General features: G+C 73.4%; 195 protein-coding genes, 7 pseudogenes and 2 riboswitches (2 of these 204 only partly in view). Of the genes and pseudogenes, 106 read left to right on the top strand and 96 right to left on the bottom strand.

What is annotated here, in order from left to right; genetic code table 11:
• Window positions 1-657 carry the 5' portion of a hypothetical protein gene (locus JAO84_RS35045; protein ID WP_370416481.1) on the bottom strand. The gene continues 240 nt to the left of window position 1, outside the view, so the window shows 657 of its 897 coding nt (coding positions 1-657); its start codon is at window positions 655-657; its stop codon lies off the left edge, out of view.
• Between the two features lie 243 nt (window positions 658-900).
• On the opposite strand from JAO84_RS35045, the gene JAO84_RS35040 reads away from it, so the two are divergent.
• A complete protein-coding gene (locus JAO84_RS35040) occupies window positions 901-2,961 on the top strand; it encodes a phosphocholine-specific phospholipase C (RefSeq protein WP_370416480.1) in 2,061 nt (686 codons plus the stop codon).
• A gap of 32 nt (window positions 2,962-2,993) precedes the next feature.
• Here the strand turns inward: JAO84_RS35040 and JAO84_RS35035 are convergent, their stop codons facing one another.
• Window positions 2,994-3,566: an NADPH-dependent FMN reductase gene (locus JAO84_RS35035; RefSeq protein WP_265863337.1), complete on the bottom strand. Its 573-nt coding sequence runs from the start codon at window positions 3,564-3,566 to the stop codon at window positions 2,994-2,996.
• A gap of 202 nt (window positions 3,567-3,768) precedes the next feature.
• On the opposite strand from JAO84_RS35035, the gene JAO84_RS35030 reads away from it, so the two are divergent.
• Window positions 3,769-5,136 (top strand): NAD(P)/FAD-dependent oxidoreductase, encoded by a 1,368-nt coding sequence (locus JAO84_RS35030; protein ID WP_370416479.1) that lies wholly within the window; start codon window positions 3,769-3,771, stop codon window positions 5,134-5,136.
• Between the two features lie 76 nt (window positions 5,137-5,212).
• Here the strand turns inward: JAO84_RS35030 and JAO84_RS35025 are convergent, their stop codons facing one another.
• The 3 genes from JAO84_RS35025 to JAO84_RS35015 all read right to left on the bottom strand — a co-directional run bounded on the left by JAO84_RS35025 (window position 5,213) and on the right by JAO84_RS35015 (window position 7,517).
• A complete protein-coding gene (locus JAO84_RS35025; RefSeq protein WP_370416478.1) occupies window positions 5,213-5,680 on the bottom strand; it encodes a hypothetical protein in 468 nt (155 codons plus the stop codon).
• 146 nt (window positions 5,681-5,826) lie between these two features.
• A complete protein-coding gene (locus JAO84_RS35020) occupies window positions 5,827-6,489 on the bottom strand; it encodes an IclR family transcriptional regulator (protein WP_370416477.1) in 663 nt (220 codons plus the stop codon).
• A gap of 230 nt (window positions 6,490-6,719) precedes the next feature.
• Window positions 6,720-7,517 carry a L,D-transpeptidase family protein gene (locus JAO84_RS35015; RefSeq protein WP_370416476.1) on the bottom strand — a complete coding sequence of 266 codons (798 nt, stop codon included), beginning with the start codon at window positions 7,515-7,517 and terminating at the stop codon, window positions 6,720-6,722.
• Between the two features lie 147 nt (window positions 7,518-7,664).
• Between JAO84_RS35015 and JAO84_RS35010 the strand changes: the two genes are divergently transcribed.
• From JAO84_RS35010 to JAO84_RS34995, 4 genes are all read left to right on the top strand, one after another.
• Window positions 7,665-8,156 (top strand): GNAT family N-acetyltransferase, encoded by a 492-nt coding sequence (locus JAO84_RS35010; RefSeq protein WP_370416475.1) that lies wholly within the window; start codon window positions 7,665-7,667, stop codon window positions 8,154-8,156.
• A gap of 71 nt (window positions 8,157-8,227) precedes the next feature.
• Window positions 8,228-10,219 carry a hypothetical protein gene (locus tag JAO84_RS35005; protein ID WP_370416474.1) on the top strand — a complete coding sequence of 664 codons (1,992 nt, stop codon included), beginning with the start codon at window positions 8,228-8,230 and terminating at the stop codon, window positions 10,217-10,219.
• Window positions 10,220-10,364: 145 nt separating this feature from the next.
• On the top strand, window positions 10,365-11,444 hold the full coding sequence (locus JAO84_RS35000; protein WP_370416473.1) for a dihydrodipicolinate reductase: 1,080 nt from the start codon (window positions 10,365-10,367) through the stop codon (window positions 11,442-11,444).
• Window positions 11,441-11,920 carry a carboxymuconolactone decarboxylase family protein gene (locus JAO84_RS34995; RefSeq protein ID WP_356065846.1) on the top strand — a complete coding sequence of 160 codons (480 nt, stop codon included), beginning with the start codon at window positions 11,441-11,443 and terminating at the stop codon, window positions 11,918-11,920. Before JAO84_RS35000 ends, JAO84_RS34995 begins: the two co-directional genes overlap by 4 nt.
• 58 nt (window positions 11,921-11,978) lie before the next feature.
• Here the strand turns inward: JAO84_RS34995 and JAO84_RS34990 are convergent, their stop codons facing one another.
• On the bottom strand, window positions 11,979-13,634 hold the full coding sequence (locus JAO84_RS34990; protein WP_370416472.1) for a GMC oxidoreductase: 1,656 nt from the start codon (window positions 13,632-13,634) through the stop codon (window positions 11,979-11,981).
• 344 nt (window positions 13,635-13,978) lie between these two features.
• Between JAO84_RS34990 and JAO84_RS34985 the strand changes: the two genes are divergently transcribed.
• Window positions 13,979-17,005 (top strand): protease pro-enzyme activation domain-containing protein, encoded by a 3,027-nt coding sequence (locus JAO84_RS34985; protein WP_370416471.1) that lies wholly within the window; start codon window positions 13,979-13,981, stop codon window positions 17,003-17,005.
• 429 nt (window positions 17,006-17,434) lie between these two features.
• Here JAO84_RS34985 and JAO84_RS34980 read toward each other — a convergent pair whose 3' ends face one another.
• On the bottom strand, window positions 17,435-18,199 hold the full coding sequence (locus JAO84_RS34980) for an alpha/beta fold hydrolase (RefSeq protein WP_265863357.1): 765 nt from the start codon (window positions 18,197-18,199) through the stop codon (window positions 17,435-17,437).
• A gap of 153 nt (window positions 18,200-18,352) precedes the next feature.
• Between JAO84_RS34980 and JAO84_RS34975 the strand changes: the two genes are divergently transcribed.
• From JAO84_RS34975 to JAO84_RS34965, 3 genes are all read left to right on the top strand, one after another.
• Window positions 18,353-20,911, top strand: a complete 2,559-nt coding sequence (locus tag JAO84_RS34975; RefSeq protein ID WP_370416470.1) for a SpoIIE family protein phosphatase — start codon at window positions 18,353-18,355, stop codon at window positions 20,909-20,911.
• Window positions 20,912-21,046: 135 nt separating this feature from the next.
• The gene (locus tag JAO84_RS34970; protein ID WP_265863359.1) at window positions 21,047-21,298 is read left to right on the top strand and encodes a type B 50S ribosomal protein L31; all 252 of its coding nucleotides are present in this window, start codon (window positions 21,047-21,049) and stop codon (window positions 21,296-21,298) included.
• Window positions 21,299-21,408: 110 nt separating this feature from the next.
• Complete coding sequence (locus tag JAO84_RS34965) at window positions 21,409-22,170, top strand: alpha/beta fold hydrolase (RefSeq protein ID WP_370416469.1); 762 nt, start codon at window positions 21,409-21,411, stop codon at window positions 22,168-22,170.
• 136 nt (window positions 22,171-22,306) lie between these two features.
• Here JAO84_RS34965 and JAO84_RS34960 read toward each other — a convergent pair whose 3' ends face one another.
• Both JAO84_RS34960 and JAO84_RS34955 read right to left on the bottom strand, forming a co-directional pair.
• Complete coding sequence (locus tag JAO84_RS34960; RefSeq protein WP_265863363.1) at window positions 22,307-22,804, bottom strand: peptidylprolyl isomerase; 498 nt, start codon at window positions 22,802-22,804, stop codon at window positions 22,307-22,309.
• A 67-nt stretch (window positions 22,805-22,871) separates the two neighbouring features.
• Window positions 22,872-23,111 (bottom strand): hypothetical protein, encoded by a 240-nt coding sequence (locus JAO84_RS34955; RefSeq protein ID WP_265863365.1) that lies wholly within the window; start codon window positions 23,109-23,111, stop codon window positions 22,872-22,874.
• 188 nt (window positions 23,112-23,299) lie between these two features.
• Between JAO84_RS34955 and JAO84_RS34950 the strand changes: the two genes are divergently transcribed.
• Window positions 23,300-23,827 carry a hypothetical protein gene (locus tag JAO84_RS34950; protein WP_265863366.1) on the top strand — a complete coding sequence of 176 codons (528 nt, stop codon included), beginning with the start codon at window positions 23,300-23,302 and terminating at the stop codon, window positions 23,825-23,827.
• A gap of 66 nt (window positions 23,828-23,893) precedes the next feature.
• Here JAO84_RS34950 and JAO84_RS34945 read toward each other — a convergent pair whose 3' ends face one another.
• The gene (locus JAO84_RS34945) at window positions 23,894-24,394 is read right to left on the bottom strand and encodes an NUDIX domain-containing protein (protein WP_265863368.1); all 501 of its coding nucleotides are present in this window, start codon (window positions 24,392-24,394) and stop codon (window positions 23,894-23,896) included.
• Window positions 24,395-24,619: 225 nt separating this feature from the next.
• Here JAO84_RS34945 and JAO84_RS34940 point away from each other — a divergent pair, with 225 nt between their 5' ends.
• Both JAO84_RS34940 and JAO84_RS34935 read left to right on the top strand, forming a co-directional pair.
• The gene (locus JAO84_RS34940) at window positions 24,620-25,531 is read left to right on the top strand and encodes an ABC transporter ATP-binding protein (protein WP_370416468.1); all 912 of its coding nucleotides are present in this window, start codon (window positions 24,620-24,622) and stop codon (window positions 25,529-25,531) included.
• Window positions 25,528-26,358, top strand: a complete 831-nt coding sequence (locus JAO84_RS34935) for an ABC transporter permease (protein WP_370416467.1) — start codon at window positions 25,528-25,530, stop codon at window positions 26,356-26,358. Before JAO84_RS34940 ends, JAO84_RS34935 begins: the two co-directional genes overlap by 4 nt.
• 3 nt (window positions 26,359-26,361) lie before the next feature.
• On the opposite strand, the gene JAO84_RS34930 is transcribed toward JAO84_RS34935, so the two are convergent.
• Both JAO84_RS34930 and JAO84_RS34925 read right to left on the bottom strand, forming a co-directional pair.
• Window positions 26,362-27,240: a YhjD/YihY/BrkB family envelope integrity protein gene (locus tag JAO84_RS34930; protein ID WP_370416466.1), complete on the bottom strand. Its 879-nt coding sequence runs from the start codon at window positions 27,238-27,240 to the stop codon at window positions 26,362-26,364.
• 116 nt (window positions 27,241-27,356) lie between these two features.
• Complete coding sequence (locus tag JAO84_RS34925; RefSeq protein ID WP_370416465.1) at window positions 27,357-27,830, bottom strand: winged helix-turn-helix transcriptional regulator; 474 nt, start codon at window positions 27,828-27,830, stop codon at window positions 27,357-27,359.
• 120 nt (window positions 27,831-27,950) lie between these two features.
• Here JAO84_RS34925 and JAO84_RS34920 point away from each other — a divergent pair, with 120 nt between their 5' ends.
• Entirely contained in the window at window positions 27,951-28,439 is a 489-nt protein-coding gene (locus tag JAO84_RS34920) for a PaaI family thioesterase (protein WP_265863377.1), read from the top strand.
• A 45-nt stretch (window positions 28,440-28,484) separates the two neighbouring features.
• Here the strand turns inward: JAO84_RS34920 and JAO84_RS34915 are convergent, their stop codons facing one another.
• Both JAO84_RS34915 and JAO84_RS34910 read right to left on the bottom strand, forming a co-directional pair.
• Window positions 28,485-28,862 carry a luciferase family protein gene (locus JAO84_RS34915; RefSeq protein WP_265863378.1) on the bottom strand — a complete coding sequence of 126 codons (378 nt, stop codon included), beginning with the start codon at window positions 28,860-28,862 and terminating at the stop codon, window positions 28,485-28,487.
• A gap of 84 nt (window positions 28,863-28,946) precedes the next feature.
• Entirely contained in the window at window positions 28,947-30,143 is a 1,197-nt protein-coding gene (locus JAO84_RS34910; protein WP_370416464.1) for a PP2C family protein-serine/threonine phosphatase, read from the bottom strand.
• Window positions 30,144-30,308: 165 nt separating this feature from the next.
• Here JAO84_RS34910 and JAO84_RS34905 point away from each other — a divergent pair, with 165 nt between their 5' ends.
• From JAO84_RS34905 to JAO84_RS34895, 3 genes are read left to right on the top strand one after another with little or no spacing between them, the layout of a single operon-like run.
• Entirely contained in the window at window positions 30,309-31,178 is an 870-nt protein-coding gene (locus tag JAO84_RS34905) for an AAA family ATPase (RefSeq protein WP_370416463.1), read from the top strand.
• Complete coding sequence (locus JAO84_RS34900) at window positions 31,175-32,593, top strand: VWA domain-containing protein (protein ID WP_370416462.1); 1,419 nt, start codon at window positions 31,175-31,177, stop codon at window positions 32,591-32,593. Before JAO84_RS34905 ends, JAO84_RS34900 begins: the two co-directional genes overlap by 4 nt.
• A gap of 33 nt (window positions 32,594-32,626) precedes the next feature.
• Complete coding sequence (locus JAO84_RS34895; protein WP_370416461.1) at window positions 32,627-33,211, top strand: nucleosidase; 585 nt, start codon at window positions 32,627-32,629, stop codon at window positions 33,209-33,211.
• Window positions 33,212-33,623: 412 nt separating this feature from the next.
• On the opposite strand, the gene JAO84_RS34890 is transcribed toward JAO84_RS34895, so the two are convergent.
• From JAO84_RS34890 to JAO84_RS34875, 4 genes are all read right to left on the bottom strand, one after another.
• Window positions 33,624-35,552, bottom strand: a complete 1,929-nt coding sequence (locus tag JAO84_RS34890; protein WP_370416460.1) for a CocE/NonD family hydrolase — start codon at window positions 35,550-35,552, stop codon at window positions 33,624-33,626.
• 240 nt (window positions 35,553-35,792) lie between these two features.
• Entirely contained in the window at window positions 35,793-36,938 is a 1,146-nt protein-coding gene (locus JAO84_RS34885) for a PP2C family protein-serine/threonine phosphatase (protein WP_370416459.1), read from the bottom strand.
• 1 nt (window position 36,939) lies between these two features.
• The gene (locus JAO84_RS34880; RefSeq protein ID WP_370416458.1) at window positions 36,940-38,484 is read right to left on the bottom strand and encodes an MFS transporter; all 1,545 of its coding nucleotides are present in this window, start codon (window positions 38,482-38,484) and stop codon (window positions 36,940-36,942) included.
• The gene (locus tag JAO84_RS34875) at window positions 38,481-39,146 is read right to left on the bottom strand and encodes a TetR/AcrR family transcriptional regulator (protein WP_370416457.1); all 666 of its coding nucleotides are present in this window, start codon (window positions 39,144-39,146) and stop codon (window positions 38,481-38,483) included. Before JAO84_RS34875 ends, JAO84_RS34880 begins: the two co-directional genes overlap by 4 nt.
• 334 nt (window positions 39,147-39,480) lie before the next feature.
• Between JAO84_RS34875 and JAO84_RS34870 the strand changes: the two genes are divergently transcribed.
• The 7 genes and pseudogenes from JAO84_RS34870 to JAO84_RS34840 all read left to right on the top strand — a co-directional run bounded on the left by JAO84_RS34870 (window position 39,481) and on the right by JAO84_RS34840 (window position 46,573).
• Complete coding sequence (locus tag JAO84_RS34870) at window positions 39,481-40,068, top strand: TMEM165/GDT1 family protein (RefSeq protein WP_370416456.1); 588 nt, start codon at window positions 39,481-39,483, stop codon at window positions 40,066-40,068.
• Window positions 40,069-40,165: 97 nt separating this feature from the next.
• Complete coding sequence (locus JAO84_RS34865; protein ID WP_370416455.1) at window positions 40,166-40,783, top strand: TetR family transcriptional regulator; 618 nt, start codon at window positions 40,166-40,168, stop codon at window positions 40,781-40,783.
• Window positions 40,767-42,449, top strand: a complete 1,683-nt coding sequence (locus tag JAO84_RS34860) for an acyl-CoA dehydrogenase family protein (RefSeq protein ID WP_370416454.1) — start codon at window positions 40,767-40,769, stop codon at window positions 42,447-42,449. The genes JAO84_RS34865 and JAO84_RS34860 overlap by 17 nt, the downstream gene beginning before the upstream one ends.
• Window positions 42,450-42,558: 109 nt before the next feature.
• Window positions 42,559-43,896, top strand: a complete 1,338-nt coding sequence (locus JAO84_RS34855; protein WP_370416453.1) for an amidohydrolase — start codon at window positions 42,559-42,561, stop codon at window positions 43,894-43,896.
• Between the two features lie 95 nt (window positions 43,897-43,991).
• A pseudogene (locus JAO84_RS34850) lies at window positions 43,992-44,249 on the top strand (polyprenyl synthetase); the annotation flags it as partial.
• 67 nt (window positions 44,250-44,316) lie between these two features.
• Complete coding sequence (locus tag JAO84_RS34845; protein WP_370416452.1) at window positions 44,317-45,369, top strand: polyprenyl synthetase family protein; 1,053 nt, start codon at window positions 44,317-44,319, stop codon at window positions 45,367-45,369.
• A gap of 40 nt (window positions 45,370-45,409) precedes the next feature.
• Entirely contained in the window at window positions 45,410-46,573 is a 1,164-nt protein-coding gene (locus tag JAO84_RS34840; RefSeq protein ID WP_370416451.1) for an oxygenase MpaB family protein, read from the top strand.
• Window positions 46,574-46,578: 5 nt separating this feature from the next.
• Here the strand turns inward: JAO84_RS34840 and JAO84_RS34835 are convergent, their stop codons facing one another.
• Window positions 46,579-47,490 (bottom strand): LysR substrate-binding domain-containing protein, encoded by a 912-nt coding sequence (locus tag JAO84_RS34835; protein ID WP_370416450.1) that lies wholly within the window; start codon window positions 47,488-47,490, stop codon window positions 46,579-46,581.
• 85 nt (window positions 47,491-47,575) lie between these two features.
• On the opposite strand from JAO84_RS34835, the gene JAO84_RS34830 reads away from it, so the two are divergent.
• On the top strand, window positions 47,576-48,820 hold the full coding sequence (locus JAO84_RS34830) for an MFS transporter (RefSeq protein WP_370416449.1): 1,245 nt from the start codon (window positions 47,576-47,578) through the stop codon (window positions 48,818-48,820).
• Window positions 48,821-48,876: 56 nt separating this feature from the next.
• Window positions 48,877-49,209: a cupin gene (locus JAO84_RS34825; RefSeq protein ID WP_370416448.1), complete on the top strand. Its 333-nt coding sequence runs from the start codon at window positions 48,877-48,879 to the stop codon at window positions 49,207-49,209.
• On the opposite strand, the gene JAO84_RS34820 is transcribed toward JAO84_RS34825, so the two are convergent.
• Together JAO84_RS34820 and JAO84_RS34815 are read right to left on the bottom strand one after the other, a co-directional pair.
• Complete coding sequence (locus tag JAO84_RS34820) at window positions 49,199-50,104, bottom strand: hypothetical protein (RefSeq protein ID WP_370416447.1); 906 nt, start codon at window positions 50,102-50,104, stop codon at window positions 49,199-49,201. The two genes, JAO84_RS34825 and JAO84_RS34820, sit on opposite strands and share 11 nt — an antisense overlap.
• Entirely contained in the window at window positions 50,058-50,843 is a 786-nt protein-coding gene (locus JAO84_RS34815; RefSeq protein WP_265863405.1) for a FadR/GntR family transcriptional regulator, read from the bottom strand. The genes JAO84_RS34820 and JAO84_RS34815 overlap by 47 nt, the downstream gene beginning before the upstream one ends.
• 222 nt (window positions 50,844-51,065) lie before the next feature.
• Here JAO84_RS34815 and JAO84_RS34810 point away from each other — a divergent pair, with 222 nt between their 5' ends.
• The 4 genes from JAO84_RS34810 to JAO84_RS34795 all read left to right on the top strand — a co-directional run bounded on the left by JAO84_RS34810 (window position 51,066) and on the right by JAO84_RS34795 (window position 55,223).
• Entirely contained in the window at window positions 51,066-52,136 is a 1,071-nt protein-coding gene (locus tag JAO84_RS34810; RefSeq protein ID WP_370416446.1) for an ABC transporter ATP-binding protein, read from the top strand.
• A gap of 88 nt (window positions 52,137-52,224) precedes the next feature.
• Window positions 52,225-53,424 carry an ABC transporter substrate-binding protein gene (locus JAO84_RS34805; protein WP_370416445.1) on the top strand — a complete coding sequence of 400 codons (1,200 nt, stop codon included), beginning with the start codon at window positions 52,225-52,227 and terminating at the stop codon, window positions 53,422-53,424.
• A gap of 9 nt (window positions 53,425-53,433) precedes the next feature.
• Window positions 53,434-54,366 (top strand): ABC transporter permease, encoded by a 933-nt coding sequence (locus JAO84_RS34800; RefSeq protein ID WP_370416444.1) that lies wholly within the window; start codon window positions 53,434-53,436, stop codon window positions 54,364-54,366.
• Window positions 54,367-54,407: 41 nt separating this feature from the next.
• A complete protein-coding gene (locus JAO84_RS34795; RefSeq protein WP_370416442.1) occupies window positions 54,408-55,223 on the top strand; it encodes an ABC transporter permease in 816 nt (271 codons plus the stop codon).
• 45 nt (window positions 55,224-55,268) lie between these two features.
• Here JAO84_RS34795 and JAO84_RS34790 read toward each other — a convergent pair whose 3' ends face one another.
• From JAO84_RS34790 to JAO84_RS34775, 4 genes are all read right to left on the bottom strand, one after another.
• Window positions 55,269-55,670 (bottom strand): CU044_2847 family protein, encoded by a 402-nt coding sequence (locus JAO84_RS34790; protein WP_370416441.1) that lies wholly within the window; start codon window positions 55,668-55,670, stop codon window positions 55,269-55,271.
• Between the two features lie 45 nt (window positions 55,671-55,715).
• Window positions 55,716-57,050 carry an Ig-like domain-containing protein gene (locus tag JAO84_RS34785; protein ID WP_370416440.1) on the bottom strand — a complete coding sequence of 445 codons (1,335 nt, stop codon included), beginning with the start codon at window positions 57,048-57,050 and terminating at the stop codon, window positions 55,716-55,718.
• Between the two features lie 191 nt (window positions 57,051-57,241).
• Window positions 57,242-57,754 (bottom strand): SRPBCC family protein, encoded by a 513-nt coding sequence (locus JAO84_RS34780; RefSeq protein ID WP_265863413.1) that lies wholly within the window; start codon window positions 57,752-57,754, stop codon window positions 57,242-57,244.
• A 69-nt stretch (window positions 57,755-57,823) separates the two neighbouring features.
• Window positions 57,824-58,414, bottom strand: a complete 591-nt coding sequence (locus JAO84_RS34775) for a TetR/AcrR family transcriptional regulator (protein WP_370416949.1) — start codon at window positions 58,412-58,414, stop codon at window positions 57,824-57,826.
• Window positions 58,415-58,535: 121 nt separating this feature from the next.
• Here JAO84_RS34775 and JAO84_RS34770 point away from each other — a divergent pair, with 121 nt between their 5' ends.
• The 8 genes from JAO84_RS34770 to JAO84_RS34735 all read left to right on the top strand — a co-directional run bounded on the left by JAO84_RS34770 (window position 58,536) and on the right by JAO84_RS34735 (window position 65,120).
• Window positions 58,536-59,720: an FAD-dependent monooxygenase gene (locus JAO84_RS34770; protein WP_370416439.1), complete on the top strand. Its 1,185-nt coding sequence runs from the start codon at window positions 58,536-58,538 to the stop codon at window positions 59,718-59,720.
• 40 nt (window positions 59,721-59,760) lie between these two features.
• Entirely contained in the window at window positions 59,761-60,381 is a 621-nt protein-coding gene (locus JAO84_RS34765; RefSeq protein ID WP_370416438.1) for a PadR family transcriptional regulator, read from the top strand.
• Between the two features lie 11 nt (window positions 60,382-60,392).
• Window positions 60,393-60,848: a peroxiredoxin gene (locus JAO84_RS34760; RefSeq protein WP_370416437.1), complete on the top strand. Its 456-nt coding sequence runs from the start codon at window positions 60,393-60,395 to the stop codon at window positions 60,846-60,848.
• A 202-nt stretch (window positions 60,849-61,050) separates the two neighbouring features.
• A complete protein-coding gene (locus JAO84_RS34755; protein ID WP_370416436.1) occupies window positions 61,051-61,455 on the top strand; it encodes an SHOCT domain-containing protein in 405 nt (134 codons plus the stop codon).
• A gap of 65 nt (window positions 61,456-61,520) precedes the next feature.
• Complete coding sequence (locus JAO84_RS34750) at window positions 61,521-62,393, top strand: hypothetical protein (RefSeq protein WP_370416435.1); 873 nt, start codon at window positions 61,521-61,523, stop codon at window positions 62,391-62,393.
• A gap of 78 nt (window positions 62,394-62,471) precedes the next feature.
• Window positions 62,472-62,918 carry an Rrf2 family transcriptional regulator gene (locus JAO84_RS34745; RefSeq protein ID WP_370416434.1) on the top strand — a complete coding sequence of 149 codons (447 nt, stop codon included), beginning with the start codon at window positions 62,472-62,474 and terminating at the stop codon, window positions 62,916-62,918.
• A gap of 106 nt (window positions 62,919-63,024) precedes the next feature.
• Window positions 63,025-64,212: a globin domain-containing protein gene (locus JAO84_RS34740; protein WP_370416433.1), complete on the top strand. Its 1,188-nt coding sequence runs from the start codon at window positions 63,025-63,027 to the stop codon at window positions 64,210-64,212.
• A gap of 146 nt (window positions 64,213-64,358) precedes the next feature.
• Window positions 64,359-65,120, top strand: a complete 762-nt coding sequence (locus JAO84_RS34735; protein WP_370416432.1) for a rod shape-determining protein MreC — start codon at window positions 64,359-64,361, stop codon at window positions 65,118-65,120.
• A gap of 67 nt (window positions 65,121-65,187) precedes the next feature.
• Here JAO84_RS34735 and JAO84_RS34730 read toward each other — a convergent pair whose 3' ends face one another.
• The 4 genes from JAO84_RS34730 to JAO84_RS34715 form a co-directional block, all read right to left on the bottom strand.
• Window positions 65,188-65,559, bottom strand: coding sequence for a peptidase inhibitor family I36 protein (locus tag JAO84_RS34730; RefSeq protein ID WP_370416431.1), 372 nt, complete (start codon window positions 65,557-65,559; stop codon window positions 65,188-65,190).
• Window positions 65,556-66,389, bottom strand: a complete 834-nt coding sequence (locus JAO84_RS34725; protein ID WP_370416430.1) for a hypothetical protein — start codon at window positions 66,387-66,389, stop codon at window positions 65,556-65,558. Before JAO84_RS34725 ends, JAO84_RS34730 begins: the two co-directional genes overlap by 4 nt.
• A gap of 387 nt (window positions 66,390-66,776) precedes the next feature.
• Window positions 66,777-67,589, bottom strand: a complete 813-nt coding sequence (locus tag JAO84_RS34720) for a polysaccharide deacetylase family protein (RefSeq protein ID WP_370416429.1) — start codon at window positions 67,587-67,589, stop codon at window positions 66,777-66,779.
• A 198-nt stretch (window positions 67,590-67,787) separates the two neighbouring features.
• Complete coding sequence (locus JAO84_RS34715; protein ID WP_370416428.1) at window positions 67,788-68,165, bottom strand: hypothetical protein; 378 nt, start codon at window positions 68,163-68,165, stop codon at window positions 67,788-67,790.
• 115 nt (window positions 68,166-68,280) lie between these two features.
• Here JAO84_RS34715 and JAO84_RS34710 point away from each other — a divergent pair, with 115 nt between their 5' ends.
• Window positions 68,281-68,814, top strand: coding sequence for a DUF6328 family protein (locus JAO84_RS34710; RefSeq protein WP_370416427.1), 534 nt, complete (start codon window positions 68,281-68,283; stop codon window positions 68,812-68,814).
• A 14-nt stretch (window positions 68,815-68,828) separates the two neighbouring features.
• On the opposite strand, the gene JAO84_RS34705 is transcribed toward JAO84_RS34710, so the two are convergent.
• The 8 genes from JAO84_RS34705 to JAO84_RS34670 form a co-directional block, all read right to left on the bottom strand.
• Window positions 68,829-70,202 (bottom strand): ATP-dependent DNA ligase, encoded by a 1,374-nt coding sequence (locus JAO84_RS34705; protein ID WP_370416426.1) that lies wholly within the window; start codon window positions 70,200-70,202, stop codon window positions 68,829-68,831.
• Between the two features lie 40 nt (window positions 70,203-70,242).
• On the bottom strand, window positions 70,243-71,748 hold the full coding sequence (locus JAO84_RS34700; protein ID WP_370416425.1) for a DUF6397 family protein: 1,506 nt from the start codon (window positions 71,746-71,748) through the stop codon (window positions 70,243-70,245).
• A gap of 121 nt (window positions 71,749-71,869) precedes the next feature.
• The gene (locus JAO84_RS34695) at window positions 71,870-72,277 is read right to left on the bottom strand and encodes a roadblock/LC7 domain-containing protein (protein WP_370416424.1); all 408 of its coding nucleotides are present in this window, start codon (window positions 72,275-72,277) and stop codon (window positions 71,870-71,872) included.
• Between the two features lie 239 nt (window positions 72,278-72,516).
• On the bottom strand, window positions 72,517-73,179 hold the full coding sequence (locus tag JAO84_RS34690) for an ATP/GTP-binding protein (protein ID WP_370416423.1): 663 nt from the start codon (window positions 73,177-73,179) through the stop codon (window positions 72,517-72,519).
• Complete coding sequence (locus JAO84_RS34685; RefSeq protein ID WP_370416422.1) at window positions 73,160-73,576, bottom strand: DUF742 domain-containing protein; 417 nt, start codon at window positions 73,574-73,576, stop codon at window positions 73,160-73,162. The genes JAO84_RS34690 and JAO84_RS34685 overlap by 20 nt, the downstream gene beginning before the upstream one ends.
• A gap of 87 nt (window positions 73,577-73,663) precedes the next feature.
• Window positions 73,664-74,098, bottom strand: coding sequence for a roadblock/LC7 domain-containing protein (locus JAO84_RS34680; protein ID WP_265863432.1), 435 nt, complete (start codon window positions 74,096-74,098; stop codon window positions 73,664-73,666).
• Entirely contained in the window at window positions 74,095-77,004 is a 2,910-nt protein-coding gene (locus tag JAO84_RS34675) for a nitrate- and nitrite sensing domain-containing protein (protein ID WP_370416421.1), read from the bottom strand. Before JAO84_RS34675 ends, JAO84_RS34680 begins: the two co-directional genes overlap by 4 nt.
• Window positions 77,005-77,172: 168 nt before the next feature.
• Window positions 77,173-78,090 (bottom strand): MHYT domain-containing protein, encoded by a 918-nt coding sequence (locus tag JAO84_RS34670; RefSeq protein WP_370416420.1) that lies wholly within the window; start codon window positions 78,088-78,090, stop codon window positions 77,173-77,175.
• A gap of 205 nt (window positions 78,091-78,295) precedes the next feature.
• Here JAO84_RS34670 and JAO84_RS34665 point away from each other — a divergent pair, with 205 nt between their 5' ends.
• The gene (locus JAO84_RS34665; protein ID WP_370416419.1) at window positions 78,296-78,898 is read left to right on the top strand and encodes a class I SAM-dependent methyltransferase; all 603 of its coding nucleotides are present in this window, start codon (window positions 78,296-78,298) and stop codon (window positions 78,896-78,898) included.
• Window positions 78,899-79,345: 447 nt separating this feature from the next.
• The gene (locus JAO84_RS34660; RefSeq protein ID WP_370416418.1) at window positions 79,346-80,245 is read left to right on the top strand and encodes a hypothetical protein; all 900 of its coding nucleotides are present in this window, start codon (window positions 79,346-79,348) and stop codon (window positions 80,243-80,245) included.
• A gap of 39 nt (window positions 80,246-80,284) precedes the next feature.
• On the opposite strand, the gene JAO84_RS34655 is transcribed toward JAO84_RS34660, so the two are convergent.
• Complete coding sequence (locus JAO84_RS34655; protein ID WP_370416417.1) at window positions 80,285-80,830, bottom strand: MOSC domain-containing protein; 546 nt, start codon at window positions 80,828-80,830, stop codon at window positions 80,285-80,287.
• A 44-nt stretch (window positions 80,831-80,874) separates the two neighbouring features.
• A complete protein-coding gene (locus JAO84_RS34650) occupies window positions 80,875-81,978 on the bottom strand; it encodes an acyl-CoA desaturase (protein ID WP_370416416.1) in 1,104 nt (367 codons plus the stop codon).
• Window positions 81,979-82,242: 264 nt separating this feature from the next.
• Between JAO84_RS34650 and JAO84_RS34645 the strand changes: the two genes are divergently transcribed.
• Window positions 82,243-85,302, top strand: coding sequence for a DEAD/DEAH box helicase (locus JAO84_RS34645; protein WP_370416415.1), 3,060 nt, complete (start codon window positions 82,243-82,245; stop codon window positions 85,300-85,302).
• Window positions 85,299-86,693, top strand: a complete 1,395-nt coding sequence (locus JAO84_RS34640) for an SWF or SNF family helicase (protein ID WP_370416414.1) — start codon at window positions 85,299-85,301, stop codon at window positions 86,691-86,693. Before JAO84_RS34645 ends, JAO84_RS34640 begins: the two co-directional genes overlap by 4 nt.
• 316 nt (window positions 86,694-87,009) lie before the next feature.
• Here JAO84_RS34640 and JAO84_RS34635 read toward each other — a convergent pair whose 3' ends face one another.
• On the bottom strand, window positions 87,010-87,801 hold the full coding sequence (locus JAO84_RS34635; RefSeq protein WP_370416413.1) for a hypothetical protein: 792 nt from the start codon (window positions 87,799-87,801) through the stop codon (window positions 87,010-87,012).
• A gap of 161 nt (window positions 87,802-87,962) precedes the next feature.
• Window positions 87,963-88,826, bottom strand: coding sequence for a bifunctional 5,10-methylenetetrahydrofolate dehydrogenase/5,10-methenyltetrahydrofolate cyclohydrolase (locus tag JAO84_RS34630; RefSeq protein WP_370416412.1), 864 nt, complete (start codon window positions 88,824-88,826; stop codon window positions 87,963-87,965).
• Window positions 88,827-88,854: 28 nt separating this feature from the next.
• Window positions 88,855-88,961, bottom strand: a riboswitch (ZMP/ZTP riboswitch).
• A 144-nt stretch (window positions 88,962-89,105) separates the two neighbouring features.
• On the opposite strand from JAO84_RS34630, the gene JAO84_RS34625 reads away from it, so the two are divergent.
• Together JAO84_RS34625 and JAO84_RS34620 are read left to right on the top strand one after the other, a co-directional pair.
• Window positions 89,106-90,401: a GAF domain-containing protein gene (locus JAO84_RS34625; protein WP_370416411.1), complete on the top strand. Its 1,296-nt coding sequence runs from the start codon at window positions 89,106-89,108 to the stop codon at window positions 90,399-90,401.
• 45 nt (window positions 90,402-90,446) lie between these two features.
• Window positions 90,447-91,970 carry an aldehyde dehydrogenase family protein gene (locus JAO84_RS34620; RefSeq protein ID WP_370416410.1) on the top strand — a complete coding sequence of 508 codons (1,524 nt, stop codon included), beginning with the start codon at window positions 90,447-90,449 and terminating at the stop codon, window positions 91,968-91,970.
• Between the two features lie 533 nt (window positions 91,971-92,503).
• Here JAO84_RS34620 and JAO84_RS34615 read toward each other — a convergent pair.
• Window positions 92,504-92,752: pseudogene (locus tag JAO84_RS34615) on the bottom strand (4-hydroxy-2-oxovalerate aldolase); the annotation flags it as partial.
• A gap of 361 nt (window positions 92,753-93,113) precedes the next feature.
• Here JAO84_RS34615 and JAO84_RS34610 point away from each other — a divergent pair.
• The 3 genes from JAO84_RS34610 to JAO84_RS34600 all read left to right on the top strand — a co-directional run bounded on the left by JAO84_RS34610 (window position 93,114) and on the right by JAO84_RS34600 (window position 96,228).
• Window positions 93,114-93,956: a PP2C family protein-serine/threonine phosphatase gene (locus JAO84_RS34610; RefSeq protein WP_370416409.1), complete on the top strand. Its 843-nt coding sequence runs from the start codon at window positions 93,114-93,116 to the stop codon at window positions 93,954-93,956.
• 164 nt (window positions 93,957-94,120) lie between these two features.
• Complete coding sequence (locus JAO84_RS34605) at window positions 94,121-95,155, top strand: MASE1 domain-containing protein (RefSeq protein WP_370416408.1); 1,035 nt, start codon at window positions 94,121-94,123, stop codon at window positions 95,153-95,155.
• A 485-nt stretch (window positions 95,156-95,640) separates the two neighbouring features.
• The gene (locus tag JAO84_RS34600; RefSeq protein ID WP_370416407.1) at window positions 95,641-96,228 is read left to right on the top strand and encodes a TIGR03086 family metal-binding protein; all 588 of its coding nucleotides are present in this window, start codon (window positions 95,641-95,643) and stop codon (window positions 96,226-96,228) included.
• A 296-nt stretch (window positions 96,229-96,524) separates the two neighbouring features.
• Here the strand turns inward: JAO84_RS34600 and JAO84_RS34595 are convergent, their stop codons facing one another.
• The 4 genes from JAO84_RS34595 to JAO84_RS34580 all read right to left on the bottom strand — a co-directional run bounded on the left by JAO84_RS34595 (window position 96,525) and on the right by JAO84_RS34580 (window position 103,127).
• Window positions 96,525-98,111, bottom strand: coding sequence for a phospholipase D-like domain-containing protein (locus JAO84_RS34595; protein ID WP_370416406.1), 1,587 nt, complete (start codon window positions 98,109-98,111; stop codon window positions 96,525-96,527).
• Between the two features lie 1,352 nt (window positions 98,112-99,463).
• Entirely contained in the window at window positions 99,464-99,682 is a 219-nt protein-coding gene (locus tag JAO84_RS34590; RefSeq protein ID WP_370416405.1) for a hypothetical protein, read from the bottom strand.
• A 33-nt stretch (window positions 99,683-99,715) separates the two neighbouring features.
• Window positions 99,716-101,362, bottom strand: a complete 1,647-nt coding sequence (locus JAO84_RS34585; protein WP_370416404.1) for an RICIN domain-containing protein — start codon at window positions 101,360-101,362, stop codon at window positions 99,716-99,718.
• A gap of 418 nt (window positions 101,363-101,780) precedes the next feature.
• The gene (locus JAO84_RS34580) at window positions 101,781-103,127 is read right to left on the bottom strand and encodes a PHB depolymerase family esterase (RefSeq protein WP_370416403.1); all 1,347 of its coding nucleotides are present in this window, start codon (window positions 103,125-103,127) and stop codon (window positions 101,781-101,783) included.
• Between the two features lie 356 nt (window positions 103,128-103,483).
• Here JAO84_RS34580 and JAO84_RS34575 point away from each other — a divergent pair.
• Window positions 103,484-103,789 (top strand): annotated as a pseudogene (locus JAO84_RS34575) (hypothetical protein); the annotation flags it as partial.
• A 51-nt stretch (window positions 103,790-103,840) separates the two neighbouring features.
• On the opposite strand, the pseudogene JAO84_RS34570 reads toward JAO84_RS34575, so the two are convergent.
• Window positions 103,841-103,972: pseudogene (locus JAO84_RS34570) on the bottom strand (IS5/IS1182 family transposase); the annotation flags it as partial.
• Between the two features lie 990 nt (window positions 103,973-104,962).
• On the opposite strand from JAO84_RS34570, the pseudogene JAO84_RS34565 reads away from it, so the two are divergent.
• The 6 genes and pseudogenes from JAO84_RS34565 to JAO84_RS34540 all read left to right on the top strand — a co-directional run.
• A pseudogene (locus tag JAO84_RS34565) lies at window positions 104,963-105,127 on the top strand (transposase); the annotation flags it as partial.
• Between the two features lie 378 nt (window positions 105,128-105,505).
• On the top strand, window positions 105,506-107,029 hold the full coding sequence (locus JAO84_RS34560; protein WP_370416402.1) for an ABC transporter substrate-binding protein: 1,524 nt from the start codon (window positions 105,506-105,508) through the stop codon (window positions 107,027-107,029).
• Window positions 107,030-107,049: 20 nt separating this feature from the next.
• A complete protein-coding gene (locus tag JAO84_RS34555) occupies window positions 107,050-108,882 on the top strand; it encodes an ABC transporter permease subunit (protein ID WP_370416401.1) in 1,833 nt (610 codons plus the stop codon).
• Window positions 108,863-109,819 (top strand): ABC transporter ATP-binding protein, encoded by a 957-nt coding sequence (locus JAO84_RS34550; protein ID WP_370416400.1) that lies wholly within the window; start codon window positions 108,863-108,865, stop codon window positions 109,817-109,819. The genes JAO84_RS34555 and JAO84_RS34550 overlap by 20 nt, the downstream gene beginning before the upstream one ends.
• On the top strand, window positions 109,816-110,490 hold the full coding sequence (locus JAO84_RS34545) for an ATP-binding cassette domain-containing protein (protein ID WP_370416399.1): 675 nt from the start codon (window positions 109,816-109,818) through the stop codon (window positions 110,488-110,490). Before JAO84_RS34550 ends, JAO84_RS34545 begins: the two co-directional genes overlap by 4 nt.
• Window positions 110,487-110,939: pseudogene (locus tag JAO84_RS34540) on the top strand (MFS transporter); the annotation flags it as partial. The gene JAO84_RS34545 and the pseudogene JAO84_RS34540, both read left to right, overlap by 4 nt.
• A 481-nt stretch (window positions 110,940-111,420) precedes the next feature.
• Here the strand turns inward: JAO84_RS34540 and JAO84_RS34535 are convergent.
• Entirely contained in the window at window positions 111,421-111,972 is a 552-nt protein-coding gene (locus tag JAO84_RS34535) for a hypothetical protein (protein ID WP_370416398.1), read from the bottom strand.
• 77 nt (window positions 111,973-112,049) lie between these two features.
• On the opposite strand from JAO84_RS34535, the gene JAO84_RS34530 reads away from it, so the two are divergent.
• The 3 genes from JAO84_RS34530 (at window position 112,050) to JAO84_RS34520 (ending at window position 113,910) form a co-directional block, all read left to right on the top strand.
• Window positions 112,050-112,676, top strand: coding sequence for a DUF4240 domain-containing protein (locus tag JAO84_RS34530; RefSeq protein WP_370416397.1), 627 nt, complete (start codon window positions 112,050-112,052; stop codon window positions 112,674-112,676).
• Window positions 112,673-113,077: a hypothetical protein gene (locus JAO84_RS34525; protein ID WP_370416396.1), complete on the top strand. Its 405-nt coding sequence runs from the start codon at window positions 112,673-112,675 to the stop codon at window positions 113,075-113,077. Before JAO84_RS34530 ends, JAO84_RS34525 begins: the two co-directional genes overlap by 4 nt.
• Before the next feature lie 71 nt (window positions 113,078-113,148).
• Window positions 113,149-113,910, top strand: a complete 762-nt coding sequence (locus tag JAO84_RS34520) for a DUF4253 domain-containing protein (protein ID WP_370416395.1) — start codon at window positions 113,149-113,151, stop codon at window positions 113,908-113,910.
• A 56-nt stretch (window positions 113,911-113,966) separates the two neighbouring features.
• On the opposite strand, the gene JAO84_RS34515 is transcribed toward JAO84_RS34520, so the two are convergent.
• The 3 genes from JAO84_RS34515 to JAO84_RS34505 are packed head-to-tail and all read right to left on the bottom strand — an operon-like array spanning window position 113,967 to window position 115,686.
• Window positions 113,967-114,365 (bottom strand): DUF5958 family protein, encoded by a 399-nt coding sequence (locus JAO84_RS34515; RefSeq protein WP_370416394.1) that lies wholly within the window; start codon window positions 114,363-114,365, stop codon window positions 113,967-113,969.
• Window positions 114,362-115,018 (bottom strand): Fic family protein, encoded by a 657-nt coding sequence (locus JAO84_RS34510; protein ID WP_370416393.1) that lies wholly within the window; start codon window positions 115,016-115,018, stop codon window positions 114,362-114,364. The genes JAO84_RS34515 and JAO84_RS34510 overlap by 4 nt, the downstream gene beginning before the upstream one ends.
• The gene (locus JAO84_RS34505; RefSeq protein WP_370416392.1) at window positions 115,015-115,686 is read right to left on the bottom strand and encodes a hypothetical protein; all 672 of its coding nucleotides are present in this window, start codon (window positions 115,684-115,686) and stop codon (window positions 115,015-115,017) included. The genes JAO84_RS34510 and JAO84_RS34505 overlap by 4 nt, the downstream gene beginning before the upstream one ends.
• A gap of 148 nt (window positions 115,687-115,834) precedes the next feature.
• On the opposite strand from JAO84_RS34505, the pseudogene JAO84_RS34500 reads away from it, so the two are divergent.
• Window positions 115,835-116,464, top strand: a pseudogene (locus JAO84_RS34500) (restriction endonuclease); the annotation flags it as partial.
• A 69-nt stretch (window positions 116,465-116,533) separates the two neighbouring features.
• On the opposite strand, the gene JAO84_RS34495 reads toward JAO84_RS34500, so the two are convergent.
• Window positions 116,534-118,327, bottom strand: coding sequence for an FAD-dependent oxidoreductase (locus tag JAO84_RS34495; RefSeq protein WP_370416391.1), 1,794 nt, complete (start codon window positions 118,325-118,327; stop codon window positions 116,534-116,536).
• A gap of 221 nt (window positions 118,328-118,548) precedes the next feature.
• Between JAO84_RS34495 and JAO84_RS34490 the strand changes: the two genes are divergently transcribed.
• Together JAO84_RS34490 and JAO84_RS34485 are read left to right on the top strand one after the other, a co-directional pair.
• On the top strand, window positions 118,549-119,880 hold the full coding sequence (locus JAO84_RS34490) for a cytochrome P450 (RefSeq protein ID WP_370416390.1): 1,332 nt from the start codon (window positions 118,549-118,551) through the stop codon (window positions 119,878-119,880).
• A gap of 231 nt (window positions 119,881-120,111) precedes the next feature.
• On the top strand, window positions 120,112-120,726 hold the full coding sequence (locus JAO84_RS34485; protein ID WP_370416389.1) for a hypothetical protein: 615 nt from the start codon (window positions 120,112-120,114) through the stop codon (window positions 120,724-120,726).
• Between the two features lie 35 nt (window positions 120,727-120,761).
• On the opposite strand, the gene JAO84_RS34480 is transcribed toward JAO84_RS34485, so the two are convergent.
• Both JAO84_RS34480 and JAO84_RS34475 read right to left on the bottom strand, forming a co-directional pair.
• On the bottom strand, window positions 120,762-121,760 hold the full coding sequence (locus tag JAO84_RS34480) for a helix-turn-helix domain-containing protein (RefSeq protein ID WP_370416388.1): 999 nt from the start codon (window positions 121,758-121,760) through the stop codon (window positions 120,762-120,764).
• 137 nt (window positions 121,761-121,897) lie between these two features.
• Window positions 121,898-125,632 carry a S8 family serine peptidase gene (locus tag JAO84_RS34475; RefSeq protein ID WP_370416387.1) on the bottom strand — a complete coding sequence of 1,245 codons (3,735 nt, stop codon included), beginning with the start codon at window positions 125,630-125,632 and terminating at the stop codon, window positions 121,898-121,900.
• Between the two features lie 242 nt (window positions 125,633-125,874).
• On the opposite strand from JAO84_RS34475, the gene JAO84_RS34470 reads away from it, so the two are divergent.
• From JAO84_RS34470 to JAO84_RS34435, 8 genes are all read left to right on the top strand, one after another.
• Window positions 125,875-126,288 carry a hypothetical protein gene (locus tag JAO84_RS34470; RefSeq protein WP_370416386.1) on the top strand — a complete coding sequence of 138 codons (414 nt, stop codon included), beginning with the start codon at window positions 125,875-125,877 and terminating at the stop codon, window positions 126,286-126,288.
• Between the two features lie 18 nt (window positions 126,289-126,306).
• Window positions 126,307-127,785 carry a gluconokinase, GntK/IdnK-type gene (locus JAO84_RS34465; protein ID WP_370416385.1) on the top strand — a complete coding sequence of 493 codons (1,479 nt, stop codon included), beginning with the start codon at window positions 126,307-126,309 and terminating at the stop codon, window positions 127,783-127,785.
• A complete protein-coding gene (locus tag JAO84_RS34460; protein WP_370416384.1) occupies window positions 127,782-128,711 on the top strand; it encodes a cyclase family protein in 930 nt (309 codons plus the stop codon). The genes JAO84_RS34465 and JAO84_RS34460 overlap by 4 nt, the downstream gene beginning before the upstream one ends.
• Window positions 128,712-128,863: 152 nt before the next feature.
• On the top strand, window positions 128,864-130,444 hold the full coding sequence (locus tag JAO84_RS34455; protein ID WP_370416383.1) for a GMC oxidoreductase: 1,581 nt from the start codon (window positions 128,864-128,866) through the stop codon (window positions 130,442-130,444).
• Window positions 130,445-130,643: 199 nt separating this feature from the next.
• Window positions 130,644-131,483: an SDR family oxidoreductase gene (locus tag JAO84_RS34450; RefSeq protein WP_370416382.1), complete on the top strand. Its 840-nt coding sequence runs from the start codon at window positions 130,644-130,646 to the stop codon at window positions 131,481-131,483.
• Window positions 131,484-131,525: 42 nt separating this feature from the next.
• Window positions 131,526-133,007 (top strand): cytochrome ubiquinol oxidase subunit I, encoded by a 1,482-nt coding sequence (locus JAO84_RS34445; RefSeq protein WP_370416381.1) that lies wholly within the window; start codon window positions 131,526-131,528, stop codon window positions 133,005-133,007.
• Window positions 133,004-134,029 carry a cytochrome d ubiquinol oxidase subunit II gene (locus JAO84_RS34440; protein ID WP_370416380.1) on the top strand — a complete coding sequence of 342 codons (1,026 nt, stop codon included), beginning with the start codon at window positions 133,004-133,006 and terminating at the stop codon, window positions 134,027-134,029. Before JAO84_RS34445 ends, JAO84_RS34440 begins: the two co-directional genes overlap by 4 nt.
• Window positions 134,026-135,798, top strand: a complete 1,773-nt coding sequence (locus JAO84_RS34435) for a cation:proton antiporter (protein WP_370416379.1) — start codon at window positions 134,026-134,028, stop codon at window positions 135,796-135,798. Before JAO84_RS34440 ends, JAO84_RS34435 begins: the two co-directional genes overlap by 4 nt.
• Here the strand turns inward: JAO84_RS34435 and JAO84_RS34430 are convergent.
• Window positions 135,782-137,620 (bottom strand): glycoside hydrolase family 15 protein, encoded by a 1,839-nt coding sequence (locus JAO84_RS34430; protein WP_370416378.1) that lies wholly within the window; start codon window positions 137,618-137,620, stop codon window positions 135,782-135,784. The genes JAO84_RS34435 and JAO84_RS34430 overlap by 17 nt on opposite strands.
• A 184-nt stretch (window positions 137,621-137,804) precedes the next feature.
• On the opposite strand from JAO84_RS34430, the gene JAO84_RS34425 reads away from it, so the two are divergent.
• Window positions 137,805-139,097, top strand: a complete 1,293-nt coding sequence (locus tag JAO84_RS34425) for a DUF2254 domain-containing protein (RefSeq protein WP_370416377.1) — start codon at window positions 137,805-137,807, stop codon at window positions 139,095-139,097.
• A gap of 75 nt (window positions 139,098-139,172) precedes the next feature.
• Here JAO84_RS34425 and JAO84_RS34420 read toward each other — a convergent pair whose 3' ends face one another.
• From JAO84_RS34420 to JAO84_RS34410, 3 genes are all read right to left on the bottom strand, one after another.
• The gene (locus JAO84_RS34420) at window positions 139,173-139,460 is read right to left on the bottom strand and encodes an SHOCT domain-containing protein (protein WP_370416376.1); all 288 of its coding nucleotides are present in this window, start codon (window positions 139,458-139,460) and stop codon (window positions 139,173-139,175) included.
• A gap of 34 nt (window positions 139,461-139,494) precedes the next feature.
• Window positions 139,495-139,947: a DUF6325 family protein gene (locus tag JAO84_RS34415; RefSeq protein WP_370416375.1), complete on the bottom strand. Its 453-nt coding sequence runs from the start codon at window positions 139,945-139,947 to the stop codon at window positions 139,495-139,497.
• A 163-nt stretch (window positions 139,948-140,110) separates the two neighbouring features.
• Window positions 140,111-140,752 carry a GAP family protein gene (locus tag JAO84_RS34410; protein ID WP_370416374.1) on the bottom strand — a complete coding sequence of 214 codons (642 nt, stop codon included), beginning with the start codon at window positions 140,750-140,752 and terminating at the stop codon, window positions 140,111-140,113.
• Between the two features lie 224 nt (window positions 140,753-140,976).
• On the opposite strand from JAO84_RS34410, the gene JAO84_RS34405 reads away from it, so the two are divergent.
• Complete coding sequence (locus tag JAO84_RS34405) at window positions 140,977-142,308, top strand: DUF1254 domain-containing protein (protein ID WP_370416373.1); 1,332 nt, start codon at window positions 140,977-140,979, stop codon at window positions 142,306-142,308.
• Between the two features lie 18 nt (window positions 142,309-142,326).
• On the opposite strand, the gene JAO84_RS34400 is transcribed toward JAO84_RS34405, so the two are convergent.
• Window positions 142,327-144,144, bottom strand: a complete 1,818-nt coding sequence (locus JAO84_RS34400; RefSeq protein WP_370416372.1) for a SpoIIE family protein phosphatase — start codon at window positions 144,142-144,144, stop codon at window positions 142,327-142,329.
• Between the two features lie 98 nt (window positions 144,145-144,242).
• Here JAO84_RS34400 and JAO84_RS34395 point away from each other — a divergent pair, with 98 nt between their 5' ends.
• Complete coding sequence (locus JAO84_RS34395) at window positions 144,243-144,647, top strand: FKBP-type peptidyl-prolyl cis-trans isomerase (protein WP_370416371.1); 405 nt, start codon at window positions 144,243-144,245, stop codon at window positions 144,645-144,647.
• Here JAO84_RS34395 and JAO84_RS34390 read toward each other — a convergent pair.
• Both JAO84_RS34390 and JAO84_RS34385 read right to left on the bottom strand, forming a co-directional pair.
• A complete protein-coding gene (locus JAO84_RS34390) occupies window positions 144,644-145,540 on the bottom strand; it encodes a diacylglycerol kinase family protein (protein ID WP_370416370.1) in 897 nt (298 codons plus the stop codon). The genes JAO84_RS34395 and JAO84_RS34390 overlap by 4 nt on opposite strands.
• A gap of 76 nt (window positions 145,541-145,616) precedes the next feature.
• On the bottom strand, window positions 145,617-147,212 hold the full coding sequence (locus JAO84_RS34385; protein ID WP_370416369.1) for an FAD-binding oxidoreductase: 1,596 nt from the start codon (window positions 147,210-147,212) through the stop codon (window positions 145,617-145,619).
• A 74-nt stretch (window positions 147,213-147,286) separates the two neighbouring features.
• On the opposite strand from JAO84_RS34385, the gene JAO84_RS34380 reads away from it, so the two are divergent.
• The 3 genes from JAO84_RS34380 to JAO84_RS34370 all read left to right on the top strand — a co-directional run bounded on the left by JAO84_RS34380 (window position 147,287) and on the right by JAO84_RS34370 (window position 151,098).
• Window positions 147,287-147,886, top strand: a complete 600-nt coding sequence (locus tag JAO84_RS34380) for a TetR/AcrR family transcriptional regulator (RefSeq protein WP_370416368.1) — start codon at window positions 147,287-147,289, stop codon at window positions 147,884-147,886.
• Entirely contained in the window at window positions 147,883-149,463 is a 1,581-nt protein-coding gene (locus tag JAO84_RS34375; RefSeq protein ID WP_370416367.1) for a glycerol-3-phosphate dehydrogenase/oxidase, read from the top strand. Before JAO84_RS34380 ends, JAO84_RS34375 begins: the two co-directional genes overlap by 4 nt.
• Window positions 149,464-149,586: 123 nt before the next feature.
• Entirely contained in the window at window positions 149,587-151,098 is a 1,512-nt protein-coding gene (locus JAO84_RS34370; RefSeq protein ID WP_370416366.1) for a DUF4246 domain-containing protein, read from the top strand.
• Window position 151,099: 1 nt separating this feature from the next.
• Here JAO84_RS34370 and JAO84_RS34365 read toward each other — a convergent pair whose 3' ends face one another.
• The 5 genes from JAO84_RS34365 to JAO84_RS34345 all read right to left on the bottom strand — a co-directional run bounded on the left by JAO84_RS34365 (window position 151,100) and on the right by JAO84_RS34345 (window position 156,626).
• The gene (locus tag JAO84_RS34365) at window positions 151,100-152,272 is read right to left on the bottom strand and encodes an esterase-like activity of phytase family protein (protein WP_370416365.1); all 1,173 of its coding nucleotides are present in this window, start codon (window positions 152,270-152,272) and stop codon (window positions 151,100-151,102) included.
• A 117-nt stretch (window positions 152,273-152,389) separates the two neighbouring features.
• Window positions 152,390-153,415, bottom strand: a complete 1,026-nt coding sequence (locus JAO84_RS34360) for a LacI family DNA-binding transcriptional regulator (protein WP_370416364.1) — start codon at window positions 153,413-153,415, stop codon at window positions 152,390-152,392.
• A gap of 30 nt (window positions 153,416-153,445) precedes the next feature.
• Entirely contained in the window at window positions 153,446-154,369 is a 924-nt protein-coding gene (locus JAO84_RS34355) for a carbohydrate ABC transporter permease (protein ID WP_370416363.1), read from the bottom strand.
• Window positions 154,366-155,301 (bottom strand): carbohydrate ABC transporter permease, encoded by a 936-nt coding sequence (locus JAO84_RS34350; protein ID WP_370416362.1) that lies wholly within the window; start codon window positions 155,299-155,301, stop codon window positions 154,366-154,368. The genes JAO84_RS34355 and JAO84_RS34350 overlap by 4 nt, the downstream gene beginning before the upstream one ends.
• A complete protein-coding gene (locus tag JAO84_RS34345) occupies window positions 155,298-156,626 on the bottom strand; it encodes an ABC transporter substrate-binding protein (RefSeq protein WP_370416361.1) in 1,329 nt (442 codons plus the stop codon). The genes JAO84_RS34350 and JAO84_RS34345 overlap by 4 nt, the downstream gene beginning before the upstream one ends.
• A 218-nt stretch (window positions 156,627-156,844) precedes the next feature.
• Between JAO84_RS34345 and JAO84_RS34340 the strand changes: the two genes are divergently transcribed.
• From JAO84_RS34340 to JAO84_RS34325, 4 genes are all read left to right on the top strand, one after another.
• On the top strand, window positions 156,845-158,863 hold the full coding sequence (locus JAO84_RS34340) for a beta-galactosidase (protein WP_370416360.1): 2,019 nt from the start codon (window positions 156,845-156,847) through the stop codon (window positions 158,861-158,863).
• A 144-nt stretch (window positions 158,864-159,007) separates the two neighbouring features.
• Window positions 159,008-160,585, top strand: coding sequence for a glycosyl hydrolase 53 family protein (locus JAO84_RS34335; protein WP_370416359.1), 1,578 nt, complete (start codon window positions 159,008-159,010; stop codon window positions 160,583-160,585).
• A 255-nt stretch (window positions 160,586-160,840) separates the two neighbouring features.
• Window positions 160,841-162,475 (top strand): amidase, encoded by a 1,635-nt coding sequence (locus JAO84_RS34330; RefSeq protein ID WP_370416358.1) that lies wholly within the window; start codon window positions 160,841-160,843, stop codon window positions 162,473-162,475.
• A gap of 113 nt (window positions 162,476-162,588) precedes the next feature.
• Window positions 162,589-163,083 carry an Hsp20/alpha crystallin family protein gene (locus tag JAO84_RS34325; protein ID WP_370416357.1) on the top strand — a complete coding sequence of 165 codons (495 nt, stop codon included), beginning with the start codon at window positions 162,589-162,591 and terminating at the stop codon, window positions 163,081-163,083.
• Window positions 163,084-163,131: 48 nt separating this feature from the next.
• Here JAO84_RS34325 and JAO84_RS34320 read toward each other — a convergent pair whose 3' ends face one another.
• The 4 genes from JAO84_RS34320 to JAO84_RS34305 form a co-directional block, all read right to left on the bottom strand.
• Window positions 163,132-163,398, bottom strand: coding sequence for a DUF6213 family protein (locus JAO84_RS34320; RefSeq protein WP_370416356.1), 267 nt, complete (start codon window positions 163,396-163,398; stop codon window positions 163,132-163,134).
• Window positions 163,399-163,479: 81 nt separating this feature from the next.
• Window positions 163,480-164,682 (bottom strand): Vms1/Ankzf1 family peptidyl-tRNA hydrolase, encoded by a 1,203-nt coding sequence (locus tag JAO84_RS34315; protein ID WP_370416355.1) that lies wholly within the window; start codon window positions 164,680-164,682, stop codon window positions 163,480-163,482.
• An 18-nt stretch (window positions 164,683-164,700) separates the two neighbouring features.
• On the bottom strand, window positions 164,701-165,246 hold the full coding sequence (locus JAO84_RS34310; protein WP_370416354.1) for a DUF5709 domain-containing protein: 546 nt from the start codon (window positions 165,244-165,246) through the stop codon (window positions 164,701-164,703).
• Window positions 165,243-165,425, bottom strand: coding sequence for a hypothetical protein (locus JAO84_RS34305; protein ID WP_370416353.1), 183 nt, complete (start codon window positions 165,423-165,425; stop codon window positions 165,243-165,245). Before JAO84_RS34305 ends, JAO84_RS34310 begins: the two co-directional genes overlap by 4 nt.
• A 274-nt stretch (window positions 165,426-165,699) precedes the next feature.
• On the opposite strand from JAO84_RS34305, the gene JAO84_RS34300 reads away from it, so the two are divergent.
• The 12 genes from JAO84_RS34300 (at window position 165,700) to JAO84_RS34245 (ending at window position 173,571) form a co-directional block, all read left to right on the top strand.
• A complete protein-coding gene (locus JAO84_RS34300) occupies window positions 165,700-166,272 on the top strand; it encodes an SRPBCC family protein (RefSeq protein WP_370416352.1) in 573 nt (190 codons plus the stop codon).
• Window positions 166,273-166,284: 12 nt separating this feature from the next.
• Complete coding sequence (locus JAO84_RS34295) at window positions 166,285-167,367, top strand: SDR family oxidoreductase (RefSeq protein WP_370416351.1); 1,083 nt, start codon at window positions 166,285-166,287, stop codon at window positions 167,365-167,367.
• A complete protein-coding gene (locus JAO84_RS34290; RefSeq protein WP_370416350.1) occupies window positions 167,364-167,846 on the top strand; it encodes a hypothetical protein in 483 nt (160 codons plus the stop codon). Before JAO84_RS34295 ends, JAO84_RS34290 begins: the two co-directional genes overlap by 4 nt.
• Window positions 167,847-168,001: 155 nt before the next feature.
• Window positions 168,002-168,466 carry a hypothetical protein gene (locus JAO84_RS34285; RefSeq protein ID WP_370416349.1) on the top strand — a complete coding sequence of 155 codons (465 nt, stop codon included), beginning with the start codon at window positions 168,002-168,004 and terminating at the stop codon, window positions 168,464-168,466.
• Complete coding sequence (locus JAO84_RS34280; protein ID WP_370416348.1) at window positions 168,463-168,774, top strand: MrpF/PhaF family protein; 312 nt, start codon at window positions 168,463-168,465, stop codon at window positions 168,772-168,774. The genes JAO84_RS34285 and JAO84_RS34280 overlap by 4 nt, the downstream gene beginning before the upstream one ends.
• A gap of 1 nt (window position 168,775) precedes the next feature.
• On the top strand, window positions 168,776-169,084 hold the full coding sequence (locus JAO84_RS34275) for a monovalent cation/H(+) antiporter subunit G (protein WP_370416347.1): 309 nt from the start codon (window positions 168,776-168,778) through the stop codon (window positions 169,082-169,084).
• Window positions 169,081-169,425 (top strand): Na(+)/H(+) antiporter subunit B, encoded by a 345-nt coding sequence (locus JAO84_RS34270; RefSeq protein WP_370416346.1) that lies wholly within the window; start codon window positions 169,081-169,083, stop codon window positions 169,423-169,425. The genes JAO84_RS34275 and JAO84_RS34270 overlap by 4 nt, the downstream gene beginning before the upstream one ends.
• Complete coding sequence (locus tag JAO84_RS34265) at window positions 169,422-170,147, top strand: MnhB domain-containing protein (protein ID WP_370416345.1); 726 nt, start codon at window positions 169,422-169,424, stop codon at window positions 170,145-170,147. The genes JAO84_RS34270 and JAO84_RS34265 overlap by 4 nt, the downstream gene beginning before the upstream one ends.
• Window positions 170,148-170,155: 8 nt before the next feature.
• Complete coding sequence (locus JAO84_RS34260; protein WP_370416948.1) at window positions 170,156-170,500, top strand: sodium:proton antiporter; 345 nt, start codon at window positions 170,156-170,158, stop codon at window positions 170,498-170,500.
• Window positions 170,501-170,516: 16 nt separating this feature from the next.
• Window positions 170,517-172,409 (top strand): complex I subunit 5 family protein, encoded by a 1,893-nt coding sequence (locus tag JAO84_RS34255; protein WP_370416344.1) that lies wholly within the window; start codon window positions 170,517-170,519, stop codon window positions 172,407-172,409.
• 190 nt (window positions 172,410-172,599) lie between these two features.
• Complete coding sequence (locus JAO84_RS34250; protein ID WP_370416947.1) at window positions 172,600-173,019, top strand: CBS domain-containing protein; 420 nt, start codon at window positions 172,600-172,602, stop codon at window positions 173,017-173,019.
• A gap of 75 nt (window positions 173,020-173,094) precedes the next feature.
• Window positions 173,095-173,571, top strand: a complete 477-nt coding sequence (locus JAO84_RS34245; RefSeq protein WP_370416343.1) for a 4-oxalocrotonate tautomerase family protein — start codon at window positions 173,095-173,097, stop codon at window positions 173,569-173,571.
• A 50-nt stretch (window positions 173,572-173,621) separates the two neighbouring features.
• Here the strand turns inward: JAO84_RS34245 and JAO84_RS34240 are convergent, their stop codons facing one another.
• The gene (locus JAO84_RS34240; protein ID WP_370416342.1) at window positions 173,622-174,212 is read right to left on the bottom strand and encodes a TetR/AcrR family transcriptional regulator; all 591 of its coding nucleotides are present in this window, start codon (window positions 174,210-174,212) and stop codon (window positions 173,622-173,624) included.
• An 88-nt stretch (window positions 174,213-174,300) separates the two neighbouring features.
• Between JAO84_RS34240 and JAO84_RS34235 the strand changes: the two genes are divergently transcribed.
• The 6 genes from JAO84_RS34235 (at window position 174,301) to JAO84_RS34210 (ending at window position 180,045) form a co-directional block, all read left to right on the top strand.
• The gene (locus tag JAO84_RS34235; protein WP_370416341.1) at window positions 174,301-174,729 is read left to right on the top strand and encodes a 4-oxalocrotonate tautomerase family protein; all 429 of its coding nucleotides are present in this window, start codon (window positions 174,301-174,303) and stop codon (window positions 174,727-174,729) included.
• Window positions 174,722-175,759 carry a zinc-binding dehydrogenase gene (locus JAO84_RS34230; RefSeq protein WP_370416340.1) on the top strand — a complete coding sequence of 346 codons (1,038 nt, stop codon included), beginning with the start codon at window positions 174,722-174,724 and terminating at the stop codon, window positions 175,757-175,759. The genes JAO84_RS34235 and JAO84_RS34230 overlap by 8 nt, the downstream gene beginning before the upstream one ends.
• 211 nt (window positions 175,760-175,970) lie before the next feature.
• Window positions 175,971-177,332 carry a lamin tail domain-containing protein gene (locus JAO84_RS34225; RefSeq protein WP_370416946.1) on the top strand — a complete coding sequence of 454 codons (1,362 nt, stop codon included), beginning with the start codon at window positions 175,971-175,973 and terminating at the stop codon, window positions 177,330-177,332.
• A 95-nt stretch (window positions 177,333-177,427) separates the two neighbouring features.
• Window positions 177,428-178,165, top strand: a complete 738-nt coding sequence (locus JAO84_RS34220) for a VanZ family protein (protein ID WP_370416339.1) — start codon at window positions 177,428-177,430, stop codon at window positions 178,163-178,165.
• A 73-nt stretch (window positions 178,166-178,238) separates the two neighbouring features.
• Complete coding sequence (locus JAO84_RS34215) at window positions 178,239-178,937, top strand: response regulator transcription factor (protein WP_370416338.1); 699 nt, start codon at window positions 178,239-178,241, stop codon at window positions 178,935-178,937.
• A complete protein-coding gene (locus JAO84_RS34210; RefSeq protein WP_370416337.1) occupies window positions 178,930-180,045 on the top strand; it encodes a sensor histidine kinase in 1,116 nt (371 codons plus the stop codon). The genes JAO84_RS34215 and JAO84_RS34210 overlap by 8 nt, the downstream gene beginning before the upstream one ends.
• Here JAO84_RS34210 and JAO84_RS34205 read toward each other — a convergent pair.
• The 14 genes from JAO84_RS34205 to JAO84_RS34140 all read right to left on the bottom strand — a co-directional run bounded on the left by JAO84_RS34205 (window position 180,035) and on the right by JAO84_RS34140 (window position 203,764).
• Window positions 180,035-181,312 (bottom strand): MFS transporter, encoded by a 1,278-nt coding sequence (locus JAO84_RS34205; RefSeq protein ID WP_370416336.1) that lies wholly within the window; start codon window positions 181,310-181,312, stop codon window positions 180,035-180,037. The genes JAO84_RS34210 and JAO84_RS34205 overlap by 11 nt on opposite strands.
• 42 nt (window positions 181,313-181,354) lie before the next feature.
• On the bottom strand, window positions 181,355-181,561 hold the full coding sequence (locus JAO84_RS34200; RefSeq protein WP_370416335.1) for an MbtH family protein: 207 nt from the start codon (window positions 181,559-181,561) through the stop codon (window positions 181,355-181,357).
• On the bottom strand, window positions 181,561-182,289 hold the full coding sequence (locus tag JAO84_RS34195) for a DUF6875 domain-containing protein (protein WP_370416334.1): 729 nt from the start codon (window positions 182,287-182,289) through the stop codon (window positions 181,561-181,563). The genes JAO84_RS34200 and JAO84_RS34195 overlap by 1 nt, the downstream gene beginning before the upstream one ends.
• On the bottom strand, window positions 182,286-182,564 hold the full coding sequence (locus tag JAO84_RS34190) for an acyl carrier protein (RefSeq protein WP_370416333.1): 279 nt from the start codon (window positions 182,562-182,564) through the stop codon (window positions 182,286-182,288). The genes JAO84_RS34195 and JAO84_RS34190 overlap by 4 nt, the downstream gene beginning before the upstream one ends.
• Window positions 182,561-183,889, bottom strand: a complete 1,329-nt coding sequence (locus tag JAO84_RS34185; protein ID WP_370416332.1) for a cytochrome P450 — start codon at window positions 183,887-183,889, stop codon at window positions 182,561-182,563. Before JAO84_RS34185 ends, JAO84_RS34190 begins: the two co-directional genes overlap by 4 nt.
• Before the next feature lies 1 nt (window position 183,890).
• Complete coding sequence (locus JAO84_RS34180) at window positions 183,891-184,823, bottom strand: phytanoyl-CoA dioxygenase family protein (protein ID WP_370416331.1); 933 nt, start codon at window positions 184,821-184,823, stop codon at window positions 183,891-183,893.
• Window position 184,824: 1 nt separating this feature from the next.
• On the bottom strand, window positions 184,825-189,387 hold the full coding sequence (locus JAO84_RS34175) for an amino acid adenylation domain-containing protein (protein ID WP_370416330.1): 4,563 nt from the start codon (window positions 189,385-189,387) through the stop codon (window positions 184,825-184,827).
• The gene (locus JAO84_RS34170) at window positions 189,384-192,392 is read right to left on the bottom strand and encodes a type I polyketide synthase (protein WP_370416329.1); all 3,009 of its coding nucleotides are present in this window, start codon (window positions 192,390-192,392) and stop codon (window positions 189,384-189,386) included. The genes JAO84_RS34175 and JAO84_RS34170 overlap by 4 nt, the downstream gene beginning before the upstream one ends.
• Entirely contained in the window at window positions 192,389-198,811 is a 6,423-nt protein-coding gene (locus tag JAO84_RS34165; RefSeq protein ID WP_370416328.1) for an amino acid adenylation domain-containing protein, read from the bottom strand. The genes JAO84_RS34170 and JAO84_RS34165 overlap by 4 nt, the downstream gene beginning before the upstream one ends.
• 30 nt (window positions 198,812-198,841) lie before the next feature.
• A complete protein-coding gene (locus JAO84_RS34160; protein ID WP_370416327.1) occupies window positions 198,842-199,636 on the bottom strand; it encodes a thioesterase II family protein in 795 nt (264 codons plus the stop codon).
• 146 nt (window positions 199,637-199,782) lie between these two features.
• Window positions 199,783-201,396 (bottom strand): amino acid adenylation domain-containing protein, encoded by a 1,614-nt coding sequence (locus JAO84_RS34155; protein ID WP_370416326.1) that lies wholly within the window; start codon window positions 201,394-201,396, stop codon window positions 199,783-199,785.
• Window positions 201,393-202,739 (bottom strand): acetyl-CoA carboxylase biotin carboxylase subunit family protein, encoded by a 1,347-nt coding sequence (locus JAO84_RS34150; RefSeq protein ID WP_370416325.1) that lies wholly within the window; start codon window positions 202,737-202,739, stop codon window positions 201,393-201,395. Before JAO84_RS34150 ends, JAO84_RS34155 begins: the two co-directional genes overlap by 4 nt.
• Window positions 202,736-203,017 (bottom strand): acyl carrier protein, encoded by a 282-nt coding sequence (locus tag JAO84_RS34145; RefSeq protein WP_370416324.1) that lies wholly within the window; start codon window positions 203,015-203,017, stop codon window positions 202,736-202,738. The genes JAO84_RS34150 and JAO84_RS34145 overlap by 4 nt, the downstream gene beginning before the upstream one ends.
• Before the next feature lie 9 nt (window positions 203,018-203,026).
• Window positions 203,027-203,764 (bottom strand): thioesterase II family protein, encoded by a 738-nt coding sequence (locus JAO84_RS34140; RefSeq protein WP_370416323.1) that lies wholly within the window; start codon window positions 203,762-203,764, stop codon window positions 203,027-203,029.
• Window positions 203,765-204,169: 405 nt separating this feature from the next.
• On the opposite strand from JAO84_RS34140, the gene JAO84_RS34135 reads away from it, so the two are divergent.
• Entirely contained in the window at window positions 204,170-208,576 is a 4,407-nt protein-coding gene (locus tag JAO84_RS34135) for an amino acid adenylation domain-containing protein (RefSeq protein ID WP_370416322.1), read from the top strand.
• Window positions 208,577-208,633: 57 nt separating this feature from the next.
• Here JAO84_RS34135 and JAO84_RS34130 read toward each other — a convergent pair whose 3' ends face one another.
• Window positions 208,634-209,956, bottom strand: coding sequence for an MFS transporter (locus JAO84_RS34130; protein WP_370416321.1), 1,323 nt, complete (start codon window positions 209,954-209,956; stop codon window positions 208,634-208,636).
• 81 nt (window positions 209,957-210,037) lie between these two features.
• Entirely contained in the window at window positions 210,038-210,418 is a 381-nt protein-coding gene (locus tag JAO84_RS34125; protein ID WP_370416320.1) for a helix-turn-helix domain-containing protein, read from the bottom strand.
• A gap of 197 nt (window positions 210,419-210,615) precedes the next feature.
• Here JAO84_RS34125 and JAO84_RS34120 point away from each other — a divergent pair, with 197 nt between their 5' ends.
• The 8 genes from JAO84_RS34120 to JAO84_RS34085 all read left to right on the top strand — a co-directional run bounded on the left by JAO84_RS34120 (window position 210,616) and on the right by JAO84_RS34085 (window position 217,487).
• A complete protein-coding gene (locus tag JAO84_RS34120; protein WP_370416319.1) occupies window positions 210,616-211,740 on the top strand; it encodes an aryl-sulfate sulfotransferase in 1,125 nt (374 codons plus the stop codon).
• A complete protein-coding gene (locus tag JAO84_RS34115) occupies window positions 211,737-212,030 on the top strand; it encodes a hypothetical protein (RefSeq protein WP_370416318.1) in 294 nt (97 codons plus the stop codon). Before JAO84_RS34120 ends, JAO84_RS34115 begins: the two co-directional genes overlap by 4 nt.
• Window positions 211,981-212,364, top strand: coding sequence for a VOC family protein (locus JAO84_RS34110; RefSeq protein WP_370416317.1), 384 nt, complete (start codon window positions 211,981-211,983; stop codon window positions 212,362-212,364). The genes JAO84_RS34115 and JAO84_RS34110 overlap by 50 nt, the downstream gene beginning before the upstream one ends.
• A gap of 649 nt (window positions 212,365-213,013) precedes the next feature.
• A complete protein-coding gene (locus JAO84_RS34105; protein WP_370416316.1) occupies window positions 213,014-214,669 on the top strand; it encodes a sensor histidine kinase in 1,656 nt (551 codons plus the stop codon).
• A 29-nt stretch (window positions 214,670-214,698) separates the two neighbouring features.
• Window positions 214,699-215,079: a roadblock/LC7 domain-containing protein gene (locus JAO84_RS34100; protein ID WP_265863515.1), complete on the top strand. Its 381-nt coding sequence runs from the start codon at window positions 214,699-214,701 to the stop codon at window positions 215,077-215,079.
• Window positions 215,076-215,432: a DUF742 domain-containing protein gene (locus JAO84_RS34095; protein ID WP_265863516.1), complete on the top strand. Its 357-nt coding sequence runs from the start codon at window positions 215,076-215,078 to the stop codon at window positions 215,430-215,432. Before JAO84_RS34100 ends, JAO84_RS34095 begins: the two co-directional genes overlap by 4 nt.
• On the top strand, window positions 215,413-216,036 hold the full coding sequence (locus tag JAO84_RS34090) for an ATP/GTP-binding protein (RefSeq protein ID WP_370416315.1): 624 nt from the start codon (window positions 215,413-215,415) through the stop codon (window positions 216,034-216,036). The genes JAO84_RS34095 and JAO84_RS34090 overlap by 20 nt, the downstream gene beginning before the upstream one ends.
• Window positions 216,033-217,487 carry a cytochrome P450 gene (locus tag JAO84_RS34085; RefSeq protein WP_370416314.1) on the top strand — a complete coding sequence of 485 codons (1,455 nt, stop codon included), beginning with the start codon at window positions 216,033-216,035 and terminating at the stop codon, window positions 217,485-217,487. Before JAO84_RS34090 ends, JAO84_RS34085 begins: the two co-directional genes overlap by 4 nt.
• Before the next feature lie 112 nt (window positions 217,488-217,599).
• On the opposite strand, the gene JAO84_RS34080 is transcribed toward JAO84_RS34085, so the two are convergent.
• From JAO84_RS34080 to JAO84_RS34040, 9 genes are all read right to left on the bottom strand, one after another.
• A complete protein-coding gene (locus JAO84_RS34080) occupies window positions 217,600-218,667 on the bottom strand; it encodes a hypothetical protein (RefSeq protein ID WP_370416313.1) in 1,068 nt (355 codons plus the stop codon).
• Between the two features lie 566 nt (window positions 218,668-219,233).
• Window positions 219,234-220,502 (bottom strand): MFS transporter, encoded by a 1,269-nt coding sequence (locus tag JAO84_RS34075; protein ID WP_370416312.1) that lies wholly within the window; start codon window positions 220,500-220,502, stop codon window positions 219,234-219,236.
• Between the two features lie 39 nt (window positions 220,503-220,541).
• Entirely contained in the window at window positions 220,542-220,955 is a 414-nt protein-coding gene (locus tag JAO84_RS34070; RefSeq protein ID WP_370416311.1) for a hypothetical protein, read from the bottom strand.
• 145 nt (window positions 220,956-221,100) lie between these two features.
• Window positions 221,101-221,451 carry a metalloregulator ArsR/SmtB family transcription factor gene (locus JAO84_RS34065; RefSeq protein WP_265863522.1) on the bottom strand — a complete coding sequence of 117 codons (351 nt, stop codon included), beginning with the start codon at window positions 221,449-221,451 and terminating at the stop codon, window positions 221,101-221,103.
• 155 nt (window positions 221,452-221,606) lie between these two features.
• Window positions 221,607-221,969 carry a zinc ribbon domain-containing protein YjdM gene (locus tag JAO84_RS34060; protein WP_370416310.1) on the bottom strand — a complete coding sequence of 121 codons (363 nt, stop codon included), beginning with the start codon at window positions 221,967-221,969 and terminating at the stop codon, window positions 221,607-221,609.
• A gap of 94 nt (window positions 221,970-222,063) precedes the next feature.
• On the bottom strand, window positions 222,064-222,876 hold the full coding sequence (locus JAO84_RS34055; RefSeq protein WP_370416309.1) for a polysaccharide deacetylase family protein: 813 nt from the start codon (window positions 222,874-222,876) through the stop codon (window positions 222,064-222,066).
• A 164-nt stretch (window positions 222,877-223,040) separates the two neighbouring features.
• Window positions 223,041-223,907, bottom strand: coding sequence for a transglycosylase SLT domain-containing protein (locus JAO84_RS34050; protein ID WP_370416308.1), 867 nt, complete (start codon window positions 223,905-223,907; stop codon window positions 223,041-223,043).
• A 3-nt stretch (window positions 223,908-223,910) separates the two neighbouring features.
• Window positions 223,911-224,066: riboswitch (cyclic di-AMP (ydaO/yuaA leader) on the bottom strand.
• Window positions 224,067-224,422: 356 nt separating this feature from the next.
• The gene (locus JAO84_RS34045) at window positions 224,423-225,895 is read right to left on the bottom strand and encodes a serine/threonine-protein kinase (protein ID WP_370416307.1); all 1,473 of its coding nucleotides are present in this window, start codon (window positions 225,893-225,895) and stop codon (window positions 224,423-224,425) included.
• Window positions 225,896-225,942: 47 nt separating this feature from the next.
• Window positions 225,943-226,928: the 3' portion of an aldo/keto reductase gene (locus JAO84_RS34040; RefSeq protein ID WP_370416306.1), read on the bottom strand. The gene runs 10 nt beyond the window's last position; the window shows 986 of its 996 coding nt (coding positions 11-996); the start codon falls outside the window, past its right edge; it ends in the stop codon at window positions 225,943-225,945.

The following is a 226,928-nucleotide window of genomic DNA, read 5'->3' as shown; positions in this document are numbered from 1 at the left end:
CTGGGCACGGTGGTAGTCGGTGTGCGGGTCGACGGACCACACGAGGCCCATGCCCCGGTGGTGTTCACGGGTCCAGTCGGCGAGTGCCTCGGCTCTCCGCTCGGCCTCCGCGACGGGCAGGTCCAGCCAGCCGCGCGGGCCGCCCTCGTACCGCTGCCCGACCGGCTCACCGCCGAAGTGCGCCCACGCGGCCTCCGCATGGAGCCCCCAGTAGCCGAGGTCGGCGAGCCCGTTGTCCGACGGCGCCCCGAGACCCGTCCACGCGTCCAGGGCGACCGCGTCCCCCACGACCATGCCGCACCGGTCGACGGGCAGGTCCCCGAGCCGTACGGCCTCCGGGGCGTGGCCCGCCGGCCACGGCACGCCGAGGTCTGTCTCCAGGACGGAGATGACCGGCACCTCGTCGAAGAGGGACCACTCGGTGAGCGCCCGTACGGCCAGCGGCCGGTCGGGGCGCGCCGGGACCGCGACCGCCTCGCAGTCCCCGTCGCGCAGCTGCCCGCCGCCCGCGGCGGCCGCCTCGCGGGCTCGTTCCGAGAGCGGGGGGCCGGTCTCGGACCAGCAGTCGATCCAGCCGCCCATGCCGAGCACGAGCACCCCCGACGGCGCCGTCACCTCGCCGAGCCCGGTCCACGTCCCCGTCATGGTCTCCGTCATGTTCCCCTCCCTGCCGCCCATCATGGACGACCCCACTGACAACCGGACCACCGCACACATTGGTTCGTGGTCGAACCAATTCCCGCCCGGCCTCTTGTCCCTCCCTGTAGCACCACCTCACCGTCCTCGGGAAGTTCACCCATCGATTACTGCACGGCTGTATACCTTTGGGACCGGTTCCCTCATCCTGTCCTCGCGTGCCACCGGGGCACCGCGGGACACGAGAGGTGGGCGAGGCGGGACATGACTCCCATCAGCCGCAGAGGGTTCGTAGGGATCGGGGCGGGGCTCGGGGCCGGGCTGGTCGCCGGGGCGGGGGCGCCGGCCGGCGCGGCACCCGCGGAGGCGGAGGCGGTGTCGGCGGCCGCGCAGGCGGCCTCCGGCGACATCACCGACGTCAAGCACGTGGTGATCCTCATGCAGGAGAACCGGAGCTTCGACCACTACTTCGGCCGGCTGCGCGGTGTGCGGGGCTTCGGCGACCGGGCCGCGGGCAACATCCCGGGCGGCTGGGGCATGTTCAACCAGCCCAACTGGGGCGGGCGGCAGTACCCGTGGAAGCTGAGCGCCACTCCCCCGGCCGGCGGCGTGGACGGCGAGACGCTCGCGCAGTGCAACGGCGACCTGCCGCACAGCTGGACCTCGCAGCACGCCGCGTGGAACAAGGGCCGGCTCGACAACTGGGTCACCGGCGTCGGCAACACCCGCACCCTCGGCTACCTGGACCGCGGCGACATACCCTTCCACTACGCGCTCGCCGACCACTACACCGTCTGCGACGCCTACTTCTGCTCGACGCTCAGCGCGACCGGCCCCAACCGGACCTTCCTGTGGAGCGGCAAGGTCGACGCCGCCAGCAAGGACGGCGGCGAGGAGTCCGGGCTGACCTGGGAGACGTACGCGGAGGCCCTGCAGCGCGCCGGCATGAGCTGGAAGGTCTACCAGAACGCCCAGGACAACTACGGCGACAACGGTCTGGCCTACTTCAAGAAGTTCACCGACGCCAGGCCGGGCGACCCGCTGTACGACCGGGGCATGGGCTCGGTGCCGAAGGTGACCGGCTCGACCCCGGACGACATCGCCGCCGCGATCCGCGCCGACGTGGTCGCCGGCACCCTGCCGCAGGTGTCGTGGGTGGTGGCCAGCGAGGCCTTCTCCGAGCACCCGTACGCCCCGCCGGGCGACGGCGCGCACTTCGTGAACCTGGTGTACCAGGCGCTCGCCGCGAACCCGGAGGTCTTCGACTCCACCGTCCTGTTCCTCAACTACGACGAGAACGACGGCTTCTTCGACCACGTGCCGCCGCCGGTCGCGCCGCCGGGCACGGCGGGCGAGTACATCGACGGGGTGCCGATCGGTCTCGGCTACCGGGTCCCGATGATCGTCATGTCGCCGTGGACCCGGGGCGGCTGGGTGAGCTCCGAGGTCTTCGACCACACCTCGGTGCTGCGCTTCATGGAGGTCTGGACGGCGGCCCTCGGCACCCCGGCGACCTGCCCGAACATCAGCGCCTGGCGCCGCCGGGTGAGCGGCGACCTGACCGGGGTCTTCGACTTCGCGCACCCGGTGTACGGGGTGCCGGCGAACCTGCCGTCGACCGCGAAGGTGATCGGCCAGTCCACCTGCGGCCCGCTGCCCAACCCTGCGCCGCAGGACAACGCCCTGCCGCAGCAGGAGCCGGGCACGCGGCCGGCTCGCTCCGTGCCGTACCAGGTCAACGGCAATCTGGACCGCTTCGAGTTCGGTGCCGCGGGCAAGATCCTCGCCTGGTTCTCGATGACCAACCAGGGCACGGAGGCGCGCCGGTCCGCGCACTTCTCGATCCATCCGCACCAGTACCGGGACACCGCCGCCTGGCAGTACACGGTGGACCCGGGCACGACGGCCAGCGACTACTTCAACATCGGGTTCGGCTCGGGCTCCGGGAAGTACGACATCTCGATGATGGGCCCGAACCGCTTCCTGCGCCGCTTCATCGGCGACGCCTCCAAGGCGGGCAAGGACGTCGAGGTCGCGGCGCGCTACGCGACGGAGCCCGGCACCGGGAAGACCGCGATCTGGTTCAGGATGACCAACAACGCGTCCACCGCGGTCACCTTCACCATCCGCTCCGACGCCTATCGGTCGGACGGCCCCTGGACGTACACCGTGCCGGCGAAGTCGTCCCGCGAGGACTACTTCAACGCCGTCGCCTACACCGACGGCTGGTACGACTTCACGGTCCTCGCCGACATCGACGGCACCTGGTCGCGCCGCTACACCGGCCACATCGAGACGGGCGCGCCGAGCGTCACCGGCAGCTGAGCACGCGCACTCCTGCCGTTCCGGCGCGCCGTTCAGCGCCGGGGCGGCAGGACCGTCAGGACGCGCTCGATGAAGGTCTCGAAGTCGCTCATGAAGTCGGTGAGGAACTGCTGCGTGGTGGGGTCGCTGACCTCGCCGTCCTCGCCGAACAGCCCCGGGGTGAACTGGATGTACGCCTCCGGGGCGTTCATCTGCGGGGAGTTGCAGAAGGAGAGCACCGAGCGCAGGCTCTGCTGGGCGACGGCGGTGCCGATCTTGCCCGGGGATGCGCCGATCACGGCCGAGGGCTTGTGGGTGAAGGAGTTGGTGCCCCAGGGCCGGCTGGCCCAGTCGATGGCGTTCTTCAGCCCGCCGGGGATCGAGCGGTTGTACTCGGGCGTGACGAAGAGGATCGCGTCGGAGGCGGCGATGGCCTCCTTGAGGGCGGTGCCCTCGGGCGGGTAGTCCGCGTCGAAGTCGTGGTTGTAGAGCGGCAGGTCCTTGATGGGGATCTCGCGGAAGTCGAGATTGCGCGGCGCGACGCGGATCAGGGCCTTGGAGAGGATCCGGTTGATGGACTTCGCCGACAGGCTGCCGACGAAGTAGCCGACCTTGTACGTGGTCATGCGGATGCCGTCCTTCGTCTTCGCGGGGAGAGGGGGACGTCCCTGGCGAAGCTAACCCGGTCCGGGGTGGTCGGCGACCCGGGCGGGTGGGGCCGGGTCCCTCGAACAGCGCCACCCTTTTGCCGGATATGCACGCTTTCCGGATGATGGGTGAGGTCAGGACAAGGCGCAGGGCGCAAGGCGTGGAAAGGCGGACTTCACCATGTCTCGACCGAGGATCCTCGTGGTGGGCGCCGGCTTCGCCGGGGTGGGGTGCGTCCGGCGCCTCGAACGGCGGCTGACCCCGCGGGAGGCCGCGATCTCGCTGCTCTCGCCCTTCTCGTACCAGCTCTACCTGCCGCTGCTTCCGCAGGTCGCGTCCGGGGTGCTGACGCCGCAGTCGGTCGCGCTGTCGCTGCGGCGCAGCGAGCGGCACCGCACCCGGATCATCCCCGGCGGCGCGATCGGCATCGACACCGAGGCCAAGGTCGTCGTGGTGCGCACGATCACCGGCGAGACGGAGACGGAGCCGTACGACCACCTGGTCCTGGCCCCCGGCAGCGTCACCCGCACCTTCGACATCCCCGGTCTGGCGGAGCACGCCCGCGGCATGAAGACGCTCGCCGAGGCCGCGTACGTCCGCGACCATGTGATCGCCCAGCTGGATCTGGCGGACGCCAGCCAGGACGAGGCCGAGCGGGCGGCGCGGCTGCAGTTCGTGGTGGTCGGCGGCGGGTACGCGGGCACCGAGACGGCCGCCTGCCTCCAGCTGCTCACCCACAACGCGGTCAAGCGCTATCCGCGGCTCGATCCGAAGCTGATCAGGTGGCATCTGATCGACATCGCGCCCACGTTGATGCCCGAGCTCGGGCCCAAGCTCGGCGGCGCGGCCCTGGAGATCCTGCGCAAGCGCGGGATCGAGGTGTCGCTCGGGGTGTCGGTGGCCTCGGTGGACGACGAGAACGTGACGCTCACCGACGGGCGTGTGCTGCCCAGCCGCACCCTGATCTGGACGGCCGGCGTCGCGGCCAGCCCGCTCATCGGCACCCTCGGCGCCGAGACGATGCGCGGCCGGCTCGTGGTCGGCGCGGACATGGTGGTGCCGGGCCTTCCCGGGGTGTACGCGCTGGGCGACGCGGCGGCCGTGCCGGACCTGGCGAAGGGCGAGGAGAACGCGATCTGCCCGCCGACCGCCCAGCACGCCATGCGCCAGGGCAAGGTGATCGCCGACAACCTGGTCGCGACCCTGCGCGGCGAGCCGACCCGTCCGTACGTGCACAAGGACCTCGGCCTGGTGGTGGACCTCGGCGGCCTCGACGGCGTGTCCAAGCCGCTGGGCATCGAACTGCACGGCATGCCCGCGCAGGCGGTGGCCCGCGGCTACCACTGGGCGGCCCTCCGCACCAACGTCGCCAAGACCCGCGTGATGACCAACTGGCTGCTCAACGCGATCGCCGGCGACGACTACGTCCGCACCGGCTTCCTCGCCTCGAAGGCCGGCACACTCCGCGACTTCGAGTACACCGACGCCTACCTCACCCCCGACCAGGTCCGCGCACACACCGCCTCGCTGCGCGCCGCCACGTCCTGACCGGGGCGCGGGTCAGGCGCGACCGACCGCCGCGCCTCGGGCGGGTGTGCGCGGCGGCCGGGACGGCTGCGGTGGATCAGATGTCGATCACGCGGTAGGCGATCGTGTAGACGCCGCCGGAGCCCTCCAGGGAGCGGTACTGGACCTCGGCGCCGGCCTCGCTGCCGGTGACGAGGGTGGCGCCCAGCTTGTCGGAGCCGAAGGTGTCCTTGTCCCAGAGGGTGAGGGTGCGGGCCTGCTCGCGGCCGAGGATCAGGGCCGAGTTGCCGTTGCCGTCGGTCAGGGAGCGGACGTAGCCGGAGCCCATGGTCTGGTACGAGATGCCGTTGCCGGGCCACACCTTGACCTGGTTGCCGTTGGCGTCGGTGATGTTGAGGTAGGCCTCGTCGTGGTTGCCCTCGCTGTTCTGGTGGCAGGTCAGCTCAAGGAGCTCGATCTTCACGTAGTCGATCGGCTCGGCCTGGGCGGTGCCGGCGAAGACGCCGAGGCTGCCGAGTCCGAGCAGCGCGGCGGCGGCCATCCGGACGGTGCGGCTCTTGTTCATGGTGATTCCCCCAGTGTCGTGACGTCACCTCGGGTGACGTGCGGTGTGTGACGTGCGGTGTGCGTCCCCGCCGTTCCGGCGGGTCCGGTGTCGTGCCGTTTCCCCCCGGCACGTCCCTCACTGTGCCCGGCCCGCGGAGGCCGGTTCTACGCGCGTTCCGCTGGACGGAACAGCCCGGCGGGAGACACCGCGGGCATCCCCCGGGCGAGGCCGCGGGCCAGCGCTCCGGCCGCCTCTGCGACGGCCTCGGCCAGCGGTTCCAGGGCCCGTCCGGCGCGGATCATGCCGGCCACCGCGGCCACCGTCCGGCCGTCCGGCGCCCGTACGGGAAGGGCCGCGCAGCACACCCCGGCCATCACGTCCTCGCGGTCGAGGACGGCGCCCGCGCGGCGGGGCCCGCGCAGGGCGAGGCCCGCCGCCGTGTCGAGGCGGAAGCCGACCCCGTCGCGTACCGGCACCACCGGCTCCAGCTCCCCCGGCACCGAACTCACCGTCAGGGCCTGGTCCTCCCGCTCCACCACGAGCAGCACGCTCGCCCCGGTCGACGCCCGCAGCCGGTGCAGCGGCAGGCGCGCGGCGGCCCGCAGGCCCGGGTGGGGCTCCCAGGCGAGGCCGAGGCGGTAGAGCTGGGGGCCGACCCGGTAACGCCGGTCGCGGCGCTCGACCGCGCCGACGGCCACGAGCTGGTCGAGCAGCCGGTGCGCGGTGCCCTTCGGCACCCCGCAGGCCACCGCGAGTTCGGTGACGCCCGCCGGCTCGTCGCCGTGTCGCCGTAACGCCTCCAGGAGCGCGAACGCCCCTTCCAGCACGCCCCGTCCGCCCCGGTTCGCGGTGTCTCCGCGTCCCGGCGTGGCTCTGTGTCCCGGCGTGTCTCCGTGTCCCGCCGATGCGGCGTGTTCCATGTGTCCCCCCGGACCACTCCCGCCCGGCCGCGACCCCCGACGGCGCGGCTCCGGACGCAGGGGACACCATGCGGCAGAACGGACGTACCGGCCAAGCCTTTTCGCGGCGTGGCGCGTACGCGACGACCAGCCGCCGCTCAGTCGGCGAGCACCGACGCCGGCCCCATGACGACGACCGGTTCGCGGGCCGGGTCGAGGGCGCGCAGCAGCTCCGTCATGTCCTCCCGGGGCAGCGAGACGCAGGCCTGGGTGGGGCCGCCGTGGTCGACGTGGATCCACACCCCGCCGCCGGCCTCCGGGCCGAGCGGGCGCTCCTTGTTGAGCGGGGTGGTGCCGGGGATCCGGTTGTAGTCGATGGCCACGACGTAGTCGAAGGAGCCCTCCAGGGACTCGCCGAGGAATCCGGTGCCCGAGACCGCGAACTCCTCGTCCTGGTCGTACGGGAACCGCGCGCCGGGGTCGGGCAACCGGCCGCCCGCGTCGCCGATCCGGAACACGCCGATCGGCGAGCGCAGGTCGCCCGCCGTGTGCGCTTCGGTCCAGCCGCGCAGCGCGTTGTGTCCGGTCCAGGGTCCCGCGGTGCGGTGCCAGCGGCCCGCCGGGTCCCGCTGGTGAAGCACGGCGGTGGCCACGTTGCCGTCGGGGCCGTCGCCGGTGACCACGAGGGCCTGGGTGGTGCCTTCCGGGATGCGGCCGTGGGTCTGCGGGCCGATGCCGGGGATCCGCGAGGGGGCCCGGTTCGCCGCGTCCGGCCGTTCCGGGGCGGGGGCCTTGGAGGCGGCGGGTGCCGGAGCGGGCGGCGCGGGCCTCGGCTCCCCGGCGGTGCAGCCGGTGAGGGCGCCGGCCAGCACCAGGGCCGGGAACAGGGTGCCGGTCAGAGTGCGGGTCAGGAAGCGGGTCGGGAGGGTGACGGTGGTGCCCTTGCGGACGGGCATGGGGAGGGCTCCTCCGGGGCTCGGGGCAATGCCGGGATCCGTACCCGGTGCGCGGCGGCCCTGTCGCGCGGCCGGTGCCGCCTCACCCGTCCGGGCGAGGCCGGATTGCGGTTGACTCCCTGTACGGCGGCGGGATTTCCTGCCCGCATGAGCGAACCGCACGAGCTGCGCATCGAAACCATCGACCCCGCCGACCCGGCGGCGGCCCCCGCCCTCCTCGCGGACTGGCGGCTCATCCACAACACGATCATCCCGACGGCGCCGCTGTCGGAGGCCGACGTGCGCGAACGCGCGGGCCGCAACCGGCTGGACGTCGCCTATCTGGACGGCGAGGCCGTCGGCTGCTCCACCGTCCGCCCGCCCGACGACGAGACCCCGGCGGCCACGGTCATCTCCCGGATCATGCCCTCCCACCGGCGCCGCGGCTTCGGCACGACGCTGTACGAGCGGGGCCTCGCGCACGCCCGGACGCTGAGCGACGCGGGCGTGGAGACGGTGGTCCTCGCGACCAACGAGGACGGGCTCGCGTTCGCGCTGGCGCGCGGGTTCGTGGAGACCGAGCGCTATCTGCTGCCCGGCGACACCGTGCCGTTCGTGTCGCTGCGGCTCGCCGACGAGGCGCCGGCGGGGAAGGCGTAACCCCTGGACGACGGCCCGCGGATACGGCATCCTCGGGGCATGATCAAGAGAATCGAGCACCCCACCAGCCGGTGAGCGCCCGCGACGAGCGCGCGGCGCTCACCGACCGGCCCTCGCTGTACGCCTACGCCCTGAGCCTGATCGAAGCCGGTCCCCGCGAGGGCCCCGCTTCGGGCGCGGTCACCCGCCGCCAGGGCTTCCCGTTGCCCGCCGAGCCACCGCTGCCGGACGGCCCCCGATTGCGCGGCAAGAAGGGCTCCGCCGCCGTCCGGGCGGCCCTCGGCCCCCTACTCGCCGGACCCGACACCCCCGAGGCGGCCACGGAGGTCCACCGCCGCCTCGCCGAACTCCCCATGCACACCGGCCCGGTGGTCGGCGCGGTCCTGTCCATGCCGCTTGACGATCCGGCGGCGGCCCGGGCGCTGGCCCGCCGTCTGGTGCGCACCGGCACCCTGAGCAAGCCGGTGTGCGTCGGCCTCGCGCTGCTCCGGCGGCTGGGTGAGCCCGAGGACATCCCGGTGCTGCGGGTCCTGACCCATCTCGACGGGCTCCTGGAGCTCGCGCTCACCGCTCTGGAACCACTCGATCCCCGCACCGCGGCGCTGCGCCGGCTGGACCTCCGGACGCGGGAGACCGACTGCCTGCGTCCCTTCGTGGACGCGCTGCTCTCCGACGGGGCGCGCGATGTGCGGGCACTGCTGATCGGGCTGCCGGCCGACCTGCGCACCGTCGGTCCCTCCCCCGCCCGGCGGATCGCCGAGGCGATCGGCCTCGCGGGGCTGCTGCGGCGTGAGCCGGTGGACCCGCGGCTGCTCGCCCGTGCGGCCCGGCTGTTGGTGCGGATGGCGAGCCCGCGCGACTACGCGGCCGAGGTCCGCTCGTACCGCGAGGCGGTCGAGGTCTGCGAGCTCGTGGTCCGGCGTGCCGCCGCGCTCCCGCCGGGCGTCGACCACGCCGCCGTGCTGCTCTCGCTCGCCGTCGACCTGCACAGCGGGGCGACCCGGCTGCTGCCGTGGCGGGACGGGCAGGTCGAGCAGCTGCTGGACGCGCCAGGCCGTGTCTTTCGGATCAGGCCGGATCAGGGAGCGGCGTCTGGTGCGTGCGATCGCAAGGCGGAGGAGGGAGTCCATGCGGAGCATCGGCGACCGACGACAACGCGGCGAGCGTGCGTGCCAGACGCCGCGAGCCCGGCAAGATCCGGAAGACACGGCCTAGGGGCGCTGCTCCACTCCCCTGCCTGGGAGGGCGTGTTCACCGATCCGGGCCCGGAGGCCGAGGCAGAGCTGTCCCCGGCGGTACGGCGCCGGGCGGAGTGGCTGCGGTACACCCGGGACCGGGTATTCCTGGATCCGCCGCCGGACGGCCGGCTGCGGATCGAGGTGCTCTCGCGCGACCCGGACGACGGCGACCCGCTGGAGACCCGCTTCCTGCTCGACGGCGAGCCGCTGGTGCCCGCGGTGTTCGGGCGGGGCGCGGGCAACTCCCCGGAGTACCTCCTGGGCGACGGCCGACTGCGGGCGACGGAGGATCCGCGGGAGGTCCAGCTGGCCGAGGCCTGGTGCACCGAGGGCTGCTGCGGTGCGCTGTGGGTGACGGTCGTGCGCGAGGGCGACGAGGTGGTGTGGCGCGACTGGCGGCTGCCGAGCCTGCTCCCGGGCGGCGCGCCCGAGCCCGTACTCCCGGCGCACCGCTTCGACGCCGTCGCGTACGACGCGGAGGTCGCCCGGGCGAGCGCGGAGACCCGCTGGTCGTGGTCGGCCCGCGTCACCGCGCGGCTGGTCAAGGAGGAGCTGAACGCGCGCCGGGAACTCCTGGGCCGCTGGGACTGCCGCCTCAGCTACGCGATGTCCCCGACCCGCAGGCCGGAGACCACCGAGGTGTGGTTCGTCTACCGGCCCGGCACCTTCGAGGGCACGGCGAGGGAGGACGGGCCATGGATCCAGTTCCGCTGGGAGCTGCCCGACGACGGGACGCCGCCGGCGGAGCGCGCGGCGGCCGCGCTGCGCAGGCTCGCGACGGAGGACCCGCGCGGCTTCGCCCAGTGCGCGGGCGGAATCCGGTGACAGGGCGGGATCCGGTGAACGGGCGGGATCCGGTGTCCGGGTCCACCGGGCCGTACATCGTGACACGCACACCGTACTGACGCTCCGTCAGATCCATCCCGTCGCGGCTCTGGGAACCTCGCGCGCCCGGCGCTACCCTCCGCGCATGATTCCGACCGTGGTATGGGGAACCGGAAATGTCGGGCGCGCGGCCATCCGGGCCGTCGACGCCCATCCGGCGCTCGCGCTCTCGGCCGTCCTCGTCGCGAACCCCGCCAAGGTCGGTCGCGACGCGGGCGAGCTCGCCGGGCTCGGGCGCCTGCTCGGGGTGGCCGCGCGGGACGACGTCGCGGCGGTGCTCGCCGAGGGCCCCGGCGCCGTGGTGTACGCGGCGTCCGGGGACCTGCGCCCGGACGAGGCGCTCGCCGACGTGGTCCGGGCGGTCCGGGCGGGGGCCGTGGTGGTGACGCCGTCGCTCTATCCGCTGTACGACCACCGGGGCGCGCCGCCCGAGTTCCGGGACCCGGTGCTCGCGGCGGTGAAGGAGGGCGGCGGGTCGCTGTTCGCCTCGGGCGTGGACCCGGGCTGGGGCAATGACGTGCTGCCGCTGCTCGTGAGCGGTCTGGGCAGCACGGTGGAGGCGATCCGCTGCCAGGAGATCTTCGACTACTCGACGTACGAGCAGGAGGAGTCGGTGCGCTTCCTGGTCGGCATGGGGCAGCCGATGGAGTACGAGCCGCCGATGCTGCTTCCGTCGGTGCCGACGATGGTGTGGGGCGGGCAGCTGCGGCTGATGGCGCGGGCGCTCGGGGTCGAGCTCGACGAGATCCGGGAGACGCTGGAGCGGCGGCCCCTCGATGCGACGGTGCGGACCCGGACCATGGGCGAGTTCGCGGCCGGCACCCAGGGCGCGGTGCGCTTCGAGGTGCAGGGGATCGTCGGCGGCGAGCCGCGTCTGGTGATCGAGCATGTGACGCGGATCCATCCGGACTGCGCGCCCGACTGGCCGGTGCCGCCGGACGGTTCGGGGGCGCACCGGGTGATCGTGGAGGGGCGGCCGCGGATCGAGGTGACGGTCGAGGCCTCGGACGAGGGCGAGAACCGCTCGGCGGGCGGGAACGCGACCGCGGTGGGACGGCTCGTCGGCTCGATCGACTGGCTGGTGGAGGCGGAGCCGGGGCTCTACGACGCGCTGGACGTGCCGTTGCGCCCGGCGGTGGGCAGGCTGGGAAGGAGCACGCGGTGATCATCGACATTCCCGAGGGGCAGGAGCCGATCGGGTACGTGTGGGGCGACATGGTGCCCGGGATCGGGATGGCGGCGGCGAACTTCTCGCTGTCGGTGTACGCCCACACGACCCTGGGGCTGCGCGAGTTCGAGGCGGCGCGGCTGCGGATCGCGCAGATCAACGGCTGCAGGTTCTGTCTGGACTGGCGGACGGACCGGGACGGGGAGAAGGTCGAGGAGTCCTTCGCGGACGCGGTCGCGCAGTGGCGCACGACGGAGGTCTTCGACGAGCGGACGCGCCTGGCGGCGGAGTACGCGGAGCGGTACGCGCTCGACCACCACGGCCTGGACGAGGAGTTCTGGGCGCGGATGACGGGCGCGTACAGCCAGGTGGAGATCGTGGAGCTGACGATGAGCCTGGGGTCGTGGCTGGCGTTCGGGCGGCTCAACCGGGTGCTCGGGCTCGACACGGTGTGCGTGCTGCCGACCCACTGAGGCCGTACGACAAGGGGCCGGCCGGGTTCTCCTGGCCGGCCCCTCTTCATGCCCGCCCTCACAGGTCGGTCGCGATGATCTTCTCGATGTTGCGTTCGGCGAGCGCCGTGATGGTGACGAACGGGTTGACGCTGGTGCTGCCGGGGATGAGGGCCCCGTCGATGACGTAGAGGCCGTCGTAGCCGTGCAGCCGGCCGTAGTTGTCGGTGGCCTCGCCGAGGACGGCGCCGCCGAGCGGGTGGTACGTGAGATGGTCGCCCCAGATCTTGTAGGCGCCGAAGAGGTCCGTGCGGTAGATCGTCCCCTCCTTGGCGTTGATCTTGTCGAAGATGGTCTTGGCCGCGTCGATGGAGGTCTGCTTCCAGGCCCGGTCCCAGCTGAGGTCGACCCGGCCGGCGGCGGCGTTCCAGCTGAACTCGGCGCGGTGCGGGGTGCGGGTGATGGAGAGGTAGAAGGAGGCGTAGGTCTCGATGCCGGTGGGCAGCGGGGCGACCTCGGCGAAGGCGCCGCCGGCGTCCCAGTTGTCGATGCCGGCGGTGGGCATGGAGGACTGGAGCTTGCCGGTGGGGTCCCACATGTGGTTGGCCCGGCCGCACATGACGTTGCCGTTGTCGCCCCAGTTCTTGCCGACCCGGTCGTTGAGGGCGGGTAGCGCACCGGTGGCCCTGAGCCGGGTGAGCAGCTTGCTGGTGCCGACGCTGCCGGCGGCGAAGAACACCCGGTCGGCGGTGACGGTCTTGGTCTCGACGGTGGTGCCGGTGGTGTCGATGCGTTCGATGGTGACGGTGTAGCCGCCGTCGGACGCCGGGGTGACCGTGGTGACCCGGTGGAGCGGTGAGACGGCGACCCGGCCGGTGGCGGCGGCCCGGGCGAGGTAGGTCTTCTGCAGGCTCTTCTTGCCGTGGTTGTTGCCGTAGATGACCTCGCCCTCGAGGGCGGACTTGGGGACGGCGCCGGCGGCCTCCTGCTTCATGTAGTCCCAGTCGTAGACGTTGGGCACGAAGACGAAGGGGAAGCCGGAGCGCTGGGCGTGCTTGCGGCCGACGCGCGCGTACTGGTAGCAGTCGGCGTTCTCCCACCAGGTCTGGTCGACCTCGGTGACGCCGAGTCCGGCGTTGGCGCGCGGGTAGTAGGTGGCGTACATCTCGGCGGGGTCGACGGTGGGCAGCAGGCTCGGGAACAGCTCGCGGCGCGGGGTGACGGCCATGCCGCCGTTGACGAGGGAGCCGCCACCCAGTCCGCGGCCCTGGTAGACGGTGATCCCGGCGAAGTCCTCGGCGTCGAGGATGCCGGTGTAGCGGGGCACGTCCTTGTCGAGCGGGAAGCCGAGGAACTGGCTCAGCGGCTGCTTGGTGCGGGTGCGCAGCCAGAAGGACCGGTAGTCGGGCTGGGTGGTGTTGGCGAAGATCTTGCCGTCGGACCCGGGGGTGTCCCAGGCCATGCCCATCTCGATCAGGTGGACGTCGACGCCCGCCTGGGCGAGCCGGAGGGCGGCGACGGAGCCGCCGTATCCGGAGCCGATGACGAGGGCGGGGACGCGGGCGCCGGAGGGGATGGGCGCGAGGGCGGCGGTGACCTCGGCGGGGGTGGCGGCGCTCGCCGCGGCGGTGTGCCCGGCGAGCGCCAGGCCACCCAGAATGGAACCGGTTCCACTGACGAACCGACGACGGGTCAGACCCCGGGAACCCGAGGCCGAAAAGGATCTGTCACTCATGTGATGTTCCTCACCCTGGGGGGTAATGGGAACATGTTCTACTGGCGGGTTCTTGGGAAGTCACGAGAAACCGCCCGGTAACTTTCGGCCGAAAACAGCCGTTCGTGATCACGGTCCCGCAACGAACCCCCACCCCGCGTGTCGAACGCGAGTGCGGGCCTGATAAATGTTCACGTCTGGTCGTCGCTCTGCGCCTTCGCGCGCGCGGACGGCACCGGGGGGGTTCACGCAGAACGGGCTTCGGCGCTGCCGCGCCGTGCCCGCATTTCCGCCTTCGCTTCTCCTTCCGGGCTGCCCGCTGCCCCTGGCCGCGTGCGACGCGGAACGTGAGAGGGAGCGTGTGCATGGGCGGAACCGCCCGTAGCAAGGCATTCAGATGGGGTGCGGCCGCCGTCGCCGCCCTGGCCGTCGCCACGGCCGCCGTCCCGGCCTCGGCCGCGACGGCCGCCCCGGCCGGCGACCCGGGCCCGCAGCGGGTCGGCAAGGCCCCGAAGGCGCCCAAGGGCGCCGTCCGCACGGCCGATCCGGCCCCCGGCGCGGCGCTCGACCTGAGCGTCGTCCTGGAGCCCCGTGACCCGGCCGCACTGCAGCGGTTCGTCGCCGAGGTCTCCACCCCCGGTTCGCCGCGCTACCGCCAGTACCTCGGTACGGGCGAGTTCGCGAAGGTCTTCGGCGCCGAGCCGGCCACCGTGCAGCGGGTGCGGGCCGAGCTCGAGGCCAAGGGCCTGACCGTCGGCGCCCTGGGCGCGGACGGCCTCACCCTGCCGGTGAAGACCACCGTCGCCGACGCCGCGAAGGCCTTCGGCACCGAGTTCGACGGCTACCGGATGCCCGACGGCAAGGCCGGTGTGCTCAACACCCGCGCCCCGTCCTTCGGCGGCCGGGTGGCCGACGAGGTCAGCACCGTCGTCGGCCTCAACACCCTGGCCACGTACCAGCCGCGCAACACCGGCCTCAAGGGCAGGGCGCACAAGAAGCAGACGGCCACCGCGCCGCGCGCCCTGCAGCCGCGGCTGACCGGCACCACCCCGGCGCTCTGCACCGAGGTGCAGAACTACCTCGCCGACGCCAGCGACCCGGCCTACCCGCCGCTGTACGACAAGACCGACTACTGGAGCGCCCGCTCCCTGGCCACGGCGTACAACATGGCCAACCAGGTCAACGTGCAGACCGGCACCACCGTCGCGGTCTACTCCCTGGAGAACTACGACCCGAAGGACATCGCGGAGTACCAGCGCTGCCACGGCACCAGGGCGTCCGTGAGCGCGGTCCGCGTCAACGGCGGCCCCACCGAGCCGGTGGACCCGTTCGGCACCGGCGCCGGTATGGAGACCGCGCTGGACGTCGAGACCATCATCGGTCTCGCGCCGCAGGCGAAGATCCTCGTCTACCAGGGCAAGAACACCTGGAACGACTCCACGCTGACGTACCAGCAGATCGTCAACGAGAACCGCGCCAAGGTCATCTCGGTCAGCTGGGGCCTGTGCGAGATCCACACGCCCGACGACGTCCGCACCGCGCAGAACCTGATCTTCCAGCAGGCCGCCGCGCAGGGCCAGAGCGTCGTCGTCGCCTCCGGCGACAGCGGCTCGACCGGCTGCTACGTGCCGATCGACGCCCAGGGCACCCCGGACCCGGAGGTCCCGGACCAGGACCAGCTGGTCGCCGACTTCCCGTCGGTCTCCCCGTACGTGCTCGCCGTCGGCGGCACCACCATGCGGACGGACATCACCCAGCAGACCACCTGGCCGGGCTCGGGCGGCGGCGTCGCCCGCGGCATCTCCGTGCCGGCGGACGGCTTCCAGGCCGGCCGCACCGGCGCCGGCTACTCCGACGCCTGCGCGGCGGCCGCCGGCACCACCTGCCGTCAGGTCCCGGACGTCGCCGGCGTCGGCGACCCGGCCACCGGCTACCCGATCGCCTTCGGCGGCGGCAACTACTGGGGCGTCATCGGCGGCACCAGCGGCGCCGCCCCGGTCTGGGCCGCGCTGCTCGCCCAGGCGAACCAGGACCTCGCGTGCCAGGCCAACGGCGCGGTCGGCGACGTCCACCGCGCGCTGTACCAGCTGCCGGCGACCGCCTTCCGCGACGTCACCAGCGGAAACACCAACCTGACGAAGTCGGGCAACTTCAGCGGTCTGTACGCGGCGGGCGCGGGTTACGACCTGGCCACCGGCCTCGGCGCCCCGAACGGACGCGAGATCGTCGCCGGCCTGTGCAAGGCCGTCGCCCCCTCCGCCGCGAGCTCGTTCAACGCGCTCACCCCGGCCCGCATCCTCGACACCCGGGCCGGCATCGGCCGGGCCGGCACCTCACCGGTGGGCGTCAACGGCACGGTCAAGCTCAAGGTGACCGGCGTGGGCGGCGTCCCGGCCTCCGGCGTCACCGCGGTCGTCATGAACGTCACCGCGACCGCCCCGACCGGCCCGGGCTACCTCATCGCGTACCCGAGCGGCACCACGCGTCCGGCCTCCTCGAACATGAACTGGCTCAAGGGCGAGACCATTCCGAACCTGGTCACCGTCCCGGTCGGCAAGGACGGCTCGGTCGACCTGTTCAACGCGGGCGGCTACACGGCCCACTTCGTCGCCGACATCTCCGGCTACTTCTCCACCGAGGCCGGCGGCTCCACCTACGTGCCGAAGGGCCCGGCCCGGATCCTCGACACCCGCAGCGCCATCGGCCGCGCCGGCACCTCGCCGGTGCCCGGCAAGGGCACCGTGTCGCTGCAGGTCGCGGGCGCCGGCGGCGTCCCGGCCACGGGCGCCACCGCCGTGGTCCTCAACGTCACCGCCACGGCGCCGACGTCGAACGGCTACCTCATCGCGTACCCGAGCGGTGCCACCCGCCCGACCGCCTCGAACATCAACTGGCTCACCGGCCAGACCCGTCCGAACGCGGTCGTGCTGCCGATCGGCCCCGACGGCAAGGTGAACCTGTACAACGCCGGCAGCGGCACCGTGCACTTCATCGCCGACGTCTTCGGCTACTACACCGCGGGCGCCGAGGGCAGCACCTTCCACAGCGCGGGCCCGGCCCGGCTGCTCGACACCCGGTACGCGCTCGGCACCTCCGGCACCACCCCGCTCAAGGGCGGCACCCCGCTGGTGCTGAACCTGAACGACGGTCACACCCTGTCGACGGCCAAGGCGGTGGTCCTCAACGTCACCGTCACCGCGCCCAGCGCCGGCGGCTTCCTGACGGTGTGGCCCGACGGCACGACCCTGCCCACCGCGTCCAACCTCAACTGGACCACCGGGCAGACCACGGCCAACCTGGTCACCGTGCCCGTGGTCAACGGGAAGATCGACTTCCGGGCGAACACCGGAACGGTGCACGTGATCGCCGACCTGTTCGGCTACTACTCCTGATCCCGGGAGCCCTCGGGCCCCGTCCCCGCCGCGCGAGCGCCGGGGGCGGGGCCCTTCCCGTTCCCGGCGGCGGAGGTGAGACCGGCGACCAGCACCCCGGCGAGGGCCGCCCAGGCCAGCGCGCCGGCGCCGGCCGCCCGCCAGGCGGGACCGGCCAGGAGCAGGCTCGCGAGCAGGCCCGCCGCGAGCGCGCGGGGATCGCGGGTGAAGGCGAGGGCGCGGCGGGCGCTGCCGGGGCGCGGCGCGCTCGCGCAGGGCCAGCCGGCCGACGAGCAGGGCGGCGGCGACCGCCGCCCGTGAGGGCCAGGACCATGCCGTGCCCACCGCCTCTCCGTGCCGCGCGCCGGCCGGACCGGCGCGTCCGCGACCAGTCTCCCCGCCGCCCGCCGGGCCCGCCCGTCGACCCGCCCGTCGGACCCGCCCGCCGGGTCAGGCGGCCAGGAAGGCCTCGATGGCGTCGGCGACGGCCTTCGGGGTCTCCTCCGGCGCGTAGTGACCGGCGTCCGGCAGCACGGTGAGCCGGGCGTTCGGGTACCAGCGCAGCCAGGTGGCCTCCATGGCCTCGGCGCCGAGCGCCGGGTCGTGGGCGCCGACGACCAGGAGGACGGGCGCCGGGTTGTCGCGGACCCGCTCGTGGAAGTCGGTGCGCGACCAGGAGTCCAGGTAGGCGCGGAAGGCGGTGGGCGAGGAGCGGGTCAGGGAGCGGTCGACGAGGGCGGAGAGCCAGGCGTCGTCGTAGCGGCCGCCGGTGGTGTTGTCGATGATCGCGCGCCGGTTCCCGGGCTGTTCCGCGGCACCGGCGAAGAGCTCCCAGGTCGCGTCGTCGAGCGGGAAGCCGGCCGCGGAGACCGGGGAGATCCCGACGATCGACCGCACCCGGTCGGGTGCGTCGAGCAGCATCAGCTGGGCGGCCTTGCCGCCCATGGAGTGGCCGACCACCGAGAAGGTGTCCCAGCCCAGGTCGTCGGCGACGGCGAGGGCGTCGGCCGCGACCTCCTCCATCGTGTAGGCGCCGTCGGCGTCGATCGCCTCCCCGTAGCCGCGGCAGTCGAGGAAGGCGTAGGAGCCGGCGGCCCCGTCCAGGTGCTCGCGCAGCGGCGCGAAGCTGCTCCGGTCGCCGAACCAGTTGTGCAGGACCAGGGCCCGGTGCGGCCCGGTGCCCTGGACGTCGTACGGAAGAACCCGGCCGGTCATTCATCCCCCTGGTCACGAGGGGCTGCGCGCCGTCCGCGGCAGCCGACGACGGGAGTCTGACGAGCCGCGGCGGCCCCGGTCAATGCCCCCATGGGGTGGTTCCCGGCGGTACGGGCGGGGGCCGGGGGCCGGACGGGTGCGCCGTTGCTCCGGATGCGTGGCCCTTCCGGCCGGGCGCATCCTTGCTGTGTGACCTCGTACGGCGCGGCAGGCACCGCCCCGTCGGACGGGACCGGGCCGCCGCGCCCGGAGCCACGGGCCGCCGGGTGGGCGGCCGACGCCCTGACGGTGGTGCTCGCGGAGTCGGTGCTGCGGGCCGTGGAGGCGGCCGGGGGCTATGCGGGCGGGGTCTATCTGCGCTCGGGCACGCCGGGACTGCTGCGGCTCGCGGTGCTCGCGGGGCTGCCGGGGCCGCTGTTCCGGCCGTGGTGGCGGATGCACGCCAACCGGCCGTTCCCGGTGGCCGAGGCGCACCGCTCGGGCCAGCCGGTGCATCTCGGGGACGTCGAGGAGGCCATGCGGCAGTTCCCGCAGCTGGTGGCGAGCCTGCCGTTCCCCTTCGCCTCCCTGTACGCGCCGGTGGTCAACGGCCGCGAGCGGTTCGGGGTGCTCGTGGTGCTGCGCACGCCCACGCCGGGGGTGCCGGTGGACGCGCAGGACCGGGGCCGGATGATGCAGGAGGCACGCCGTCTGGGCACGACGCTCGCCGGTCTGGCCGGGCACGGGTCCCGGGTGGCCTGGCCGGGCGAGCCGGTGTCCGTGCAGCTGCCGAGCCGGACCGCGCCGCCGGTGCGGATCGGCTACTTCGACTGGGACCTGGACAGCGGCACGCTCCGGGCCGACGCGGGGCTGCGGGACATCCTGGGCGAGACGGGACCGCTGCCGTGGACGGTGGCCTCGCTGACCTCGCGGCTCGTGCCGGAGGACGCGTACGCGCTGGGGGCGCTGGCGCGCCAGGCCGCCGGCTCGGGCGGCCCGGCGGCGCGCCGGCTACGGCTGAAGGGTCCGGACGGCGGGCTGCACCTCCTGGAGGTGACGGCGCGGCCGCTCACCGACGGGCGGGCGGGGCACGTCCTCACCGGCTCGCTCGTCGACCTGGGCACCGGGCTCCTCGGCTCGGACGCCACCGACCGGCTGCCCCGGGCGATCCTGGCGATCGACCGGCTGGGCCGGATCACGTACGTCAACGAGCGCACCGAGGGGCTGCTCGGTCTGGCGCGCGGCACGCTCGCCGGGCAGCGGCTGTGGGAGGCGGTGCCGTGGTTCGCCCATCCGTACCACGAGGAGCAGTTGCGCGGGGCGCTGCTCTCGGACCGGCCGATCCACTTCCTGGCGCACCCCGGGCAGGGCGAGTGGCTGTCGGTGTCGCTCTATCCGGGCCGGGACGGGGTGACGCTGGTCCTGGTGCCTTCGAGCGATCCGGCCGCGGCCGACCTGCCGCCGCGTACGGCCACGGAGGACGACGACGGGCTCGCCTCGCCGGAGGGGCGGGCTGCGGCCTTGTACCGGCCGGTGGCGCTTGCCATCGCGCTGTCGGAGGCGGTGACGGCGCGCCAGGTGTCGGCGGTGGTCACCGAGGAACTCCTGCCGGCCTTCGGCGGGCGGCAGCTGGCGATCTATCTGCTGAGCGACCGGCATCTGTACCTGGCGTGGGAGACCGGTTTCCCGCCGGGCTTCCTGGAGCCCTTCGACGGGGTGCGGCTCGATGCCCGGGTGCCGGGTGTGGAGACGCTGACGACGGGGCGGCCGCTGTTCTTCGAGTCCATGGACCAGCTGGGCGCGGCCTATCCGGGGCTGCCTCTGGACGCGCACACGGGTGCCCGGGCGTTCCTGCCGCTGATCGCCTCGGGCCGGCCGGTGGGCTCGTGCATCCTCGGCTTCGACAAGCCGCGCGGTTTCACCGCCGAGGAGCGCACGGTGCTCACGGCGCTCGCCGGGCTGATCGCCCAGGCGCTCGAGCGGGCGCAGCGGTACGACTCCGAGTCCGCGCTGGCCCGCGGGCTGCAGGACGCGCTGCTTCCGCACCGGCTTCCGGTGTACGAGGGCGTGGACACGGTGGGCCGCTATCTGCCCGGCACGCAGGGCATGGACGTGGGCGGCGACTGGTACGACGTGATCGAGACGGGGCAGGGGCGGCTCGCCCTGGTGATCGGCGACGTGCAGGGCCATGGCGTGGCCGCGGCGGCCACCATGGGGCAACTGCGCAGCGCGGTACGGGCCTTCGCGCTCGGCGGGCACCGGCCGCAGGACGTGGTGCGGGGCACCAACCGGCTCCTTATCGACCTGGATCCGGGGCAGTTCGCGAGCTGTTGTTACGTGGTGCTCGACCCGGCCACCGGCGAGATGCAGGCGGCCCGGGCGGGGCATCCCCAGCCGCTGCTGCGCCGGGCGGACGGCAGAACGGAGGTGGTCGAGCTGGCCGGCGGGGTGGTGCTCGGGGTGGACGGTGCGGCCGTCTACCCGGTGACCCGGCTCCGCCTCGAACCGGGCGATGTGCTCGCCCTGTTCACGGACGGCCTCGTGGAGCGGCCGGGCTCCGACATCGACGAGGGCGTCGAGCGCCTGCGCCGCACCTTCGCGGCCACCGGCTCCGCCGAACTCGCGGACACCGCCGACCGCCTGATCCGCGAGGCCCGCCAGGCCCCGGATCGCCCGGACGACATCGCCCTGCTCCTCGCGGCGAGGTGGGGCGCGCCGCCGCGCGGTGGGTGAGGTGGGGGCGGCCGGCGGCCGTCGCTCACCCGGTCGGACGTGCGGCGCTGGTCGTGGGGGCGGGGGGGCGGGGAGGCTGGGCGGGACCGGGGGGCGACCGGCTACGGCGGCCCGAGGGCCGTCCGAGGAGGACAAGTGCAGCAGGACAAGCAGCCGGAGTACCGGCCCGTGGTGTTCCGGGACCGCTCGGCCGGGTTCGCGTTTCTGACCCGGTCCACGGCGAGCAGCGAGCAGACCATCGACTGGGACGACGGCAACACGTATCCGGTGGTGGACGTGGAGATCTCGTCGGAGAGCCATCCGTTCTACACGGGCAAGGCGCGGACCGTGGACAGCGAGGGGCGGATCGCCAAGTTCGAGCGCAAGTACGGCGAGGGCGACGGCTGAGGCGTCCCGGCCCCTCGCCCCGGCACGGGGGCGTTGTCAGTGGCCGCCCGTAGGGTGATCGGACCGGTGGGGAGCCGGTCCGACGGGGAGTCATGGGAAGGGCGAGGGCCATGCGGGAGCTGTATCTGGCGGAGGCGCGGGGGCATGTGCGGTGGATCGACCTGCCGGGCGCCGGCGAGGGGCCCGCGCGGGTGTTCCTGCATGGTCTCGGCTGCACCGGCGCCTCGGACTTCGCGCACATCGCCGTGCATCCGGCGCTGGCCGGGCGCCGTTCGCTGCTCGTGGATCTGCTGGGCTTCGGGCTGAGCGACCGGCCGGGTGATTTCGACTACCGGATGGAGTCGCAGGCGGCGGTGGTGGCCCGGATCCTCGACCACGAGGGGCTGACGGGCGTCGAGCTGGTCGGGCACTCGATGGGCGGTGCCGTGGCGGTGCGGCTGGCCGCGTCCCGGCCCGATCTGGTGGACCGGCTGGTGGTGGCGGAGCCCAACCTGTACCCGGGTGGCGGCCTGTTCTCCTCCCCGGTGGCCGCGCAGAGCGAGGAGGCCTTCGTCCGGGAGGGCTTCGCCGCCATGGTGGCCGCGCAGGACCGCGCGGACTACGCGGCGCGGCTGCGGCTCGCCGATCCGCTGGCCGTGTACCGCAGCGCGGTGGCGCTCGTGGAGGGCACGGTGCCGTCGGGTGGCGAGCTGCTCGCCGGGCTGCGGCGGCCGCGGGCGTTCCTGGTGGGCGAGCGGAGTCTGCCGGACGCCGACGCGGAGAAGGTGGCGGCCCTGGGCATACCGGTCCTGGAGGTGCCGGCGGCCGGGCACGACATGATGATCGACAACCCGGACGGCTTCGCCCGGGCGCTGGCCCGCGCCCTCGGCTGACCGCCCGGCGCCGGCCTCCGACCCTGCGCTTCCGGCCTGCGCTTCCGGGCGTGCGACCGCCCCCGGCCGAGGTCGGCGCGGGGGCGGTGGTCGACGCGCGGCGCGAGCCGCACGGTCGGAGCCGGGAGGTCCGGGCTCAGGCCTCGACGACGCCGGACTTGGCGACGCGGATCTCGGCGTCCGTGGCACCGGAACGGGAGCCGTGGGACTCGATCTCCTTGACGAGCTCCTGGCCCTCGACGACCTCGCCGAAGACGACGTGCTTGCCGTCCAGCCAGTCGGTGATGATCGTGGTGATGAAGAACTGGGAGCCGTTGGTGTTGCGGCCCGCGTTCGCCATCGACAGCAGGAACGGGCGGTCGTGCTTCAGCTGGAAGTTCTCGTCCTCGAACTTCTCGCCGTAGATGCTCTTGCCGCCGGTGCCGTTCTCGTTGGTGAAGTCACCGCCCTGCAGCATGAACTGCGGGATGACGCGGTGGAAGGGGGAGCCGGCGTAGCCGAAGCCGTGCTTGCCGGTGGCCAGCTCGCGGAAGTTGCGGGCGGTCTTCGGCACGACGTCGTCGAAGAGCTTGAAGACGATCCGGCCGGCGTCCTTGCCGTTGATGGTGATGTCGAAGTAAACGTTGTTGCTCATAGGGACATCCTGTCATTCCTCGGCCACTGCGCGCGCACGGGCCACCCCCGTCCGGGGATTACGGAGGTCAGAGCAGGCCGCCGGGCAGCGGGGCCTGGGGCGCCTCGGCGGGCGCGAGGCCGTCGCCCGCACCCTCGGCCGCCCCGTCCAGGAGGGCGCCGACGCCCTGGTCCTCCTGGAGGAGGCCGGTGACACCGGCGGTCGCGTCGCCGGGCTCCATGGCGGAGGCGTTCGGCGGCGGGGTGACAAGGGCGGTGACGACGCCCGCGGCAAGGGAGGCGATGGCGAGCATGCTGCGCTTCTTCATGGCCTGGTCAACTGCCGGGGCGCCCCGAGGTTACGGCGGCGGGCCCACCGATTCCCCGAGCGCCCGGCGGCGCGCATACTGCAGAACAGAGGAAATCCACGCAACTCGGGTGGAACCATCCCCATCCGGATGAATGTCCTTCCCAGTGACACCACAGTCCCCACCGCTCGAGAAAACCGGGGGACGTCATGCTTCACCGTCAGAGCCTCGCGGCCGGCGCCGCGGGCATCCTCCTCGCCGCCGGGATCGGTGCCACCACCGTCCCCGCCGGCGCCAGCGCCGCCCCGCCCCGCTCCACGACCCCGCCGGCCACGGCCCAGGTCGTGAACGTGCGCTGGGGCACCCACCCGGCCTTCGACCGGCTCGTCATCGACGTCCGGGGCACACTGCCCCCGGTGAAGGTGACCCCGGTCAAGGTGCTGCGTTACGACGGCTCGGGCCAGCGGGTGCCGCTCCCCGGGAAGTACTTCCTGGAGATCAGACTCTCGCCCGCCGCCGCCCACAACGAGTCCGGACAGTCCGTCTACAAGGGACCCCGGCTCGTGAGACTCTCCCTCCCCGCGCTCAAGGGCGTCGCCCTCACCGGCGACTTCGAGGGCGTGGTCACCGTAGGAGCCGCCTTCTCGGCCAAGCCCTTCTACAAGACCTTCACCCTGCACTCCCCCGAGCGCTTCGTGCTCGACGTCGCCCACCCGGCGCCCGTCTGCGGCCGCTGAAGGGCCACCGGCGGCAGGGCGGCGACCGGTCCGGATCCACGGCCGGCCGCCGCCCCGCCACCCTGTTCAGGACGCGTCCGCGGCCTCCAGATAGATCGTGGTGCCCGCCCGGCGGGCCCGGTCGACGGCGACGAGACGCCGGAACCCGCGGGGGCTCATCTCCCGCTCCCACTCGTCGAGCGAGCGGACCCGGTACGCGCTGTGCTCGGCCGGGTCGAGGACCACCCCGGCGATCTGCTCGTCGGTCAGCTCACCGCCGTCGAAGATGAAGCCGATGTGGTTGGCCGGCCAGTCCTGGCCGCGGTCGGAGGTGAAATGAGCGCCCAGGAGCCGGGGTTCGCCGGAGAACACCATGCCGGTCTCCTCCCGGCACTCCCGCAGCGCCGTCTCCCACGGGGTCTCCCCCGGGTCCATGTTGCCGCCGGGCCACTGCCACAGCTCGGACGCCTGCGTGGCGCGCAGCTGGAACGGACGTCCGCGGGTGTCGGTGAAGTAGAGGCAGGCGTACGCGGTCGCTCTCGGGAGCGTCGCGATGTACTCGGCGGGCGGCAGCCAGGTGTGCGTCATGAGGGCGGCTCTCTCACGTCGAGGGCGAAAGGATCACCACCCATCCAAGCGGCCCGGCGGGCCCCGGCGGGCCCCGCGCGCGCTCGTCACCGGATCGTGTGATCACCCGGCGGCGCTCCCGGTGCCGTCAGCCCTGAGAGGTACCTCCCGGGAGGACAGCGGGCGGGCCGGATTGTCGTCACCGGTCAGATGTGGCGGACGGCGCCGGAACGGCACCGTGGAGCCATGATCGAAGTCAGGGAGCTCACGAAACGCTACGGTGCGACGACCGCCGTCAACGCGCTTGATTTCACCGTCCGTCCGGGCCGGGTGACCGGTTTCCTCGGGCCGAACGGCGCGGGCAAGAGCACGACGCTGCGGATGATCCTGGGGCTGCACGCCCCGTCCGGCGGTTCGGTCACGGTCGGCGGCGTGCCGTTCCGCGACCGTCCGCGCGGTCTGCGGCACGTCGGCGCGCTGCTCGACGCGGGAGACATGCACGGCGGCCGGACCGCCCGGGCGCATCTGCGCGCGCTCGCCCGCGGCAACCGGATTCCGCTCGCGCGGGTCGACGAGCTCCTGGCGGAGGTGGGCCTCGCCGGTGCGGCGCGGCGCCGGATCGGCGGCTATTCGCTGGGCATGCGGCAGCGGCTCGGGATCGCGGCGGCGCTGCTCGGCGATCCGCCGGTGCTGCTCTTCGACGAGCCGCTCAACGGGCTCGACCCGGAGGGCGTGAAGTGGGTGCGGGGGCTGTTCCGCAGGCTGGCGGCGGAGGGCCGCACGGTCTTCGTCTCCAGCCATCTGATGAGCGAGATGGAGCACACGGCGGACGAGCTGGTGGTGGTCGGCCGGGGTGAGCTGATCGCGGCGGAGAGCCTCGCGGAGTTCGCGGCGCGCGGTGCCCGGCCGAGCGTCACGGTCGGCACGCCGGATCCCGGCGGGCTGGCCCCGCTGCTGCTCGCCGCGGGTGCCGAGGTGGCGCGGGAGGACGGCGGGCTGCTCACCGTGACGGGCCTGACGGCCGCGCGGATCGGCGAGCTGGCACTCGTACACCGAGTGGCGCTGCATCAGCTGACCACGCGTACGGCCTCCCTGGAGGAGGCGTTCATGGAACTGACCGCCGACAGCGTCGAATACCTCGCGGGAGATTCCCGATGACCGCTCTCGTCCTGCCCGTGTCCGAGCCCCGGGCCCGCTTCCGTGACCTGGTGGCCGCGGAGTGGTGCAAGCTGTGGTCGCTGCGGTCGACCGGCTGGTCGCTGCTGCTCGCCGGACTGGCGGTGGCGGCGTTCAACGTGGGCCAGGCCTGGGACCACCACCGGTACTGGAACGCGTACGACGAGGAGAGCCGGGTCGCGTTCGTCCGGGACGGGATGGCGCTGTGGGACGCGTTCACGGGGAACGCGGTCATGGTGCTGATGCTCGCGACCGCGGGGATCGGGGCGATGGCGATCGCCGGCGAGTACAGCAGCGGCTCGATCCGTACGACCTTCGCCGCCGTGCCGGCCCGGCGGTCGGTGATGGGCGCGAAGGTGCTCGTGACGGCGCTGGTGCTCACCGGTTTCGGCGCGGTGGTGGCCCTGGGCTCGTTCTGGGCGACGCAGGCGATCCTCTCGGCGCACGGCGCCGGGCTGCCGATCGGCCATCCCGGGGCGTGGCGGGTCGTGGCCGCGTCCGCCCTGCTCGCGCCGGTGAGCGGGCTTGTGGGCATGGCCCTCGGGACGCTGCTGCGCAACGGCGCGGCGGCGATCGTGGCGAGTGTGGTGGTGCTCCTGCTGCTGCCGGCCGTGACGAGCGAGAGGCGGTACTGGTCGGCGGTCCTCGCGCATCTGCAGCCGCGGGTGGCGTGGGAGCGGCTGCTGCAGACCGGGGAGTGGCCGGCGCCGTTCCCGTGGACGGCGGGCGGGGCGTGGCTGGTGTACGGCGCGTGGGCGCTGGGTGCCGCGCTGGTCGCGGTGTGCGCGGTGCACCACCGGGACCAGTGAGGGTCAGCCGGCGGGTGGCGTCGTCGGGGGCCTGCGGCGGAGGCGGCGCAGGACAAGACCCTCGTGGACGAGGCGTCCGACCAGGGCGCCTCCGTAGACGACGAAGCCGACGCCGACGAGCCAGGACTGCAGGACGAGGACGGTGCCGAACTGGCCGTAGGTGACGGCGTTGGAGGCGATGAGGGGCGAGAACACCAGCTGGGAGAAGACGCGCAGGCCGAGCAGGCCGAGGGCGGTGAGGACGGCGCCGGGGACGAGGGCGCGCCAGCGGATCCGGCCGCAGAGCAGGAAGCGCTGCGACCACCAGAAGAAGAGGAAGCTGCCGGCGACGTCGCCGACGGCGACCAGGGCGGTGACGGCGGCCGGGGAGCTCTCGGGAGCGGGGTTGGCGACGAAGAGGAGCAGCGCGGCGACGAGGACGGCGAGCCAGACGACGTGGCGCCACATGGTGTGCCAGCGGGCGGTGGGGAGGTTCCAGATGCGTTCGTAGCCGGTCTGGACGGCGGATCCGAAGGTGACGCCGAAGGCCGCGAGGGCGGCGAGGCCGAAGGCGGTGGTGCGCTGGAGGGCCTGTCCGGGCTGGCCGAAGAGCTGTTCGACCTCCTCCTGGGAGACCTCGGAGACGCCGAGGCCCTGGATGAGCCAGCGGGCGAAGCCCTGGCCGCTGGCGAGGTCGGCGGCGGCCACCACGATGAGCAGGGGGACGAGGGTGAGCAGGCTGAGGGCGGCGAACCCCATGGCGCGGTGCATGAGTTCCACCTCGCGGCCGCGGTACCAGACGAGTCCGGCCGGTGAGGCGAGGACCCGGTCGTGGAGCCGGTGGAACCAGTGGCCGTGCTCGGCGGGCGGACCGTCGTGGGGAGCACCGGAAGTGGGGGGCATGCCTCGTCGAGTACCCCGCCGGCCGGCCGAACCCGTCCGGCATGCGGCCGAACGGGTGCAGCGGGACCGGGAAGGTCACTGTGGGCCCGGCAGGGTTCGCGGTCGGCCGGGGAGGTTCAGTGCGGGAGGGGGCGGGCGGCGGGGCCTGGGCGGACGGTCACGTCGAAGGGGGTGAGCGGGGCGTGCTCCTCGCCGGTGCAGACGACCTCGACGCGGACGGGTGCGCCGCAGTCGGCGTGGCGGATGTCGAGGGGGGTGCCGTCGGGGTCCGCCGCGTGGGTGTCGCCCCACTGCTTGAGGGCGAGCAGCACGGGCCACAGGTCGCGGCCGCGGGCGGTGAGCCGGTACTGGGAGCGGGTCCGGGCGCCGGGTTCGCGGTAGGGCTCGACGCGCAGGATCCCGGCGGCGACGAGTTTGCGGAGCCGGTCGGCGAGGACGGCCTCGGAGAGTCCGAGGTGGCGGCGGAAGTCCTCGTAGCGGCGCACCCCGTTGAAGGCGTCGCGCAGGATGAGCAGGGACCACTTCTCGCCGACCAGGTCGAGCGCGCGGCGGACCGGGCAGTTCTCGGTGTCGATCTCCAGCCACTCCATCGTCACACTCTAGCCAGCTGGCTTCTCCGTTGACAGTCAGCCGCCCCGGCATCTAGCTTCGATCTTCGAAGCCAGTAGTGGGGAACGCGGGCACACGGCCCCGACGGAGGGACATCGGTGATGGAGCGGACACGGACGGTGCGATGGCACGACGCGGCGGCCACCGCCGAGGCCGCCGGCACGATGGCGGGCCTGGACTTCCTGCACGAGATGATCGCCGGACGGCTGCCGGGTCCGCCGATCGGAGCGCTGCTCGGCTTCTCCCTCGAGGAGGTCGAGCACGGCCGGGCGGTGTTCTCGTTCGCGCCCGGCGAGGAGCACTACAACCCGATCGGGAGCGTGCACGGCGGGGTCTGCGCGACCCTGCTCGACTCGGCCGCGGGCTGCGCGGTGCACACCACGCTGCCTCGGGGCACGGCGTACACCTCGCTGGACCTGTCGACGCGATTCCTGCGCCCGATCACCCTGGACACCGGCAAGGTGCGGGCGATCGGCACGGTGATCAGCCAGGGCCGGCGCACGGCGCTCGCCGAGGCGGGTCTGTACGACGACCGGGACCGGCTCCTCGCCCACGCGACCAGCACCTGCATGCTGTTCCCGGTGGGCTGAGCCGGGGAGCCGTTCAGTCGTTGAGCCGCTCGGCCGCTCGGCCGTTCAGGAGCAGACGAACGGGCGGCCGGTACGGGTGCAGTGGTCGGGAGCCGGGTCGCCCGCCGGGTAGGGGGCGCCGGTGGCCTGGAGGGCGGCGCTCACCAGGGTGGCGAGCAGATCGATGTCCGAGCCGGCGTCCAGACGGACCGTCACCCAGCCGGATCCGGCGCGGAGTCGTAGCGCGCTGGAGCCGAGCAGGGCGGGGCGCAGCCGGGCGATCATGGCGCGGGTGAGATGGACGTCGGCCTCGTGCTCTCCGTGGAAGTGCACGATCTCCTGGGTGGCGGTGCGGAGTCCGAGTTCGGCGCCGCAGGGCGCGCGGTCGGCGATCAGCGAGGGCCAGCTCATCAGGCGTTCACTGGCGTGCCTGGCTGTGTTCATACGAGGAGCGTGCCGCGCCGGACGGGACGACACAAGCGTCCGACGGAAACAATTCGGCCAGGGTGTGAAACCCGTCGACTCGCCTCAACTCGTGGGGCGTTCGCGGCAGCGCGCGGCGAGCACGGCGACGTCGTCCTCGGCGGTGTGCGCGTCGAGCCGGCGCAGCACTTCGTCGACCACCTCCTCGGGCCCTGAGCCCGGGGGGAGGCGCAGCGCGGCGAGGCGGGCGAGGGAGACATCGATGTCCTCGCCGCGCCGTTCGACCAGGCCGTCGGTGAACGACAGCAGGGTGTCGGCCGGGGCGAGGGTGCGGACGGCGGGTTCGTAGCCGCCGAATCCGGTGCCGAGCGGCGGGCCGACCGGCAGGTCGACGAGTTCGGCGGAGCCGTCGGCGGCGAAGACGACCGGCGGGAGGTGGCCGGCGCTGGCGAAGGTGGCGGTGGAGCGGGCCGGGTCGACCTGGATCAGCAGACAGGTGGCCGGCCGCCGGCCCGCGTCCTCGGCGACCACGGCGTCCAGCTGGCGCAGCACCCGGTGCGGCGGCAGGTCGGTGGCCGCGACCTCGCGCAGGGCGCTCCGGTAGGCGTTCATGTCCACGGCGGCGTCGAGGCCGTGGCCCATGACGTCGCCGACGACCAGCAGGCTGCGCCCGAAGTGGAGCCGTACGGTCTCGAACCAGTCGCCGCCGACCAGGGTGCGGGCGCCGGCGGGCAGATAGCGGCCGGCGATCTCCAGGTTGGGATGCGGGCGGCCGGGTTCGGCGACCAGGGCGCGCTGCAGGTGCAGCGCGGTGGCCTCGGTGGCGGCGAGCCGGCGCGCGTGCCCGAGGTGGACGGCGGCGAGCCGGGCGGCGTGGGCGGCCACGGCGGTCTCGTGCGCGCCGAACCCGCCGGCCGCCCTGGCCACCCGTACCCGCCCGAGCTCCGTCCCGTCGGGTGCGAGCAGCGGTACGGCGAGCACCGAGGTCCCGTCCGGGTCGGCGCGGTCGAGCAGGGCGGTCTTTCCGGCGGAGGCGGCGGGGCCGGGCGGGGAGACAGGGGTAGGGGTGTCCGGGGCCGCCGGGCGGAGCCCACCCGAGGGGCCCGTGTCCACCGGCCGGAGCTCGACGGCGGCGGCGTCGGCCACCCGGCGTACCAGGAAGTCGGCGAGCTCGGCGCAGACGGTCCGTTCGTCGAGCCGGGTGCCTATCTCGGTGGCGGCGTGCTCCAGGGCGTCGAGACGGGCGAGGACGGCCTCGTACTCCCCCTCCGGCGGGGGCCGCTCCCCAGCTCGTCCGGACACCGCACCTCCACACCCGTTCGCCTTCCCCCATTCCATCAGCGCCCCGCCCGCGCCGCGCGCGGCGCCCCTGGCGGCCCGATCCGGCTGGGGGCGTGACCGGCGGCATACCGGCCGGTAGGCTGGCTCTACTGGTGGGTAACCCAAGGGAACTCCGGGGGAACAGCAATGACGACCGGGTACTTCCGTTCCGTCGACGACGTCGCCGAGCGCCTCGCCGCGACCGGCTATCTGGCCTCGCCGGCCGTCGCGACCACGGTCTTCCTCGCCGACCGGCTCGGCAAGCCGCTGCTCGTCGAGGGCCCGGCCGGCGTCGGCAAGACGGAGCTGGCGAAGGCGGTCGCCGCCGTCGCCGGGGCGTGGCTGGTCCGGCTGCAGTGCTACGAGGGCGTGGACGAGGCCCGCGCGCTGTACGAGTGGAACCACGCAAAGCAGCTGCTGCGGATCACCGCGGGCCGCGACGAGAGCTGGGACGACGCCCGCACGGACATCTTCGGCGAGGAGTTCCTGCTGTCCCGCCCGCTGCTCACCGCCATCCGCTCCGACGAGCCGACCGTGCTGCTCGTCGACGAGACCGACAAGGCCGACGTCGAGATCGAGGGGCTGCTCCTGGAGGTGCTCAGCGACTTCCAGGTGACCGTGCCCGAGCTCGGCACCATCACCGCCACCCGCCGCCCCTTCGTCGTGCTCACCTCCAACGCCAGCCGTGAGCTCTCCGAGGCGCTGCGCCGCCGCTGTCTCTTCCTCCACATCGACTTCCCCGAGGCGGACCTGGAGCGCCGGATCGTCCGCGCCAAGGTGCCGGGTCTCGACGAGGCCCTGGTCGCCTCGGTGGTACGGGTGGTCGGCGCGCTGCGCGCGATGGACCTGCGCAAGGCGCCGTCCGTGGCGGAGACCGTCGACTGGGCCCGCACGCTGCTCGCGCTCGGCGCGGACACCCTCTCGGAGGACGTCGTCCGCGGCAGCCTCGGCGTGATCCTCAAGCACCAGGAGGACGTCCGGAAGGCGGCGGCGAAGCTCGACCTGGACACGCTGTGACCGCCCGCCCCGAGCCCGCCGCCCCGGCCGTCCCCGCCGCCCCCTCCACTCCTGGCGACCGGGTCACCGGCCTCGTACGGGCGCTGCGGGCCCACGGCTTCGGCATCGGTACGGGCGAGACCGTGGACGCAGCCGAGGCGCTCGCCGCGGTCGGCTTCGACGACCGCGAGCGGATGCGGGAGGCGCTGGCCGCGACGCTGCTGCACGGGGCGGGGCAGCGGCGGGTGTTCGACCGGGTCTTCGACCTGTACTTCCCGCTCGTCGAAGGGCGGGAGGAGGACGCCCCGGAGCCGGGCGCGCCTTCCGGTCCCGACGTGGCCGGGCTGCGCGACCGGCTCGCCGCCGCGCTCGCCGCGGGCGACGACGCCGCGCTGAACCTGCTGGCCGGCGAGGCCGTGGGCGCGCTCGGCGGCTTCGGTGCCACACCGGGCTCGGACGGCTGGTCCTCGTACCAGACGCTGTCCCGGCTGCGCCCCGAGACCCTGCTGGCACGGATCCGGGCGACGCTCCGGGGCGGCAGCGACGCCGAGCCGGAGTTCGCCGACCGGCTGACCGACGACGAGATCCGGCGGCGCATCGAGGACTTCCGGGAGCGGGTGCGGACCGAGGCGCGCCGCCGGGTGGCCCTGCGGCAGGGCCGCGACCGGGTGGCCCGGCGGGCGGTCGAGGCCACCCCGGACCGGATCGACTTCCTGCTCGCCGGCCGCGACCAGCTCGACGAGCTCCGGCGTACCGTGCGGCCGCTGGCCCGCAAGCTGGCCACCCGGCTCGCGGCCCGCCGGCGCCGGGCGGCGCGCGGCGAGATCGATCTGCGGCGCACCCTGCGGCGTTCGCTGTCCACCGGCGGTGTGCCGGTGCGGCCCGTGCTGCGCCGGCGGCGCCCGGGACGGCCCGAGCTGGTGCTGCTCTGCGACGTGTCCGGCTCGGTGGCCGGCTTCGCCCACTTCACGATGCTGCTCGTGCAGGCGCTGCACGACCGGTTCAGCCGGGTGCGGGTGTTCGCGTTCGTCAACCGGGTCGACGAGGTCACCGACCTGGTGGCCCGGGGCCGGGCCGACCCGGCCGGGCTCGGCGAGCGGATCCTCGCCGAGGCGACGCTGACCGGCTGGCACGGGCAGAGCGACTACGGGACGGCCCTCGGCGAGTTCGCCGAGCGGTACGTCGACGTGCTCGGCCCCCGGAGCGTGGTGTTCATCCTCGGCGACGCCCGCACCAACCGCAGCGACCCGAACCTCCCGGCCCTGAAGCTCATCGCGGACCGGGCCCGCCGGGTGTACTGGCTCAACCCGGAGCAGCCCGCGCTGTGGTCGACCGGCGACTCCGTGGCGCACGCCTACGCGGAGCTGGTCGAGATGCGTCCCTGCCGCAACGCGGCGCAGCTCGCCGAGCTCGTCGGACGGCTCCTTCCGGTCTGAGCCGATCGGGCGACAGCGGGTAGCGTGACCTGCATGGAACTCTTGGGTGAGATCACCGCCGGCCGTCCCCTGCTCGTCCTCGCGGTCAAGGAGGAGGCGCAGCACCTCGACACCGGCCTGCCGGTGCTCCTCACCGGCATGGGCAAGGTCAACGCGGCCACGGCGCTCGCCTCCGTCCTCGGGCGCGGCACCCGCCCCTCCGAGATCGTCAACCTCGGCACGGCGGGCGCGCTGCGCCCCGGCTGGACCGGCACGCATGTCGTCGGCACGGTCATCCAGCACGACTTCGACGGCGAGCTCCTCGCGACCCTCACCGGCGAGACGTACGGCGCGCCGATCGCCCTGCCCGCGGGCGGCGACGTGGTGCTCGCCACCGGCGACGCCTTCATCGCGGACGAGCCGTCCCGCGAACGCCTCGCCCTGCGCGCCACCCTGGTCGACATGGAGGGCTACGCCCTGGCCTCCGCCGCCGCCCTCGCCGGAGTCCCGCTGCGCATGGTGAAGCACGTCAGCGACGAGGCCGGCGAGGGCGCCGCCCGCAGCTGGCGCGACTCGGTCGCCGAATGCGCCCGCGCCCTCGCCGACTGGGCTGAGTCCAACACCCCGTACCGGAGCTGAGACCGCGCTACGGGTACGGGCAGGGGACCGGCGGCCCCGCGCGCCGGGGCCCCTGGGGCCGGGCCTGCGTCTCGCGCGGCATGGCCGCGAGGACGTCCTGCCGCGCGGCCTGAACGTCTGCCGCCGCGCCTCGACCCTGGCCCGCAGCCTCGCCCCTGCCGCGCAACCCCGGCCCGCCGGGGCCCGCTGCGTCACCGGGACCGCCTCACGCCTCACCTCGCCCCCGGCCCGCTCGCACCCGCCGCTCCTGCCTGCCCCGTCGGCGCCGCGGCGCGCCGACAGCAGCAGCCCGGCGCCCCCGGAGGCGCGCCCCAGCCCGTCGCGTGATCGCGACGGCGGTCGCCGGACCGGGTGACGCCGGAGGGGCCCGGGCGGTCCGCCCGGGTCCCTCCGCGTACACGAACGCGGCCGCTCAGCCCAGCGGCAGCGCCAGCACCGCCGGGGCGTCGTCGGACGCGCCGATGGTGGTCTGGGTCCAGACCGCGGCGACCTCCTCGGACACGTCCGCGTACAGCGGGTCCTTGCTGTCGATCACCAGCATCAGCCGGTGGCCCTCGGGGATGTCGTACGCGGCGGCCTGGAGCCGCCAGGTGACCCGCCGCTCCTGTCCGGGCGTCAGGTCCCGTACGTTCAGCGGCTCATGGGTGACGATCCGGCCGAGGCCTTCCTCGTCGACGTCGAGGAGGTGGGCGACGAGGGTCGCCGCGGGGGCCGTGGAGCGTACGGTCAGGCTCAGCTCCGGGATCCCGCGCACCCGGCGGGCGACCCCGGCCCCGTCCGCGGCCCCGTCCCCGTCCCCGTCCCCGTCCCCGGATGCAGCCGCGGACCCGGTCAGCGGCTCCGTCGTCCAGACCAGCGCGTGGATGCGGTCGATCTTCCGGGTGTCGTAGACCTTGGGGTTGCCGGCCCACTCCGCCTTTCCGGTCTCCATGATCTTGTCCATGGCGGTGGCCTCGGTGTCGACGCCCGCGATGAAGGACCGCTCCCAGGCGGGCGGTTCCGCTCCCTCACCCGGCGCGCCGCCCGGCCCGTCGGCGGGCACGAGACCGCCGTCGGCGCCTCCCGCGCCGCCGGCCGTCAGGGCGAGCAGCTCGGTGCCCGTCGTGACCTCGGACCAGTCGGCCCGGTCCTCGCGCCGCGCCGGTTCCACGATCTCGTTCTCGCCGGTCGGCCGGCCGGTCTCGGGGTCGCGCACCGGGACCGTGCGATAGGTGAACATGACCTGGTTGCTGACGGCGGCCCAGTCCTCCACGCCGTTGCGCTCGCCCCTGAGGTGGTGGTCGAGCCACGCGTACGCCTCGCGCATGGGGATGTTGACGTCACCGGGCTCGGCGGGCGGGGCGATCAGACCGCTGCCCTCGGGCACGGCGTGGTCGCCGATCCACATGTTGAGGCGTTTGGGCACGGTCAGCTCGTTGAAGGTCTCCAGGACCTGGTTGGCCGCGAACAGGCCCTCGTGCCAGGTGTTCGAGAAGAAGGTCGGCGTCCCCTTCTCGTTGGTCTCGGCGAGGTACGACCAGGGCGCGCGCTCCGTGCCCCACGCGACGACCTCCGCCATGTCCACACCCGCGTCGAACTTCGCCAGGATCTCCCGAGTCGGCTCGTCGAACTTCTCCTCGACCTTGCCGCCGGTCAGCCGTAGGAGCGCGGCGACGGCCGCGGTGTGGCGGACCCCGTTGTCGTACAGGCAGGTGGCGAGGTTGCCCCAGGTGCTGAGGGCGACCACGGCCTGGACCCGCTCGTCGTGGGCGGCGACCAGCTGGCTGATGCCGGAGCCGTACGACTCGCCCAGGAATCCGATGGCGCTCGGGCCGAAGTGCTCGACGGCGTGGTCGACGACCGCCGAGCCGTCGGCCCGGTCGTTCGGCCCGGCGACGTCGATGAAGCCCGGCGAGGTGGAGGACAGGCCCTTGAGGCCGAGGCCGCGGGGGGTGTAGGCGACGACGTGGTAGCCCTTGGCGGCCAGGGTGAGGTACGCGTACATGAAGAGCGCCCAGCCGAGCGGCTGCCAGCCGGCGGGCATGACGACCAGCGGGTGCGGGCCGGGGGCGGTCTGCCGGAGGGTGAAGGCGGAGAGCCGGAGGCCGTCGTGGGTCTCGATGCGCGGGAACCCCGGCACGGCCAGGCCGCGCACCCGGGCGACCAGGTCGGCGAGGGCGTCGGGGAGGAGCTCCGCCCGGGTCTCGTCCTCCAGGGCGGCGGCCAGGGTCTGTCCGAGGCGGGCGGCGTCGGGGTCGAGCCGCCCGTCGGCGGCCCACATGCCGCGCGCGGCGACCCGGGCGAGGTCGGCCTCGGTGACGGCCTCGCTGATGAACGAGCTGAAGGTGGTCTCGTCGGGCACGTGCACCCGTTCCTCTCGTCTGGTCCTGCAGTACGTGCGCCGGCGGCCCGCGGCGGAGAGGCCCGCGGCGGAGACATGGGAGGAGCCCGTGTGACGACGGGCCGCCGGCGCACGGTCAGCAAGCCTGGCCCATTGCGGACAGAGCCACCAGAGAGCGCATGAAGGGCGCGTGAGACACCCAACCGGGGCAGGAGCGACACCGGCTGCCCGGTTTCGCACGTTTGAAATGCCCCGGGCCCGTTACGGCAGGGCACCGGGCCGGGTCGGCGCGGACACGGCGGCCGGTTCCGGCGGGCGTACGAGGAGCAGCGCGGCCACGTCGTCGTCGAGGCCGGCCACGCCGTAGTCGGTGAGGTCCTGGTGGAGCAGCGGCAGGACCTGGTCGGCGGGCTCGTCGGTCCAGCCGCCGAGGCGGGCGCGCAGCGGATAGAACTCGCCCGCCCGGTCGCGGGTCTCGCTCACCCCGTCGGTGAAAAGCAGCAGCCGGTCGCCGGGCCCGAAGGGGACCTCCTCGACGACATGCCGCGAGGCGTACAGACCGGCGAGGTTGAGGGGCAGCGACGGGTCGGTGAAGGCCACCGGCCGGACCCGGCCGGCGTGCTGGAGCAGCGGCGCGGGGTGGCCGCAGCTGACAAGCCGGACGACGTCGCTGTCGTCGGGGAGTTCGAGGAGCAGGACGGTGGCGAAGCGTTCGGCGGCGTCGGAGTCGGGATCCCAGGCACCGTACTGCTGCAGGCCCGTTTCGAGGCGGTCGGCGAGGGCGGCCAGGTCGGGCGCGTCGGTGACGGAGGCGCGGTAGGAGCCGAGCAGCACGGAGGCGGTCTCGACGGCGCCGAGGCCCTTGCCCTGGACGTCGCCGAGCATGACGCGGACGCCGCCGGGGACCCGTACGGCCTCGTAGAAATCGCCGCCGATGCGGGCCTTGGCGGCGGCGGAGACGTAGAGGAGGTGGAGTTCGACCCGGCCGAGGCGCGGGGGCAGCGGGCGCAGCAGCACCCGCTGGACCACTTCGGCGACGGCGGTCACCTCGCTCAGGTCGCGTTCGTAGCGGGTGCGGACCTGGCTCACCCAGACGGACGCGGCGATGACGGCCGCCAGGACGAGTTCGGCGGAGACGGTGTCGGTGGACGGATCGCCCTGGACCACGGCCAGGACGAGCCGGAGCACCATGGCGAGGATTCCGACGACGAGGGTGCCGCGGACGTTCCAGGTGATGGCGGCGAGCGCCGGACCGATCACGAGCAGGCGGTCGAAGTGCTGCGTCTCGGCGGTGATCAGGTCGGCGACGACGACCAGGACGAGGGCCAGGAAGGGCAGCGCGAGACCGAGGTTGAACTGGGTGCGCGTCCCCGTCGTGCCGGGAAGGCGGTGACCACCGGAGGGCATCTCATGATCGTACGTTCGGGGCGGCGGCGGAGCCTGTTGTGGCGGGCCCGCTGGCGTGTCCGGCGGGCTCGCCGGCGGGTCCGGCGGGCTCACCCGCGGGCCGGTCGGGCCCCGGCAGGGCGAGGGCGGCGGGGACGGCGAGCGCGGCGGCCGCGGCGAGGGCGGGCAGGGCGGTGCCGGACGGCAGGAGCACGCTCGCGAGGGCGACACCGAGGACGGGGCCGGTGTTCATCGCGGTCTGCTGGAGCCCGCCGGCCACCCCGGCGTGTTCCTCGGCGGCCCGGTGCACGACCACGGAGGTGGCCGTCACCATCACGGCCCCGAACCCGGCGCCGATCAGGGCCGCGCAGGCGCCGGTGGCGAGCGCGTTGCCGGTGACCTCGGGCCGGGCGAGCAGCAGCACCCCGGCGGCGAGCAGCCCGGCCCCGGTGGTGGCGGTGCGCCGCGCCCCGTACCGCTTGGCGAGGACGGCGCTGACCGGCGCGCCGACGATCATCAGGAGGGCGAGCGGCACCATCCGCAGGGCGGTCGGCAGCGGTCCGAGGCCGAGGGTGTCCTGGAAGAGGTACGTGGCGGTGAACAGCGTCCCCGAGAGCGCCGCCGACACCGCGAGCAGCGCCCCGAGCCCGGCGGCGACCGGTCCCCGCCGCAGCATCCCGGGCGGCACCAGCGGCTCCGGCGCGCGCCGCTCGTGGCGGAAGAAGGCGATGCCGGCCGTGACGGCGACGGCGAGCGCGGGCAGGGCGCCGGCGGCGGGCCCGTGGACGAGCCCCTGGACGAGGGCGGCGAGCGCGAGGCCGAGCAGGGCGGCGCCGGGCAGGTCGAGGGCACGGAGGGCGGCGAGGGCGGGACGGGACGGGCCCGCCGGGCCCGCCGGGGGCGGGGTGCCGCGCTTGAGGCGCGCTGCCTGGCTTCGCCGGCGGGAACCCCACCCGGGCGAAGCTGATGCAGGGTTGCCGGCCCGGCCGTGGCCGGAGCGGCCCGGCGCGGCCTCCTCGTACGGCACCGCGAGGCAGAGCAGGGCGATGGCGAGGGTCGGCGGGACGCCGAGCAGGAACACCGCGCGCCAGCCGTACGCGTCGACCAGCGCGCCGCCGATCAGCGGGCCGGCCGCCGCGGCAAGTCCGATGACGCTGGTGCGCACGGCGACGGGCATGCCGAGCCGGTCGGGCGGATAGACGGCGCGCAGCATGCCGAGGGTGGCGGGCTGCAGCAGCGCGCCCGCCACGCCCTGGAGGACGCGCAGGGCGACGACCCAGCCGATGCCGGGCGCGGCGGCGATTCCGGCGGAGGCGCCGGCGAAGCCGAGGCAGCCGACGACGAAGAGCCGGCGGTGCCCGTAGCGGTCGCCGAGCCGCCCGGCGAAGACCAGCAGGCTCGCGACGGCGACCAGATAGCCGGTGCTGGTCCACTGCACCTGGCCGGTGTCCGCGCCGAGGTCGCGCTGCAGCACGGGCTGGGCGATCGTCAGGACCGTGCCGTCGAGGGCGACGACGCCGGCGCCTATGACGCTGCAGGCGAAGGCGACGTGCCGGCGCGGGCTCATCGGGCACCTCCGGCCGGGGCGGCGGACGCGGACGGTCCGGCCGCCCCGTCCGCCCGCCCGAGGTGGGCGTCGAGCGCGGCGGCGAGCAGCGGTGCCGGGTCCTCCGCGCCGGTGGCGAGGCGCAGGCTGCCCCAGCGCCACAGCTGGGCGATGCCGTGCAGGTTGGCCCACAGGGCACCGGTGGCGGCGACCGGGTCGGCGGTGGCCGGGCGGGCGGCCGCGACCAGGTCGGTGAGGTGGGCGAACAGCGGGAGGCTGAGGTCGCGCAGGCCGAGCCGGCCGCTCTCCAGGAGGTCGTGCCGGAACATCAGCTCGTACATCCCGCCCCGCTCCCGGACGAAGTCCAGGTAGCAGCGGGCGAGCGCCTCGATCCGGGCGCGCGGCGCGCCCGCCGGGTCGTCCGCTTCCGTCACACGCGCGCCCAGTTCGGCGAAGCCCTCGCGGGCGATGGCGGAGAGCAGGTCGAGGTGGGTGGGGAAGTGGCGGCGGGGCGCGCCGTGGGAGACCCCGGCGCGGCGGGCGATCTCCCGGAGGGTGAGCGCCTGGGCGCCCTCGGCGTCGACGAGTTCGACGCCGGTGCGGACGAGGCGGTCGCGCAGGGTCTCCTCGGGGGCGGCGGAGGATGCGCCTTCCGGGCGGTGCTGTGGTGCGTCTGCGGGCATGGGGCCTGTCTATCCGATCTTCGTAGACACTGTCTACTTCCCTTCACGCAGCCTGCTCGACAGCGTCCACGAACCCGAGACACGAGGTCGGATACACTGGTGGGCAGCGAAGGGGAGTAGCCCTGCGAACCGGTCGTCGACACACTGGAACCCCCGGGTTCCCGGTGACCGGGTCCGCGCGGACAGCGCGGGCGGGCGAGACCTTCGGCCAGGCAGTACGCCGCGTCCGCATTCCGTGGGCGTGGTTCGTCATGCCGGGCCGAGTGGTCCTCCCGTCGCCCGCCGAGGCGCCGTGTCGGTCCCGGGCCCGGCCGAGCAGAGAGCCTCTCCGGTTATGCATCTCGACCCCTTGGCGATCGTCACCGCCTTCGGGCTGATCTTCCTCGCCGAGCTCCCCGACAAGACGATGTTCGCGTCCCTCGCGATGGGCACGCGGATGCGTCCGCTGTACGTCTGGTTCGGCACCTCGTCCGCGTTCATCGTGCACGTGGCCATCGCCGTCGGCGCCGGCAGCCTCATCGGGCTGCTGCCCGGCTGGACCGTCAAGCTGGTCTCGGCCCTCCTGTTCGGCTTCGGCGCCTTCATGCTGCTGCGCGGCGGCGGGGACGACGACAACGAGGACGAGGCGGGCGGCAGGACGGTCACCGGCTTCTGGCCGGTCTACTCGACCGCCTTCATGGCCGTGTTCATCAGCGAGTGGGGCGACCTGACCCAGATCACCACCGCCAACCTCGCCGCCACCAACGGCACCTGGTCCACCGCCATCGGCTCCGCCGCCGCCCTGATGACCGTCTCGGCGCTCGCCCTGATCGCCGGCCGGTTCATCGCCAAGCGGGTCCCGCTGAAGACGGTGCAGCGGATCGGCGGCGTCTGCATGGCCGGTCTCGCCCTGTGGTCGTTCGTGGAGATCTTCACCGGCTGACCCCGGAGCCGGACCGGGCCGCCCATCCCCCGCCCCCTCCCGCGGCGGCCCGGCGCGGACCCTTGCTGAAGCTGTGAATCACTGCTTCACTTCTTGCATGGTCTACCGCCGCACGCCCGCCGTCCAGGCCCGTCTCGACGCACAGCGCACCGCCGTCGTCGAGGCGGGCCTCGGTCTGCTCGCCGAACACGGCTACGCCGGCTGCACCGTGGCCGCCGTCGCCGCGCGGGCGGGCATCGCGACCGGAAGCGTGTACCGCCACTTCCCCAGCAAGGCCGAGCTGTCCGTGGAGCTGTTCCGGACCGTCGTGGAGCGCGAGGTGGCCGCGGTCACCGAGGCCGCCGCGCTCGGCGCCCACCGGACGGCCGCCGACCGGGTCGTGGCGGTCATCGAGACCTTCGCGCGCCGCGCCCTCAAGGCGCCGCGCCTCGCCTACGCGCTGCTCGCCGAGCCGGTCGACCCGGCCGTCGACGCCGAACGCCTGGTCTTCCGGCGCGCGTTCCGCGACGTCTTCGCCGAACGGATCACGGACGGGGTACGGGCCGGCGAACTGCCGCCCCAGGACGCCGTCCTGACCGCCTCCGCGCTCGTCGGCGCGGGCGCGGAGGCGCTGATCGGCCCCTTGACGGGCGGGGCCCCCGGGCCCGGCACCGTCCCCGCACTGGTCACCTTCACCCTGCGAGCCCTGGGAGTTCCCGATGCCGACCACGCATGAGGTCACCAACCAAGTTCCGCCGCTCACCGGTTACGACGTCGCCGGCGACCCGGCGCTCCTGGAGGCGCTGCGCCGCGAGGGCGCCGGCTGGGCCGAGGACGAGGTGCGCGAGCTCGGCCGGCTCGCCGGTGACGCCCGGGCCCAGGAGTGGGGGCGGCTCGCCGAGCGCCACTCCCCCGTCCTGCGCACCCACGACCGCTACGGGCACCGGATCGACGAGGTCGAGTTCCACCCGTACTGGCACGAGCTGATGACCACGGCCGTCCGGCACGGCCTGCACGCGGCGCCGTGGGCCGACGAGCGGCCCGGCGCGCACGTGGCCCGCGCCGCGAAGGTGTTCGTCTGGGGCCAGGCCGACGCGGGGCACCTGTGCCCGGTCTCCATGACGTACGCCGCCGTGCCCGCGCTGCGCGCCGAGCCGGAGCTCGCCGCCGTGTACGAGCCGCTGCTGACCTCCACGACGTACGACTTCGGCCTGCGGGTGCCGACGGAGAAGCGCGGGATCATCGCCGGCATGTCGATGACCGAGAAGCAGGGCGGCTCGGACGTGCGCGCCAACACCACCCGGGCGGTGCCGACCGGCGAGCCCGGGACGTACGCGCTGACCGGGCACAAGTGGTTCACCTCGGCGCCGATGTCGGACGTCTTCCTCACCCTCGCGCAGGTGCCTGGGGGTACCTCCCGTGCCGAAGGCCACGGGGGAGGGCTCTCCTGCTTCCTGGTGCCGCGGGTGCTGCCCGACGGCTCGCGCAACGCGATCCGGCTGCAGCGGCTGAAGGACAAGCTGGGCAACCGGTCGAACGCCTCCAGCGAGATCGAGTACGAGGGCGCGCTCGGGCGGCTCGTCGGAGAGGAGGGCCGCGGGGTCGCCACCATCATCCGCATGGTGAACATGACCCGGCTCGACTGCGCGATCAGCTCGGCGTCCGGGATGCGGCTCGGCCTCGTGCAGGCGGTGCACCACGCCACCCACCGGAGCGCGTTCGGCGCCCGGCTCGTCGAGCAGCCGCTGATGACCAATGTGCTCGCCGACCTCGCGGTCGAGGCCGAGGCCGCGACCCTCGCCGCGCTGCGGCTCGCGGGCGCCGTGGACCGGGCGGCCGCCGGCGACGCGCAGGAGGACCAGTTGCGCCGGCTCGGGCTCGCCGTCACCAAGTACTGGGTGTGCAAGCGGGCCCCCGTCCACGCGGCCGAGGCTCTGGAGTGCCTGGGCGGCAACGGCTATGTGGAGGACTCCGACCTGCCCCGGCTCTACCGCGAGTCGCCGCTGCCCTCCATCTGGGAGGGCTCGGGCAACGTGGCCGCGCTCGATGTGCTGCGCGCGATGGCGAAGCAGCCGGCCGCCGTGGAGGCCTTCTTCGCCGAGGTGGACCTCGCGGCCGGCGCCGACCGGCGGCTGGACGCGGCGGTCGCCCGGCTCCGCAAGGACCTGGCCGGTCTGGACGACCCGGCGGCCCTGCAGTTCCGGGCCCGCCGTCTGGTCGAGCACCTCGCCCTCGTGCTGCAGGGCTCGCTGCTCGTCCGGCACGGGCACCCGGCGGTCGCCGACGCCTTCTGCGCCTCGCGCCTGGACGGCGACTGGGGCATCGCCTTCGGGACCCTGCCGCACGGCGTGGACACGGCGGCGATCCTGGAACGCGCGGCGCCGGTGTTCCCGGGCGCCTGACCCGGAGCGTGCGCCGTACGGCCGTCCTCGCCGCGAGGGCGGCCGCGGCGTGCCAGGCTGGGCGCGAGCGGGACGTCCGTCCCTGGAACCGATCCCTACGGAGGCCCTGGTGAGCACGGACCCGACGGCGGAGCCCACGGCGGAACCGACGCACGACGAGATCCGCGGCGCGCTCGACCGGGCGGCGGAGGCGACGGCCGGGCAGGTCGTCGCCTGGCGCCACCATCTGCACCGCAATCCGGAGCTTTCCAACCGCGAGGAGAAGACGGCGGCCCTGGTCGCCGGCCATCTGCGGTCGCTCGGCCTGGACGAGGTACGCACGGGGATCGCGGGCCACGGGGTGGTGGGGGTGCTGCGCGGCGGCCGGCCGGGGGCGCGGACGGTGGCGCTGCGCGCGGACATCGACGCCCTGCCGGTGAAGGACCTGTGCGGCGCCGACTTCGCGTCGGAGACGGTCGACGCGGACTATCCGGGCGGCCCGTTCCCGGTCTCGCACGCCTGCGGGCACGACTGCCACACGGCCATGCTGATGGGCGCGGCGAGCGTGCTCGCCGGGGTGCGCGAACGGCTGCCCGGCACCGTCCTGTTCGTGTTCCAGCCGGCCGAGGAGGGCCCGCCGGTCGACGAGGACGGCGGGGCGCGGGCGATGCTGGCGGCGGGCGCGTGCGCCGACCCGGTGCCGAGCATGGTGTTCGGCCTGCACGTCACGCCGTATCCCAAGGGGTACGTGGGCTACCGGATCGGCAACCAGTACGCCGCGTCGACGCTGGTGCGGATCGTCGTCACCGGGCATCAGACGCACGGCTCCACGCCCTGGCAGGGGATCGACCCGATGCCGGCAGCGGGCGGGATCCTCACCGGAATCGGCCAGATCTACCGTCAGGTCTCCGCGTTCGACCCGGTGACCGTGTCCATCGGGCACGTGGAGGACGTCGGCCGGTTCAACATCATCGGCCAGACCGTCACCCTGTGGGGCACCGTGCGCTGCGCGGTGGAGTCGGACATGGCCGAGGTGCAGCGGCGGCTCGCCGTGCTCGCCGAGCACACGGCCGCCGCGTACGGGGCGACGGCCGCGGTCGACTTCCTGCAGCCGGTGCCGCCGGTCCACAACTCGGCCGCGTGGGTGGCGGCGGGCCTGCCGACGCTGCGCCGGGTGGTGGGCGAGGAGCGGGTGGTGGAGACCGGGGGCACCCTCGGCTACGACGACGTGTCCGAGTTCGTGAACCGCTTCGGCGGCCTCTATGTGATGCTCGGCGTGCAGGACGCCACCCTCGACGCGGCGGGCCGTCCGGTGCCGGTCCCCGGCGGCCGTGGCCTGGTCACCAACCACAACCCGCGCTTCTATGCGGACGACGACACCCTGGTGACCGGGGTCCGGCTGCACGCGCACATGGCGTACGCGCATCTGACCGGCGCGCTGACCGTCGGCTCCGCCGAGGTGGCCTGATCCGTTTCACCCGTTGGTGAGTTCCCCGTACGCACCGCCGGACGCGCCCCCACCCTGGTCCGCGACCACGGCGGATCACGGAGAACGGGAACGGTGTGACACGGGAGAGCGGCAGGGACGAGCAGGCGGTGCTGCTTGTGGCGGGGCTCGCGGACCTCGCGGTGAGCACGCTGGGTTCGGCCCTGGGGACGGTACGGGGGCTGTTACGGCGCTCCGACACGGCGCAGCTGGTCGAGGACGCCGAGCAGGACCTGCGGGCGCGCGGGCGGCTCGCCCTCGACCGGTACGCGGCGGTGCCGCCGGCGCATCTGGAGGTGCTCGCCCAGCACGTCCTGAGCCGGCGCGGGGCGGACACGAGCGCGGACACTGCTGCGGCTACGGCTACGGCTACGGCTACGGGCACGGCTGCGGTTCCGGGCGATGACGACTGAGGCCTGGGAGGCGGGCGCCTTCCGGGCCCGGATCGACGAGGTGCTGCACCGTTTCGTCGCCGAGGAGGCCGACCTCCTGGTGGACGTCGATGCCTCGCTCGGGCCGGTCGCCGCCGAGCTGGAGGCGGCGGTCGCGCACGGCAAGCGGCTGCGGGCGGCGTTCTGCTACTGGGGCTGGCGCGGCGCCGGGCAGCCGGACAGCGAGGCGCTGCTGCGCGCGGCGGCGTCCATGGAGCTGGTGCACGCGGCGGCCGTGGTGCACGACGACCTGATCGACGACAGCCCGCTGCGGCACGGGCGGCCCACGGCGCACCGGGCGCTGCGCGCCGCCGTGCCGCACCATCCGCGGGGCGGCGGCGCCGCCCGGTCGCTCGCGATGCTGGTCGGGGACCTGCTGATGTCGCTTGCCGGGCAGCTGTTCGTGACCAGCGGGCTGCCCGCCGCGTACCTGTCGCGGGCCCGGCCGCTGTGGGCGGCGCTGGCACGGGACCTGGTCGCGGGCGAGTGTCTGGAGATCCTGCGCACGGGCGCGGCTCCCGACACCGCCGCCTCGCTCAAGGTGGTCCGCTACAAGACCGCCAAGTACACGGTGGAACAGCCGCTGTTGATCGGCGGCACGCTGGCCGGGGCCGCACCGCGGCTGAGCCAGGGCTACTCCGCGTACGCGCTGCCGCTCGGGGAGGCGTTCCAGCTGCGGGACGACCTGCTCGGCCTGTTCGGCGACCCGGCCCGTACCGGCAAGGCCGACGACGACGATCTGCGCGGGCGGCGGCCCACCGCGCTGCTCGCCGAGACCTGGCGGCTCGCCGACCCGGCCCAGCGGGGGCGGCTGACCGCGCTGCTCGCCGACGAGAAGGGCGACGAGGGCCTGGACGAGGTGCGGGCGCTGATGCGCGGAGTGCGGGCGCCGGAGCGCGTGGAGGCCATGATCGCGGCCCGGGTCGACGAGGCTTTGGGCGCGCTCGACGGTCTCGACGCGCCGCGCGCCACGGTCGCCGCGCTCACCTCGCTGGCCCACTCGGCGTCGACCCGGTTGTCCTGACCGCCTCCCCCTCCCCACGACCGCTCCGAAGGAGTCCCGCATGATCCCCACCGAGGCGTCGATGGACGCCCTGCGCCTGGCCGGCGACGAACTCGCCGACGCCACGGTCGCCACCCTCTTCGAGCGCGGGGAGGTCGGGAAGTTCAACACGCTGATGAGGTACGTCTCCACGACCGGCGCGCCGCTCCCGGACGGGCTGCCCGAGGTGGCCCGCGAGTATCTGCACTCCACGAGCGCGGCGCCGTCCTGGGTCGACTGGGGCGAGATGGAGCAGGCCCGGCTCTTCTTCGCCGACAACGACGTGCACATCACCACGGCGCTGTCCTTCGCCGCGATGCCCGCCTGCTATCTCGTCCCGCACGTGGCGAAGCTGCTCGCGACGACGCACGGTCTGAAGTACCCGTCGAAGCGGATGGCGGAGACCGGCCAGTTCACGCTGTATCTGATGCGGCCCGACGCCTTCGAGGCGGGCGGCCGCTTCGTACCCGCCGCGCAGAAGGTGCGGCTGCTGCACGCCGCCATCCGCCACCATCTGAAGCGGGAGGGCCGCTGGGACACCGCGACCCTTGGGGTACCGATCTGTCAGGAGGACATGATCGGCGGGCAGATGTTCTTCTCGATGCTCGTCCTCGACAGTCTGCACCGGCTCGGCATCCACATGTCCACGGAGGGCGCGGAGGCCTACTACTACGCGTGGCGGGTGGTCGGCGCCATGCTCGGTGTCGACCAGGAGGCGGTGCCGAAGGACCTCGACGAGGCACGCCGCTTCCTCGACCTCTACATGCTCCGGCACATGGGCCCGTCCGACGACGGCGCGCTGCTGACCCGCCAGCTCATCGACCTGTACGAGGAGGTCGTGCCGGGCACCTTCTTCGACCCGATCGTCTCCGCGCTGATCCGCCATCTCGTCGGCGACACCTGCGCCGACTGGCTGGAGGTGCCGCGCACCCCGTGGGACACCGTGGTGAAGGCGGTCCCACATGTCCTGGGCGTCCTGGAGACCGTGGAGGACCGCTCCCCGCTGGGCGCCTGGGTCCTCGACCGCCTCGGCCATCTCACCACGGTGTTCGAGCTGTCCTCGCTGACCCGGGGCCGGGTGATGCACTACGCCATCCCGGAGCACCTGAAGAAGGACTACGGGGTCTCGTCCACGGTGAACCGCTCGCGCCGGTGGAGCCCGCCGCCGGCCGTGCTCGAACACTGAGGCTCTCAGGCCGAGGCCGCCGCCGTCTCGGCGAAGGCCCTGATCAGGGTGTTCTCGCTCGCGGTCGGCCAGACCAGGCCGTAGTCGAGGGTCGGTGCGTCGTGGAAGGGGACGTACGCGATGCCGGGGCGGGGGTGGTAGCGGGCGCCGCGGGCCGCGCCCGGGGCGACGCCGCGGCCCGCGCCGACCAGGGACAGCACCTCCTCCCAGGTGCCGGCCGCGGGGCCGTGGTGGATCGCGGCGCCGGACGGGGTGCGGGTCGGGTAGTGGGCCTCGCGCCAGGCGCGGGAGCGGGTGCGGCCGGTGGTGACGAGGGTCTGGCCCGCGAGGTCCTCCAGGCCGAGCGAGGTGCGGCGGGCCAGCGGATGGCCGACCGGGACGAGGAGCACCCGCTCCTCCCGCACGAGGACCGGCCCGGTGGTGAGTCCGGTGACGCCGACCGGGAGGGCCACGTACTGGACGTCGAGTTCGCCGTCCTCGACCGGGCGGGTCCCGGCGTCCACGGGCACCTCGCGCAGGGTGAGCGCGCAGCCGGGGTGGCGGGCCAGGAAGGTGTCCGCTGCGGCGGTGAGCAGCTCGCCGCCCCACGGCGAGCCGAAGCCGACGCGGAGGGTGCCGAGCAGTCCGCGGCCGGCGGCGGTGGCGCGTTCGAGGGCGGCCAGGATCGTGGTGTGGGCGGGGCGCAGCTCCTCGTGGAGGCGGCGGCCGACCGGGGTGAGGGCGACGCTGCGGCTGGTGCGGGCGAACAACGGGGTGCCGACGCGCCGCTCCAGCTTCTTGATGGTCTGGCTGATCCGGCCGGTGGAGACGCCGAGCAGCTCGGCGGTGCGGCCGAAGTGCAGCTCGTCGCCGAGGGTCAGAAAGGCCTCGAGTTCGTGTCGTTCGAGCACCGTGCCGCGTCCGCCCTCCGCCTGCACCAGGCCTCCGATCGTTGAGTCTGGCTCAACGCCGATTGCATTGTCGCACCTTGATGGGCCTGTGCCGCCAAGGGAGCCTCGATGCGTGACCCTCCTCTCCCTCCACCGGCGCACCTCCACGCGTCCCGGAACCGCCCCGACCCCGGCTCCCGCTCCCGCTCCCGCTCCCGCTCCCCTCAACGTCCTCGTCCTCGCCGTGGCCGGGGCCGTTACGGTGGCGAACATCTACTTCCCGCAACCGCTGCTCGCCGCCGTCGCCCGCGGACTCGCGGTCTCCGACCGGACGGCGGGTCTGGTGGCCACCGCAGCGCAGCTGGGGTACGCGCTCGGCATCCTGCTACTCGTCCCGCTCGCCGACACCGCACGGCTGCGCCGGCTGACCGGCGTCCTGCTCGCGCTGACCACCGCCGCCCTGCTGGTCGCCGCCGCGGCCCCGAACGTCCTGACGCTGCTGCTCGCGACCCTCGCCCTGTCGACCACGACGGTGCTCCCGCAGATCCTCACCCCGGTCGCGGCCGCCCTCGCCGGGCCCGAGCGGCGCGGCCGGGTGGTCGGCGTCATCGGCCTGGGCCTGACGCTCGGCTCGACCCTGTCCCGTACGGTCTCGGGCGCGGTCTCCGACGCCGGCGGGAGCTGGCGGGCGGCCTATCTGGTGGCCGCGGCGGCGACGGCGGCGCTGCTGTGGGTGCTGCCGCGCGCGCTCCCGGAGCGGCTCGCCGCGGCGGACCGGCCCCGTGTCCCGTACGGGCGGATGCTCGCCGGGCTGCCCCGGCTGCTCGGCGCGCACCGTGCGCTGCGGGTGTCGGCGCTGCGTGGGGCGTGCGTGTTCGCCGCGTACAGCGTGTTCTGGGCGGCGCTGGTGTTCCATCTGGCCGCCCCGCCGCTGGGTTACGGGCCGGGGGCCTCGGGTCTCTTCGGGTTGCTCACCGTGCCGGCGGCGTTGGCCTCGGCGTACGCGGGGCCGCTCACCGACCGGCTCGGCGCGGGGCCCGTCGGGCGGTGGGCGCTGGGCTGCGTGGCCCTCGGCCTGGCGGTCGCGGGCCTGGCGCCCGGCTCCCCCGTGGCCCTGGTGGCGGGTGCCGGGCTCGTGGTCCTGGGCACGAGCTCCTGCCAGGTGGCGAACCAGTCGCGGGTCCTTGGGCTCGGGCGGGCGGTGGCCGCACGGGTGAACACGGTCTTCATGCTGGCCACGTTCGGCGGCGGCGCGCTCGGCTCGCTCACGGCGGCCTGGCTGTACGGGGCGTACGGCTGGACGGCGGTGGTGCTCGCGGCGGCGGGGTTCACGGTGCTCGGTCTGCCGGCCGGGGCGCGGCGGCCTCGAGTTGCGTGACGCCCGGTACGCGCAAGGCTGGGTACGTCCGTCCGCGCACCCCGCAGGGAGACGCCATGCAGCAGCCCGAAGCCTTCGACCTCGGCGCCCTGGTCGACGAGCACCTGGAGAAGGCGCGTGCGGACGCGCACGGACGCAGCGCGCATCTGGTGGTGCACGACGGGGTGCTGCGGCAGAGCGTGATCGCCCTGATCGGCGGCATGTCCCTGGACGAGCACAACGCGCCGCCGGCGGCGAGCCTCCAGGTGCTGCGGGGCCGGGTCGAGCTGACGGCCTCGGGCCGGTCGGAGGAGCTGGCGGCGGGCCAGCTCCAGATGATCCCGAAGGAGCGCCACGGCCTGACGGCGCTCGAGGACGCGGTGGTGCTGCTGACCGCCGTCAACGACTGAGCCGCTCCGGCTCGGGGGTCACGAGCACCAGCGGCATGCCGTGGCACGGCGTCAGGCGCAGGCCCCGGTCGTGGTGGACGGCCGGCGGCGCGGCGAGGACGGCCGCGACGTCGGGGCCCTTGGTGAGGGAGCCGGCGAGGTGGGCCGGGTCGGTGGAGGCGGCGACCCGGCCCCGGGCGTTGACCAGGCGGGCGGGGACGGGCAGTTCCTGGAGCACGGGCAGCACGGCCGCCTCGAAGTGGCGCAGGTAGACGTCGGCGGCGGCGACGCCGACGAAGGCGCCGTCGACGTGGACGGGGGCGGAGAGGGTGAGCCCGTACTCGTCGGAGCAGAGGTAGTCGACGTAGGGTCCCGCGACGGCCCGCAAGCCGGTCTCGCGGGGCAGCGCGTACCAGTCCCAGTGGGTGTAGTCGGAGTACGCGGAGTGCGCCGGGTCGAGGTCGCGCACGAGCGGCCGCACGCTGCCGTCGGGGCCGCGCTGCCACCACTCCAGCCAGGCGGGGACGTCGGCGAGGAGGCCGGGCGCGGCGACGAAGCCGATGCCGGAGACGAGGCCGCCGAGGCGCGCGTGGAGGCCCGGGCGGAGCGCGGTGAGGTCGTCCCGGAGCGGACGGCGGCCCTCGGCACCCGCCCGTACAAGCAGGGCCGCGGTCTCCTCGCCGGTGGCGGCGACGGCCGCGAAGACCCCGTCGAGGGTGGCGCGGACGCGCTCGGCGACGGGGTCCGCGGCGGCGCCCGGGGCGCGTCCCGGTTCGAGGCCCGGTTCGCAGCCCGGGCCGGGACGGCCGGCCCCGGCGCGCGGCTGCGGCGGCACGCCGTCGAGGCGGGGCGGGGTGGCGGACGGCGCGTCAGGCGCCGCTTCGTCGGGTCGGGCGGGCCCGGTGGTCCTGGCCATCGGTGTCCTCCTCGGGACGCGGCTCGGGGGCGCGGCTGGGCGGCGCGAGCCGCAGGGCGACCAGTCGGCCCACGGTCTCGCGCACGCACTCCTCGGCCAGCATTCTGGCCCGCTCGTCGGCCTCGTCGTGCACGGCCGAGATCACGGAGCGGTGACGATCCGCCACGCGGGAGACATACCCCGGATCGTCCAGGACAAGGACCGGGAGGGCGCCCAACTCGGCCTGGAGGGCGATCTCCTCGCGGGTGAGCCGGGCCGACTGGGCCGCGGCGGCGAGTTCGACGTGGAAGCGGCCGTAGAGCCGGCTGCGGGCGGCGGGGTCGGCGGCCGCGGCGAACTCCTCGACGGTACGGGCGGGCTGCCGCAGCTCACCGGGCTCGGTGCGGCGGGCGGCGAGCAGCGCGGCGGCGCCGGAGACGGCGGCCCAGTGGTCGCCGAGGTCGCGCAGTTCCTCGGTGGACCAGTCGGCGAGCCGGGCGCGGATCCGGTCCTCGGGCGGGCCCTCGGGGACGGTGACGAAGCTGCCGCCGCCGCGGCCGCGGCGGGTGGTGACGAGTCCCTGCTGCCGCAGGGCCATGAGGGCCTCGCGCAGGGTGACGGTGGAGACGCCGAGCTGTCCGGCGAGCTCGGTCTCGCCGGGGAGTTGCTCGCCGTCGGCGAGCAGGCCGAGTTCGATGGCGTCGCCGAGCCGGCGCACGACGGTGTCGACCCGCGCGCGGGTGTCGACGGGGGTGAACACGGCCGTGCGGGCGCTCCCCCGCGCGCCCGCGCCCGCTCTGCCCGGCCCGCCGGACCCGCCCGGTCCGCCCTGCCTGCCGTCCGGTCTCACGCTGCACCACCTCACGCACGCCGATGCGTTGACTCAGGCTTTACCTTACGGGGGTCTTGAGATTTGAACTATGACTTCATATGTTTACGCCCGCTCGTCAGAACGCTCCCCGCACCAGAAAGGTTCCCGGCCATGGAGGGAATGGCGATCCGGCTCTCCGGACTGCGCAAGAGCTACGGCCGGACGGAGGCGGTCGCCGGGGTCGACCTGGAGATACCCGACGGCGAGTTCTTCTCGATGCTCGGCCCCTCCGGCTCCGGCAAGACCACGGTGCTGCGGATGATCGCCGGCTTCGAGACGCCGAGCGCGGGCACGGTGGAGCTGGCCGGCCGGGACGTCACCCGGCTCGCGCCCTTCGAGCGCGACGTGCACACCGTCTTCCAGGACTACGCGCTCTTCCCGCACATGACGGTCGAACAGAACGTCGCGTACGGGCTCAAGGTGCGCCGCGCCCCCAAGGCGGAGCGGCTGGTACGGGCCCGGGCGGCGCTCGCGCAGGTGCGTCTCGAAGGATTCGGCCGGCGCCGCCCCGCCGAGCTGTCCGGCGGGCAGCGCCAGCGCGTGGCGCTCGCCCGGGCGCTCGTCGGCCGCCCCCGGGTGCTGCTGCTCGACGAACCGCTGGGCGCGCTCGACCTCAAGCTGCGCGAGCAGATGCAGGTGGAGCTCAAGGCGATCCAGCGGCAGGTCGGCATCACCTTCGTGTTCGTCACCCACGACCAGGAGGAGGCGCTGACCATGAGCGACCGCATCGCCGTCTTCCACCAGGGGCGGATCGAACAGGTCGGCCCGCCCGGCGAGATCTACGAGCGCCCGGCCACCCCGTTCGTCGCCGGCTTCGTCGGCACCTCCAACCTGCTGAGCGGCAGGGCCGCGCGGACCGTGGTCGGCGCCCCCGGCACGTACAGCATCCGGCCGGAGAAGATCCGCGTCGTCAAGGACCCGGACGAGCCGGCCGGGCCGGGGCTCACGGGCGCGGCGGGCACCGTCGCCGAGGTGGTCTACCTGGGCGACGCCACCCGCTTCCTGGTCGACCTGGACGCCGGCGGCCGGCTCACGGCCGTGCAGCAGAACCTGGAGACGTCGGCCGCCGACCTCGCCGCCTTCCGCGGCGCCCGGGTGGGCCTGCGCTGGCGGCCGGCGCACGCGGTGCCGGTGCCCGTGCCCGTGCCCATGCCCGAAGTGCCGACCCCCGCGGCGCCCTGACCGGGCCGCGGCCCCCGCTCCGTAGCCGTACCCGTACCGCTCCTGACTCCCCTCCCCGTACCGTCCCCTCACGCAACGGAGGACCCCCGTGCGTCTGCACCGCTCGCTCCTGACGGCCGCCGCCGTCTCCGGACTGCTGCTCGTCACCGCCTGCGGCTCGGCCGACCCGGCCGGCGACGGCACGTCCGGCGGACTCAACCCGCCGCCCCTCAAGGCGCCGACGGCCCTCGGCTCCCCCGAGGGACAGGTCAATCTGATCGCCTGGGCCGGCTATGTCGAGGACGGCTCCAACGACCCGAAGGTCGACTGGGTCTCCGGCTTCGAGAAGCAGACCGGCTGTCAGGTGAACGCCAAGACCGCCGCCACCTCGGACGAGATGGTGGCGCTGATGAAGACCGGTGCGTACGACGCGGTCTCGGCGTCCGGCGACGCCTCGCTGCGCCTGATCGCGTCCGGCGACGCGGCGCCCGTGAACACCGCGCTCGTCCCGCACTACGCGGACGTCTTCGCCGGCCTGAAGAACCAGGAGTGGAACTCGGTCAAGGGCGTCGCCTACGGAATCCCGCACGGCCGCGGCGCCAACCTGCTGATGTACGACACGGCGAAGGTCACCCCCGCGCCCGACTCCTGGTCCGCGGTCTTCGACGGCGCCTCCGCCCACAGCGGCAAGGTCACCGCCTACGACTCCCCCATCTACATCGCGGACGCCGCGCTCTATCTCTCCGCCACCAAGCCCGAGCTGGGCATCAAGAACCCGTACGCGCTCGACAAGAAGCAGTTCGACGCGTCGGTCGCGCTGCTCAAGGCGCAGAACGAGCACGTCGGCGAGTACTGGAGCGACTATCTGAAGGAGATCTCCGCATTCAAGAGCGGCGACTCCGCGATCGGCACCAGCTGGCAGGTCATCGCCAACCTCGCCAAGGCCGAGGGCGCGAAGGTCGAGGCCGTGCTGCCGAAGGAGGGCGCCACCGGCTGGTCCGACACCTGGATGGTGTCCGCCAAGGCCAAGCACCCCACCTGCGCCTACAAGTGGCTCGACTGGATCGTCTCGCCGAAGGCCAACGCCCAGGTCGCCGAGTACTTCGGCGAGGCACCCGCCAACGCCAGGTCCTGCGCCGAGACCGCCGCCAAGGACCACTGCGCCACCTTCCACGCGAGCGACGAGGAGTACTGGAAGAAGGTGCGCTTCTGGACCACGCCGATCGAGCAGTGCCTCGACGGCCGCACGGACGTGCGCTGCGTGCCGTACGCCTCGTGGGTGCAGGCCTGGAACGAGATCAAGGGCTGACCGCTCCCCATGACCACCCTCTCGCCCCCGCCCGCCCCGCGGACCGCCGCGGACCGCCGGACCGCCGCCGACCGGGCCACCGCCTCGGTCCGGCGGTTCGCCGGGGCCCTGCACCGCAGGCCCCGGGTCCGGCTCGCGGCGCTGCTCACCGCGCCGCTGCTGTGGCTGGTGCTGGCCTATCTGGGCTCGCTGGCCGCGCTGTTCCTCTCCGCCTTCTGGACCACGGACTCCTTCACCTCCGAGGTCGTACGGGTCTGGTCGACGCGGAACTTCGAGGAGCTGGTGAGCTCCTCGCTCTACCGGACGGTCGCGCTGCGGACGGTGGGCGTCGCGCTCGCCGTGACCGTGCTGTGCGCGGTGATCGCCTTCCCGCTGGCCTTCTACACGGCCCGGGTGGCGAGCCCGCGCCGCCGCCCGCTGCTCGTGGTCGCGATCCTCACCCCGCTGTGGGCGAGCTATCTGGTCAAGGTGTACGCGTGGCGGCTGATCCTGTCCGAGGGCGGGCCGCTGGACTGGGCGCTGCGGCCGCTGGGCATCGAGGGGCCGGGGTACGGGCTCACCGCCACCGTCCTGGTCCTGACCTACCTCTGGCTGCCGTACATGATCCTGCCGCTGCACACGGCGCTCGAACAGCTGCCGGACAGCCTGCTGCAGGCCTCGGCCGACCTCGGCGCGCGAGCGGGGCGGACGTTCCTGTCGGTGGTGCTGCCGATGGTGTGGCCGGCGATGGCGGCCGGGTCGGTCTTCACCTTCTCGCTCAGCCTCGGCGACTACATCACCGTGCAGATCGTCGGCGGCAAGACCCAGCTCATCGGCAACCTCGTCTACTCCAACGTCACGCTCAACCTGCCGCTGGCCGCGGCGCTCGGGACGGTGCCGGTGGCCGTGATCGTGCTCTATCTGCTCGCGGTGCGGCGCACCGGGGCGCTGCGCAGCCTCTGACCGCCCGTGAACTCCCCCGAGGCCGGAAGGACTCCGCCCCCATGAACCTCTCCCGCCCCGCCCGGATCGCCCTGCGCACCGCGGCCGGACTCGGCTTCGCCGTCATCTATCTGCCGCTGTTGCTCGTCCTCGTCGGCTCGGTCAACCCGGACCGGTCGGCGAGCTGGCCGCCGCCCGGGCTCACCCTGAAGTGGTGGGCGGCGGCCTGGGAGAACGACGGGGCCCGCGAGGCCCTGTGGACCTCGGTCCGGGCGGGCCTCGCGGCGACCGCCGTGGCCCTGGTGCTCGGCACCCTGATCGCCTTCGCCGTGCAGCGGCACACCTTCTTCGGCCGGGAGGCGGTGTCGTTCGCGGTGGTGCTGCCGATCGCGCTGCCCGGCATCGTCACCGGCATCGCGCTCAACTCCGCGTTCGGGGTGGTCCTGGAGCCGCTGGGGGTGGGGCTCGGGCTCTTCACGGTGGTCGTCGGGCACGCCACCTTCTGCATCGTGGTCGTCTTCAACAACGTGGTGGCGCGGCTGCGGCGGCTGCCCGGCTCGTACGAGGAGGCGGCGATGGACCTGGGCGCGCACACCTTCCGTACCTTCTGGGACATCACCTTCCCGCTGCTGCGTTCCGCGCTGCTCGCGGGCGGGCTCCTCGCCTTCGCGCTGTCCTTCGACGAGGTGGTGGTGACCACCTTCACCGCCGGTCCCGGGGTGCAGACCCTGCCGCTGTGGATCTTCGACAACATGACCCGGCCGCAGCAGGCGCCGGTGGTGAACGTGGTGGCGGCGCTGCTCGTGCTGCTCTCGGTGGTTCCGATCTACGCGGCCCAGCGGCTGTCCTCGGACTCGGCGGGCGGCGGGCGGGTCTGACCCGGCCGCCGCCCGTGGCAGTCGGCGCGGGCCGCCGCAGAGGCATCAGACCGGGACGGGGTGGAGGCCGGGCCTGCCCCGCTCCTGGTCGCGGTTCCATTCCAGGGTGATCCGCAGGCTGGCGTCGACGCCGCCCTGGACGACGAGGGCGGTGAGTTTGCCGCCCTGGAGGCCGAGCTGGCAGCCGAACTCCACGGTGGCCCGGTCGGGCGCGGCCCGGTGGAGGGCGTCGCCGATCTGGTCGGCGAAGGAGGCGAGCGCGGCGGTGACGCCCGACAGATCGGGCAGCCGGCCGCCCCCGAGGCCTTCCAGGCCCTCCAGGTCGTCGGTGCGGTCCGCCGGGCCGCCGAGGGGCCGGGCCTCCACATAGAGCACACCGCCGTCGAGGGCGACTCGGGCGATCTCGGTCCCGGTCTCGGGTTCGCGTTCGCGTTGGGGTTCGGTCATCTGCGTCTCCTTCCGTGTCCTCGGTACGTCAGAGTCCTCGGTACGTCAGAGGGCGGGCGTCAGCACGCCCTCGGGGGCCCCTGACGCGGTTCCGGGTCCCGCCCCGGGTCCGGCGGCCGCGGTGCCGAGGGCGCTGCCGCGCCGCCACTCGGGCCAGCTGAGGTTCCAGTCGCCGAAGCCGTTGTCGAACGGGGTCATCCGCTCCCCGTAGCCGTTGACGACCCGCACCACGTCGCCCTCGCGGACGGTGGCGAACAGCCAGGCGGCGTCCTCGGTGCTCATCCCGGTGCAGCCGTGGCTGACGTCCTCGCTGCCCTGCGCGTCCAGCGACCAGGGCGCGGCGTGCAGGTACTCGCCGCTCCAGGTCACCCGGGTGGCCCAGCGGACCTTGAGGTCGTAGAAGTCGCCGCTGCCCCGGGCGATGCCGATGGAGTCGCCGCGCATCCGGACCGTCGCCTCCTTGCCGAGGACGACCTTGACCCCGCTGCGGGTGCGGTAGCCGGCCTTGCCCGTGGTGACCGGGATGGTGCGGACCACCTCGCCGTCGCGCAGCACGGTCATGGTGTGCGCGGCGACATCGGTGACGGCCTCGATCCGGGCGCCGGTGGTGAGGGTGAGCGGCGCCGAGGGCCCGCCGTAGAGGCCGCCGGTGACGCGGACGCCGTCGAGCGCGCTGCGGACTCGGATGGTGGCGTGGGCGGGCCAGTAGCCGCGCGGGCGGTAGTGGAGGGTGGTGGGCCCGACCCAGTGCCAGGCGCCGTCGGCGCGGGGCACCGAGCTGACGTGGAGGGCGCGTTCGACGGCGCGGCGCGCCTCGGGGTCGGTGGCGGGTACGGGGTGGCTGAGCTCGGCGGTGAGCGGCTGTCCGACGCCGTACGTCCCCTTGCCGGGGCCGAGTTCGGCGGTGAGCCGCTCGCCGCGGGGAGCCACCGGAGTGCGCAGGGTGAGGCGGGTGCGGTGCACGATCTGCTCGGCGCCGTGGGTGCGTTCGACCAGCAGGCGGGCGGTGTAGCGGCCGGCGGCGCCGAGCGGCCCGACGCTGGTCCAGCGGGCGCCGTCCGGGCTCACGGTTCCGGCGACCCGGCGGCCCTTGTGGTCGGTGACGGTGACGTCGGCGAACCGTCCGGCGGTGCGCAGCGCGAGGTCGACGGGTCCGGCGGCGGCGTCCAGGTCGAGGGTGGTCGCGCTGTCGTCGAGGACCAGGGTGCGCCGGGAGGCGCTGCACATGCCGCGGGCGGGGCAGGAGCCGACCGAGAGCAGTGCGGCGCCGGCGGGGGCGGCCGTCCGACCGGTGGCCGCCGGCGGGGCCGCGCCGAGCGCGAGCGCCGTGCCGACGGCGACGGACAGCGCGCTCCACCCCTTGACGCTTCGGCGTGACATCACGTCGTACACCCGCCCCTTCTCGGTCCGACCACTGCGCCGCTGCACCGCTGCACCGCCGCGCCGCTGCACCACGGCACCGCTGCATCAAAACGGATCGAAGGCGAAAAGGATGATCATCCGACCGGGCGTGGCGCACGAGAGGCCGCCGAGACGACTCGAAAGCACCAACGCCGGCGGCGCCGGAGGGCTCAGCGCGGCACCTCGGGGAGCTCCTCGCCGGTCTCCAGGAGCGACTTCAGGCTGGAGATCAGCGCGGGCCAGCCCTCGCCGACCAGGCCGCGGATGGTGCCGCCGGCAGCGAGGTCGTCGTGGACGACGGTCAGTTTCACCATGTCCCCGGCCGGTTCGATGGTGTACGTGACCCGGGAGCGCCCCTCGTCGACGAGCCGCGCGTACACCTCCTCGCCGATGCCGACGGCCTGCGCCCATTCGGGGGTGAAGGTGTGCCAGGTGTACGAGAGCATCCGGCCCGGTTCGGCGATGAGCACCACCTGGTCGGGGTCGGCGGTGGTGCGCCCGCCCTCGTCCCAGACCATGGGGGAGCCGACGGCCCAGTCGGTCTCGAAGGCGACACCCCAGTAGCGGCGGGTCAGACCGGGCTCGGTGAGCGCCTTCCACAGCTCGTCGGGCGTGGTGCGGATGTACGTCGTGTAGACGAACGCCGCGTGGTCTCCGCGGTCGCCGCTGTGTCTGCTGTCCATCGGGGCTGCTCCATTGCTGACATCGGATCGGCGGACGGGGGATCGGCGGACGGGCGGGCGCTCGCGCGGTCACGGCCGGAGGGCCGCGGCCACCAGTCCCTCGATCGCCCCGGTCCCGCCGCCGGCCGCGTCCGGCCCGGCGACCACCCGGTCGAGGACGAGCCCGTCCACACAGGCGAGCAGGGTCAGGGTGCGCGCCTCGGGGTCCGCCACGCCCCGGGCGGTGAGGAAGGCCCGTACGGCATCGCGCCCGGGGTTCTCCCTCGGCACCAGGATGTCCCGCAGTTCGGGGTCGCGCACGCTCTCCAGGACGCAGGCGTAGCGGGCGAGGGAGCGCCGGAGCCCGTCGCCGCTCGTCCGGGCGGCGACGAGCGCGGCGAGACCGTGGACGAGGTCGTCGGCCGTCCGGAGTACGGGGGCGTGCTCGGCGGCGGCCGTCAGTTCGGCCTGGTCGAGCTCGACGAGCCGCCGTACGAGCGCGGTGAGCAGCGCGGAACGGGTGCGGAAGTACGCGGAGGTCGTGCCCGCCGGCAGACCCGCGGCGGCGTCGACCGCCCGGTGGGTGAGGCCGCGCATCCCGGCGTCGGCGAGGACGCCGAGGGCGGCGTCGGCCAGCAGGGTGCGGCGGGTGGACGGTGCGGCGCGTACGGGGGTGGGGATGGGGCCTGGGGCGGGAGTGGGGGCCGGATTCTCGGAGGTCACCCCCTCTTTCTACACCTGTAGAGAACACGCGCTAGGCTTCTACATCTGTAGAAGCCTAGGGATCGCAGGGAGTGGGAGCATGGGAGGACGTACCGCCGTCGTCGTGGGCGCCGGGATCGGCGGCCTGGCCGCCGCCGTGGGACTCCGCCGGATCGGCTGGGAGGTGACGGTGCTCGACCGTGCGCCCGTCCTCGCCGACGCGGGCGCCGGGATCTCCCTCGCCGCCAACGGGATCCGCGCCCTCGACGCGCTCGGTGCCGGCGCGGCCGTACGGGCCGCCGGGCGCGGCCAGTACACCGGCGGCACCCGCACCCCGGACGGCTCCTGGCTGGCCCGGATGGACGGCGCCGCGCTCGAACGCGCCCTGGGCTCCCCCATCGTGGGCATCCCGCGCGCCGAGCTGCACCGACTGCTGCGCGAAGCCCTGGGTGCCGGCGGGGCGCCGCGCACCGGTGCGACGGTGACGGATGCGGTCACGCTCCCGGGCGGGAAGCGGGCCCGGGTGACCCTTCACACGGCGGAGGCCGTGGAGGCGGATCTGGTGGTCGCGGCCGACGGGGTCGGCAGCCGCCTCCGTGCCGCCCTGTTCCCCGCGCATCCCGGGCCGGTGTACAGCGGTTCGACCGTGCTGCGGGCGATCACGGACCGCCCGCTCGACCTCCGTACCGACTTCGAGATCACCTGGGGGCGCGGGGCGGAGTTCGGGCACATCGCGTTCGCCGACGGACGGGCCGAGTGGCACGCGGTGCTCAACGCGCCCGCCGGGGTGCGCCCCACGGATCCGCTCGCCGTGCTGCGCCGGCGCTTCGCCGGCTGGCACGCACCGGTGCCCGAACTGCTCGCCGCGACCCGCCCCGAGGCGGTCCTCCACCACGACATCACCGAACTGGCCACTCCTCTGCCGTCCTTCACCGCGGGCCGGGTGGTGCTGCTCGGCGACGCGGCCCACGCGATGACCCCGAACCTCGGACAGGGCGCCTGCCAGGCGCTTGAGGACGCGGTGGTCCTGGCGGCCGAGCTGGACGGGGCCGCGGACGTGGCCGCCGCGCTCGCCCGTTACGACGCCGCGCGCCGTCCGCGCACCACCGCCGTGGCCGCGGCGGCCCGCCGTGCCGGGCGGATGGGCCAGCAGCTGAGCCACCCGCTCGCGGTGCCGCTGCGCAACGCGCTGCTGCGGCTCGCGCCCTCGGGCGCCGCGGTCCGCGCGATCCTCCGGCACGCCGCCTGGACCCCACCTCTCACCAGCGCTTTCGTGCGTGAATAGGCGTGGCGGAAACACTTCGGCGGACTGCTAGTTTGTCCGGATGTCTCTCAAGCACGCGGTCCTGGCGGCTCTCCTGGAGGGCGAGGCGTCGGGGTACGACCTGGCCAAGCTCTTCGACGTGTCCGTCGCCAACTTCTGGGCGGCCACACCGCAACAGCTCTACCGGGAGCTGGACCGGCTCTCCGAGGCCGGTCTGATCGCGGCGCGGGTCGTGCAGCAGGAACGCCGCCCCAACAAGCGCATGTTCACCCTCACCGACACGGGCCTGGCCGACCTCCTCGCGTACACGGCCCACCAGCCCAAGCCGACGGCGGTCCGCGACGACCTCCTCGTGCAGGTCCAGGCGTGCGACGCGGGAGACACGGCGGCGGTGCGGGAACACGTACGGGAGCGGATGGAGGGGGCGCGGGGGAAGCTCGCGCGCTATCGGCGGATGCGCGAGCGGATGCTCGACGGGCGGGACGAGGAGACCTATCTCCGCGAGTCCGAGCGGGTCGGCCCGTATCTGACGCTGCTGCGCGGCATGGCCTTCGAGGAGGAGAACGTGCGCTGGGGCGAGCGGACCCTCGTGGTCCTCGGCGAACGCGCGGGGCGGTCCGCCGCCGATGCCCCGGACGCCGGCGACGCCGGGCGGGTGACGGGCGGCACTACCGTGGGGTAACGTCCGCTTCCATGAACGTCGGTGACGTGGTCGAGGACTTCACCCTTCCGGACGAAACGGGCCGGTCCCGCTCCCTCTCCGGCCTGCTGGCCGACGGTCCCGTCGTGCTCTTCTTCTACCCGGCGGCGCTCACGCCCGGCTGCACCGCCGAGGCCTGCCACTTCCGGGACCTCGCGGGCGAGTTCCACGCGGTGGGGGCGCGGCCGGTCGGCATCAGCACGGACGAGGTGGCGCGGCAGCAGGAGTTCGCCGAGCGGCACTCGCTCGGCTATCCGCTGCTGTCCGACCCCTCGGGCGAGACCCGCGAACGGTTCGGGGTGAAGCGGGGCTTCACGCTCGCGCCGACGAAGCGTGTCACCTTCGTCATCGACCAGGACCGCCGGGTGCTCGAAGTGGTGCGCAGCGAGCTGCGGATGTCCGCGCACGCGGACAAGGCGCTCGCGGCGCTGCGCGCCCGCAAGGTCTGAGAGGGCGGGCGGCCCGAGCGGGCGGGTCGGACACCGAGCGGTTCGGCCTCGGCCGCCGCGAACTCCTCGTCCTCGGCCCGTCCGAACGCGGGGCCCGTGGGGCCGCACCCGGAGCGGAACACGACATGCGGGGTCCCGGGGGTTCGGCGAGACTCGCTGCTACGCGAGGCCTCCACGGCCTGGCCGGAAACGGAGTTTCGGCATGGACGACTACCCCCTGCTCAACGTCTTCTGGACCATGCTCTGGTTCTTCCTCTGGATCATGTGGCTGTTCCTGCTCTTCAAGATCGTCACCGATATCTTCCGTGACCACGAGATGAGCGGCTGGGGCAAGGCGGGCTGGCTGATCTTCTGCATCGTGCTGCCCTTCCTCGGCGTGCTGGTGTACGTCATCGCGCGCGGCAAGGGCATGACCCAGCGGGACCTCAAGCAGGCGAAGGACACCGAGGCGGCCTTCCAGGACTACATCCGCAAGACGGCGGGGACCGCGCCGGCCGACGGCAAGGGCAGCGGCGTGGACGAACTCGCGCGGCTCGCCGAGCTGAAGGACAGGGGCGCCATCACGGACGAGGAGTTCCAGCAGGCGAAGGCCAAGGTCCTGTCCTGACCCGTCGGGAGGGCGAGCGGGAGGACGCGTCGGCCCGGCCGGTCCGGTCACTGCTGCGCGAGGCGGTGGCCACGCCGGGCCGTCTGCCGGAGGTGCTCGCCGCTTTCGCGCCGCGCCGCCTCGGTCCGGGGGCGGACCGGACGGTGCGGCGGCTGCGTGCCGGCCTTCCGGAGGCGGCGCCGGAGGAACTGCACGCCCGGCTCGTGCGGCGCGGCACCCGGTCGGCGTACACCGAGGGCGCGTTCGTCGGCGGGCCGTTCCTGTTGCTCGTGCCGTTCGCGTTCTGCGCGGCGCTGCTGTCGCAGGCGCGCACCGTCCTCCAACTGGCGGCGCTCACCGGCCGGGACCCGGCGGATCCCGAGCGGGCCGCCGAATTCCTCGTCCTCCAGGGGGTGTACGCCGACACGGACACCGCCCGGGCCGCGCTCGCCACCGACGCCGCCACGGAGGAAGGGAGTGGTGCGGGGGCGCGGCGGGGGCGGATCCCGGTGCTGTGGGGCCTGAGCATGCGGATGGCCAAGCTGCTCGGGGTGCTGACGCCGTCCACGGACGGCGCGCGCTGGTTCGTCCGGTTCGGGCAGTACGCGCTGACCGGGGCCGTGTTCCTGGTGGGCCTGGTGGCGCCGCTGGTGTGGCTGCCGTATCTGGCGTTCACCTACCGCCGCAACACCCTCCAGCTGCTCGACCGCGCCACGGTCTTCTACGCGGGAAAGCCGATCCCGCGCCGCAGCTCACGGCTGGACGCGACGATGGTCCTCGCGCTGGGACGGGCCGTCCTGTCGCTGCTGGTGCCGGTGGCGGGGGTGCTCGGGGTACTGATCGCGGACGCGAGGATCGCGGGTGACCGCTGGCCGGTGCTCGGCATCGTCCTCATCGCCGGCTCGGTGGGCGTCGGCGGGTGGTGGGCCCGGCGGCAGTGGCGCCGCTGGCACAGCTGACCCAGCTGACCGGGAATGCGATCCGCGTCACCCGCCCCTGAATACGAATCTGAAGTACGCCTTTGATACGGTCGGATCGTGCGGTTGACGAGATTCACCGACCTGGCGCTGCGTGCCGTGATGCGCCTGGCGGTCACCGATCAGGACGAGACCCCCACCACCCGGGAGGTCGCGGACTCGATGGCCGTACCGTACGCGCACATGGCGAAGGTGGTCACCCGACTCCAGCACCTCGGCGTGATCGAGGCGCGCCGGGGCCGTGGCGGCGGGCTCGCGCTCACGGAGCTCGGGCGGCAGTCCTCGGTGGGCTGGCTGACCCGGACCCTGGAGGGGGACGACGAGGTCGTCACCTGCGAGGGCGACACGCCGTGCCCGCTGCGGACGGCCTGCCGGCTGCGCGGCGTGCTGCGCCAGGCGCAGGAGGCCTTCTACCGCACGCTCGATCCGCTCACCGTCGCCGATCTCGTGGAGTCCCCCACCGGGCCGGTGCTCCTCTCCCTGTCGCCCCGCCCGCCGGGCGACTGACCACCAGACTCCCCCCCCGCCTTCCCACCCTCAGGCTCCCGCCCTCCCCTGGGCGGTTTCCTCTCGCCTTTAAATACGTAGATCATCTACCAGTTTAGGAGCCCCCATGCTGTCCGAGCAGTCCGCACCGGTCGTCCGCGCCACCCTTCCCGCCGTCGGCGGGGCCCTCGACGAGATCACCGAGCGCTTCTACGCGGGGATGTTCGCCGCCCACCCCGAGCTGCTGCGGGATCTGTTCAACCGCGGGAACCAGGCCACCGGAGACCAGCGCAAGGCGCTGGCCGGCTCCATAGCCGCCTTCGCGGGCGCCCTGCTCGAGCACCCGGACACCCGCCCCGACGTGATGCTCTCGCGGATCGCCCACAAGCACGCCTCGCTCGGCGTCACCTCGGAGCAGTACAAGATCGTCCACGAGCACCTCTTCGCCGCGATCGTCGCCGTCCTCGGCGACGCCGTGACGCCGGAGGTCGCCCAGGCCTGGGACGAGGTGTACTGGCTGATGGCCAACGCCCTGATCGCGCTGGAGGCCCGGCTCTACGAGGGGCGCGGGGTCGCCGAGGGCGAGGTCTGGCACCCGATGGAGATCGCCGGACGGGACGAGGAGACCGCCGACACCGTCTCCTTCACGCTGCGCCGCCCCGACGGCCGGCCCACCGCGGACTTCCGGCCCGGCCAGTACGTGAGCGTCCAGGTCACGCTGCCCGACGGCGCCCGGCAGATCCGCCAGTACAGCCTGTCCACCGCCCCGGGCCGCCCCGACTGGCGGATCACCGTCAAGCGCGTGGACGGCGACCCGGCCGGCGAGGTCTCCTCCTGGCTGCACGCCCACGGCACCGTCGGCGACCGGGTCGCCGTGTCCGAGCCCTTCGGCGACCTTGTCCTTCCCGAGGGCGACGGCCCGCTGCTGCTCGCCTCGGCGGGCATCGGCTCCACCCCCATGCTGGCGATGCTGGACCACCTCGTCGCGACCGGTTCGACCCGCCCGGTCACCGTCGTCCACGCCGACCGCTCCCCCGCCGGCCACGCCCACCGCGAGGAGCTGCGCCGGCTGGTCGACGCGCTGCCGCAGGGCTCGCTGCACCTCTGGTACGAGGAGCCGGGCGCCGCGGACGCCCGCCTCGGCCGCGCCGACGTCACCGCGCTCGACCTGCCGGAGGGCGTGACCGCCTATCTGTGCGGCCCGCTGCCCTTCATGCGCGCGGTGCGCGGCGACCTGCTCGGCCGCGGTGTCGCCGCGGCGGACGTGCACTACGAGGTCTTCGGCCCCGACCTGTGGCTCGGTGCCGCGGCCTGACCGCCCGCCACCCCTTCCGCCCGGCGCCCGCAGGGGTGCCGGGCTTCGGCCTTGCCTGCGGATCCTGGGCACCATGGCGCAATCCGCCCGGATATTGCATAGTGAAGCCGCGAATTCACCTCATGATCAGTGGCAGGAGTGAGCGGATGAGCACGGCGTACGAGGCGCTGCGGAAGCCGGCGGGCAGGGTCCGCGGGCTCGCCGTCGACATCGGCAGCTCCCGCACCCGGGTGTGGGCACCGGGCGCGGGCGTTCTCGCGGACGTGCCGAGCGGCCCGGTCCGGCGCGGCCGGGTCACGGACGCCACCCCGCACCAGCGGCTGCTGCGCGAGGTCGCCGACTCGGCGTTCGGCGACGACCGGGCCGACACCGTCGTGATGCTGTGCCATCCGGTCCTGGCCGGGCCCGAACAGCGGGCGGCGGCCCGGCGGATGGTGGCCGAACTCGGGCCCGCCCGGGTGGTCTCCGTCAACAGCGCGCGGGCGGCCGCCGCGTACGCCGGTCCCAGCGGCGGCGGTCCGCTGCTCGTGGTCGACCTGGGCGCGGAGCTGACCGAGGTCACCCTGCTGGTCGACGGCATGGTGCAGGACGCGCGGCTCGCCGAGCTCGGCCTCGACGACCTGCCGGAACCGGGCGACGACGCGACGGCCGCGGTGGTCCACACGGCCGCCGACATGGTCATGGACCTCTGGCGCCGCGACCGCACCGGGGCGGTACGGGGCGCGCTGCGCCGCGGGATCCTGGTCGCGGGCGGCGGCGCCCTGCGGATGGATCTGACCAGCCGGCTGGCGCTGCGGCTCGGTGTCCGGCTGCGACTGGCCAACGACCCGGCGACCAGCACGGTCCGCGGCGCGGGCCTGCTGCTGTCCTCGACGCTCCGGCATCCGAGCGCGGCGCGCCGGGACTGACGCGGGCCCCGGCGTACGGCTTGCGCCGGCCCGTCCCCCGCCGTGGTCAGGGGGACGGGCCGGGGTGTCAGCAGCCGGTGGCCCAGATGTGGGAGTCGCCGCGGTCGTTGGCGGCCCCGTTGTAGCCGACCTCCTGGCCGGGGGCGAGACAGATGGTCATGGAGCCGCCCTGCCAGGCGGACTCGTAGACCTGGACGTAGTCCTTGATGCCGGGTCCCGAGATGCCGTGGTTGGCCCAGGACGAGTCGGTGTCGGCGATCCAGCTCTCCCACCAGCCGTCGTCGCCGCTCCAGTTGGCGCGCTGACCGCCGAAGTCGGCGTCCTGCCAGGCGCAGAAGTCCCCGGAAGGGCATTCGGCGGCGGTGGCGGGCGCCGTCAGGACCAGGCCGCCGGCGAGGGCGAGCAGGGCTGCGGTGGTGGGGCCGAGGAGTCGCTTCATGAAGCGTCGGTGCCTTTCTTCTCGGTGGTCGCGGTTGTCGCGGTTTTCTCGGTTTTCTCGGTGGGGTGCGCGGACAGCTCGGCTGCCCGCCGCAGTGCGCGGGCGCGCAGCTGCTCGTAGGTGGCGACCTGGTCGCGGTGCAGGGTGCGTACGGTGGCGAGCTCGACGGGTTCGAGCCGGGCGCGGACGTCGGCGAGGCCGCTCTCACGGGTGCAGCGTTCGGCGACGGCGGGGTCGGGGCGGCCGGCGCGCGGTCCTCCGGAGGGGGCGGCGCAGCGGGTCCAGCGGTCGAGCGCGGCGCGGTGCGCGGGGTCGTCCTTCATCCGGGCCTGGGCCTCGGCGCGCAGGTTGTCGACGGTGACCTGGGCGCGGAACCAGCGGTGCTGGTCGCCGTACAGCGCGCCGCGGGCGGCGGCGACGCAGCCGTCGCTGTTGGCGGTGACGGTGTGTCCGGTGGCCAGGGTGAGGGAGAGCTCGCGGGGGTCGCGGCCGAAGAGCGCGGTCTGGAGCCGGGTGTCGGCGTCACCGGCCGCGGGGCCGGGGGCGGGCGCGGGGGCGCGGGCCTGGGAGACCGGGGCCGGGGGCAGGGTGAGGCCCAGGGCGTCGAGGCAGTCGGCGACGAGCCGCTGCTCGGCGGCCTTGAGGAGCCGGTCCTGGGCCTGGCGGGTGGCGAGCGCGGAGGCGGGCGCCCCGGCCGTGCCGACGGGCGCGGCGGGTGCGGCGGAGTGCGGGTGCACGGTGGCGCAGCCGGCGAGGACGAGCGCGGCGGCGGCCGTGAGGAGTCCGTGCCGGTGCGCTGAGCGGGGCGCGCGGCGGGACGCGAGGCGCATGGTTCCCCCTGGTGGCGGGCCTGGGCGGTGGTGTCCGGCGGTGTGATCGCCGCCGTGTCGTGGCGATCAATGCCCGGTGCCGGGGTGGCCATGCGGGGCGATGCGGCGACTCACTCGAAGGGGGCGAACGCGCCGGGGCGCGCGCCGCCAACAGGGTGGTCGCGGGTCGTGCGGCGCGCGCGTGGGAACGACAGAGCCCCGGCTGGACGGGGGGTTCCAGCCGGGGCCGTTTGCCGTGACGTGGTGAAGAGCGGTCGCCGCTGAGGGGGGACCAGGGGACCGGACCCCTTCGCCGTCACATAAGGATGAACGGTCAACCTTCACCCAATGTTCCGCCTTGCGCCCGGTGTCGGGTGTGAGCCCGCTCACCCCGTTTTGCCCGTTCGGTCAGTCGTCCTTCTCGGGACGGTAGACCGTCCCGGGCTCGGCCTTTCCGGGGGCGATGAGCTGCGGCACGGTGACGAAGGTGTAGCCGCGGCGCTTGAGCTCGTCGATGATGCCGGGCACGGCGGGAACGGTGCCGCCGTAGATGTCGTGCAGCAGGATGATGCCGTCGCCGTGGGCCTGGTCGAGGACCCGCTGGCGTATCAGGGCGGTGTCCTCGGTGGAGTAGTCCTTGGCGGTGATGCTCCACAGGACCTGGGAGAGGCCGAGTTCGCGGCTCACGTCGGAGACGGTGTCGTCGGTCCGGCCCTGCGGCGGGCGCATCAGGGTGGGCTTCTTGCCCGTGATCTTCGCTATCGCGTCCTGGGTGCGGGACAGCTCGTCGCGGACCTCGGCGGCGTCGAGGTCGGTCAGGATCTGGTGGGTCCAGGTGTGGTTGGCGACCTCGTGCCCCTCGTCGGAGATGCGTTTGACGACCTGCGGATAGCGCAGGACGTGCTTCTGGCCGAGCAGGAAGAAGGTCGCGTGGACCTGCTTCTCCTTGAGGATGTCGAGCAGCTCCGGGGTGTCCTCGCCCGGGCCCGCGTCGAAGGTGAGGGCGATGCACTTGGCCTTGGCGCAGTCGACGGCGTCGGGCGCCGCCGCTCCGAACCTGCCGCCCGTGCCCGCCTTGCCGTCCGCGGGCGCCTGCTCGCGCGCCTCGCCGGGCGTGACCGTGTCGGCCGAGCATCCGGTGAGGGAGACGACGAGCGTCGCCGCGGCGAGCAGCGCGAGGGCGGCGCCCCGGTGTCGTCGGCCCGGCTTGGTTCGGAACATGTGCAACCCGCTTTCCCCGAAAGATTGGTTCGCGAGCAAGGGCCCCCGCCTGGTCATGGCGGAGGCCCTGCGGCTCGTCGACGACTCTACACACGGTGTATAGCCGGGGAGGGAGCGGGGTCGGTGGCGTGCACATGGCGGCCCCGGGCGGCGCCCGTCCGCGACGCCCGGGGGTCGATGGGGGGATGTGCTCGCCCGTCAGCGGGACGCGAGGAGTAGGCGGGCCTCGGTCTCCTGGTCGCCGGAGACGGACTGGAGGGACTGGATGTCGAAGGCGCGCGCGAGCACCCGCTCGACCTCGTCGACGGCGTGGTAACCACCGGTGAGCAGCGCGCCGACCATGCCGGTCAGCGGCACGGGCGCCGTTTCCTCGTGGCGGCCGCCGGCCGTGTCGAAGGTGGCCATCCAGACGGTGGTGGCGGGCGACGTCGCCGCCTCCGGGCCTGGCTTCACGATGTCCTCGAGCTGATAGGTGCGGTCGAGGACGTCGAAGACGGCCTGGGCGTCCTCCCGGCAGCAGTCGCTCAGCTGCACGGTGACATCGGTGTCGATGTGCAAGTCGTACACGGCGCTCATCTCCTCGTGTGCCCGATTCCAGCATCCCTCGTGGCACGGCCGCCCGCGAGGGCCCCGGGTGGCGGGCCGGTCACGCGCTCCGCACGGTGGGAGGAGAGCGTCCTCGGGAGGCGGCGTGTCCGGTACGAGCCAGGGGCCAGGGAAGCCCGCGGGGCCGGACGGGGACGGCCTGATCCGGGGCCGCCACGAGACCCCCGACGAACGCGCCGACCGGCGCTGGACCGAGCTGATGCAGGAGATCCGGGTAGCCCAGACGGGTGTACAGATCCTCTTCGGCTTCCTCCTCACAGTCGTCTTCACCCCGCGTTTCCCCGAGCTCTCCGACACCGACCGGACGATCTACATCGTGACGGTCTCGCTGAGCGCCGCCGCCACCGGCGCCCTCATCGGTCCGGTCTCCTTCCACCGCATGGTCGCCGGGCGCCGCCTCAAGCCCCGCGCGGTCACCTGGGCCTCCCGCCTCACCCTCGTGGGCCTCGTGCTCCTCCTCGCCACCCTGTGCGCCGCCCTCCTCCTCGTGCTCCGTGTGGCCACCGGCGCCACCTTCGTCCCCTGGCTCGTCGCCGGCCTCCTCGCCTGGTACCTCCTGTGCTGGTTCGTGCTCCCGATCTGGGTCCGCCACCGCCACACGTCCGGTCCCGGCAGCTGACTCCCCCTGGCAGGTCATCCCGCCGCGAGAACCGTCTCCACCGTGTCCGCCTCGGCGGCCGGCTTGTCCGGGCGGTGCCGCAGCACACGGGCGAAACGGAGGGTGACGCCGGCGGGATAGCGGGTGGAGCGCTGGAGGCCGTCGAAGGCGATCTCCACGACGAGTTCGGGGCGGACCCGGACGGTGTACCCGTCGTCGGAGACGGCGAGTTCGGTGAGACGCTCGGTCTGCCAGCGGAGCATCTCGTCGGTGAGGCCCTTGAACGTCTTGCCCAGCATGACGAAGGTGCCGTCCGCCGCGCGGGCGCCCAGGTGCAGGTTGGACAGGAGTCCGGTGCGGCGGCCGTGCCCGCGTTCGACGGCGAGGACCACCAGGTCGAGGGTGTGCACCGGCTTCACCTTCAGCCAGGTGCGCCCCCTCCGGCCGGCGACGTACGGGGCGTCGAGGCCCTTCACCAGGGCGCCCTCGTGGCCACGGGCCAGGGTGTCCCGGAAGAAGTCCTCGGCCGCCTCGACGGCGACCGGGTCCGCCGGGTCGGTGACCAGCCTCCGGCGCACCCGGAGGTGCTCGGGCAGCAGACGGGCCAGCACGGCGTGCCGTTCGCGCCCGGGGCGGTCGAGCAGCACCAGGCCGTCCGCCGCGAGCACGTCGAAGAACACGGGCGTCAGCGGCAGCGCGGCCCGCGCCGTGGTCACGTCGAGCCGGGAGCCGACGCGGGAGGCGATGTCCTGGAACGGCCGCGGCCGTCCGGTCGCCAGGTCGAGGGCGATCACCTCCCCGTCCAGAACCAGCCGGTCCCCCGCCGCCTCCCGGACCGTGTCGACCACCTCGGGCAGCCGCCCGGTGATGTCGTCGAGGGAACGGGTGTACACCCGCACCTCGTCGCCGAGCCGGTGCACCTGGATGCGGATGCCGTCGAGCTTCTCCTCCACCGCACACGGCCCGAGCGCCTCGACGGCCTCCGTGACGCTGCCCGCCGTGTGCGCGAGCATCGGCTGTACCGGCCTGCCGACCCGCAGCGTGAACGCCTCCAGGGCGTCCGGCCCCTCGGCGAGCACGGCGCGCGCGACCGGCGGCAGCGAGCCCTCGAGCATGACCGCCCGCCGCAGGTCCCCGGGCGGCACCTCGGCCGCCCGGGCGACGCCTTCGAGCGCGACCGCGTCGAGCGCGCCCTGCCGGACCTCGCCTGACAACAACCGCACCAAGAACTCCTGCTCCTCCGTCGTCGCGGCGCCGAACAGCTCACGGACCAGGCCGAGTCGCCGGGCCTGCGCCCCGGAACCGGAGACGGCGGCCAGCTCGGTCATCGTCGCGTCGGTGCCGGCCAGGGTGAGCGCGGGCCGCCCGGCGGGCGGGACGGCCGGTGGCAGGACGTTCTTGAGGCCCATGGTGCCCGCGCGCCCGCCACCCCGCACCCCGGCGCCCGCCTCACGCCCCGGGCCCGCGCACCGCCTCCTTCCGCCTGCGCCACCGGTCGAGCAGACTCCGCCGAACCCGTCTGCCGGGCGGCCTCGTGACCGCCGCCGGACGCGGCGGCCACCGATCGACACGCCGCGCCTGCGGCACCGGAGCCGGAACGGGCCACGGGGCGGCGCCGACGACCGGTGCGGCGCCCGGGCCCTGGGCCGGGACCGGGTCCAGGTCCGGGTCGACGACCGGCCCGACCACCCAGGCCTGGGCCGGGACCGGCTCCAGGTCCGGGGCCGGGTCCATGCCCGTGCCCGGGGCCAGGTGCTGGGCCGGGTCCATGCCCGGTCCCGGGGCCGGCTCCGGGTTCGGACCCACGCTCGAAGGCGGGGCCGGGCTCAGAGCCGGCGGCGGGACCACGTCCCGGGCCGGAACCAGGGGCGAGAGCGGGCTCGGGACCGAGGCCAGACCCGGGGCCAGGCACGGGGACGCGCCCAGAGCCGGGGCCGCGCCCGAGCCCGGGCGCAGGGAAGGTGGCGGGGCCAGGCTCAGGGCCGGTGGCTGGAGCAGGTCCAGGGCCGGAACCAAGGGCGGAGTCCCGCTCGGGACCGGGGCCGGGGCCGAGCCCGGTTTCGGGGCCAGGCGCCCGGAAGGAGGCGGGGTCTGGATGGTCGGCCAGGCGCCGGGGCGTGGGGCCTCGCGGTCCGCGCGGGACTCGTCCAGGGCGAGTGCGAGGCTCATCCGGTGCCAGAGGATCTCGTCGGGGTCGTCGGCGACCATCAGCCGGTCGGCGATCTCCCGGGGCGTCGGCGCGTTCGGCCGCCAGCTCGGCGGCGCGGGCCGCAGCCGCTCCAGATGGGCCCGTTCATAGGGGTCGTCGACGACCTCGGCCACGTGCGACGGGTCGAGGAGCGAGGCGATCGCGGCCGCGCGCACCCACGGGTCGTCGCTCGCCCGCAGCAGCACGCCGAGGCGCCGGGCGCGCCAGTTCCGGGGCCGCCAGTCGAGGTGGTCGGTGTCCGCCTGGGCGCGGACGTCCAGGGGCAGCCGGCCGGCCAGGAGTTGAGGGTGGTTGAGCGCGAACTCGGCGAGTTCGGCGGCCGGGTAGAGCCAGACGACGGCCCGGTAGCGGTTGATGTAGAAGCGGACGGGGCTGAAGTGGCCCGTGCGCGCGAGGCGGGCGAAGCGGTCGCGGGTGACCGAGAGGAGTTCGGCGCCCTCTCCCGTACCGACGGCTCGGACGCGCTCACGCAGTCCGTCGGGGAAGTCCGGGGCGGCCCGCAGCCGTTCGATCTCGTCGCGGGGCACGCGGCGGCGGGCCCTGTCCCCCGGGGCGGCGTCCGGGGTGCCGGGCGCCGGGCCCGGCACCGTACGGACGATTCCGAGGTCGACGGCGAGCCGGAACTCGTCGCGCCTCAGCTCCAGTTCCTCGGCGGCGCGCCCCGGGGCGACGGCGCCCACAGGTGCCGAGCCCCTCGCCTCCTGCCGCGCCGCACCTGTCGTCTCCGTCGTCTCGTGCGTGGTCATACGAGCGGTCCTCCCCCGTGTGTCGTGTCGCGTCCTGCGAACACTTTCGGTGATGACCGTAACGCACAGTGACGGCAGTCCGCCTGCCCTGTGGATAACTTCCCGAGCGGACCGTCCGGGGCTAGGCCTCGTCCGCGCCGCCCGGCTGCCGGGCCGCCACGCCCAGGTGCTCACCGACCCGGTTCACCAGCAGCGTCATCTCGTAGGCGACCTGGCCGATGTCGGCTTCCGCCGCGCTCAGGACGCAGAGGCAGCTGCCCTCGCCCGCCGCCGTCACGAACAGCAGGGCCTCGTCGAACTCGACCATGGTCTGCCGGGGCCGGCCGGCCTTGAAGTGGCGGCCAGAGCCGCGCGCCAGGCTGTGCAGGCCCGAGGAGACGGCGGCCAGATGCTCGGCGTCCTCGCGCTCGAGTCCGCTGCTCGCGCCCGTCACCAGGCCGTCGTTCGACAGCACGAGCGCGTGCCGTATCGAGCCGACCCGTCGGGTCAGGTCGTCCAGAAGCCAGTCGAGTCCTCTGTCCAGCGCCATGCGTGGTCCTCCCCCATGTGTGGTGCGTCCCCGTCGCCCCGTGGTCCCCGTGGTTCCCCGTGGTGCCCGCGGCCCGGGGGTCGCGTGTCCGCGGCCGGTCACGCGGGTACCGGCCGACCGTCTTCCGTTCCGGTCAGCCTTACGCACTGTCGTGAGCAGGGCAAGCATCCGTGGCCATTCGCGTGCCGCCCGGCGGCCGCCGCAGACCACAACAGGCCACCGGGCCCCGCCCAACCCGCCTAGCCCATCGGGCGGGACGAGCCCGTCGCGTCCGCCGCGTCCGCCGTCGCGTCCACCGAGTCGAGCAGCCGGGCGGTGTGCATGCGGCCCGCGTACTCCACGAGGCGGATCAGCACCTCCTTGCCCGAGTCCCGGTCGCGGGCGTCGCACAGCACCACCGGGGTGCCCCGGTCCAGGTCCAGGGCGCGTGAGACGTCGTGCGCGCCGTACGTGCGGGCGCCCGCGAAGCAGTTGACGGCGACGACGAAGGGAACACCGCGGTGCTCGAAGTAGTCGACGGCGGGGAAGCAGTCCTCCAGGCGGCGGGTGTCGGCGAGGACGACGGCGCCGAGCGCGCCCTGCGACAGGTCGTCCCAGAGGAACCAGAAGCGGTCCTGGCCGGGTGTCCCGAAGAGGTAGAGCGAGAGCCCCGCGCGGATGGTGATGCGGCCGAAGTCCATGGCCACGGTGGTGGTGCTCTTCTGGTCGACCCCTCCCGTGTCGTCCACGCCCTCGCCCACCCGGCTGAGGCGTTCCTCGGTGCGCAGCGGGCGGATCTCGCTGACCGCGCCGACGAGGGTGGTCTTGCCGACGCCGAAGCCGCCGGCGACCAGGATCTTCAGGGCGAGGGCGGTGGTGTCCGGGCCGCCCGCCCGGGTGCTCTCAGAGCGCTCGTAGGCCATCGATTACTTCCCTCAGGATCCGTTCGTCGGGCAGCTGCGCGGGCGGGACGGGTCTGCTGACCTTCACGAAGCCCGCTTCGAGGAGGTCGCCCAGGAGGACCCGGACCACCCCGACGGGGAGGTCGGCGTCGGCGGCGAGTTCGGCCACGGACTGGGTCTCGGCCCGGCACTGGGCGAGCAGGGCGCGGTGTTCGGGGCCGAGCAGGGCCTCTTCGGCCCCGTCCGGCGGGTCGTCGTCGACGACGACCAGGGCGATGAGGTCGAACCGTACGTTGCTCGGTCCGGGCTTGGTCCGGCCGCCGGTCATGGCGTACGGGCGGACCAGCGGTCCGGCCTCGGCGTCGTACCACTGACTGCCCGGCAGGGGCGGTCCGCCGCCGGTGCTGTCCTTGTTCATGAGGTCTCCGTGGTCCGGGGGTCCGGCGCGCCGTGGGGCACGCGCGCGTGAGGCACGGGCGCGCGCTGTGCGGGGCCCGGGGCGCGGTCAGCCCGCGGCCGGCGGAGTGACCGTGAGCCGGGGCGGGGTGTAGAGGTGCTCGCCGACGCGTTTGACCAGGCGGGCCATCTCGTAGGCGATGAGGCCGATGTCGGCGTGGATACCGCTGAGAACGGCGAGACAGGAGCCGTCCCCGGCGGCGGCGACGAAGAGGAAGCCGTCGTCCATCTCGACCATGGTCTGGCGCACGCCGCCGGTGTGGAACTGCCGTCCGGCGCCCTTGGCGAGGCTGTGGAAGCCGGACGCGATGGCGGCCAGGTGCTCGGCGTCCTCGCGGCTGAGTCCGCTGGAGGCGCCGACGGCGAGGCCGTCGCTGGAGAGGACCACGGTGTGGCGGACCTCGCGGACGCGCGTGACCAGGTCGTCCAGGAGCCAGTCCAGTTCGCCGGAGCGGTGGTGGGAAATCCTCTCGTGGTCGATCATTCGTCGTCTCCTTCGCTGCCGGGTTCGCTGGATGCGGGGCGCTCGCCGGGGGCGTGGCCCCGGCTGTGGACCTGACCCTGGCCCTGCCCCTGGGCGGGGTCGGTCTCCGGGTCGGGACTCGGTCCGTGGCCAGGGGTCGCGCCGTGGCCTGTGCTCATGGCGTGGCCGGGGCCGAGCGGGCGTCGGACCGGGGGTACGGCGGCGCCGGGGTCGGGGCCGCCGCCCCGGCGCCAGCCGTCGCGGTATGCGGACATGCGGTCGCGGACCTGTTCCGGTGTCCGCTCGTCCGCGCCGCTGCCCGCACCGGCGGCGCCACCGGCACCGGCCGGAGCCGTCCCGGGACCGGCGGGCGGCGCGGGCGGTGCCTCGCGAAGCTGCGGTACGAGGCTGGCCTGCCGTACGCGCCGGGGCAGGTCGGCGCCCGGGTCCTCGCCCGGCCCTCCGGTCGCGGACACGGCGCCCGTGGTGGGCGGCCCGGCCGGGAGCTGGGGGCGCTGCGGTACGGACGGAGATGCCGTACGGGACGGGGCCGGGGCGAGGTTCCGGCCGCGGTGGCGCAGGGCGGTGACGGCGGCCGGGGGCCGCTCCGGCTCGGCGCTCGCGGCGGGCACCTGCGGCGCGCGGGGCCCCGGCACGGACGGCGCCGCCGCCGGCACGGGGGCCGGAGCCGGGACGGCGGGCGGCGCGGGCGTGCTGAACTCCTCCTGCGGCGCAGTGTTCTGGAGCAGGTCGGTGGGGAGCAGAACGACGGCGGTGGTGCCGCCGTACGGGGAGGTGCGGAGGTGCACCTTGACGGCATGCCGGGAGGCGAGGCGGCTCACCACGAACAGGCCGAGGCGGTCGCTGTCGAAGAGGTCGAGCGCCTCGGAGCGGTCGATCCGGGCGTTGGCCTCGGCGAGGGAGTCCCGGCCCATGCCGAGTCCGCGGTCCTCGATCTCCAGGGCATAGCCGTTGCCGACGGGTTCGCCGCTGATCCGCACCTTGGTGTGCGGCGGGGAGAACTGGGCGGCGTTCTCGATGAGTTCGGCGAGCAGGTGGGTGAGGTCAGCGACGGCGCCGCCGACGACGGCGGTCTCGGGGAGTCTGCGCATCTCCACGCGCGCGTAGTCCTCGATTTCGGAGACGGCGGCCCGTACGACGTTGGTGAGGGGGACGGGCAGGCGCCAGGCGCGGCCGGGGGCGGCGCCGGAGAGGATGATCAGGCTCTCGGCATGGCGCCGCATGCGGGTGGTGAGGTGGTCGAGCTTGAAGAGGTCGCCGAGTTCGTTCGGGTCGTCGGCGCGCCGTTCCATGCTGTCGAGCAGGTTGAGCTGGCGGTGCACCAGGACCTGGCTGCGCCGGGCGAGGTTGACGAAGACCCCGGAGATGCCGCTGGCGAGTTCGGCACGCTCGACGGCGGCGGACAGGGCCGCGCGGTGGACGGTGGTGAGGGCCTCGCCGACCTGGCCGATCTCGTCCTGCGGGGCGGGCCCGGGCGGGGCCTCGGCCAGGACGTCGATCTCCTCTCCGGCCCGCAGCCGGCGCATGGCGCCGGGGAGTTTGCGGCGGGCGATCTCCAGAGCGCCGTTGCGGAGGCTGATGAGCTCCACGACGAGGCCGCGGCCGATGCGTACGGAGATGACGAGGGAGGCGGCGACGGCGGCGAGGCCGAGGAGTACGGCGGCACCGCCGGCGCTGAACGCGCCGCCGCCGAAAGGATCGTGGCGCGCGGCCGCGTCCGTGTGCGCGGCCCGCTCGATGCCGGCGGTGCCCTCGCGGACGAAGGCGTGGACGGTGTCCCACTCCCCCGAGGTGACGGCCTGGGCGGCGCGCCGGCCGGGTGCGGCGGCACGGACCCGGTCCTCGGCGGCAAGCAGCCGGCGGTAGTCCGGCTGGGCGGTGAGGTTGCGCCAGGCGGTGCGCTGGGCCGGGGGCAGATCGGCGGTGGCGGAATCGGTCAGGGCGCGGCGGGCCTCGACGGCGCCGCCGAAGGCGCGCAGCCGGTCGGCGTCGAGTGAACCGGTGAGGTGGGCGGCGCCGAGAAGGGTGTCCTCCCGGGCCAGCTGTTCGCCGGCGCGGGCGAGTTCGAGCAGGACCCGGGCCTCGGCGCCGGCGTCGGTGCCGTCGGCCACGGCGAGGGCTCCGCCGATGCCGAGTCCCGTGGTGATGGCCGCCGTGTACGCGTCGTAGAGGCGGCCGGCGTCGGCGCGCCCCTCGGCGGCCTCGGTGCGCAGTGCGCTGAGCGCCTCGGCCTGGCCGACGAAGGACGCGACGCGGGTCGCGACGTCGTCGGGGAGGCTTCCGTTGTCGCCGATGGTGTGCCGCTCGTCGAGGCGGAGGCGGGCGACGGCGGCGGCACTGGCCCGGGCGCGGTTCTCGAGTTCGGCGGCACGGGTGGTGCCGGGGGCGGCCGCCTGACGTACGGCGGCGCGGCGCTCGTCCTGGAGGGCGGCGACCGCGACGGTGACCGGCCCTCGCACCTCGGTGTCCACGGACTGCAGGTGGCGGAGGCGGGCGATGTCCTGCGCGGTGGAGACGGTGGCGAAGCCCCACAGGGCGAGCAGTGAGACGACCGGCACCATGAGCAGCGACACGATCTTCGCGCGGACGGTACGGGGGCGGATGCCCCGACCTCCGCGGCGCGCCGCGGGCGGGGCGGGGGCCGGGGTGGAGGCCGGTGTCGGGGTCGGTGCGGATGCCCCGGTGGCCCCCGCGGCGGGAGCGGGTGCGGGTACGGGCAGGGGGGCGGTCGCTGCGACCGCCGGGCCGTCGGGGCCGGGGACGCCCGGGCCTGCGGAGGCGGGGGCCGCGGGTCCGCCTGGGGCCGTCTCGTCGGCGGGCGGCCCGGCGTGCGCGCGGCGCCCGCGGGCCGCCGTGGGCGGCTGGGCGGGGGCCCCGGGGGCCGGGGGCCTGCGGGGAGTTCGCATGGCCTCCTCGTTCCTTCGTTCACGGCCCCGGTGGGGCGGCGGGACCGCTGGTGCTGGGGATCGGGCGGGCTGGCAGGGGTGACGGGGCTGTGGGACGGGCCGTGGGGACGGGCGGCCCGTCGGGTGCGGCAGAGGGAGCGGCGTGCCGGGCGCCGTGGGGAGGCGGTGTCAGTGCGCCCTGGCATCGTGGGGATCGGTCGGGCTGTGCACCGGCCCCGACGGGTGGGCGTAAGCGGGGCCGGGGGCGGTCGGGCGGGGCGACCGGGTGTCCGGGTCCGGGTCCGAGCGGAAGCCCGGGGGTGCGACGTCCACGGCGCGTTCGTCGGGTTCGGTCAGGCGCCCGGCGGAGGCGTAGGCGGCGCGTTCGCCCGCCGTCGGGGAGAGAGCGACGAAGGCGGAGGTGATGAAGAGGTAGGAGCCGAGGCCCACGGCGAGCGGGAAGATGAACTGCATGACGGAAGCGCCGGGAAGGGGTGCGGCGGAGGGGGTGACGGTGACGTCGACGGCGAACATGCCGGTGTAGTGCATGCTGCTGACGGCGGCGCCCATGACGAGGGAGGCGAGGGCCACGGCCGCCGGGGCGTGGATGTTGAGGGCGGCCCAGAGGGCGGCGGTGGCGGCGACCACGGCGATGACGACGGAGAGGGCGACGAGCAGCGGGTCGTAGCGCACGTGGCCGTGCAGGTTGAGGGCGGCCATGCCCATGTAGTGCATGCTCGCGACGCCGACGCCCGTGGTCAGTCCACCGATCAGGAGCGATCGGATCCGGTCGCGGCCGTATCCGACGGCGAAGACCCCGACGCCCGTGACGCCCATGGCGATGAGCAGGCTGAGCAGGGTGAGGGGGACGTCGTAGCGGATGTCGGTTCCGGTGACGCCGAAGCCGAGCATCGCGACGAAGTGCATCGTCCAGATGCCGGTGCCGATCGCGGAGGCGGCGGTGAGCAGCCAGTTGCGGCGCGAGCGGCCGGTCGTGTCGAGGGCGCGCACGGTGCAGCGCAGTCCGAGGGCGGCGCCGGTGCAGGCCATCGCGTACGACAGCACAGGTGTCAGCCAGCCGTAGGTGGCGTGGTCCAGGTGTCCCATGGCTCCGGGACGCTAGTGCGCATCCGGGGGCGCACCGGGGGCGCATTTCGAAAGCTGATGGAATATGACACAGAGATGTTCCCGAACGATCGCCACAACCTCGAACATGCGCGCAGTTCGTTCACTCGCCCGGGCGATGTCGGAGGCGCCCCGTACGAGGAACTCACCCCTATGGGTGACCCGTGCCTGAGGGATCATGGATCGCATGAGCGATGACCCCACACAGGTACGCGAGTTCTTCGGCGCGCGCGCCGCTCGCTGGGACACGAGGTTCCCCGACGACGGTCCGGCCTACGCCGCCGCCGTGGCGGACCTCGGACTGCGGCCCGGCGACGCCGTGCTCGACGCCGGCTGCGGCACCGGCCGCGCGCTGCCGCCGCTGCGCGAAGCGGTCGGGCCCGGCGGCACGGTCCTGGGCGCGGACCTGACTCCCGAGATGCTCGCGGAGGCGGCGAAGGCGGGCCGGAACGCGGCGGGCACGCTGCTGCTCGCGGACGTCTCCCGGCTGCCGCTGCGCGACGACGGGCTCGACGCCGTGTTCGGCGCGGGGCTGATCTCCCACCTCGCCGACCCCGAGCGGGACCTGCGCGAACTGGCCCGGGTGGTCCGGCCCGGCGGGCGGCTCGCGCTGTTCCACCCGATCGGGCGCGCGGCCCTCGCCGCCCGGCACGGCCGGCAGATCACCGACGCCGACCTACGGGCAGAGCCCAACCTGCGGCCGCTCCTTGCCCGTTCCGGCTGGGAGCTGGTCTCGTACACGGACGAGGACGAGCGCTATCTGGCGCTCGCCGTGCGCCGTACGGGGTGATCGTTCCGGCGAATCGCGAACCCGCGGACCGCGAACCGGTGCGCACGCTCGTGCCGCGACGACGGGGCTCCTGTCGGCGGTCCGGCGGTGCGGGCGACGGGACGGAACCGAGGGGCGGTCCGCCGCGGGCGGTCACCGGGTGGCGGTCCGGTGGGGCGGTACGGGGGCCGTGACCGCGGCGCACTCGGTCGCGGTCCCGCCGCGCGGCGCGCCACGGGCCGGGCGTCCGGTCCCCGCGCCAGGCGGCCGGAGGCCAAGGCCGCCCCGCCGGCCGGGAAGGACGCGAAGCAGGGCTTCGGCACGGAGCACCGGCGCCACCGGGTCGCTCGGGTCGCCCAGGTCGCCCGGGCCGGCCCCGGCCGCGCACGGCTCCCGAGGGTCCCGGGCTCTCGACGGGCGGGTTACTCACTGGTTAGGGTGCGCCGACGACCAGATGGGGAGGCTGACGTGGCCGAAACGGAATCCGCCGTGACCGGTGCGGAGGACGTCGTCGCGAACGGGGACGCCGAGAGCGACGAGGACGCGCTGTACGTGCTGACGGCGGCGCTGCTCACGCCCGCGCAGTTCCCCAGCGTGCTCGGCGACGACTATCCGGCGGCCTGCGCGGCGCTGCGCCTCGAACCGTACGCGGAGGGCTACGGCCTGGTGCTCGGGCAGGACGGCACCGGCGCGCGGTGGACGGTGGTCGTCGACGACGTGTCGCTGGTCGCGGTCGCCATCGCCTCCTGGGACTGCGGCATGGAGTACGACCTCTCCCCCGACGACCGCTCGGTGGTGTCCGCGCTGCCCGGCTGGCCGCTCGCGGTCGCGACCTCCGCGTCCGGGCTGCCCGAACCCCACGACCCGGTCCCGGAGGCCGGCGCCCCGGAGCCGCTCGCCCCGCCCGCCGGCGACCGGTGGGGGCCGGCCCAGCGGCGCCTCGGCGCCGACATGGTGGCCCTGCAGTGGGCCGAGTGGCGCGCCAAGATCAGCGACGTGAGCCCCGGGAGCCCCGCGAACCCGGGGAACACCGCTGAGGCCGCCGCCGGCGAGGATCAGGCCGACCCGGCCGCCGACCCAGCGGCCGACGACGCCGATCCGTACACCCGCGTGCGGCGCGTCCTCGCGGAACTCGGCGAGTACGTCGAGCAGGCGCCCCCGGTCGGCCGGGTGCGGTCCAGCTTCGCCGGCGGCGAGGCCCGGATGCTGCGGGCCGACGGCCCCGGCTGGTCGCTGGTGGCACGCACCGACGACATGGCCTTCGTGCTCCTCGACGACGAGCCGCACCAGGTGCTCCCGGTGACGCCCGGCCCCAGGCTGCCGGATCTGCTGCGGTCCCTCGACGCGATGGCGGTACGCCCGAGCTGACGGCGCCGCGCGGCGGCGCGCTCCGGGGGTTGCGGCGGCTCAGACCCGGTCGAGCGGGACGTGCGGCTCCGGCGGCAGTTCCACCCGGATCGTGTCGCCCGGACGCACCTCCCCGCCGGTCAGGACGACCGACATGATGCCCGCCTTGCGGACGAGCCGGCCCTCCTCGTCGCGGCCGACGACCTGCTTGAGCAGTCCGTGCCGGAAGTCGTCGATCTGGGCGCAGGGGTTGCGCAGGCCGGTGACCTCGACGACGGCCTCGGGGCCGAGGTGGAGCCGGGTGCCGGTGGGCAGGCCGAGCAGGTCGATGCCGCGGGTGGTGACGTTCTCGCCGAGGTCGCCGGGGGCGACCTCGAAGCCGGCCTCCGCCACCTCGTCGAAGAGCTCCGCGTGGATCAGGTGGACCTGGCGCAGGTTGGGCGCGGTCGGGTCCTTGGCCACCCGCGAGCGGTGCTTGACGGTGACGCCGGAGTGCACGTCGCCCTCCACGCCCAGGCCGGCGAGGAGCGTGATGCCCTCCCGGTTGGGCTTGGTGAACGAGTAGACGCCGTTGCTGCTGACCGTCGTGACAGTGCCTTGGCTCATCGGACAGAGCTCCCCTCTCTGTTGTCGTGTCGCGCCCTCCGACCCTACGCGGCATCCGCCTCGCGCAGCGGGGCGCCCACTTCGTGCAGGTGGCCGAGGGCCTGGCGGTAGGAGTCGACGAAGCCGGTCTCGGTGTAGGGGATGCCGAGTTCACGGCAGTGGGCGCGGACGGCGGGCTGGGCGAGACGCAGGTGCGGGCGCGGCATGCTGGGGAAGAGGTGGTGCTCGATCTGGTAGTTGAGCCCGCCGAGGAACCAGCCGGTGAGGCGGCTGCCACGGATGTTGCGGGAGGTGAGGACCTGTCGGCGCAGATGACCCCACGAGTCGCCGTCGGGGTGGGCGTCGGGCATCTCCATGCCCTTGTGGTTGGGGGCGAAGGCCATGCCGAGGTGGACGCCGAGCAGCATCTGGTGGAGGAGCGCGAAGACGAGGGCCTGGAGCGGGGTGAGCAGGGTCAGCAGCAGGGCTGCGTAGCCGGCGAGGTGGGCGAGGAGGAGGGCGCCCTCCAGAAGGCGTTCGCGCCGGGTGCGGTACGGCCCCTCCGAAGAGAGCAGGGCCTGGACGCCGTACACCTTGAGCGCGATGCCCTCCAGGGTGGTCAGCGGGAAGAAGAGCCAGGCCTGGTGGCGGGTGAGCCAGCGGCGCAGGCCGGTGCGGTCGGTGGTCTGGTGGGCGGCGAAGACGAGGATGTCGGCGGCGACGTCCGGGTCCCTGTCGAGGTGGTTGGGGTGGGCGTGGTGGCGGTTGTGCTTGTCGTTCCACCATTCGCGGCTCATGCCGAGGAGCAGGTTGGCGTGCACGAGCTGGACGGCGCGGCCGAGCCGCCGGTTGCCGGTGACCTGGGCGTGGCCGGCGTCGTGGCCGATGAAGGCGGCGCGGGCGGAGAGCAGGGCGAGCGGCAGCGCGAGGAGCAGCGCCCACCAGGAGGGGCCGAGGAGGACGAGGCCGGTGACGACGGCGCCGATGCCGAGGAGGTTGACCGCCATGTCGCGGGCGTACCAGCCGGGCCGGCGGTCGAGCAGCCCCTGTTCCTTGACGGTGCGCAGGAGCGGCGCGAACTCGCTGCCGCCGCCGCGGCGCGGGGGGCGGGAGGCGCGTGCGGAGGGTGGCGCGGAGGGCGCGGCGAGGGTCGCGGCGGCCTGGGACATGGCGGTCTCCGGGGTCCGTTGAAGTCCGTTGGGAGGCCGTCGCGTAGGCCGCGCCGGCTACCGAAAACGTACGGATCGGTGATCGTCCGCGACCATGGCGTCACCACCCGGACCTGTTCGGGGGCGGTCCCGGGGGCGAGGGTGGGGTCTTCCCCACCCGAGCGTGTGGACGTGATACGGATCACTCGCTGGAGCCGCACGCGGAGGCACTTCGGTGAGGTACCATCGGCGGCTCGGCATCAGTAGTCAAATTTGAGGAATTCGTTGTCGCAGTCTCCGTCGCAGTCACTGTCGTCCTCGATCCCGCACACCCCCACGGGTGAACTCGCCCGCTGCTCCACCCTGTTCCTGCCCGCCGAGCCGCCCCGCGCCGGCCGGATCGCCTTCTGGTCCCCCGACGGGCCGCCCGACGCCCCTGGCGAGGCCCCCGAACCGGCCGTCCTCGACATCGTCGACCTCGTCGACGGCGAGGTGCGGCCGCTGACCGTGCCCGCGCTCGTCCTCCCCGTACGGGAGGCGCTGCCGCTCCTCGTCCGGGCGCGATCCGCCGCGGACGCCTCGCCGTCGGCGGCGTTCTGGGGCGCGGCCGCGCTGTTCTCGCTCGACCTGGTGGCCCGGGGCCTGCTCCTGCCCGGCCTCACCGCCGGTGACCTGGACGCCTGGCGGGTCGGACCGCTGGGTGCCGAGGAGGTGGCCGCGCTGCGCGACCTCGCCGCTTCGATGCCGCCGTCGGCCCACGCCGTACCGCTCCCCGCGGAGGACGCCGAGGACGCCGAGGACATCGACGGCTCCGGGGACACCGATGACACCGTCGCGGAGCTGATGCTCCCTCACCCCGAGGAGCTGCTGCGGGCGTTCGCCGACGCCGTCGCCGACGTACTGCCGCGCACCCCCGCCGCCCCGCTGGTGGCGGGCGGTCCCGGCTTCGCCGCCGAGGAGAGCCGGGCGGAGCCCGTACCGCTGCCGGAGCAGCGCGCCTGGGCGGCGGACGTGGCCGCCGGGCACGACGCGGGCGTACGGCTTTCGCTGCGCGTCGAGTTGGTGACGGGCGGGGCGCCGGCGGACGCCGCCGACGAGGCGCCGTCGTTCCGTGCCGTGCTGCAGATGCACGCGGTGGCCGATCCCGCCCTTGTCGCGGACGCGGCGGACGTGTGGGCGGGTACGGCCCCGGCGGGCCCGAGCGGTCAGGGCGGCACCGCGTTCGGGCCGCGGGCCCGGATGGACGCGCTGCTCGCGCTGCGCCGGGCCGCCCGCGCCTGGCCCCCGCTCTCGCCGCTGCTCACGGCGGCGGTGCCGGACGCCGTCGACCTCGCCGACGAGGAGATCGCCGAACTCCTCGGCCCGGCCGCCCGCGCGCTCGCCGCCACCGGCGTACGGGTGCACTGGCCGCGCGAACTCGCCCACCGGCTCACCGCGCGCGCCGTGATCGGCCTGCCGGACGGCACCGAAGGCCCCGCGGGCCGGGGCGGGCGGGGCGGCGACGCGCTCCCCTCCTTCCTGTCCGCCGACAGCCTGCTCGCCTTCAACTGGCGTTACGCGATCGGCGACCGCGAGCTCACGCGTGCCGAGCTCGACCGGCTCGCCGAGGCCGGCCGGCCCCTGGTGCGACTGCGCGACCAGTGGGTGCTCGTCGACCCGGAGGAGCTGCGGCACGCGCGGGCGGGCCAGGACCACAAGCTGACCCCGGTCGACGCGCTCGGCGCCGTACTCACCGGCAGCACCGAGATCGACGGCCGCCGCGTCGAGGTCCGGGCGGCGGGCGCCCTGGAGCGGCTGCGGGAACGGCTCGCCGACCCCGAGGGTGACGCGGGCGACGAACGGGAACTCGCCCAGCCCGCCGCGCTGGCCGCGACGCTGCGCGACTACCAGCTGCGCGGCCTGCGCTGGCTGGACCGGATGACCTCGCTCGGGCTCGGCGGCTGCCTCGCCGACGACATGGGCCTGGGCAAGACCATCACCCTGATCGCGCTCCATCTGCACCGTCAGGCCGAACCGGCCACGGCCGGCCCCACCCTGGTGGTCTGCCCGACCTCGCTGATGGGCAACTGGCAGCGCGAGATCGAGAAGTTCGCGCCCGGCACGCCCGTGCGGCGCTTCCACGGCGCGACCCGGTCCCTGGACGGACTCACGGGCGAGGGGCCTGCGGGCGACGGACTCATCGGCGACGGGCCCGCGGGCGACGGGCTCCCCGACAGCGGCTTCGTCCTCACCACGTACGGCACGATGCGGCTCGACGCGGCCCGGCTCGCCGGACAGCCGTGGGGTCTGGTCGTCGCGGACGAGGCGCAGCACGTCAAGAACCCGTACTCGGCGACCGCGCGGGCCCTGCGCACGGTCGGTTCGAAGGCGCGGGTGGCGTTGTCCGGCACGCCGGTCGAGAACAACCTCTCCGAGCTGTGGGCGATCCTCGACTGGACGACGCCGGGACTGCTGGGCGGGCTCGGACCGTTCCGCAGGCGGTACGCCTCCGCCGTGGAGGGCGGCGCGGACCCGGCCGCGGCGGCCCGGCTCGCCGCGCTGGTGCGTCCGTTCCTGCTGCGGCGGCGCAAGTCCGACCCGGGCATCGCGCCCGAGCTGCCGCCGAAGACGGAGACCGACCACGCCGTGGCGCTCACCACCGAACAGGCGGGGCTCTACGAGGCGGTGGTGCGGGAGATTCTCGCCACGATCGCCGACGCCGACGGCATGGAGCGGCGCGGGCTCGTGGTGAAGCTGCTCACCGGGCTCAAGCAGATCTGCAACCACCCGGCGCAGTACCTGAAGGAGGAACAGCCGCGCATCGAGGGGCGCTCGGGCAAGCTGGAGCTGCTCGACGAGCTGCTCGACACGATCCTGGCGGAGCGGGCGAGCGTGCTCGTCTTCACGCAGTACGTGTCGATGGCGCGGCTCCTGGAGGCCCACCTGGCGGCGCGGGGCGTGCCGACCCAGTTCCTGCACGGCGGTACGCCAGTCGCCGAGCGGGAGGCGATGGTCGCCCGCTTCCAGGAAGGCGAGGTTCCGGTCTTCCTGCTGTCCCTGAAGGCGGCGGGCACCGGCCTCAACCTGACCCGGGCGGAGCACGTCGTGCACTACGACCGCTGGTGGAACCCGGCGGTGGAGGCGCAGGCGACCGACCGCGCGTACCGGATCGGGCAGACCCGGCCGGTGCAGGTGCACCGGCTGATCGCCGAGGGCACGGTGGAGGACCGGATCGCGGCCATGCTGGAGCGCAAGCAGGCCCTCGCCGATGCCGTCCTCGGCGCGGGCGAGGCGGCGCTCACCGAACTGACCGACGGCGAGCTGGCCGAACTGGTGCGGCTGCGGGGCGAGGAGGACGCCCGATGAGCGCCCGGGACACGGACCAGCACGGGCACGAGCACGGGCACGGGCACGAGTACGAGAACGAGAACGAGAACGAGAACGAAAACGAGCACGGCGGCGGGAAGGGGCACATGAGCGGGGACGCGGGTCGGGGCGGCGAGGAACGGACCTTCGGGGCGTTGCCGCGGGCCGGGAGCGGGGCGTTCGCCCGCACCTGGTGGGGCCGGGCTTGGCTGCAGGCGCTTGAGGACACGGCGCTCGACAATCAGCAGCTGAAGCAGGGCCGGCGGCACGCGCGGGCCGGGGCGGTCGGCGCGGTGTCGGTGCGCCCCGGCCGGATCACGGCGGTGGTGCAGGACCGGGATGGCACGGCGTACCGCAGCGACGTGCTGTTGCAGGAGCTCTCGGAGACGGAGTGGGACACGCTGATCGACCTGGCCGTGGACAGCGCCGGGCACATCGCGGCGCTGCTCGACCGCGAGATGCCGCCGCACCTGGTGGAGGACGCGGCGGCGGCCGGGCTCGACCTGCTGCCGGGCATCGGCGACCTGGAGCCGGAGTGCGGCTGCGAGGCCTGGGACCACTGCCCGCACACCGTGGCGCTGTGCTACCAGGTGGCGCGGCTGCTCGACGAGGACCCGTTCGTGCTGCTGCTCATGCGGGGGCGGGGCGAGCGGGCGGTGATCGAGGCGCTGCAGGAGCGGAGCGCGGCGCGGCTCGCGGATCCGGCGGGCGAGCGCGGCGCGACGGACGGGTCTCCGGCGGGCCGGGCGAGCGGCGGGGGTGTGCCGGCGGCGGAGGCCTTCGCCGAGGGCGACATCCTGCCGCCGCTGCCCGCCCCGCCGGTGCCGGCGGCGGCGCCGGGCGAGCCGCCGTCCCTGGACACCGAGACCGAGCCGGCACCGGGTCTGGACCCGGCGGCCCTGGAGTTTCTGGCGGCGGACGCGGCGGCCCGCGCCCATCGGCTCCTCACGGGGGCCGGCACGTTCGACGAGCCGCCGCTGACGCCCGCTCAGGACGCGGTCCGGCTCGCCGCCGGCTCCCCCGTCTCCTGGCTCGCCACCCGCCTGGCGACCGGTTCGGGCCGCACCCGCGCCGAGCTCGACCTCGCGGTGCGGGCCTGGCGCACCGGCGGCCCGGCCGGCCTCGCGGTCCTGACCGAGGACTGGACCCCGGGCCCGGAGGCCCTGCGACGCGCCGAGACCCGGCTCGCCGAGGCCTGGGACGACGACGAGCGCCCCGCCCTGCACGCGTCCGCCCCGGCCCGCTGGACCGTGGGCGACGCCGGGCTTCAGCTCCGCCTCGGCGAGGACGGCCGCTGGTGGCCGTACCGCGAGGAGCCCGCCGGCTGGGCCCCGGCAGGCCCGCCGGACGCAGACCCGGCGGCGGCGCTGGCGGGTGCGGCGAGCGACTAGGGGGTGCCCGGCCGATCAGGGTCGGACAGGGCTGCGGGTCCCCCGGTGCGGTATCTCGCACCGGGGCGCAACGACATCGGCCCCCCCGGCCCGCCAGGGCCTGGGGAAAGCGGCCTGTGGGTACGACCCCAGGGCTTCGCCAGCGGGCGTGCCGTGCCAGGCATCCCGGACCGGGCCATGATCCGCCGGACGGGCCCCAGCGCGGGTCCGGGCCGGGTGCGTACCCCTGGCCCGGGGACTCGCCCGGCGTCGGAGACGTGGATAGCGGCGCTATCCACGGCTTCGGTCCGGGGGCTCCCCGCTCACGCGCCCCGCGTCACCGCAGCGGCGCGGTCAGCTTGCGTTCGCTGCCCGACGGGACGGCGAGGCTGCAGGCCACGGTGGTCTCGCCGAGCAGGTAGCTGGTGAGGTACGGGTACTGGACGAAGGTGGTCCAGCGGGTGCCGAGCGGCTGGAGGGCGGCCTTGGCGCGCAGCGGGGCGCGGCACAGTTCGGCCGCCGCGTCCCGTACGGCGTCGTCGTCCGCGTACCGGCCGGTGAGGGTGATCCGGGCGACGAGTTCGGCGTCGTGCGCCGTGTGGCAGTCGCGCGGGACGACGGTCCCGGGGGCGTCGCGGTCGATGTCGAAGCAGTCGCCGACGCGCAGCACATCGTACGGGCGGGGCGCGGGGCCGGCCGGGGTGCGGCGGGCGGCGGTGGTACGGGGACGGGGGCCGGCGGTGCCGGTGGCGCGCGCGGTGGGGGCGGGCGTGCCGGTCGCGGCCGGGTGCCCGGGGCGGGCGTGGTCCGCGCCGGGCGTGGCGGTGGGCCGGGCGCCGCGGGTGGGCCGCGTCGAGGGCGTGCCGGTGCGCGCGGCGGGCCGTTGCCCGGACGCGCCGGAGGCCGTACCGGACGGCCGGACGGACATGCCGGAGGTGTTGCTGGGGACGGCCGGCGCCGGGGTGGCCGCGGCGGCGCGCGCGTGGCCGTCGGCGGCTCCGCCGCGCGCGGTGACGGCGACGGAGAGCGCCAGGACCGCGGCGAGAGCCGCGACCGGCAGGACGACGACGCCCGGCCGTCTCGGTGGCCGGGCGTCGCGGGACGGGGTTTCCGTCGGCGGGTGGAGCATGGGATCCAGGGTCACCCGGCCGCGCCCATGTGGCGACCGATACCGGCGAGTTGGGCGGCGCTCGTACAGAACCGTGACAATTGCGCGGCGCGGCCGGGAACCGCGCCGTGCCTCCGTGCTGCCTGCCGTCGCAGTCGCCGTCCCATGCGCGCGCGTCCGGTCTAGCGGGCGGCCAGGCCGAGCTGTCGCTCGGCGGCGTCGGCGGTCTGGGCGAGGAGGACGGCGATGGTCATGGGGCCGACGCCGCCGGGGACGGGGGTGATGAGGGAGGCGCGCTCGGCGGCGCCGGCGAAGTCGACGTCGCCGACGTTGCCGGGGTTGTAGCCGGCGTCGATGACGACGGCGCCGGGCTTGATGTCCTCGCCCTTGATGAAGTTGGGCTTGCCGACGGCGGCGACGAGGATGTCGGCCTCGCGGACGGCGGCGGAGAGGTCGGTGGTGCGGGAGTGGCAGTAGGTGACGGTGGCGTCGCGGCCGAGGAGCAGCAGTCCGGCGGGCTTGCCGAGGATGGCGCTGCGGCCGACGACCACGGCCCGCTTGCCGCTGAGCTCGACGTCGTACGCGTCGAGCAGCCGCATGATGCCGCCGGGGGTGCAGGAGACGAAGCCGGGCAGGCCGAAGCCCATGGCGGCGAAGGAGGCCATGGTGACGCCGTCGACGTCCTTCTCGGGAGCGATGGCCTCGAAGGCGGCGCGCTCGTCGATGTGCGGGCCGACCGGGTGCTGGAGCAGGATGCCGTGGACGTCGGGGTCCTCGGACAGCGCGGTGATCGCGGCGACGAGCTCCTCGGTGGTGGTCTCGGCGGGCAGCTCGACGTGCTTGGAGCGGATTCCGGCCTTCGCGCAGCGGTTCTGCTTCATCTTCACGTACGTGACGGAGGCCGGGTCGGCGCCGACGAGGACGGTGGCGAGGCAGGGGGTGGTGCCGGTGCGGCGGGTGATCTCGGCGGCGCGGGCGGCGGTCTCCTCGACCGTGCGGCGGGCGAGCGCGGTGCCGTCCATGAGGCGTGCGGTGCTGGTGGACATGGGAGCTCCTGAGCGTCGTCGTTGACCGGTTGATCGCCCAGGCGCACGGCAGCGGCACGGAGGCACGGAATGCGCGCGTCCGCCGGGCCGCTCCCCGGTGGTGATCCACCTCAAGCGCCAGTCACGGCCCGCGCACCACTCTACGTGACGCCCAGGTGAGAGGTACCGGCCCGGTATCGGTCAGGGCGCATATGCGGTCCGGTCCGGACGCTTGTCGGCGGCGCGTGTGCGCATGACGATGACGTCCACGGTGCGGACGACCTCGACGGGGAGGCCGAGTTGATCGGGACGACATCGGCGGCGGGCACGGACGGCGCGGCGGTACGGCGGGCGCACGAGGCGTTCACGGCCGGCACCGCTCCCGGGGCGCCGCCGGGCACCCCGTCCGTGCGGCCGCTGGTCGCGGATTCCTGGCGGCGTTCGGCACGCGCGCGCGTGAGCCCGGACGGCGCGGCACGGGTGGAGCTGGACGAGGAGGAGCTCGCCGGGCACCGGGACGGGCATCCGCTGGCGGCGGTGATGCCGGTGGTGCGGGAGCTGATGGGGGCGTACGCCCGGGACGGCGAGCATCTGCTCGCCGTGTGCGACGCGGCGGGCCGGATGCTGTGGGTGGAGGGGCATCCGAGGACGCTGCGGCTTGCGCAGGGGATGAACTTCGTCGCGGGGGCGCGCTGGTCGGAGTCGGCGGCGGGGACGAACGCCCCGGGGACGGCCATGGCGGTGGACCGGCCGGTGCAGGTGTGCGCGGCGGAGCACTTCCGGCGGCCGGTGCAGGCCTGGACGTGCGCCGCGGCGCCGGTGCACGATCCGCACAGCGGGCGGCTGCTCGGGGCGGTGGACATCACCGGCGGGGCGGGGCTCGCGCATCCGCACAGCCTGGCGTTCGTGCAGGCGGTGGCGCGGGCGGCGGAGTCGCAGCTCGCCCTGGTCTCCCCCGCCCCGGCGGCCGGCGGCCGGCCCCGGCTCACGGCGCTCGGCAGGGACGAGGCGCTGCTGCACATCGCGGGGCGGCGGCTGCGGCTGAGCCGCCGGCACAGCGAGCTCCTGGTGATCCTGGCGCAGCGCCCGGAGGGGGTGTCCGGGGAGGAGCTGCTCACGCTCCTGTACGAGGACGAGTCGGTCACCCCGGTCACCCTGCGGGCGGAGCTGTCCCGGCTGCGGGGCCTGCTCGGCCCGGAGCTCCTCGCCTCGCGTCCGTACCGTCTGACGGCGGACGTCGACGCGGACTTCGCCGCGGTGGACCGCCGGCTGTCCTCGGGGGCGGTGGCGACGGCGCTGGGCGGGTACGCGGGGCCGCTGCTGCCGTCCTCGTGCGCGCCGGGTGTCGTACGGCTGCGGGAACGGCTCGCCGGGCGGCTGCGGGCGGCGCTGGTGGACCGGGGCGATCCGGGGCTGCTGGCGGACTGGGCGTACAGCGCGTGGGGCGAGGACGACGTGACGGTGTGGCGGGCGCTCGCCTCGGCCGTACCCGCCGCCCAGGCACCGGCGGTACGGGCCAGACTGGCCGCTCTGGACGCGGAACTGTGCGCCGGTGCAACGGGGTTGCAACGTCGGGGCGCGCACCATCGGCCGTGAACGCCGGCCGAGGGCGGCCGGCGCGGTCCGAGGGAGGTCCTGCCCATGACCCGTTTCGCCGCACCCGGCACCGAGGGTTCGCTCATGTCGTACGCGAGCCGTTACGACCACTGGATCGGCGGGGAGTACGTGGCCCCGGCGGGCGGCCGGTACTTCGAGAACCCGAGCCCGGTCGACGGCCGATCGTTCACGGAGGTGGCCCGCGGCACCGCCGAGGACGTGGAGCGCGCCCTGGACGCGGCGCACGCGGCGGCTCCGGCCTGGGGGCGCACGGCGCCGGCCGAGCGGGCGCAGGTGCTGCTGCGGATCGCCGACCGGATGGAGGCCTCGCTGGAGGCGCTGGCGGTCGCCGAGAGCTGGGAGAACGGCAAGCCGGTACGGGAGACGCTGGCCGCCGACATCCCGCTGGCCATCGACCACTTCCGCTACTTCGCGGGGGCGCTGCGCGCGCAGGAGGGCGCGCTCAGCCAGATCGACGAGGACACCGTGGCGTACCACTTCCACGAGCCGCTGGGCGTGGTCGCGCAGATCATCCCGTGGAACTTCCCGATCCTGATGGCGGTGTGGAAGCTGGCGCCGGCGCTCGCCGCGGGCAACGCGGTCGTCCTCAAGCCGGCCGAACAGACCCCGGTCTCCGTGCACTTCTGGATGAGCCTGGTGGCGGATCTGCTGCCGCCGGGCGTGGTCAACATCGTCAACGGCTTCGGCGAGGAGGCCGGCAAGCCGCTCGCCTCCTCACCGCGGGTCGCGAAGATCGCCTTCACCGGCGAGACGACCACGGGCCGCCTGATCATGGAGTACGCGGCGCGGAACCTGAAGCCGGTCACCCTGGAGCTGGGCGGCAAGTCGCCGAACATCTTCTTCGACGACGTGTCGGCGGCGGACGACGACTTCCGCGACAAGGCGCTTGAAGGCTTCACCATGTTCGCCCTCAACCAGGGCGAGGTCTGCACCTGCCCCTCCCGCGCCCTCGTCCAGCGCGGCCACTACCACGACTTCCTGCAGGCGGCGATCGCCCGCACGGAGGCCATCGTCCCCGGCCACCCCCTGGACACCGACACCATGATCGGCGCCCAGGCCTCCGCCGACCAGCTCGCCAAGATCCTCTCCTACCTGGAGATCGGCCAGCAGGAGGGCGCCAAGATCCTGACGGGCGGTCAGCGCGTCGAGCACGGCGGCGACCTGGCGGGCGGCTTCTACGTCCAGCCCACCATCTTCGAGGGCGACAACCGCATGCGCGTCTTCCAGGAGGAGATCTTCGGCCCCGTCGTCGCCGTCACCTCCTTCACCGACCTCGACGACGCCGTCCACACCGCCAACGACACCCTCTACGGCCTCGGCGCCGGCGTCTGGACCCGCGACGCCACCACCGCCTACCGCGCCGGCCGCGCCATCCAGGCGGGCCGCGTCTGGACCAACTGCTACCACGCGTACCCGGCGCACGCCGCTTTCGGCGGGTACAAGCAGTCGGGGGTCGGACGGGAGACCCACAAGATGATGCTGGAGCACTACCAGCAGACGAAGAACCTGCTGGTGAGCTATTCGCCGAAGGCGGTGGGGTTCTTCTAGCGCGCCAAGTCTGTCCACCTGTCTGAAAATGCGCTTCCCCTTCCGCATAACGGTGCGGAGGGGATCGCCAGTGGGGCGGACGATGGTCGTGTCCCGCCTGACCTCGATGTCCTCCTCCACCTCGGGCTTCCTGTTGAGCCACTAGCGAGAGCGTCCACCTCGCTCACCGCTGCGCCGAGCGGCAGGGTGGGGCTGTCCGCGGGCGGAGCCCATCGACAGTTCGTACAGAGCCGCACGGCGCCCTCGACCGAAATCACTGCCCACGGTTGGGTCCATCGATCTGCCGGCCTTCGACTCCGGCACCGGGTAGATCGCCTGGCGGCAGAGCTAGAGACGACACTCCGGGGGAACAGATCGAGGAGTGGCCCGTCAACGAGAACTCGTCAGCACGCTCGGACGCGGGTGGTAGTGCCGGAGCTGGCGCTTTGACGTCCAGGACCGTGTCAGGCAGGTGTCCTGCCGAGTCCGTCCCTGGCGTCGGTGACGCCGTCTCCACCGAACGGCCACAGGTGATCGGCGCCGGTCTCTCCCGGTCAGCCGGCGGAGCCGGCCGCCGCGAGGCCGAGGGCGATGTCCGTGATCATGTCCTCCTGGCCGCCGACCATCTTGCGCCGGCCGACCTCGACGAGGATCGCGCGGGTGTCGAGGCCGTGCCGGCAAGCGGCGGCTTCGGCGTGGCGCAGGAAGCTGGAGTACACGCCCGCGTAGCCGAGGGTGAGGGTCTCGCGGTCGACGCGGATCTCACGATCCTGCAGGGGGCGCACGACGTCGTCGGCGGCGGCGAGATTCCGCAGCCGCTGGCACGCGCCGTAGTGCTTGTGCTCGGCCTTCTTCACGTCTTCGCCGCCACAGGCGAAGACCGTCTTCGGGGCGGTGACGACGTAGCAGGGCACGTACGCGTTCGACAGGGCGACAGGTTCACCGCCGGCGGAGGCGGGCGATGCCCAGGAGGGGCGCCCGGATCCGGGCCCGGATCTCCTGGCGGCGCCTTCGGGCCGGGGTGCGGGGTCGATGAGATGCGGGCGTCGTGCCCGCCGGGCAGAGTGGGGAAGGACCTGTTCGTACCGAGGTGGTCCCCCTTGGTCCCGCGTGCTGGAGACGGGACGGAGTGACGCGAGGATTGTCGTGACGTCGGAGTGATCGATGTTCCGCAGACGGCCGGCCGACAACAGCGAGGACCTTCTGGCCCGGCTCGGGTCGCTGACCGCCAGGGCCCGGGAGTTGGCCGAGACGCAGCGTTCCCGTGTCGAGCTCGCCGTGGCCCTGCAGCGCGGCATGCTGCCCTCGGACCTGCCCAGCTTTCCGGGCGCCCGGCTGGCCGTCCGCTATGAGCCCGCCAACCACGGTCTCAACGTCGGCGGTGACTGGTACGACGCCTTCTCCCTGCCCGGCGGGCAGATCGGCATGTCCATCGGTGACGTGCAGGGGCACAACATCGAGGCCGCCGCCTTCATGGGACAGGTCCGCGTGGCACTGCGCGCGCTGGCCTCCGTCACCGGAGACCCGGGAGAGCTGCTCGGTCGCACCAACGACCTGCTGATCTCTCTGGGCGCCGACCTCTTCGCCACCTGCACCTTCCTGCGGCTCGACCCCGCTGCCGGCACCCTGGAGTGCGCCCGGGCCGGTCACATCCCCCACATCTGGGCCACCACCGACGGCCGCTCCGGCATCGACGACAGCGAGGGCGGGCCTCCGCTCGGGGTGCTCCGCGACGTCGACTACCCATCCACGCGCCACCTGCTCACCGCCGACGGTGTCTTCGTCCTCCTGACCGACGGGGTGGTGGAGGGACCCTCGCTCCACGTCGACGAGGGTCTGGACCGGGTGACGCGGCTCGCCGGGATCACCGCCGTCGCCGGGCTGGACGTCGACGCGCTCGCCACCGCCGTCATGAAGCTGGCGGCCACGGTGGGGCACGAGGACGACGCAGCCGTCCTGGTCGTCGGCCATGACGGCGGTCCGGCCCGGTCGACAGTCGAGGGGTGAAGGGGGCTCGCCCCGGGTCGGGCCAGACCTCGGGCCGGTCCGGACTCCACCAGCGGGTGCGGACTCGTGCCGGTCCGGACTCGTGCCGGTCCGGACTCGTGCCGGACGGCGGCGCCCGACACGCAGGGGTCCTTTCCCGGTCGTGGCGGCCCGGCCGGTGTCTGATGGCTGGCGTGTTGGTTATTCGGCAGTTCCGGCCCTTTACCGAGGCGGCGCTGATTTCGCTGGCTGTGGCGGTCTGCTACTACGCGGCCGGACGGCTCGGCCTGCTGGGCCGCCTCGTCGTCGACGGCGTGGTGGCCACCCCCATCTGGCCGCCCACCGGCGTCGCAGTCGCCGCCCTGCTGCTGTTCGGCGCGCGGGTCTGGCCCGGGATCGCACTCGGCTCCTTCCTCGTCATCGCCTCCCTCACCACCCCTGGGCCCACCACAGTGGTCACCGTGGTGAGCAACACCGTCGCGCCGCTCTGCGCCTTTCTGCTGCTGAGACGGGTCGGCTTCCGGCTGGACATGGCGCGGCTGCGGGACGGACTCTCGCTGGTCTTCCTCGGCGGGTTCGGCGCCATGCTGATCAGCGCGACCGCGGGGGTCGGACTGCAGGTGGTGACAGGCTCCCTGGACAAGGGCGAGTTCTGGGCCGTGTGGCTGGCCTGGTGGGCGGGCGACACGATGGGGGTTCTGCTCGTCGCTCCGCTCCTGCTCGTACTCAGGGGACCGGCCGGACGGTTCCGGGTACGGCGCTGGAAGGAGGCGGCCTTTCTGGGGCTGACGACCCTGGTTCTCGTCCCCCTGGCCGTGCTCAGTCCGATGGGCCTGCTCTTCCTCGTCTTCCCCCTGCTGGTCTGGGCAGCGCTCCGCTTCCAGCTCGCCGGCAGCGTGCTGTGCGCGCTCTTCGCGTCCGTACTCGCCACCGTCGTGGCAACCTCCGACCAGGGTGCGTTCTTCCGCCTGTCGGACGTCGAGATCATGGTCAAGCTCCAGACGTTCAACGGTTCGGCCGCCCTGACCGCACTGCTCCTCGCCTCCGTCATCACCGAGCAGCGTGCGACCCGCCGTTCGGTGCGCCGCGCCTGCGAGGAACTGGCGGAGGTCCTGGAGCACCTCGCGGCGGGCCAGCCCTCGCCGGGTCCGCCCGCCGGGCCCCCGCCCGAGCCCACCGAGAGCCGGGCAGCCCCACCCGGCGGACACCGGGATCCGTGACCCTCCGCGTCCGCGACAGATCCGTTCGACGGTGGCTGCGGCGCTCAGGGTCGGTCGTACGTGCTCCTGGCCACGGCATAGTGGGCGGGACGCGGGCACTGCTTCGAACAGTTCGACATCACCCCTCTAGGGCCCGGCGCCCGGCACCCTACGTCTACAGATTCGGTACCAGGTCGCCTCCCTCGTCCTCTTCCCCATGGGCATCGGGCTCTCACCGGCACCATGCTCGGCAGCTTCCTCGCCGGCTGGAGGGTCCGCCGCAACCCGTACAACGGTCTCGTGGCCATATCTCCCGCCCCGACCAGGACCACAGGACAGTCACGGACAGCAGGACCGCCCCGCAGGTGATCGACCACCAGATCAGGCGGCGGCGGTGCCGGGCCGCCCAGGGCAGGAACCTTCGGGGCGTACAAAGAACAGATGGGCGCGGAGCGATGAGTTTCCGGTGCCCCGGCGGTCCGCCCTGCATGGACAACACATCACGCATGACACCGATCGACCTGGGGGCGGCCGCGGAGCGCGTCGCCCGGCTCGCCGAGGGCATCGACGACGAGCGGCTCGACGACCCGACGCCCTGCCCCGAGTACGCGGTGCGGGAGCTACTCGCTCATGTCGCCGGGCTGAGCGTCGCCTTCCGCGACGCGGCCCGCAAACAGTTCGGGCCGACGACCGGCACACCGCCCGGCTCATCCCGTCCGGTACTGGCGGACGACTGGCGGACGGCCCTGCCGAAGGCGCTGAACGAGCTGGCGGCCGCCTGGCGGGAGCCGGACGCATGGGTGGGGAACACGCAGGCGGGCGGCATCGACCTGCCGGCCGCCGTCATGGGCCGGGTCGCGCTCGACGAACTGCTGATCCACGGCTGGGACCTGGCGCGGGCGAGCGGCCAGAGCTACGAGGTGAGTGAGGAGGAGCTCCGGGTCTCCGAGGGTCTGCTGACTCCGGCTGATGACGCTTCCGGCGAGGGGTTCTTCGGGCCGGTCGTCGCGGTACCGGACGGCGCGCCCCTGCTGGACCGCGTGATCGGCCTCAGCGGCCGCCGTCCTGACTGGTCCCCGGCCCAGGGGCACTGACCCGCAGGGTTGCTGACGCGACTGGGCCCTGATCACGCGAAGACCTCCGGTGGGGTGGAGGCGTCCAGGACCACACCGCACGGAGGTCTTCGTATCTCACCGTGATGCGCGCCCACTCCTCCACGGCAGGCGGCCACTGGTGGAACGGGGCCGCTCCGGCCGCCCCCGACGCACACGTCGCCCCGAGCTTGGCCGCGACGCCGGCAGCCGCGCGGGTCCACCGCCTCCGTGCGCAGCGCCGGGTGTGCACCTCGGGTCAGCGCACACGCTGACCCGAGGTGCCGGTCGGGCGGGCGTCAGCCCCGGCAGACGCCGCGCGTGTAGTCGTACGTCGCCGTCGCCTGCGAGTACCGCCACTGCGGCGCGAGCAACCCGTCCGCCAGCTGACGCGCGGCGACGGGGCTTTCGATCACGTAGCCGAAGTCCTGGAGCCAGGAGGGGTACAGGTTCTTCGAGCCGATGTAGAAGGCCGAGTCGTCCACCGAGACCAGCTTGTGGTGCTGGGCGTACGGCTTGCCGTCCGCCCACGTCGGCTTGTCCGAGGCGCGGAAGGTCGCGAGCTGCAGGTTCCGGCACATCGCGGCCCTTGCCTTCGGCACGTCACCGGTCAGGGCCGTGAGGCGGCCGCGCAGGGCGTCGCTCACCTCGGACAGCGACTTGATCTGCGAGTAGCCGCCGCTGCCGATGGTGCCCCGGTTGGCCGGGTCGCTGACGACGATGCGCACCTTCACACCGGCGGCGAGTTTCGCGGCGAGTGTGTCGTAGAGCCGGACGTCGTAGCGGGGCAGCGGCGGGCAGGTCGCGTTCAGGTCCTGCTGCGAGATCTCGACGTGCTCGGTCGCGCTCGCGACCAGTGCCCGCAGGGCGCTCTCCTCCGGGTTGACCGTGTCGTAGTCGCGGTCGGAGTTGGTGTGGTCACGCACACCGAATCCACAGGTGGTGTCGGCGGCCTTCGGTAGGACGGGCTGGAACGACGAGGACGGGTCGCTCTGCCTGATCCCGACGCCGAGGCCGCCCACCGCGAGGGCGGGAATGTCACCGTCGGCGGACGGGGCGGCAGACCGGGGCAGGGTGGGCAGGCAGCCCGCACCGTTGGAGGAGGCGAACCAGACGGCGGTCCAGTTGCTCTTGTTGCGACAGGTCCAGTCCCACAGCGTGTCGAGGTAGCGACCGGCGGAGCCCGCCGCCGGGCCGGACAGCGCGAGGTCGACGTCGTTCACCGGGTGGGTGGTGTCGAGGTAGTCGTCCTTCCAGCTGTTGATGCCGCCGGTGATCACCGAGTTCCCGTCCACAACGACCAGCTTGGAGTGGTTCCAGGAGAAGGCGGTCTTCGACGTCGTCGTCGAGGCCACGTTGAGGGTGACGCTCGCGGCCGCCGAGCCGAGCCTGTTCACCAGCTCGTCGCGGTAGGAGGACGGGATGACGTTGGCGTGGTAGACCGGCGCGGCGCCGACGAGGATGCGGACCTGGAGGCGGTTGCCCTTCTCCGTCGCCTCCTTCAGGCCGGCCACGATCGCGTCCTGGAAGCCGCCGTTGGGGAACGGGGCCAGCGTGGATATGTCCACGCTCTGCCGGGCGTTCGCAATGTCCTCGCGCACCTTCTCCAGCAGGCGTCGGGAGCCGGCACGGTCGCCGCAGGTGGGATCGCCCCAGCAGCCGGGGGTCTGGAGCAGCCAGTCGGAGGCGCCGGGGGCGGAGGCACCCAGCTGGTTCCCCGACGTGCGCTCCCACACGGAGCCCTCCAGGCCGGGAGAGACCTGGCGCAGGGACTGCTCCACCGCGTCCAGGTGCGGGGTCGGCGCGTCGGCGAACGCTGGGGCGGCGGACAGCAGAAGGGTGGAGAGGGCGAGCGGAAGGGCCGTCGTACGGATGGTGCGGGCCAATGTGGTTCCTTGCTTGGGGGGGGGCGGCTCGGGGCCAACGGCTCCGTGAACGGGGCGTCGACCTTGATCAACTCCCGTAAGTTACCAACGCGTATCTCCTGGTTCACCCCAACCACGCTGCTTTCAGCCGTAATCGCGCCCTGCACCGTCGTAGAGGCTTCCCCACCATGGCCCGCTCGTGGCCCGACCGGTGCGTGGCCGTCGAAGCCGGTCTCAGGGGCGCCCGTGGTCCGGCAAGGCGCAGACGAACTTCTCCTCGGTCACCCGCAGCCGGGTGACCAGGGCCGGGTCGAGCCGGACCTGGCTGGTCACGGAAGCCGTGACGGTGCGGCGGGCGTCGGGGGTGGCTGTGGCGGACCGGGTACAGCCGGCGTGTTGCCGGTGTTGCCGGTGTTGCCAGTGTTGCCGGTGTGGCCGAGGACGAGGCCGCACTGGGTGGCGCAAAGGCCGAGCGGCCGGTACACCAGGTCGCAGCAGCGACTCTCGTCTCAGCGCGTTCTTCGGCTGAACGCCGGGGGCTCGCCAGTCTGACCACGACTGTTCAGGCGGGCAAGGGCCGCACACCTTGTCATGGATCTGCTGCCAGCGGAGGCCGACCTGCCGTACCCGGCCTGAACCCGACAGTCGGGGTGGGGTCCCTGCGGGGCCCCACCCTGGGCACGGTTCGTCTTCCCGGCGGCGGAGTGCCGACACCCGAACTGCTTTACGTGGGAATGGAGTTCATCGTCCTCTCGAAGCGTCGAGTGCACCGCGTGGGACAAGGCCGCAGACGAAGGGAGCCAGGCTCGCATCACCGGACACAGCGACCACGAACGAGCGTTCTGGGACAACCCGGCCGCCGAACTGGTCCCGCTCGCCATCGGCGGCGACGCCGGCCCGGACAGCGACCTCATCGCCGGCTGCACCGAGGCGGGCGGAAGCCTCGACTTCGGCCCAGCCTTCCCACACCGGCCGGCCCTCTACCGGCTCTGCCTGAGCCTGTTGCTGGTGGTCGTCGAGGGCGGGCCCCGCGGCTTTCGTCCCGCGCCCCTCGCCTCCAGCCGCCGCATGCTCGCCGACGCCGTCACCCGGCTGAGCACCGCTGCTCGGACGGCTCGGTAACGACCCCCGCCGGTGACGTGTCCAGCAAACCTATGAGCGGGCGCAGGGCGGCGAGCAGTACGACGGCCGCGGCGACGGCAGGCAAGGGGCCGGGGGCCGTCGCTGCATCCGCCGAGCTGCCCGCCGCCGTGGACGGCGACCTCGCGGAAGACCACCGCGCGGGAGCGGGCGAGAGCGTACGACATGGCGGCACCGCAGCTGAATCCCAGGGCGAAGCGCTGTGTCGTGTCGACCCCCAGATCCGCCTTGCCTCACCTGATCACGTCGTCGACAAAGGTCACGTCCTCCCCGCCGGCATGGGACCAGCCGTTGTTGAGGTCAGACTGGGGGGCCGCGCCGCAACCGGGGCTCGCGGCCGCGGCGCTGACGGGTGCGGAAGCCGCGCCGGAGGTCTTGAGCGGGGTCTCCTCGCCCTGGCCGCGGCCCGGCGCCGTGCTCCCCATGGTCAGGACGGTCAGCACCGCGACCACGGCGGGATGAGAGCGATCTCGTTCCGCGGCCCCTCAGGCCCGGGTCCACTTCTGGTTGGTCTGGCCGTTGCACATCCACAGGACCAGCGGGGTCCCGTTGGCGGTGCCGGCCCCGTTGACGTCGAGACACAGCCCGGCGTGGACGTTTCGGATCGACCCGTCGGAGCCGACTGTCCATTTCTGGTTGGCCTGGCCGTTGCACGGCCAGGTGATGACGCGGGTGCCGTTGGTGCTGCCCTGGTTGTAGGCGTCCAGGCACTTGTCGCCGAAGACGCGGACCTCGCCGCCCGCCCATGTGGTCCACAGCTGGTTGGCGGCCGTGTGGCAGTCCCAGATCAGTACCGTGGCCCCAGCGGCGGTGGAGGCGTTGTCCACGTCCAGGCAGCGGGCGGATGCGTTGCCCCGCAGGCGCGAGGTGGTGGCCGCCTGCGGGCTGCCACCGGTCACCCGGAACACGGCCACGCCGTGGGCGGGGACGCTCGCCGAGATCTGCCCGGTCGTGCTCGCCGTGCCACCCGTCCACAGGTCGGCGAGGGTGAACGTCCCACCAGACAGGCCGACTTGTGCGGCCGTCGTGGTGACCGTCGCGGTGCCGCCTCCACGGTTGAACAGACCCACCGCGACCGAGCCGTCGGACAGGGGCTTGGCGAACACCTCCGTGCTGCCGTCGTCACGCACTCTGCGTCCGCCCGCGCCCAGCTGATCCTGGTTCACCGCCAGCAGACGCGGGTTGCGCAGGATGGCGCTGACGTCGGCGGACATGGTTCGGATGTCGTTGCCGGCCATGAGCGGGGCGCCCATCAGCGCCCACAGGGCGAAGTGGGTGCGGGACTCGGTCAGTGACAGGCCGGGACGGCCGACGACCAGCATGTCGGGGTCGTTCCAGTGCCCGGGCCCCGACTGTGCCGCCAGCGGCGCGGTGACATCCAGGACGTTGCCGACGCCCATCGGATAGCTGTTGGTGTTGCCGTTCTGCCAGATGTCCAGCAGGTCCTCGGTCGTCCGCCACAGGTCGGCGACCTCGCCCCAGTTGTACGTGGCACCAGTGATGGCGTGCAGGCTGTTGGGGTTGATGCTGTAGACGATCGACCGCCCGGTGGCACGCAGGGCGTCGCGCATGAGCGTGAACCGCGCGACCTGCTCGTCGCGGGTGCCGCTGGACGAGCACCAGTCGTACTTGAGGTAGTCGACGCCCCACGAGGCGAACATGGCGGCGTCCTGAGCCTCGTGCCCCTTACTGCCCGTGGACCCCGGGTAGCCGCCCGTGGCCTGCGCACAGGTGCGCTCACCCGGCACCTGGTAGATGCCGAACTTCAGCCCCTTGTCGTGGATGTAGTCCCCGAGCGCCTTCATCCCGCTCGGGAACTTGGCCGGATTTGCCCGCAGGTTGCCTGCCGCGTCGCGCTGCGGGTCGAACCAGCAGTCGTCGACCACCACGTACTGGTAGCCGGCGTCGCGCATGCCCGAGGACACCATCGCGTCGGCGGCCTGGCGAACCTGGGCCTCGGTGATCCCGCACCCGAAACTGTTCCAGCTGTTCCAGCCCAGGGGCGGCGTGAGCGCCGGGCTGCCGGGCGCGGCCGAGGCGGTGGAGTGGGAAGAGGCCGTCACGGACGCGGTGACCGTCAGCACAGCGGTCGCGAGGAGGCGGAGCAGTCGTCCGCTTAATCGTCTGGGCACCAGGAACTCCTTATACGGAAAGGCGACACGAGGTGGGGTGGATGACCCTTCCTGATGTCACGTACATGACACTTCAAGAAGGGAGAGGAATGTTTGAAATTTCGAATGCCATTTCGAGACTTCGGCGTCCCCCGAATAGTAGAGAGATGAACGAACATGTCAACGCCACCCGATGGCCCAGCCCCGCCACGCGACCTGCCAGGGCCGGAAAGGGTCCGAAACTCCCAGACCCTACGAGATCGCGAGAAGACCGATGCTCACGCCGTAGGCGTGGTCGCTCTGGCGCCTCGCCATGCTGCTGCCTGGCCACCTCGCTGAATGCAGCCCGAATTCCTTGACGAACCCCGTACAGGCAAACCCATACGCCCAGCCCGCAGGAGCCCTTAACCCGGGGTGCGCCGACAGGCCGGCCGCCGCGTCACCCCATCGTCCACTGCTGGTTCGCGCCTCCGCTGCAGGACCACAGCTGGACAGGCGTGCCGTCGGTGGTTCCCAGGCCGGCCACGTCCAGGCAGAGCCCCGACTGCACCCCGGTGACGGTACCGTTCGGGCTGACCTGCCACTGCTGGTTGGGCTGGCCGTTGCAGGACCAGACGATCACCTTGGTGCCGTTGGTGGTCCCCTTGGCGCTGGCGTCCAGGCATAGCGTGCCGCCACCGACGGTGACGGTCAGCTGGTTCGACGCCGTACGCGTCCAGGTCTGGTTCGCGCCTCCGCTGCAGGCGAAGATCTGCTGCTGCATGCCCGGCGCCGCGTTCGTGTCGGTCAGGCACTTACCTGCGGCCACCGCACGCAGCGCACCTGTCGTGCCGCCGGAGGAGGCCGCGTCCAGTCCCATGAAGTGGACCGCGTTGGCGGCCATCCCCGAGCCCTGGACCGGCAGTTGGTGTCCGGCCCCAGCGATGCTGTACGCCTCGACCTGGGTGGCGCCGGCGCTGTTGTTGTACCGGGTCCGGGTCCAGTTGGTCGCGGGGGTGTCGGTGGCCGACGGCGTCTGGCTCACGCCGAGGACGTTGGTCCACTGCTTGATCTCTTCGCCGAGGTTGTTGTGGTTCAGGATGGTGTCGGCGGTCCCGTGCCACAGCTGCACACGCGGCCGCGGGCCGGTGTAGCCGGGGTATCCGGTGTTCCGCACCAGGCCGCCCCACTGCTGCGGGGTCATGGACACCCGGCCCTGGGCGCAGGCCGAGTTCCAGCCGCGCACCGAGCCGGTGGCGAAGCAGTGGTAGGGCACTCCCATGAACGCCGCGCCCGCCTTGAAGACATCGGGGTAGTCGGCGAGCATCACGTTCGTCATCATGCCGCCCGAGGACTCCCCGGTCACGTACACGGCGTTGGGATTGCCGCCGTGGTGCTGCTCCGCGTAGGTGATCATCGACATGAGCCCGACCGGGTCGCTGCCGCCGTTGCGGGTCAGCGCCTGGTCCGAGGAGACGTCCCAGCAGCTTCCGCTCGGGTTCGTCGAGGGGTAGATGACGAGGAACCCGTACTTGTCGGCCTGGGAGGCGAAGTCGGTGCTCGAGTACATGTAGGGGCCCGTTCCCTGGCAGCCGTGCAGGGCGAGCAGGATCGGCGGGTTGGGTTTGACGCTGTTCGGCACGTACAGGTGCATCAGCAGACCGGTCGGGTTGGTGCCGAAGTTCGTGATCTGCGTCAGCGAGGCGGCAGCGGCCCGTGAGGCCGCCTGCAGGCTCAGGCCGACCGCGAGGCCGAGCACCGTGATGATGCCGAGCAGCCGGAACGCGAGCGAGCGGGATCGGGACATGGGACCTCTCCGTCGGGACGGCCAAGAGCGTGAGGAGGTCCGGCGCCACCGCGGAGTAACGCCACCGATACTCGTGCCCGTCCGCCGCTTCCGTCAACAACCGCGCCGCGACCTTACGGTGGCCGGACGGGCCCGCTCCGCCCGCCTGTGGATTCGCCGACGGCCGGACCAGGAAGTCCCGCCGTACGCGGTGAAAGCCGTACACGGCCGGCCACCGAGAGCGGAGGACGCGCCCCGGCCGCCGCCCCGGGGCGACCCGTGCGCGGAGTTCTGACAACACGCAGCGCCCGACAGAGGTTTCAACGGGGCAATCTTGCAGAGGCTTGCCTCGCAGAGAATGTTAGCGCTAACATTCTCTGCGAGGAGCCCGGCGTCCCCCCATTCCCAGCGACCCGTCATGCCATGACTCAACGGGAAACCCCGTCTCGTCTCCGCAAGGTCCGAACAACGGTCGGGCGCACGGCCGTCGGCATGATCACAGTCGCCATCACAAGCCCCGCGGCTCACGCCGGGGCGAGCGCGCTCGGCGCGGCAGCAGCCGCTGCTCCGGCACCTCGGTACCCGCGGCCAAGCTCGGCGACTCGACGTACTCCACCGTTCTCGACCGGGAATTCACCGTGATCACCCCGGAGAACGAGACGGAGTGGGACACCATCGAGCCGTTCCGGGGGTCGTTCAACTTCGCCCCGGGCGACCCGATCGTCAACCACGCCCCACAGACGGCCACCACGAGGCCCGTTTCCGCCCTGTTCACGCGCGACCTTCAGCAGCCGCTCGAACTGCCGCATCCGCAGACCCGTGAAGGTCTCCATCCACAACGACTCAGCCCTCAGCACCCCCGCCAAAGGGAAAACCCCGAACCGAAGCCTTCCGCAACACGCTTCAGTACTCCAGCCCTGTTTCGCGGTCTTGCCACGGGGGCCGGCTGGGAACGAGCACGACAACCACTCCGCGATCACCGGGGGTTGTATGGACTCCTGAAGATCGTGCGGTGGCCGCAGTGGCGCAGACCCCGCCCGCCGGCGGGCGATGTCCGACCAGGCCATGGCCCGGATCGCGGGACGATTCGGCCGTGTTGAGCCCCGGGCGACTGCCCGCGCCCACCTACTCGGGCTGCCGTCCGAAGCCAAGCGGAAGAACTGCTGGCGGCTGACCGAACGGGCCGGTCACGCCCGACCCGGCCGATGCGGCGCCGGCTGCGCTACGCCCGCTGGGACGCCGACGCCGTCCGCGACGACATCACGACATCCGCTCCTACGTCGCCGACCGCCTTGGCGCCGACGGCGGAGTGCCGATCGTGGACGAGCCCGGCTTTGTGAAGAGATTCCAGTCCGGCGTCCACATCACCCACCGAATCAGCGGGCGTCAGAAAGTCCGGAAAGTAAGCGGCCCTTGGAAACAAGGGCACGAAGACGCTCCGCATAACACGCCCCGGCCCCCTCTCCCGCGTCCACTGCCTTGCCATGCAGTACCACCCGGCGTAGGCCCACCGCCCTCTGCGCGACTGCAGTCGGTGCAGATTCGCGGCGACTTCCCGGAGCGGATCAGGCGCGGCGGCAATAGGCGATAAACGGGGTTCAACAGACATGAGACGCCTGCTTAAGAACGGTCCCGTAACTGGTCAGAGTGACCAAAAGTCCCAAGGCAACGGGGTCGGCTCAGGTTCCGAGGCGTCCCAGTCACCTGGCTGATCTCCGAACGGTTTCCCGCCACTCGGCCATTACATCTTGGGACTCGTCCATGGCGGGATCGCGACTTCCGCGGGGTGCGTAGGCCGTGGACCGGTCTGCGCGGAGCGGCACATGGGCGCAGCACCAGGCCCACTTGGCGCCTGCGAGAAGCACAACCGCTCCCACAAACAGGTCCGCGCCCGCGTCGAGCACACCTTCGCCCGGATGAAGGGCTGGAAGATCCTCCGCGACTGCCGCCTCAAAGGCGATGGCGTGCACCACGCCATGCTCGGCATCGCCCGACTGCACAACCTCACCCTCGTCGGGTAGCCGAACAGCCCGCACACCGACCACCCGCACCCGGGCTGCGCCAAAGATCGTTTACGGGACAGCCCTTAGTTCCGCCTGCGCTGCGAAGGAGGAGGCATGAGCGCACAGACGGACGCAGAACTTGTGCCTTCGCGCACGAAGTGCCGTACGAGGAGACCGACCGTCGAGCACCGACGCCGCGCCCACCGCCGACCCCACGGACTGCGTGCACCGATGCCACGGCAAACAGCAGCCACGACCGCCCGGTTACCGCACTGGCAGCGCGTGGCCGCCCCGCACCACCCTCACCGTGCGGGGTCTCACCACAACCTCGTAATGACAACGATTTTCATTCTGCTAAAGTCTGGACCCTTACCCCTGCACCTTTGAGGAATCCCCGTGCCCCGCCTTCCCCGAAGCACGACCCATCGTGTCCGCCGCGGCATACTCGCCGCCGTCGCCGTCTCCACCGCCTCGGCCCTGCTCGGGGGGTGCTTCGCCGGCAGCGCGGCGGACGCGGACGACAACTCCGAAGACGGCGGGCGCATACGGGTCGCGATGATGCAGCCACCACGGTCGGGGCTCTCCCCTCTCTCCGACGACGCCTTCAAGCTGTCGCGCTGGTCCACCGCCGAGACCCTGGTCCGCCTTGACCGCGACGGCGACGCCCTCCCCTCGCTCGCCACGAGCTGGCGACAGCAGGGCCGGACCTGGACCTTCACCCTGCGCGAAGGCGTCACCTTCCACGACGGCAGCCCGCTCACTCCCGCCTCCGTCGTCCGCTCCCTCACCGCCGCCGCTGCGTCCTCTCCCAAGCCACGGATCCTCGACGGCGTCGACCTCACCGTCCGGGCGGACAGCTCCCGTTCCGTTCGCGTGACCACCGCGCAGGCCGATCCCCTCGTACCGCAGCGGCTCAGCTCTCCGCAGCTGTCGATCCTGGCCGCCAAGGCGTACCGGGGCAGGACCGTCGACCCGGTCGGCGCCGGAACCGGGCCGTTCGTCCTCGTGCGCGCCGACGGCACCTCGTCGGCGACGCTCGACCGGTACGACCGCTACTGGGGCGGCCGTGCCAAGGCCCCGGGAATCGACGTGCGCTATGTGCCCGACGGAACCGCCCGGGCCGCGGCGTTGCGCAGCGACGAGGCCGACATCGTCGAGGCGGTGCCCGTCTCCCAGGCCGCGTTGCTGGACCGGAAGCTCATCACCGAGGTCCCCATGCCCCGGACGAACACCCTGTATCTGAACACCGAGCGCGGCGCCTTCCGTGATCCGGCGCTGCGGGCCGCTGCCCGTGAGGCCGTCGATGCCCGGGCTCTCGTCTCAGGCGTCTACGAGGGCCGGGCGGATCGCGCCGGTGGACTCCTTGGCCCGGCACTGCCCTGGGCTGCGAAGCTGCGCACCGCGGTCCGGCGCACCCCGGCAGCCGACCCGAAGGGCGCGACGATCACGATCGGTACCTTCACGGACCGCGCCGAACTGCCCGAAGTCGCTCAGCTTCTCCAGCAGCAGCTGCGCGAGGCGGGGTTCAAGGTCGAGCTGGACGTGCGGGAGTACACGCACATCGAGGCGGACGCCCTGGCGGGGAAGTTCGACGCCTTCGTCCTGTCGCGGGCCACCGTGCTCGACTCCGGTGACCCGGCCGCCTACCTGTACAGCGACTTCGCGGGCGACGGGTCCTTCAACATCTCCCAACTCTCCGACTCCGCCGTCGACTCCGCGCTCGCCACCGCAGCGGCCACGGCAACGGGCGAGGCCCGCAGGAAGGCCGTCGTCACGGCCGAGGCCGCCGTGCTCGCCACCGACGCGGCCGTGCCGCTGCTGCACGAGCGGGTGATCCAGGGTGACGCCGAGAACGTCGTGGGCGCCGCGCACGACCCTCGCGAGCGTGAGCTGATCACCGTCGACACCTACGTACAGTGAGGCCGCCCGTCTTCCGCGGCATGGCCGGACGCACCACCTCGCTCCCGTCCCTGTCCTCGGCGATCCGCTCGACCGTAGGGGCTGGGGCCACCCGAGTACTCGCCGTGGCCGCGGTGGTGACCGTGGTCGGATTGCTGCCGTGGCTCTCCGGCAAGGACCCGGCACTCGCACTCCTGCGCGGCAGGTCCGCCGAGCAGGCCCCGACCCCTGAGGCGCTCTCCGCCATTCGCACCGATCTCGGCCTGGGCGCGGGCCCCGCGGGCCTGCTCGGCAGCTGGCTGATCCGGCTGGTCCACGGCGACCTGGGAGTCTCGTGGGTGTCGGGCACCGAGGTGCTGCCGGCCGTCGTCAGGGGGCTCGGTGTATCCCTGACCCTGATGGGAGCGGCTCTGGGGGTCGCTCTCGTCGTCGGTACGCTGCTCGCCGGCCCGGCCCTCCTACGGGGCCGTGCCACGGGCGGGACGGTGGCGGCAGTGCTCGCGGCGATACCCGAGTTCCTGCTCGCTCTGGTCCTCCTGCTCTCCGTCGGTGTGTGGCTGGGGTGGCTGCCCACCTCCGGCTGGGCGGGCTCGTCCCATCTGGTGCTGCCGGCCCTGGCGCTCGGCGTCCCGGCCGGTGCGCTGCTCGGCCGGCTGGTCGCCGACGCGCTTCCGGCCGTCCTCGACGAGCGGTGGGTGGAGTTGTGGCGGGGCGCGGGCGTCGGCCGGTGGTGCGTCACCGGCGCGGCGCTGCGCCGGGCACTGCCCGCGCTCGCCGGGCAGTTCGGCATGGTGGCCGTCGGCCTCACCGGCGGCGCGGTCGCCGTCGAGACGGTGTTCGCCGTGCCGGGCATCGGCCGTACGGCTCTGGGCGCGGCGACGTCCCAGGACCTGCCGTTGCTGCAAGGGTGCGTGCTCGCCCTGCTCGGTCTCGGGCTCCTCGCCGGGGCCGCCGCCTCGCTGGTCCGGCGCCGGCTGCTCGGGCCCGCGTCGCGGGAGGCCGGGCTCGGCCTGCCCGTGCCGCGTGCCCGGCGGATTCCGCTCGCCCTTCCGCTGGGACTGGCGGTGGTCCTGGCGGTGGCGATCGGCTCGGGACTGCTGCGGGATCCGTACGCGGTGGATGTGGCGGCCCGGCTCGCCGCGCCGTCGGGATCGCATCCGCTCGGCGCGGACGCGCTCGGCCGGGACGTACTCGCCCGGCTCGGACACGGCGCGGCCGCCACGGTGGGCACAGCCGCGGCCGTGACGGTGGCGAGCTGGCTGATCGCGCTCGTGCTCGGTTTCGTCCCCGAAGCGGCGGCCGGGCTCGCGGATGTCGCCAACGCACTGCCGCCGGTGCTCACGGGTTTGCTGGTCGCGGCGGTGACCGGTCCGGGGAGCGGGGCGGCCGCGCTCGCCGTGACGCTGGTGTCCTGGCCGCCGCTCGCCGCACACGCGTCGGCGCTGGTCCAGGAGACGCGGGCGTCCCGCTTCCTGCTGGCGCAGCGGGCCATCGGCGCGGGTCCCCTGTGGATCTGGACCCGGCACGTCCTCCCCTCGGTCGCCGGACCGGTCGCCCGGCACGCCGTGCTGCGGTTGCCCGGCATCGCACTCGCCCTGGCGTCGCTCGGCTTCCTGGGGCTCGGTGCACAGCCCCCGTCGCCCGAGTGGGGACTGCTGCTCGACGAGTCGGCCGACTACGTGGAGCGGGCGCCGGTCGCCGCCCTCGCACCGGCCGTGGCGCTCGCGCTGCTGGCTGCCCTCGCGGTGTGCCTGTCGTCCCTCGGCGGGTCGGTCCGCCGGGGCCCCGCACGCCGCCGCCCTGGAGCCCGCTCCCGTCTCCGTTCCCTGTTCGCCTCGAGGAAAGTCCGGTCTCTTGTCTCTCCCCCTGCCTGACTCCCCCGCTCCGCTGCTCCGGGTGGACGGTCTGCGGATCGGTTTCGCCGACGGCGAGGCCGTCCGTGGCGTCTCCTTCGACCTGTCCGCCGGTGAAGTACTCGCCCTGGTGGGCGAGTCCGGGGCCGGAAAGTCCCTCACCGCGCGGACGCTGCTCGGGATGGTCCCGCGCGGGGCCGTCGTCCACGGCCGGGTGCGGCTGGAAGGCGGCCCCGTCACCTCGGCCCATCTCGGCCGCCGCCTCGCGTGGATTCCCCAGGACGCGATGTCGGCCCTGTCGCCCGTACACCGTGTCGAGGACCAACTGGCCTTCGCCGTACGGGCTGTGGCGCGCGCGGGGCGCCGCGAGGCGCTGACCGTCGCTCGCCGGGCCCTCGCCGAGGTCGGTCTCGGACCGGAGCCGGCCGGCGCGTTCCCGCACACCCTGTCAGGTGGCATGCGCCAGCGTGCGGTGATCGCGATGGCCCTGGTCAACGAGCCGGCGCTGGTCGTGGCCGACGAACCGACCACGGCACTCGATCCGGAGCGCCAGGAACACGTGCTCACGATGCTGCGGGAGCGCTGCGCCGCGACGGGGGCGGCGCTGCTGCTGGTCAGCCACGACCTGGCGGCGGTACGGCGACACGCCGACCGGGTGGCCGTGATGTACGCCGGCCGGATCATCGAACGCGGCCCGGCGGAGCTGGTGCTGGGGCGACCGGTCGCCCCGTACACGCGAGGGCTGCTCGCCTCGCTGCCCAAGGCCGGGCTGCCCCACCGCTCGCGACTGCCCGTCCTCGCCGACGCTCCACCCGCCCCGGGATCGGCAGGTGGGGGCTGTCCCTTCGCCCCTCGCTGCCGGTGCGCCGCGGACCTCTGCCGACAGCAGGAACCGACGCTCCGGGCGGTCGACGGGCGGGCCGTCGCCTGTCACCACCCCCTCGGGGAGGCGGTGTGAAACGGCTCCTGGAAGTACGCGACCTGGTCGTACGGTACGGGGCGCGGCAAGTCGTCGACAGGGTGTCCTTCACGGTCGGCGCCGGGGAGGCGGTCGGCCTGGTCGGTCCCTCGGGCTGCGGCAAGTCGACGACGGCCCAAGCGGTACTGCAGTTGCTGCGACCGTGTTCCGGGTCGGTGCGCTTCGCCGGGGTCGAGCTGACCGGCCTACGGGAACACGAACTCCGGCCGCTGCGTCCCCGGTTCCAGCCGGTCTTCCAGGATCCGTACGGAGCGCTGAGCCCGCGCCGCCGGGTTCGCCGGCAGATCGCGGAGCCCCTGCGCGTCCACGGGCGCAGGTCGGCCGTGGACAGTCGGGGCCGGGTCGACGAGCTGTTGGAGCTCGTCGGCCTCGCGCCCGCTCACGGGGAACGCCTCCCGCACGAGCTGTCCGGCGGGCAGTGCCAGCGTGTCGCCATCGCCCGCGCTCTGGCGACCCGGCCGGATCTGCTCGTGCTCGACGAGCCGACCTCCGCACTCGACCCTTCGCTGCGCGCGGGGATCCTCAACCTGCTGATGGATCTCCAGGACGCTCTGGGAATCGGCTTCCTGCTCATCTCTCACGATCACGAGGCGGTGCGACACGTCAGCCACCGCATCCTGACCATGCGCGACGGAAGAATCATGCCGTGACGCCGCTCGCCCGCCTCCTGATCGGCAGCCAGTTCGCCTTCCACGTGGGCTTCTTCGCCGTCCTGCCGTATTTCGCCGATCACCTGGCCGGGACACTCTGCCTGGGCGGGGCGATGGTCGCACTCGTGCTCGGACTGCGAACCTTCAGCCAGCAGGGACTGTTCGTCGTCGGAGGCCTGCTCACCGACCGGTAGGGGCCGCGGCCCCTGGTCCTCGTCGGCTGCGCGCTGCGCGTCACCGGATTCTGCCGGCTCGCCGGTGCGTCGAGCGCCGGCGCCGTCATCGGAGCCGTCGTCCTCGTCGGCTTCGCCACCGCGTTGTTCTCCCCAGCCGTCGAGTCCGAGATCACCCGTGAGGCGCTGCGCATCGAGCACGCGGGCGGCCGGCCCCGTACACGTACCCTCGCCCGGTTCTCCGCCGGCGGCCAGACCGGCGCCCTGTTCGGCCCGAAAAGAGCGATGGAAAGGGGCGGCGGGACAAGAGAGGCGCGGACGCGCGCGATCCCGGCAGACGACGTCGACGCCGGGCCGCTGGGCGAGACACGCGGCCAGACTCGACGCTTCCCGATCAGGCCCAGTAGGACGATCCCGATCCAGTAGTGGCCGTCACAGGACAGCGGTACGACTGGAGACGGCAGTCCCCCATCCTCCACCAGGTACGGCGTGTCAAACAGCCACAAGCCGTGTCCGCCGGTGCCGAGCCCCATCAACTCGGCAAAGAGGATGTGGTCCTCGCTCCACGAAGTTGGCTGATTGGTCGGAAATGCATCCCGGTCAGCCGTGACACCGCCGCCGTTTCGCACGCGCAGAGTCGAGCAGTGATTCGGGGAGTCGCGGCCCGAGGACTTGCTCCGCGTCGGCGGCGGTCGCCTGGGTCAAGGCGGACTGGACACCGTAGGTGTGTCCGCGCCAGGAAGACGCCCTGACTTCATCAAACGTCATCGGCCACTCCACTCGGGCCATCGCCGCGAACCAGCTGGTCAATCTCTGCGGCGGAGTCGGCGGCGAGGCGGTAGATACCTTGGAGGCTCGTTGAACGGATCAGGCGTCCGTCCTCGACGTGCTTGAGCAGTCGCTCGCCCCGGCGGGATGTGTACGTCAGCCGCTCCAGGAGGTCCCCGGGGACAACAGTGTCGAACCTGAGCGGGGCACCTGGCGGCCCGATGAGCACTTCGGTGACACATCCGGTCTTGAGCGGGCGCCAGTCCAGCAACTTCACGTAATCGTCATCGGGAAGCGCCGAGCCGGCGTTCTCGTAGGGGACGATCTGCGCTACCTCCAGCGCTCCCAGCACATAGAGACAGGTGCGGTTGGCTCGCACTGGATAGATGCGGTCGCCAGGCTGCACTCCCGCACGCAGGAAGCTCGGCAGTGATTGGTGCGGCCCGCCGAACAGCATCGTAAGCCGCTGCCCGGTCCGGCCCAACCGTTCCAGCTCCCGGCACAAGCCGTTGGTCCACAACGTCGTATAGGAGTTCGCCACGTCGGCACGGTAGCCGCGTCCCCTGACAGCCCTGTCCCTGGCGGTCGATGTCAGTGCGTGGTGGCATGCTCGCGGCCATGAACAGGCAGCAGTTCTGGGTATTGGTCGAGGAAGCCCGCGAGCAGGTGCTCGACACCAGGGACGCCTCCGGCATCGCCTGCCGTACCTCCGAGCTGCTTGCCGGCCGCTCATCACCAGAGATCACCGCAGCAGAGCAGATCCTCTGGGATCTCATGGCCGACTCCTACCGAAATCCGCTGTGGGCCGCCGCCTACGTTCTCAACGGCGGGTGCTCGGACGATGGCTTCGACTACTTCCGCGGCTGGCTGATCGCGCAAGGCCGCACGGTATTCGAGCGCGCCGTTGCTGACCCCGACACACTTGCCGTACTCCCTGATGTCCGTGCTGCCGCGCCTGAAGGGGTCTTCGACTGTGAAGAGATGCTGAGCATCGCCTGGAACGCCCACCAGAAGGCCACCGGCCAGGAACTTCCCGCCGACGTCTTCACCATCCGGTACCCGGGCCTGGACCCAGCCTGGGACTTCGATTTTGACGATCGTGAAGAGATGGCTCGCAGGCTCCCCGCCTTGACCGCGCTGTATTCGTACTCACAGCAGGCGGCAACATCCCGTGTTCCCGACAGAGCCCGGCCTGAGCTGCCCCACCGTAACCGCCCTCAAGTCCTGTCCGGAAGGCCACCATGAGCTGGGACGTGATCCTCCTACGCCTGCCCGACGACGTCACCTCGGTGCAGGAGATCCCTGCCGACTACGCCCCGGACCCGCTCGGCCGGCGAGACGACGTACTCGCGGCTGTCGCCCAGGCCGTTCCCGATGCTGATCTCTCGGACCCCGCGTGGGGTGAGATGTCCAGCCCCACGTCGTCCATCGAACTCAACGTCGGCTCAGAAGACCCGGTGGACACAGTCATGCTCCACATCCGGGGCTCCGGCGACCGCGTGCTGACGCCCGTCCTCCGTCTCGCCGCGGCTCTGCGATGCGAGGCGCTCGACTGCGCCGAAGGGGAGCTGATCACTCCGGGTCAGACCTCGGGCTGGCACGTTTTCCAGCAGTTCCGCGATCGAGTGATGGGACCCTGTCGGTGATACCTCCCGGTCACAGCGCCAGCAGCCGCCCCCTGCGCTCCGAAACCCGATGGGGGCTTCCGCCCGGTCGGATGGTCACGTCCGATGAGGGCGACGGAGATGTACAACCCCTGTGGCTCAGCGACGAGCCGGCCACGGTCGAGCTGTGGACGCGGATGCACGCCGAGCACACGCGCTCCGGACTGTGGCCGCTGCTACTCGACTCGCTGGATCCGAGCAATGGCGAGTTCCGCCCATGGGGATCCGGAGAGATCTTCCCCGAGCAGATGTCGTCCCCGGCGAGCCACGACTCTGCCGGCCTCCTCGCGCAGTGGTGGGCGACCTACACAGCCGTCGGCGAAGACGACGACATGCTCGACACCGACAGGCGCCTCGCCGTCACGGCCCCCTTCGGACAGACCTGGCCCGGCCCCACGCCCAGCCGGGAGACGGCAACGAACCCCGACCATCTGGCCGCCGAGTACGCGCAGGCATTCCTCGCCGACCACCCACAGACACGTCTGGGGCTGGTCGCCGCAGCATCCGGTGCGGAGGCGTTGGCCGCTGTCGGCTGGTCCGGGCCCTGCAACTACGACAACGACACCGCGAAGTTCTCCGCGGTCGTCCGTGACTGGGAACACCGCTTCGGCGCCCGGGTCATCGTGGTCGGGTTCTCCACGCTGCGCCTCAGCGTCGCCGCGCCACCTGTGGACGAGCACGAGGCTCTCCTGGTCGCAGCCGAGCACTTCGCCTTCTGCCCGGACAACATCTGGCAGGGCAGAAGGCCGTACACACTGGCCGCATACGCCGAGCGGATCGCCGGCGCCCATCAATGGGACTTCTGGTGGGACTGATCCACTCCGCGGAAGACGCTCAACCGGGAACCGGCCTTCAGGGATGCGGTGCTGGTTCAAGCGACGGCGGACAGTCTGTGCCACCAGTGACCGCAGCCTTCGGAGCAAAAGCGCTCGCGGCGCCGCGCGTCGGCAACGGTGAGCACCGCGATCAGCAGCCTGAACGACTTCCGGCGCTCGTCCAAGGGTGTGAGGCGGGCGATCTTTCTCAGTTGCTCGTCGATCCGGCCTCGTGAGAGCAGCACTGCGGGCGTATGCGTCGGGCGCAGCCCGGAACGGCGGATGCTCTCTGGTGCGTCCTCGGCGACGGCGCGCGCCTGGATGCAGTGATGGCGCAGGAGCAGCAGCACTTCGGACTGCTCTTCCTGGCTGAGGCCGTCGAACCATTCGACGCCGTCTGACATCGGGCGCATCTCCTGCGCGAGCTCGTTGAGCAGGACATCGCGTTCGTTCATGACTGCCTCCCGTGGGACGGACGCTGTTCCGCGGCGGTGATCAGCATTCCGAGCAGCACCGCCAGGTCGGCCGCGCCTTCGGCGTCGTCGGCCCAGCGGGTGGTCTGCAGTGGGTGAACCTGGTCGAGGAGGACGCCTTCGCGGGCCAGGACGAAGGCCAACGCCAGCATGGCCGCACGGGCGTTGCCGTTTTCGAACGGATGGAAGAAGAGGATATCGAGGTAGGTCCGGGCAGCGCGTGACGGGAGGGGCAGATCAGATTGAGAGCTCTCTGACAGGCATTGCTCGAACAGCGCCTCCATATTGGGGGCAAGACCGTAGCGCTCCCGTCCGCCCTTCGCGAAGGCCGGCATCGTACGGAAACCGACGACGTCATGGCCCAGCACGGTTCGCTGCCACTTTGACATGAGGGCGAAGGTCAACGGCCTGTCTTGCTCCGCGTCGGCGAAGGTCACGCCGAGGGCGGTCAAGACCCGCGCGGTTCCCTCGCTGTCGCGTTTGCCGCGCGTTGCCACGAAGAAGTTCCGGAAGCCGTCGCGGGCCGGTGGTCCGTAGACAAGGCATGCGCCGCGCCAGGATGGCCAGACGATCTCCGTCCGGATGCGCAGCCAATCGGCAAGGCTGTCCTTCGGTCGGCCGGGCCCGGAAGTCATCTGATTCCGCCCAAGCCTCTGGCGAACCGCGAGCTCACCGCGTCGACCACCAGGACGTCAGGTGCGATCCAACTGCCGAAACGGCCGCCGACCGCGTTCTCGACGACCTCCTCGGCCCGGCCCTCGTCCACGCCGTTGGAGGCGAGGAACCACCGGAGAACTTGCATGCAATGCCCGTACCAGCCGCTCTCGGCCTGGGTACGGTCGGCCACCACGGTGACCAGGCGCGTGCACGCCCGCTCCCAGTACCAGAGGTCCGCCGAAAGCACCGGCCTGTTACGCGGTGGAGCAACGGCCGCGAACCGCCCCGTCAGGTCCTCCAGCCAGCCACGCCATTCCCGAAGGGCCTCAACAACCAGCGGGGCAGTCGCTTCCGGGGTCGTCACGGAGTCGGATGAACAGCACCAGGCCTCGACGACACCTCCGTCGATGTCACCCTCACCGACCGACCAGTTCCATCCGCAGGCCCATCGGCCGTACCGGCCCACCAGGAACTCGGTAACGGGATCCAACGAACGCCGGCGATCCTCAAGGGCGACTTCAGCACTGGGCAGCAAGGGCGCGACAAGGCTCGCCAACTCCTCCGCCACATCGTCGTCCATCTCGAACGGATGTCGAGCCGGATCCACTTCTGCCCATGTCAAAGTATGCGCCCACAGTTCACTCACCGCCCCACTCTGCCTTGCGTAGCAACCTTGACTCCACCCCATATCGCGTGGCCGCCCATGAGCAGGAAACGAGCTTCGGTCATCTGGGAAGCGATCTTCAACCGTTTCGGACAGGTCTGGATGGCGGCGCTCGTGAACACCCCTGTCAGTGGCGTCACTTACGCTTCCCTCAGCACAGCGTGTTGCACGTAAGGGGATCCTCTTGAGGACCGAGCTGACAGCGCGGCCGACCGTGCCGCAGCAGCCATTGCTCCCAGGCGTGGAGACCGACGTCGAGACTCTGCATGGGCGCCTGGAGGCGCTGCGAACCAATCTGTCGCGCTCCGCCGACCTGTTGCCGGAACATTCAGTGAGGCTCCATCATCCACGGACCGATGCGTTTGAACCTGGCCGCATACGTTCAGACTTCGCCGTCTTCCAGGATGTCGCGAAATGCGACGCGGCACTCGATGACATTCATCGAGCCCTCGTCGGTCTCCTGCGGGAGGTCATCGCGCTAGACCTCAAAGCCGTGGACATCGCCCATCACTCCGATTTCGAACAGCTCGTCGCCGACCTCCTGGACCGCGACGGCTACCGAATCGGGCGCTCGGGCGGAGGGGCCGGCGACATGGGCGCCGACGTCCTGGCGGTCGACGAGGTCGGTAGACGCATCATGATCCAGTGCAAGCACTTCCGGGACGGCAACGGACCGGTGGGGCAACCGGTCGTACAGCACCTGTACGGCGGGGCCATGGCGGACCATCCCTCGACGCTCCCGATCGTGGTCACGAACGGCCGGTTCACGGGCGGGGCGCAGATGTGGGCGGAGGAGCGTGACCGGGTCCGGCTCGTAGACCCTGAGCCCTCAGCCCATGTCGAGCGCGTTGCGCAGGCCGAGGCGGTAGCGCAGACGGTCGTGGCGCTTGAGCCCCTCCAGCTCCGGGGCCCGGAAGAGCGGGCGGACCTCGCAGCGCGCGGCGGGCGAGCCGGTGCTGTCGAGGAGGGCGTTGACGGCCTGGCGGGCGGAGGCGTTGGCGCCTTCCATCGTGGCGAGGTCGATGTCGACCGCCACGTAGTCGCCGGCCAGGAAGAAGTTGGGGATCTTGGTGGCGGCCTGCGGGCGATGGTGGAAGGTGCCGACCGGGTGGATGAGGAGCTGGTCCTCGTTGGTGGGGTTCGGCGTGCCGAGGCCGTCGACTCCCGGGTCCAGGAACCAGGAGTGCAGCGCGCTGTCCTTCAGGACCGTACGGCCGGTGTCGTTGAACGCGGCTTTCAACTGCGCCCAGACCTCCCGGGCGACCTCGGCGCGGGTGCACTGTTTGGCTGTCTTGCCGTAGAGGATGCCGGGTCGGTCCCATTCCGAGATGTCCACGGAGAGACAGTCGACAGCGGCTCCGTCGCCGTAGTCGGCGGGGAAGTCGCGGGACGGCCAGTGGCGCGCCTGCTGAATGGCCGTCAAGGACCAGGGGGAGTCGATGCAGTTGGCGTGTCCGGCGAGGAGCGGCGCGTGTTCGGTGAGATAGAACTGGATGCCCGTCATCCAGTCCGTCTCCAGCTTGTCGCACCGTGCCAGCTGCGGATCCGCCGCCCGCAGGGCCGCGCCCCAGGTCCGCCGGGCGTGCTCCACCGGCATCGCGGAGACGTAGTGATCGGCGGTCACCGAGCGGCGGACACCCTGCGGATCCTCGACGACGGCCGCGCCGATCCGCCCGGAACCGGCGTCGTATTCCAGCTCCCGTACCGTCCAGCCGATGCGGAACTCCACCCCGAGGCCCGTCAGATGAGCCGCCCAGGGATCGATCCAGGCCTCGTTGGTGGGCAGGTTCAGGATCCGGTCGAGGGGCCCGTCGGCGCCGCGCCCCAAGGCGTTGAAGGCGAAGGCCTCCAGGAGGGTGGCGACCGTACGGGTGCTGGCCTCCTCGGCCTTCGTCGCGACGATGTTGCGGGTCAGCCCGACGGCCAGGATGCGCTGGTAGTCGTAGCTCATCCGCTCGGCCCGCAGGAACTCCCACCAGGGTGTCCGTTCCCACGCCTCGTCACGCCGCTCGTCGCAGCTGGTCAGGAAGACGAGGAAGCGGTTGACGAAGTACGCGGCCTCGTGGAGCGGGATGGAACGGGCGGTGTCGAGGAGAGCCGTCAGGGCGCGGCTGATCTCGTCGAGGGTGAGCTCGGCGGGCCTGTGCCCCGGCCAGTGGAGCGGGATGCGCAGGTCCTCGCGGCCGGTGCGGGCGAAGGACATCTCGGCCGGAGCGACGAGGTTGTCCCAGACTCCATTGGCGTTCCCCGGGAAGGGGATGCGCCGCATCGTGTCGGGGAGATTGTGGTAGATGCCGGGGATGAACCGGAAGCCGTGCTCGGCGGGGAGCGGGCGCCGGCTGCCGTGCGCGCTGTCCGGCACGTCCATGGAGCGGGCCTTGCCGCCCAGCGCCCGGCGCTCGTAGACGGTGACCAGAAAGCCGCGCTCGGCCAGCTCGTGGGCCGCGGTCAGGCCCGCGACGCCACCGCCGAGCACGGCCACGGACTGCGGCGTGGACGGCTCCGCGGCAACGGCCGGTACGGCGCCGGGCGCGACCACCCCGACGGCGGCCGCTCCGGTCGTGGCGGCCACACCGGCCACGCCGGCCACGAAGGTGCGTCGTGAGGTTCCCGTACGATCCATACCCCAACCCCTTTACCGGCGGTAACCCGATGTCCGACGCAGGAGCATAGGGGCGTCCCACCGGTCCCGGAAGTTGCGTGCGGGTCCCGTTCACAGTTGGCGCGATCCCGCCCCTCGCACGGCGTGCCATGGGGAGCGGTCCGGTCTCACCTGCGCCTTTGGCGTAGTGATGCCGGGCACATCCGACCGGAGAACGCGTCTCCCGCGTGTAACCTCCGGCCGTGACTTCCCCGGCCCTGGAGGCGTTCCCACCCGGCACCGGAGCAGCCCGGGGCCGCTCCGCGGTCGATCCCGCGTTCTCCGGGACTCCCGATCCGCTCGGTCTGCTCGACCTGCTCGACGTGTTCGGCGAGCCCTTCGTCCGGGACCCGCACCCCTGGCTGGAACTCCTGCGGACCGAGTCCCCCGTCCACCACGACCCCGGCACCGGACTGTGGCTGGTCAGCCGGCACGAGGACATACGGCGGGTCCTGTTGAACCCGGAGGACTTCCTGCCGGACAACGCCCAGCACGCCGTCACCCCGCTGCCCGTCTCCGTGCTCAGGATCCTTGCCCGCGCGGGCTTCATGCTTCCGCCCGCGCTCGCCAACAACGGCACCGAGAGCCACGCGGGACTGCGCCGCCTGGTCACACGGTTCTTCCACGCGCGGCGCGTCGAAGCAGCCGTGCCCGTGATCGAGCGGATCGCCGGGGAGCTGCTCGCGCGGGTGCGGTCCACGCTGGACGCCGCCGGCTCCTGCGATCTGTTCGCCCCGTACGCGCAGATCCTTCCGTGCCGGGTCCTGATGGAGCTGCTCGGCATCGAGGACATCGAGCCGACGACGCTGATCCGCTGGAGCGACGCCTCGCTGGAGCTGTTCTACGGCAGGCCGTCTCCGGAACGGCAGCCGGAGCTGGCGGAACTCGTCGCGGACTTCCACCGATGGCTCACCGCGACCGTCCGGAGCGGCACGGTTCCCGAGGACTCCTTCATCGGGGCGCTCCGCCGCCATCGGCTGCCCGGCGGTGAGCCTCTGGACGTGCGGACGGCAGTCGCCGCCTGCTTCTTCGTCTTCATCGCCGGTCAGTCCACCACCGGGCAGCTCATCGCCACGGTGCTCCGCCGCGTGTCCTCGGAACCGGGCCTGTGGACACGGGTGGCCGGCGAAGCCGGGCTCGCCGAGGCGTGGGTCGAGGAGGTCCTGCGCCGGGAACCGCCGGTGACGACATGGCGCCGACTCACCGCGCGGGCCGTCTCGCTGGGCGGGGTACGCCTGCCGGCCGGCGCCCCGTTGCTCCTCATGCTGATGGGCAGCGGGTCTGATCCGGAGGTGTTCGCGGAACCCGCGACGATGTGTCCGTACCGGCCCGAGATCCGCCATCACCTGGCCTTCGGTGCCGGCCGTCACCGGTGCCCGGGCGCCTCCCTGGCGCGCACGGAGGCGACCGTGGCCCTGCGGGCGGCGGCACGTGCCCTTCCCGGCATCCTGCCGGCCGACGGGCCGGCAGAGCCTCCCATGCTCGGCCTGCTGTCGTTCCGGGCGCCGCTGGAAGTGCCGGTGAGAGTGCCGTAGGCCGCCACCCGGTCAGGCGGCAGAGCACTGACAGGCGTGGTAGCACGGTGGAGCGGAAGGTGCGGGTTCTGCGGCATGGGTGCCGTCGACACGCCCGCCCCATCTTCCGAGCGCAGGACGACGCCAACCGCTCGCACTCGACCGTAAGGGCCCGCCACCGTGACCGGACGCATCCCCGAGCCGCCCGAGACTCCGAGTGCGCACGGGCCCGTCGGTGAGAGCCGGTGGCCGATGGCCACCGCTGTCGTCGCCACCATGGTGCTGACCATCCTGCTCCCCGACGACCTCCGCCTCGCGCCTCGCTGGGTGCTCCCGGCCGTCGAGGGACTGCTCCTGCTCGCGCTCATCGCCGGCGACCCGGGCCGGATCGACCGGCGATCGACGGTGCTGCGCACCATGTCGATCGCCCTGGTGTGCGTGCTCGCGCTCAGCGCCGTCTGGTCCACCGCCCAGCTGGTCGACGACATCCTCCAGGGCGGCAAGGAGACCAGCTCCGCCACCAGCCTGCTGCAGAGCGGCACCACGGTGTGGGCCTGCACGGTTCTGGCCTTCTCCCTGCTGTACTTCGAGCTCGACTGCGGTGGGGCGGCGGCCCGTCTCCATCACATGCCCGCCACGCCCGCGCTCGCCTTCCCGCAGCAGCTCAACCCCGAAGTGGCAGAGGCCGACTGGCGGCCCCGCTTCGTCGACTACCTCTACCTCGCGCTGACCAACGCCACCGCGTTCAGCCCCACCGACGTGATGCCCCTGGCTCCCTGGGCCAAGATCGCCATGGGCATTCAGTCCCTGGTCTCCCTGCTCATCCTCGGGCTGGTGGTCGCCCGCGCCGTCAACGTCCTCGCCTGATCGTCGATGCCTGATCGTCGATGCCTGATCCCCGATCAGGTTCCCGAGGGCTCCACCCAGCCGGCTCGCACGGCGTGGGCGCCCAGCTGCATCCGGGTCCGCACCCCGGCCAGGTCCATGAGATGGCGCAGCCGCCGGTGCAGCGTACGCGCCGACAGACCGAGCTGGGTCGCGGCCGACAGGTCCGTCAGACCGGCCAGGAGCAGCGCGAGGATCCTGCGGTCGAGCTCGGTCGGGCCCTCGGGGCCGACCTCGGTGATCGCTTCGGACGCGCCCTCCGTGCCCGACAACCGGAGCGGCTGGGCCGTGCGCCACACCGTCTCGAACAGGGCGTCCAGCGCGTCCAGCAGGCCGCTGCGGTGCAGCAGCACAGCGCCGGGCTCACCCGCCGGGGTGACCGCGAGCGGGACCAGGCCCAGATCGGCGTCGGCGAGCACGAGCTTCATCGGCACCTGGTCCGCGACCCGCAGTTCCACACCGTTGCGCAGGGATTCGATGGCGTCCTGGACGATGCCCGGCTCGGCCAGGACCTCGCGGTCCAGTACGGCGCGGAAGTGCACCCCGCGGCCGAGGGCCATGGGCTCGGCCGTGTTCTCGTCCGGCGGCAGGGCGACGAACGGTGCGGTGATGAAGGAGCGGACCTGTGTCCGGGCCGCCTGCTGCACCTGGAGGAAGCGGTGCCGGATGGCGTCGACGCCGGTGACGACCTCGATCAGATCGGTGATGCTGCTGCCGGTCATCGCGGCCCGGTGTTCCTCGGCGAAGGTGACCAGCGCCTGCTCGGCCGTGCGCAGTTCGTCCCGGCGCCGGCCGATGAGGGCGCCGAGGGCCATGGCCGGCGGCGCGGCGGTGAAGCGGGCGTCCGCCGACCGGGTCGCCAGGCCGCACTCGACCAGGCGCGACAGGGCCTGGTCGACGGGGGCGTGGGACAGCGCGAGCTGGTCCGAGAGAAGGGCCACGGTGGTGTCGGGCCGTCCGATCAGCGCCCGGTAGACGCGCTCCTCGTCGGGTTCGAGGCCCAGAACATCCAGCATCGGCGATCGACTCTCTTCCGCTTGCCGCAGCGGGGAGAGTATGCGCCACGGTGGCAGACCGTGAAAAGACCCTGCTGGGAGCGGGTGCGCGGGGAAGGGCCCCGGGGCGTCGCCGCCCCGGGGCCCGATGGTGGGGCTCATCGCAGGCCGTACGCCCGGATGATCTCGCTCTTGACGCCGAAGCCCCGGTCCGTCCCGGCGCCCGCGCGGAGCGAGACGAAGCCGCCCGGCTTCTTGGCCGTCCTGAAGGATCCGGTCCAGGAGCCGTCGTTGCCCTTGGCCAGGGTCACCTTCTGCCAGGTGGCGCCGTCGTCGTACGAGACGTCGAGCGTCACCGTGGTGACCTTGCCCGGCACGGCGCCCAGGTCCGTCGACACCGGCTTGAGCGCGATCTCCTGGGTCGCGTTGGCCCTGACGTCACCGTGCAGGTCCGTCTCCAGCCGGTAGTCCAGGTTCAGCACTGAGAACGGCTCGAAGAACTCCGAGTCGACGGTGCCGGACCTGAAGGTCCACTCGGTGTGGGTGCGCGTCGACAGCCGGAAGAGGTCGGCGGGCCGCTCCGCATCGAGGACGGCACGGTAGGGCAGCTCACCGGCCGGCACCTCCACCCACTGCATGTCCGAGCTGTTCGGGTTGTCGTGGATGAGCGTGTCGCCCTGGAAGATCTGCAGGTGGGTCGGCGTCTCGCCCCACGGCAGGTAGCCGCCGAGGCGCATGGCGTCGCTGGCCGAGGCCCACGGCTGCACGTTCCAGGTCATGTAGTTCTGCCAGCGGGAGTTGTAGACGCCGAAGGACTCGCTCTGGCCCGGCCGGGTCGCCGGAGCGAACCAGTCGAGACGGGTCGTGCTGCCCTTGGCGTACCTGTTGTCCCCCGACACCATCGACCACGGCAGGGCGGTGTCCATGCCCTGGGTGTGGAACTCCCGCCAGACCTGACCGGGGGTCACCCACTCGGTGCGGGTGCCCGGGTGCCACTCTGCCTCGGGGAAGTTGAACGACGGGCTGAGGGTGAAGTCCGACCGGTAGCCCTCGGCGAGGCGGCCGCCCGCGGCCGCATAGTAGCGGGCGTCGATCCGGGCGAGGTCGGCTTTGGTGGGCTGGTAGACCAGGGCCCGGTCCGGCACCTGGCCGGGGTAGTCGCGGGTCAGGTCGTAGACGAACGGCGTGTACTCGGTCTGCCGCACGGTCAGCTTGAGGTTGCCGGCCCTGGCCTTCGCCACGAGGGCCCGGCCCGCGTCGCGGTGCACGGTGGCGACCGGAATGGCCGACTCGCCGACGTACTCCAGCAGTCCGCCGACGCCGTCGTTGACCACGATCAGGGCCTTCGCCCCGGCCGCGGCCGCGGCGGCGACGCGCTCCTCCGGCGCGACCTCGTCGCTGCGCTCGACGACGGCGACCTTGCCCTTCGCGCCCAGCCGCTCGTAGTCGGCTGCGGCGCCCTTGCCCGCGTAGACCGCGGTCAGCCGGTCCGTGGCGGTGCCCAGGGCGCTGCCGCCCTGCACCAGGGTCTCGAGGTCGAGCCGGCCGTCGGCCGTGCTCAGGCCGAGCTGCGGCTCGCCCTTGCGCCAGCGGGTGATCAGCGTGAACTCGCCCTGCGTCATCGGCTCCGTCGGGGAGACGTAGACGTCGTCGTAGGTCGGCGGCAGCACGTACGCGCCGCGGTAGTCCCACCACGGGTCGAAGCCGGTGTAGTGGACGTTGAAGTCGACCTTGCGCTGGCGGTCCTGGGTGCGCTGCGGCGCCTCGGTCCGCAGCAGGTGTGCCTTGCTCGCGTCGAGGACCACGTCCGCGGAGGCGTCCTTGAGCACGGTCTCCGGGTCGACGAGGACGGCCAGGCCCGAGCGGTCCGCCCGCTCGCCGGTCACGTCGAGGTAGGCGGCGACGGTGTACCGGCCGGGGGCCATGCGCATGGTGGCGGAGCCGTCGACGTAGAGCGACCAGGGCCAGCCGTCGCCCGCCAGGTTGACCGAGACCCAGCCGGCGGCGGGCTTGCCGTCCCGGCCGACCAGCTTGATGTTCAGGTCGTAGCGCTCCTCCTCCTTGAGCAGCGCCACGGAGGTGCGGGTCACCGGCCGTCCGGTGGCCGCGTCGGTGCCGATCACGTAGCCGGCGTGCCGTCCGGCCGAGGCGGCCTGCGGGTCGCCGGTCACCGGGACGGTCGCCTTGCCGCCCGCCGGGACCGTCACCGTGGCGGCGCCCAGCGAGAACGGGCCGTCCGTGTCGGTCAGCGCCAGGTTCAGCGTGACGTCGGCGGAACCGGAGTTGGTGAAGGTCAGGTCCTTCGTGACGGCGGTGTCGCTCGGCTCGTGGGGCCAGGTGTGGTTGCCGAAGAAGAGCGATCCGGTGCCGCGGACCGCGGTGCGCACGGCGGCGGTCACGTCGAGACGGCCGGTGCCGATCTCGTACGGCGAGTAGGCGGCGTCGAGGCCCTTCGCGGTGCTCATCAGGTGTTCCTTGAGCTGCGCGCCGGTCCAGTCGGGGTGCTGCTGTGCCAGGAGCGCCGCCGCGCCGACGACGTGCGGGGTGGCCATCGAGGTGCCGCTGAGGGTGCGGTAGAGGCCCTCGCCGCCGTCGGTCATCTCCTGCGAGCGGGCGGCGGTGATGTCCACGCCCGGCGCGGCGATGTCCGGCTTCATGCCGCCGGAGTACGCCAGCGGGCCGGTGCTGGAGAAGGACGCGAGCCGGTCCTGCTTGTCCGTGGCCGCCACGGTCAGCGCCGCGGCGGCCGCGCCCGGGGCGGAGATGGTCTCGGGGCCCGCGTTGCCGGCGGCTATGACGAACAGCGTGCCGTACTGCGCGGAGAGCGTGTCGACCAGCTGCGACATCGGGTCGCTGCCGTCCGTGGGGTAGGAGTCGCCGAGGCTCATGTTGACGACGTCTGCGCCGGACTCGGCGGCCCACTGCATGCCGGCCATGACCCAGGAGTCCTGGCCGGAACCCTCGGCGCCGCCGAGCACCTTGCCGACGTAGAGGTCGGCCCCGGGCGCGACGCCCTTGTTCTCGCCCCCGGACGCGGCGCCCGAGCCGACGATCGTGCCGGCCACATGCGTGCCGTGCCCGTTGACGTCGGTGACGCCCTCACCGGGCACGAAGCTGGTCGTGCCGTCGATCAGCCCGGCGAAGTCGGGGTGGTTGACGTCGATGCCGGTGTCGAGCACCGCGACCTTGACGCCCTTGCCGGTGTAGCCGGCGGCCCAGGCCTCGGGCGCGCCGATCAGCGGCACGCTCTCCTTCAGGGCGGGCTTCACCCGGCCGTCGAGCCACAGCTTCTCCACACCCGCGCCCAAGCGCGTGCCGCCCCGCGGCGCGACGGTGTTCCAGAAGGTGCGGGCCTGGCGCTTCTCGGTGCTGAGCGCGGCGGCGCCGATGCCCTTGAGCTTGCGGGTCAGCCTGCTTCCCCGGGGGGCGGTCGGTTCGACGGCCGCGCGGGACTTCGGCGGGGTGTACGTCGCGATCAGCGGCACCGCGCCCGACTTCGCGTCGTCGTACCCCATCTCGATCAGGTCGGTGACGTTGAACAGCCGCCGGTCCAGCGTGCCGGCTCCGAGCAGCGGCCCGGCCTCGTCCGGGATGACGAACAGGTCGCCCTTGATCTCCTGGAGTCTGACACCGCCGAAGGCGTCGTCCGGTCGGTCGACGTCGGCCATCTGCTTGCCGTCGGCGGTCGTGGTGACCGTGACGATGTCGCCGGTGACCAGGGTGACCCGATGGGTCGCCGAGGGCTTGGCGGGGACGGCCGGCTTGCTCGGAGCGGCCTGGGCCGGTGCCTGCGCGACGGCGAGACCCGAGGCGAGGAGGGGCACCGCGACGGCTGCGGAGAGCAGCTGCCGGCGCCTGCGCCGGACGGCGGAAGGATGCGAGGGGAAGGACATGCCATGGGTCTATCGACCGGTGAACACCGTCGTGAAGGCCCCGTGACGGCAAGTCCTCGCCATGGCAAGGGTTTGCCAGCCGCGAACCGTGCGATGACGGGTGGAAACCGCCGTACGGCCGACACGCGCCGAAACCCGCCGACACCCGCCGAGGTGCGTCGGCGGGCGTCGGGCGTCAGATTGGAGGTATCCGACCGACCGGACGGAGACGTCTCGGTGGGCAGAGGTTCGAGGAGCGTGTCATGACGACTGATACGAGCGCACGCGGTCGGCAAGGCGAAGCGCACACCAGCGGTTGGCTGGTGTTCGCCGCCGTCATCATGATCTTCAGCGGCATCATGACGCTGCTCGGAGGCATTTCGGCCATCGCCAAGGACGATGTGTTCGTGGCCACGCGCGACTACGTCTACCAGTTCAGCCTCACCGGCTGGGGATGGGTCCATCTCATCCTGGGCATCCTGATCGCGCTCACCGGCGCCGCCCTGTTCAGCGGTGCCACGTGGGCCCGGGTCGTCGGCGTGGCGCTGGCCGGTCTCAGCATGATCGCCAACTTCATGTGGCTTCCCTACACGCCGTGGTGGGCACTGCTGATCATCGCCATCGACGCGCTCGTCATCTGGGGGCTGTGCGTCGCGCCACGGCCGGTGAGGGACTGACGTCCCGGAGCGGCACCCGTGGCACTCGGAGCGGCGACCGGAGGGCTGCCGCGCATCGTGCTCGTCATCGGCGTCGCCGGCTCGGGCAAGTCGACCGTGGGGCGTCTCCTCGCCGAGCGGCTGGACTGGGCGTACCGGGACGCGGACGAGTTCCACTCCGAGGCCGACCGCGCCAAGATGGCCGCCGGCCGTCCGCTCACGGACAGCGACCGGCGGCCGTGGCTGGAGGCGATCGGGGCCTGGATGGACCGGACGATCGCAGCCGGCGGGCAGGCCGTCGTCACCTGCTCGGCGCTCAAGCGCGACTACCGGAACGGGCTCCTTGCAGGGCGGCCCGAGGTTCTTCTGGTGTACCTGCACGGCTCGCGCGAGCTGCTGGAGTCCCGGCTGGCCGCGCGGGACGGTCACTTCTTCCCGGCGGACCTGCTGGACAGCCAGCTCGCGGTGCTCCAGGAACCGGAGCCCGACGAGCACCCGTTGGTGGTGGAGATCGACCAGCCTCCGGAGGCCGTCGTCGCGGCGGTGCTGTCGCTGATGCCCGGGGAGTCCGCTGTCGGGACACCGCCGGCCGAGTCCCCGGGCCCCACAGGCGCCACGTGGCGGTTGGTCCGGGGAGAGCAGAGCGCGGTCGTGGTCCAACTGGGTGGCGCCCTGCGCGAGTACGTCGTGAACGGCCGACCGCTGCTTGACGGGTTCTCCGCGGGGTCCGCGATCACCGGCGGGCGGGGGCAACTGCTCGTCCCCTGGCCGAACCGGGTCGGCGACGGACGCTACCGCTTCGACGGCAGGAGCCTGCAACTCCCGCTGACCGAAGTGGAGAAGAGCAACGCGATCCACGGACTGCTGCGCTGGACCCTGTGGAGGCTGCTGGCCCGCACCGAGGACTCGGTGCTGCTCGGTACGACGCTCTGCCCCCAGCCGGGCTATCCGTTCCTCCTCGACGTCCGTGTCGAGTACCGGCTGGGCCCGGACGGGCTCAGTACCGCCGTCCACGCCACCAACACCGGTACGGAGCCCGCACCGTACGGCGTGGGGCAGCATCCCTATCTGACGATCGGCACCGACCTCGTCGACAGCGCCGTGCTGACGGTCCCCGCGCGGTACCTGCTGCGTACCGACGACCGGGGCCTGCCCGACGGCTGGGAGGCCGTCGACGGCACGCCGTACGACTTCCGTACCGCCCGGCCCATCGTCGAGCTCCGCCTGGACACCGCCTTCACCGGGCTCGACCGAAGTCCTGACGGGCGGGCGACCGTACGGCTCGCGCACCCCTCCGGACGGCACGGCGTCGATCTCTGGCTCGGCGAGGGGACCCGCTGGGTGCAGGTGTACACGGGTGACACGCTGCCCGAGGCCGCCGAGCGGCGGCGAGCCGTCGCCGTGGAGCCCATGTCCTGTCCGCCGGACGCCTTCCGCAGCGGCACGGACCTCACCGTCCTGCGGCCGGGCGCGACGCATGTGCTGCGGTGGGGGCTGAGCCCCTGGGGGTACTCATGACCCCGGACGAGTTCCGGGAGCTCTACGAGCGCCTGCGACGACAGGCGCCCGGAGAGGCGGCCCGGCCGGCGGTGGACGACCGGTGCGGCGCGCTCCGCCATCTGACTCCCGAGCGGGTGGCGGCGGCCGCCGCCGAAGTCCGCCTCGGACGCTCGGTGTCGCTGGCGGCTCCGATCGACACCGTGCGCGGGCCTGACGATCCCGAGCCGGCGGTGCACCGGATGACCGGGCCGAGCCCGGGCGATGTCGCCTCCGGCGCACTGTGCTTCGCCACGGACCGCTTCGCCATGAACGTGCACGGCGACGCGGACAGCCATCTCGACGCCCTCTGTCATGTCGTGTTCGACGGGGAGCTCTACGGCGGGGTGCCCGCCGGCACCGTGACGGCCGAGGGCGCCCGCAGTCTCTCCGTGTCCCTGGTCGAGAACGGCATCGTCGGCCGGGGCGTCCTCCTCGACATCCCGCGGCTCCGCGGCGTGCGCTGGCTGGAGCCGGGCGACCAGGTGACCCCGGACGATCTGACGGCTGCCGAGGCCGCGCAGGGGGTCCGCGTCGGACCGGGCGACCTGCTGTTCGTCAGGGTGGGGCACCGTCTCCGGCGCACCGAACTCGGGCCGTGGAACGCGGCGGAGGCACGGGCGGGTCTGCACCCGGCGGCCGTGGAGTTCCTGGCCGAGCGCGAGGTCGCGGCCCTGGGCGGAGACGGCAACAACGACACCGCGCCCAGTGCGGTGGCGGACGTCGCCTTCCCCGTACACGTCCTGGCCATCCACGCCCTGGGCATCCACCTCATGGACTACCTGCAGTTCGAGGATCTCGTCCCGGTCTGCGCGCGGGCCGGGCGCTGGAGCTTCCTGTGCGCCGTGGCTCCCCTGCGGCTGACCGGAGCCACCGGGTCGCCCGTGAACCCGATCGCGGTCCTGTGAGCCGGGCCTCGCTCCTGGGACGCGCGCTCCGGTCGCCGTCCCGCGGCAAGGCGGATACGTTCGATGCAGGTGGGACCGCTGGACCCTCGCCCAGCGGGGCGCCAGGCGCCTGACAGCAGGTCGGGGCCCTGATCCCAAGGACGGTGGTCGCCGTGGGCGACGCCCCTCACTACGACGTCATCATCATCGGCACCGGCGCCGGCGGAGGGACTCTCGCCCATCGCCTCGCCCCGTCGGGCAAACGGGTCCTGCTCGTCGAACGCGGCGGCTATCTGCCCCGCGAGCGGGACAACTGGGACTCGACGGCCGTGTTCGTGAAGGGCAAGTACCGGGCCCCGGAGTTCTGGCTCGACAAGCACGGCACCGAGTTCCCGCCCGAGGTCAACTACTACGTCGGCGGAAACACCAAGTTCTACGGGGCCGCCCTCTTCCGGCTGCGGCCCGAGGACTTCGGCGAGCTCCGCCATCACGGCGGCCTCTCCCCCGCCTGGCCGATCCGGTACGAGGACCTGGAGCCGTACTACACCCAGGCCGAGCACCTGTACCTGGTCCACGGACGGCACGGCGAGGACCCCGGCGAGGGTCCGGTCAGCGCGCAGTACGCGTATCCGCCCGTGGAGCACGAGCCGCGCATCCAGCAGCTGAGCGACGACCTGGAGAAGCGCGGCCTGCACCCGTTCCACCTGCCGATCGGCGTCAATCTGAGCCAGGAGGACGGGGGTCGGCCCACCCACTCCAGCGTCTGCATCCGGTGCAACCGGGTCGACGGGTTCCCCTGTCTGGTGCGCGCCAAGTCCGACGCCCAGGTGATCTGCGTCGAGCCCGCCCTGGAGCACCCCAACGTCGAGCTGGTCACGGACACCCAGGTGGTGCGTCTGGAGACGGACGACCGGGGGCGCACGGTCAGCGCTGTCGTCGGCCGGCTCCCCGACGGTTCGGAGGTCCGGTTCACGGCGGACGTGGTGGTCGTCTCCTGCGGGGCGGTCAACTCCGCGGCACTGCTGCTGGCCTCGGCGAACGAGCACCATCCCCACGGCCTTGCGAACAGCTCCGACGTGGTCGGCCGCCACTACATGCGGCACAACAACATGGCCCTGATGGCCGTGTCGAAGGAACCCAACGACACCCAGTTCCAGAAGACCCTGGCCCTGCACGACTGGTACCTCGGCGCGGACGACTGGGACTTCCCGCTGGGCGGCATCCAGATGCTGGGCAAGTCGGACGCCGAGCAGATCCACGGCGAGGCGCCCCGGTGGGCCGGTGCGGTGGCGCCCGACATGCCGTTCGAGGTACTGGCCCATCACGCCGTGGACTTCTGGCTGTGCGGTGAGGACCTGCCGATGCCGGACAACCGGGTCACCCTCGACGATGACGGGCGCATCCGGCTCGCTCTGGACGAGAAGAACAACATCGAGGGCCTGAAGCGGCTGCGGCACAAACTGCAGGGGATGCTCGGCCACTTGGGCATGCACGAGCACCATCTGCTGTCCCACAGCATCTATCTGCACAAGGGCATGCCGATCGGGGCGACCGCGCACCAGGCGGGCACGGTGCGCTTCGGCACCGATCCCGCCGACTCCGCGCTCGACGTGAACTGCAAGGCCCACGACGTCGACAATCTGTATGTCGTGGACACGAGCTTCTTCCCGAGCATCGGCGCGGTGAACCCGTCCCTGACGGCCATCGCCAACGCGTTGCGGGTCGGCGACCACCTGCTCGCCCGGCTCGGCTGACGGCGGGCACGGGGCAGGGGGCAGGGGGCAGGGGGCACGGAGGGGGCCGGCCGGTGGTCCGTACGGACGAAGCCGCCGCTCCCAACGGCCCAACAGCCCTTCCGAGAAGATGCCGACCACCTCATCGGGTGATTGCGTGGCGGAGTCCGGCCCGACCGGCCGGGATCGGCGCATCCGCGCAGCGAGGAGGCAGGACGGCATGGATTCCACGGTGGGAGCACCGCAGGGCGTGATCCCGGCGCGTTTGCTGCACGGCCAGAAGGCTCTGGTCACCGGGGCCAACTCGGGCATCGGCAAGGCCACGGCCATCGCCCTCGGCCGGGCCGGCGCCGATGTGGTGGTGAACTACGTGGCGGGCCGCGACGCCGCCGAGGAGGTGGCCGAGGAGATCGCCTCGTTCGGGGTGCGCTCGGCGGCCTACGAGGCCGACGTGTCCCAGGAGGACCAGGTCGTCGCCATGACGGACCGGATGGTGAAGGAGTTCGGCACCGTCGACATCCTCGTGGCGAACGCGGGACTGCAGCGTGATGCCTCGGTCATGGAGATGACCCTCGCCCAGTGGCAGAAGGTCATCGACGTCAATCTCACCGGCCAGTTCCTGTGCGCGCGCGAGGCGGCCAAGGAGTTCCGGCGCCGTGGCGTGGTCCCCGAGGTGTCCAAGGCCGCCGGGAAGATCATCTGCATGAGTTCCGTGCACCAGATCATCCCCTGGGCGGGGCACGTGAACTACGCGTCCTCCAAGGGCGGTGTGCAGATGATGATGCAGACCCTGGCCCAGGAGCTCGCGCCGGAGAAGATCCGGGTGAACGCGGTGGCCCCGGGGGCGATCAAGACCCCGATCAACCGCGCGGCCTGGGAGACGCCCGAGGCGCAGAAGGACCTGCTGCGGCTCATCCCGTACGACCGGATCGGCGACCCGGACGACATCGCGCACGCCGTCGTCGGGCTCGCCTCCGATCTCATGGACTACGTGGTGGGGACCACCCTGTACGTCGACGGCGGCATGACGCTCTTCCCCGGATTCGCCACCGGCGGCTGACCCGCTCCCGGCCCTTCACCCACCGATCCGACGAAGGCGGTCATGCCCCTCTCGCTCCATCTGCTGGCGGCGGACGCCCCGGCCCAGCTCCTGCCGGCCCGGGAGCTCATGGCCTTCACGCTGGCCGCCCACATCATCCTGGTCCCCCTCGGCGTGGCGTTTCCCCTCATCACCCTGGTGATGCACTACCGCGGGCTGCGCAGGAACGACGCCACGGCCCTGCTCCTGGCCCGGCGCTGGTCGGCCGTCATGGCGGTGCAGTTCGCGCTCGGCATCGTCACCGGCACGGTGCTTTCCTTCGAGTTCGGTCTGCTGTGGCCCGGCCTGATGGGACGGTGGGGTGATGTCTTCGGCGTCGGATTCGGCGTCGAGGCCTGGGCCTTCTTCCTGGAGGCCGTGCTCATCGCCATCTATCTGTACGGGTGGCGGAGGCTGAAGCCGCGCACGCACTTCCTCCTCGGGCTGCCGCTGCCGTTGGCCGCGCTGCTCGGGGCGTTCGGCATCCTGGCCGCCAACTCGTGGATGAACACGCCCCAGGGCTTCTCGCTCGACGCGGCGGGCAACCCGGTCGACGTGAACGTCTGGAAGGCGATCTTCACGCCGATGTTCGGCCCGCAGTACTGGCACTTCGTCGTGGGGATGATCCTCACGGCGGGCTTCGTGGTGGCCGGTGTCTACGCCACGGGCTGGCTGCGCGGCCGCCGGGACCGCTACCACCGGCTCGGGTTCGCCGTGCCGTTCACCATCGCCGCCGTCGCCGCCCCGGTGCAGTTCGTCCTCGGCGACTCCATCGCCCGGTCGGTGTTCCACAAGCAGCCGGTGAAGTTCGCCGCGATGGAGATCGTCTGGAAGACCGACACGCGGGTCCCGGAGTATCTCTTCGGGCGCCTGCAGGAGGACGGCAGCGTCAAGGGCGGCCTCAAGATCCCGCTGCTCGACTCCTTCCTGGCCGGGTTCAGCCCGAACACCGAGGTGGTCGGGCTGACCTCCGTTCCGGCCGATCAGCGCCCGACGGCCACTCAGGCGACCATCGCCCACTGGGCCTTCGACCTCATGGTCCTCATCGGGTCCGCGCTCGTCCTGCTCGCCCTCTGGTACGGGCTCGTCTGGCTGCGGCACCGCCGGCTGCCCGCCTCCCGCTGGTTCTACGGCGCCGCGGCCTGCGCCGGTGTCGGTTCCGTCGTGGCCGTCGAGTGCGGCTGGATCGCCGCCGAGGTGGGACGCCAGCCCTGGATCGTCTACGAGAACATGCGGGTCGCCGAGGCCGTGACGGCGACCCGGTCCACCAGCCTGTGGATCATGTTCGGGGTGGTGGCGGCGGTGTACGTGTTCCTGTTCGGCTCGTTCCTCGTCGTCCTGCTGAAGATGCGCACCCGCTGGCGGCTCGCCGACGAGCAACAGGCCGCGGCGGGCGCCCACACGCCGGAGGACGACATCCCCTACGGTCCGCGCGCGTCGATTCCCGCGGGCGACCTGCCCGCCGGCGGCCCCGGAGCCGGCCGGTCCGGGGGTGAGGACCGGTGACCGCCGACCTCATCGCCGTGGTGCTGCTCCTGGCCGTGACCGCGTACGCCTGCGCGGGCGGCACGGACTACGGGGCCGGCTTCTGGGACCTGACGGCCGGCGGGACGGAACGCGGCCGGCGTCCCCGCCGGCTCATCGACCAGGCCATGGCTCCCGTGTGGGAGGTCAACAACGTCTGGCTGATCTTCCTTCTGGTCATCATGTGGACCGGCTTCCCCGTCCTCTTCCAGACCGTGTTCTCCGCGATGTGGCTCCCGCTCGCCCTGGCCGCCGTGGGCATGGTGCTGCGGGGCGGCGGTTTCGCACTCCGCAAACCCACGCAGCGACTCGCCGGCCGCCGCCTGTACGGTGCCGTGTTCGCGTGCGCCTCGCTCGTCACGCCGTTCTTCCTGGGGGCCGCCGTCGGCGGGGTCGCGTCGGAACGGGTGGCTCCCGGCACCGAGGCCTCGGCCGATGTCTGGGCCGGCCCGACCTCGGTGGTGTTCGGCCTGGTAGCCGTCGCGACCACGGCGTTCCTCGGCGCGGTGTTCCTCACCGGGGACGCCCGCAGGTTCGACGCGCCCGATCTGGTCGGCTACTTCAGACGGCGGGCGCTTGCCAGTCTCGCCGTGCTCACCGTCCTCGCCGTGGTCACCGGGTTCGTCACCCACGAGGACGCCCCCTACGTGTGGCACGGACTCACCCATGGCCTGGGGCTGTTCTTCGTCGTCGTGTCCGGAGCGGCCGCCCTCGCGACGGCCTGGCTGCTGCTGCGTACGCCGGGCACCTGGGTGCGCGTCACGGCGGTCGGCGTCGTCGCGTGCGTGATCGTCGCCTGGGGCATGGCCCAGCGCCCGTATCTGCTCCCCACCTCGCTGACGGTCTCCGACGCCGCGGGCGCGCCCGCCACGCTGACCTGGCTGGCGATCGTCACCCTGGTGGCCCTGCTCGTGGTCATGCCGGCCGTCGTCCTCCTCTACCGGCTGGACGCCCGCGGTGAGCTGGAGGAGCTCTCCGACTCCGAACTGCGGAAGCCGGAATGAGCGAGAACGACATCCTGCTCGGCCTCGCCCTGACGGTGGTGCTCGCCACCGCCTCGCAGATCCTGGCGAACAAGCTGCGCGTCCCGGCCCTCGTCGTGCTGCTGCCCGTCGGGTTCGCCGCCGGCGCGCTGACGGACGTCATCCACCCCGACAATCTCCTCGGGTCGGCCTTCTCGGACCTGGTGTCCCTGTCGGTCGCGGTGATCCTCTACGACGCGGGGCTCGGACTCGACCTGCGCAAACTCGCCGGGCACACCCGGCGCGTCGTGGGCCGGCTGCTCGTGTACGGCGTGCTGCTCACCTTCCTCGTCGTCGGTTCGGTGTCGCCGGCGATGTTCGGCATGGACCTGCGCGTGGCCGCGATGCTCGGCGTGATCCTCGTCGTCTCGGGTCCCACGGTCGTGGGACCGCTGCTCGACTTCGTGCGGCCGACCGACAAGGCGCGGCGCATCCTGATCTGGGAGGGGACGCTGACCGACCCGATCGGTGGCATCCTCGGCGCGCTGACCTTCCACGCGGTGGCCACTTCCAGCCAGGTCGACCTCGGCCGCGGTTACCAGGTGGGCCAGTTCTTCATCAGCCTGGCCGTCGGTCTGGTCGGCGGGGTCGTGGGCATCGCGCTGCTCTGGTTCACCCTGCGCGTCCTGCGGCTCGGCGAGATCCTGGGGACGCTGGCGCAGCTCGCCGTCGTGATCGGCATCTCGGCGGGCTGCGACATCGTGCGCGACGACACGGGGCTGATCGCCGCGATCGTGGCGGGCCTCGCCGTCGCCAACATCCGCGGCTTCGACATGCCGGCGCGCCGGCCCTTCTTCGAGACGCTCGTCCAGCTGATCATCGGACTGCTCTTCGTCTCCATCTCCTCCACCGTCACCCCGGCGTCGGTGGTGCCGGTGCTCCTTCCCGCGCTCGGCCTGATCGCGATCCTCGTCCTGGTCGTGCGCCCCCTCGTGGCCTTCGGCTCGACCGTGCGCACGGATCTGTCACGGGGCGAGCGCGGCTTCATCGGCTGGATGGACCCACGCGGCATCGTCGCGGCCTCCACGGCCTCGGCCTTCTCCGCCGGTCTGGTCGAACGGGGGGTGACCGGGGCGTCGAAGATCCTTCCGGTGACCTTCCTGGTGATCGTGGGGACCGTGCTGCTCTACGCGCTGACGGCGGCGCCGGTGGCCCGGCGCCTCGGGGTCGTCAAGGACACGGGTACCCGGGTGCTGCTCGTGGGCGGCGAGCCCTGGGTGGTCGACCTCGGCAGGGCACTGCGCTCCGCGGGCCTCGACGTGCTGATGTGGGCCGGTCTCGACGAGGAGCGGGAGAGGATCAGGGACACGGGGATCGAACTGGCCAAGGGCGAACTCCTCGCCACGGCCATCAACCCCGGGGCCCGGCTCGAGGGCGTGACGGCGGTCTTCCTGGCCACGGACGACGACGACTTCAACGCGCTCGCCTCGATCGTGATGCAGGACAACGTCGACGGGCCGGTCTACCGGGTGGGCCCGCCGCAGGACAGCCACGGCGTGGTCGCCCCGTACACGGGCGCCCACATCCTCTTCGGGCGCTCCCTGGTGCGCCATGTCCTCGCGGAGCGCTATCGGCGCGGCGCCCGGTTCGTGGTGCTGCCGGCCGGCGAGCCGCTGCCGCCCGGGCACGACACGCTGTTCGTGGTGCGGGCCGACCACCAGCTGGATCCGGTCACGGAGCGGAGCGAGAGCGTCCCACGGGACGGGGACGCTCTCGTCCTCCTCGGGCCTGCGGCTACCGGTGCTCCCTGAGCATCGAGTCCAGGGTGATGGCCGCGTCGATCAGGGCCAGGTGGGTGAACGCCTGGGGGAAGTTGCCCAGTTGCCGGCCGGTCAGGTCGATCTCCTCGGAGTACAGGCCGAGATGGTTGGCGTACGTGAGCATCTTCTCCAGGACCAGTCGGGCCGTGTCGATGCGTCCGGCCCGGGCCAGGGCGTCGACGTACATGAAGGTGCACAGCGAGAAGGTGCCCTCGGAGCCGCGCAGCCCGTCCGGAGACGCCTCCGGGTTGTAGCGGTAGACGAGACTGTCGCTGACGAGTTCGTTCTCCATCGCGTCCAGGGTGGACTTCCACATCGGGTCGTCCGGCATGATGAAGCCGACCGTCGACATGCGCAGCAGCGCCGAGTCGAGCACGTCGTCGCCGTAGTGCTGGACGAAGGCCTGCTTCTTGGGGTCCCAGCCGCGGTCGAGCACCTGCGCGTAGATCTCGTCCCGCGCGTCCACCCAGCGTCCGCCGGCCGCGGGGCGGCCGTCGTCGTAGGCGATCCGCAGGGCCCGGTCGAAGGCCACCCAGGACATCACCCGGCCGTAGGTGAAGTCCTTGCGGCCGCCCCGGGTCTCCCAGAGCCCTTCGCCGGGCTGGTCCCAGTGGTCGACCAGCCAGTCGAGCAGGGTGTGCAGCGCGGTCCAGCCGCCGTGGTCGAGGTGCATGCCGTGCTCGTGCGCGAAGTAGATGCTGTCGAGCGCCTCGCCGTAGATGTCCAGCTGGAGCTGGGTCGCGGCCCCGTTGCCGATCCGGACGGGGGCGGAGCCGCGATACCCCTCCCAGTGGTCGAGGGTCTCCTCGACCAGGTCGGCGGTGCCGTCGACGCGGTACATGATGTTCAGTGGTCCGGAGCCGTTCCCCTGGCCGGCATCCTGCTTCACCCGGTCGTGCAGCCAGTCGATGAACGCGGCCGCCTCTTCCTTGAATCCCAGGCCGAGCAGGGCGTAGACGGAGAACGAGGCGTCACGGATCCAGGTGAACCGGTAGTCCCAGTTGCGCTCGCCGCCCAGCTGCTCGGGAAGTCCCGCCGTGGGAGCGGCGACCAGCGCACCGGTCGGCGCGTACGTCATGAGCTTCAGCGTCACGGCGGAACGTTCCACCGCCTCCCGCCAGCGGCCGGTGTAGGTGGACTGGCCCAGCCACGAACGCCAGAAGCCGACCGTCTCGTCGAAGAGCCGCTGGAACTCCTCCAGTCGGACCTCCTGCGGCGGCCCGTCCGGGGCCGATTCCATGACGATGCCGCGCTGCTGCCCGGCCCGCAGGGTGAGGGAGAAGCGCACGTCCTTGTCGTCGGCGGTGAGCGTGCTCGCCAGCCGTTCGTCCTGCGGCTCGCGGACGGCATGGACGGCGAGGGTCAGATCCTCCGAGGTGAACAGGGCCCCGTGCTCGGTGAGGTGAACCTGATGCGGCTTGCGGCCGTAGTCGAAGCGCGGGGCGATCTCTCCCTCGAACGTCATGCTGCCGCGTACACAGCGCAGCATGCGCACGATCCGGTGCCGGTCGGTCGCGGTCCGTCCGGTCACGGGCATGAAGTCGACGACCTCCCCCGCCCCGTCCTCGGTCATGAACCGGGTCACCAGAACGGCGGTGTCCGGGTGGTAGAGCTGCTTGGTGGTGTACGTGCCCACGGCCGGCCGTACGGTGCAGTGACCGCCCTTGCGCCGGTCGAGCAGAGCGCCGAAGACGCTGGGCGAATCGAACCGTGGACAACAGAACCAGTCGATCGTCGCCTCGGTCGTCACGAGGGCCGCCGTCTGCAGATCACCGATCAGGCCGTGGTCCTCGATCAGGGGATAGTCGTCCATCGTCGACCCCTTTCAGCCCCGGTCGACCGCACTCGGGGCACCGTCACACCTCGGTCGGAGCGGACCGGGCGCACCCGATCAGCTTAGGTCGCCGTCGCCGGTCCGTCCTGATGGCACGATTCGCCCGAGGTGACAGCGCTGCCGCTGCCCTGCGCCGGTGCGGGAATCGCCCTAGCGTGTTCGCATGACCTCCTGGGCCACCAGATTCCGGTTGCGGCAGTACGTCAAATCGAGCCTGTGGATCGTGCCCATGCTCGGTCTCGTCCTCGGCACGCTGCTCTCCGAGCTCGCGCTGGTCGCCGACGGCTCGAAGTGGCTGCCGGGCGACTGGAACTACTCCGCCACGACGGCGAGCGGTGTGCTCACCGCCATCGTGGGCGCGATGGTGGCGCTGCTCGGGTTCGTCGTCACCATCGGTGTCCTGGTGGTGCAGCAGGCCACGGGTACCCTCTCGCCCCGGTACATGCGCCTGTGGTACCGGGACCGGCTGCAGAAGGCCGTCCTCGCGACCTTCACGGGAACGTTCGCGTTCGCCTTCTCCCTGCTGCGCAGCGTCGAGTCCGACTCGGTGCCCGACGCCGGGGTCGCCCTGGCCGGCATGGCGGTGGCCGTCAGTCTCGTGCTGCTGCTCATCTACCTCAACCGGTTCACCCACAATCTGCGGCCGGTGGCCGTCGCGGAGCTGGTGGCGCGCATGGGTGAGGCCGTGTTCACCAGCGGCGCGGCGCAGATCCGGGGCGCGTCGGCCCGGGGCGCCGAAGCCCTGCCGTCGGACGGCCCGGTGCTGCGCATCCGTACGGTAAGGGGCGGCGCCCTCCAGGCCTTCGACGTGCCCGGGCTGGTCGCGGCGGCGGCCCGCCACGACTGCGTGTTCGTCGTGACGCGGCTGATCGGGGACTTCGTACCGCCGGACACCGTGCTCGTCGAGGTGCACCGGGCCGGAGGCGTGGCCGCACCCGCGTCCCGGCCGGACCCGGCACGGGTGGCCGGTCTCATCGCCCTGGGGCCCGAGCGCACCATCGACCAGGACCCCGCCTTCGCCCTGCGGGTCCTCGTCGACATCGCCATCCGGGCGCTGTCCCCGGCGGTGAACGATCCCACGACCGCCGTGCAGGTGATCAACTACATCGAGTGGCTGCTGCACACGGTGGGCAGGACGCGCCTTCCCGGCCGTTTCGTGCTGGCCGACCGCCACGGGGAGGCCCGGCTCGTGCTGCTCGGGCGCGACTGGGAGAGCTATCTTCAGCTCGCCACCTGCGAGATCATGGCCTACGGAAGTTCGTCCGTGCAGATCTGCCGGCGCCTGCGGGCCATGCTGGAGGGGCTGCTCGACACCCTGCCGCCGGAGCTGCACCCCTCGGTGCACGCCCAGTTGCGCCTGCTGCGGCAGTCGGTCGAGCGGGAGTTCACCGATCCGGACCGCCGTGCCGTGGCGGAGCAGGCGGACCACCAGGGCATCGGCGGGCAGTCCTCCTGAAGCCGCTCACCCCGCTCATGCCGCCGCCCGCGCGGTGTACGCGCGAGCGGCGGGGTGAGCAAGGTTCAGGAGCGGTCAGGAGCCGAGGATGCGGCTCTTCTGGGCCTCGAACTCGGCCTCGGTGAGCACCCCTTGCTCCTTGAGCTGACCGAGCTCCTTCAGCTGGGAGATCTTGGCGTCCATCGACGGCGCGGCCGGGGGCGGCGGAGCGCTGTACTCCTGCTGGGGCGGCGGCGCGGCGCTTCGCTCGTAGTCCTGCTGCGCCCACCGGCCCGCCTGCCGGCGGGAGACGCGGTTGGACACGGCGGTGGCGGTACCGGCGACGACCGCGGTGCGTGCGACACCGCGAAGAAGACCAGGCATGACAGTTTCCTTCTTGTCGGGCGGCCGTCGGCCGTCAGGAGGCGGACCCGGCCTCGACGGCCTCCAGGGTTTCGAGCAGGTCCTGGGCCGGGATCCTTCCGTTGGCCACCATGCGTGCTCCGCTGCGGCGCAGGGCGGCCGCCAGCGGCGCCGCCCACAGGTTCTCGTAGACGATGACCCCGGCGGAGTTGCCGGGTTCGAGGACGCCGGCGGCCTCCTGGAGGTCGTCCTCGCCGAGCAGGCCGGAGGAGGCACCCTCGAAGACGGCGAGGTCGAGTTCCCCGTCGCCGTCCAGGTCGGTGAGCTCGAGCGCGGTGACCGAGCCGTCCTCGTCCTTGCGGACGAAGGACAGGTCGAGGATGCGGATGATGCGCCGCTCGACGAGATCGAGCAGCAGGGGCAGGCCTTCTCCGGTCATGCGATTGCCCGGGAACTCCAGGACCAGGTAATCGACGGGTCCCATCTCGGAGAGTTCGTCGACGCTCATTCCGACTCCTCGCTGGCGGCTGACTTCGCTGGCGGCTGACTGCCTCCGACGGTGCGGCGCCCACGGCCCCCCGGCCGCACTCATTGCCGCCTCCCATTCCAACACCGGGCGACCGCCCACGCACCTTCGTGGCGGCCCCGGCGACCGCCTCGCCGCAGCGCGGTCAGGTGAGCTCGAAAATGCTTCGGCCGGTCAGCCACAGGCCCACGGCCAGGGAGAGGACGACGACGGCCTGGTCCTGGTGGGTCGTGATCGCCCGCATCAGGGCCTGCAGCCGCGCCTCGGCCCGCGCGGGGCGGAACGTCGCGTACAGCTCCATCGCCAGCAGGGTGGAGGTGGAAAGCAGGCAGTAGAACATCAGCGTCAGCCAGGTGAGGCCCTGCGACAGATCGGCGTTCACCACGGTCGCCGCGCCCGCCGCGACCATGCCCCAGGGCTGGAGGAGCACGGCCATGCCCGCCGCCGACCAGCCGGAGGCGTTGCGCAGTCTCCCCAGCCAGGCCGGTTCCTCCCTGGGGCGCTTCTCCTTGCGCTGCTTGTACGCGCCGTAAAGGATCAGTCCGACGCCGATGGCGAGCTTGAGGGCGACGGCGGCGGTCGACGGGGCGCTGTGCTTCTTGGGCGGGTCCCCGCCGGTGAGCAGCAGGACGCCGGCGATCACCAGGACCAGGCACGCCAGCCAGGCGAGCACGAAGACCAGCCCCTTGCGCACGCCCCGGTCGCCGGACAGCAGCAGGATCAGTGCCATGGCGGGCAGCGGGTGAAGGGTGATCGCCAGGCCGATGAGGATCATGTCGAGTGTCATCTGCGGGCGCTCTCGTCATCGGGGCCGCGGACGGGTCTGCCGAACCCAGTCAGCCACGAACCCGCGGTACGCGCGAGAGGTGGACGCCCAGCGGAGCGAGCCGCCCCGCAGGACCGGGCTCCGCGCGTTCGCGCCACCCGTCCGGCGGATTCGCCGCGCGGGTGCCGGGGGGCGCTCGTAGCGTCGGGCCCGGACGAGAACCGCCGTAGCACCTGGGAGAAACGATGACGGACGAGTCGATGGAGAAGACGGCCACGGAGGCTTGGCTCTACGGGTATCCGCTGGTCACGGCGGCCCTGACGGAGAGCGCCATGACGGCGGTCCCGGCCCGGGACGACGCGCGCCGGAAGGCCCCGGTCAACCAGTTCTGCTACATGCGGTCCACGCCGGACGCCTCCTTCACCGAGGTCGTCTCGCCGAACGCCGACACCCTGTACTCCAGCGCCTGGCTCGATCTGTCCGAGGAGCCGCTGGTCCTGGCGCTGCCCGACTTCGGTGACCGGTTCTGGATGGTCCCGATCCTGGACGCCTGGTCGAACGTCTGCGCCGTCGTCGGCCGGCGCAAGTACGGTTCGTCCGCGGGCCCCTTCCTGATCGCCGGGCCGTCCTGGTCGGGCCCGACCCCCGCCGGCCTGACGCTGCTGAAGTCGCCCACCGCCGTGAACTGGATCATCGCCCGGTACGCGACCAGCGGCCCCTCGGACTTCCCGGCCGTCAACCGGCTCCAGGACGGCACGCGGCTGATCCCGCTGTCGCAGTGGACCGGTGACCCCGACGCCTACTCCCCGCCCACCGACGTCCCCGTCCCGGCCGGTGCCGACACCGCGACGGCGCCCGTCGACAAGGTCCACGCGCTCAGCGGCCGCGCGTACTTCACGCTGCTCAACCGGATGATGGTCGACAACCCTCCAGACCCCGCCGACGCCCCGTTCCTGGGCACCCTCGCGAAGCTCGGCATCGCACCGGGCGCGAGCCTGGACGACCTGTCCCCCGATCAGCTCGACGCCCTGGACGCGGGCGCGCGGCGCGGTCCGGAGGTGCTGCGTGAACTGCTCGCCAAGGCGGAGTCCGCGGGCTCCGGCGGATGGACCGTGCACCGGGGTCTCGGTGCCTACGGGACCGACTACGCCAAGCGCGCGGTCATCACCCGGTTCGGGTACGGGGCCAACCTCGACGCCGACGCCCTCTACCCGCACGCCACGACCGACTCCGAGAGCCGGCCGCTCGACGGCGCCCACACCTACGTGCTGCACTTCGACGCCGGGCAGACCCCGCCCGTCGACGGCTTCTGGTCCCTCACGATGATGAACGAACGTCAGCTCTTCGCCGACAACCCGCTGAACCGCTACGCGATCGGCGACCGCAGCGGCATGCGGACCAACCCCGACGGCTCCCTGGACATCTACGTCCAGCACGCGAACCCCGGCCCGGAGCGCGAGGGCAACTGGCTCCCCGCCCCCGCGGGCAGCTTCAACGTCTTCCTGCGTCTGTACTGGCCCGAGGAGCCCGCCCTCACCGGCGGCTGGACCCCGCCGGCGCTGCGCCGGACCAGCTGACCCCCGCACGACCTGCCCTCAGTGGGGCAGGTCGTGTTCCGCCCAGACCACCTTGCCGGTCGCGGTGCGGCTGGAGCCCCAGCGGCGGCAGAGCATGTTGATGAGCTGGAGGCCACGGCCGCCCTCGTCGCCGAGGTCCGCGTGCTGGATCTGGGGGAGGTCGGGGCCTGTGTCGGAGACCTCGACGATGAGGCGGTCGCCGCGCAGCAGGCGGAGTCGGCCGGGGCCGTTGCCGTAGCGGAGGGCGTTGCCGACGAGTTCGGAGACGACGAGTTCGAAGACATCGGCGAGCTCGGTCAGGTCCCACACGGCGAGCTGGTCGGTGACCAGGCCCCGGGCGACGGATGCCGCGCGGCCTTCCTGCGGCAGCGGCCACTCGCGCAGGTCGGCCGGGGTGGCCGGGGCGTCGTCGGCTGCCGGCGCGGTCGTCGCCACGAGGAGCACGACCTCGTCGAAACGGGCGGCGTCGGCGGGAGCCCGCTCGAACAGGCCGCCGCTCTCGAGAGCCTCCGGGGAGAGGCCGCGCGCCGCCGAGCGGAGACCGTGCAGCTGGTGGTCCACGTCCTGGTGCCGGGACTTGACGAGACCGTCGGTGTACATGACCAGATGGGCGCCCGCCGGGACTTCGAGACGGATCCGGTCGTACGGGATCACTCCCGCGCCGAGCGGCGCGCCGACCGGCACGTCGACGAACTCGGCGGAGCCCTGCCCGTCGAGGAGCAGCGGTGGCAGGTGCCCGGCGCTGGCCAGCGTGTAGGTGGAGTCGGCCGGGTCGAACACGGCGCACAGGAAGGTGGCGACCTGTTCGTCCTCCAGGTCACGCGTGGCGAGGTCGAGCCGGGCCAGGACGCGCTCCGGGGACATGTCCAGGGTCATGAGGGTGCGGGCCACGGCCCGCAGGCGCCCCATGGTGGCGGCGGCGGGCAGCCCGTGGCCCATGACGTCGCCCACCATGAGGGCGGTACGTCCGCCGGGCAGGGCCATCACGTCGTACCAGTCCCCGCCCACGCCGTGGTGGCCCGTCGAGGGCGCGTACTCGGCCTGGACGCGCAGCCCGGGCGTCACCGGCGTCGCGCGGGGCAGCAGCGTCCGCTGCAGCGAGACGACGTGCTCGCGCTCGCGCCCGTACAGCCGGGCGTTGTCGATGTAGACGGCGGCCTGGGAGGCCAGCTGTTCCGCCAGTGCGAGGTCGGTGGTGGAGAACGGCGGTGTTCCGGGGCCGCGGACGAAGTCCACGCTGCCGAGCAGCAGCCCGCGGGCGATCAGCGGCACGGCGAGATAGCTGTGCACTCCTGCGGCGCGCATCTTCGCCGCGGCGCTCTCGGTCGGCGCGACCTTGATGAAGTCGTCGTTCCGCATCCGGCTCACCAGGACCGGCCTGCCCTGGCGCAGACAGTAGCGGTGGAGCAGCGTCTCGTGCGCCTTCTCGGTGCGGACGAAGGTCTCGCCCACCGGAGTGGGTTCCAGGGAGGACAGCGCCTCGACGGCGCACACGGCGATGGCCCGCATGAGCGGAATGCCCGTGCCGGTCCAGCGTGAGCCCTCCTCGCCCCGCAGGACGCTCTCCAGGATGTCGACGGCGGCTCCGTCGGCGAAGCCGGGCACGGTGAACTCGGCCAGTTCCTGGGCGGTGCGCTCCAGGTCGAGGCTGGTGCCGATCCTGGAGCCTGCGGAGTTCAGCCAGGCGAGCCGGCCGCGCGTGGTGAGCCGGTCCAGGGGGACCTCGCCGCCGGTCCGTCCGAGCCGCCTGCGGGCGGCGGCCGTACGGTGCGATCCGGCGCCCCTCCCGGCCGAGGCGCGGGCCGCCAGACGTCGTCTCCCCTTGCCGCCGTTCACCTTTTCGGCCTCCAGACTGGAAATCGACCGTGCTGGTGCCCAGCATGCACCTGTTCCCTGCCGATCGGGGTACTCACCGCCCACGAGATAATGCTGCAATGAGTGAACCGACGAAGCCCGAAGTCGCCGTTCCGGAGGGTGACGCTCCCACCGAGCTGACCGTCCGGGACCTGGTCGTCGGGGACGGGGCCGAGGTGAAGCCGGGCATGGTGGTCAGGGTGCACTATGTCGGGGTGACCTTCGAGTCCGGGAAGGAGTTCGACGCCTCCTGGGACCGCGGCGAGCCGTTCAAGTTCGCGCTCGGGGCCGGCCGGGTGATCAAGGGCTGGGACCGCGGGGTGCGGGGCATGCGGCTCGGCGGCCGGCGCGAGATCATCGTCCCGCCGCGTCTCGGTTACGGGAATCAGTCGCCCACGCCCTTGATCCCGGCCGGCTCGACGCTGGTCTTCGTGGTGGACCTGGTCGACGTGTACTCCCGCACCACCGGGTGGAGCAAGCCCTAGCGGGGGTGGTCGGGCGCCAGTACGCGGAGGGCCGCGGGCATCGCCCTGAGGGTGACCGGCAGGGTCGCGTCGACCTCGCCGTCCGCGCCGTACGGGAGGGGGCGGTCGGCTTCGATGCGGATCTCCTCGCCGCGCAGGATCTCGATCTGCGGACGCTTCACGTGCGCGCCCGTCTTCAGCTCGTTCATCATGGCGAAGAAGAGACGCTTGGGCGCCTCCTTGATCACCACGACGTCCAGGAGGCCGTCGTCGACCCGCGCGCCCGGTGCGACGTTCCGCCCGAATCCGTAGAAGCCGGAGTTGGCCGCGACGACGGTGTAGCCGGTGCGCTCGTGCCGGACGCCGTCGATCGTGATGCGGTACGCGGCGGGCTTCCAGGCGAGGACCGCCCGGAGGCCGCCGGCGTAGTAGGAGGCCGCGCCGCGCAGCAGCCGGGAGGCGTTGGCGTGGCGGTTGGCCACCGCGTCGACGCCCGCGTACACGCTGCCGAGGACGCAGATCCCGTGGTGCCGGGCGGACTCCACCCGGATGGTGTCGACGGCCCGCGGTACGGCGTCGAGCAGCACCTTCGCCAGGCCCGGGGCGTCGGTGGGAAGCCCCAGGGCGCGCGCGAAGTCGTTCCCGCGGCCCGCGGGAACCAGGCCGAAGACGGTGTCCGTGCCGCTGAGCGCGCCGCCGACGGTGCCGGCCATGCCGTCGCCCCCGACGGCAAGCACGATGTGGCCCTTCCCTCCGGCGTCCCGGGCGAGTTCCTGGGCGTGTTCCAGGCTGCGGCTGTAGACGGTGTCGAGCCGCGCGCCCGCCTCCCGCAGCAGCCGGGCCACCGGGAGCAGGCTCGCCGTGCCGCTGGAGCCCCCGGCGGTGGGGTTGACGACGGCGGTGAACTGTCGCATGGATCTGGCCTCCGGGCGGCAGAAGGAGAGTTCGGGAGGGAAGGGTTCGGGCGGGAAGGGTTCGGACCGAGCGGGATCAGCGGACGGGGATCAGGACCCCGGGGCTCAGCACTCCGGACGGGTCGACCTCGGCCTTGACCGCCTGGAGCATACGGATGCCGAGGGGGCCGACCTCGCGGGCGTACCAGTCGCGGTGGTCGGTGCCGACGCCGTGGTGGTGGCTGATGGTGCCGCCGGCCGCCAGGATCGCGTCGTTCGCCGCGCTCTTCACCGGCGCCCAGTGCGCGACGGCGTCCTCGCCCTGCGCGGAGACGACGGTGAAGTAGAGCGAGGCGCCGTTCTCGTACGTGTGCGAGATGTGGCACATGACCAGCGGCGGGGTCCCGGCCTCGGTGAGGGTGCTGGTCAGCGCGTCCCGTACGGCCGTGTACAGGCCGGGGATCGCGGACCAGAAGGCGGCCGTCTCCAGCGTCTCGGCGAACGCGCCGGCGTCGAGCAGCGCGTCCCGCAGGTAGGGCGCGTTGTAGCGGCCGTGCTCCCACTTGTCGCCGGGCTCCTCGCCGATGAACTCGCCGTCGCAGGCCAGGAGGACCTCACGGGCGGCGGCGCGGCGGGCGGCCGTGTCGGCCTCGGTGCCCTCGAAGCCGACGATGGCCATGCAGCCGGGGTTCTCCGGGAGTGCGGCGCTGCCGATGGCGTCCGGCTGTGCGAGGCCGATGAAGGTCTCGGACTCGTCCGACAGGCGCAGCACCGTGGGGCGCGGGCCGTCCTGGGCGAGGCGGCGCAGGGCCGCCGTGCCGGCCTCGAAGGAGGCGAAGCGCCAGCCTTCGTAGATCCGCTTCGGCGGCAGCGGCCGGATGCGTACGGTCACCGAGGTGATCACGCCGAGGGCGCCTTCGGAGCCGAGGATCAGCTGGCGCAGGTCGGGGCCGGCGGCGGAGCGCGGGGCCCGGCCGGTCGACAGGGTGCCCTCGGGGGTGGCGACCGTCAGGCCGAGGACCATCTCGTCGAAGCGGCCGTAGCCGGCCGAGGCCTGGCCGCTGGAGCGGGCCGCGGCGAAGCCGCCGACGGTCGCCCATTCGAAGGACTGCGGGAAGTGGCCGAGCGTCCAGCCCTGCTCGTTGAGCAGCTCCTCGGCCCGCGGGCCGCGCAGGCCGGGCTGCAGGGTGGCGGTGCGCGACACCTCGTCGACGGCGAGCAGCTGGTCGAGCCGCCGCAGGTCGAGCGCGACGACGGGCCGCTTCGTGGTGGGCGCGAGGCCGCCGACGACGGAGGTGCCGCCGCCGAACGGGACGGCGGACAGGCTGTGGTCCGCGCAGGCCCGCAGGACGGCGAGGACCTCGTCGTGGCTGCCGGGGAGCACGACGGCGGCGGGGATGTCGTCGACCTCGCCGGCGCGGATGCGCAGCAGGTCGGGGGTCGACTTGCCTCGGGTGTGCCGGATGCGGCTCTCCGCGTCGTCCCGCAGGCCGTCGGGTGCGGCGACGGCGGCGCTCAGCGCTCCCCTCGCCTCGCCGGTCAGCGCCGGGGCGGGCACGTCGATGTCGGCGAGGTCGGCGGGGCCGCTCTCACGCGGCGTGACGCCGAGCAGGTCCCGCAGCAGGCCGGTCACCGAGTCGGGCAGGGGCGCCGCCTTGGCCGGGTCGCCCCAGCCGCTCCACAACATGTCCACTTCGAGAGGTTCCTCACGGTCTGTTTCAGGGACGGCGCTGCCGCTCGGCCCGCACTGGCATTACACTGTGACAGATGACGCCCATTCGTCACAACCATGCGGACGCGGATCCCGTACTCGACGCGGCACGGGACTGCGTGCTCGCCGTCGGCGTACGCCGGACCACCCTCACCGACGTCGCCCGGCGGGCCGGCGTGTCCCGGATGACGCTGTACCGGCGCTGGCCCGACGTGCGGACCCTCGTCGGCGACCTGATGACCCGTGAATGGATCGCGGTCGCCGCCGGCGCCATGCCGCCCCCCGACGACGACCGGCCCGAACGGGCCCGGATCGTCGAGGGGTTGGTGGCGGGAGTCGCCGCGTTCCGGTCCCATCCGCTGTTCCGGAAGATCCTCGACGTCGACCCCGAGCTGCTGCTGCCGTACGTCCTCGACCGGCGCGGCGCCAGCCAGGACGCCCTGCTCGGACTCCTCCTCACCGCGCTTGAGGAAGGACACGAGGACGGTTCCGTACGCCGCGCCCACCCCGACCTGCAGGCCCGGTCCCTGCTGCTCGTCGTCCAGTCCTTCACGCTCTCGCTGCGCACCATGGCCGACGAGAGCGATCCCGAACTGAGCGAAGCCGCCTTCCTCGAAGAGCTGCGCACCCTCCTTGAGAGGACCCTCACGCCATGAACCCCGTGAACCCCACGAGCGGCACCGCCCTGCCCGGCTCCTCGCTGAACGCCGAGCGGCGGCGGCGCGAACTGGACCGGCTCGCCGACGGCGAGGTCGTCGACGTGCTCGTCGTCGGGCTCGGCGCCACCGGAGCCGGAGTCGCCCTCGACGCCGCCACCCGCGGACTGAGCGTCGCCGCGATCGACGCCCACGACCTCGCCTTCGGCACCTCCCGCTGGAGCTCCAAGCTCATCCACGGCGGACTGCGCTACCTCGCGTCCGGGCAGCTCGACGTCGCCCACGAGAGCGCCGTCGAGCGCGGCATCCTGATGGAACGCACCGCCCCCCACCTGGTTCGCGCCCAGCCCTTCGTGCTCCCCCTCACCCCGCTCGTCAGCCGCGGCCAGGCCGCCCTCGCCCGCGCCGGATTCGCCGCGGGCGACCTGCTGCGGGTCGGCGCCCGCACCTCGCGCCGCACGCTGCCGCAGCCGCGCACGCTGTCCGCCGTCGAGACCCGCCACCTCGCCCCCGCCCTGCGCCCCGTCGGGCTGCGCGGCGGCCTGCTCTCCTGGGACGGCAAGCTCTCCGACGACGCGCGCCTGGTCACCGCGATCGCCCGCACCGCGGCCGCGTACGGTGCCCGTGTCCTCACCCGCGCCCGGGCCCTCGAACTCCACGGCGACGGCGCGCTGGTACGCGACGAGACCACCGGCCAGGAGCTCCGCGTCCGCGCCCGTACGGTCGTCAACGCGGCCGGGGTCTGGGCGGGCGGCCTCATCGACGACGTACGGTTGCGGCCCTCGCGCGGCACCCATCTCGTCCTGCGCTCCGAGACCCTGGGCCGGCTCTCCGCAGGACTGCACATCCCGATCCCCGGCGAGACGAACCGCTTCGTCCTGGTCCTTCCCCAGGGCGACGGACGGGTGTACGTCGGCCTCACCGACGAGCCCGTCGACGGCGACATCCCCGACGTGCCGGAGGTCCCCGAGACGGACATCGGCTTCCTGCTCGACGTGCTCGGCTCCGCCCTCGACGTCACGGTCCACCGCTCCGACGTGGTCGGGGCCTTCGCCGGACTGCGGCCGCTGCTCGACACCCGGGACGCGGAGGGCCGCACCGCCGACATCTCGCGCAAGCACGCCGTGCTCACGTCGCCCGACGGCATCGTCACCGTCGTCGGCGGCAAACTGACCACCTATCGCCGCATGGCCCAGGACGCCGTCCACGCGGCCGTCGCCGTCCGCGGCCTGACCGCCGGCCCCTGCCGCACCGCGTCCCTCCCGCTCGTCGGCGCGGCCCACCCGCAGACCCTCGCCGGTCTCGACGTCCCGCCCCGCCTCGTCCAGCGCTACGGCTCCGAGGCCCCGGCCGTCCACGCCCTCGGGCTCGAAGACCCCGCCCTCGCCGAGCCCGTCGTCCCCGGCCACCCGGTCACGGGCGCCGAACTGGTGTGGGCGGTCCGTCACGAAGGCGCCCTCGACACCGCCGACCTCCTCGACCGGCGCACCCGCATCGGCGTCGTCCCGGAGGACCGCGCCCGCGCCGAAGAAGCGGCCCGGGACGCCCTCGCCCGTACGGCGGCCCAGGCGCGTTGAACGGCCACGGTGCCCCTGCCCGGCATGGGGGCGGGGGCACCGTCGTGGGTCACGGCGCGGGCGGTGTCAGTCCGCTCACGTATCCTTCCGGCCACCGCACACCGACTCGGAGGATCAAGAGCGTTGACCGGCCTGACCGCTTTCCCGCTGCCCTTTCACGCGTCCCGTTCCCTGGCGTTCGCGACACCCCGGACGCTGCGGGAACTTCAGATGATGGAATGCAGCGCGCACATACGGGCGAAGCCCGGCTGGTTCGACAAGATGAAGGACGCCGGCATCGTCGCCAGGTGGACGCGGGAGGCGGTCGACCAGGGCCTCACCGAGGCGCAGATTCGTTACGTGCTCGACGAACTCGCGCACTACGCGGCGCTCCGGGACGGGCGCAGCGGCATCGAGGTGTCCGCCGTCGACGGGGTGTGGCAGTCGGACGGGCTGGTCGACGACAAGCTCAGGGACCGGCTGCGCGAGGCGGTGCGGGTGCTTGAGGAGGTGCCCGAGGCGGAGCGGGACTGGCATCCCGGATCCGGGAACCAGGTCCTCGATCTGGTGCATCCCTCGCTGTTCTGCCTGGTCAAGGGGGTGAGCGGCGAGCCGGAGCGGGCGTGGCAGAACCCGACGAACCAGTATTCCAAGTACGAATTCTCGGAGAAGTTCCAGTGGCTGCCGACGGACGTCGACGTCCACGAGGACGGCGAGGTCGCCTTCCGTTCGTACGTGAACAACGTGCACCCCGAGACCCATCACGAACTGGCCGCCGTCCTGCCGGACCTGTTCGCGTGCGTGCGTCCGCTGTTCGAGAACGTGCTCACCGATCTGCGGCATCCGCGGCCGGTGCGGATCAAGGCCGATCCGTTCGGGTGGTACGGGGACTCGGAGCCGGAGTATCCGGACCGGGCCTCCTTCAGTGACAACGACGCCTACGCGGAGGCCCGGAGCGCCTGGGACGAGGCGATGGACGCCTGGTGGGAGAACCGCAGCCCGATCGTGCCGGACGCCCCGGTCTTCACCCCGCCCGAGCTGCCCGAGGACTCCGCCCGGGTCGACCTGCGCGGCCGCCGCCTTCAGGTCATCGTCAAGCTCGCCACGATTCATCTCACCCCGGATCAGCCGGAGTACAACGGCGGTTCCTGGCATGTCGAGGGGATGCTGAACGAGCGGATCGTGTCGACCGGGATCTATTACTGGGACAGCGAGAACATCACCGAGAGCCGGCTGAGTTTCCGGGCCGCGCTCGACGACCCGTACTACGAGCAGAACGACGACGACGGTCTGCGCGAGGTCTACGGCCTGGAGGACGAGGACGCGCTGAACCAGCCGCTCGGGTCGGCGGCGACCCCGGAGGGCCGCTGCCTGGCGTTCCCGAACGTGCTGCAGCACCGGGTCGGCTCGTTCCGCCTCGCGGACCCGAGCCGCCCGGGGCATCGCAAGATTCTCGCGTTCTTCCTGGTCGACCCGTCGGAGAGGATCGTCTCGACCTCCGACGTGCCGCCGCAGCAGCCCTGGTCCGAGACCTCGACCATGACGCTCGCACAGGCCAGGGAGTACCGCGAACAGCTCATGCAGGAGCGCAAGTTCTTCGTGGACGAGCACAACGAGCAGCTCTTCGAGCGGGCGTTCTCACTCTGCGAGCACTAGGTCAGCGGATGGCCAGGGCGACGATCTGCGTCACCGCGTCGTCGACGAAGTTGTCGTCGCTCACCAGGATCAGCGACCGCTCGCCGGACGGCAGGACCGGCCCCCAGGTCATGCCCTCGGTGTTGTCGACGGTGGACAGGCCCAGGGTGTGGAAGTCCGCGACGAGCGTCTTGCGCATCGGCACCACGTTCTCCCCGTCCGGTCCGGCCAGGGAGTCCGTCGACCGTACGTCGGTCGCCCCGCGGGTGGTGGCGTCGAAGACGCGGATCTTGTAGCCGGCGCCGGCGACCCAGGTGCGTTCGAGCACGAGGTAGCGGTCGGGGTCGTCGGGGAAGGCGAGGATCGACGGGACGCCGGTGTCGGGGCCCCACGGGCTGTTCGGGTCGTTCACGGCGAAGATCTTCTCGATCGGGTACGCGAACTGCCCGAGCACCCGGCCGGTGCGGGTCTGCTGCGTGACCCGGACGAGCGCGCCGTGCTCGGTGTCGGGCACCGGGCCGTCCTGGAGGAGCGGGCCCTCGACCGCGCTGGTCAGCACCCGGCCCCGGTCGCCGAAGGTGATCGCCTCGATCGACTGGTTCCGGCGCGGTCCGCGCTCGTCGGTGATCTGGTAGTTCGACGGCAGTCGCAGGCTGCCGAGATAGTCACCGGTGGGTGAGGCGGACTGGATGGACGGCTGGATCACCGGCGCCCCGGCCGCCGACGGCCGGTCGCCCTCCTGCGCCCACCAGTAGTCGCAGCGGCGCGGGTCGACCCGGATCTCCTCCGGGTCGACGGCCTTGCCGTCCCCGAGGGACGGGGACGGATAGACCGAGCCGTCCGGCTGAAGCAACGGGTGGGTGCCGGTGAAGTCGACGGAGTGCACGCCCTCGGCGTCCACGTCCACCCTGGCCGTGTAGAAGCGGGCGGGCTGGAGGGCCGAGCGGTCGTCGCTGATGAACACGTACTCGCCGGTGCAGCGGTCGCGGTCGACGCCGGAGAGGCCGCCGACCGTCGTGCCCTGGAAGTCCAGCTTGTACGGGACGATCTTCTCGCCGAGCAGGCGGGCCTGCGCCGCACGCTCCACCGGCCGGACGGGATCGGCGGGTCGAGCGGCGGCGACCGCCGCGGGGGTGAGGGTGGAGGTCAGAAGCAGGGCTGCGGCGCACGCACGGCGCGTCAGGGAGGCTCGCATGCCGACGATCTTGGCCCGGCCCGGCCCTGATCCGCAGTCACCCAGACGGGTAGTGCTGCCGGTGTCCGCTCACACCACCCGTTCACACCACCCGTCTGGCGCCCGCCTGACGCCCGGTCAGGCCGAGTCCCGCCGCACCAGTTCCGTCGGGAGGATCACCGTGACCGGGTCCTCCCCCGCTATGCGGGCGAGGAGGGTGCGGACCATCTCCGCGCTGATGCGGTCCCAGGGCTGACGGAGGGTGGTGAGCGAGGGGCGGGAGGCGAGGGCGGCCGGGGAGTCGTCGAAGCCGCCGACCGCGATGTCCTCGGGGACGCGGCGGCCGGCCCGGTCGAGGGTGTCCAGGACGCCGAGGGCCATCAGGTCGGAGGCGACGAAGACGGCGTCGAGGTCCGGGGCCCGGTCGAGGAGCAGCCGGGCGGCCGCCTCGCCGCCCCGGCGGCTGTAGTCGCCGGTGGCGACGAGGTCCTCGTCGTACGGGAGTCCGCACTCGGCGAGGGTCTCGCGGTACCCGGCGAGGCGTTCGACGCCGCCGGGCGTGTCGAGCGGGCCGGTGACGGTGGCGATGCGGCGGCGGCCGGTCGCGTGGAGGTGGCGCACCATGTCCTGGGCGCCGCCGCGGTCGTCGGCGGCGACGTAGCCGATCCTGGCGGTCTGCCCGAGCGGTTTGCCGCAGGCGACGACGGGGACGCCGGCCGCGTGGAGCCGGTCGACGACCGGGTCGCCGGAGTGGCTGGAGACGAGGAGGACGCCGTCGACGTGACCCGCCTCGATGTAGCGGAGGTTGCGCCGGCGTTCGTCCTCGGTGCCGGCGATCATCAGCAGGAGCGGGATGTCCTGCGCGGCAAGCGCCTGGGTGCAGCCGCGGAGCAGGACGTTGAAGTTGGGGTCCTCGAAGAACCGTTCCTGGGGTTCGGTGAGCAGGAAGGCCACCGAGTCGGACTTTCCGGTGATGAGGGAACGGGCGTGCCGGTTGACGACATAGCCCGTTCTGCGGATGGCCGCGTCGACGGCGGCCTTGGCGGCGGGGCTGACGTAGTGCCCGCCGTTGAGGACACGGGAGACGGTGCCGCGTGAGACACCGGCCTCGCGCGCCACGTCGTGGATCGTCGCGGGGCGACGCCTGCCGGCTGCTGTGCTCATGCTGTGTGTTTTCCCTCGCTCCCCTGTCCGTCAGGACTTTACGGCGCCGGAGAGCAGATCGAGGCTCCAGAAGCGCTGGATGACCAGGAAGAGCGCGACGAGCGGGACGACCGCGAGCAGCGCGCCGGTGATGACCAGGGAGTAGAGCGCGGGTTGGCCGGCGCCCTGCTTGAGGAGGGTGAACAGGCCCACGGTCATGGGGAACTTCTCGTCGTCGCCGAGCATGATGAACGGCAGCAGGAAGTTGTTCCAGATGGCCGTGAACTGGAACAGGAAGATGGTGACGAGGCCGGGGGCCATCATGGGGACGGCGATGCGCAGCAAGATGCGCAGTTCGCCGGCGCCGTCCATGCGGCCGGCCTCGACGAGTTCGCCGGGGATGGCGGCCTCGGCGTAGACGCGGCCGAGGTAGACGCCGTACGGGGAGAGGATCAGGGGCAGCAGGACGGAGAGGTAGCTGTCCGTCAGGTCGGCCTGGGCCATCAGCAGGTACTGCGGGATGGCGAGGATCACCGGCGGCATGAGGACGCCGGTGAGGATCACGTTGAAGAAGACCTCGCGGCCGGGGAAGCGGTAGACGGCGAGGGCGTAGCCGGCGAAGGCGGACACGACGGTCGACAGGACGGCGCCGAGGCCCGCGTAAAGGATGGAGTTGGCCATCCAGCGCCAGTAGATGCCGTCGCGGTACGCGCCGAGGTCGGCGAGGTTGTCGGCGAAGCCGTCGCCGGGCAGGAAGGTGAAGGTGGAGAAGAGGTCGGCGCCGGACTTGGTGGCGGCGACCAGGACCCAGGCGACGGGCAGCAGGCAGTAGAGCGCGCCGAGGACGAGGGCCGCGGTGGGCAGCAGCGCGGTGCGGCGGGGGCGCGCGGTGGGCGGCCCCTGGGAGGTGCCCGGGGTGGTGCCGGCGGCGGGGGCCGCCTTGCGGGTCCGGGTCGTGGCGGCGAACCCGCTCATCGGGATGCTCCTTGTGTGGTGCGGCGGTTCGAGGTGCGCAGCAGGGCGAAGGACAGCAGGAAGGTGGCGACGGCCAGGATCACGGCGGTGGCCGAGGCGGCGTGGATGTTCCCGCCGGTGAAGGCGTCGTTGAAGACCTTCATCAGGGGGCTCCAGGTGGTGGGGATGCCGTTGGTGAGCGGCCGGAGCGTCATGGGCTCGTTGAAGACCTGGAGGGTGGCGATGACGGAGAAGAAGAAGGTGAGGACCAGGGAGGGCGCCACCATGGGGATCTTGACGCGCAGGGCGATCTGCAGTTCGGAGCAGCCGTCGAGCTTGGCCGCTTCGAAGACCTCGGCGGGCAGGGAGCGCAGCGAGGTGTAGATGACGATCATGTTGAAGCCGGTGCCGCCCCAGACGGCGATGTTGGCCATGGCCGCGTAGAGCGGGCCGCCGTCCATGAGGTCGGGCTGCGGGAGGCCGAGGGCGTCGGCGAGGTAGTAGAAGGGGCTGACGTCGGGGAGGTAGAGGAAGCCCCAGAGGAGGGCCGCGATCACTCCGGGGACGGCGTACGGGAGGAAGATCGCGAGCCGGGCGAAGGAGCGGGCCCGGACCCGCTCGGAGTCGAGCAGGAGCGCGAAGAACAGGGCGAGGCCGAGCATCACGGGGACGACGACGAGACCGTAGCCGAGGACGCGCAGGGCGCTGTGCAGGAGTTCGGGGTCGGTGAGCGCGTCTGCGTAGTTGCCGAGGCCGGCCCAGACCTCGCTCTTGGCGCCCTTGCCGAGGCCGAGGCCCTTGACCTCGATCCTGTGAAGGCTGAGCCAGAGGGCGTAGCCGATGGGCAGCGCGAAGAAGAGGGCGAAGAGGACGGCGGCGGGCAGCAGGAATCCGTACGGGGCCAGCCTGACCCCGTACGGCTTCCGGCGTGCGCCCGGGTGGGGCTTGGTCACGGGGCGACCTCGAAGCCCTGCTTCTTCAGGTCGGCGACGGTGGCGTCCCGCATGGCGGTGAGGGCCTGGTCGAAGCCGGACCTGGCCTTGGCGGCCTTGCCGAACTCGTCCTTGAAGGAGGTGTAGGCCACGTTGACGTTGGGGCCCCAGGCGGCGGGGGCGGTGGTCTTCGCTATCTCGGCGGCCCGGGTGTAGAAGTCGGTCTGGCCGGCGAAGAAGGCGGGCGGCTGGGCGAGGGCCGGGCCGCTCTGGGCGGCGGTGGCGGCGGGGTAGATGCCGGCCTCCTTGACCAGGGCGGAGAGGGCCTTGGGGTCGGTGTTGAGCCAGGTGGCGAACTTCGCCGCGGCGGCCTTGTGCTTCGAGTCGGTGGTGACGGCCGTGGTGGAGCCGCCCCAGCTGCCGGTGGCGGGCTTGGCGGTGTCCCACTGGGGCAGCGGGGCCATGGCCCACTTGCCCTGGGTGTCGGGGGCGGCGGTGGTGAGGACGCCGGGGGCCCAGACGGCGCTGACCCAGGCGAGCTGCTCGCCGGTGTTGAGGGCCTTGTTCCAGGCGGGGGTGTACATGGGCTGGTTGTCGATGGCGCCGTCCTTGACGAGGCCGCCCCAGAAGTCGGCGACCTTCTTGGTGGCGGCGTCGTCGATGCCGACCTTCCACTTCTGGTCCTGGGCGGTCCACCACTGGGCGCCGGCCTGCTGGGCGAGGCCGGCGAAGAGGCCGGCGTCGTTGGAGGAGAAGGTGGTGAGGGCCTTGTCGGGGGCCTTGGTCTTGAGCGCCTTGGCGGTGGCGGCGAACTCGTCCCAGGTGGTGGGGACCTTGAGGCCGTACTGCTGGAAGAGGTCGGTGCGGTAGAAGAACATCAGCGGGCCGGAGTCCTGGGGCACCGCGTAGACGGCGTCGGAGCCGAGGGTGGTCTGCTGCCAGAGGCCGGGGGCGAACTTGTCCTTGGCGCCGGACACTTCAGCGGAGATGTCGGCGAGGGCGTCGTTGCTGACGAGGGTGGGCAGCGCCTGGAACTCGGCCTGGACGAGGTCGGGGGCCTGGTGGGCCTTGGCGGCCGTGATGATCTTGGTGACGAGGTCGTCGCCCGAGGCCTGCTTCTGCACCGTGACCTTGATCTCGGGGTGCTCGGCGTTCCAGATCGCGGCCACCTTGTCCATGTTGGGCGCCCAGGACCAGTAGGTGAGCGAGACGGGGCCGGACTCGGCCCCGTCGCCGCCGGAACCGGAGCCGGAGCCGCAGGCGGTGAGGGTCGTCGCGCCGAGGACGACGGCGGTGGCGGCGGCCGTGGCGACGAGAACGCGACGGCGGTGCAGCGCGTGGGGCATGGGGTGCTTCTCCCTGACCGAAAGGGGCCTTCGCACGGGGCGGGAAGGCCGGTCATGCATCTGTGAGCGTTCACAGTAGAGAAACGTTCCGGACACTTGTCAATGGTTGTTCGTGTGCGGTTATGTTGCGTTGTGACATCGAGATCAACTGTGTGCACGTTCCCAGAACGGCTCGGTTCTTGATGTACGTTCAGACCCCGACGTTCCAGGAGACACCCATGCCGCCGACCGCCCCCAAGGGCCTCACCCGGCTCGCCTTCGGCGGGGACTACAACCCCGAGCAGTGGCCGGAAAGCGTCTGGCACGAGGACGTACGGCTCATGCGCGAGGCCGGCGTGACCATGGTCAGCGTCGGCATCTTCTCCTGGGCCCTGCTCGAACCCGAACCCGGCCGCTACGACTTCGCCTGGCTGGACCGCGTGCTCGGCCTCCTGCACGACAACGGCGTCCGGGTCGACCTCGGCACCCCCACCGTCGCGCCGCCCGCCTGGTTCTACCGGGCCCACCCCGAGGCCCTGCCGGTCACCCGCGAGGGCGTGCGCCACTCGTACGGCTCGCGCGGCGCGATCTGCCACAGCTCCCCCGCCTACCGGGAGGCCGCCGCCCGGATCACCACCGCGCTCGCCGCCCGCTACGCCGAGCACCCGGCGCTCGCCCTCTGGCACGTGCACAACGAGTACGGCGTGCCCGTCAGCGACTGCTACTGCGAGAACTGCGCGGCCGGCTTCCGGCGCTGGCTCGCCCGGACGTACGGGTCGGTCGAGGCCGTCAACGAGGCGTGGGGCACCGCGTTCTGGGGGCAGGTCTACGGCACGTACGAGCAGATCGACCCGCCCCGGCTCACCCCGACCGTCGGCAACCCCGCCCAGCAGCTCGACTACCGGCGCTTCACCGACGCCACGATCCTGGAGAGCTTCCGCGCCGAACGGGACATCCTCCACCGGCTCTCCCCCGGCGTCCCCGTCACCACCAACTTCATGACGGCGCTCAGCCAGTGCGACTCCCTCGACTACTGGGCCTGGGGCCGCGAGGTCGACCTGGTCACCAACGACCACTACCTGATCACCGACGGCCGCCGCACCCACGTCAACCTCGCCATGGCCGCCGACCTCACCCGCTCCGTCGCCGGCGGCGCACCCTGGCTGCTGCTCGAACACTCCACGAGCGGCGTCAACTGGCAGGCCCGCAACCCCGCCAAGCGCCCGGGCGAGATGGCCCGCAACTCCCTCGCACACGTCGCCCGCGGCTCCGAGGGCGCGATGTTCTTCCAGTGGCGGCAGTCCCGGCGCGGCGCCGAGAAGTTCCACTCCGCGATGCTGCCGCACGGCGGCACCGACACCCGCGTCTGGCGCGAGGTGGTCCGGCTCGGCGGCGACCTGGAAGCCCTGGAGGCCGTGCGCGGCACCCGTACCGTGCCCGACGTCGCCCTGCTGTGGGACTGGCAGTCCTGGTGGGCGCAGTCCCTGGAGTGGCGGCCCACGGTGGACCTCGACGCGCGGGAGCGGGCCGACAGCTTCTACGAGGCGCTGTACGACCGGCACCTCACGGTCGACTTCGCGCACCCCGAGTCCGATCTGTCCGCCTATCCGCTGGTCGTCGTCCCCGCCCTCTACCTGGCCACCGAGGCCACCGGCCGGAATCTGCGCACGTACGTGGAGAACGGCGGCACCCTCGTCGTCTCCTGCTTCTCCGGCATCGTCGACGAGCACGACGCCGTCCACGAGGGCGGATGTCCGGGCGTCCTGAAGGACGTGCTCGGCGTCGCCGTCGAGGAGTGGTCACCGCTGCTCGACGGCGAGGGCGTACGGATCGCCGGGCCGGGCGGCGCGTCGCTGCCGGCCGACGTGTGGACCGAGTTCGTCGTGCCGCGCGGCGCCGAGCCGGTGTGGACGTACGCCGACGGGCCGGCCGCGGGCGGCCCCGCCGTCACCCGTCACCGGCTCGGCCGGGGCACCGCCTGGTACATCTCCACCCGCCTGGACGCGGCGGCCCTGGCCGGGATCCTCGGCGCCGCCTGCGAGGACGCGGGCGTGCCGACCCGCTCGCTGCCGCGCGACGTGGAGGTCGTCCACCGCGCGGGCGAGAGCGGGCGCTTCCTCTTCGTGCTCAACCACACGTCGCAGGAGACGAAGGTGCCGCTGGACGGACCGGGCACCGAGCTCCTGAGCGGCGACCGGGTCGGCGGCCGGCTGGCCGTCCCCGCGGGCGCGGTCCGGGTCGTCCGCCTCGACGACTGACCACGGCCCCACTCCCCCCTGATCTCCCCGGGGGCGGCGGCCCCGTGCGCCGCCCCCGGGTGAGCCGCTCGTGCCGCCCCGCGCCACGAGGCACAGCACCGCACCGCCTTCCCCCTCCCTCAACGTCGAAGGGACTCGACGACGATGCACGCCGTACCACGCAGGACCCTGCGAGCCGCCGCCGTGACCGCCGCGCTCGGCGCTCTGCTGCTCGCCCCGCTGCCCGCCCAGGAGGCCCGGGCCGCCGCCACGCTCACCAACGCCGGGTTCGAGTCCGGCGGAACCGGCACCGCGACTCCCGCCGGATGGGCCACCTACTCGGCGGCGGGCCAGAACTCCGCCTCGTACACCGAGGCCGGCGGCCACGGCGGGAGCTACCGGCTCACGCACTGGTCGGCCTCCGCGTACAAGGTGGAGACGTACCAGTATCTGACCGGCCTCTCCGACGGCGGCTACACGCTCAGCGCGTGGGTGCGGTCGAGCGGGGGCCAGAACGCGGCCTATCTCGCGCTGCGCAACTGCGGCTCCGCCGAGCAGCGCACGGAGCTGCCGCCCACGCCGAACGGGGCGTGGATACGGATCGTGACGCCCGTCGTGGTGAGCGGCGGCGCCTGCACGGTGAGCGTGAACTCCGATGCCAGGGCCGGTGACTGGATCAACGTGGACGACCTGACGCTGACGCCCGGCACCGCCGGCCTCGCGGTGAAGGGCGTCGACGTGTCCTCCCTGAAGAAGAGCGAGGACCTGGGCGGGGTGTACCGCACCGGCGGCGGCACCCAGGGGGACGCGCTCGGCATCCTGAGGTCGGCCGGGGCGAACTACGCCCGGCTCAAGGTGTGGGTGAACCCGGCCGACGGCTACAACGACAAGGCCCGGGTGCTCACCATGGCCAAGCGGATCAAGGCCCAGGGCATGAAGCTGCTCGTCGACTTCCACTACTCGGACATCTGGGCCGACCCGGGGGCGCAGACCAAGCCCGCGGCGTGGTCGGGGCACTCGTACGACCAGCTGAAGACGGACGTCTACAGCCACACCTACGACGTCCTGAACGCGCTGAAGGCGCAGGGCACCACGGCCGACATGGTGCAGATCGGCAACGAGATCAACACCGGGATGCTGTGGCCCGAGGGTTCCACGGACAACTGGTCGCGGCTTGCCGGGCTGCTGAAGTCGGGGGTGTCGGCGGCGAAGGCGGTGTCGTCGTCGACGCAGGTGGCCTTGCATCTGGCGCACGGCGGTGACAACGCCCTCTACCGCTGGTGGTTCGACAACGCCACGGCCCAGGGCGTGCCGTTCGACGTGATCGCGGTCTCCTTCTACGGGTACTGGCACGGCCCGCTGTCCTCGCTCCAGGCCAACCTGGACGACGTCTCCGCCCGGTACAACAAGAAGGTGATGGTCGTGGAGACGGCCTATCCGTTCCGCCTGGACAGCGAGGACGGCCACGAGAACATCATCGACACGACCGCCGAGCTCGTCTCCGGCTACCCGGCGAGCACGGCGGGCCAGTCGGCGTGGCTGCGGGACGTCATGAGCGTGGTCGAGGCGGTCCCGGGCGGCCGAGGCCTCGGCGTCGTCTACTGGGAGCCGACGTGGACGGCGGTCGCCGGGAACGGCTGGGACCCGGCCGACCCGGCGTCCGGCAACGGCTGGGAGAACCAGGCGCTGTTCGACTACGCCGACCGGCTCCTGCCGGCGGCGGGCCGGCTCGCCCACCGCTGACCGGCCTCCCGCGGGGCCGGTCGCTGCTACTTCACATAGCCGAGGCCGAGGGCGTGCATCAGCACGACGCCGAAGAGCAGCGCGACGGCGAGCAGGCAACGGCCCGCCCATGGCGCGGTGCTCCGGCGTGCTGTCACTGCGATCTCCGTCCTCGACCCACCGGATTATACGGGGTGGGGGTATGCCAGGCGCGCCGGCTGATTCAGGCGCAGAAGTCTCTTGTGCCCCCGGCCCGCCTCCACTGGGCTGTCCCCCATGAAGAGGAAGAGAAGCGTTGCGGCGGTGACCGCGGCTCTGGCCGTGGCGCCCCTTCTGATGGCGGGTGCGCCGGGGCAGCGGGCGGCGGCCGCCGAGGCCGGTGCCGGTGGTGCCCCGCCCGGCGTCGCGTCGGCGACCCTGCGCGGAGTGGATCTGGACACGGTGACGATCCCCGAGTTGCAGGCCCGCATGAAGCGCGGGTCCCTGACCTCGGCGGAGCTGACCCGGGCGTACCTCCACCGGATCGAGACGGTCGACCCGAAGATCAACGCGGTGCTCCGCACCAGCCCCACCGCCCTGGACCAGGCGCGCGCCAGTGATGTCAGGCATCGCCTCGGGAAGGTCCGCGGCCCGCTCGACGGCATCCCCGTCCTGCTGAAGGACAACGTGGACACCCGCGACATGCCGACGACGGCCGGGTCGCTCGCACTGGCCGGAAACCCGCCGGTCCGGGACGCGGAGCTGGTGGCGAGGCTGCGCGCGGCGGGAGCCGTGATCCTGGGCAAGGCCAATCTGTCCGAGTGGGCCAACTTCCGTGCGGCGAAGCCGACGTCGGGCTGGTCGGCGGTGGGCGGGCAGACCCGCAACCCGTACGTCCTCGACCGCAATCCCTGCGGATCGTCCGCCGGTTCGGCCGCCGCGCTCGCCGCCTCGCTGGCGCAGGTGGCGATCGGCACCGAGACGGACGGCTCCATCGTGTGTCCGGCCGGGATGAACGGGGTCGTCGGCCACAAGCCCAGCCTCGGCCTGGTCAGCCGGTCCGGCGTCGTCCCGATCTCCGCCGAGCAGGACACGGCCGGACCCATGGCACGCAATGTCGTCGACACGGCGATCACCCTCTCGGTGCTCAGCGGCCACCATGACGCCGGGACCGCAGGGGCCGTGGACGCGGCCGCGCGCTCCGGTGGTCTGCGCGGCAAGCGGATCGGCCTCTGGCGGCTCCCCTCGCTCGGCGCCGACGTCGACGCCCTGATGACCCGGACCGCGGCCCGGCTGCGGGCCGCCGGCGCACAGGTCGTCGAGGTGACGCCGCCGTACCAGGCCCGGCTGGCCGAGCTGGAGTTCCCGGCCCTGCTGAGCGAGTTCCACCGGGACATCGACGCCTACCTCGCCACCCGCAACGGGCCGCGCGACCTCGCCGCCCTGATCGAGTTCAACCGCGCGCACCCGGCCGAGCGGACCTGCTTCGCCGGCCAGGAACTCTTCGAGCAGGCGCTGGCCGCGCCGCCGGTCACGGATCCGGAATATCAGGCCATGCGCGCCGAGCTGAAGGACCTGTCCCGGCGGTCCATCGACGAGACCATGGCCGACCACGACCTGGACGCCATCGCCTCCCCGGCGAACCCGCCCGCCTGGACGACCGACTGCGCGCGTGGCGACAACGACGTGATCCCCTCCTCCACCCCGGCCGCCGTGTCCGGCTACCCCTCGCTGTCCGTGCCCGCCGGGTTCGTCGGCGAGTTGCCGGTCGGCCTGCTCCTGATGGCCGGCGACCACCAGGACGCGGCGCTGCTGTCGCTGGGTGCGGCGGTGGAGCAGCGCCTGGACGCGTGGCGCGCGCCGCGGTACCTGCCGTCGGTGACGTCCGACACGACCAGCGTCGGCACCAACGGCTCCGACACCACCGGCTAGGCGGCGGGTCGCAGGGGGCGGCCGGCCGCATGGGTGGGCGGGGCGCGGGCAGTCGCCGAACGGAAGAGTGTGCGCGTCGCGCGCGCAGCAGATCGAGGGAAGTGGAGATGGTCATGAACTTCCCGGTTCGACGCGGCACCGGCGGCGGACTCATGCCTCGCCCCGTCTGGGGCATGTGGGATCCCTGGCGGGACTTCGAGGACATGTGGAGCCAGATGGGCCGATACCTGGAGCAGGCCGCGGGGCCCGGCATGACGATGGCCGAGCGAGGCGGCTGGACGCCGACCGCCGAGATGAACGAGACCGATGACGCCTATGTCATCAAGGCCGAGATGCCCGGCATTCCCCGTGACGACATCGAGGTGGAGCTCAAGGGGAACGAGCTGTGCATCACCGGCGAGATGGACGAGAAGTCCGAAGGCAAGATGCTCACCCGGCGCAGGGGTTCCTTCTGCTACCGGACCAGCCTCCCGGGCAGCATCGACAGTGAGCACGTCGAGGCCGACCTCGACGACGGCATCCTGACCGTACGGGTGCCCAAGTCCGAGGCGGCTCGGCCGTACAAGATCCCTGTCGCGGGCAACGGCGGTGAGAGCAAGGCCGCGTAAGCACGTGCCGCGCTGATCCCGGCCACAGGTGGCCGGGATCCGGCGTGGTCAGTCCTCGGCGTCTTCCGCGTCGTCGTCTTCCTCTTCCTCGTCCTTGGGCGGCAGCAGCGCGATGCACTCGGCGTCGATCTGGTCGGCCACCTCCATGAGCCCGTTCGCGAGGGCGAGGACGGTGGCCGGATCGTAGTCCGTCTCTCCCCGGTCCGTGGCCTGCAGCCAGACGGCCGCGACGTGTCGCAGCAGCGCGGTCATCTGGTCCGCCCGGACGAGGAGATGCCCGCCCGAGAGGAGGAGGAAGGGGGACGAGGCCGTCATGACGCCTCCTGGACGAGTGGGCGGATGGACGGATGGACGGATGGGCGGATGGGCGGAACGGCGGATGGACGGAGGGACGGATCAGCGGTCGGCCGTCGCCTCCGGCTCGCTGCGCGGCCAGCGCAGGATCGCGCCGATGCCTCCGGAGGGGCCGCCGTCCGAGCGGTCGCCCGGCACCATGACCGCCTCGCCGCCGGTCGTCGTCGCGCACAGCACCAGGGCGTCGTCGGCCCGGACCGGACGCGGCCGGGCGGTGCCCGGCGCGGCCGCGGCCTCGGTACGCCGTACGGCCAGCTGGTCCGGTTCGTCGCCGAGCCAGACCTCCCGGCCGGTGTCCGCGCCCGCCGGGTTGATCAGCAGGGTGTCGACCCGATGCTGCCGGGCGGCGTCGGTCACCGCGGGGACGCCCTCGACGGAGGTGACGTGCCGGCCGCTGTCGTCCCGGCCGGCGCGGAAGCGGTCGAGTACGGCCTCGGTGTGCCGAGCCGCGATCTCCAGACGTGCGGCTTCCACGTCGGCCGCGAGCAGGGCCGTGTCGGCGCCCGCGGCGCGGCCGCCGTGGCCGCTGATCATGGTGATCTCCCGCAGTTCCTCGGGCAACTGCTCGCGCACGGCGTGGCATTCGCGCGCGCCGCCGGCGAGCATGATCAGCTGCGCGCCGGACTCGCGGCAGACGCCGGCCAGTTCGCGGGCGGTCAGTGCCGCGTTCTCCTGCCAGGTGTTCTCGACGGCGGCGTCGAAGTGGATGGCCGACCAGTCGCCCGAGGCGGCGCTGTGCAGGGGCCAGTCGCGGCCGTCGACCGAGCCCTGTCGCTCACCCGCGTCGGCGTCCGCGCCCGCGTCCTTGCCCGTGCGGGCGGCCGTACCAGCACCCGTACCGGTGCCGTACGTACGGTAGTCGGCTCCGCTCCGGTCGACGCGCGCGACGAGGCAGACGGGCTCCCGGCGAGCGGGGTCGAGCAGGGGTGTGACGCGGGGCAGTTCCGCCCAGAGGGCGGACGGTACGCCGGGTGCCCGGTCGAGGTGGCAGGTGAGCGCGACGCGGCCGTCGGCCGCGAAGAGCGCGAGTCCCCGCTGCCCGGCCTCGGGGCCGGCACGGTCCAGCTCCTCGCGCACCGCGCCGACGGTCCGCTCGTCCGCGCCCTGCTCCTCCAGGGACCTGCACAGCTCGCGCCAGACGAGTTCGTGGCGCTCCGCCGACGCCTCGTCGGGCGGCCCGGTCGTTGCGTACACGGACGCCCAGGGCCCTTCACGGGTCACGGGTTCCAGGAAGTCGAGCTTCACCCTCATCACCTCGGTGCCTCAGTCCGCCGGTGGTGGCGGCGGCCGGTCCGCGCCGCCGTCGACCGCCATGTCCCGGTGCATCGCCGCTTCCTCGGCGGCCGCCGCCCCGTCGTCGGGTCCGACGTCCCGTGCGGCGACCCGGCCCGGCACGGACGGGTCGGCCGCGACGATGCGCCCGGCACGGACGGCACCGGATTCGGCGTCGAGCGGCTCGCCCTCCCCGCCGGGCAGGTCACCGATGCCGTTGGCGTCGTCGGGCGTCACGTCCGGCCGCTCTTTCGCGAGCCGCTCGTCGAGCGACGCGCCCGCCCGCTGTTCGCCGGCGGTCGTACCGCTGCGGGTGACCGCGACCGGCCGGTCGGGCGGCGAGTAGCCCGGCTCTTCGGGGGCCTCGGTGGGTTCGACCTCCAGCGCGTTCTCCGGGTCGAACGGGTCGCTGGGCCGGTTCGAGGCGTCCGAGCCGGCCGGCTGGTACACGTCGTCACCGCGCGGGCCCGTTCTCGTGGTGTGGGCCTCCGCCGGGGCTTCCGCCTGATCCTTCGCGGAGTTCTGCGACGCGGTCATGGCTCTTCCTCGTCCTTCTCCTTCTCCGCGGAGGGCGGGGGCTCCACCATGGGTTCCGGCTCGCGCCAGTCCTCGGTCCGCGTCGGGTGTCCGGCGCGCATCTGGGCCTCGACCTCCTTCTTGCGTGCGTCGTCCAGGCGGGGCCCGGACTTGCTGCTGCCGCGCTGTGGCGTGGTCATCTCGGTCTCCGGTGCTCGGTCTCGTACTCAGTGCGCTCGGCGCCCCGCGGCGCCGCAGTGCCTTCCGTGACCGCGACTACCCGAACGGTGCCGATGAAATCGGCCCGTAGGCGGTGTCGAGCCCGAGGGCACGCAGGACCCCTTTCGGCCCCGGATGTTCCGCGGCGGATGCGTACACGCCGTCGGACGGGGTAGTCGCAGGCGTCCACCGAGAAATTCCGGGCGACGGAACGCAGATGCGCCGCGCGCGGAACGCAGCCGGGAGGAGGAGACCATGAGCATGGTGCAGGAGACGATCCGGGTGACCGCCCCACTGCGCACGGTGTACGGCCAGTGGACGCGGTTCGAGGAGTTTCCGCGCTTCATGGAGGGTGTCGAGGAAGTCCGGCAACTCGACGACCGCCTCTGCCACTGGCGTACCCGGGTGGCGGGAGTGACCCGTGAGTTCGACACCGAGATCGTCGACCAGCTCCCCGACGAGCGCATCTCCTGGCGCACGGTGAGCGCGGGCGTGAAGCAGAAGGGCGTCGTCAGTTTCCGGCGTCTCGACGACACGCACACGCGCGTGAGCCTGGCCATGGAGGTCGAGCCGCAGGGGATCGTCGAGAAGGCCGGTGACGCCCTCGGCTTCCTGGAGGAACGGGTCCGCGGCGATCTGCAGCGCTTCAAGCAATACGTCGAGGAGAGCGACGGCACCGAGAGCGGCTGGCGCGGTCGGCTGCGGCCCGCCGACAGCACGGGCACGTCACCGGAACCGGTCGAGCCCGCCGAACCCGCCGAGCCCGAGCGCCCGGGCCCTTACCCGGGACCGCTCCCCGACGCCCCTCCCGGCTCGCCCCACATCTGAAAGGGCCTGGTCGTGCTGCGGTCGTCCCGCGAGCCGGCGCGTCGGACGTTCGAGGGCCGGACCGTGGTGGTCACGGGTGCGAGCGCCGGGGTCGGCCGGGCCACCGCACGTGCCTTCGGTGCGTGCGGGGCCCGGGTGGCGCTGCTCGCGCGGGGCCGGGTGGGGCTCGAGGCGGCGGCCGAGGAGGTGCGCCGGGCCGGTGGTCAGGCGCTGGTGGTGCCGGTGGACATGGCGGTGCCGTGGATGGTCGAGGAGGCAGCGGACCGCGTCGAGAGCCGCCTGGGTCCGGTGGACGTGTGGGTGAACGCGGCGTTCACGTCCGTCTTCGCGCCGTTCCTCGCCGCGGCTCCGGACGAGTTCGAACGGGTCACGGACGTGACGTACCTCGGCTGCGTCAACGGGACCCGGGCCGCGCTGCGGCGGATGCTGCCCCGGGACTCCGGCGCGGTCGTGCAGGTGGGCTCGGCGCTCGGCGAGGCCGCCGTGCCGCTGCAGGCCGCGTACTGCGGGGCCAAGCACGCGATCAACGGCTTCACCGCCTCCGTACGGCTCGAACTCCTGCACCGCCACAGCCGGGTGGCGGTCACGGTGGTCCAGCTTCCGGCCGTGAACACCCCGCAGTTCTCGTGGTCGCTGTCCCGGCTGCCCTACCGGCCGCGCCCGGTGGCACCGGTGTTCCAGCCGGAGGTCGCGGCCCGGGCCGTGCTGCACGCCGCCCGCCGGCCGCGGCGCAAGGAGTACCGGGTCGGGGCCTCGACGGCGGCGGCGGTGCTCGCCAGCCGGGCGGTGCCCGGTCTCCTGGACCGGTACGTGGCCCGTACCGGTTACGCGTCCCAGCAGACGGGCGAGCCGTCGAGGGGCGAGGACCCGCACAATCTGTGGGCCCCGCTGGACGGGCCCGACGGACAGGACCACGGGGCCCATGGCGCCTTCGACGACGAGGCGGTCGCGCACTCGCCGTACGCGGCCCTGGCCCGCCATCCGGCCGTGACGGGCGCGGCGGCCGTGGGTGCTGCGGCGCTGGCGGCCCGGACTCTGCACCCACGGCGGGGGCGTGGCCGCGGCTCCGGCGCACGAGGCGGTGAACCGCGATGAAGGCTTTCGAACTGGTGGACCTCTGCCTGCACACGGAGGAGCTGGGGCGTCTCGACGTGGCCCTGTGGGACGGCGACGACGGGGAGGGCGGGGAGGGCGCGGAGCCCCTGGAGCTGCCGGAGGGCACGGTGATCAGCGTCGGGATCACATTCCGGCTCGGCCGGGACATCGACGGGCTGACCTTCGAGGAGATCCGGGTCAAGGACGGGTCGGTGCTCTCGACCGAGCGGACCGTGCTCGGCGGCTTCCGGGCCGGCGGCCCGTACGAGGTGCGGCTCCCGGCCGAGCGGCTGCCGCTGGGCCGGGCGCACTGCGGGGTGTACGTGGTGACCAGCCGTTTCGCCGACGGTGCCGGCCGTGAACTGCTGTTGCTGCGCCACCGGATGCGCCTGGTCCCCCAGCCGGCCCCGCACCCCGCGACGGGCCCGCCGGCCGGTGAGGGCGCCGCACCCGGATCCGGCCCGACGTCGAAGGTCTGAGCCCGGAAGCCGCTACTCCGGACCGGTGAGCCGTGCGCCCGCGGGCGGCGCGGGGCGGACCGCGCGGGTGGAGGGCGCGGTAGATCTGGCGGCCGGGGGCGGGCGGGCCGCTCGCCCCGCGGGCCGGCTGCGGGTGACGAGGACGGGGAGGCGCCATGGCACGGGCATCGGTGGAGGTGCTCGCCTGGTGGGTTCCGCTGGTCGCCCTCCAGATGCTGCTGATCGGTTCGGTGAGTCGGCCCGAGCTCGCTGTGGCGGCGGCCGGGGCGCTGCTCGCCGCGCTCGCCGCCCGCGCGGTGCGGGTGGCTGCCGGGGCGCGGCTCGGCGGCACCGCCGGGTGGGCGCACGCGCTCCTTTCGTGGCCGGGGGCGCTGGTCGCCGACACCTGGCGGCTTGCGCGGGCGGTGGTCCGGACGCTGCGCGGGCACCGGGTCGTCGGCCGTTTCGTCACGGTCCGCTGGCGGGAGGGCACGGGTCCCGCGTGGGCGGGCGGGCTGCTGTCCACGACGCCGGGCGCCTACGTGGTCGACCAGGGCCCGGAGCGCGCGGCGCTCGTTCACGCCCTGCCCGGCGGGGCCGGTTCCCTGGAGACCGCGCTGACCACCGGCGGCCGCGGGTGATCGGCGCGAACCCCGCCGGGGAGTGGAACGGCTGGCTGATCGCCTTCGGGGTGCTCCTGGTCCTCGCTCTTCCGCCGGCGCTGCTGGCCGCCTGCCGGGGCACTCCCCCGGCACGCCTTGCCGGGCTGAGTCTGACCGGCACGCTGGTCACGGTGATGCTGCTGCTCGCGGCGCGGGGGTTCGGCCGCGACGCGTACGGGGATCTCGGTCTGGTGCTCGCGGTGCTCGGTCCGGTGGGCGTGCTGGTGTTCGCGCGCTTCCTCGGCGGGTCGGAGTCGGAGGCTCGCGACGGGGCCGGGAGGGGCTGACGTGGACGCCCGTACGGTGTGCGCGGCCGTGCTCCTGACGGCCGGGGTCGCCGTGCTGCTGCTCGCGGTCCTGGCGCTGCAGGTGCTGCCCGGTCCGTACGCCCGGCTGCACGCCCTGTCGCCCGCCACCTCGCTCGGGGCGCCCCTGGTCGTCCTCGCGCTCGCGGTGGCCGAGGGGTCGGGCCGGCGGGCGGCGGCGCTGCTCGTGGTGGCGGTGCTCGTCGCTGTCGGGGGTGCGCTGACGGCCCCTGCCCTGGGCCGGTGCACCGCGCAGCACGAGGGGCGCATCCCCCGGAAGGACCCGCCGTGACGGGCGCGGTGGCCACGGGCGCGGTGCCGAACCCGGCCGAGGTGTTCGCCGCCGTGGCCGTGGTGCTCGCGGCGGCGGTCGCGACCGTGGCGGCCCGTACGCGTGACCCGGTGCGGCAGGCGGTGGTGCTCAGCGCCCTCGGCCTGGTCCTGTCGGTGCTGTTCCTGCTGGTCCAGGCACCCGACGTGGCGCTGAGCCAGCTTGCGGTCGGTGCCGCGATCACGCCGCTGCTCATCCTGCTCACGGTGCGGGCGATCCGGCGTCGGGCGGCCCAGGAGACCGAGGCCCCGGACAGCGGCAAGAACCCGGAGGGCGGCAGGGGCTCGGGGGGCGGAGGGTGAGCCGCGCGGCCCGGGTGCGCCTGTTCTGGGCGGCGGCGCTGCTCTTCGCCGCCGGGTATGTCGTCGCCTGCCTGGAACTGCCGCCGCTGGGCGGCCCGTTCCATCCGTACGGCGAGCGGGCGGTCGCGGCCGCGCTCGGGCGGCGTACGGCGAACACGGTCTCCTCGGTCAACTTCGACCTGCGCGGATTCGACACGCTGGGCGAGGAGTTCGTGCTGTTCACGGCCGCGCTGGGCGCCGTACTGCTGCTGCGCAGGACCCGGGACGAGCACGTCTCGGCGCCGCGCCCCGGGCGGGTGCTGCCGACGGTCCGGCTGGCCGGCACGGTGCTGCTGCCCGTCGTCCTCGTGACCGGCGTCTATGTGGTGGCGCACGGACAGCTGACGCCGGGCGGCGGCTTTCAGGGCGGCGTGGTCCTCGCCACCGGTCTGCACCTGGCGTATCTCGCGGCCGACTACCGGGTGCTGCGGAGGGTGCGGCCGCGGGCCGTCCTGGAGGTCGCCGAGGCGGTGGCGGCCGGGGCGTTCGCGCTGCTCGGCCTGATCGGTCTGGTGCGGGCCGGGTCGTTCCTGGAGAACGTGCTGCCGCTCGGCACCTTCGGCGCACTGGCCTCCGGCGGCCAGGTGCCCGTGCTCAACGCCGCGGTGGGCCTGGAGGTCGCCTCGGCGCTCGTGGTCGTGCTCGCCGGCTTCATCGACCAGGCCCTGGAGATCGAGTCCTGATGCCCTTCCTGTCCGCTCTGCCGTACCTGGCCGCCGGCTGGATGCTCCTGGTCGGTGTGCACGGCCTGGTCACCAGCAGGAACGCGGTGCACGCGGTCGGCTGTCTGACGGTCGTGCAGTCCGGTACGTACGTCCTGCTGCTCGCCGTCGGCTACCGGCGCGGCGGCACCGCGCCGTACTTCACGGACATCCCGGCCGGGACTCCCGTGGTGGATCCGGTGGCCCAGGCGCTCACGCTGACCGACGTGGTCGTCGGCGCCGCCCTCACCGCCCTGCTGCTCGCGCTCGTGCTGCAGACCGCCAAGCGGCACGGCACCACCGACCCCGACGCCCTCACCGGGCTGCGGGGCTGACCCCCTCAGGACCCGTGTGACCGTCTCTCCGGCCGCCTCGCTGGCCGCCTCCGAGCTCCTCCCGCTCGCCGTCGCCTGCCCGTTGACGGGAGCCGCGCTGCTCGCCGTGCTCGGTCGCCGGCTGCCCCGCTCCGGCACCGACGCGCTCGCCACGGCGTGGGCGGCGGGGCAGCTCGGTCTGGTCTGGTGGCTGGCCGCCGCGACCGGCGGCGCGGGCCGGACGGTGACCTGGGTGGGCGGCTGGACTCCGGTCGAGGGCCGCAGCGTCGGCATCGTCCTCGTCGCCGACGGGCTCGGGCTCGGCCTCGCGGTTCTGGTGGCGCTGCTCGTGCTCGCCGCGCTCGGCTACGCCTGGCGGTACTTCGAGGAGCCGGAGCGCGCCCGGGGGCACGGTGGCGGCTTCCCGGCGCTGCTGCTGCTCTTCGAGGCGGGGACCACGGGGTTCGCGCTGACCGGTGATCTGTTCAACGCGTTCGTGTTCTTCGAGCTGATGGGGGTGGCGGGGTATGCCCTGACGGGGTACCGGGTCGAGGAACCGCGGCCCCTGCAGGGGGCGCTCGCGTTCGCCGTGACCGGTTCGCTGGCCGGTTATCTGGCCCTGGTCGGGGTCGGGTTGCTGTACGCGCGGACGGGCGAGCTCGCGTTCGCCGGGATCGCGCGGGAGCTGGCCGGGCAGCCGGCCGACGCCCTCGTCACCACGGCCGCCGCGCTGCTCTGCTGCGCCATGCTCGTGAAGGCGGCGGCGGTCCCCTTCCACTTCTGGCTGCCGGACGCGCACGCGGAGGCGCCGACCCCGGTCTGCCTGCTGCTCTCGGGGGTGATGGTCGAGCTGGGCCTGTACGGGCTGCTGCGGGTGTACCTCACCGTCTTCTCCGGGCCCGGCGGGGTCCCGCACGAGGTGATGCGGGGCACGCTGATCGCGGTGGGCACCGTGACGGCGCTGACGGGTGCGCTGCTGTGCTGGCAGCAGCGGCATCTGAAGCGGCTGCTCGCCTTCTCCACGGTCGGGCACATGGGTCTGTTCCTGTGCGGTGCGGGGATTCTCGACGCGGAGGCGACGGCGGGCACGGCGCTGTACGTGGCCGGGCACGCCGGTGTGAAGGGCGCGCTGTTCTGTCTGGCCGGGGTGCTGCTCGACCGGCACGCCTCGGTCGACGAGCACGGGTTGTGGGGGCGGGCGCGGGACATGCCGCTGGTGGGGGTGCTGTTCGCGGTGGGCGGGTGCGCGCTGGCGGGGCTTCCGCCGTTCGGCACGGGGCTCGGCAAGTCGGTGGTGGAACACGCGGCGCACGAAGACCCGTGGCTGGTGGCGCTGTTCGTGCTGGTACCGGCGGTCACGGCGGGTGCGGTGCTGCGGGCCGCGGCGCGGGTGTTCGGGGGCGCCGGGACGAAGCCCCGGGAGCGGCATTCGGGGGCGGAGACGACCGGCGCAGGAGAGGAGCCGGAGGTCAGCGGCCCGCGCCGGGAGGTGCCGCGGCCGATGCTGGTGGTGCCGGCCGTGCTGCTCGCGGGTGCGCTGGCGGTGGGTCTGGTGCCGGCGCTGTGGCGTTATGTGGCGGCGGGCTCGGTGGTCTTCCAGGATCCGGCGGGGTACGGGGCGGCGGTGACCGGTGTCCCGGGCGGCGGCGGCACGGGTACCGCGCCGCTGCCCGAGGTGGCGTGGTCGCTGCCGGGCGTCCTGTTCGGGCTCCTTTCGACGGCCCTCGCGGCCGGCTGCGCGGCGGGGGCGCTGTGGGGCCCGGCGTTGCGCGGCCGGCTCGCCCGCACGGCGCGGGCCGGCGCGGACGCCCTGGACCGGACCGTGGTCCTGGCCGTGCGGCGGCAGCATTCGGGGCACGTGGGCGACTACGTGGCCTGGCTGCTCGCCGGACTCGCCGCGCTGACCGCCGTGTTCGCGCTGTGGGGATAGCCGGCAGGCCGACAAGCCGGCCCGATCCCGGCGCCGGGCCGGTGCCCGGTCCTGGCCGACGGACTCGGCGACCGCGGTGCCGACGCCGTACACCGACCGCCTGCTCCGCTGCGCGCCACGGCCCGCATGAATGCCCCGAGCAGGGGCAGCGGCCGGGTGAGGGTTCCCCCACATGAGAGCGAGCACGGTCATGAACACCGCACGCGATCTGATGACCCCTGACGCCACCTGTATCCGCTCGACCGAGTCCGTGGTCGACGCCGCCCGGAAGATGGCCGAACTCGACGTGGGCGCCCTGCCCATCTGCGGCCCGGACGAGCGGCTGAAGGGCATGCTCACCGACCGCGACATCGTCCTGAAGGTCGTCGCCCGGGGGATCGACCCGGCCCGCTGCACGGCCGGCGACCTCGCCGGCGGCGACATCGTCACCGTGGGCGCGGACGACTCGGCCGACGACGTGCTGCGGGTGATGAGCGACCACCGGATCCGCCGGGTCCCGGTCATCGACGGGCACGTCCTCGTCGGCATCATCGCCCAGGCCGACATCGCCCGCGACATGCCGGACGGGAAGGTGGGCGACCTGGTCGGGTCGGTCTCGGCAGCATCCTGACACCCCCGCTATGACAGTCGTTATAGATGCCTGTAACCTGAGGGTCGTCTATAACGACTGTCATAGGAGAGTGTCGTGACGATCATCACCGTGAACACCCCGACCGGGCGGCTGAACCCGGAACAGCGCCGGAAGCTGGCCGAGACCCTGACGGACGCCGTTCTCGTACCCGAGGTGGGGCAGTTCGCGCCGGCGGCGCGGGTCGGGTTCCAGGTGCACTTCGTCGAGCGCGAGCCCGACATGATGGCCATCGGCGGGCGGCTCCTCGCGGACCTGGGCCCCGACGCCGACGCCATGGTGATCGACGTGGCGGTGATGGACGGCGACTGGCGCCAGGAGGTGAGGGCGGCCGTCATCGAGCGCGTCCTCGGCGCGCTGGCCGAGAGCTGCGACCTCGCGGAGCCGTCACCGGCCTGGTGGGTCAACTTCCGCGTGATCGACGAGGGCAGCTGGGGCTCCCGCGGCGGGGTACTGTCCGTCCTCCCGCTCCTCGACAGCGGCGTGTTCACCGAGGAGAAGGCCAGGGCCGTCCGCGCCGCGCTCGGCGCCTGATCCGGACGATCCGGACGATCCGGACCTCGAAGCCAGGCCACCGGCCCCGGTCAGTCGCCGATGGCGGCCGCGATGAGGACCTGGAGCTGTTCGGCGGCGTGATCGAGGGGCTGGGTGCTGCGCTTGGCGCGGCACATGGCCACCGTGCCCTCGACGGCGGCGACGACGAGGGTCGCGAGCTGCGCCGCCCGCTCCTCCCCGGCACCGTGGTCCCGCAGGGAGGCGGCAAGCAGGCCCTCCCACTGCTCGAAGACCTCGGCCGCGGCGGCCAGGGCGGGCGGGACCTCGTCGGCCGGGGGCTCCTCGATGGCCACGGCCAGGACCGGACAGCCGGCATGGAAGTCGCTGTCCACGACGATCTTCCGCCACAGGTCGAGGAAGGCCCGGAGTCCCGCGGCCGGCCCCGCCTCCAGCTCCTTGCGCAGGCTGCGGGCTACCCACTCCCCGGTGTAGCGAACGGCTTCGCCCGCCAGCTGCTGCTTGCCCTCCGGGAAGAAGTGATAGGTCGACCCGAGCGGCGCCTTGGCGTGCTTGGCCATCTCCCGGATGCTCGTGGCGCTCAGTCCGCGCCGGCTGATCATGTCGGCCGCTCCGGCCACGATCCGCTCGCGCGACGGCGCGTTCGCACTACCCCTGGTCACCTGCGCACCTCTTCCGAACTCCGCTGGATATAACGACCGTCATAGTCTACCGTGAGCGCCGTCTATAACGATCGTCATAGGAGCAGCCATGCCCATGATCCGGTTGACCGTCCCGGCCGGCGCCCTCGCCCCCGAGGGCCGCGCCACCGTCCAGCGCGAGCTCGCGGCCGTACTCCTGCGCTGGGAGGGCGCGCCGGACACCGCGTTCTTCCGCTCCCAGGCGTGGAGCTACCTCGTCGAGCTGCCCGCGGACGCCCAGACCACCGCCGAGGACGACGCTCCCCGGTTCCTGGTCGAGGTGACGGTGCCGCAGGGCGCGCTCTCCGAGCGGCGCAAGGCCGGACTGGTCCAGGACGCGACGCGGACCGTCCTGTCGGCCGCCGGACTCGACCCGGCCGAGGCCCTGCGCGTCTGGGTGCTGGTGCACGAGCAGCCGGACGGCACCTGGGGCGCGGGCGGCTCCGTCGTCCGCTACGCCGACCTGGTCGCCCTCGCGAAGGGACCGGCCGATGCGTGAACTGACGTATGTCGCCCGCCACGCGGTCGAGTGGCGCGAGGCCCCTGACCCCGAACTAGGCTCGGACCGGGCGGCGATCGTCGCGCCTGTCGCCGCCACCTCCTGCGACGTGGACTCCGCGATCCTGGCCGGACACGCCACGCGGCGGCAGCCGCATATCCAACACCGCGTGGAGCCGCCGTTCGCCCTCGGGCACGAATGCGTCGCCCGCGTCACCGACGTCGGTGACGACGTGACCACCGTGGCCCCCGGCGACCTGGTCGTCGTGCCCTGGGCCATCAGCTGCGGCGGCTGCGGCCACTGCCGCGCCGGGCTCACCGCGCACTGCACCTCGGTCCCGCACATGGCGATGTACGGCGCGCCGCTCGGCGGCGGCTGGGGCGGGCTCTTCTCCGACCTGGTCCGCGTCCCGTACGCGGACGCCATGCTGGTCCCGCTCCCGGCCGGCCTCGATCCGGTCGCGATGGCCTCGGCGAGCGACAACTGGTCGCTCTCCTGGCGCCTGGTCGCACCGCACCTCAGGGCCCGCCCCGGCGCCCGGGTCCTGGTCGTCGCCCGCGGCAGCATCGGCCTGTACGTCTGCGACATCGCCCGGGCCCTCGGCGCATCCGACGTCCTCTACGTCGACCCCGACCCCGGGCACCGCGAGGTCGCCGAGGGGTTCGGCGCCCGCACCGCGGAGGCGATCGAGCCGATCCGGCACGGCTTCGACCTCGCCGTCGAGGCCACCGGCCGGGTCGACCAACTCGCCCTGGCCGTCCGGTCCCTGGCTCCCGAGGGTATCTGCGAGTCGGCCGGCAACCACTTCCGTCCCGGCGAACTGCCGCTGCTCGACATGTATCTGACCGGTGTCACCCTGCGCATCGCCCGCGACAACGTCCGCGCCCACATCCCCGACGCCCTCGCCCTCGCCACCACCGGCACCGTCGCCCCCGAGCGGGTCGTCTCCCACGTCCTCGACTGGGACGACCTGCCGGAGGCGCTGCCGGAGAAGCATCTGAAGCCGGTCTTCGTCCGGCCCGCCGCCTGACCGGCGCACCGGGGGTTCAGGGGACTTCCGTTCGACAGGCGTTCACGTGGCAACCGGGCCGTTGCCGACCGCCGTTCGGCAACGGCCGGGAGCCTCGTCTCGCCCAGCCAGCGCTCCCCTTCCTCCCAGGACGGACACCGTGCCCGAAGTACGCGCTCCCCGAGGGCGTCGTCGACGCGCCCCGCTCCGCGTCGCCGTCGCCGGCGCCACCATGGCCGCCGCCGCGGCCCTGCTCACGCCCATGGCCCAGGCGGCCCCGGCGGACGACATCCGCATCAACGAAGTGGTGACGACCGGCGGCGTCGACGACTCGGTCGAGCTGTTCAACAAGGGCACGGCCACGGTGGACATCTCGGGCTGGATCCTGAAGGACGACAACAACAGCTCGAAGTTCACCGTGCCGTCCGGGACGACGCTCGCCCCGGGAGCGGTCCGCGCGTTCGACGTGTCCGGGTCGTTCGGTCTCGGTTCCGGCGACAAGGCCCGCCTCTATCTGCCGGGCGGCTCCACCCTGGTCGACAGCTTCTCCTGGAGCAGCCACTCCGCCCCGTCCTGGTCGCGCTGCCCCGACGGCACCGGCGCCTTCGTGAACGGGGCCACCCTGACGCTCGGCGCGCTCAACGACTGCGGTTCCGGCGGCGGCGGTACGGGCGCGGTGGCCTGGCCCGGCGGCAGTACGGTGGCGACGGCCGACGGCTCCAACGTCTTCGGCTCGGACCTCAGCGGCCTGTACCAGGAGGGCTCCGTGCTGTGGGGCGCCCAGAACTCCGGCAAGCTGTGGCGGCTCGTCCGTGACGGCTCCGGCGGCTGGAAGCCCGACACCGCGAACGGCTGGACCTCCGGCAAGACCCTGCGCTACCCCGGCGGCAGCGGCTCCCCCGACAGCGAGGCCGTCACCCTGACCTCCGGCGGCGCCACGGGCGGCGCGTACGTCGCCACCGAGCGCAACGGCGACGCGTCCGGCACCAGCCGGCTCTCCGTCCTCCGTTACGAGGTCGGCTCCGGCACCGCCACAACGCTGACCGCCACGAAGGAGTGGAACCTGACCGCCGGTCTGCCGGCCGTGGGCTCCAACGCCGGCTTCGAGGCGATCACCTGGATCCCCGACGCCACTCTCACCGCGGCCGGCTTCAAGGACGAGTCGACGGGCGCGGCCTACGACCCCAGTCGCTTCGGCGCGCACACCGGCGGCGTCTTCTTCCTCGGCGTCGAGGGCACCGGCTCGGTGTACGCCTACGTCCTGGAGGACGGCGGCGCCGCCACCCGGGTCGCCGGCTTCAGCAGCGGCATGTCCGGTGTGATGGAGCTGCAGTGGGAGGCGCAGGCCGCACGCCTGTGGCTGGTTTGCGACGACACCTGCTCCGGCCAGCACCGCACGATGAAGATCGGCACCGGCGGCACCTTCGGCCCGGCCGCCGTCTACGACCGCCCGGCCGGCATGGCCAACCTGAACAACGAGGGCTTCACGCTCGCCGCCGCCGACGAGTGCGTCGGCGGCACCAAGCCGGTCTACTGGGCCGACGACGGCAACACCGGAGGCCACGCGATCCGCCGGGGCACCGTCAGCTGCTGAGCCCGGGCGGTGCGGGCTCCGCGTAGCCGGTATATCGCGGGCGTATCGAAAATCTCATACGCGGCCACAACAGCCCCTCGTCTCCAATGAGGGGCATGAACCGAAACGCATCACCGTCGCCGACGGCGACGACCAGGCCGGGGAGCACACGAGGGATCGTGCTCCCCGGCCTCGTCGTTCTCGCACTGGCGGGCATCCTGTTCGTCATGCGGGGGCCGCTCATGATGTCCGCTCCGCGGTGCCTGGCCGGGCGGTGGCACGGCTGCTACGACACGTTCAACGGTGTGGTGCTGATGACGCTGGTCGCGCTGCCGCTCTCCGGTCTGGTGGTGTGGGCGCTGGCGCGGCTGCGGAGGGCGGCGGCCGACGGCACGTCGGCGCTGCGGCTCTCGGTGGCCGAGGTGGGCATGGTGCACGGGACGGTGCCGTTCCTGTGGCTGACCCTGATGCCGGGCGCCGGGGCCGGCGTCGTGCCCGGGCGGTTCAGTCTGGTGCCGCTGCGGGACCTGGTCACGATGGGGTCGCTCGGGATCGCCGGCAATCTGCTGGTCTTCGCGTCGCTGGGGTTCTTCGCCCCGATGCGGTTCGCGGCGCTCGCGTCCCTGCCGCGTGTCCTGGCGCTCGGGGCGGGCTGCTCGGTCCTGGTCGAGACCGCGCAGTACGTCCTGCGGCTCGACCGGGTGTCCTCCGTGGACGACGTGCTGGTCAACGCCGCCGGCGCCGGCCTCGCCGCGCTGGCCTCGCGCCGCTGGTGGCGTACGAGGGCGGGGGCCCCGTCGGACCGGTCCGGGCCCGTGCTCGTACCGGCGGGCTCAGGGCCTGCCCGACCCTGATCCGCCGGACAGGCCCTGAGCCGGGGCCGAGTCGCATACACCGGCGATATGTCGTGCTGATTAGGCTTCCGGCATGCGTGTACTGATCGTGGAGGACGAGCCCTATCTGGCGGAGGCCGTCCGTGACGGTCTTCGTCTGGAGGCGATCGCCGCCGACATCGCGGGCGACGGCGACGCGGCCCTGGAGCTGCTCGGCGTCAACTCCTACGACCTCGCGGTCCTCGACCGCGACATCCCCGGGCCTTCGGGCGACGAGGTCGCCCGGCGGATCGTGGCCTCGGGCAGCGGCATCCCGATCCTCATGCTCACCGCCGCCGACCGGATCGACGACAAGGCGTCCGGGTTCGCGCTCGGCGCCGACGACTACCTGACCAAGCCGTTCGAGCTGCGGGAGCTCGTGATGCGGCTGCGGGCGCTGGACCGCCGGCGCGCCTACGCCCGGCCGCCGGTCCGGGAGATCGCGGGCGTGCGGCTCGACCCGTTCCGCCGGGAGGTCTTCCGCGACGGGCGGTACGTGGCGCTCACCCGTAAGCAGTTCGCCGTCCTGGAGGTCCTCGTCGCCGCCGAGGGCGGAGTGGTGAGTTCCGAGGAGCTGCTCGAACGGGCCTGGGACGAGAACGCCGACCCCCTCACCAACGCCGTACGGATCACCGTCTCCGCCCTGCGCAAGCGGCTCGGCGAGCCCTGGGTCATCGCGACGGTCCCGGGCGTCGGCTACCGCATCGACGCGGACCCCGGCGCCGAAACCCGTACCGACGGTCCCCGTGCGTAGACGCCCAGGGCTCAGCGTCCGGCTGAAGCTGACCCTCAGTTACGCGGGCTTCCTCGCCGTGGCCGGTGCGCTGCTGCTCGCCGTGGTGTGGGTGTTCATCCTGCGCTACGTACCCGACAAGGACCAGGGCCTGCTCGGGATCTCGCCGAACCGCTATCTCCTCGTGCACACCTTCGCCCCGGCGGCGGCCGTGGCGATGGCCTTCCTGCTCGTCTTCGGCCTCGTCGGGGGCTGGCTGCTGGCCGGCCGGATGCTGGCACCGCTCACCCGGATCACGGACGCGGCGCGCCTCGCGGGGCAGGGGTCGCTGTCCCACCGGATCCGGCTCGAGGGCCGCCAGGACGAGTTCCGCGAGCTCGCCGACACCTTCGACACGATGCTCGAAGAACTCGAGTCGCACGTCGCCGAGCAGCGGCGGTTCGCCGCGAACGCCTCGCACGAACTGCGCACCCCGCTGGCCATCACGCAGGCCCTGCTCGATGTCGCCCGCAAGGATCCCACCCATGACCCGGCCGAGCTCGTCGCACGCCTGCAGGCGGTCAACGCGCGGGCGATCGGTCTCACCGAGGCGCTGCTGCTGCTCAGCCGCAGCGACCGCGGCACCTTCACCCGCGAGAGCGTCGATCTCTCCCTCGTCGCCGAGGAGGCCGCCGAGACGCTGCTCCCCGTCGCCGAGCGGCGCGGGATCACCCTCGAGGTCACCGGCGGACCGGCCCTCACCAGCGGCTCCGCGGAGCTGCTGCTGCGGATGGTGACGAACCTCGTCCAGAACGCCCTCGTCCACAACCTCCCGTCCGGCGGCACCGTGACGGTCCACACCGAGACGGTCGTCCGCACCGAGACGCGCGGCGACACGAGCGGCGGTACGAGCGTGCTGCGGGTCGAGAACACCGGCCGCCCGGTGCCGCCGGAGCTGCTCCCGACCCTCACCGAGCCCTTCCAGCGCGGTGCGGAGCGCGTCCGCACCGGAGAGCCCGGCGAGCACCCCGGCGTCGGCCTGGGCCTCGCCATCGTGCACAGCGTGGTCCGTGCCCACGACGGAACGCTGGAGCTCGCCGCGCGCCCCGGCGGCGGTCTGCGCGTCACGGTCCGGCTGCCTACCCCGTAGTGCCCGTAGCGCTCGTAGCGCCGGCCGGCTGCGGCTCCTTGGCCGTGGTGAGGCCGCGGGCCTCGCGGTCGAAGGCGAGCCGGATGCCGACGGCCAGGACCGGGACCGCGGCCGCGGCGAAGGCCCAGCGGAGGTCGCCGGTGACCAGGAGGCCCATGACGGCCAGGGAGACGGGTTCCAGGACGACCCGGGGCAGGTACATGACGCTGTTGATGCGCCCCAGGACGTCCTCGGGGGTCCGGGTCTGGATGAACGTGGGCAGGGCCACGTCGCTGGAGTAGGCCACGCCCACGCCGAGCAGGGCGAGGACCGTCGCGGCGAGCCACACATTGGGCAGGACGCCGAGGAGGACGAAGGTCACGCCCTCGGTGAGGGTCATGCCGATGATCAGGATGCCCCAGCGCCGGGGCAGTCCCGTGAAGACCGCGGCGACGGTGCCGGCGAGCTGGCCGAGTCCCCATGCGGACAGGAGCAGTCCGAGCGCCATCGAGTCCTGGGGGAAGGACTTCGCGAGGGCGGGCAGGCCCACCGCGAAGAGGCCGCTGTAGCTCAGCGCCGCGGCGCCGATGATCATGAGGACGGTCCGAACCTCCCGGCTCCGCCGGACGTAGCGCAGCCCGTCCACGATCTCGTGGCCGATGACGGAGATCGGCTTGGACTCCTCGCCCTCGCCCCCGGCTCCGCGCCTGGGTGCGGCAAGGACGGTCCAGGCCGCCACGAAGAAGGTGCCGCTGTTGAGCAGGATCGCCGCCGGGGTGCCGACCAGGCCCACCAGGGACGCGCCGAGGAGCGGTCCGAGGAAACGGGCGCCCTGCTCGCCGAATCCCACCAGCGCGTTGCCGCGCGGGATCTGCTCGGTGGGCAGCAGGGACGGCAGGATGCTGTCCTGGGCCGGCATGAAGAAGGCCTCGGCCACGCCCGCGACGGCCCCGAGCGCGTACAGGTGCCACACCTGCACCCCGTCCATCACCGCGAGCAGCCCGAGCAGTCCGACCGCGGTGCCCCTGACCAGGTGGGAGCAGAGCATGACCGTCCGGGGCGACACCCGGTCGGTGACCGCGCCCCCGACGAGCAGCAGCACCCCGCGCGGCACCGTCTGCACCAGCAGCACGGCCGCCAGGGCGCCGGCCGAACCGGTCTCCTGGAACACCAGCCAGACGAAGGCCACTTCGAAGCTGTAGTCGCCCAGCATCGACAGCGTCTCACCGCACCACACCGCTCGGAACGCGCGGTGGCGTAACGGCAGTCGAACTTGTTCCAGCATCATTCCCTCTGCGTTTCCTGGTCTGGGCGACTGTCGTTCAGTCCGTCATCCGGCCGCTTCGGCCTCGCGCAGCGATCTCGGCGTCATGTCGGTCCACAGTTCCTCGATCCTGCGCAGGCACTCCTCCCGCGGCGCGGGCTCCCCGACGCTCCGCCAGCCCTGGGGAACATCGTGGTAGGTGGGCCAAACCGAGTACTGCTCCTCGTGGTTGACGACCACGTGGAACCGGTCCTCGTGCTGATCCTGGTGCATCATTCCTCCTTCTCGTGCTCGCGGACAACGACAGGGGGCAATCCGTGGCGGGCCACGCCCGCGCGGTGCAGCCGCCGCAGCAGGGGGTCCCTGATCCGCCCCCGCTGGTAGTGGGAACGGAACAGCCGGTCGTAGGTGCCGAACCAGCTCCGGCGCTCGTGCAGGAACAGCACGTCGTGCGGGGCCATCCGGCGGATCGCGAGCACCCCGATCGGGGCGCGGGAGACCCTGAACACGGGGTTGCGCACGGCCCGTTCGTCGCAGTGCGGGTGGAACTGGCCGATCATCAGCCCGTCCGCGACGGCCTTGTCCTTCAGGGCCACGTACTCGTGGTCCAGGGTGCGCCACCCCTCGGGCCCGGTGTCGGGGAGCGCGACCACCCGGCTCTCCAGCGAGGTGCCGGAGTTCGCGACCGGCCGGGCGACCCGTACGAAGTCCCGCATCTCCTCCTCCAGGGCGCGGTGCAGCAGTTCGCCGTCGCTGCCGTCGATCTCGTACCGGAGGCTGAACTGCACCGCGTGGTCGCCGAGGGCGGGCGGCACGAACGGACAGACGGGTCCGCGGCGCCCGATCTCCGGGTGGGGGCTACCGACATAGCCGCGCAGCCAGTCGTCGATCCGGGCGAGGTCACGGTCGACCCGTTCCCTGGGCTGGGGCGGCAGCACCCGGATCCAGGGGCCGTCGGTACGGGCGGGGGCGCCGTCCGCCGAGGGTAAGGAGCCGGTCATGCCGGGCCCCCGACCGGGCGGTGGCCGGGTCCGCCGGAGGCGGCGCGGCGGGCGTCGTCGACCAGCGCGCACAGCTCCGCGTAGGTGCCGGCGGCGTACACGTCGGCGAACTCCAGGGCGACCCCGAGGGCGTCCTGCACGTCCTGGACCAGTCTGATCATGCCGACGGACGTGCCGCCGTCCGCGAAGAAGTTGGAGTCCGCCTCGGGCGGCAGTCCGGCATGGCGCTCCCAGGACCCGGCGACGACCTCCGTCGCCGTGCGGCCGGCGCTCATGCTCCCCCACCCCCGGCGGTGTGCGGGAGGAAGCGCGCCCGGGGGTGCGGGTGGGGCGCGAGGGCGATGGTCGGGCGCAGTCCGGTGCCGTCCGGGGGGACGTCCACGTCGAGGATGCCGTGGCCGAGGATCACGGCGCTCGCCAACTGGGCTTCGAGCAGCGAGAACTGGCGGCCCAGGCACTGGTGCGGGCCGGCACCGAAGGGGAAGTACTGCTGGGACGGCGGGCGTTCGCCGAGGAAGCGCTCGGGGCGGAACTCCTCGGGCGCGTCCCAGAGTGCGGCGGAGCGGTGGATGGCCCAAGTGCTGGACATGACGACGTCGTCCACCTCGAGGCGGATCCCGGCCGCTTCGAGCGGTGCGTCGATCCGGCGGAACAGCGCCCAGGCCGGTGGGTGGAGCCGTAGCGACTCCTCCACCACGGCGCGGGTGTACGGGAGGGTCCCGGCCGGCAGGGAGGGCCGGCCGGACAGGTGCCGCAGGTCCTCGGCGCGGACCTCGGCGAGGGCGCGCTCGCGGGTGGCGGGGTGAGCCGCCAGGTTGTGGAAGATCCAGGTCAGCAGGGTGCCCATGGTCTCCACGCCGGCGACGAACACGGACAGCAGTTCCTCCCGCAGGGCCTGGCCGCTGTCCGCCTCCTGCCCGTCCTCGCGCAGGGCGGTGGCGAGGTCGGCCAGGAGCCCGCGGCCGGTGACGGGGCAGGTGAGGCGCGCGGCGCGGTCGTCGATGAAGTCGACCAGGACCTGCCGGTCGGCGGCGAACCGGTCGTGGTCGCTCTCCGCGACCTTGTCGGGGTCGAAGAGCCGGGTGTCGAGGTAGCCGACGGCGGCGTGCAGGGCGGCGGTCAGTTCGGCCAGTTCGGCCTCGGCGAGGTCGGGTTCGACGAGCCGGAGGATGATCTCGATGCTGAGCTGCTGAAGCGTTTCGGCCAGGTCGATGTCCCGGCCCGCGGCAGGCACGAGCCGGCGCTTCACGAAGTCCTCGGTCGCCTCGATCACGAGGCCGTGCAGCTCGGCCACGGCGCGGGCGGCGAACATCGGGCGCAGCAGGCCACGGCGGCGGCGCCACTGCTCGCCCGAGGTGACCACGAAGAGGCCGGCGCCGACCAGTTGCCGGAGCAGCTCGCGGTGGTTGCGGGAGCCGTGGGCCAGGGCCGCGGCGGCGAGTTCGGGTTCGGAGGTGACGATGAGGCGGTTCTTCTCCTCGGACCGGATGACGCAGACGGTCCCCTCCTCGTGCAGCCGCATCATCATGTCGAGCGGGCTGGTCCTGATCTGGTGGTTGAAGCCCTCGGTGTCCAGGGAGCTGAGGGTGAGGTCGGCCATGTCAGCCACGCTCCGATCCGGCGTCCGTGCGCTTGTCCGTGCCCGTGCCGGTGCCCGTGTCCTTGTCCTCGGTCAGGTCGAAGATCTGGCCGGAGTGGTCGTCCATGACCCAGCCCTCCTCCGTGCGCACCGAGGTGCGGGACTTCTCCGCGTAGCCGGTCTCGTCGTGCTGGAAGTGCCAGGCGTAGGGCGGGCGGAGCAGCCGCCGTTCCACGGGCGTCCACTCCGCGTCGGGCAGGTCGGACGGCACCGGGGCCGGTGAGCTGTGCTGCACCATGCCGGCGGTGTAGCGGCAGAAGACGACCCGGCGTTCGAAGTCGGCGACCCAGGGCCAGCTGCCGTGCGTCGCGGTGTCGGCGAAGAGCACGACGGTGCCGGCCTTCACGGGCACCCGGCTGACCCAGTCCCCGACCTTCTCCCAGGTCTGGAAGTCCTCCGGGGGCGGGAAGTTGGACTTGTGGCTGCCGGGGACGACGGCGAAGCCGCCCTGGTCGGCGAGGGCGTCGGTGAGGCAGAAGGCCGCGATCAGATGGCCGCCGTAGATGCGTCCGTCCCGTACCTGGTAGGTCAGCGGCGGGTACTCCCACGGGGTGTTGCCGTTGTGCAGGATCAGCGCCCCCGCGCCCTGGCGCGCGTAGAGGACCTGGCCCTCGTCGTAGCGCAGGTCGGGGCCGAGGAGTTCCTCCAGATAGGGCAGGACCGCCGGATGGCTGATCAGATTCCGGACCGGCCGTGCGGTGGTGTGCAGCGGACCGGCGTTGACGAGGTACGGGTTGTAGCGCTTGAGGAGCGGGTAGCCGAGCTTGTTCTCCCCCTCCCACACCCCGTGGTGGTCGAGGGCCGTGTTGACGTCGGCGACCTCCTGCGGGTCGAGGGCGTCCGGCAGCACCAGGTAGCCGCGGAGGTCGAAGAGGTACTTCTCTTCCTCGTTCATGTCATTCCTCAATCCTCGTGACGGTGGGGGCCGCGGCGGTCCAGTCCTCGACCGCGGCGGCGAGCGCGGTCAGTTCGGTACAAAGTTCGGCGAGGCCGAACAGGCGGGCGCAGCCGGAGAGCACCAGGCGGCAGCCGCCGTCGGGCCGTGGATGCACATGGAGGACCAGGTCGAGGTCCGACCAGTGCTCCGGTACGGCTTCGCCGGGCGGGGTGTCGTCGACGACCGGGGCGTCGCCGGGGCCTTCGTGGACGATCAGGCCGACGGAGCAGACCGGCGGGCGCAGCGACTCGTCGACGGGGTCGGTGAGTTCGGCGATCCGCAGCAGCGGCAGATCGGCGTGGTCGAGCGCGGCGAGCAGCGCGGAGTGCGCGCCGGCCGGGTCGCCGGCGGGTACGGCCACGGGGAGCAGGTCCACGGTGCGGCCGACCAGCCGCGCCTCGGTGAGCACCGAGCGGTGGGCGACGGGCAGGCCGATCACGGCGGTACCCCGACCGGGGTCGCCCCCGGCCCGGGCCACGGTCCGGGCGAGCGCCGCCAGGTACACGGCGGTGGGCGTGATGCCCGCGTTCCGGCAGGCCTCCGCGAGGGCGGTCCGGGCGGCCGCCGGGACCTCCCGCTGGGCGCCGTGGTTGCGGAAGTCGCGGCCCGCCGGCCGCCGGGCGGCGAACGGGTCGGCCGCCGCCCCGGCCAGGGTGAGCGTCCAGTAGTGCTCCAGTTCGGCGCTTCTGGCGTGCCGGCGCTCCCGCCGGGCTCGGAGGTAACCGCTGTACCGGGGGGCGGGTTCCGGCAGGGGCTCGCCGGCCAGGAGGGCAAGGAGTTCCTCGCCGAGGATGCCGACGGAGGCTCCGTCGCCCCGGTTGCGGGCGAGTCGGAGGATCAGATGCCGGATCGTGCCGTCCGCCCCGGTCAGCAGGGTCGCCTGCAGGCCGGGGGCGCCGTTCGGCACGCTCCGGTCGGCCACTCCCGGCTGCCAGTGCGCGCGTTCGGGCGGTTCGGGCAGGGCCTCGCTGACGCAGGGCCGCCAGTCCGGCTCCGCCGGTGCGCCGGGGAGCGGGGCGAGGGCCTCGTGGCGGTCCACGAGAAGGCGTACGGCCTTCTCGGCCTCGTCCGGGCCGACCGGGCGCGGCAGCGCGAGCAGGGAGGAGATCGGCGGGGTGAGGCGGCCGAGGACCTGTTCCTGCCGGAGCACCTGGAGCTGTTCCGTGCCGGGCCGTCCGGCGGGTTCAGGTTCCGGATCGCCGGAGCCGGCGGGCGGGGCGGGCGGGTGCAGCAGCCGGGTCACGGCCGCGGCGAGGTCCGCGGCCCTGGGGTTGCCGAGCACGGTGCGCACCGGCACCTCGGTCCCCAGCCGCCGGGTCAGTTCGGCGGCGACGCGGGCCCCGCCGAGCGAGGCCCCGCCCAGTTCGTACAGGTCGTCGTCGGGGGTGGCGACGGGCAGGTCCAGGACGGTCGCGAAGGCCTCCAGGACGGCGGTGGTCACGGGGTCCGCGGGCCGGGTGCCGGACCGCGGGGCCGGCTGCCGGACCCGGGCGAGCTCCGCCAGGGCCCGGCGGTCCGCCTTTCCGTTGGCCGTGAGCGGCAGGGCCGGCAGGACCCGGATCTCGGCGGGCACCATGTGCGCGGGCAGGTGCTCCGCGAGGTGGGCCCGGACCGCCCGCGCGTCGGGCGTGCCCGTGACGAAGGCGACCAGCCGGCTGACGCGTGCGCCGGTGACGACGGCCGCGGCCCCGTCCACGCCGTCGACCGAACGGAGCCACCGGTCGACCTCTTCGAGCTCCACCCGGTGGCCGCGGACCTTCACCTGGTGGTCGGCCCGGCCGAGGAAGGCGAGGCTGCCGTCGGCGTTCCGGCGGACCCGGTCACCGGTGCGGTACATGCGGGCCCCGGGCGGGCCGGCCGGCTCGGGCAGGAAGCGGTCCGCCGTCTCGGCCGGGCGGCCGGCGTAGCCGCGGGCGACTCCGGCGCCGCCGACGTAGAGCTCGCCCGGTGCTCCGGTGGGGACCGGGCGCAGGGCGGCGTCGAGGACGTACAGCCGGACGCCGGTGAGGGGGAGCCCGAGCGGCACGGTGCCGCTGCCGGTCCCGGCGGTGCGGCAGGCGTGGGAGCTGGCGTCGATGCAGATCTCCGACGGACCGTACTGGTTGTGCAACCTGCCCCGTCCGAGGCGCAGATAGCGCTCGGCCTGGGCGGTGGGCAGGGCCTCGCCGCCGCAGAAGACCACCCGGGCCGGAAGCCGGCGGAGGTCGTCGTCGGTGAGGGCGGCGAGGAGCGAGGGAACCAGGTCGACCACGGTCGCGGAGTGCGCGAGGGCCGCGTCCACGAGGTCGCCGGGGCGGGCGCCGGAGTCGATGTCGGGGAAGACCACGGCGGCTCCGGAGACGAGCGGGCCGAAGCACTGCCAGAAGGACGGGTCGAAGGCCAGCGGAATGGTCTGGAGCACCCGGTCGGGTGCGGCGAGCCCGAAGGTGTCGCGCCGCCAGGCGAGTTCATTGGCCAGGGCCCCGTGGGGCACCTGGACGCACTTGGGCGCGCCCGTGGTACCGGAGGTGAACACCGCGTAGGCGAGATCGCCTGGGCGGACCGGAACGGCCGGGCCGGGGCACGGGGCAGGCCGGGCGGCGGGGTCCCCGGCCGTCCCGGCGCTCTTGGTGCTCTCGGCGCTCTCGGCGCTCTCGGCGAGCTCCCGCAGCGTGAGTACGGTCATGCCGGGCAGCTCCGGGAGTCCGGGCCGGTCCGGCGTGCCGCTCGCGCCGTCCGCGTCCGCGTGCACGAGGAAGCGGACGCCGGCCCCGAGCAGCATCTCCCGCAGCCGGGCCGGGGGTTCGCCCGCCCGCACGGGCAGGGTCCAGCCGCCGAGCCGCCAGACGGCGAGGGTCAGGGCCAGGTAGTCGGCACCGGGCGGGGTGCGCAGGGCCACGGAGGCTCCGTGCCGTACCCCGGCCGCGTGCAGGCCCGCGGCCAGCCTTTCGGCCCGGTCGGCCAGTCGCCGGTAGCTCGTCCGCCGTCCCGTCGCGTCCACGACGGCGACGGCGTCCGGGGTGCGCTCGGCCCAGCGGGCGAACGCCTCGTACGGCAACGGGACTTCGGGGGCCGGCGGCGTGGCGCCGAGCACCGCCGCGGTGAGCGCCCGGTCCTCGTCCGCTCTGAGGTCGGCGGTGGCCAGCGGGCCGTCGGGCGCGGCGAGGACCGCCCGAAGGCAGCGCAGGTAGGAGTGGGCGAGGCGGTTGAGCCCGTCTCCGGTGTACCGCTCGGGCGATCCGGTGAGCCGGAGCGTCATCCGGCCGCTCCCGGCTTCGAGCTGGACCGTCAGATCGCCCTGGCTGCCCCGGACCCTGATGGGTACCGGCGTCACGGTCAGCGGCCCGCACGGACCCGGCGGGTCGATCTCGCCGGTGAACACGAACGTGACGGCGGGCATGTCGACGCCCGTGCCGGGCGCCAGCGGCGGCACCGGGTGGGCGGCGCCCTCCAGGAGGGCCTCCATCGTCCGCTCCGCAAGCTCGGCGAAGGCCAGGCCCGGGCCGACGCGCAGCACCAGCGGCAGGGTCGAGACGAAGGCGCCGAAGGCGCGGTCGAAGCGCTCGATCGTCCGGTTGGCGGTGGGCACGCCGACGGGCACGGCACGGACGCCGGTGAGCAGGTGCCAGGTCGCGGCGAACGCGGCGAGCCACACCGCGTGCGGTGTGCTCTCGGTGCGCCGGGCCAGGGCGTGGACGGCCCGGGCGAGGTCCTCCGGCAGCTCCAGCTCGGCGTCGGGCTCCGCTTCGCCGGCCGCGGGGGCGGTGTCGCGGGCGAAGGGCAGGTCGGGCCGGTCGATGAGGCCCGCGTGCTGCCGCTGCCAGTGGGCGGCGTACCGGGCCAGCTCCGCCGTGCCCTCCGGACCGTGCTCCCAGTGGACGTAGTCCAGGTGCTGCGCCCGGTCCTCCGGTCCGGGCAGGACGGGCGCGCCCTCGGTCCGGTAGGCGGAGAGGAGTTCGCCGATGAGGACGTTCAGCGACCAGCCGTCGCAGACCGCGTGGTGCAGGGTGAGCACGAGGACGTGTTCCTCGGGCGCGAGGACCAGCAGCAGGGCCCGTACATAGGGCGGGTGCTCGTAGGCGAAGGCCCGTCCGGCCTCCGCGTCCAGGGCTTCGGCGAGGGCGGTGGGGCCGCCGGGCACCGGCCGGATCTCCAGCGGGATGCCGGCCGGGCGGTCGAACCGCTGCCGCGGTGTTCCGCCCTCCTGGACGATACGGGCGCGCAGGCTGAGGTGCCGTTCGGCGAGCAGCCGCAGGCAGGACCGCAGCCGCTCGGTGTCGAGCGGTCCGGTGAACCTCAGGGCGAGGGGCACGGTGTAGGCCGGCGAGCCGGCCGGGGCGGACTGCTCCGCGAGCCACATGCGGTACTGGGTGAGCGACAGCGGGTGGCTTCCGGAGGCTTCCGTCCCGGTCGGTCGCGGGGGCGCGGACGGCTCCGGGGCCGACGGCGTTCCCGGACCCGGGCCGGCCCGCCGGCCGGCCAGCCGGGCCGCGAGCGCGGCGCGTTGGGCCGGGGTGAGCCGGTCCAGCGGGGAGGCGGTCATCGGTCCTCCTGGGACTCGCCGAGGATCTGCTCGACGAGCAGCCGCTCGGCCAGGGCGATGTGGGAGTCGAGGGTGCGGGCCTTCAAGAGGTCGCGTACGGACACGTCGACGCCGAGGGCGCGGCCCATGGCCCGGGCGAGCCGGGCCGTGGCGAGGGAGTCGCCGCCCAGGTCGAAGAAGTCGGCCTCGGCGGGCAGCGGGACCTCGCCGAGCTGCCCGCGCCACAGCTCCCGCACGATGTCGGCGGGCTCGGCCGGCTCGGCGGGCGGGCCGGACTCGGCCGCCGGGCCGGCGGTGTCGGGGGTGGTGTCCGGCCCGCCGTCCCACGGGGCGGCCGGCTGCGCGGGGGCCGGCTGCGCGGGGGCCGGCCGTGGCCACCGCGGGCCGCGGAACGGGTAGCCGGGCAGCCGGACCCGGCGGCCGCTCGGCACGAGGCGGGTGAGGTCCACGGGCAGGCCCGCGCCCCAGAGTTCGCCGAGCGCGGCGAGCACCTGCCCCGGGTCGTGGTCGGCGGAGCCGGCCGGGCAGAGCGGTACGGAGGGGATCCCGGCCGTTTCGGCGAAGGCGCTGAGCACCCGGCCGGGCCCGACCTCCACGGCCCGGGCGCCGGGGAAGGCGGCCCGCACGGCCGCGAGGGCCCGGTCGAAGCGCACCGGGCTGCGCGCGGAGTCCGCGAAGTATCCGGCGTCCACCCGGCCCCCCGGACGCACCGGGGTTCCGTCGGCGGCGCGGATCCAGGCGAGCTCGGCCGGACCGGTCGTCACCTCGGCGAGGGCGGTGCGCAGTCCGGCGGCGGCCGGTTCGACGAGGGCGCTGTGGAAGGCCCGGTCGGTGCGCAGGACGCGGGCCGGCACCCGGTCCGCGATCCGCTCGTGGAAGGCCCGTACGGCCTCGGGGGTGCCCGCCAGGACGGTGTCGGTGCCGGTGTTGACCGCGGCCACGCCCAGGTCGGCGGAGTGCTCGGAGACCAGTCGCAGCGCCTCCGGTTCGGAGCAGGCCAGCGAGACCATGGCTCCCGGCGCGCAGTCCTGCATGAGGGTGCCCCGGTGCTCCACGAGCCGGACGGCGGTGTCGAGGGACAGGGTGCCGGCCAGACAGGCGGCGACGAGCTCGCCGAGGCTGTGGCCCAGCAGGGCGGCCGGGGTGAGACCGGTCCGCCGGAGCGCGGTCGCGGCGGCGTACTCGACGGCGAACAGCGCGGGCTGGGCCAGCCTCGTCTCCGTCAGCCGCTCGCGGGGGAACTCCGGGTCGTGCAGGGCCCGTTCGACGTCCTTCGCGGTGTCCGGGGCGAGCGCGTCCAGGCAGCTGTCCAGGGCCTGGCCGAAGCCCGGGAGCGCCGCCTCGAAGGGCAGCGCCATCCCGGGGACCTGGGTGCCCTGGCCGGGGAGGAGCAGGACGAGCGGGGTGTCGGTGCGGGCCGCCACCGTGGTGTGCGGTGCGGCGGGGTCGGCGAGCCGGGCGGCGAGCTCGGCCCGGGTGGAACCGACCGTGGTGAAGCGGTGGGCGAGGACCGCCCGGCCTGCGAGGGTCGCGCCGATGTCGGCGAGGGCGGCCGGCTCCTCGTCGGGGGCGCCGGGGCCGGTGGCCGTGAGATGGTCCGCGAGCCGCTTCCTCATCCGTACGAGGGCGTCCTCGTCGGCGGCGGACAGCACGATCAGCTGCCGGCCCGGCCGGCCTTCCCGCGCGGCCGGTGCCGGCGGTGCGGGCGGTGGTGCCTGCTCGACGACGAGGTGGACGTTGGTGCCGCCGACCCCGAAGGCGCTGACGGCGGCCCGCCGGGGCTCCGGCCCCTGCCAGGGCTCGGCCGTCCGGGGCAGCCGGAGCGGTGAACCCTCCTGCTCGAGGAGCGGGTTGGGGGCGTCGAGGCCCGGGACGGCGGGCACCCGGCCGTGGCGCAGCACCAGGAGCGCCTTGACGAGGCCGGCCAGGCCGGCGGCTGCGTCGAGATGGCCGGTCGCCCCCTTCAGGGCACCGACGGCGATCGTGCCCGGGGCGGATCCGAGGGAGCGGTAGGCGGTCGAGGCCGCCTCCCATTCGATGGGGTCGCCGATCAGGGTGCCGGTGCCGTGGGACTCCAGGTATCCGATGGAGGACGCGTCGACGTCGGCCGCCGCGACGGCCGAGCGGATCACCCGCTCCTGCCCCTGGAGCGACGGGGCGAGGAAGCCGGCCTTGGTGCTGCCGTCGTTGTTCACCGCGGAGCCGAGGATCACCCCGTGCGGGGGCGGTTGCCCGCCCTCCGTGTCCTCCAGGCGGCGCAGCACGACCGCTACGGCGCCCGCGCCGCTCAGGGTGCCGTCGGCGGCCGCGTCGAAGGGGCGGCACCGGCCGGCCGCGGACATCACGCCGCCCGGGAGGTGCAGATGGCCGGTCTGGGCTCCGGCCACGGACGCGGCGAGGACCAGGGCCTGGTCGCACTCGCCGTTGTTGAGGGCCTGGGCGGCGAGGTGGACCGCGACCAGGGAGGAGGAGCAGGCGGTCAGCACGCTCAGGGCGGGGCCGGTGAGACCGAGCCGGTAGGCGATGCGGGTGGCCAGGAAGTCGCGTTCGTTGGCGAGGACGGCCTCCTCCTGCTCCGGGGGCTCCAGGTCCCCCGCCGCGAGCAGGTCGCGCAGGTGGTCGCTGCGGCCGGCCGAGGCGTACACCCCGGTGCGCAGCGGGTCCCCGGCGCCGAAGGGGTGGCCGGCGTCCTCCAGGGCCGTCCACGCGCATTCGAGGAGCAGCCGCTGCTGCGGGTCGAGCAGCCGCGCCTCGCGGGGGCTGATCCCGAAGAAGGCGTGGTCGAAGCGGTCCGCGTCGTCGAGGCGCCCGTACACGGGGACGTGGTGCGGGTCGTCGGCGCGGTCGGCGGGGAGGCCCGCCGCGAGGAGTTCCGCCCGTTCGAGGCGGCGGGTGAGGACGCGGCCGGCGAGCACCGCCTCCCAGAGTTCCGGGATGCCGGCGGCTCCGGGGAACCGGCCCGCCATGCCGGTGACGGCGATGTCCAGCGAGCGGTCACGACTCATCGGTCTGCCTCCTCGGTACGGCGGTCGCGGAGCCGGCGGGCGGCCGCCGCGCGGTGCGCGCGGCGGGTCGCGCCGGCGGCCGCTTCGGTGTCGGGTGCGGTGTCCGCTCCGGTGTCCGGGGCGGGGGCGGCTCCCCCGTCCCGTACGGGTGCGGTGCCCGGGTCCGCTCCCCCGCCGGCCTCCGCCGCGCGTTCGGCGAGCCGGGCGGCGGTGTCCGCGACGGTGGCGTGGCGGAACAGGTCGAGGACGGTGAGGCGGACGCCGGTCCGCCGGTGCAGGGCTTCCTGGAGGGCGGGGACCAGGAGCGAATGTCCGCCGAGATCGAAGAAGTTCACGTCGTCCGGCACATCGGCGACGCCGAGCACCTCGCTCCAGGCGCCGGCGACCTCCGCGTGCCGGGCGGGTCCTGTCCTGTTCCGGTCGGCCGCCACCGGGGCCGGCGCCGGGGCGGCCGCCCGCTCCCGCAGCTCACGGCGGTCGACCTTGCCGTTGGCCGTACGGGGCAGCCGGTCCACGACGTGCACGGCGGCCGGCACCAGGTGGCCCGGCAGGGTCGCCGCGAGCGCCCTGCGGACCTGGTCCGGCGCGGGCGGACGGCCGGTCAGGAAGGCCACCAGGGTGACCGCGTCGCGCGCCACCACGGCCGCGTCCTCGACGCCGTCGAGGGCACGGAGCACCTCCTCGACCTCGCCGGGCTGGATCCGGTGACCCCGCACCTTGATCTGGTCGTCGGTCCGCCCGAGGAAGACCAGCGTGCCGTCCTCGCCGCGGCGGACGCGGTCACCGGTGCGGTACATCCGCGCCCCCGGCCCGGCGGCGAAGGGGTCGGGCAGGAAGGCCGCGGCGGTGGCGGCGGCCCGGCCGAGATAGCCCCGGGCCACCCCCGGCCCCCCGACGTGGAGTTCGCCCGGGGCGCCCGGCGGTACGGGGCGCAGCGCGTGGTCCAGGACGTACAGGCGGTAGCCGGGCACGGGGCCGCCGATGCCGGCCGGTCCGGGCGCGTGGTAGCGCCGGTAGCTGGACCACACCGCGGCCTCGGTGGGCCCGTACTCATTGACCAGCGGCACGCCGGGGAGCAGGGCGAAGTGCTGCTCCTGGAGCCGGTCCGGCAGCGGTTCGCCCGCCACGACCACTTCGCGGAGGCTGCGGAGCGGGCCGGCGCCGGTGTGCCGGGCGGTGCGCAGCAGTACGGCGTGCAGCGAGGGCACGCACAGCAGACGGGTCACCTGGTGCCGCTCGACGAGTCCGATCAGCCGCTCGGGGTCGCGCACCTCGTCGTCGTCGGCCACCACGAGCCGGCCGCCGGCGGTGAGGGTTCCCCACAGGCCCGCGGCCGAGGAGTCGAAGGCGAGCGGGGACACGAGCAGGAACACGGGCCGGCCGGGGTAGACCGCGCGGCGGGCGTCGGTCGAGGCGGCGAGGGAGCCGTGCTCGACGACCACGCCCTTGGGTTCGCCGGTGGAGCCGGAGGTGTAGATGACATAGGCCTGGTCCCGGGCGCGCAGGGCGGCGGGCACGGGGCGGTCGCCTACGGAGACCGCGTCGCGGTCACGGTCCGGGGCAGGGTCGACCACCGTGGCCCCGAGGCGGCGGGCCCGCGCCGCGCAGTCGCCGGTGGCGAGGACGGCGGCGGCCCCGCTGTCGTGCAGGGCCCTGGTGATCCGGGCGTCGGGGTGGCCGGGGTCGAGCGGCACATAGGCGGCGCCGGCGAACACCGCGCCGAGGACGGCCACCGCCATGTCGGCGCCGCGGCGGGCCAGGACCGCCACCCGGTCGCCGCGGCGCACTCCCGCCGCGGCGAGGCGGGCCGCCGCGGCGAGGGCGGCGGAACGCAGCGTGCCGTACGTGAGGGTGTGCTCGCCCGAGACGACGGCGACCCGGTCCGGCTCCCGGAGCGCGATGCCGGCCACCAGGCCGCCGACGAGACCGCCGCCGGGTCCGGACGGCTCCGCGCCGTCACCTGGCCCGAGCTCTCCGGCAGCGGCCGTGAGGGGCTCGGCGGCGGGGCGGGCCGAGTCCGTGGCGAGCCGCAGCAGCGCCTCGTACACCTGGTCGGCGATCCGCGCGGCCTGGCTCCGGCGCCAGCGGTCGGTCCGGCAGTTGACGGTGAGCCGGCCGCCGTCGGCGGTCTGGCGGAGCATGACCTCCAGGTCGTACTTGGCGACCGTGCCGGGGATGTCGACCGGCTCCCAGGCGCGGTCGGACGCGGTGCCGCCGTCGGCCGGGAGCAGCGGCTCGTAGTCGACGAGGACCTGGAACAGGGGCGCCGCGCCCGGCTCGGAGCGCAGTCCCAGGTGGCGCACCAGCTCGTTGAACGGCAGCCGGCGGTGGTCGTGGGCGCGCAGCAGCGCCTCGTGCGTCGTGCCGATCAGCGCGTCACCGGTGAGGCCGGGGCCGAAACGCAGCCGTACGGGCACCGGGTTGACGAACAGGCCCACGACGTCGTCGAAGCCGGGCGGGCGCACGTCCATGGAGGTGCCGACCAGCACGTCCCCCGCGGCGCCGTGGCGGTCGGCGGTCAGCGCGAACGCGGCCATGGCCAGGACCAGCGGGGTGGTCCGGCGGGCGCGGGCGGTCTCCTGGAGGAGTTTCCAGGCGGCGCCGTCCAGGGTGCGGTGCACGGCGGTGCCCCGGGTGTCGCGCAGGCCGGGTTCCGGGGCGCCGAGGTCGATCGGGGGCGCCGTGGACACCCGGTCGAGCTCGCCGGCCCAGAACTCCCGGGCCCGGTCGGCCTCCGCGGCCGCCGGCTCGCCGGCCTCGGTGTACCGGTGGCCGGGGACGGGCGGCACGGTTCCGGCGAGCGCGGAGATGAGCCGTGCGTTGATCAGCTGGATGGAGTGCCGGTCGAGGACGAGGTGATGGGCCGTGAAGAGCAGGACCTGCCCGGCGCCCGGCGCGCTCAGCGTCTCAAGCCGGATCAGCGGCTCGCCGAGGGGGTCGAAGGCGCGGTCGGCCGCCGCGGCGAGCGCGCCGTCGAGCTCGTCCGGACCGAGGGTCCGCCGGTGCACGGGGAAGTCCTCGACGGGCCACTCGGCGCGTACGGGCCGGCCGTCGGTCTCGGTGACGCGCAGCCGCAGTTCGGGGTGGGCCGTCACGACCTCGCGCCAGGCCCGCTCCAGCGCCTCCGGCTCCGGCTCCGTCGCCGGGCGGAGCGCCCAGAAGACGGTGAACTCGTTGCTTCCCGGAGCGGCCCGGTGCGCAAGCAGGAGGCGCCGCTGGGCGTCGGAGAGCCCGGGCGTCGGGGCGGGCGGGGCGGCCGGGGCCGCGCCGGCGGCGGCGTGCGGGGACGGCGTTCGCGGGGCGGCGTCCGGTCGGGGGTCCGGCGCCGCCGTGTTGCGCAGCTGGTGCCGCAGGCCGAACGGGGTGGGGTCGCGGAGGAAGGAGGCGAGGTCGATCTCCGCCGCGCAGAGGCGGTTGAGGGCGGCGACCACCCGGGCCGCGTCCAGGGAACTCCCGCCGCATTCGAAGAAGTTGTCGTCCTCGGACGCGGGCGGCAGACCGGTCGACTCCGACCACAGCCGGGCGACCGGATCGGCCCCGTTCCCGGCGCCGGTGGCGTCCGCCGGCTCGGTGACGGGTTGCGGCAGCGCCTGTTCGTCGAGCTTGCCGTTGGGGGTCATCGGGAACGCGGTGACCACGGTGACGTGGGTCGGTACGGCGGCGGGCGGCAGCTGCTCGGCGGCGACGGCCCGGATCCGCCGGACGGCGGGCGGGTCCGCGGGGTCCTCGGGGACGACGTACGCCCGCAGGCCGGAGGGGTGCGCCGCCGCGCCGCGGGCCACATAGGCGTCGCGCACCCCGGGGGCGCGCCGCAGCACGTCCTCCACCTCGTACGGGTCCACCCGCTGGCCGCGCACCTTCAGCTGGTGGTCCACGCGCCGCAGATAGTCAAGGCGTCCCCCATCGGTCAGCCGCACCCGGTCGCCGGTGCGGTACATCCGCGCGCCCGGCTCGCCGCTGAAGGGGTCCGGCAGGAAGCGGTCCGCGGTGAGGCCGGGTTTGCCGAGATAGCCCCGGCTGACCTGGGGTCCGCCGATGTAGAGCTCGCCCGCGACGCCGGGCGGGACCGGGCGCAGGCCGGGGCCGAGGACATAGGCGGAGGTTCCCGCGACGGGGCCGCCGATGCTGGGTGTGTCCCGCTCCGCGAAGTCGCAGGCGGTGACGACGATCGTCTCGGTCGGCCCGTACGAGTTGGTGGCGCGCACTCCGAGCCGGCGCAGCAGCTCCCAGGTGCCCTGGTCGACGGCCTCACCGGCCAGTTCGATCTCGGTACGGGTCCGGGCGAGGGTCTCCTCGAAGCCGAACTGGCGCATCGCGCCGAGCATCGACGGCGTGATGCTGAGGAACTCCACCCGCCGGCGCTCGGTCCAGGAGACGAGTGCCTGCGGGTCGCGGTAGACGGCGTCCTCGGCCATCACCAGGCAGCAGCCGCGGAACAGGTAGAGGAGTTGGTGGAAGAAGACGTCGAAGGAGACGGCGCAGGTCAGGCCGATCCGGGAGATGCCGAGACCGGCGGGCTGGGCCTCGAACATGGTGGCAAGCACGCCCTGGTCGACCATGACGCCCTTGGGCTGCCCGGTGGTTCCCGAGGTGTGGATGACATACGCCAGGGCGCGGGGGTGGTACGGGGCCGGGCCGGCGGGGGGTTCCTCGCCGGGGGCGGGCGGCCGGGTGTCCGGCTCCGGGGCGAGCTCCACCACATCCGGGTGGCCGGGCAGCCGGTGGTGCAGGCCGGGACTGCGGAGCAGCACGCGGGCCCGGCTGTCGGCGACCACGTGCGCGAGGCGGGAGTCGGGGTGCAGGGGGTCCAGCAGCACGACATGGCCGCCGAGCCGCCAGACGGCGAGGACCGCGGCCACGAGGGGGGTGCCGCGCTCGGCGAGGACGGCTACGGGGAGGCCCGGTCCGGCCCCGTGGCCGGCGAGGGTGGCGGCAAGGCGGGTCACGGCGTGGCCGAGTTCGCCGAAGGTGGCGGTCGTGTTCCGGTCGGCGACGGCCGGGCGGTCGGGCGCGGTGCGGACCAGTTCCGCGAAGCGGTCCATCAGCGGCCGGGCCGGGCGCTGCCGCGGGGGTGCGAGGAGGAGCGAGGACTCCGGTTCCCCGTGCGCTTCCGTGCCGGGGTCGGCGGCGTCGGCCAGGGCGAGGGTCTGCTCGGGGTCGCGGGCGATCCGCAGCAGGATCCGGCGATAGGTGTGGAGCAGGCGGGCGGCGCCCTCCTCGGTGGTGCCGCCGGCGGCCCGGAGGGTGAGGACGACGGCCCCCGCGTCGGGCCGGAGATGCAGGTCGATCTCCAGGTCGAAGCGGGCGAGCCGGCCGGCGTCGTCGTCCAGCGGGACGACGTCGACGCCGGGCAGTGCGGGGTCCGGCAGACGGCCGTGGGCCTGGAAGCAGACGGTGGTTCCGGTGGTCGCGGGGTCGAAGAGCTCGGAGGCCTCCCGGATCGGCTCCGCCGAGTGGGTCAGCGCCTCCGTCACCGTGCGGCGGACGCCCTCGACCAGGTCGGCGCCCGAGTCCCCGGGCGCCCAGCGCAGGCGCAGTGGCACCATCCGGGCGAGGCAGGCGACCAGTTGCATGGTCTCCGGAGTCCGCGCGGCGAACGGGGTGGCCACCATGGCGTCGTGGGCGCTGCCGTGGACGGCGAGCGTCGCGTAGAGCGCGGCCAGGCCGATCAGGTGCGGGGTGGCCCGCAGTCCGCGGGCGGCGGCGCGGACGAGTGCGGTCTCCTCCGGGGCGAGCGGCAGGCGCAGCACGTCGGCCCGGCAGGTGCGCGGCCCGGCGGCGGGCGGCAGGGTCTCGGGCCAGCGGGCCTCGGCCAGGTGTGCCGGCCAGTAGCCGCTCGCGGGGGCGGCCTGGGCCGGGGGCGGCGGCAGGGGGGCCGGGGAGAGGGCGGCCGGCGGTGTGTCGGCGTCGTCGAGCGACTCGGCGTACCGGGCGCCGATCTCGCCGATCAGGGTCTCCAGGGCCACCCCGTCGCAGGCCACGTGGTGGACGAGCAGGGAGAGCAGATGGTGCCGGGGGCCGCGGCGCAACAGGCCCACCCGGACCGGGCAGTCGCGGGACAGGTCGAAGCGGTGGGCGCCGGCCCGCCGCTGCCACCCGGTGACCTCGGCGTCCACGGCTGCCTTGCCGTCCTCGCCGTCCTCGTACCCGTGGGGCGTGTCGAGGTGCTCGACGTGCCAGGCGGGCACCGCTTCACCGGCCGTCCAGGTCGGTACGTCCCCTTCCGCCAGGCGGCGGGCGAAGACCGGGTGGCGTCCCACCACGTGCTCCACCGCCGTGCGCAGCCGGCCCACGTCGAGCGGACCGCGCAGTTCCCACAGCCGGTGCAGGTTGAAGGCCTCGGGCTCCTTCTCGCTGATGAGCCAGATGCCGAACTCGGGCGGGGTGAGCGGGATGCGGGCCGCGTCGGCCTCGGGCATGGATCGTCCTTTCGTACGGGCCGGGCGCGTTCAGGACCGCGATCCGGCGGCCCGCGCCTCGCGACGCCATTCGGCGAGGAGTTCCGGGTAGTGGGGGTCGAGGAAGAAGTGGTCACCGGCGAGGACCCGGACCGAGGATCCGCGGTCGGCGAGTTCCGCCCAGCCGGCCGCGGCGGCGGCGCCGACGATCGGGTCCCGGTCGCCGAGGAGCACGGTGAGGGGGATGCCGATCCGCGCGCCGCCGAAGCGGTAGCGCCGGATCATCCGCAGATCGGCCTCCAGCGTGGCCGCCGCCATGCGCAGCAGCTCGGGGTGGTCGAAGACCTCCTGGGGTGCCCCGCTCAGCTCGCGCAGCACCCCGACGGGGTCCGTGACGTCGAGCCGGTGGCCGGCGGCGCCGGAGGGTGCCTCGCTCCCGGCGACCACGAGCCGCAGCAGGCGCCGCTCCCCGGCGGTGACCAGACGGGCCGTCACCTCGTAGGCGAGCAGCCCTCCCATGCTGTGCCCGAGCAGGACGCAGGGGGCCCGGGTCTCCCGCAGACGTGCGGAGACGGCCTCGGCGAGGTGGTCGGCCATCCGGTCCAGGTCCCACGGTTCCTGTTCGGCGACCCGGGACTCCCGGCCGGGCAGCAGCGCGAGGCTGCAGAGGGTCGTCGGTCCGGCGGCCCGGCGCAGGGCCGCGAAGGATCCGGAGGCGGCGCCGGCGGGCGGGAAGCACACCACGTGGAGGTCGGGATCGGGGTGGGCCGGGCGGGTGGTCCGCAGCCAGCGGCCGGTGGCGGACGCGGTGGCCCCGGTCGGGGAGGCGTGGGGTGACGCGGGCATGCGGAGCCCTCCTTCCTGCTTCCTGGTGCGGCGGGTGCGGCGGGTGTGTCGGGTGCTACGGGTGTGTGTTCGGGGCGCGCGGAACGGCCCCGGCGGCGCGGATGGGCGGGCAGGTGGTCGGGCGGTGCGTGTGGTTCAGCGGGGGTTCAGCGGGCGGGGGCCCTGGTGCGTAGCGCGGTGGCGGCCGCGGCGGCGGCGCCGCGGATGCCGGTGTGGTCGAGCTTTCCGTTGCCCCCGACGGGCAGTTCGGGGAGCCAGCGGCAGACCGCCGGCACCATGTACTCCGGCAGGAGGGCCCTGAGGTGTGCCAGGACCGCCGGTTCCCGGTCCTCGTCGCCGGTCAGTACGGCGGCCAGGCAGGGCGCGCCGTCGCGCTCCACCACCACGACGACGGCTTCGTGGACGGCCGGGTGCCGGCGCAGGGCCGCCTCGATCTCGCCGAGTTCGATCCGGTAGCCGCTCACCTTGACCTGCCGGTCGAGCCGGCCGAGGTGTACCAGGCCGCCGCGCTCCCGGCGTACCCGGTCGCCCGTCCGGTACCAGTGGTGGGGGCCGGGCACTCCCCCGGTGAAGGGCGTGGCGGTCCCGTCGGTGAAGTCCAGGAACCGGCCCGCGTTGTCGGCGGGGTCCAGATAGCCGCCGAAGCGCTGGACTCCGCGCAGGCAGAGCTCGCCGTCGTCCGCGGGCCGTCCGGACTCGTCGAGGACCAGCTGTTCGAGGCCGGGGTGGACCGCGCCGATGGGGACGGTGCCGTTGCCCGGCTCCGGCCACTGCCGCTCGTCCTCCGAGAGCCGGTACTCGGTGCAGGCGACGGTGACCTCCGTCGGTCCGTACACGTTGTCGATCGCGCTGTGCGGTGCGGCCGCGCGCCAGGCGCGCGCCTGGTCGAGGGTGAGCTGCTCGCCGATGAACTGGCTCTGCCGCAGGCCGGGCATCGAGCCCGCCGGGATCGCCCCGACCCGCCGGGCGATGGACACCACGGACGGCACCGAGAACCAGTGGGTGATGCGGTGGCGGTTGACGTAGTGGGCGGGCAGGAGCAGTTCGCGTCCTTCGGGCACCACGAGCGCGGCGCCGGCGCCCCAGGCGCAGAACAGGTCGAAGACCGAAGGGTCGAAGGTGAGCTCGAAGGTGTGGGAGAGCCGGCTGTCCGCGGTCACCCGCTGGCGCGCCATGGCGTGGCGTACGTAGGCGAGGGCGCTGCGGTGCGTGATGGGCACGCCCTTGGGCTGTCCCGTCGAGCCCGAGGTGAACAGCAGATAGGCCTCGCGGTCCGGGCCGTCGGCGGTCCCGGGCACGGGTCCCGCGGATGTCGCGGCGCCGGGGTCCGCGGTCTGCGCGGGGTCGCGCGGGCGCTCCGGGTCCGAGACGTCGAGGAGGCCTGCCGCGAGCGCGCCGTGTTCGGCCCACTCGGCCGGCGGAGCCACGCCGACGGCCAGTGGCACGGAGGCCGCGGCCATGACGCCGGCCGCGCGGGCGGCGGGGGTCGCGGGTCCGATGGGGACGACGGCGCAGCCGGCCCGGAGGATGCCGAGGTAGCCGGCGTAGGTCTGGAGGTGCCGGGTCGCGTACAGGGCGACGCGCCGGCCCGGCCGGATGCCGCGCGCGAGCAGCTCGGCGGCGATCGCGTCGGCCCGTGCCGCGAGTTGCCGGTAGGTCAGGGCCGTACGGCCGTGTTCGACGGCCACCCGGTCCGGGTGGCGCCGGGCGGAGTCGGTGAAGAGTTGCGCGAGGTCGTCGGTCCGGTGGCCGGTGGTCACGGTGTCCCTCCCTGCTCCCGGGCGGGTGCGAGGCGCCGGAGCCAGGGGTCGTCCGCCAGGCCGTCGGCGGCGAACAGGCCGGCGATGCCGCGGGCCACCGGCCCGACGGCGGCGTCCAGTTCCTCGGCGGTCGCGAACCGCAGGGTGACATTGGCGGCGCGGAATCCGGTGTCGGCGCGGGCCGCACCGTGCTCGGCCACCTCGTCCACGCCGACGACGCCCGGCAGGGCGCGCAGATCGGCGCGGGAGACCCGCGAGGCGACGGTGCCGTCCTCGTGCGGGAACGGGACGAAGAGCCCGACCATGAACCCGCTTCGGCCGAGGTCCGCGGGCTGCTCCGGCAGCTCTTCCCCAGCCGTCTCGCCGAGGGCGAGGGTCAGCGCGGAGCGCACCAGGTCGGGGCCGCCGAGGGGCCGGAGCAGCCGGGTGAGGTGTCCGCCCACCCGGCCGTTGACCTCGATCACCTCGATCTCGTCGGGCGTGACCCGCAGTTCGGTGTGGGTGACCCGGCAGCGGGTGCCGAGGGCGTCGAGCGCTTCTCCGGTGCGCTTGAGGACCAGGTCGCGCGTCTGGGCGGGCAGCCGGCTGGGGACGACGTCTCCGGTGACCCGGACGAGGTCGGCGCCCTCGGGCCCGGCCGCGTCGCGGATGCTGACCGGCGCCTTGTCGAAGACCGCGCAGTGCGTGCGGCGGGTCGCCGTGCTGACGGTCTCGACGGAGACGAAGTCGGCCAGCCAGGGGACGCCGGAGGGATGTGCGGACGGCGGGATCAGGCCCTCGAGCAGCAGGCCCGCCCATGAGGTCCGCAGCGAGAGGACGCGGCGCACGTCGTCCGGGTCGCGGAGGAAGGTCACTCCCCGGCCGCCGACCGCGCGGCGGGGCTTGAGCACGGCCGGCAGGCGAACCTCGCGCAGGGCCCGGCGGAACTCCTCCGCGGAGTCGACCGACGCGAAGGGCAGTGTGGAGAGCCCGGCCCGGGCGAAGGCGCGCCGCTGGACGAGTTTGTCCCAGGGGCTCCCGGTGGCCGGCGCACCCGGCAGGTCCAGTGCGCGGAGCAGGTGGTCCGTGAAGTCGAGTTCGTCGTCGTGGAAGGTGGTCAGTCCGCGCAGCCGGAGGGCGGCGACCGCCGGGACCGGGTCGTCGTCGGGGAGGACGTGGACCGGGAACATCGCCCGAGCGAGTTCCACGAGTTCCGGGTACGTGCCGGCCACCGGGCCGCGGAAGATCAGGACCGGGCGGCAGAGACCCTGGGCCGCCCGGTAGACGTCCCGGAGTCCCGCGGCCCCATAGGGCCGGTGCACCACTCCCACCAGGGGCAGGGACGCGTCCGCGCGCACGCTCACCGGGCCACCCCGGACTCCGCCTGCGGAGCCGTGACCGTGACCGTGGCCGCGCCGGCGCAGGCGGTCACGACGGCCTGCAGGGTTCCTTCGACGAACAGCGCCTCAAGGGGGAATTCGATGCCCAGTCTGCTTTCGAGACGTTCGACGAGACGGGCCGCCTGGAGGGAATTTCCGCCGAGCTCGAAGAAGTCGTCTCCGGGCTCCGCGGAAGAAATATCGAGAACGGCGCACCATTCCTCACGAACGGTTTCTTCGAGGTCATCGCGAGCGGAACTCATGTCATCCCTTCAACGCACTTCGGACCCGAATATGTCACCTTGGACGGCCGTGAAAACGGAATGCGCGAGCGGTTCCCAGCAAGGCCCCGGAAGGAGTCGGGGGCCCTCGACGGAATGCACGCGGACGGTTCCCGTCGTGACACCGGACCAGGCTTCCGCGGCCGTCCGGCCGAGCACCGGGTCCCCGGTGGCGAAGAATGCGTCGACCGGCAGGGCGAGGGGTTCGCGCGGCCCCGGGCGGGCGGCCTCGTGCGCCAGCCGGAGGTCGGCCGCGATGGCCGGTTCGAGCATGGGGAAGACGACCGGGTCGTCGAGCACGTCGTCCGGCATGACACCGGTCCGCCGCATCTCGGCCCGTACGTCCGTGACGGCCGACCCCTGGTCACCGTGGCCCGGCGGTTCACCGGCCACCAGGAGGCGCGCGGGGCCGGCCCGGCCGTTCCGCCGCAGCAGACGGGCCACTTCGAGGGCGAGCAGCGCGCCGAAGCAATGGCCGAAGAAGACCTGGGGCCGGTCGCGGTCCAGCTCCGCGGCGATCTCCTCGACCAGCGGCCGGAGCCGTGCGGGCGGGGGTTCCCGCATGCGGTCCTCGCGGCCGGCGAGCCGCACCACTTCGAGCGCCACGCCGGCCGGGGCCGTACGGGACCAGGCCCGGAAGGGGACCGAACCGGCGCCGGCCCACGGAAAGCAGACGACCGGGAGAAGGGAATCCCCCGCCGCCCCGAGGCGAACTGTATTGCGTGCCAAAGCAGGTATTCCTCTCGACCTCGAGTCGGCGTTCACGGGTTCTCCGGGCGGCGACGAACGATTCTGAGAACGATTCCAAGCTGCGGTGCGCAAGCCGTGTCAGGCTGACACGGCGGACGGATCAAGCGCAACCCCCCACCGGACCGGCCGACAGCTTCGTCGATTCCGCCAAACCCGTGAATGGCGCCAATTCCGCGAGGGAGGCCGGGATTCCGCCGTCGCGCTTCTCCGGCCACCCCTGGCCGAATCCGATCCATCGAATCAGCCACCATGCACCCGGATTCGGCCATTCGAATACCTGAGCGGCTGAATTCGACACCCTCGGGCCCGGCCGGTGCGACAGTTACGGGACATGCCGAGTCGCGGGGACATCGCGCCAGGACGTCCGGAGGAGGAGCCCAGCCCGTGGACGAGCAGCACGTCCGGGACGGGGGCGGCCTCCCGCCCGGCTACCCGATGTCGTTCGAGCAGGAGTCGATCTGGCTCAACGACCAGTTCCACGAAGGCCCGTCCCGCTATCTCGAGTCCTGGGCCCACCGGCTGCGCGGAGCCCCGGTCGACGCCCGTGCCGTCCGGTGCGCCCTCACCGGGATCGTGGCCCGGCACGAGGCCCTGCGCAGCCGGCTGGCCCTCGTCGACGGAGAGCCGCGGCAGACGGTGTCGCCGCCCTCCCCGATCGGCCTGGACGTCCGGCGGGTGGCCGCGCGGGACCTGCCGGCGGCCGTACGGGCGGCGGCGACCCGACCCGTACTCCTCGACCGCGGGACACAGCCGCGGGCCACCCTCCTGCGGGTCGCGGAGGACGACGCCGTCCTCGTCCTGGCGCTCCACCACGCCGTGATCGACGGCTGGTCCCTCGGTCTGATCGGCGCCGAGTTCGGCGCCCGCTACCGGGCCGCGCTGTCCGGCCGGGACCCCGGACTCCCCCAGCTCCCGCTGCAGTTCGGCCCGTACGCGCTGCGCCAGCGCCGGACGTACGGCGAGACCCGCGCGGACTCCCTCGCGTACTGGCGGGAGACCCTGCGCGGAGCGCCGCCGGAATCCTCCTTCCCGCCCGACCGGCCCCGGCCGGCGGCGCCCGGCACGCGGGGGGACCGGATCGAGTTCGCCCTGGACGCCGGGACCGGGGCCGCGGTCCGGGCCTTCGCCCGCAGGACGCGGAGCACCCCCTTCACGGTGCTGGCCGCGGCGCTGGGCGCGCTGCTCGCCCGGCTCTCCGGGCAGGACGACGTGGTGCTCGGCACCCCGGTCTCCCGCCGGGACGAGGAGGCGCTGGAACCGATGATCGGCTGTCTGGCCGATGTGATGCCGCTGCGGCTGCGCGTGCCGGACGGCCTGTGCTTCGCCGAACTCGCCGCCCGGGCCAAGGAGCAGGCCTGGGGCGCGCTGCGGCACCGCGGCATCCCGCACTCCCATCTGGTCCGCGAACTGGGCGCCGAGCGCACCCCGGGCCGCTTCCCGCTCTTCCAGGTCGTCCTCGGCCTCGACGACGCCGCCCCGGCGTCCGCGCCGGATCTGCCGGGCATCAGCGCCGAGCGGCTGTACCCGCACGCGGGGACCGCCAAGTACGACGTGTTCCTGCAGCTGATACCCGAAGGGGACGGCTTCCGCGGCTTCCTGGAGTACTCCACCGACCTGTTCGACCGCGCCACCGCCCACCGCCTCGCGGAGCGGCTGCGCACGCTGCTCACCGATGCCCTGGCCCGCCCCGACCGTCCGCTACGGGACTTGGACGTGCTGCCCGTCGGCGAGCGCCGGCTGCTGCTCGACGACTGGGCGCCCGGGCCCGTCCCGGCCGGTCCGCAGCCGCTCGCGCACGAGTGCGTGGCCGCGCAGGCCGCCCGTACGCCCGGGGTACCGGCGGTGGTGCACCGGGGCCGGGTCCTCGACTACGCCGCCCTTGAGCGGGCGGCGGAGGCGGTGGCGGACCGGCTTGCGGCGCACGACACGGCCGTCGGCACGCCCGTCGGGGTCTGTGTGCGGCGCGGCCCGGAAGCGGTGATCGCGGTCCTCGGCGTCCTCAAGGCGGGCCGTGCCTGTCTGCCCCTCGATCCGGCGCTGCCCGCCGGCCGGCTCGCCCTGATGGCGGCCGACAGCGGTGTCGGCGTCGCGGTGGTGGGGCCGGAGTCGGCCGGGCTGCTGCCGCCCGGTGTGACGGCGGTGCCGGTGTTCCCGGACCCGGCGGCCGACCCGCCGTCCGAGCCGCCGTCGGAGCCGGCAGCATGGCCGCGGCCCGTTCGCCGCCCCGTCGTGACGTCCGAGGACCCGGCCTATGTCGTGTACACCTCCGGCTCCACCGGCCGGCCGAAGGCGGTGGCCGTGCCGCACCGGTCGCTTGCCAATCTCCTTGCCTGGCAGCGGGAGCGCTCGCCGGCGGGGCCCGGCACCCGGACCCTCCAGTTCGCCGCGCCCGGCTTCGACGTCGCCTTCCAGGAGCTGTTCGCCACGCTGGCGTCCGGCGGCACCCTCGTCGTCGCGGACGACGAGGACCGGCGCGACCCGGCCCGGCTCCTCGAACTCCTGGCAGCCGAACGGATCGAGCGGGTCTTCCTGCCGTTCGTGGCCCTCCAGCAGCTCGCCGAGCACGCCTGTGCCACCGGACGTCCGGCCGCGACGCTCAGGGAGGTCGTCACCGCCGGCGAGCAGCTGCACGCGACGCCCGCGCTCCGGGAGTTCTTCCGCTCGCTCGCTCCCCGGGCCGTGCTCGAGAACCAGTACGGGCCTTCCGAGACGCATGTCGTCACCGCGGAGCGCCTCGGCCCCGACCCGGCCGGCTGGCCCGAACTGCCGTCGATCGGCCGGCCGCTGCCCGGCACCCGGGTGCTGCTGCTCGACGACCGGCAGCGGCTCTGTCCCGTGGGTTCGACCGGGGAGATCTGTGTCGGAGGCCGTGCGCCGGCCTCCGGATATCCGGGGGACCCGGAGCTGACCGCGCGGAAGTTCGTGCCGGACCCCTACCGCCCGTCCGGCGTCCTCTACCGCACCGGCGATCTGGCCAGGCATCTGCCGGACGGACGGATCCAGTTCCTGGGCCGCCGGGACGAGCAGGTCAAGGTCCGCGGGTTCCGGGTGGAGCCCGGGGAGGTGGCCGCCGCGGTCCGGGCCGTGCCCGGAGTCGCCGACGCCGTGGTCGTGGCCCGGACCGACGCCCCGCCGGCCGGAACGCGGCTGATCGCCTACTACCGCCCGTCCGCACAGGTCGCCCTGCGGCCCGGCCCGTTGCGCCGCTCGGTGGCGCGGCGGCTTCCGGACCCCCTGGTGCCGGCCGTGTTCATGCCCGTGGAGCGCTTCCCCCTGACGGCGAGCGGCAAGCTGGACCGGGCGGCGCTGCCGCCGCCCGACGCCCCGGAGACGCGGACGCACGACACCTTCAGAGCCCCGGGAACCGCCACGGAACGCCGGATCGCCCGGCTGTTCCAGGAGCTCCTCGGGTGCGCCCGGGTGGGCGCGGACGACGACTTCTTCGCCCTGGGCGGGCATTCGCTGCTCGCCACGCGGCTGGTGCTGCGGATCCATCAGGAGCTGGGCACGACCGTCCCGTTGGGCGCCCTGACGCTCGCCCCGACCGTCGCGGGCATCGCCGAGCTCGCCGAACTCGCCGGAGAGGACACGGGGCGTGCGGCCGCCGGCGCGGGCTTCGATCCCGGTGCCGACACGGAACTGCCGGCCGACATCGTCCCGGCCGCCGAGACCCTGCGGGTGGTGCCCGATCCGCGCGAGGTGCTGGTGACCGGAGCGACCGGGTTCCTCGGCGCCTTCACCGTCCGCGCCCTCCTCGACCGCACCCGGGCCCGGGTGCACTGCCTGGTGCGCGGTCGGGACCAGGAGCAGGCGGCCGGTCGGCTGCGTTCCGCGCTGCGGCGCTACGGGCTCTGGGACGCCTCCTGCGAGCGGCGGCTCACGGTCGTCCACGGCGATCTGGCCGAACCCGGCCTGGGTCTGCCGCCGGGCGCCTTCGACGAACTGGCCCGCCGGACGGACGCGGTCTACCACGTCGGCGCGGCGGTGAACCTCGTCTCCCCGTACGAACACCTGAAGGCAGCCACCGTCGACGGCACGGCCCGGATCCTCCGGCTCGCGGCCCTGCACCGCAGTGTGCCCGTACACCATGTCTCCACCGTGGGCGTGTACACGGGTCGCGGCGAGCTCTCCGTCGGCCCCGGGCACCCGACCGGTCCGCCCGGCGCCCTGCGGCACGGCTACACCCGGAGCAAGTGGGTGGCCGAACGGCTCGTCGAGGCCGCCCGGTCCCGCGCCCTGCCCGTCACCGTCCACCGGCCGACCCGGATCACCGGGCACAGCCGCACCGGGGCCTGTCAGACCGGTGACTATCTGTGGCTGCTCCTCAAGGGCTGCGTCCGGGCGCAGGCCGCTCCGGCCGGTGTGGACACCGCGTTCGACCTGGTGCCGGTGGACCACGTCGCCGACGCCGTCGTCGCGCTGTCCCTCCGGCCCGAGGCGGCCGGCCGCACCTTCCACCTGGCCGCCGGGCGGCTCACCCGCCTCGACGACGCGCTCGACGTGCTGCGCGGCATGGGCCACCGGCTGCCGGCCGTCGAACCCCGGGAGTGGCTGCGCCGGATCGGCCGGGATCCGGACAACCCCGCCTTCCCGCTCCTCGGCACGCTCGCCGAGGAGCTCACCGGCGGAGGTTCGGAGGGCACGCTCCGCTTCGACGCCTCCGCCGCCGACGCCCTGCTCGCGGGCACCGACGTGGTCCGCCCGGGCGACGGCGCCGCACTCGTCGCCCGCAGCGCCGCCTGGTTCACCCGCACCGGCTGGCTGCCGGAGCCGGGCGCACCGGGCGCGTAGTCCGCGCGGGAGTCCGTCACTGCTCAGCGGTCAGCGGCCAGCGGCCGGGCTCAACGGTCAGCGGTCGAGGGGCTTGTGCGCCGTCTCCGGCAGGCGCAGATAGACCGCGGACGAGACGAGGCAGAGGGCCGCGACGTACCAGGGGAAGAGGTGCGGGCGGTCCAACTCCTTGAGGAGGGTGCCGACGTACGGGGCGGTGCCGCCGAACAGGGCGACGGTGAGGGAGTACGGGAAGCCGATGCCGGCGGCGCGGACGCGGGCGGGGAAGGTCTCCGCGTTGACGGCGGCCGAGATGGAGGTGAAGCCGGTGAGGAGCACCATGCCGGCGCACTGGACGAGGAGCAGGGTGAGGAAGGAGCCGTCGAGCGCGCGGAGCAGCGGGACGACGAGGACGGCGAAGCCCAGACCGAAGAAGAGCAGGGTGGGCTTGCGGCCGAAGCGGTCGGACACCAGGCCGCCGACCGGCTGGAGGAGCGCGAAGAAGGCGAGCGACAGGGTGCCCGCGAGCAGGGCGTCCTCCTTGGCGATGCCGGTGTTGAGCTCGGCGTAGGTCGGCAGGTAGGAGGTCCAGGTGTAGTACGCGAGGGTGCCGCCCGCGGTGATGCCGCCGATCAGGAGCGAGGCGCGGGGGTGGTACCGGAGCGCGTCGAGGAGTCCGGGGCGGCGTTCGTCCGCGGGCCGCTCGGCGCGGGTCTCCTCGGCGCCGCGCCGGATCCAGAAGCCGGCCAGGCTGAGCACGGCGCCGAGCAGGAACGGCACCCGCCAGCCCCAGCCGTCCATGGCGGACTCGGACAGGACGGCGACGAGCAGCGCGGCCGCGCCGGAGGCGGCGAGCTGGCCGACGGAGGTGGAGACGTACTGGAAGGAGGAGAAGAGGCCGCGCCGGCCGGGCCCCGCGGACTCCACCAGGAAGGTCGTGGAGGCCGCGAACTCCCCGCCCACCGAGAGGCCCTGGAGCAGCCGGGCGGTCACGAGCACGACCGGGGCGAGGACTCCGGCGGCGGCGTAGGTGGGGGTGAGGGCGACGAGCAGGCTGCTGGCGCCCATCAGGAGGATGGTGACGGTGAGCGCGGTGCGCCGGCCGCGCCGGTCGGCGACGGCGCCCATGAGCAGGCCGCCGACGGGCCGCATGAAGAATCCGACGGCGAAGACCGCGAAGGTGGAGAGCAGCGGGACGAGGGAGTTGCCGGTGCCGGGCGGGAAGACCTGGCGGGCGAGGTAGGCGGCCAGGAAGGTGTACGCGTACCAGTCGTACCACTCGACGGCGTTGCCGACGGAGGCGGCGAGCAGCTGGCGTAACGGGCGTGCGGTCGGGGGCGCCTGGGCACGTGTCGTCTCTGCGACGGGTGTGGCGGACGGGACCGAAGGTGTGTCTGTCATGATCACGCTCTGCCCGCCGGACGGGCCTCGTACGCACCGGCCGGCGGTTCGCCCCCGCAGCCGACTCGACCCGGCTCGCGCTCAGGGGCCGAGGACCTCCATGTGGTCGGCCACCGCCACCACCAGGACCCGGGTGCCGGGTGCGGTGGTGCGCCAGCGGTGCCGGACCCTGCCCAGGGCGTCGCCCCGCAGGCCGCTGGCGTCGTCCGCGCGCACCAGGTCGACCGTACGGGACTCGTCGGAGGCGGCGAGGAGCCGTACCGCCGTGGTGTCCAGGGCGTCCGCGATCCGCTGCAGCGAACGCATGCCGGGGCGCGCCCGGTCGTTCTCGATCTGGCTGAGGAAGGGCGAGGAGAGGCCGCTGCGTGCCGCCACCTCGGCGAGGGTCAGGTCGAGCGCGCGCCGCCGCCGGCGCACGGCCGCGCCGACCCTCGGCGTCCTCGCGCCGCCCTCGGCCACCATCGCCGTCGCCCCCCCCACCTCACTCGGATGCCTTCCCAAGCACCTTACGCGGCTGTCTCCCGCCGCCCCCGGGACGGTTTCGTACTCCCGACACACGCCCGTCACGCGAGGCTCCTAGTTTCAAAGCCGGTTGCTCTCATCAAAGAAAGTTTGATGGTGGGCGCCGCCCCTCCACCGCCTCCGACGGGAGCTCCGCCATGCCCACGGTCGACCAGAACTCACGGCGCCGCCGCCCCACCGGCCTGATCGCCCTCGACGAGACCGCCGCCTTCCCCGGCCTCACTCTCTACGCACCCCTCACCGGCAGCGGCGAGGTGTATCTCGTCGACCTCCACGGACGCACCGTCCACCGGTGGAACCTGCCGTACCGCCCCGGCCGGCACGCCCGCCTCCTCGCCGACGGGACGCTCGCCTTCAACGGCGTGCTCCCCGGCGAGCCCGCCCTCTTCCCGATGTGGCACAAGTACCGGGGCGGCGTGCTGCTCCGGGCCGCGCCGGACGGCACGGTGCTGCGCGAGCACCGCGACCCGCTCCAGCACCACGACGCCCACCACCTCGACGACGGCCGCATCCTCTACTCCGCCCTCGAACCGCTCACGGGCGCGGACGCGGCGGCGGTACGGGGCGGGGTGCCCGGCTCCGAGGCCGCGGGCGGCACCGTATGGGCCGACACCCTCCGCGAGGTCGGTCCGGACGGCGAGCTCCGCTGGTCCTGGCGGGCCGCCGAGCATCTCGACCGCAGCGAGTTCCCGCTGCACGAGGCGTACGCCCGCGAGCACTGGCCTCTGATCAACAGCGTGACCCCGCTGCGCGACGGCAACGTGCTGGCCAGTCTGCGCAGCGTGTCCGCGGTCGTCGTGATCAGCCGCGAGACCGGCGAGATCCTCTGGCGCAGCCGCCCCGGCAGCGTCAGCCAACAGCACGCGCCGACCGAACTCGCCGACGGGCGGCTCCTCGTCTTCGACAACGGCGTCTTCCGGCCCGGGCACGACGTGCCGTACTCGCGCGTCGTCGAGCTCGACCGGGCGAGCGGCGAGGTCGTGTGGGAGTACCACGACCCGGCCCGCGAGTTCTTCTTCGCGCCCTTCATGGGCTCGGCGCAGCGGCTGCCGAACGGGAACACGCTCGTCACCGACTCCCCCTCCGGGCGCCTCTTCGAAGTGACCCGCGACGGCTTCCTGTGCTGGGAGTACGTGGTCCCGCACTTCGCCGCCTACCGCGAGAACGAGGTCCGCGGTCTCTTCCCGTCCGAGCCCAACGCGGTCTTCCGCGCCTACCGTTACGCCGCCCAGGACATCCCGTGGCTGGCGGCCGGGGCATGACGGACACCCCGGGCACGCCCCGTACCGCCGCCGACGCGGTCGACGAGCGGATCCCCTTGCGGCGGCTGGCGCCGCTCGCGGCCCAGCACCTCCTGCCGATGATCGCCGCGCCCGTCTCCACCGTCTTCCTGGTCGCCGGCACCCTGACCGCCGTCCTGCTGACCGCGTTGCTGGGGCACACGTCGAAGGCGAAGGCGGAGACAGTGGCGTCCGAGCCGGAAATCGGGAAGGCTCGCGCCCATGGTTTCGGTAGTGCAGAACGTGGCGATCGACTGTGCGGACGCCTATGAGCTGGCCCGGTTCTGGAGCGCGGCGACCGGCTGTCCGCTGCATCCGGACGACCGGCCGGGTGACCGGGAGGTCCAGGTGATGCTCGCGGAGGGGCCGGTGCTGTACTTCAACCAGGTGCCCGAGCCGAAGACGGTCAAGAACCGGATCCATCTGTGTCTGCGCCCGGAGACCTCGCGCGACCAGGAGGTGGAGCGCCTGCTCGCGCTCGGCGCCGGCTTCGTCGGGGACCACCGGAATCCCGACGGCTCCGGCTGGGCGGTCCTCGCCGACCCCGAGGGCAACGAGTTCTGCGTGCTGCGCAGCGCGTCCGACCGGGCCGCGACGCCGTCCTGACCCCTCGTCCCGCGCCCTTCCCCTCTCCCCCTCATCCCCTTCGTCTCCCCGCGGCCGTCCCGGCCGGGAGGCGGCCGCCGGCGACCGGCGCGGCACACCCGCACCCGCCCCGAACACCCGATCGCCTCTCCTCGCCCACCGGCCCCATCGGCTCGCCCCACCGCCCGATCACCCCCGCACGCCCCGCCCCACCCCCGTGCGCCCCCCTTGCCCGCGCCCGGCCCGCCCCGACGCCGTCCCGTGCCGTACGGCACGCACATCCATGCCACCACCGCGATCATTTTTGATCGCCTGATGACATTTTCAGTTCGAGTTTCTTTCCCTTTATCGGTCCGGACGGATCGATGGAGGCTTCCGCTCCATCCGGGGCACATGCCAATCCCGAACTGACTATGCTCCCCACATGTGTTGCGACGCGCTCACACAGAGTCACGCGTGCGGAAAAGGGCGCGGAATCGGCCACGGACGAAAACCGGCCGCGAAACGAAAAGCCCATCAGTCGGTCGCAGCACTCTCTTCCGCTCGCACACCCTTTGCCAGCTCATTCGTTCCCCTCGTTCATTAGTCCGCTCATTTCCGTCTGTTGAGGGACCCTTTGATGGTTCGTGCAGCTTCGACTTCCAGAGCCAGGCCGCGGAACGCGGCACCGGTGTGGCTCATTCCCCCCGGGGCCCTGGCCGGCGTCCTCGCCATAGGGCTGTTCTTCTCCTCCGCGCAGATACGGTCGTCGCTCGCCTGGTACGGCCTGGTGGCCGTCGCCCTCACGGCCGTCACCTCGGCCGTGACGATGCGCCGGCTCCGTACGAGCGACTCGGCCCGCCGGACCCAGGCGGCCACCGAGGCGCGGGAGTACTACGCCCGGCGCGAAGCCGCGCTGCTCGGCCGCCTCGCGGACCAGCGGTCCACCACCCGGTGGATGGCCGACGAGCTGCTCCCCGCGGCCGTGGCCCGGCTGCAGAAGGGCGAGAGCGCGTCGGACATCATGCAGTCCGTCTCCTTCGGCGACCACCTCGACGACGAGTTCACCGAGGCGCTGAAGGGCGCCCTGCGCACTCTCCTGGAGGCCGTCGAGGCCGAGGAGAGCACCCGTGACTCGTCCCAGCGCGCGCTCGTCGCCGTCGCCCGCCGCGTCCAGGCGATCGTGCACCAGCTCGCCAAGGACCTGCACGCGATGCAGATCCTGCACGGCACGGACATCGTCGTCTCGCGCGGTCTGCAGGACATCGACCACCGCAACGCGCTGATCGGCCGCCTCGCGGCCAGCATCGCCGTGCTCGGCGACGCCCGGCCCGGCCGCCAGTGGTCGAAGGCGATCCCGCTCTACGACGTCCTGCGCGGCGCCATGTCCCGTATCGTCGACTACCCCCGCGTGCGGCTGCAGGCGGTGACCGAGGTGGCCGTGATCGGCCCCGGCGCCGAGCCGCTGATCCACCTGCTCGCCGAACTCCTCGACAACGCCACGACCTTCTCGCCGCCGCACACCCCGGTGGAGGTCACCGCGAGCGAGGTGCCCTCCGGCATCGCGATCGAGATCGAGGACCGCGGCGTCGGCCTGACCGAGGAGGTCCGGCAGCGCATCGACCGCGTCATGACGCAGTCGGCCACCGGCATCTTCCTGGCGGGTCTCGGCGAGGTCACCCAGCTCGGTCTGCCCGTCGTGAGCCGGCTGGCGCGCGAGCACGGCTGCGAGGTGGACCTGCGCACCTCCGCGTACGGCGGTGTGCGGGCCGTCATCCTCGTACCCCGACGCCTGATCACCACGGTGCCCCAGCCTGTCATGAGAGCCCCCCACGAGAACCACCGGAAGCGCTCCGGCGGCCCGGGCTTCCCGACGCCTCCGCCGCCTCCCACCATCATTCCGCCCGCGCCGGATCCGATGCCCGAGCGCGCGTCCGTACCGGCGCCCGCGCGCACACCCGCGCCCGCGCCCGCTCCGGCCTCCACCGCGCGTCACGCCGCCCCCACGGCGTCGTCGCAGGCCCCCGCCGCTCCCTCCCCGTCGCCCTCCGTGCCGTCCTCCGCGCCGTTCACCACCGCGCCGTTCACGGCCTCGGCGGACTCCGGCGCCACCGACGTCGGCGAGCCCGGCAAGACCGTCAACGGGCTCCCGCAGCGCCGCCGCGCGTCGCCCGTCCCCACCCCGGTCGTCCGCACGGGCAGCACTCCCCCGGAGGCGCCGGCCCTCCCCCGGCGCAACGGCACGCCGCGCCAGCCGGGCCTGATGTGGGAGGCGTTCAACGGCGAGAAGCGGACGGCCGCCGATCCCTCCACTCCCCACAGCGATCCGTCAGATGAGGTCGAGTAACCATGCAGCCACTGCCCAACATTGACTGGATGCTCACGGAGCTCGTGGGCAGCGTTCCGTACGTGCGCCACGTGGTCGTCCTCTCCTCGGACGGCCTGTGCATCGGCCAGGCCAACACCACCCCGGACACCGCCGACGCGATCGCGGCCGCCTGTTCCGGCATCCAGAGCCTGGCCAAGGCCATCGCGCAGATGTTCCCGCACGGCGACGGCTCGACACGGATGGTCGGGATCGAGGCCGACGGCGGCTACTTCTCCCTCATGGCGGCCGGCCCCGGCGCGTACCTCGCGGTCCTGGCCGACGAGGAGGTGGACGCGGGGCTGCTCGGCGACCGGATGCGGACCCTGGTGGTGCGGATCGGTCAGCACATGACGAGTCCCCCCCGTGATGACGTGCGGCAGGCGATGTGACATCAGAGCGCAAAGGCCCTTGGGACGAAGGCACTCCCGTTCCGCTCTACGTCATCACCGGCGGCCAGGGCTCCGGGGAGAAGGCGTTCAACCTGGTGACCCTGATCGCGTCGCGGTCCTCTCCCGAGCCTTCGATGCAGCCCGAGACCGCCGCCATCCTCACCATGTGTCAGTACCCGCTGTCGGTCGCCGAGGTGTCGGCGTACCTCAGCCTCCCGTTCAGTGTCGTCACCGTGCTCCTGTCCCAACTCGTCGAGGACGAACGTGTGGAAGCCATCGCACCCGTGCCCGTCGCGGCATTTCCCGAACGCGGCCTGTTGGAGGCGGTGATCCATGGACTACGCAAGCTCTGAGGCCTCCCTGGCCGGCCCGCGCGGCACCGACGTGCTGCTGCCGCACGGCGCCCGGGGAGTCAAGGTCGTGGTCGTCGGCGGCTTCGGCGTCGGCAAGACCACCATGGTCGGGGCGGTCAGCGAGATCAAGCCGCTGACCACCGAGGAGAACATGACCCAGGCGGGTGTCGGGATCGACAACAACCCCGGCGCCGCGGGCAAGAGCACCACCACCGTCGCGATGGACTTCGGACGGATCAGCATCAACGAGGAGCTGGTCCTCTATCTCTTCGGGACCCCGGGCCAGGAACGCTTCTGGTTCCTGTGGAACGGGATCTTCGAAGGCGCGCTCGGCGCGGTCGTCCTCGTCGACACTCGCCGGATCGAGGTGTGCTTCGAGGTCATCACCCGTCTCGAGGACCGTCGTGTCCCCTTCGTCGTGGCGGTCAACACCTTCCCCGAAGCCCCGCAGTACCCCCTGCCCGAACTGCGCACTGCGCTGGCCCTCGGCGAGTCCGTCCCCATCGTCACCTGCGACGCCCGCGACCGGGCGTCCTGCCGTGACGCGCTGCTCTCGCTGATGGTCTACCTGTGCACCCTCGCCGCCCAGGAGACCCCCGTATGACCGTCCCGCCCTCCGAACACGCCGGCCCGGAGACCGACCTCCTGCCGCCGCCGGGCTGCCCGGCGCACGCGGCGGCCACCGGCCCCGACGGCACCACCCGGCTGTACGGCCCCACCGCGGCCACCGACCCGATGGGTCTGTACGAGAAGCTGCGCGCCGCGCACGGAACGGTCGCGCCCGTCCTGCTCGACGGCGACGTGCGCGCCTGGCTCGTCCTCGGCTACACCGAGAACCGCGACGTCGCCACCCGCGCCACCCAGTACTCGCGCGATCCGCGGGTCTGGCACGGCTGGCGCAGCGGCGAGATCGACCCCGCCACCTCGCCGCTCATCCCCATGATCGGCTGGCGGCCGGACTGCGTGTGCGCCGACGGCGAGGACCACCAGCGGCTGCGCGGGGCGGTCACGGCGGGCCTCGACCAGTTCGACCACCGCGGACTGCGCCGTCACATCACCCGCTTCGCCCACCAGCTGATCGACGGGTTCTGCGAGAGCGGCGAGTCGGAGCTGGTCAACCAGTTCACCGAGCATCTGCCGATGCTCACCCTCATCCACCTCCTCGGCATGTCGGACGAGTCCGGCCCGGAGCTGGTGCACGCCGCGCGCGACCTGTTCAAGGCGACCGAGACCTCGCTCGCCAGCAACGCCTTCGTCCTGAAGGCCCTGGAGGAGCTGGTCGTCACCAAGCGCTCGCGGCCGGGGCACGACATCGCTTCCGCGCTGCTCGCCCACCCGGCCGGGCTCACCGACGAGGAGGTGATGCACCACCTGCGGCTGATCCTGCTCGCCGGGTACGAGACGACGGCCAACCTGATGTCCAACGTGCTGCGGATGGTGGTCACCGACCATCGCTTCCGCGGTTCGTTGGCCGGCGGTCAGATGACGCTGCCGGAGGCCGTCGAGCAGGTGCTGTGGGACGAGCCGCCGCTGATGGTGTGCCCGGGCCGCTGGGCCAACGGCGACACCACCCTCGGCGGGCAGCAGATCAAGGCGGGCGACATGCTGCTGCTCGGCCTGGCCGCCGGCAATGTCGACGAGACGATCCGGCCGGATCCGGCGACGCCGGTGCACCACAACCGGGCGCACCTGTCCTTCAGCGCGGGCAGCCACGAGTGCCCCGGCCAGGACATCGGCCGCATCATCGCCGACACCGGCATCGACATCCTGCTGACCCGGCTGCCGGACATCGCCCTCGCGGTGCCGGAGGAGGAACTGTCCTGGCGTTCCTCCACCTGGGCCCGGCATCTGACGGCGCTTCCGGTGCGGTTCGCGCCCCGGCAGCCGCGGGCGCAGGACCTGCCGGCGCCGCTGCCGGCGCCGCCGACGCAGAGCAGCGGGATGCCGGCGCCCGGCCTGTGGCCCGAGACCGCGCCGCCGGTCCCGGAGCAGCGCCCGGCGGCGGCCCCGGCATCGTGGTGGGCGCGGCTGCGGCGGCTGCTCTCCCGCCGCTAGGGATTCCCGCGGTCTCCGGAGTACGGAGGGGGTGTCGGCACACGGGTGCCGGCGCCCCCTCCGGCGTGTCCGGGCGCGTACGGGCGCGTACGGGCGCTCCTGCGCCGTGCTCTCACGCGCCCGGCGGGTACCGCTCGTCGAGGCTCCGCTGTTCCGGAACGGTGGGGTCGGCGGGTACGTAGCGGGGCGCCCCGGTGTACCAGGCGTGGAGCCCGGAGAGGAACCCGCACGCGCCCGCCAGCCAGGCGTCGAGCTCGTCGCGCTCGTCGGGGTGCAGTCCCGACTGCCGTACGAGCAGCGGGAGGTCGTGCGTCCGCAGGTACTCGAAGTCGCGGAGGCGGGAGTTGACCAGGTGGACGGAGGCGGGCACGGCGTCGTGGAGGGGCAGTCCGAGGGACTCGCCGATGACGACGACCAGGTTGTTGACGTCGTGCTCCTCGTGGACCTCCCGTTCGTAGGAGGCGAGGTCGTTGGCGAGGCCCATGAAGTCCATGAAGGCGTCGAGCAGACCGCGGACGGTGCCGCTGTCGCGGATCGCCTCCGGTATTCGCGCGCGGGTGGAGAGTTCGACGGAATAGGGCGCGGTGTGCGCGGCGAAGCTCTCGCGGCGGAACGGCGCGTATTCGATGAGGCTCGGAACGCGGCCGGCGAGGCTGTTGGCGAGTTCCGTCACTCCCGCGTCGATGTATTTCGCGAGGGCCCGGTTGAATTCCAGCCGCCAGTGGGCGAGGCGGGGCGGGAAGAACTGCGCCTGGAGGTCGGCGATTCCGCGTTCCACGGCGTTCTCCGGATACGGCAGACGGGCCGGGATCTCGGGGCGCAGAAAATCGTGCAGCCGGGCGGTGAAGGCGAGTGCGCCGGGGAGATCACCGGTCCGTTTGAAGGCGTTGGCGAAATAGTCGTCCCAGGCGAGCGCCCAGATGTTGAACCGGTGGTTCAGCCGCAGATCGGCCGGTGAGGCGTCGGGCAGACACCAGGCGGTCAGCTGGTCCACGGTCATGGCGTGGAACTGGGACCGCGTCCATATCCCCTCGTACGTTCTCAGCCTTCCCTCGCCGTGCAGCATCCCCATCTCGCGCGCCCAGGTCTCGGTCTCCGCGCGCAGACCCGGCAGATACGGGTTCACCCGCACCGGGTGGGGCATCCACAGCTCGGGGAGCTCGACGGCACGCACTGTCATGGGACCAACCTCCTTCGTTCTCCGGTCCGTTCCACTGTGCGGACCACCATCGCGTCGTTCTCACCTCGGGGCGCCCGGTCCGCGGCGGCATGGCATCCCCCGGAGGGACGCGCTGCGACACCGCGGCGCGCCGCGGCACACTCCTGCTCCTTCCGCCCCACCGGACCGCTCTCCGCCGCCACTGGCAACTGCCACTGCCACGGGCAATGTCAGTCACTGACGCCGGACCCTTCCCCAGGTCCTGAACCCCAAACCTGCCCACCTTGGCCGAACTACAACCCCAAGTGGCTTTATTCCGCTCGCCCTTGATAGCGAGGGGCCCGAAGCTGCTCGTTCTGTGTGCGTTCTCTGTGCCAGGCGTCGGCGCGCGGGGCACCCGTGACGAACGGGGCGCCACACGGGCCCCTCCGGTGCCGCCGGCGGCTCTACACCCTCCGCCGGGACGGCGCCAGCGGGCGTACGGGCGGGCGCGATGGCGGGCGCACGGGGGCGCGCGCCGGTGAAGGCCAAGGGTCGGGGGCCCGGTCCGAACCCGCGTTCGCCCCGGCCGCGTCGCCGGTGCCGCCTCAGCGCTCGGCCTCGGCCCGCGGGGACGCGGTGTTCTCGGCCGGTGGGGCGGGACGGGTCCGTTCGGCCCAGGCGGCGACCGGGGGCCCGGCCATGCCCAGGGCCGCGAAGAAGAGGGCGAGGAGGAACCATCCGGTGTGGCCGAGGGCGAGGACCGCTCCGGTCAGGATCAGCGGGGCGAGGGCCTGGCCCGCGTTGAAGCCGATGCCGAGGAGGCCCTGGTACTGGCCCTGGGCGTGGTCGGGGGCGAGGCCGAAGCCGAGGGCGTAGCCGCCGGACGACTCCCACACCTCGCCGATGCTGTGGAGGCACACGGCGAGGACGGCGAGGGCCGATGCGACCCACACGGGGACGTCGGCGGTCAGCGCCATCAGCGGACAGCTGACGAGGAAGAGGAGTCCGGCGCGGCGGAGGGCGCGGCCGCCCTGGTGCGGGGTCTCGACCTTGGAACCGAGGCGGCTCTGGAGCAGCACGCAGACCCCGCTGTTGACCGCGTAGACCGCGGCCACGGTCCAGCGTGGTGCGTCGGTGTGGGCGGCGAGCCAGATCGGCAGAAGAAGGGAGACGGTCTGGTACTGCAGGCCCATGGCGCTGTAGAGCGCGACGAAGGACATGTACGGCCGGTCGGCGAGGACGCTCCACTGACGGTGGGCCTCGGGCTTGGGCAGGGGCCGGTAGTTCGGGACGCCGATCAGCACGATCAGTCCGGCGAGGGCGAAGCTGGCGGCGTTGGCGAGGATCAGCGCGGTGTAGGCGGCACGGGTGTCGATCTGGAGGGCGACGGCCGCGCCCAGGGTGCCGACGACGACGCCGAGGTTGACGTAGGTCCGGAGCCGGGCCCGGAAGGCGGCGGGCCGCTCGCCGCCGACGCGGGCGACGAGCGCACCGCCCGCCGCGCCGCCGGCCGTGGCGGCCAGCCGGTCCAGGGTGGCGACGAGGGTGAAGGCGAGCCAGCTGTCGATGAGGACGAAGGACGCCATGGTGAGGGCCAGCACGGCCTGGGCGATCAGCGAGACGACCCGCGGACCGTACCGGTCGGCCAGATTGCCCGCCGGTACGCCTGCCGCCAGGCCGCAGAGTCCGGCGATGGTCAGGCCCGCTCCCACCTGGGCGGCGGGCAGGTGCACGACGAGAGTGAAGTAGAGGACGGCGGCGGTGTTGAAGAGCCCGTTGCCGACCCTGCTGACGAAACTGGAGATGATCAGAGCCCGTTGCGGACCGGATTCCGCCCCGCCGCGTAAGCGCTTCCCGATTCCTGTCGTGATCATGACGGTGAGGCTAACAGGGTGCCGGTGCGCCCAACGGGCCTACGCGGGCTCGGGCAACTCCCCGAGGCGAGCGGCGACCCGGGTGCGGAGCAGCAGGTACTCGTCCCAGCGACGGGGCAGCGGGCCCGGGGGCCGTTCGACGACGCGCGCGGCGCTGACGAGCTCGCCCCGGAGGAACTGTTCCCGGGTCAGGTCGAGTTCGACGCCGTTGGGGAGGCGGTTCCACCAGTGGTAGCCATGCTGCTCGCCGTCCAGGTGGACCTCGCCGACCACCAGGTCGCCGCCGAAGAGGTCGTTCACGATCAGGGCGGTGATGTCGCAGTGGCCCCAGGCGGGATTGTCCGGCGCCCATTCGGTCCGGTAGTCGGGCGAGCTGGTGTCGGCGGCCCAGGAGGCGCGCAGGGCGCCGTCGAGATCGAGAAGATTCCAGGTGATCGTCACGGGGGCCAGCATGGCACCGGCCACTGACAACGGGTCCGTCGTCGGTGGCCGGTGCTGCGGCAGGGCTCTTCGCGGCGGCTCGGGGTTGCCCGGCCTGCCCGGCCGCCCGGGATTTCCCGGCTGCTCAGGCTTCCCCGGCTGCGCGGGCTTCCCGGCGCTACTCGGGCGGCGCGATCGCCGTTCCGCTGGCGCGGAGGTCGGCGAGGAGCTCGGCCTGGCCGGCGAGGACGCCGGACAGGATCGAGCGGGCGACCACCAGGAGCTCCGCGACCTGCGGGTCGGTCAGCGTGTAGTGGACCGCCGAGCCCTCGCGGCGCGCCACGACCAGGTTGGCGCGGCGCAGCACGGCGAGCTGCTGGGAGAGGTGCGCGGGCTCGACGCCGACCTCGGCCAGCATCTCCGAGACCGCGTGCTCCCGCTGGCTGAGCAGCTCCAGGACGCGGATCCGCACGGGGTGGCCGAGCGTCTTGAAGAATTCCGCCTTCAGCTGGTAGAGCGGCGCGCTCATGGTGCCCACCGCCCCTTCCCGGGGAGCGCCGCCGACGCGTACGCGTACGCGCCCGGCCGCTCGCTCCCTCGCCACGTCGATCGTGTGCAGTCAGAACTCTTCGTCATGGGGCTATCCTCGCGCCTTCGCGGCGTCCCGATGAACGCCCTCGGCGGTCAGGCCTTCTTCACCACGCTGGACTTCAGCTGCATCGGGCCGAAGCCGTCGACCTTGCAGTCGATGTCGTGGCCGTCGACACCGTCGACGAGACGGATGTTGCGGACCTTGGTGCCGGCCTTGATGCCGCTGGGGCTGCCCTTCACCTTGAGGGTCTTGACCACGGTCACCGTGTCGCCGTCGGCGAGGACATTGCCGACGGCGTCCCGGATGACCTTCTCGCCGCCTGCGGCGTCGTCAGTGCCGGCCTCACCGGCGGAGGCCGACCACTCGTGGCCGCATTCGGGGCAGACGAGCAGCGAGCCCATCTCGTAGGTGTAGACGCCGGAGCACTCGGGGCACGGGGGAAGGTTCTCGTTCACCCCTCGATTCTATGAGCAGCCGAATGAATTGCGAAAATCGGCAACCCGCCCGGTGGGGTGAGCCACCGGGCCGAGGAGGCGGCATCGGCCCCGGTCAGGGGGCGGTGCGGACCGGGAAGCTGGTCGGGTGACCCTGCTGCTTGAGCCAGGGGAGGACCTGGCGGAGGGCTTCCACGGTCTGGCTGCGGTCGCCGCCGCCGTCGTGGAAGAGGATCGTCGGGCCGTTGGACAGCTCGTTCTTCACGGCGCCGACGATCGCCGCGGTGCCGGGGCGCTCGAAGTCCTTGGTGTCCACGTTCCAGCCGAGCGGCCGCATGCCCTCGGCCGCGGCGATCTTCCGGCTGTCCGGGGTGAAGGCGCCGCCCGGTGCGCGGTAGTAGTCGATCTTCGCGCCGCCGGCCGCCTCCTCGATCAGCCGCTTGGCGTCGAGGATCTGCTGCTTCTGGTACGCGACCGGCTTCTTGTCCATGGTGGTGTCGTGGTCCATGGTGTGGTCGCAGAGCCGGTGGCCCTCGGCGACGACCCGCTTCACGAGCGTCGGGTACTCCTTGGCGCGCGGCCCGACCATGCAGAACGTGGCCTTGACGCCGTTCTCCTTGAGGATGTCGAGCATCTGGGGCGTCCAGTTCGGGTCGGGGCCGTCGTCGATGGTGATGTTCACCGACTTCCCGCCCGCCTCGGTGGCGTGCGCGATGCTCTCCGGGACCTTCGCCGGCTTCACCGGCTCCGGGGCCTTGCCGTCCTGGGTGGGCGGTACACGCTGCTCGTGCTGCGCCCCCGCGCCTGCCCCGTCACGCGCCTCCGCCTCCGTGTCCGTCAACACGGCGGCCCCCCAGGCGGCCAGACTCAGCGCGACCGCCGAAGCGACCGCGGCTATCTGCGGCGTGTACTTCTTCTTCTGCCCCATGTGATGCCCCACTCCCCGTGTTCGTCCCGACGGCTCCCGGAGGAGAGGACGGAGGAACGGCCGAGAAGGTTTCACCTGATCGGGTGAGGAATGTGCGCCGGGTGGGCGAGGCCGCCTTGACGTGCCCGCGGGTGCCGTGCGCGGCACCCGCGGGCGACGGTCCGTCAGTAGGCGCCGAAGACGTTGTCGATGGAGCCGTAGCGGTCGGCGGCGTAGTTGCAGGCCGCGGTGATGTTGGCGACCGGGTCGTACGGGTCGAAGGAGGTGCCGGCCACGTGGTAGGCGCTGAAGGTGGGGTCGATCACCTGGAGGAGGCCCTTGGACGGGGTGCCGGCGACGGCGTTGGAGTCCCAGTTGTTGATGGCCCGCGGGTTGCCGGAGGACTCGCGCATGATGTTGCGGTAGATGCCGTCGAAGCTGCCGGGGATGCCTTCGCGAGCCATGATGTCGAGGGACTCGCGGATCCAGCCCTCGAGGTTGTCGGCGTACGTGTAGCCCGCGGAGGTGGCGGAGCCGGCCGGGGCGGAACCGGCCGAGGTCGCGACGGCCTGGACCGCCTTCGGCTGGACGGCCTTCGCGGGGGCCGAGGCGGCGGCGCCGCTCGTACCGGTGGCGGCCTTGGCGGCGGTCTTCGCGGCGGTACGGGTGGCGGTGCCGGCGACGGAGAGCTGCTGGCCCGGGTGGATCAGGCGCGGGTCGTCGCCGACGACCCGGCGGTTGTCCTTGTAGAGCTTCTTCCAGCCACCCCGCACCCCGTGCTCGTGAGCGATCTTCGACAGCGAGTCACCGGCCACGACGGAATACTTCACCGGCCCGGACTTCACGGCCGACGGGGTCGCGGCGGGCGCAATCTGAAGCGTCTGCTTTGCCACTGCGACGGCAGATGCGGTGGCGGTCGGGGTGGCCGCGCCGGCGGTGGCGGCTCCGGCCAGGGGCAGGGCGAGGGCGGCGCTGCCGGTGAGGCCGACGGCGGCGATGCCGCGGGCGAGCGGGGCGTTCTTCGGGCGGCGGTGCTTGCCGGGTCCACGCATGGCGAGTCCTCTCCTTCGCCTGCGAGGTGAGCTGTCGGGTTCGGGCAGGAGATGCCCGGCCGCGCTGCGCGCGGCTTCACCCCGAGCCGTCCCCGGAGACCGGGACCGGCGGCAAACCTGGGTCCCCCGCTCCTGCCGGAAGTGTGGTGAGTGCGGTCGACCGGGCGGCGGCAGGATTCGGCGTTTCCGTCCGGTTTCGGGGTGACCGTATGCGAAGACAAATATCGAAAACAAGGAGGGAATTCCTCACGCGGAATTGATCTGCGGGGGAATTCAAAAGGATCATTCCGCTCGCCCGGGAGCTTCGCCCCAACCCTTTTCCGCCCGGCCGTTCCTGACGCTACGGCAGTCTTCCGGAACCCCTCCCCACGACCGGTGCGGGGTGACTCACATCACCCTGCGCCGCGCTCCTGCCTTTCCCGCCGAATAACCCCCTTCGGTCACCACTTCGGCATTCCGGCATTGCAATGCAATAACCGGACATCGCCCGTTTTGCACACCTGTAGGGCCGCCGGTCATCCGCCCGCGGCCTCGTAGCTCGCCCGGACGTGCGCGTGGTACTGCTCGATCGCCTCGCCGCGGTCCACCGGGCCGAGCACGATGACCAGGTGATAGCGGCCGCCGATCAGAAGCGCGGCGTTGGCGGCGAGCCGCTCGTGGTCCCCGTCGTCGGCCCAGTTGAAGGTGCCGATCGCGGAGCTCGCACCCGCGATCCGGGTCAGCGTCATCCCGCTGGCGTAGGACCAGCTGGAGTCACGCCAGGGCCGCAGCTCCGGCTCGTGGTCCCGCTGGTAGGCGAGGGGGTCGGCGGAGAAGCGGGAGGCCAGGTCGCGGCCGGGGACGATGACGATCTCGAAGGCGCCCTGGGTGTAGCGGTACTGGCCCTGGGCGTTGCGCGGGTGCGCGGTCCAGCCGGCGGGTACCTCGGCCCGGAAGCCGGGCTCCCGGACCTGGACGTAGCCGGGTGCGGAGGAGGGTGAGGAGGAGGGCGAGGCCGTGCTGGTCGGCGTGGCGGGGCCCGAGGCGCCGTCGCGGTCGGGCCGGTCGGCCCAGTGGGTGACCGCCCAGGCGCCGAGGGACACCAGCACGGCGGCGGCCGCGACGGCCGCCCACGTCTTCCTTCGTACCGGGGGCGGCTGCCTCTTCTCCTCCGCCTCCGGCGGCGGTTCGGTCACCGCCCGCAGGCGTGCCGTCACCGCGTCGGCCGTCGGCCGCTCCTCCGGGTCCTTGGCGAGCAGGGCGAGGACGACGGGGGCGAGCGCGTCCGCGCGGCGCGGCGGAGGGGGTGCGTCGGTGAGGACGGCGGCGACCGTGCCCTCCATCGAGTCGCGCCGGAAGGGCGAGCGGCCCTCGGTCATCTCGTAGACCAGGACGCCGAGCGACCACAGGTCGGAGGCGGGGGCGGGGCGGCGGCCGCCCATCCGCTCGGGCGCGGTGTAGGCGAGCGAGCCGATGAACTCGCCGGAGCGGGTGAGGGATTCCTCGCCCGCGATGTACGCGATGCCGAAGTCGGTGAGGACGACGCGGCCGTCGTCGGCGAGGAGGACGTTCGCGGGCTTCACGTCCCGGTGCAGCACGCCCCGGTCGTGGGCGGCCGTCAGCGCCTCGGCGAGGTGCAGGGCGATGCGGGCGGCCTCGCGTTCCGGCAGCGCGCCGTCCCGGTCGAGGCGATCGGCGAGCGACTCGCCGCGCACCCGCTCCATGACGATCCAGGGGTGCCCGTCCTCCATGACCACGTCGTGGACCGTCACCACGGAGGGGTGGTTCACGCGCGCCGCGGCCCGTGCCTCGCGCAGCACGCGTTCGACACGCGCCGGGTCGCGGGCCGTGCGGGCCTCCTTCACGGCGACCTCGCGGTGTACGAGGAGGTCGTGTCCGGCCCACACCGTGCCCATGCCGCCCGAGCCGAGCGGCTCGTCGAGCCGGTAGCGGTCACCGATCAACCGCCCCTCGGCCGCGGCCGATCCAGGCGCCTCCCCCGTCACCATGCGAGCATCATGCCCCATCGGGGCCGGGCGGGCAGCCGGGTCGGGCGTCAGGACCAGGCGAGGTCGGCGCGCCGGCTCCAGTAGGCGGCGGGCGGTTCGGCGAGGGTGTCGAGCTCGGCCAAGTCCCTTGTGTCGAGGGCGAGTCCGGCGGCGGTGAGGTTGGAGGCGAGCTGAGCCTCGGTGGCCGCGCCGGAGAGCACGATGTCGGCCCAGGGGCGGGCGGTCACCGCCGCGAGGGCGACGGCGTCGCCGCCGGCTCCGGTGCGGGCGGCGACGGCGCGGAGCGCGGCCGTGTCGGGGCCGGTGGCGTTGCGTCCGGCGAGCCGGCCGTTCGCCATGGCCTCCTTGACGACCACCAGCCATCCCGCGTCGTGCGCTTCGGCGAGCGCCGGGCCGGCGGAGGGTTCGAGCACGTTCCAGGTGGACTGCACGGCCGTGAAGAGCGGCCGCCCGGCCACGCTCACGCCGAGGGCGGCGCGGATCGTGTCGGCCTGCGCCGGGCCGCTGGTGGAAAGGCCCACGCGTACGCCCTCGTCGGCGAGTTCCGCGAGCCGGGCGTGCAGGGCGGGGTCGGAGAGCGCGGGGCTGTCCGGGGTGACCGAGTGCACCAGGTACACGTCGAGGTGCCGGCCGAGCAGCGCCCGGGTCTCCTCGATCTGCCGCTCGAACACCGCCACCGAGTGCTCCTTGACCTCGTGCGCGGCGACGCCGGAGGTCCGCCAGCCGGCGGTGTACGTGTACCCCCACTTGCTGCCGACCCGCACCGCACCGGCCGCCTCCGGCCGCGCGTCCAGCCATCCGGCCAGGAACTCCTCGGCCCGCCCGTACGACCTCGCCGTGTCGAAGTACCGCACGCCCGCGGCGTAGGCGGCGTCCAGGAGCGCGTGCGTCCGCTCCCGGAGCGCCGCGACACTCCGGTCCCCGGGGAGGTCGAGCTCCCGCCCGAGCGTGATGTACCCGGGCCGCCCCACGGCGGCGGTCCCGAGCCCGAACCGCGCGAGCGGCCCGCCGGGGGCGGAAGACGTGGCGGCGT

The sequence above is a fragment of the Streptomyces fradiae genome, from assembly GCF_041270065.1.
In the GTDB taxonomy this organism is placed as follows: Bacteria; Actinomycetota; Actinomycetes; order Streptomycetales; family Streptomycetaceae; genus Streptomyces.
The sequence above is the reverse complement of the archived record's forward strand: the minus strand, read 5'-3'. Positions and strand labels throughout refer to the sequence as shown.

Bases quoted from the DNA above. Each gene is read 5' to 3' on its own strand.
- JAO84_RS34070 (WP_370416311.1), bottom strand. From the start codon at position 220,955: ATGCTGGCCCCCGTGACGATCACCTGGAATCTTCTCGATCTCGACGGC.
- JAO84_RS34865 (WP_370416455.1), top strand. From the start codon at position 40,166: ATGGTCTACCGCCGCACGCCCGCCGTCCAGGCCCGTCTCGACGCACAG.
- JAO84_RS34185 (WP_370416332.1), bottom strand. From the start codon at position 183,889: ATGGCCGACCTCACCCTCAGCTCCCTGGACACCGAGGGCTTCAACCAC.
- JAO84_RS34110 (WP_370416317.1), top strand. From the start codon at position 211,981: ATGGTTTCGGTAGTGCAGAACGTGGCGATCGACTGTGCGGACGCCTAT.
- JAO84_RS34580 (WP_370416403.1), bottom strand. From the start codon at position 103,127: ATGTCCCGATCCCGCTCGCTCGCGTTCCGGCTGCTCGGCATCATCACG.
- JAO84_RS34190 (WP_370416333.1), bottom strand. From the start codon at position 182,564: ATGAGCGCCGGCCGCACGGCGACGGAGGTCGTCGCCGGGTCCTGGGAG.
- JAO84_RS34690 (WP_370416423.1), bottom strand. From the start codon at position 73,179: ATGGCCTACGAGCGCTCTGAGAGCACCCGGGCGGGCGGCCCGGACACC.
- JAO84_RS34405 (WP_370416373.1), top strand. From the start codon at position 140,977: ATGACGGACGAGTCGATGGAGAAGACGGCCACGGAGGCTTGGCTCTAC.
- JAO84_RS34290 (WP_370416350.1), top strand. From the start codon at position 167,364: ATGAAGGCTTTCGAACTGGTGGACCTCTGCCTGCACACGGAGGAGCTG.
- JAO84_RS34445 (WP_370416381.1), top strand. From the start codon at position 131,526: ATGCCCCTCTCGCTCCATCTGCTGGCGGCGGACGCCCCGGCCCAGCTC.
- JAO84_RS34485 (WP_370416389.1), top strand. From the start codon at position 120,112: ATGGCCACCGCTGTCGTCGCCACCATGGTGCTGACCATCCTGCTCCCC.
- JAO84_RS34945 (WP_265863368.1), bottom strand. From the start codon at position 24,394: ATGACGCACACCTGGCTGCCGCCCGCCGAGTACATCGCGACGCTCCCG.
- JAO84_RS34715 (WP_370416428.1), bottom strand. From the start codon at position 68,165: ATGAGCGCCGTGTACGACTTGCACATCGACACCGATGTCACCGTGCAG.
- JAO84_RS34170 (WP_370416329.1), bottom strand. From the start codon at position 192,392: ATGAGTCGTGACCGCTCGCTGGACATCGCCGTCACCGGCATGGCGGGC.
- JAO84_RS34340 (WP_370416360.1), top strand. From the start codon at position 156,845: ATGCCGCCGACCGCCCCCAAGGGCCTCACCCGGCTCGCCTTCGGCGGG.
- JAO84_RS34730 (WP_370416431.1), bottom strand. From the start codon at position 65,559: ATGAAGCGACTCCTCGGCCCCACCACCGCAGCCCTGCTCGCCCTCGCC.
- JAO84_RS34885 (WP_370416459.1), bottom strand. From the start codon at position 36,938: ATGCCCTCCGGTGGTCACCGCCTTCCCGGCACGACGGGGACGCGCACC.
- JAO84_RS34345 (WP_370416361.1), bottom strand. From the start codon at position 156,626: ATGCCCCACGCGCTGCACCGCCGTCGCGTTCTCGTCGCCACGGCCGCC.
- JAO84_RS34875 (WP_370416457.1), bottom strand. From the start codon at position 39,146: ATGCCCGCAGACGCACCACAGCACCGCCCGGAAGGCGCATCCTCCGCC.
- JAO84_RS34905 (WP_370416463.1), top strand. From the start codon at position 30,309: ATGACGACCGGGTACTTCCGTTCCGTCGACGACGTCGCCGAGCGCCTC.
- JAO84_RS34165 (WP_370416328.1), bottom strand. From the start codon at position 198,811: ATGCCCGAGGCCGACGCGGCCCGCATCCCGCTCACCCCGCCCGAGTTC.
- JAO84_RS34050 (WP_370416308.1), bottom strand. From the start codon at position 223,907: ATGCGTGGACCCGGCAAGCACCGCCGCCCGAAGAACGCCCCGCTCGCC.
- JAO84_RS34785 (WP_370416440.1), bottom strand. From the start codon at position 57,050: ATGTCACGCCGAAGCGTCAAGGGGTGGAGCGCGCTGTCCGTCGCCGTC.
- JAO84_RS34495 (WP_370416391.1), bottom strand. From the start codon at position 118,327: ATGGATCGTACGGGAACCTCACGACGCACCTTCGTGGCCGGCGTGGCC.
- JAO84_RS34765 (WP_370416438.1), top strand. From the start codon at position 59,761: ATGTCTCTCAAGCACGCGGTCCTGGCGGCTCTCCTGGAGGGCGAGGCG.
- JAO84_RS34520 (WP_370416395.1), top strand. From the start codon at position 113,149: ATGGTCACGTCCGATGAGGGCGACGGAGATGTACAACCCCTGTGGCTC.
- JAO84_RS34740 (WP_370416433.1), top strand. From the start codon at position 63,025: ATGCTGTCCGAGCAGTCCGCACCGGTCGTCCGCGCCACCCTTCCCGCC.
- JAO84_RS35040 (WP_370416480.1), top strand. From the start codon at position 901: ATGACTCCCATCAGCCGCAGAGGGTTCGTAGGGATCGGGGCGGGGCTC.
- JAO84_RS34770 (WP_370416439.1), top strand. From the start codon at position 58,536: ATGGGAGGACGTACCGCCGTCGTCGTGGGCGCCGGGATCGGCGGCCTG.
- JAO84_RS34665 (WP_370416419.1), top strand. From the start codon at position 78,296: ATGAGCGATGACCCCACACAGGTACGCGAGTTCTTCGGCGCGCGCGCC.
- JAO84_RS34925 (WP_370416465.1), bottom strand. From the start codon at position 27,830: ATGGAGTGGCTGGAGATCGACACCGAGAACTGCCCGGTCCGCCGCGCG.
- JAO84_RS34055 (WP_370416309.1), bottom strand. From the start codon at position 222,876: ATGGGGCAGAAGAAGAAGTACACGCCGCAGATAGCCGCGGTCGCTTCG.
- JAO84_RS34235 (WP_370416341.1), top strand. From the start codon at position 174,301: ATGCCCATGATCCGGTTGACCGTCCCGGCCGGCGCCCTCGCCCCCGAG.
- JAO84_RS34450 (WP_370416382.1), top strand. From the start codon at position 130,644: ATGGATTCCACGGTGGGAGCACCGCAGGGCGTGATCCCGGCGCGTTTG.
- JAO84_RS34640 (WP_370416414.1), top strand. From the start codon at position 85,299: ATGAGCGCCCGGGACACGGACCAGCACGGGCACGAGCACGGGCACGGG.
- JAO84_RS34205 (WP_370416336.1), bottom strand. From the start codon at position 181,312: ATGATGCTGGAACAAGTTCGACTGCCGTTACGCCACCGCGCGTTCCGA.
- JAO84_RS34930 (WP_370416466.1), bottom strand. From the start codon at position 27,240: ATGCCCCCCACTTCCGGTGCTCCCCACGACGGTCCGCCCGCCGAGCAC.
- JAO84_RS34940 (WP_370416468.1), top strand. From the start codon at position 24,620: ATGATCGAAGTCAGGGAGCTCACGAAACGCTACGGTGCGACGACCGCC.
- JAO84_RS34225 (WP_370416946.1), top strand. From the start codon at position 175,971: ATGGCCGCCGCCGCGGCCCTGCTCACGCCCATGGCCCAGGCGGCCCCG.
- JAO84_RS34725 (WP_370416430.1), bottom strand. From the start codon at position 66,389: ATGCGCCTCGCGTCCCGCCGCGCGCCCCGCTCAGCGCACCGGCACGGA.
- JAO84_RS34395 (WP_370416371.1), top strand. From the start codon at position 144,243: ATGAGTGAACCGACGAAGCCCGAAGTCGCCGTTCCGGAGGGTGACGCT.
- JAO84_RS34175 (WP_370416330.1), bottom strand. From the start codon at position 189,387: ATGACCGCCTCCCCGCTGGACCGGCTCACCCCGGCCCAACGCGCCGCG.
- JAO84_RS34695 (WP_370416424.1), bottom strand. From the start codon at position 72,277: ATGGCGCTGGACAGAGGACTCGACTGGCTTCTGGACGACCTGACCCGA.
- JAO84_RS34755 (WP_370416436.1), top strand. From the start codon at position 61,051: ATGGACGACTACCCCCTGCTCAACGTCTTCTGGACCATGCTCTGGTTC.
- JAO84_RS34480 (WP_370416388.1), bottom strand. From the start codon at position 121,760: ATGCTGGATGTTCTGGGCCTCGAACCCGACGAGGAGCGCGTCTACCGG.
- JAO84_RS34990 (WP_370416472.1), bottom strand. From the start codon at position 13,634: ATGAGTGACAGATCCTTTTCGGCCTCGGGTTCCCGGGGTCTGACCCGT.
- JAO84_RS35010 (WP_370416475.1), top strand. From the start codon at position 7,665: ATGAGCGAACCGCACGAGCTGCGCATCGAAACCATCGACCCCGCCGAC.
- JAO84_RS34475 (WP_370416387.1), bottom strand. From the start codon at position 125,632: ATGTCCTTCCCCTCGCATCCTTCCGCCGTCCGGCGCAGGCGCCGGCAG.
- JAO84_RS34610 (WP_370416409.1), top strand. From the start codon at position 93,114: ATGTTCCGCAGACGGCCGGCCGACAACAGCGAGGACCTTCTGGCCCGG.
- JAO84_RS34720 (WP_370416429.1), bottom strand. From the start codon at position 67,589: ATGTTCCGAACCAAGCCGGGCCGACGACACCGGGGCGCCGCCCTCGCG.
- JAO84_RS34685 (WP_370416422.1), bottom strand. From the start codon at position 73,576: ATGAACAAGGACAGCACCGGCGGCGGACCGCCCCTGCCGGGCAGTCAG.
- JAO84_RS34410 (WP_370416374.1), bottom strand. From the start codon at position 140,752: ATGACACTCGACATGATCCTCATCGGCCTGGCGATCACCCTTCACCCG.
- JAO84_RS34335 (WP_370416359.1), top strand. From the start codon at position 159,008: ATGCACGCCGTACCACGCAGGACCCTGCGAGCCGCCGCCGTGACCGCC.
- JAO84_RS34975 (WP_370416470.1), top strand. From the start codon at position 18,353: ATGCGTGGCCCTTCCGGCCGGGCGCATCCTTGCTGTGTGACCTCGTAC.
- JAO84_RS34840 (WP_370416451.1), top strand. From the start codon at position 45,410: ATGATCCCCACCGAGGCGTCGATGGACGCCCTGCGCCTGGCCGGCGAC.
- JAO84_RS35015 (WP_370416476.1), bottom strand. From the start codon at position 7,517: ATGCCCGTCCGCAAGGGCACCACCGTCACCCTCCCGACCCGCTTCCTG.
- JAO84_RS34620 (WP_370416410.1), top strand. From the start codon at position 90,447: ATGACCCGTTTCGCCGCACCCGGCACCGAGGGTTCGCTCATGTCGTAC.
- JAO84_RS34985 (WP_370416471.1), top strand. From the start codon at position 13,979: ATGGGCGGAACCGCCCGTAGCAAGGCATTCAGATGGGGTGCGGCCGCC.
- JAO84_RS34825 (WP_370416448.1), top strand. From the start codon at position 48,877: ATGCAGCAGCCCGAAGCCTTCGACCTCGGCGCCCTGGTCGACGAGCAC.
- JAO84_RS34600 (WP_370416407.1), top strand. From the start codon at position 95,641: ATGACACCGATCGACCTGGGGGCGGCCGCGGAGCGCGTCGCCCGGCTC.
- JAO84_RS34330 (WP_370416358.1), top strand. From the start codon at position 160,841: ATGAAGAGGAAGAGAAGCGTTGCGGCGGTGACCGCGGCTCTGGCCGTG.
- JAO84_RS34195 (WP_370416334.1), bottom strand. From the start codon at position 182,289: ATGACCGGCTCCTTACCCTCGGCGGACGGCGCCCCCGCCCGTACCGAC.
- JAO84_RS34425 (WP_370416377.1), top strand. From the start codon at position 137,805: ATGACCTCCTGGGCCACCAGATTCCGGTTGCGGCAGTACGTCAAATCG.
- JAO84_RS34555 (WP_370416401.1), top strand. From the start codon at position 107,050: ATGGCCGGACGCACCACCTCGCTCCCGTCCCTGTCCTCGGCGATCCGC.
- JAO84_RS34920 (WP_265863377.1), top strand. From the start codon at position 27,951: ATGGAGCGGACACGGACGGTGCGATGGCACGACGCGGCGGCCACCGCC.
- JAO84_RS34895 (WP_370416461.1), top strand. From the start codon at position 32,627: ATGGAACTCTTGGGTGAGATCACCGCCGGCCGTCCCCTGCTCGTCCTC.
- JAO84_RS34670 (WP_370416420.1), bottom strand. From the start codon at position 78,090: ATGGGACACCTGGACCACGCCACCTACGGCTGGCTGACACCTGTGCTG.
- JAO84_RS34980 (WP_265863357.1), bottom strand. From the start codon at position 18,199: ATGACCGGCCGGGTTCTTCCGTACGACGTCCAGGGCACCGGGCCGCAC.
- JAO84_RS34655 (WP_370416417.1), bottom strand. From the start codon at position 80,830: ATGAGCCAAGGCACTGTCACGACGGTCAGCAGCAACGGCGTCTACTCG.
- JAO84_RS34965 (WP_370416469.1), top strand. From the start codon at position 21,409: ATGCGGGAGCTGTATCTGGCGGAGGCGCGGGGGCATGTGCGGTGGATC.
- JAO84_RS34430 (WP_370416378.1), bottom strand. From the start codon at position 137,620: ATGGACGACTATCCCCTGATCGAGGACCACGGCCTGATCGGTGATCTG.
- JAO84_RS34115 (WP_370416318.1), top strand. From the start codon at position 211,737: ATGACGGACACCCCGGGCACGCCCCGTACCGCCGCCGACGCGGTCGAC.
- JAO84_RS34120 (WP_370416319.1), top strand. From the start codon at position 210,616: ATGCCCACGGTCGACCAGAACTCACGGCGCCGCCGCCCCACCGGCCTG.
- JAO84_RS34760 (WP_370416437.1), top strand. From the start codon at position 60,393: ATGAACGTCGGTGACGTGGTCGAGGACTTCACCCTTCCGGACGAAACG.
- JAO84_RS34090 (WP_370416315.1), top strand. From the start codon at position 215,413: ATGGACTACGCAAGCTCTGAGGCCTCCCTGGCCGGCCCGCGCGGCACC.
- JAO84_RS34795 (WP_370416442.1), top strand. From the start codon at position 54,408: ATGAACCTCTCCCGCCCCGCCCGGATCGCCCTGCGCACCGCGGCCGGA.
- JAO84_RS34470 (WP_370416386.1), top strand. From the start codon at position 125,875: ATGACGACTGATACGAGCGCACGCGGTCGGCAAGGCGAAGCGCACACC.
- JAO84_RS35000 (WP_370416473.1), top strand. From the start codon at position 10,365: ATGATTCCGACCGTGGTATGGGGAACCGGAAATGTCGGGCGCGCGGCC.
- JAO84_RS34680 (WP_265863432.1), bottom strand. From the start codon at position 74,098: ATGATCGACCACGAGAGGATTTCCCACCACCGCTCCGGCGAACTGGAC.
- JAO84_RS34705 (WP_370416426.1), bottom strand. From the start codon at position 70,202: ATGGGCCTCAAGAACGTCCTGCCACCGGCCGTCCCGCCCGCCGGGCGG.
- JAO84_RS34125 (WP_370416320.1), bottom strand. From the start codon at position 210,418: ATGGTGGCCGAGGGCGGCGCGAGGACGCCGAGGGTCGGCGCGGCCGTG.
- JAO84_RS34605 (WP_370416408.1), top strand. From the start codon at position 94,121: ATGGCTGGCGTGTTGGTTATTCGGCAGTTCCGGCCCTTTACCGAGGCG.
- JAO84_RS34085 (WP_370416314.1), top strand. From the start codon at position 216,033: ATGACCGTCCCGCCCTCCGAACACGCCGGCCCGGAGACCGACCTCCTG.
- JAO84_RS34675 (WP_370416421.1), bottom strand. From the start codon at position 77,004: ATGCGAACTCCCCGCAGGCCCCCGGCCCCCGGGGCCCCCGCCCAGCCG.
- JAO84_RS34530 (WP_370416397.1), top strand. From the start codon at position 112,050: ATGAACAGGCAGCAGTTCTGGGTATTGGTCGAGGAAGCCCGCGAGCAG.
- JAO84_RS34950 (WP_265863366.1), top strand. From the start codon at position 23,300: ATGCTTCACCGTCAGAGCCTCGCGGCCGGCGCCGCGGGCATCCTCCTC.
- JAO84_RS34630 (WP_370416412.1), bottom strand. From the start codon at position 88,826: ATGTCCACCAGCACCGCACGCCTCATGGACGGCACCGCGCTCGCCCGC.
- JAO84_RS34525 (WP_370416396.1), top strand. From the start codon at position 112,673: ATGAGCTGGGACGTGATCCTCCTACGCCTGCCCGACGACGTCACCTCG.
- JAO84_RS34845 (WP_370416452.1), top strand. From the start codon at position 44,317: ATGACGACTGAGGCCTGGGAGGCGGGCGCCTTCCGGGCCCGGATCGAC.
- JAO84_RS34100 (WP_265863515.1), top strand. From the start codon at position 214,699: ATGCTCACGGAGCTCGTGGGCAGCGTTCCGTACGTGCGCCACGTGGTC.
- JAO84_RS34355 (WP_370416363.1), bottom strand. From the start codon at position 154,369: ATGAGCGGGTTCGCCGCCACGACCCGGACCCGCAAGGCGGCCCCCGCC.
- JAO84_RS34955 (WP_265863365.1), bottom strand. From the start codon at position 23,111: ATGAAGAAGCGCAGCATGCTCGCCATCGCCTCCCTTGCCGCGGGCGTC.
- JAO84_RS34360 (WP_370416364.1), bottom strand. From the start codon at position 153,415: ATGAGCACAGCAGCCGGCAGGCGTCGCCCCGCGACGATCCACGACGTG.
- JAO84_RS34320 (WP_370416356.1), bottom strand. From the start codon at position 163,398: ATGACGGCCTCGTCCCCCTTCCTCCTCCTCTCGGGCGGGCATCTCCTC.
- JAO84_RS34130 (WP_370416321.1), bottom strand. From the start codon at position 209,956: ATGACAGACACACCTTCGGTCCCGTCCGCCACACCCGTCGCAGAGACG.
- JAO84_RS34230 (WP_370416340.1), top strand. From the start codon at position 174,722: ATGCGTGAACTGACGTATGTCGCCCGCCACGCGGTCGAGTGGCGCGAG.
- JAO84_RS34180 (WP_370416331.1), bottom strand. From the start codon at position 184,823: ATGAACGAGGAAGAGAAGTACCTCTTCGACCTCCGCGGCTACCTGGTG.
- JAO84_RS34365 (WP_370416365.1), bottom strand. From the start codon at position 152,272: ATGCGAGCCTCCCTGACGCGCCGTGCGTGCGCCGCAGCCCTGCTTCTG.
- JAO84_RS34460 (WP_370416384.1), top strand. From the start codon at position 127,782: ATGACCCCGGACGAGTTCCGGGAGCTCTACGAGCGCCTGCGACGACAG.
- JAO84_RS34810 (WP_370416446.1), top strand. From the start codon at position 51,066: ATGGAGGGAATGGCGATCCGGCTCTCCGGACTGCGCAAGAGCTACGGC.
- JAO84_RS34220 (WP_370416339.1), top strand. From the start codon at position 177,428: ATGAACCGAAACGCATCACCGTCGCCGACGGCGACGACCAGGCCGGGG.
- JAO84_RS34735 (WP_370416432.1), top strand. From the start codon at position 64,359: ATGAGCACGGCGTACGAGGCGCTGCGGAAGCCGGCGGGCAGGGTCCGC.
- JAO84_RS34435 (WP_370416379.1), top strand. From the start codon at position 134,026: ATGAGCGAGAACGACATCCTGCTCGGCCTCGCCCTGACGGTGGTGCTC.
- JAO84_RS34800 (WP_370416444.1), top strand. From the start codon at position 53,434: ATGACCACCCTCTCGCCCCCGCCCGCCCCGCGGACCGCCGCGGACCGC.
- JAO84_RS34820 (WP_370416447.1), bottom strand. From the start codon at position 50,104: ATGGCCAGGACCACCGGGCCCGCCCGACCCGACGAAGCGGCGCCTGAC.
- JAO84_RS34065 (WP_265863522.1), bottom strand. From the start codon at position 221,451: ATGAGCGCGCCGCTCTACCAGCTGAAGGCGGAATTCTTCAAGACGCTC.
- JAO84_RS34075 (WP_370416312.1), bottom strand. From the start codon at position 220,502: ATGATCACGACAGGAATCGGGAAGCGCTTACGCGGCGGGGCGGAATCC.
- JAO84_RS34080 (WP_370416313.1), bottom strand. From the start codon at position 218,667: ATGACAGTGCGTGCCGTCGAGCTCCCCGAGCTGTGGATGCCCCACCCG.
- JAO84_RS34510 (WP_370416393.1), bottom strand. From the start codon at position 115,018: ATGACTTCCGGGCCCGGCCGACCGAAGGACAGCCTTGCCGATTGGCTG.
- JAO84_RS34420 (WP_370416376.1), bottom strand. From the start codon at position 139,460: ATGCCTGGTCTTCTTCGCGGTGTCGCACGCACCGCGGTCGTCGCCGGT.
- JAO84_RS35025 (WP_370416478.1), bottom strand. From the start codon at position 5,680: ATGAACAAGAGCCGCACCGTCCGGATGGCCGCCGCCGCGCTGCTCGGA.
- JAO84_RS34870 (WP_370416456.1), top strand. From the start codon at position 39,481: ATGCATCTCGACCCCTTGGCGATCGTCACCGCCTTCGGGCTGATCTTC.
- JAO84_RS34375 (WP_370416367.1), top strand. From the start codon at position 147,883: ATGAACCCCGTGAACCCCACGAGCGGCACCGCCCTGCCCGGCTCCTCG.
- JAO84_RS34935 (WP_370416467.1), top strand. From the start codon at position 25,528: ATGACCGCTCTCGTCCTGCCCGTGTCCGAGCCCCGGGCCCGCTTCCGT.
- JAO84_RS34300 (WP_370416352.1), top strand. From the start codon at position 165,700: ATGAGCATGGTGCAGGAGACGATCCGGGTGACCGCCCCACTGCGCACG.
- JAO84_RS34650 (WP_370416416.1), bottom strand. From the start codon at position 81,978: ATGTCCCAGGCCGCCGCGACCCTCGCCGCGCCCTCCGCGCCACCCTCC.
- JAO84_RS34915 (WP_265863378.1), bottom strand. From the start codon at position 28,862: ATGAACACAGCCAGGCACGCCAGTGAACGCCTGATGAGCTGGCCCTCG.
- JAO84_RS34780 (WP_265863413.1), bottom strand. From the start codon at position 57,754: ATGGACAGCAGACACAGCGGCGACCGCGGAGACCACGCGGCGTTCGTC.
- JAO84_RS34215 (WP_370416338.1), top strand. From the start codon at position 178,239: ATGCGTGTACTGATCGTGGAGGACGAGCCCTATCTGGCGGAGGCCGTC.
- JAO84_RS34790 (WP_370416441.1), bottom strand. From the start codon at position 55,670: ATGACCGAACCCCAACGCGAACGCGAACCCGAGACCGGGACCGAGATC.
- JAO84_RS34325 (WP_370416357.1), top strand. From the start codon at position 162,589: ATGAACTTCCCGGTTCGACGCGGCACCGGCGGCGGACTCATGCCTCGC.
- JAO84_RS34635 (WP_370416413.1), bottom strand. From the start codon at position 87,801: ATGCTCCACCCGCCGACGGAAACCCCGTCCCGCGACGCCCGGCCACCG.
- JAO84_RS34250 (WP_370416947.1), top strand. From the start codon at position 172,600: ATGAACACCGCACGCGATCTGATGACCCCTGACGCCACCTGTATCCGC.
- JAO84_RS34145 (WP_370416324.1), bottom strand. From the start codon at position 203,017: ATGAGTTCCGCTCGCGATGACCTCGAAGAAACCGTTCGTGAGGAATGG.
- JAO84_RS34700 (WP_370416425.1), bottom strand. From the start codon at position 71,748: ATGACCACGCACGAGACGACGGAGACGACAGGTGCGGCGCGGCAGGAG.
- JAO84_RS34285 (WP_370416349.1), top strand. From the start codon at position 168,002: ATGGCACGGGCATCGGTGGAGGTGCTCGCCTGGTGGGTTCCGCTGGTC.
- JAO84_RS34380 (WP_370416368.1), top strand. From the start codon at position 147,287: ATGACGCCCATTCGTCACAACCATGCGGACGCGGATCCCGTACTCGAC.
- JAO84_RS34200 (WP_370416335.1), bottom strand. From the start codon at position 181,561: ATGCACCAGGATCAGCACGAGGACCGGTTCCACGTGGTCGTCAACCAC.
- JAO84_RS34160 (WP_370416327.1), bottom strand. From the start codon at position 199,636: ATGCCCGCGTCACCCCACGCCTCCCCGACCGGGGCCACCGCGTCCGCC.
- JAO84_RS34960 (WP_265863363.1), bottom strand. From the start codon at position 22,804: ATGAGCAACAACGTTTACTTCGACATCACCATCAACGGCAAGGACGCC.
- JAO84_RS34305 (WP_370416353.1), bottom strand. From the start codon at position 165,425: ATGACCACGCCACAGCGCGGCAGCAGCAAGTCCGGGCCCCGCCTGGAC.
- JAO84_RS34860 (WP_370416454.1), top strand. From the start codon at position 40,767: ATGCCGACCACGCATGAGGTCACCAACCAAGTTCCGCCGCTCACCGGT.
- JAO84_RS34390 (WP_370416370.1), bottom strand. From the start codon at position 145,540: ATGCGACAGTTCACCGCCGTCGTCAACCCCACCGCCGGGGGCTCCAGC.
- JAO84_RS34415 (WP_370416375.1), bottom strand. From the start codon at position 139,947: ATGAGCGTCGACGAACTCTCCGAGATGGGACCCGTCGATTACCTGGTC.
- JAO84_RS35035 (WP_265863337.1), bottom strand. From the start codon at position 3,566: ATGACCACGTACAAGGTCGGCTACTTCGTCGGCAGCCTGTCGGCGAAG.
- JAO84_RS34310 (WP_370416354.1), bottom strand. From the start codon at position 165,246: ATGACCGCGTCGCAGAACTCCGCGAAGGATCAGGCGGAAGCCCCGGCG.
- JAO84_RS34515 (WP_370416394.1), bottom strand. From the start codon at position 114,365: ATGAACGAACGCGATGTCCTGCTCAACGAGCTCGCGCAGGAGATGCGC.
- JAO84_RS35030 (WP_370416479.1), top strand. From the start codon at position 3,769: ATGTCTCGACCGAGGATCCTCGTGGTGGGCGCCGGCTTCGCCGGGGTG.
- JAO84_RS34880 (WP_370416458.1), bottom strand. From the start codon at position 38,484: ATGAGCCCGCGCCGGCACGTCGCCTTCGCCTGCAGCGTCATAGGCGCC.
- JAO84_RS34045 (WP_370416307.1), bottom strand. From the start codon at position 225,895: ATGGTGACGGGGGAGGCGCCTGGATCGGCCGCGGCCGAGGGGCGGTTG.